We start from the raw sequence: 194757 nt of genomic DNA on the forward strand, positions 1-194757 counted from the left end.
CCGGCGGCCGGTCTACGACGTGCTGATGGCCGAGCAGCTGGCCACCGCCACCGCCACGCAGGGCCCCGGCGACCTCGCCACCCTGCTCGCCGGCAACGACACCTGGACGGTCGGCTGAGCGGGCGGACGCGACGGTGCCCCACCGGATCCGATCCGGTGGGGCACCGTCGGTTCCCCGTCGCCCCGGCGGGCGTCCCGTCCCGGCTCAGGACGTGGCGCCCGCGCGGCCGCCGGCCGAGGCCATGCCGAGCCAGCTGTGCGGGTTCCCCTCCCAGCACCAGCCGAGCTTCGGCGCGCCCTGGCTGATCCAGAGCGCCGGCACCCGGCGGTCGCCGCAGCGCGAGGCGCCCAGCGAGAAGCACTTGTTCCTGGCCAGCGCCCGGGGGTGGAGGGTGACGAAGGCGATGCCCTCCTCCATGGTCAGCGGGCTGCGGCCGCGTCCGGCCACGGTGGCCATGGCGTCCTTCGGGACGACGCCGCAGAACTCCTCGCCGCGGTCGGCGTCGAGCAGCAGGTGGACCGGCCCGCGGGGCAGGCCGAGGCCCTCGACCGGGACGAAGCGCTCGATGTCCCCGGCCGGGTAGTGCCGGTCGACGACGCCGGCCCGGGCGCTGCCGTCCAGCGTGGTCAGCGGGACGGTCCGCTCCACCGGCGCCAGCGTGCGGTCGACCACCAGCAGGAAGGGCGTCCGGCTCTCGCTCGGCGCGGCCATCGTGGGGCCGAGGGCCAGGACGGTCTCCCGCAGCGGCCGGACCAGTGCGGTGAAGGCGGCCTCGGTGCGGCCGGCCAGTCCGGGGTAGCCCAGGGCGAGCAGCCGGTCCAGCTGGCGGTCGAACTCGGCGCCGGGGTCGAACCCGGCGCCGTCCGCCGGCCGGGCGCCGGTCTTCGTGCCGGGACCGGACTCGTGCGTTGTCATCGTGGGGATCCTCCCGGTCGATTAACTCCGTACGCCGTACAGTATACATAGTACGGAGAATTGCCGTGGAAGGATTCCCCCATGGCCACCGACCGCAGCAGCGCAGGAGACCCGGCGCGGACCCTCGCCCTGCTCTGGGGCGAGCCGGCCGTGGCGGACGGGCGGCGCGGGCCGCGGAAGGCGCGCTCGACCGGGGAGATCGCGGCGGCCGCCGTCGCGCTCGCGGACGCCGAGGGGGTGGAGGCCGTCACCATGCGCCGGGTCGCCCAGGCCCTGGACCTCTCGCCGATGGCGCTCTACACCTACGTCCCCGGCAAGGCCGAGCTGCTCGACCTGATGCTGGACACCGTCTACGCCGGGATGCCGCGGGCCAGGCCCGAGGGCGACGGCTGGCGGGCCCGGCTGGCCGCCGTCGCGGCGGACAACCGGGCGCTGTACCGGGCCCACCCCTGGGCGGCCTCGCTGCCCACCGGCCGGCCGCCGCTCGGGCCCGGCCTGATGGCCAAGTACGAGTACGAGCTGCGCGCCCTGGACGGGGTCGGCCTGGGCGACGTGGAGATGGACGCCGCGCTGACGCACCTGCTGGGCTTCGTGCAGAGCTGTGCGCGGATGGCGGCCGACGAGCGGGCCGCCGAACAGGACAGTGCGATGAGTGACGAGCAGTGGTGGGCGGGCAACGCCGACCTGCTCGCCAAGGTCTTCGACCCGCGGCGCCACCCGACCGCGGCCCGGGTCGGCGCGGCGGCCGGGGAGGCCCACGGCGGCGCGTACAGCCCGGCGCACGCCTACGAGTTCGGGCTGGCCGTGGTGCTGGACGGGCTGGCGGCGCTGATCGGGCGGGCCCGTGCCGAACGGCCGGACGAGGCCTGACCGGGCCTGGTCGGGCCTCGTCCGGGCCTCGGGGCTCGGGGCCGGGCGGGGTCCGGGGGCGGCCCCGCCCTGCCGTGGAGGGGACGGGGTCAGCGGGGCCTGGCGTCGTACCGGGCGCGGGCCTGCTCGACGGCCGGCACCTGCCGCTCCGACCAGTGCGCCAGGGTGGAGACCAGCTCGGCGGCCTCCTCGCCCAGCGGGGTGAGGCTGTAGTCGACCCGGGGCGGGATCACCGGGCGGGCCTCGCGGAGCACGAAGCCGTCGCGCTCCAGGGTCTGCAGGGTCTGGGCGAGCATCTTCTCGCTCACCCCCGACACCCGGCGGCGCAGCTCGCTGAAGCGGTAGCCGCGCTCGCTCAGCGCCGCCAGCACCAGGACGCCCCAGCGGCTGGTGACGTGCTCCAGCACGCCCCGGGACGGGCACATCCGGTCGTAGACGTCGGGTGCCCGGTCGAGCGGCGGGACCGCCGTGATCACCTTCATGTCATTACCTCCACATCAGTACCCTACTTCAAAGTGCGTACTTTCGAATAGTTAGTGCAGTGCCTAGGGTGAGTTTCGAAGCCAACGAGACCTTCCCACCCCAGGAGCACCGCATGATCGTCGTCACCGCCGCCACCGGACAGCTCGGCCGCCTCGTGGTCGAGGGCCTGCTGGCCCGGGTCCCCGCCACCGAGATCGCGGTCGCCGTCCGCTCGCCCGAGAAGGCCGCCGACTGGGCCGCCCGCGGCGTCGACGTCCGGGTCGCCGACTACGGCCGGCCCGAGACCCTGGCCGCCGCCTTCCACGCGGGCGACAAGGTGCTGCTGATCTCCGGCAGCGAGGTGGGCCGGCGCGTCCCGCAGCACCTCGCGGTGGTGGCCGCGGCCAAGGCCGCCGGGGTCTCGCTGCTCGCCTACACCGGAGTGCTCGGCGGCGACGAGGCCGGGTTCCGGCTCGCGGACGAGCACAAGACGACCGAGGCCGCGATCCGCGCCTCCGGCCTGCCCTTCGTCCTGCTGCGCAACGGCTGGTACACCGACAACTACACCGCCGACCTGGCGGGCACCGTGGAGCGCGGCGGCCCGGTCGGCAGCAGCGGCGAGGGCCGGATCGCCTCCGCCGCCCGCCAGGACTACGCCGACGCGGCCGTGGCCGTGCTCACCGGCGAGGGCCACGAGGGCCGGGTGTACGAGCTGGCCGGTGACACGGCCTGGAGCTTCGAGGAGTTCGCGGCGGAGCTGGCCGGGCAGACCGGCCGCCCGGTGGCCTTCCGCAACGTGACGGCCGACGAGCACCTCCAGGTGCTGCTCGGCGCCGGCCTGCCCGCGCCCTTCGCCGAGATCCTGGTGGACGTGGACGCCGCGATCGTCCGGGGCGAGCTGGCCCGCTCCAACGGCGACCTGGCCCGGCTGATCGGCCGTCCGACCACGCCGCTCGCCGAGACCCTGAAGGCCGCACTGGCCCGCTGACCGGGGCGCCGCCCCCTGTCATGACCAAAAACGAAATACGGAGATGACATCCCGCCCTCCGCCCGCTACCGTCGGCTCGACACCCGTGCGCGCGGAGGGCAGGCAGTCATGCCGGAGACATCCCCACAGGAGGCCACCAGAGGCCTCTGGTTCGGAATCGCCTCGTACGGGATGTGGGGGCTCTTCCCGCTGTTCTGGCCGCTGCTGGAGCCCAGCGCGGCCGACGACATCCTGGTCAACCGGATGGTCTGGTCGCTGGTCGCGGTCGTCCTGATGCTGCTGGCGCAACGTCACTGGGGCTGGATCCGGCCACTGCTGCGCCAGCCCCGCCGGATCGCCATGTCGGCCGCGGCGGCCGCCCTGGTCTCGGTCAACTGGGGCGTCTACATCTGGGGCGTCAACAGCGGGCACGTCGTCGAGACCAGCCTCGGCTACTTCATCAACCCGCTGGTCACCATCGCCTTCGGCGTCCTGCTGCTGCACGAGCGGCTGCGCCGGGCCCAGTGGGCGGCGGTCGGCATCGGCGCCCTCGCGGTGGCCGTCCTGACCGTCGGCTACGGCCGGCTGCCGTGGATCGCGCTCACCCTGGCCTTCTCCTTCGCCGTCTACGGGCTGCTGAAGAAGAAGGTCGCCCTGAGCGGACTGGAGAGCCTCGCCGTCGAGAGCGCCTTCATGTTCCCCTTCGCCCTCGGCTACCTGGTCTACCTCGCCGCCCGCGGCCAGGGCACCTTCGGCCACACCGTCCCCGGCTCGTACGGCTGGGGCCACTCCGGCCTGCTGGTGCTGAGCGGCCTGATCACCGCCGTCCCGCTGCTCTGCTTCGGCGCCGCGGCGGTCCGGGTGCCGCTGACCGTGCTGGGCCTGCTGCAGTACCTCGCGCCGGTGTTCCAGTTCCTGATCGGCATCGCGGTCTTCCACGAGACCATGGCGCCCGCCCGCTGGGCCGGGTTCGCCCTGGTCTGGGCCGCTCTCGCGCTGCTCACCTGGGACGCGCTGCGCCGGCTGCGCACCGACCGGGTCGCCGCCCTGCCGCCCGTCGCCGTCACCGGCCTGGACCAGGCCGCCGCCCCGGCCGCCACCCGCTGAGGGCGGCGGCCGGCGGGGCGCGGCGCGGCCGGGTGCCCCTCGGGGGCGGGACGGCCCGCCCGCTCAGGCGGTGATGTCCCGGCCGGTGAAGCGCGACCACGCGGCCGAACCGAAGACGGCGACGTAGAAGGCCTGCAGCCCGAGGTTCTTCAGCACGCCGTCCCAGTACATCGGCTCCCGGAGCAGGTCCCCGAAGGTCAGCCAGTGGTGGGTGAAGAGGAACGGTTGCACGGCGTGCAGCTGGGGGAAGCTGTCCAGGATCTGCACGGTGATCACCAGGCCGACCGTGCTCGCCATCGCGGCGATCCCGCTGCCGGTCAAGGTCGAGACGAACAGCCCGATCGCCACCAGGCCGGCCAGCGAGCAGGCCACCACCCCGACCACCAGGACGGCCCGCAGCAGCGCCTCGCCGAAGCTGATGGTGTCGCCCGAGATCAGCGTCACCTCACCGAGCGGGAAGAGCGCGGCGCCGGTCGCCAGCGCGGCCAGCCCCACGGTGGCCGTCGCCGCCAGGCAGAAGGCCAGCCCGGCGGTGAACTTGGCGACCAGCAGCCTGGTCCGCCCGGCCGGCGCGACCAGCAGGTAGCGCAAGGTGCCGGTGCTCGCCTCGCCCGCGATCGAGTCGCCCGCCACCACGCCGACGGTCATCGGCAGGAACACCGGCAGCGCCACGGCCAGCGCCGTGAACACCAGGAACAGGCCGTTCTGCGTCACCTGGGCGATGAAGGCCGGCCCCTCGCCGCCCCGGGCGCCACCCGTCTCGATCCGGACCACCGTGCCGATCAGCACCGGCAGCAGCGCCAGGATGCCCAGCAGGGCGATCGTCCTGGTCCGGCGGAAGGTCAGCGACAGCTCGCTGCGCACCAGCGCCAGACTGCCCGCCGCCGTCCGCGGCCGTCGGCCGCCCACCACCGGCACCGCCCCGGCGGACCGGCCCGGACCGGCCTCCGCCACCGACTCAACCCGCGACATCGAAGCCCTCCCCGGTCATCGCCACGAAGGCGTCCTCCAACGTGCCCCGCTCCACACCGAAGCCGCGCACCCGCACCCCGGCCTCCACCAGCGCCGCGCAGAGCTTGGGCAGCGTGTCCTCGGCCCCGTGGCCGGCCTCGGCGTCCACCCGGCCCTCGGAGGCGACGACGCCGGCCAGCCCGTGGGCGGCCAGCACCCCGGCGGCGGCCGCCGTGTCGTCGGTACGGACCACCAGCCGGCCCTGGGCGCGGGCCGCCAGTTCGGCGACGGTGCCCTGCACCACCAGCCGGCCGCGCGACATCACCGCGGCGTGCGTGCAGACCTGCTCGATCTCGTCCAGCAGGTGCGAGGAGAGGAACACCGTGGTGCCCTCCGCCGCGACCTCCCGGACCAGCGAGCGGATCTCCCGCATGCCCTGCGGGTCCAGCCCGTTGGTCGGCTCGTCCAGCACCAGCAGCTCGCGCGGCTGCAGCAGGGCCGCCGCCAGGCCCAGGCGCTGCTTCATCCCGAGGGAGTACGCCCGGGCCTTCTTGCCGGCCGCCGCCGTCAGCCCGACCCGGTCCAGCGCCTCCCGGACCCGCTGGTCCCGGGTGCGCGGGTCCGCGGTCGGGTCGGCCGCGTCGTAGCGCGCGAGGTTGTCGCGCCCGGACAGGAAGCCGTAGAGCGCGGGCCCCTCGATCAGGGCGCCGACCCGGGGCAGCACGCTGCCCACCGACTGCGGCATGGACTCGCCGAGCACCGTCGCCCGCCCGGAGGTGGGCGCGATCAGGCCCATCAGCATCCGGATCGTGGTGGTCTTGCCGGAGCCGTTCGGGCCGAGGAACCCGAAGACGCTGCCCCGGGGCACCGTCAGGTCGAGCCCGTCCACGGCGAGCTGGCCGCCGCGGAAGCGCTTGGTCAGGCCGGTGGTGCTGATCACGTGGTCGGCCGCCGGGGCGGGTGCGGTGGGAGCGGTCGCCGGGACGGCGGAGGCAGCGGCGGAGGGAGCGACCCCGGGGGCCGGGCGCGCGTCCGCGGCCCGGCCCCCGGTCGGCTCCGTGGAGGGAGCCTGGACCATCACTTCACTCCGGCCGCACTCTGCAGGACCGGCAGCGTCACCGCGCCGGCGAACACCCGGCCGTCCTCGGTGACCAGCGCGTTCAGCACCTTGGTGCTGATCAGCGACCCGCCCTTGACCGGCTTGCCGAGCGCCCGGGCCAGCGACTGGACGCTCTGCCCGGCGGCCTCGGAGCCGTGCCGGCCCGCCGCCCCGGCCGGGATCTCCCCGGCGGGCAGCTTCAGGCTGACCACCGTCGTCCACCCCTCGCCGATCACGTTCAGGGAGTCCTCGGCGGCCCGGGCCTCCTCGGCGCCCGGCTGCCCGCCGGCCTTCGGCCCGCCACCCGGCTGCCCGCCGGCCGGCGCCTCACCGGCCTTCTGCTCGACCACCCTGGCGCCCTTGGGCAGGGCGAACTCGAAGGCCTTCGCGTCCGGCCTGGCGAACGAGACGTCACTGAAGTGCGCGTCGAACACGGTGGCGCCGCCGGTCGCCTTCACCACCACGGCCAGCGGCACGCCGGTGGCGGAGTCGACGGCGATCCGCACCTCGCCCAGCGTCGAGCCGGACTGCGTCGGCCGCACGCTCAGCTGGTACGCCTTCCGGTCGGCCACCGTGGTGGTGCCGTCCACCGTGACCGAGGTGGTGCCCGCGCCCAGGGCCAGGAACTGCCGGGCCGCCTCCTGCGGGGTGACCGGCACCCCGGCCGGCAGGCCGGGCGTCGTCGCCGGGTGCCCGCCGCCCTGCGGCAGCGCCAGGTGGAAGGCCTCGTTGGAGGCACTGTCCCAGGCCCAGACCTGGTCGCCGTTGCGCACCAGCTCGTAGCCGGCCAACTGCTCGATCAGCCCGACCCGCTGGCGGTCCGGCCCGTCCACCGCGACCCGCAGCGTGTGCTCCCCGCCCAGCAGGCCGGCCAGCTTGGACTCCGGCGCCGGCGCGGACGGGTCGAAGCCCTGCGCGCCGCCGCCCTGGCCGCCGGTGCCGAGGCCGCCGACCGCGCCGAGCAGCTGGGCCGGCGCCCCCAGGTCCGCGCTGACCCGCACCGTCCCGGAGAGGCTCTGCGTCCCGGTGCCCAGCGCCTTCGCCACCAGCTGCTCCGCCGTCAGGGCGGGCAGGTCCGGCGAGCGTCCGTCGGCGAGCGCGGGCACCAGCCCGATGCCGGCCGCGACCGTACCGGCCACCACCACCGGCACCAGGATCCGCACCGCGGTGCGCCGCCCGGAGCGGTACGGCGCGCCGCCCTCCCCGTCAGTAGTCGTCGTGTGGTCCGTCATCACGTTCAACCCCTCCGTAGCCCGTGGCGGATCGCCCCTTCCTGCTCCATTAGACGCTCCGGACCGCCCCGGGGCATCGCTCTGCAGGGCCAGATCCGCGTACGTCTCACGGACCATCGGGCGGCGGACGTGACCCTGATCCCACCTCAGGGTTGCGTCCTCCCGAGGTCGAATGCTGGCGTATCGTCGCGGCATGGACGCAACCGAGGCCTCCCCCGGCACACCCGGCCCGACCAGCAACGGAATGCGGCGGGCACTGCGCCGGGCACGGGACGGCGTGGCCCTCGACCGGGCCGAGGCCGCGGTGCTGCTGCAGGCCCGCGGGGACGACCTGCGGGACCTCTGCGCCGGCGCGGCCCGGGTCCGCGACGCGGGCCTGGAGGCGGCGGGCCGGCCGGGGGTGGTCACCTACTCGAAGAAGGTCTTCATCCCGCTGACCCGGCTCTGCCGGGACAAGTGCCACTACTGCACCTTCGTCACGGTGCCGGGCAAGCTCCGCCGGGCCGGGCACGGCATGTACCTCTCGCCGGACGAGGTGCTGGAGATCGCCCGTCAGGGCGCGGCGCTGGGCTGCAAGGAGGCGCTCTTCACGCTGGGCGACCGGCCCGAGGAGCGCTGGCCCGAGGCCCGCGAGTGGCTGGACGCGCACGGCTACGACGACACCCTCGCGTACGTGCGGGCGATGGCGATCCGGGTGCTGGAGGAGACCGGCCTGCTGCCGCACCTCAACCCCGGCGTGCTCACCTGGACGGACTTCCAGCGGCTGAAGCCGGTCGCCCCCTCGATGGGCATGATGCTGGAGACCACCGCCACCCGGCTCTGGTCCGAGCCCGGCGGCCCGCACTTCGGCTCGCCCGACAAGGAGCCGGCGGTACGCCTGCGGGTGCTGGAGGACGCCGGGCGCAGCGCCGTCCCGTTCACCACCGGTGTGCTGATCGGCATCGGCGAGACGTACGAGGAGCGGGCTGACGCGCTGTTCGCGATCCGGCGCACCGCCCGGCAGTACCACGCGGTCCAGGAAGTGATCGTGCAGAACTTCCGGGCCAAGCCGGACACCGCGATGCGCGCGATGCCGGACGCCGAGCTGGAGGAGCTGGCCGCCGCCATCGCCGTCACCCGGCTGGTGCTCGGCCCCTCGGCCCGGATCCAGGCGCCGCCGAACCTGGTCGACTCCGAGTTCGCGCTGATCATCGGCGCGGGGATCGACGACTGGGGCGGCGTCTCCCCGCTGACGCCCGACCACGTCAACCCCGAGCGTCCGTGGCCGCACATCGAGGAGCTCGCCGCCCGCACCGCCGAGTCCGGCTTCGAGCTGCGCGAGCGCCTCACCGTCTACCCCGAGTACCTGCTGCGCGGCGAGCCCTGGCTGGACCCGCGGATCATGCCGCACGTGAACGCGCTCGCCGACCCGGTCACCGGCCTGGCCCGGGAGGGCGCGATGCCGGCCGGCCTGCCCTGGCAGGAGCCGGAGGACCTGCCCGCCTCGTACGGGCGGACCGACCTGCACCGCACCATCGACACCGAGGGCCGCACCGGCGACCGCCGGGCCGACTTCGAGGACGTCTACGGGGACTGGGAGGCGCTGCGCGAGCAGGTCGCCGGGGCGGCCCCGGAGCGGCTGAGCGGTGACGTCCGCGAGGCGCTGGCGGTGGCCGCCGACGACCCGACCAGGCTGACCGACGACCAGGCCCTCGCGCTGCTGCACGCCGACGGCCCGGCGCTGGACGCGCTCTGCCGGATCGCCGACGACGTGCGCAGGGACGCGGTCGGCGACACCGTCACCTACTGCGTCACCCGGAACATCAACTTCACCAACGTCTGCTACACCGGCTGCCGGTTCTGCGCCTTCGCCCAGCGCCGCACCGACGCCGACGCCTACACCCTCTCGCTGGAGCAGGTCGCCGACCGGGCCGCGCAGGCCTGGGACGTCGGCGCCACCGAGGTCTGCATGCAGGGCGGCATCCACCCCGACCTGCCGGGCACCGCGTACTTCGACATCGCCCGGGCGGTGAAGGCCCGGGTGCCGGGGATGCACGTGCACGCCTTCTCCCCGATGGAGGTCGTCAACGGCGCCACCCGCACCGGCCTCTCCGTCCGGGACTGGCTCCAGCAGGCCAAGGAGGCCGGCCTGGACAGCATCCCCGGGACGGCCGCCGAGATCCTCGACGACGACGTCCGCTGGGTGCTGACCAAGGGCAAGCTGCCCGCCGCCACCTGGGTCGAGGTGGTCACCACCGCGCACGAGCTGGGCATCCGCTCCTCGTCCACGATGATGTACGGCCACGTGGACACCCCGGCGCACTGGCTCGGGCACCTGCGGGTGCTGGCCGGGATCCAGCAGCGCACCGGCGGCTTCACCGAGTTCGTGACGCTGCCGTTCATCCACACCAACGCGCCGGTCTACCTGGCCGGCATCGCCCGGCCGGGCCCGACCGCCCGCGACAACCGGGTGGTGGTCGCGATGGCCCGGCTGCTGCTGCACACCCACATCCCCAACATCCAGACCAGCTGGGTGAAGCTGGGCGCGGAGGGCGCCGCCGAGATGCTCCGCTCGGGCGCCAACGACCTGGGCGGCACGCTGATGGAGGAGACCATCTCGCGGATGGCCGGCTCGGCGTACGGCAGTTACAAGTCCGTCCGGGACCTGGAGGCGATCGCGGAGGCCGCCGGGCGCCCGCACCGCCAGCGCACCACCACGTACGGCGAGGTGCCCGCCGAGCGGCGCGCCGCGGCGATCGCCTCGGACGGCCACCTGCCGGCGCTGCTGCCCGTCCTGGAGTAGCGGCCGGGGCGCGGGGCCCCACGGGCCCGGGGCGCTGCGGGGGCGCGTGGGCGCCCCCGGGCGCCGGCCCGGCACGCCCGTACGCCCACGATCCCCGCCGCGGGCCGTGGACCCGCCGTCACGGCCCGCGCTAGGTTGGGGCCATGAGCGTGCTCGTGCGGCGTCGACACGTCGACCTCTGCCGCGTGTCCAGCACCGGTTGTCGCGGCTGACCCCACCGGGTCGCCCCGGGCCGGGCCGCCGGCCCGCCCCCGCACGTCCGTCCCTCCCCGCCCGGTCCCGGCCGCGTCGCCCGACGCCGTCCGGCCGGTGCCCCGGGCCGCCGCCGTTCCCGGCCGCGGCTCCTCCCCCCCGCGGTGACCCGCCGCGTCCTCCCCGTCCCGGAGCGCGCCCGGCGGGCCGCCCGCCCCCGTGTGCTCCAGCCAGCGAATCCGGAGTCGGTCATGACCGAGAACCCCCGTGCCGTCGAGCAGTACCTCGCCAACAACGCGGACTACGCCGCCTCCTTCACCGGCCCGCTCCCGCTGCCGCCGGCCCGCCGCACCGCCGTCCTCGCCTGTATGGACGCCCGGCTCAACGTCTACGGGGTCCTCGGCCTGGCCGAGGGCGACTCGCACGTGATCCGCAACGCGGGCGGGGTCGCGACCGACGACGCGATCCGCTCGCTGGCGATCAGTCAGCGGCTGCTCGGGACGCGCGAGATCATCCTGATCCACCACACCGACTGCGGCATGCTCACCTTCTCCGACGACGCCTTCCGGGAGTCGATCCGGGAGGAGACCGGCATCAAGCCGCCGTGGGCCGCCGAGGCCTTCGCGGACCTCGACACCGACGTGCGGCAGTCCGTCGCGCGGATCAGGAACAGCCCGTTCGTCCCGTACACCGACGCGGTGCGCGGCTTCGTGCTGGACGTCGCCACCGGCAAGCTGCAGGAGGTCGTCGTCTGACCCGCGGGCCCGCCGCCCGGCGGCGGGGGCAGGCGCCGCCCGGACCACCGGGCGCCGTCCGCCCCCGGCGTCCGGCGTCCGGCGTCCGGCGTCCGGCGTCTGCCGACCTCAGCCCACCAGCAACTGGCTGCGCAGGTCACGCAGGTCGCGGCCGTCCAGGCCGAGGCCGGACCTGAGGTAGCCGTCGAAGGACCCGAACTTCTGCTGCACCTCGTCGAAGCCGGCGTTCAGGTACTCCGCCCGGACGTCCAGCAGCGGCTTGTAGACGGCCTGGTAGGCGGGCGGCAGCTGGGCCAGGGCGGCGGCGTTCTCGGCCGCCCGGTAGGTGTTGCTGGCCAGGTAGTCGGCCTCGACCGTGGCGCGCGGCACGCCGAGGGCGGTGAGCAGTGCGGCGGAGGCCCAGCCGGTGCGGTCCTTGCCGGCGGTGCAGTGGAACAGCACGCCCTGGTCGTCGCGCTCCACCAGGGAGTCGAGCACCGTGCGGTAGGCGGCCTTCGCGCTGTCGGCGGAGACCATGGTGCGCTCGGCGTCGATCATCACCTGGACCGCGGCCTGCGGGCTGGTCACGTTGAACGCGCCGGTGTCGGCGGCGCCCAGGACGTTGGCGCCGACCACGGTGGCGCCGGCCGGGACGCGGTCCGGCGCGGCCTTCTGCTCGGCGGGGGTGCGCAGGTCGAAGACCTCCCGGACGCCCAGGCGGCGCAGCTTGGCGAGGTCCGCGTCGGTGAGCCGGCTGAGGTCGCCGGAGCGGTAGACGACGCCCATCCGGACCCAGCTGCCGTCCGCCGTGCGGTAGCCGCCCGCGTCGCGGAAGTTGGGCGCCGAGGCGAGGTGCAGCGAGCGGTCGGCGACGACCAGCGGCTCGCCGCGGTCCGGGACGAGCTCGAAGAACCAGCGGTCGGCCGCGGCCAGGCCGGTGACCGTCACGGTGGCGGAGCCGGCGCCCCGGGCGACCGGCCGGCGGTGCCGGATGTCCTCCTGGTCGGTGCCGGCGTAGACGGTCACGCCGCGGGTGCCGGGCGCGGTCCAGGTGAGGGTGAAGCTCCCGTCGGCCTGCTGCACGGCGCTCGCCGCGGTGAAGGGGACGGCGTGCCGGGCGGCCGTCCGCGAGGCGGCGGCGGGGGCGTCCTGCGGGCCCGGGGCGGCGGCGAGGGCCACGGCGGGGGAGCCGAGGGTCAGCGCGCCGGTGAGGGCCAGTGCGGTGGTCAGGCGGGTGCGGGTGGTGGTCATGACCGGGACGCTAGGCAGCGCCGGGTGGTGGTCCGTGGCCGTCGGATGGCGCGGCGGCAACAGTTTGTTGAAGAGCTGCTGTACGGGGGAACCGGTCAACCCGCCGAACAATTCGAATACAGTGCGGGGGCGCGCGAACCGTCGTCGGGCGCGGTTGCCCCAACCTCCGGCTTGGGGGTGCCTCCCGGGCCGAGGGCCGGGAGCGGGTGCTCCCGCGACCTCTGGACGAAAGGTTCCGACTCGTGATGCCACTGTGGTCACGCGCGCAGCAGCAGGATTTCCGGAGCCGGGTGCGCGGCTGCCTGCTCGGCGGGGCGATCGGCGACGCGCTCGGGGCGGGCATCGAGTTCGAGTCGCTGGAGAAGATCCAGGCCGTGCACGGCCCGCAGGGGGTGACCGGCTACGTCCCCGCGTACGGCCGGCCCGGTGCGATAACCGACGACACCCAGATGTCCCTGTTCACCGTCGACGGCCTGATCCGGGCCCACATCCGCCGGGACAGCGGCGGCTGGCACCCGCCCACCGACGTCCACCTGGCCTACCTGCGGTGGGCCGCCACCCAGCGCGACTGGGGGCCGGACGAGCGGCGCCCGGACCTCGGCTGGCTCGGCCGCGAGGAGTGGCTGTACGCCCAGCGGGCGCCCGGCCAGGCCTGCCTGTCCGGGCTCTCCGGCCCGCAGGCGGACCGCCTGGGCACCCTGGACGCCCCCAAGAACCCGCACTCCAAGGGCTGCGGCACGGTGATGCGGGCCGCGCCGTTCGGGCTGCTCACCTCCTGGGAGCCGGGCCTGGTCTTCCAGCTGGCGGTGGAGTGCTCGGTGCTGACGCACGGCCACCCCACCGGCTACCTCTCGGCGGGCGCGCTGGCGGTGATCGTCCACACGGTCGCCCGCGGCGGCACCCTGGAGGAGGGCGTGCACCTCGCGCTGGCCCTGCTCTCCGAACGCCCGTCGCACGAGGAGACCACGGCGGCGCTGCGGGGCGCGCTGGACGCCGTCCGTGCCGGTGAGCCGTCCGCCGAGCGGGTGGAGGCGCTCGGCGAGGGCTGGGTCGCGGAGGAGGCGCTGGCGATCGGTGTCTACTGCGCGCTGGTGGCGTACGACGTGAAGTCCGGGCTGCTGCTGGCGGTCAACCACTCGGGGGACAGCGACTCCACCGGCGCGATCTGCGGCAACCTGCTGGGCGCGCTGCACGGGGACACCGCGCTGCCGCCGGAGCTGCTGGCCGGGCTGGAGGGCCGGGGGACGGTCCTGGAGCTCGCGGACGACTTCGTGCTGGAGCTGATGCACGGGCCGGAGCTGCACGGGCAGGACGCGGGGGAGGGGACGGCCTGGGCGGTGCGCTACCCGGTGGTGCGCTGACCGGTCCTGCGCTGACCGGTCCTGCGCTGACCGGCGGTGCGCCGGCGGGTGCTGTGCCGGCAGGTCGTGCGCCGGCCCGTGGTGCGCCGCCCCGGAGCGTGGGTGCCCGCCGCCGGACGACGGCGGGCACCGGTGCGGGCGGACCGTGAGGACAAGTGAGGGCGGGTCAGATCTCGCCGAAGGATCCGGAGCCGGCCGCGGTGGCGAACGAGGCCCAGGCCTCCTTGGAGAAGTGCAGCTGCGGACCGTGCGGGTCCTTGGAGTCGCGTACCGCGACGGCGGCCGCGCTCGGTACGGCGATCTCCACGCAGGCACCGTTGCCGCCGCTGTGGCTGCTCTTGCGCCAGGTGAGGCCGTTCTCGGACGTGGTGGTCATGGTTGGTACCCCTCTGCGATCTTGGCTATCAGTGACCGGCTCTCCGCGACACTCAGGGCTGCGGCCCTCAGGTGGTCGTACAGTCCGGTATAGCGGCGCACGTCGGCGTCCTTCTCCAGGTAGAGGTCGCTTGTCACCCCTTCGAAGTAGACAACCGTCGAATCCGCGGACTCGGGGAACTCCATCAGGGAGAATGTCCCGGTCATACCGGGGTGGGCGCCGTGCGAGAACGGGATCACCTGCAGGTTGATGTTGGAGCGGGCGCTCAGGTCGAGCAGCTGGTTCAGCTGGCGGTACATCACCTCCGGGCCGCCGACCTCGCGACGCAGCACGGCCTCGTCTATCACCGCCCAGAGACTGCCCAGCTGGTTCTCCCCGTAGATCCGGCTCTGCCGCTTGAGGCGCACCTCCACCCGCCGCGACACGGCCGTGGCGTCGGTGTCCGGCTGGGTGCCCAGCACCACGGCCTCGGCGTACGCCTGGGTCTGCAGCAGCCCCGGCACGAAGGAGGACTCGTAGGCCCGGATCGAGGAGGCCTCGGCCTCCAGGCCGATGTAGACGTCGCAGAGGTCCCTGACGTCCCGTTGGCTGATGCTGCGGCGGCCGTTCTCCAGGCGGCTGATCTTGGACTGGGAGACCATCAGCCGGCCGGCCACCTCCTCCGCCGTCATCCCCAGGGTCTCGCGCAGGCGCCGCAGTTCGGCGCCGAGCCTTCGGCGGCGCACTGTGGGATTGATGCTCGCGGACACATCGACCTCCGGCCGGGCCTCTGGTGCTCGTTGGACCGGCAATCCTCGGAACAGTGTGGAAATTGGTACCAACCCCCCTGACTTGGAGCAGCATGCCACCTTGGATCGGGTCGGCGCCGGGGAATCGCGCGAGCGCAGTAGAACAGATCATCGGAAAAGCGCTTCGGCGAGACGGCAGCCGTCCCTGGGTGGTAAGAGCGACACTACGGCTGGGTACGGCAGAGGGGCGGCCACCCGGCGACTTCCGTGCCGGGCGACCGCCCCTCGATACCTGCTGGTTGCTCACTCGCGACTATCGGCGCGCGCCGCTCGCCACGCGCCGTCCGGACCGACGGCTCACCGGGCACCGACCCGGGTGGGTACGGCCCGGCCGCCGGGCTGCCGGCTGCCGGGCACCGGCGCGGCCGCCGACTGGGCGTTGTTGTTACGGCCCTGCTGGGACGGAAGGCCGTTCTGCACGTCCATCACGGCGTGCGCGACCATCCCACCGAGCGGGTCGTAACGGATCAGGTCGCGCAGTCGTGACCGCGAGGACCTGCCCTCGTTGCCCGGGTACAGATGCTTGCCGAGGCCCACGGCGTGGGCCAGTGCGGCCAGTGCGGCCGTCCTCGGGTCCGGCGGCACACCGGTCCGGATCGACGTGTCGAGACGCTGCTTGATGGCGGCGTTCGAGCAGTCGTCCGACGCCTGGTAGCGCGTCGTCGGAAGGACCCCGCACACCTGTCCCGGCACCGCAGTCACCATGCCGCACCTTTCGAGGTGCGCCAGGTAGGTCTGCCGGAGCCCCAGCCGGGGCCCGCCGATCCAGTGCGCCGCACGTACCGGACTGCCACGACGGCGCAGCAGTTCCAGGGCGTGGTCCAGAGTGGGGTCGCCGGTCGGTCGTGGCAGCACCACGGCGATCCGGTCCCCATCCGGGACTATCCGTCCGGCCAGGGACAGCTCGACGAGCTGTGCCCCGGCGAGTCCGAGGTCGAGGGTCTGCGGCTGCGCCGTGGTACCCGTGGTCGGGTCCAGGGCGAGCAACAAGAGTTCCTCGGGAATTGTTCTGCGGCTCTTGCCCATCCAAGCCTCCCCGCGTGGATGAATGACAGAGTGACGCCTCTCACACGGCCTTGTCGAGTACGCCTCCGAATCGTGACCTTGCGGCAGCGGGCGGGAACCAGCGGCGCCAAGGCGGGCGTCTGAACACCGGACGGGCCTGGGAACGGCCGTACGACCGCAATAACCGCCGGTCGGACGGGGTGTGGGTGGCCGGATCGGCCGTCGCGTGGCGGAGACTGTACAGGTACATGGGGCGGGGTGGCGGCTTCCCGAATTCGGGACGGCCGGTGCCCCGCCAGGCGTATGAGGAGGCTGGGTTACGTGGGTGAGTCCCCCGACAGAGTGCTGCGCGACGGGGAGCGGGACCAGGACCGGGAGACCCCGCAGGCCCGGCCGGAGGCCGGCACTGCCGGTGCGGACGGTGCCGCCGGCCCCGCGGTGCCGGCCGGTCCGACCGTGCAGCTGCGTCTGCCCGCGGGCGGGACGGGCGCTGCCGCCGGGTCCACCGCCGCCGGAGCGGGCCCCGGAGCGGGAACCGGGGCCACGGCCCGGGACGCCGGCCCGGAGGCCGCGACGGGCGCGCGCGAGCGCCCGGACGGGGAAGCCGCCGGGGAGGGCGGTCACGATGCGGACGACGCCTCGGACGACGCCTCGGACGACGCCTCGGGCGGCGCTTCAGAGGGCGCCGGCGGGCCCGGTCCCGCCGTGCCGGCCGACCTGACGCTCGAACTGACCGTTCCGGCCTCGGACGCCCCGTCGGCGAAGGCCGCCAAGGCCGGTCCCACCGTGGAGCTGCGTGTCCGCGAAGTGGACAACCGGACCACCGCCCTGCGCCTGCCCGCGGACAACGCGACCACCGCACTGCGCCTGCCCGGCGAGGTGCTGCGCCCGGCCGCGGCCTTCGAGGCCGGCAAGAGCGCTGGTGACAGGCCCGGGGCCGCGGCCGCCGAGCGTGCCGCCGAGGAGCCGGCCGCCGAGCCCGCCGTCGTCGGCGCCGTCGTGGCCGAGGCCCCGGCGCGGCCGGCCGCGGTCGATCCGCGTCTCGCGATGCGGGACGGCGCCGGTGCCGGCACCCGCCCGGCCGGCCCGGCGGCGAAGCCCGCGACCGCCGAGCGTCCGGCGGACCGCCCCGCCGGCCGAACCGCCGACCCGGATGCCGGCCGAACCGCCGACCGGGATGCCGACCCGGACGCCGGCCGGGACCCGGGGGCCGCCCCCGGCCGTACGCCCGAGCCGGCCGCCGCGCCCTCCCCCGACCTCGTCCGGACCGAGAAGCTGGAGAAGCCGCAGTCGCTGCGCGCCACCCGGCCCGAGCCCCCGGTCGGCGGCCGGGTTCCGGAGCCGCCCGCGCCCTCCCCCCTCCCCGACCCCGAGCCCCTGCCCGAGCCGAAGCCCGAGCCGAAGCCGGGCCCCCGTCCGGAGCCCGGCCCGGGCCCCGAGCCCCTCCCGGCGCCCGAGCCGCGTCCGCTGCCCACGCCCGAGCCGTTGCCCACGCCCGAGCCGCTCCCGCAGCCGGAGACCACCTCCGAGGCGATGCAGGTGCTGGCCGCGCTCAGCGCCCGTCCGGTCTCCCCGCTGCGCCGGGCGCTCAAGCGGATCACCATCTGGACGGTCTTCCTGTCCCTGGTGCTCGGCGTCGTGGTGGCGGGCCAGCTGCTGCGTCCGCTGCCGCGGCCCACGGTCGGTCTGAGCGTGGCCACCACCTTCTCCTTCACCGGCAGCCCGCTGGACATGCCCTGGCCGGCCAAGGGCCAGTCGGCGGCCTCGGTGGTCGGCGTCGGCGACATGGGCAGCTCCGGCCCGGAGACGCCGGCCCCGATCGCCAGCGTCACCAAGGTGATGAACGCCTACCTGATCCTGCGCGACCACCCGCTGAAGAAGGGCGAGAGCGGCCCCAAGCTCACCGTCGACAAGCAGGCCGCCCAGGAGTCCAGCGACGCCGACCAGTCGAAGGTCACCCTCACCGAGGGCCAGCAGCTCACCCAGTACGAGGCGCTGGAGATGCTGATGCTGCCGTCGGCGAACAACGTGGCCCGGCTGCTCGCCCGTTGGGACTCCGGCACGGAGGAGGCCTTCGTCCGGAAGATGAACGAGGCGGCCGCCGGCTTCGGCATGACCAACACCAGCTACGTCGACCCGGCCGGCTTCAACGCGGACACCAAGAGCACCGCGAAGGACCAGCTGAAGCTCGCCGAGCAGGTCATGAAGAACGAGATCTTCCGTCAGGTGGTCGCTGAACCGGACACCAACTTCAACGGGCAGAAGGTGTTCAACACCAACACCCTGCTCTCCGCGAAGAACGGCATCATCGGCGTCAAGACCGGTTCCAGCACCCCGGCCGGCGGTTGCCTGATGTGGGCGGCCGTGAAGGACATCGGCGGCGTCCGGCGGATGATCCTCGGGGTCACCCTGGGCCAGCCGGGCACCGCCACCGAGGGCATCCTCAAGGCCGTCCAGACGGTGAGCGCCAAGCAGATCGCGGCGGCCCAGGGCGCCCTGACCGGGCAGACCCTGGCCAAGCAGGGCGACGTCGTCGGGTTCGTGGACGACGGCCTCGGCGGCAAGGTCCCGGTGGTGGCCACCAAGGACGTCACCGTGGCCGGCTGGGACGGCATCACCGCCACCCTGGCGCTGGAACCGGCCACGGTCGGGCACACCGCCAAGGCCGGCACCCAGGTCGGCGTGCTCAAGGCCGGCGTGGGCGACGGCAGGGTCGAGGTGCCGGTGGCCCTGAAGTCCGACCTGGCCCCGCCGTCGATCCTCGCGCGGCTGACCCGCCTGCTCTGACCCGCCCGCCCGGAGCTGTCCGCTCCGGCCCGACTGCTCGGAGCTGTCCGCTCCGACCGCAGGCTCCGCCCGCCCGGCCGCACCACGGTCGGGCGGGCGCCTGTGTGTCCGGCCCCTGCCGCCCCGTGGCTCGGACCGCGGCCGGGGTGCCCGGCGCCCGGGCCGGCCCGCCGGGACGGGGCGGCGGCAAGCGGTGGCGGCGGGAAACGGAGGGCGGCGGCACGAGGACGCACGAGGACGCACGAGGACGGGGCTTCGGACGGGCTTCGGGCGGACGTCGGACGGACAAGGGCGGGACGGACGGTCGCGACCGTCCGTCCCGCCCTCTTCCCGCCCCACGGGCGGGACGGCCCGCCGGTCAGCCCTTGAGCTCCAGCAGCGACACCGTGAGGCCCCGGGTCCGCATGACCTCGGTCGGCCGGTACTGCGCCAGCAGCGCGTTCGTCTGGTCCACCCGCAGGCTGTGCAGCGGGTCCGCGGCGTCCTCGAAGGTCACCACCCAGATCCGGTCGCTCCGGCCGAGGCACTGGACGGCCACCGGGCACTCGGTGGGGAAGAGGTCCTCGGCCTGGGCCGCCGTGTTCTGCAGGAACACCGGGTACGGGTGGAGGTTCCGCGGCAGGTAGAAGTTGACGCCGGGGCCGATCATCGCCCAGTTCTTCTCGCCGTGCGGGGCGACCATGCCGTCCCCGGGGCGGAAGCCTGCCGCTATCACCGCGGCGGCGCTCCGGTAGTCGTCCCACTGCTCGTGCGCGAGCACGCTGCGCAGCGCCCGCTGCTGCGGCAGCGCCTGCACCGCCGGCACGGCGATCAGGGCCAGTGCCAGCACCGCGCAGACCCGGGCGGGCGCCCAGCGCCGGGCGGTCGCGTACAGCGCGCCCACGCCGCCGCCGGCCAGCGAGGCCCAGGCGGGCAGGGTGAAGAGCAGGTAGCGGTCGATGAAGTAGGAGGTCCCGCCGCGCGAGACGAGCCAGACCCCGACCACCGGCAGCACGGCGAGCAGCAGCAGTTGCACCGCGGCCAGCCGCCGCCCGGACCACAGCAGGGTGGCCAGCGCCAGCGCCACGAACACGTGGTAGACGTCCAGGGAGGCGAACAGCCACTGGCCGAAGGTCCGCAGCGCCTCCACGGTCGGGGCGGGGATCCAGCCGAGCTGGCGGTTCGTCTGGCTGCTGCCCAGTTGCATCAGCGGCACCAGCGGCGCCAGCGCGGCCAGCACCGCCAGCGGGTACTGCCAGAGCAGCCGCAGCTTCAGTGCCGCCCGGGTCCGCCACAGGTGCAGCAGGACCAGCGCCAGCTGGCCGGCCACCGTGCTGAGCGAGACCAGGTGGGCGCCCCCCGCCAGTGCCAGGCAGGCGCTGAAGGCCGCCCAGCGGCCGAGGCCGGGCCGGTCCAGCGCCCGCAGCAGCAGCCAGGTGGCGGCCGCCACCGCGCAGGTCACCAACGCGTACGAGCGGGCCTCCTGGGCGTACCGGGAGATGCTGGGGACGACCGCCAGGAGCAGCCCGGCGGCGAGACCGGCCACCCGGCTGTCGAACATCCGCCGGGCGGTGAGCGTGGAGAAGGCCGCGGCGCCTGCCATGGCCAGTACGGACGGCAGCCGCAGGGCGATGGTCGAGTCGCCGAAGACGGAGGTCCAGAAGTGCATCAGGACGTAGTACACGCCGTTGCTGGCGTCGACGTGGTCCAGCATCCGCAGCAGGTCCCCGAGGCCGCGGGTGGACGCCGTCCAGGTGGACACCTCGTCCCGCCACAGGTCCGGGGTGGTCATCCGGTAGCCGCCGACGCAGAGCGCCACCAGCGCGGGCCATATCCACACACTGCCCGTCAGCCGGGAGACGGTTCGGGGAGGCACGGATGGTGTCATGGGGGCTGAGCCTCGTGCTGGAAGGGGGCGTCATGAGGGAGCACCGGGCCGTCAGGCGACCGGAACGGCTCCCAGGCTACTGGAGATGAGCACTGACGATTCATCCGGTTTCCTGAGAATGTTCGCCCCGGTACCGTCCGGGCGACCGGTCCGCCCCGATGCCCGCGCGAGCGGTGCCGGACGTCGCCCGTGACCTGTGCCGGGCGGCCCGGCGGACGTACGTACGGTGACCGCCCGCCCCGGGCGTCCGAGGCCGCCCCGCCGGGCCCCGGGCCCCGCCCGAGGGGTCGTCCGGCGGCGGTACGCACCACGGCCACGGTCCGGCCTGGCCGGGAGCGGCGGGCCGGGACACGGAGGCACCGGCGGCCGGTCCTGTCCGGAGGGAAGCCGGGCCGCACCACCGGGCACCCGGGGGAGGGGCGGCCGTCACCGTCGGTGGCCGAGGCCACGGCCCGCGCCGGCCGGGGGTACGGCCCGGCGCGGGCTCCCGGGGGCGTCGGACGGGCCGGCCGGAGGGCCTCGGCGAGGGCCTCCGCGGGCCCTCCCGCAGGGCGCCGGCCCGGCCGGGGACCAGCCCCACCGGCGGGCGCGTCCGCGGGACGCCGGGCAGCGGGAGCGGCCCGTCCCCGGCGCCGGCGGTGGCCAGGCCCGTCGGAGCAGGGCGCAGCCGGGACCGGCCCGGCCGCAGGCGCCCGCCCCGTCGGCCGAGGCGGCCTCCAGGCGTTCCGGTGGCCGGCCGTAGCGCAGGCGCAGGCACTCCGGCAGCCGGCGCTGGGCGGGGCGGTCGAGATCCGTCACCATCACGCGGTCGGAGGCCGTCCCTGCGGCCCGGCCCGGCCGGCGGGGGCGGCCCGGCCCGTCCGGCCCGTCCGGTCGCTCCGGCTCCGGTGGCCGGCCCGGTCGCCACCCGGGCCGGTTGTCCCGGGCCGGTGGTCCCGACTCGGGGAACGACAGGGCCCGCAGCCTTGCGCTGTTGTCGCAGCAGCCGCCCGGAGCACGCGGCGGCGGACGGACGCGGGGCGGGCGGGACGCCGTACGCGCAGGTAGCAGGCCTGTCGGGCGTCCGGCGGCCGATCGCATTCCCGCATCGCGGCCGGCCGAGGTGCCGATGGCAGGAGCGGCACTCCGCCCGCACCCGGCCGGCGGGCCGGCGACGATCTTCGGGGTGCCGGGGAGCCGGCCCGGCAAACAACGGGGGTGTCCCTCCCGCCCCGCCGTCCGGTGAGCCTTGGTCAGCCGACCGGCCTCAGGCCCGGGTTGGCTGCCGACGGTGCGGCCCGGCCGGGTGGGGCCGGCTACCGGGAGGACGGCCGCCCGGCCCGGAGAACCACGAAGGGCCGGGTCCCGGGGATCACCCCGTGAACCGGCCCATGGGTCCTGCGGTGCGCTTGCGCGCGCTGTGCCCCAGGCAGGATTCGAACCTGCGACACCGGCTTTAGGAGAGCCGTGCTCTATCCCCTGAGCTACTGAGGCGGGGTGTCTCGCGGGCCTCGCCGTACCCCGGGGGGCTTGCTCGGCGTGGACCGACAGACGTCCTGGTCGGCCGGCTCGGCGTCGCGCTCGGTGGTGCCGTGGAGGGCGCCGGCCGAGTGCGCAGCGGGATGGCCTGCTGACCCCTGACAGACTAGCGGATGGTGCCTGTGGAGATCGCCCCAGTTCCGTTCATTGCGCGGCGGGCGTTCCGGCGGGCATCCGGACGGCCGCCGAGGGGCGCGCGGCACGGGCCCACGCCCCTGGGGCGGCGGGGCGTGCGGGGTGGGCCCACCGTCGGACCGGTGGCCGACAGGGCGCCCGGACGTGGCGGCGCGCCAAGGCCCGGCGGGGCGGCGGTGTGGAGTTGTGACACAGGATCAGTCCCTGTCGTCTCCAGGTTCGTGCGGGGTGTCCGGGGAGGCGCTCCGGCCCTTCAACGCCGGGTACCGGGCCTGGGCATGGCGCCGGGGGGGCGGGGGTGCGCCGGGGGCCGGGCTCCTACCGGCGTGGCCAGGGGGCGCGGCTGACCAGGGTCGTCCACTCGTTGTCGGGGCGTCCGGGGACGGCGCGGCCGGCGCTGGTCCACCGGTGGACCAGTTCGTCGAAGATCGGCTCGTCCGGCTTGTCCGGCTGGTCCGGGTGCAGAACCGTTTCGTCGTCGGCGAGGGTGGGCGGCCGCCATTGTGCAGGTATCACTCTCATGGTCCATCAACGGATTCCGGCGCCGGGAGGTTACCGGGAAGGCCCGGGGCGGCCCGGTCCCCGGAGGGTGGCGGGGCCTTCAGGGAGCCGCGCCGCCGGGGCCGGGGAGCTCGTCCGCGAGCAGGTCCATCAGCAGGTTGTCGTGCCAGCTGCCGTCCGCTCCGCGCTCGTAGCGGCGCATGACACCGACCGGCCGGAACCCCGCCTTGGTGTAGCTGCGGATGGCCGCCGTGTTGTCGGCGGCCGGGTCGATCACCACCCGGTGGTGTCCGTGTTCGGTGAAGAGGTGCCGGGCCAGGGTGCGGACGGCGTCGGTGCCCAGGCCGCGCCCGTGGACCTCCGGGCCGAGGAAGATGTCGATGCTGGCGTGCCGGTAGTCCGGCTCGTCCTCGGCCGACCACTGGATCGCGCCGACCACCAGGCCCTGGTGCAGCACCACGTAGGTGTGGGTGCCCGGGTCGGCCAGGTCCTCGGCGATCTCCGCGGGCAGATCCGGTCCGCCGCGCCACCACCGGCGGACCTCGGGCGTGGCACGGATGACGGCCAGCACGGGGATGTCGGCGCTGGTGGCCGGGCGCAGGGTGACCAGGGCGCCGTGCAGTGAGCTGCGCATGGGCCGGAGCGTAGCCCGGCCCGGCGGCTCCGGGGCCCCGACGCACGGCCGGCCGGGGCCGCCGGGCACGGCGCCCGGCGGCGGGGCGGGCCGGGACGCGGCGGGTCAGCCCAGGCGGTGCAGGAGCCGCTCGGCGGCCGGGCGAGCGCCGGTGCGGAAGGCGGGGCCGGTGCGGAAGTCGTGGAGCAGGGGCTCGGACTGCCGGGTGGCGGCCAGGACGGCCGGGTCGAGGTCGGCCAGGACGATTTCCCGCGTGTCCGGGCCGGCCTCGGCGAGGAGGCGCCCGTCGGGGCCCCAGACCGCGCTGGCGCCGCAGGTGTTCCAGCCGCCCGTCCGCCCGATGTGGTTCGACAGGACGGTGTACACGGTGTTGTCGAGGGCCCGGGCCGGGAACCACGTCCGGGACTCGTGGTGGCCGTGGCCGACGCTGAAGAGCGCGCCGACCAGGTACGCGTGGCAGCCGTCCAGTGCGGCGGCCCGGGCGTGCTCGGCGAAACCTGAGTCGTAGCAGATGCCCAGACCGAGCCGCCAGCCGTCCAGTTCGAGGGTGCAACCGGTGGTTCCCGGACGGTAGATCGCGGCCTCGGACTTGAAGAGGTACTGCTTGTCGTACCGGGTGACCAGCTCCCCGTCCGGGCCGACGACCAGGGCGGAGACGCGCAGCTCGCCCGCTTCGTCGCGCACGGCCGCGCCGACCACGGCGGTGACGGCGCGCTCGCGGCAGGCGTCCGCGATCGGGGCCAGCCGGGGGTCGGCGGGCTGGACGGCGTGCCGCCGCGGGTCGGCCGTGATGAGGGCGGGCTCGTAGCCGGAGAGGAACTTCTCGGCGAAGAGCACCACCCGGGCGCCGGCCGTGGCGGCCTCACGGATCAGGGCGGCGGCCGTCGCGGCGTTGGCGGGGATGTCGCCCGCCACGACCGGGGCCTGCACGGTGGCGATCCGCAGCACGGCGGCGGGAGGTCCACCGGGAAGAGGGTGCTCGGCCGGGCGCGGGAGATGGCCTGCGGGGGCTGTCGGCGGCATGGCAGAACGCTATCCGAGTGCCGCCCGGGCGGCTCCGGCCGGGGCTCGCGCGAACGGCGGCCCCGGTTCGGTCGGCCGTCCCGGTCGTCCGGTCCGCCCGTTCGGTCAGCTCTCCCGGCCCGGGGCGGACGGCTCGCCCGCCAGGACGCGCTGCACCCGGGGGCGGGTGCGCCAGTTGACCCGCCGGACGTCGCGGGCGAGGTCGCCCGGGCGCCAGAGCTCGACGGCGACGGTCACGCCGCCGAGGATCACCCCGGCGGCCAGCCAGCCGGCCAGGACGTCGCTCGGCCAGTGGACGCCGAGGACGATCCTGGTCCAGCCGACCGCCAGGACCGCCAGCGCCGCCGCGCCGCCGGTGGCCACGCGGCCGGCCCGGTTGGCGTGCGGGCGGATCAGCCAGACCAGGATCACGCAGGTGATCGCGGACGCCATCGCGTGGCCGGACGGGAAGGCCGGGCCGGCGGCGTACGCGACCGGATCGCCGAAGTGCGGGCGGGGACGGCCGACGAAGAGCCTGAGCGCCCACAGGGCGGCCCAGCCGACCAGTGCCTGGGCCGCCGCCCAGGCGGCCAGCACCCGGGCGCCGATCAGCCAGAGCCAGACGGCCGCCAGCCCGAGCAGGGTCCGCATGGTGACCGTGCCGCCGATGTTGCTGAGGGTCTGCACGGCGGCGGTCCAGGCGGTGTGCTCGCGCGCGTAGCCGTGCTCGCCGTCGGTCCAGCTCCGGTCCAGCCGGGCCAGCGGACCCCAGTGCGCCTCGACCAGGGCGAACAGCACCGCGAAGAGCGCGGCGCAGCAGGCCGCCAGAGCTCCGTACCGCAGCAGGTGGCGGTTCGGGGCATCGGGGAGCGAGCCTTTGGTCAGGTGCATGGCTGACACATTCCCAGTGGGTCGTGCCGATCCGGCGGTGGACGGATAGCGATTCGGCATCTTTTGTGCGGAGAAGCTGGGTGGGTTGCCGGGTGGGCGGGATGGCCCTTTCGGCGGTGCGAGTACGGAGCACCGTTCGGGGAGTTCGGGCGAACGGGAACGCGAAGGGGGTGCCGGGGGTTCATGTTGCGGTGGGCGCGAACCGCGGATCGAATGGATGTTCCATCGGCGAGCGGCGAATCGCCGGGCCCGGCCGGGATCTGACACCCGCCGTGCTGTTCCGCTCACCCTCCGTTCAGAACCGGGGTGAAAAGCCGCAGGATACTGCATCGGGCGAAGAATCTGAGCGACTTGGGAATGTTGTCCGGATTCTGTGCGTTGGATCGTTACGTGTGAGCCCCGAAGAGGGCCCGCATTCTTGCCCTTTTCGGGCAGGCAGGCAGACCTCGGCAACACCAGCAAGGGAGCAAGCATGGCCACCCGTGCCGTCGTTCGCGACAGGGCCGACCGGACTCGCGCGGCCCGCCCGACCAACTTCGAAGCCGACCGTGACCTGGTCGGGATGTACCTCGACGAGATCGCCAGGACGCCCCTGCTCGATGCCGCCGAGGAGGTCGAGCTGTCGCTGCGGATCGAGGCCGGCGTCTACGCCCAGCACCTGCTGGAGGAGGGCACCCTCCCCAAGGGCGCCGAGCGCGAGGAGCTGGAGGCGATAGCCGAGGACGCCGAGCGCGCCAAGGACGTCTTCATCCGCTCCAACCTGCGGCTGGTCGTCGCGGTGGCCCGGCGGTACCCCCGCAGCGGCCTGCCCCTGCTCGACCTCATCCAGGAGGGCAACGCCGGCCTGGTGAGGGCGGTCGAGAAGTTCGACTACGCCAAGGGCTTCAAGTTCTCCACCTATGCGACGTGGTGGATCCGGCAGGCGATCACCCGCTCGATCGCCGACCAGTCCCGCACCATCCGGCTGCCCGTGCACCTGGTCGAGGAGCTCGGGCGGATCCGCCGGGTGCAGCGTGAGAAGGCCAAGGAGCTGGGGCGCGAGCCCGAGCCGTCCGAGATCGCCGCGGAGCTCGACACCACCGAGACCCGGATCAAGGACGTGCTCGACTGGGCCCGTGACCCGGTCAGTCTGAACATGTCCGTCGACGACGAGGGCGAGACCCAGTTCGGCGACCTGGTCGAGGACACCGGCGCGACCTCGCCCGAGGACGCGGTGATGGTGATGCTCCGCCGTGAGGAGCTGGACGGCCTGATCGGGCGGCTGGACGACCGCACGGCGTCGATCATCCGGTCCCGGTACGGCATGGAGGACGGCCGCGAGCGCACCCTCACCGAGGTGGGCAAGCAGCACGGTCTCACCCGCGAGCGGATCCGGCAGATCGAGAAGCACGCGCTGGCCGAGCTGAAGAAGATCGCCGACCACGCGGGCTTCGAGGCCGCCTGATCCCCGCAGCCGGACCAGCCGTGTGCGGCCGGACCAGCCGCACGGAGCCCCGGTACGGGCGGACGCCTGGGCCGGGGCTCCGGCGTGCGCGGGCACTGCGTGGCACGTTTCGGGGCGTCTGCTCCGGGACGGGCCGGGGCGGCCGGGAGGGACGGGGCGTCCCGGGTGGCGGGGCTCGTAGGCTGGTGGCGGATCGGTCCGAGCGGTCGGTCCGGGCGGAGCGGCTGGAGGTAGGACGATGGGCGAGCAGGAACCGGGTCGGCCCGGCAGGGGCGAGCAGGACGGGGCGGACCGGTCCTCGGCCGGCCGGGAGGCCGCGGCGAAGGCCGCGCCGGGATCGGTGGGTGGGTCGGCCGCCGCCGAGGCGACGGGCGGGGCGGTAGCGGCGGGCAAGGCCAAGCTGGTCTTCGGCGACCCGCTGGACCAGCAGTCCGGGGACGACACCGATCGCGGCTGGGGCGAGCGGCCCGGGGCCGGCGAGAGCGCCGGACGAGGCCTGGACTGGTACCTCAGCCAGCGCCCCCCGCACCACGGCGGCTGAGCCGGCCGTGGTGCGGCCCTGACCGGCGACGGTCGGGTCGGGAGTGGGGTCGGGTCGGGTCGGGGGACGGTCGGCCGGTGATGGCCGGGGCACTGATGACCGGGGCGCTGGCGGGTGTGCGCCGGGGAGAGGTGTGCCCAGGGCGGGAACGCCGGGCGCGGGTGCGCCGAGGGTGCGGACGCGGGCGGTCGGTGGCGGGGTCAGGAGCGGCTGAGCAGCGCGTCGCGGATCTCGGTCAGCAGGGCGACCTCCTTGGCCTCCGCCTCGGTCTGGATCTCCAGCAGGCTCTTGCGCCTGGCGGCGAGCCGGTTCATGGGGACGATCAGGAAGAAGTAGACGACCGCGGCGGTGATCAGGAACTGCAGGGCGGCGCTGAGCACGGACCCCCAGAGGATCAGGATGCCGGTGGTGACCTCGCCGGTCGCGCTGACCTCGCACGGCCCCTTGATGCAGGAACTGTAGGCGGCCAGGTCCTTGGCGCCGAAGGCGCCGACGATGGGGTTGATCACGCCCTTGACGAAGGCGTTGATGATGTTGGTGAACGCGGCGCCGATCACGACGGCCACGGCGAGTTCGACGACGTTGCCGCGAAGCAGGAATTCCTTGAAGCCCTTCATGTCGCGTGAACGACGGAACGCCGACCGGGTTACGGGTGAATTGTCCTGACTTGTTCGGCCCGGCGATGATCGCCCGGCCACGGCCGCCTCAGGGGGTTTGCGGTGTGCCTCCGCCGGGGGTGCACCGTGGCGCCGCAGCCGGCTCGTGGGCGGCCGGCGCGGCCGCGGGGGCGGCCGGTGGTGGCGGGCCGGGGCGCAGCGGCCCGGCAGCGAGCGCGGTGGCCGCGGCGAGCAGGCCGGTGGCCAGCACCCCCGGCCGGTGCCGCACGGCCTGCTGCAACCGGTGCCGCCCGCTCCCGCCTCGGCGGATCGGCGCGAACACCGGAACGGCCCGGCGGGGCGGCACCGCGGGCCCGGAGAGCGGGACGGCACGTCGGGCCGAGGCCCGGTGCCGCGAACCGCCGGAGGGCTCCGACGGCAGGGTGTGGGACGGCGGCGGCACCGGCCGGGCGTACGCGGGCGGGGCTGGAGGTTGCCCGCACGCGGTCGGGGCCGGCGGACGGACGCAGGCGGACGGGAGCAGGGGCCGGGGGGAACGGGTCATGACGGGCACCGCCTCTGGTCGGGAGCTGGTGAACGGCGCGGCCGGTCCGGCCGCCGCGGTGAGCTCGTACCGTGCTCACCGGCGCCGGGCCGGTCGTGCGTGCTCAGCCTGCGGCCACCGCACCGACGGCGGAATCCCCGCCCGGTTTCCTGTGGACAACTCGGGGTTGTGGATAACTTCGTTCACCCACAAGGGTGACGGCCACGGTCCGCCACCCGGGTCCGGGGTCAGGGCGCAGGACCGGGACTCCCGGCCGCCGTGGGCCCCCGAAGGCCGGACCCGGAAGGCTCGACCCGGAGGGCCGGAAGGCCGGACCGGCGGCCCGCTCCGGAGGACCGGCCCAAGGGGCGGAGACGCGAAAGGGCCCGGCCCCACCGCGGTGAGCGGTGGGGCCGGGCCCTTCGAGGTCGGCTCTGGTCCTGGCCGGCGCGCGATCGGCGCCGCCGGCCGGCCGGGTCAGCTCGTCGAGGCGCTGCCGGTCGACTTGGCGGCGGCCGGGGCCGGGCTCGCGGAGGTGCTGGAGCCGCTGGTGGAGCTGCTGCTGGTGGACGAGCCGCCGGTGGACGAGCCGTTGCCGGCCGCGGTGGCCGCCGAACCCGCGCCCACCGAGCTGCTGGAGGACGAGCGGCTGTCCGTCCGGTAGAAGCCGGAGCCCTTGAAGACCACGCCCACGGCCGAGAAGACCTTGCGGAGCCGTCCCTGGCAGTCGGGGCACGTGGTCAGCGCGTCGTCGGTGAACTTCTGCACCGCCTCCAGGCCGTTGCCGCACTCGGTGCACTGGTACTGGTACGTGGGCACTTGACTTCCTCCTGCACTTCCCCCTGGCACTCTCGCCTGATGAGTGCTAACGACGGTCAATGATGCGGCATTCCGCCTGATCAGTCCAGCGCCGCAGGTGTGAGATACCCCCACCGGCGGGCCGGGACGGCCGGACGGGCGGGTACGGACGACTGCGCGGCACCGGGCGGCCGCTCCCGCGACCGCGCCCCGGGGGCCGTGTCGACGGCCGCCGGGCGACGGGCGGGGCCGGCCCGGCCTCAGCCCTTCGCGGCCCCCACCAGCTGAGCCCCGGCGCCGCTCCGCGCCACGGCCGGGCCCGGCGCGGCCGGGTCGCCCGCGGCGGTGACGGCCGAGGGGGCGACGGCCGCGGGGGCGGGGGCGTCCGCCGCACCCGCGAATACGGAGGTGCCCGCCGCCGGCGCGACGAGCAGTCGCCGCAGCAGGACGAGGGCCAGCAGTCCGAGCCCGGCGCCGGCCACCGGCACCAGGAACCCGGCCGACGGGCCGTGCCCGTCGATCAGCCGGCCCGCTACGGTCGAACCGGCGGCGAGGCCGAGGCCGATCGCGCCGGTCAGCCAGGTGAAGGCCTCGGTCTTGGCGCCGTCCGGGACGAGGGTCTCGACCAGGGTGTAGCCGGTGATCAGGGTCGGGGCGATGGCGAGCCCGCAGACCAGCCCGGCGAGCGCGAGCGTGGTCAGGCCGGGCATCGCCCAGAGGGTGGAGCAGCCGAGGACGAGCAGCGCGTAGCTGCCGAGCATCCGCCCCCGGGCCGAGCGGCGCCAGGCGACCATGCCGTAGAGCACGCCGGCCAGCATCGAGCCGCCGGCGAAGACGCCGTACACGATGCCGCTGGCGCCGGGGCGTCCGGCGGCCTCGGCGAAGGCGGTCACGGAGACCTGCATGGCGCCGAAGACCGTGCCGACGCCGAGGAACGCGCCGGCCAGCAGCCGGACCCCGGGCGAGGCGAGCGCGGAGACCCGCCGGGTGCCGGGCACCTGCGGGTGGCGGGCCGGCGCGGTGCTCCGCTGCGCGGCGAAGGCGAGCCCGCCGATGACGGTCAGGGCGGCCTCGGCGACCAGTCCGGCTGCGGGGGTGACCCCGGTGGCGACGGCGGTGGCGAGCACCGGGCCGACCACGAAGGTGAACTCGTCCGTGACGGACTCGAAGGCGAAGGCGGTGTTCAGGGTGCCGGGCGAGGAGTCGGCCAGCTTGGTGACCCAGCGGGCCCGGACCATCGCGCCGATCTGCGGCACGCTGGCGCCGGCCGGGGCGGCGGCGAGGAAGAGCGCCCAGACCGGGGCGTGGCCGAGGGCCAGCGCGATCAGCGCGCCGACCGAGACGGCGTGCACCAGCACGCTCGGCAGCAGGACGGCGGACTGGCCGAAGCGGTCGGCGAGGCGGCCGGTCTGCGGGCCGACGAAGGCCTGCGCGACGGCGGAGACCGCCGCGACGGCGCCGGCCGTGCCGTACGAGCCGTGGGTGTCGAGGACCAGCAGCACGATGCCCAGGCTGAGCATCGCGTAGGGCAGGCGGGCGGCGAAGGCGGGCACCAGGAAGCCGCGGGCTCCCGGGGTGCGCAGCAGCGTGCCGTACCCGACTCGTGCGGGGGTGTTGTCGACCGTTCGGCGGGCCGTCACGGTCGGTCCTTCCTGCTGCCTGGTAGCGCGGCAGGGGCAAGGGTGGCCCCGACGGCGCCGAGAGTCGTCCTCTCGCGCGTCGACCGGGGTAGATACCGGGCCCGGCATGGGTGCTGCGGGCCGCGGCCGCCGAGCGGTCGCGCCAACTCTGCTTCAGGCAGATGTTGCGGATGTATCAGTCGTCGTTCGCGTTCTTATACGCGCGTAGACACGCGTATTCCTCCACAGTACAGGCTTCGAGGCAACTCGTCCTGTCGAATCAAGGTGAACGCTCGGTGACAGGGTGGGATTCCACTGCCCTGCCGGCCGGGCCGGTGCCCGCCCGGCTCCGGCCCGCCGCCCGCCTGCAGGCCCCGCCGCCCGCCCGCAGTCCCTGCCCTACCGCCCGTTCAGCCAGCCGGCCAGCTTGCCGCCCTTGTCGACGGCCCGCAGGCGCTTCTCGGCGGCCTCGCCGACCTCGTCCGTGGTGACCACCAGCAGTTCGTCCCCGCCGCGCAGCACGGTGGTCTTGTCCGGCACGAAGCTGCTGCCCTCCCGCACCACCAGGGTCACCGCCGCCCCGGCCGGCAGCCGCAGCTCGCCGACCTCCACCCCGGACATCCGCGAGCCGGCCGAGAGGGCCACCGACAGCAGCTGGCCGTGCAGCTTCTCCAGCGGCGCGGACTCGATGCCGAGGTCCTGGCCCATCGAGCCCTCGGAGATCTTCAGCCACTTGGCGACCCAGGGCAGGGTCGGGCCCTGGATCAGCGTGAAGACCACGACCAGGATGAAGACGATGTTGAAGATCTCCTGGGCCCGGGGCGCGCCCGACACCAGCGGGATGGTGGCCAGCACGATCGGCACCGCCCCGCGCAGCCCGGCCCAGCTCAGCAGCGCCTGCTCGCGCAGCGGCAGCCGGAACGGGGTGAGCGTCAGCAGCACCGACAGGGGGCGGGCGAGCAGCACCAGCACGGTGCCGATGACCAGTGCGGGAACGACCGCCGAGCCCATGCTGACCGGGGTGCAGAGCAGCCCCAGCAGGACGAACATGCCGATCTGCCCGATCCAGGCCAGCCCGTCCGCGAAGCCGCGGACGGCGGGCCCGTGCGGCAGCTTGGCGTTGCCGAGGATGACCGCGCTGACGTAGACGGCCAGGAAGCCCGAGCCGTGCAGCAGGGCGCCGCCCGCGTACGCGAGCACGGTCAGCGCGAGCACGGCGATCGGGTAGAGGCCGGAGGACGGCAGGGCGACGTGCTTGACCGCGTAGGCGCCCAGCTTGCCGATGGCGAGGCCGACCGCGGCGCCGATGGCCAGTTCGGCGACGATGGTGCCGGTCAGCACGTACCAGGAGTCCGCCTCGCCGGTGGTGGCGAAGGCGACGACCAGGATGACCACGGGGGCGTCGTTGAAGCCCGACTCGGCCTCCAGCAGGCCGGTCAGCCGGTGCGGGAGCGGGACCATCCGCAGGACCGAGAAGACGGCCGCGGCGTCGGTCGAGGAGACGATGGCGCCGAGCAGCAGGGCGGCCCGCCAGTCCAGGCCGACCAGGTAGTGGGCGCCGGCCGCGGTGACGAAGACGCTGATCGCGACGCCGAAGGTGGCCAGGACGACGGCGGCGGGCATCACCGGTCTGACCTCGCGCCAGCTGGTCTTGAGCCCGCCCTCGGCGAGGATCACGACCAGCGCCGCGTAGCCGAGCACCTGGGTGAGCTCGGCGTTGTTGAAGGTGATGCCCAGGCCGTTCTGGCCGAGTGCCACCCCGATGCCCAGGTAGATCAGCAGGCTGGGGAGGCCGGAGCGGGTGGAGATGCGCACGGCGACCACCGCGACCAGCAGGATCGCGGAGAATTCGAGCAGGAAGTGGTTCAGGTGGTCAACAGTCACGCAGGGGCACCTCGGGCAGCGGGTGGACGGGGTGGCTGACGGATCGTCACACGGATCGTTACTCAGTCTAACATTTTACCCGCTCTTTAGGTTGAAATTTCCCAGCTCAGCGTCCGTCCGGGGCCCGGCCCGCGGCCCGGCCCCCGGCCCCGCCGGGCCCGGATCCGCCCGGGGGAGCCGGGCCGCACCGCCCCCGGGCCCACCCCGGCAACCTGCCGGAGCCGCTCCGGAGCGGCCTTCGAACCCACTGCGGGAGCCCCGGGGAGGGCCTTGGATCCCACGGTGGGCGTCCCCCGTGCACGGCCGCCACTTGAGTCGGCCTAATGTGGTGACCTGTCACGGCCGCAACCCGAGACCTGCCCGCCCGTCGCCCACCGTCACCCTCCAAGGACGCCCTCCGGGCGACAACGTTTGATGCCAAGGACCCAGATGCCCCGCTCGAAGAAGTTCCGGCGCGCCCGTCTGATCGTGCTCGCGCTGGCCGTGCTCCTGGTGGCCGGAGTCGGTTACGGCGGCTACCGGGGGGTGGCCGCGGTCCGCGCGTCCTTCCCCGACGTCAACGGCAGTGTCAAGGTGCCGGGGCTCTCCGCGCCGGTCGACGTCGAACGGGACGCCAACGGCATCCCCCAGCTCTACGCCGACACCCCCGTCGACCTCTTCCGCGCCCAGGGCTACGTGCAGGCCCAGGACCGGTTCTGGGAGATGGACGTCCGACGGCACATCACCTCCGGACGGCTCTCCGAGATGTTCGGCGCCGGCCAGGTCGAGACGGACACCTTCCTGCGGACCATGGGCTGGCGCCAGGTCGCGCAGAAGGAGTACGACACCCTGCTGGAGCCGGAGACCAAGAAGTACCTGGACGCCTACGCGGACGGCGTGAACGCCTGGCTGGCCGAGCACCCGGGCGGCGAGAGCGCCTCCCTGGAGTACGCCCTGCTCGGCGTCGCCAACGGCGACTACAAGCCGGAGAAGTGGACGCCGGTCGACTCGGTGGCCTGGCTCAAGGCGATGGCCTGGAACCTCTCCGGCAACCTGCAGGAGGAGATCGACCGCTCCCTGCTCAGCCAGGACTTCAGCGCCGACAAGATCGCCCAGCTCTACCCGGACTACCCGTACGCCCGCAACGGCACCATCGTGAAGACCGGCACCGTCAGCGGCGACACCTACAAGCCGGCCGACGGCTCCACGGCGCCCGCCGCCGCCCCGGCCGCCCCCGCCGCGCAGGGCGCGGTCGCCACCCAGGCCCTGCTCAAGGACGTCTCCGACCGGATCGACGCCATGCCGCAGCTGCTCGGCCGGCAGGGCCAGGGCATCGGCTCCAACTCCTGGGTGGTCTCCGGCAGCCACACGACCACCGGCAAGCCGCTGCTCGCCAACGACCCGCACCTCGGCCCGGGGATGCCCTCCGTCTGGTACCAGATGGGGCTGCACTGCCGCGCGGTCTCGGCCGCCTGCGCCTACGACACCGCCGGGTTCACCTTCGCCGGCATGCCGGGCGTGGTCATCGGCCACAACAACAACATCTCCTGGGGCTTCACCAACCTCGGCGCCGACGTGACCGACCTCTTCCTGGAGAAGGTCACCGCGCCGGACAGCTACCAGGTGGACGGCAAGGAGGTGAAGTTCGAGCTGCGCAAGGAGACCATCAAGGTCGCCGGCGGCGAGGACCGCACCATCACCGTCCGCACCACCCAGAGCGGCGCGCCGCTGATCTCCGACGCCAGCTCCGAGCAGCGCAAGGTCGGCACGTACGCCCCCAACGGCAACGCCGCCCCCGACCGCGGCACCACCGGCTACGGCGTCGCCCTGCAGTGGACGGCGCTCACCCCCGGCAAGACCATGGACGCCGTCTTCAAGCTGGACCGCGCCACCGGCTGGGACGACTTCCGCGGCGCGGCCAAGGACTTCGCCGTCCCCGCGCAGAACCTCGTCTACGCCGACACCAAGAACAACATCGGCTACCAGGCGCCCGGCAACATCCCGGTCCGCGGCGCCGGCGACGGCACCTACCCCTCGCTCGGCTGGGACTCCTCGTACGGCTGGAAGGGCTCGATCCCGTTCAGCACCCTGCCCTGGAGCTTCAACCCGGCGGCCGGCTACATCGTCACCGCCAACCAGGCCGTGGTCGACCCGTCCTACAAGCCCCTGCTGACCAAGGACTGGGAGTACGGCACCCGGGCCAAGGAGATCGCCGACCAGATCGAGTCCAAGCTGAAGAACGGCGGCAAGATCTCCCCGGACGACATGCAGTCCGTCCAGCTGGACAACACCAGCGTGATGGCCCAGACGCTCGTCCCGATGCTGCTCAAGGTGCAGATCGACGACCCGTACGTGCGCGAGGCCCAGGACCTGCTCAAGGACTGGAACTACCACCAGGACGCCGACTCGGCCGCCGCCGCGTACTACAACAGCGTCTGGCGCCAGCTGCTCACCCTGGCCTTCGGCCAGAAGTTCCCGGCCGGCCTGCGGGCCGAGGACAACTGCCTCCTGGTGCACGCGCCGACCGACCCGACCAAGCCCGACACCACCACCTCGATCGTCACCGAGTGCGGCACCCGGGACCCGGGCAAGGCCCAGCCCGACGGCGGCGACCGCTGGATGGAGGTCGTCCGCCAGCAGCTCACCCAGCCCGACAGCGACTGGTGGACCTACATCGACGCCGACCACCACGAGCAGAAGGGCCTGAACAACCTGCTCGCCGAGGCGATGAAGGACGCCCGCCAGGACCTCACCTCGCGGCTCAGCAAGGACATCTCCACCTGGAGCTGGGGCCGTCTGCACACGCTGACCCTGCGCGAGCAGACGATGGGCACCGACGACTCGTCGATCGCCTCCGGCCTGGTCCACAAGATGCTCAACCGCGGCCCGTACGAGCTCTCCGGCGGCACCGCCGCGGTCGACGCGGCCGGCTGGAACGCGGCCGCCGGCTACGAGGTCGACTGGATCCCCTCGATGCGCATGGTGGTCGACCTGAGCGACTTCGACGCCTCGCACTGGATCAATGTCGGCGGCGCCTCCGGCCACGCCTTCCACCAGAACTACAACGACCAGACCGACCTCTGGGCCAAGGGACAGCTGCTGCCCTGGGCCTACTCCAAGGACGCGGTCGCCAAGGCGGTCAAGAACAAGCTGGTGCTCACCACCGGCTGACCGCCGCCGTCACCCCTCGCGCCAGCCGCCCCGTCACCCCTTCGGGCCACCGCCCGCCCGCTCCCGCGGGCCCAGCCGGTGCACCCCCGAGGGGGTGACGGCCGCGTCCACCGGCAGGTCGTGCGGCTCGGCCGGCACACTGTCCAGCAGCTCGCCCTCGTACAGCAGGGTGGCCAGCAACGGGTGCGCCCCGGCCCGGGCCAGCCGGGCCAGCACCCGGTCGTAGCTCCCGCCGCCGCGGCCCAGCCGCAGGCCGCGCCGGTCCACCGCCAGGCCCGGCAGCAGCACCACCGAGGCCGCGGTCACCGCCTCCGGGCCCAGCCGCGGCCCGGTCGGCTCCAGCAGCCCGCGGGCCGCCGGGGCCAGCGCGTCCGGGCCCTCGTACCGGGCCCAGTCGAGGTCGTTGTCCGCCAGCAGGACGGGCAGCAGCACCCGCACCCCGCGCCCCGCCAGCGCCTCCAGCAGCGGCCCGGTGCCCGGCTCGGCGCCCACCGAGACGTACGCCGCCACCGTCTGCCCGGGCCCGGCCAGCCCCGCCGCGTGGCCCGCCAGGGCGGCGGCCGCCGCCTCGCGCGAGTGCGCCGAACCGGCCCGCCGTTCGGCGAGCAACCGTGTCCTCAGTTCCGCCTTCTCGTTGTGCAAGGGATCCTCCACAGCTCTGTGCCCGGTGACGGTCAGAGCCTGACATGCGGAAGGCGCCCCGAATGTCCACCGCGCTGCTGGTCCAGGCCATGGCCGTCCTGAGCGTTCCGGCGCTCGCCGGCGCCACCCTGCTCGGGGTCCGGCTGCGCCGGGGCGCCACCGGCACGGCCCTGCGCGAGGCGGGCCTGCGCGGGCGGATCACCGAACTGGAGGAGCGCTGCGCCGAGCTGGAGCGCACCGCCTCCTGCGACCCGCTCACCGGGGCGTGGAACTACCGGCACCTGCAGCTCACCCTCGGCCGGGAGATCGAGCGGGCCCGCCGGGCCGACCAGCGGGCCGACCGGCTGGACCAGCCGCACCCGCTGGCCCTGCTGATGCTGGAGATCTCCGGCTTCGACGCGATCATCGCCGAGCAGGGCCGGGGCCGGGGCAACGCCATACTGCGCGACCTCGTCCAGCGCCTGGGCATGGAGATCCGCCGCTCGGACACCCTCGGCCGCTACGGCGGCCAGGAGTTCCTGGTGCTGCTGCCCGACACCGGCGTCGAGGGCGCCGTGCAGGTCGCCGAGCGGCTGGTCTGGTCGGTGCGCCGGCACCGTCTGCTGGACTGGTCCTCGAGCCCCCGTGAGCCGCGCCCGGCCGACGGGAACGGCCTGACCGCCGCCGTCGGCATCGCCGTCCTCCCCCGGGACGGCGCCCACGCGGCCCTGCTGCTGCGGGCCGCCGACCGGGCGCTCACCGAGGCCAAGCAGGCCGGTGGCGACTGCTGGCGCGGAGCCGGCCCCCCGCGCCCCGCCGTGGAGCCCCCGGCGGCCCCCGCCCCCGCCCGGGACCTGACCGGCCCCGCGGCGCCGGAGGAGTCCTCCCCGGACCGTCCGGGGCGCCCCCGCGCGGAGGCGATGCGCGACCGTTCATCCGATCCGGGTAGCCTGTCGCCCAGTAACGGCGAGGGGGCCCTCACCTCCGCCGTGGATCCGGCCCCGCCCGGTGCTGTCGCCGCAGGCCGTGACCGTTGTTCATAGCGGCTTCATCCTGCTCACAGCCCGGTCTAAACACGCCTTAGTAAGGTAAACGAATGACGACGTCCTCCCGCACTCCTGTGACCAAGGCCGTGGTGCCCGCAGCCGGCCTGGGGACCCGCTTCCTGCCGGCCACCAAGGCCACACCGAAGGAGATGCTGCCGGTCGTGGACAAGCCGGCCATCCAGTACGTCGTCGAGGAGGCCTCCGCGGCCGGCCTCTCCGACATACTGATGGTGACCGGCCGCAACAAGCGCGCTCTTGAGGACCACTTCGACCGCGCCTACGAGCTGGAGGAGCTGCTCGTCCGCAAGGGCGACCAGGACCGCCTGCGCCGGGTCCGCGAGTCCGTCGAGCTGGCCAACATGCACTACGTCCGCCAGGGGGACCCGAAGGGTCTCGGGCACGCCGTCCTGGTCGCCGAACAGCACGTCGCCGGCCAGCCGTTCGCCGTCCTGCTGGGCGACGACCTGATCGACCCGCGTGACCCGCTGCTCTCCCGCATGATCGAGGTCCAGCAGGAACTCGGCGGTTCCGTGGTCGCGTTGATGGAGGTCCTGCCCTCCCAGATCCACCTGTACGGCTGCGCGGCGGTCAAGCCCAATGGCTTCGGCGACGACGTCTTCCAGGTGACCGACCTGGTCGAGAAGCCGGACACCTCCGACGCGCCCTCCAACTACGCCGTGATCGGCCGCTACATCCTGGACCCGGCCGTCTTCGACGTCCTGCGCGACACCCCGCCCGGCCGCGGCGGCGAGATCCAGCTGACCGACGCCCTGCGGGTGCTCGCCGGTCACGGCGAGGACGCCGGCGGCCCGGTGCACGGCGTGCTCTTCAAGGGCCGCCGCTACGACACCGGCGACCGTGCGGACTACCTGCGCGCTATCGTCCGACTGGCGTCCGAGCGCGAGGACCTCGGCCCGGAATTCCGTTCCTGGCTGAAGGAGTTCGTCCGCGACGAGATGCAGGACTGAACCGACGACTGAGAGCGAGAGAGCGATGACCGGGCCCACGGAGCGCACCACCGACCCCGCAGCCTGCTGCGACGGCACCGCGGACCAGGCATCGCCCGTCGCCGCCCCCCGGATGTGGACGGTCGACGAACACCTCGCGGACGTCCTGGCCGGCGTCACCGTCCTGCCCGCGATCGAGCTGCAGCTGCTCGACGCCCAGGGCTGCCGGCTCGACGAGGACGTGGTCGCCACCGGTGACCTGCCGCCCTTCGACAACAGCTCGATGGACGGCTACGCGGTCCGTACCGCCGACACGGTCGGTGCCACGGGGGAGTACCCCTCGGTGCTGACCGTGGTCGGCGACATCGCGGCCGGCGCCGGGGAGCTGCCCAAGGTGGGCCCCGGCCAGGCCGCCCGGATCATGACCGGCGCCCCGATGCCCCCCGGCGCCGAGGCCGTCGCACCGGTCGAGTGGACCGACGGCGGCACCGGCACCGGCCGGGCCGCCGAGGCGATGACCGCACCGGTCGCCGACGAGGAGGTCCGGGTGCTGCGCCCGGTCGCGCCCGGCGCCCACATCCGCCGCCGGGGCAGCGACATCGCCACCGGGGACCGGATCCTCGACGCCGGCACCCTGCTCGGCCCCACCCAGCTCGGCCTGCTCGCGGCGGTCGGCCGCGGCAGCGTGCGGGTCCGCCCGCGGCCGCGCGTGGTGGTCCTCTCCACCGGCAGCGAGCTGGTCCAGCCCGGCGAGCCGGTCGGCCCCGGGCAGATCTCCGACTCCAACAGCTTCACCCTCACCGCCGCGGCCCTGGACGCCGGCGCCGTCGCCTACCGGGTCGGCGGCGTGCCCGACGACGCGGCGGTGCTGCGGGCCGTCCTGGAGGACCAGCTCGGCCGGGCCGACCTCATCGTCACCAGCGGCGGCGTCAGCGTCGGCGCCTACGACGTGGTCAAGGAGGCGCTCCAGGGCGATGGCGGGGCCGGCAGCGTGGACTTCCGGAAGCTGCGGATGCAGCCCGGCAAGCCGCAGGGCTTCGGCATGATCGGCGGCCCGGCCGGCATCCCCCTGCTGGCACTGCCGGGCAACCCGGTCAGCGCCTACATCTCCTTCGAGCTGTTCGTCCGCCCGGTCATCCGGACCATGCTCGGCGCCCCCGACGTGCACCGCCCGGTGGTCCGCGCGGTCTGCCCGGTCGAGCTGCGCTCGCCGGCCGGCCGCCGGCAGTTCCTGCGCGGCCGCTACACCCCCGACGGCCGGCTGGAGCCGGTCGGCGGCGAGGGCTCGCACCTGGTCGGCGCGCTGGCCCGGGCGAACTGCCTGATCACCGTCCCCGAGGAGGTCACCGTGCTGCCGGCCGGCACCGAGGTCGACGTCGTCCTGCTCACCGCCTGACGGCCGCCGCCCGACGGCCGCACGCGGCACGGTCACCGGCAGCGCGGGCGGCACCGCCACCGGCCGCGGCTCCCCGGCCGGGCCGGCCGTCCTGGCCGGGACCCCGGCGACCGGGCGACGACACCGCTCACCCGTCGGCCCGTCCCACCCGGCGGGCGGCCCTGGGGGTACGGTAGCGCGGTATTCGACCCGTCCTCCTGGAGCACCCGTGACGACCACACCACCCGGCGACCGCCTCACCCACGTCGACGACAGCGGCGCGGCCCGCATGGTCGACGTCTCCGAGAAGGCGACCACCGTGCGTACGGCGGTCGCCGCCGGACGGGTACGGGTCTCCCCCCGGGTCGTCGAACTGCTGCGCGGCGAGGGCGTGCCCAAGGGCGACGCGCTCGCGGTGGCCCGGATCGCCGGGATCATGGGGGCCAAGAAGACCCCCGAGCTGATCCCGCTCTGCCACCCGATCGCGATCTCCGGCGTCAAGGTCGACCTCACCGTCACCGACGAGGCGGTCGAGATCACCGCCACCGTGCGGACGGCCGACCGCACCGGCGTCGAGATGGAGGCGCTGACCGCTGTGGCGGTCGCCGGCCTCGCCGTCATCGACATGGTCAAGGCCGTCGACAAGGGCGCCTCCGTCGAGCACGTGCGGGTGCTCAGCAAGACCGGCGGCAAGAGCGGCGACTGGCACTCCGGTGAACAGCCCGCCCCGGGGAGCACCTCATGAGGGCGCTCGCCGTCACCGTGTCCAACCGCGCCTCGGCCGGAGTGTACGAGGACAAGGGCGGTCCGCTGCTGGTGGCCGGCCTGCGGGCGATGGGCTTCGCGGCGGACGGCCCCCGGGTCGTGCCCGACGGCGACCCGGTCGAGGCCGTCCTGCGGGAGGCCGTCGCGGCCGGCTACGACGTGGTGCTGACCACCGGCGGCACCGGCATCTCGCCGATGGACCTCACCCCCGAGATGACCGCCCGGGTCGTCGACCGGCAGATCCCCGGCATCCCCGAGGCGATCCGGGCCCACGGCCGCGAGAAGGTCCCCACCTCGGCCCTCTCCCGTGGCCTCGCCGGCCTGGCCGGCCGCACCCTGATCGTCAACCTGCCGGGGTCCACCGGCGGTGTGAAGGACGGGCTGGCCGTCCTGGCGCCGCTGCTCGCCCACGCCGTCGACCAGCTCGCCGGCGGTGACCACCCCCGCCCCGACGCGGCCGGGGCGGCGGGCCCGGGCGCCTCCGGAGGTTCCGGGGCCCGGCACGCCTCCGGTGCGTCCCACGCCGCGGACGGGAGCGCGCACTGAACGCCGGCTGGCCGGTCGAACTCCACGAGGGGGACGTCACGCTGCGCCCGATCAGGGCGCGTGACCAGCGGGACTGGCAGGAGGTCAGCCGCCGCAACCGGGACTGGCTGCGGCGCTGGGAGGCGACCGTGCCGCCGTCCCCGGCCGGCCGGCCCGCCGGACCGCGTCCCACCTACCGGCAGATGGTGCGCTACCTGCGCGGGGAGGCCTCGGCCGGGCGGATGCTGCCCTTCGTGGTGCTCCACCGGGGGCAGCTGGCCGGCCAGCTGACCGTGGGCGGCATCACCTGGGGCTCGATGTGTTCGGCGAACGTCGGCTACTGGATCGACGAGGCGGTGGCCGGACGGGGCATCATGCCCACGGCGGTCGCGCTTTCGGTGGAGCACTGTTTCGAGGTGCTGGGGCTGCACCGGATCGAGGTGTGCATCCGGCCGGAGAACATGCCGAGCCGCCGGGTGGTGGAAAAGCTGGGGTTCCGTTCGGAGGGAATGCGCCCCCGGTATCTCCACATCGACGGTGACTGGCGGGACCACCTCGTCTACGCGCTGACCGCCGAGGAGGTGCCGGAAGGCATGCTGGAGCGCTGGCGGAGGATCAGGTCCGGTCGTGAAGCTGGAAATTGAATATATGTTCGAAAATAATATCGATATGGCATCGCTGCCCCCACGGAGGGGCACAAATACCGGCAAAATAGTCGGAGAATCAGCTTGATCACACGACACGCCGTGCCAAATTGCTGCCAGGCCTTCCCCGACGCCCGTACGGTGTGAAACGTGAGCAGTAGCGGCCTTATCTACGCGGTCATCGTAGGGGCCTGGGCCGCCTATCTGGTGCCGATGTGGCTCCGCAGGCAGGACGAGCTCAACGAGGCGCGCCCGACGGAACGCTTCAGTACCGCCATCCGCCTGCTGGCCGGGCGTTCGGCGATGGAGCGGCGGGCATCCCGGGTCCTGGGCGACGACGTGCGCGACGAGCGGAGCACGGACGACCGGACCGGGGACGACCCGGGCGCCGAGGGGCGGTCCGGCGACGAGCCGTCCGACGACGGGCGGTCCGACGACGGGCGCCTCCAGGGCGACCTTCCCGACGACGACCGTCCCGAGAGCGACCCGGCCGGCGGCGAGCGCCCCGCTCCCGACGACCGGGCGGTCCCCGGCGTGCCCGCGGGACGGAGCACGCCCCCGGCGCAGGAGGGGCACGTCCCCCGGAGCGGCGAGCGGGCCTCCGAGCGCGCGGCGGAGCGGCCGTCCGAGCGTCGGCTCGGGGCCGAGCGCCGCGCCCGGCTGCTGGCCCGGCGCCGCCGGATGGTCACCGTGCTCTTCCTGGCCTTCGCCCTCGGGGCGATCGCCGCGGCGGTCCTCGGGCTGGCCTTCCTCTGGGCCCCGGCGGTGCCGGCCGCCCTGCTGACCCTCTACATCGGCCACCTGCGCAAGCTGGAACGCCAGCGCTTCGAGGTCAAGCTCGACCGGGACCGCGCGGCGCAGGCCGCCGAGCGGCTGCGCCAGCGGGAGAACCGGCGGGCCGAGGCCGGCCGGTCCGACGCGGGGCGCCAGGAGCAGGGGCGCCAGGATCAGGGACGTCAGGAGAGCGGGCGGCGCGAGCCGGGCCGTCCGGACCAGGGGCGCCACGACGCGGCCCGGGCCGACTCTGCCCGGCCCGATGAGGCCCGGGCCGAGGACACCCGGCCGGAGCGCGCGGCGGCCTCCCCCCGGGAGACCCCGTACGACGCGGCCCACGCCGCCGACCGCGGCCGCCCGCACCTGCGGATCGCCGCCGACCCGGCCCCGCACGACGTCCGTCCGGCCACGGCGGCCTCCGCCCTGGTCGAGGCGACCGACCACGAGGAGTGGGTGGACGGCATCCGCGAGCGCGGCGCCGCCGGCCCCGACTCCTGGGAGCCCGTCCCCGTCCCGCTGCCGACCTACGTCACCGCGCCGGTCGCCCCCCGGGTCACCCGCGGCCTCGACCTCGGCGCCCCGGGCACCTGGACGGCCGGCCGCCCGGCCGAGCCCCGCAGCACCCCGCTCTTCGACCAGTACGCCGAACCGCCCGCCGCCGCCCCGGCCGAGGACGGCTACGACACCCGCCCCCGGGCCGCCAACGAATGACCCCGCCGGGAGCGCCCCGCACCTCACCAGGGCGCTCCGGCCGGAGGTGGTCACGAGCCACCTCCGAAAGGTGCTAAAGTTTCTTCTCGTTGGGGCTGTGGCGCAGTCCGGTAGCGCACCTCGTTCGCATCGAGGGGGTCAGGGGTTCGAATCCCCTCAGCTCCACCCAATGTCAAAGGCCCTCCCGGGATCGTCCGGGAGGGCCTTTGAGCGTCTGTACAGCAGTGAATGCAGCAACTGCTCCGGGGGCTCGGGAGCTTCGGCGGTGAGTGGCGGCGTGGTGAGTCCGTCGTAGGGCCCCGTTGTTCCGGGGCGGGCCGGCTCGGAGCTGTTCTGCGGATCCGGTCACCCGGTCATCCGGTCGCTCCGGGCCGACCGGCAGGCAGAACAACGCCTTCGGTTCGGTGCCCGTCGAGTTCGGCCAGGCTGCGGGCGGCATGGGCGCGGCTGACATCGGTGAGGGTGGTGTCGTCGGCGAGGGCGCCCAGCAGCCCGGTGCCCTCGGCCCGGTGCCCGTCCAGTTCCGCGAGACCCCTGGCAGCCTTCAGGCGATAGGGCCCGTCAAGGGTGCTGTCGTGCGCCAGATCGGCCAGCAGGGCGGCGGTGCGTCCGTCGCCGAGTCCGGCCAGGGTCTCGGCGGCCTCCAGACGGTCGTACCCGTCGAGGGTGGGGTCGTTGACGAGGCCGGCGTACAGGTCGGCGGCACGCGCGGCGTCCAGCTCGGCGAGCGCTCGGACCGCCCACATGCGGGTACTGCCGTGGGGACCGATGCCGTTGAGGGCGGTGTCGGCGGCGAGGTGGGCCAGCCGTGTGGCGCCTTCGGCCCGGTGGCCGTCGAGCTGGGCCAGGCTGCGGGCGGCATGGGCGCGGTTGATGCCGGTCAGGGTGGTGTCGTCGGCGAGGGCGCGGAGCAGCCCGGCGCCTTCGGCCCGGTGGCCGTGGAGCTGGGCCAGGCTGCGGGCGGCATGGGCGCGGTTGATGCCGGTCAGGGTGGTGTCGTCGACGAGGGCGCGGAGCAGCCCGGCCCCTTCGGCCCGGTGGCCGTCCAGCTCGGCGAGCTCCCGGGCCGCCGTCGGGCGGGCGCTGCCGTCGAGGGTGGTGTCGTCGGCGAGGCCGGCGTAGACGTCGGCGGCCCGGGAGGGTTGGAGCTTGGCCAGGGCCTCGGCCGCCCTCAGGCGGTAGTACCCGTCCAGGGTGGAGTCACGGACGAGGCGGGAGAGCAGCTCGGCGGCGTGGTCGTCGTGTCGTTCGGCGAGGTCCCCGGCGGCCCTGACCCGGAAGTGATCGTGGAGCGTGGTGTCGTCGGCGAGCCGGGCGAGCAGCTCGGCGGTGCGTCCGTCGCCGAGTCCGGCCAGGGTTTCGACCGTCTCCATGCGGTCGTACCCGTCGAGGGTGGTGTCGTCGGCGAGGCCGGCGTAGACGTCGGCAGCACGTGCGGCTTCGAGCCCGGCCACCGCTCGGGCGGCCGCCATGCGGTAGTACCCGTCGAAGGTGGAGTCGCGGGCGAGGCCGGCGTACACGTCGGCGGCGCGCGGGGCTTCGAGCTTGGCGAGCGCTCGGGCCGCCACCATACGGGTGCTGCCGTCGAGGGTGGTGTCGTCGGCGAGGCCGGCGTACACGTCGGCGGCCCGGGAGGGTTGGAGCTTGGCCAGGGTCTCGGCCGACTTCAGACGGTAGGACCCGTCCAGGGCGGAGTTGCGGGCGAGGTCGGCGAACATGTCGGCGGCTGCGCGGACGACCTCCTCGGGGAGGAGTGTTCCGAGTTGGGCCTGTGCCGCGATGAAGCGGCAGCCGCTCAGTCCTCCGCGAGGGGGAACCAGGCGGGCCAGGTGCGAGGTGGCGGCGCCGGGGTCGCCTTCGTGGGCGGCGTCGAGGAGGAAACCGACGTACGAGGAGTGTTCGAGGGGTGGGTCCCAGTACCTGCGGAACCACTGTCTCCGCGGCCCGCCCGGCGCCGTGCTCAACCATCTGTATCCGCCGGGGCGATGGAAGATCTGATGGAGCGTACGGGTGCGGGTCCCGTGGTCCCGGGTGGCATGGCGGGCGGCCAGGTGTTCCAAGAGGGTCTGGTGGAGGAAGACGACCTCGCCCGCGCGGACGGTCAGCAGGCCGCTGCGGCACAGGCTGGCGATCAGGAAGGCGTGCCATTCGTCCTGCGGTACCCGCGGGGGCCGCTGCGCCTCGGGCCGGGCCTCCAGAACGGTGATCGCGGGGAGCGTGTTTCCCCGGTGGCGTTCGGCCGCGAGCAGGGCGATGAGGTCCTGGAGGTGGTCGAGGGTGCGCTCCGCCTGGGCGCGGGCGGCGGATCCGTAGCGTTCGACGCCGGCGCGGTCCTGGATCCGGAGCCTCGCCAGGGCGGGGGTGTGCTGCTGCCTGTGCAGCAGGCGGATGAAGTCCCGGTAGATCTGTCCGCGGCCGGCGGGCAGCGGCCGGCCGGGGGCGGCGGCGTGGAGCTGGCAGAGCATCGAGGCCATCAGCGGGATGCGGGCCAGGTCGGCCAGCCGGGTGCGGCGCATGGCGTCGACGAACCGCTCGGCGGCAGAGTCGGGGTCTGCCAGGCCGAGGGCGCGGAACCATCCGTTGGCGACCGGCCGCAGGTCGTCGGGGCTGAAGGGCTGCAGGTCGTAGCGCGGTACCCCGAGGCCCAGGACGTCGAGCTCGCCGTCGGGCAGGGGGCGGGTGGCCACGACGAAGCGGTACAGCCCGGCGTGCTCGCCCCCGGCGACAGCGGCAAGGGCGCGCAGTACCTCGTGCCTTGCGGCGGGGTCGGTCATCTCGTCCAAGCCGTCGACCAGCAGGAGCCAGCGCACACCCGGCTGCGGCGGGGTGGCGAAGAACGCCGGGGTGAGTTCGTCCACCAGGCCGTGCGAAGCGAGATCGGCGGTCGCGGCTGCGGCGAGGGCCTGGGTCAGCGGGCGCCCGGCCAGGGCCGCCGCCGGGACCAGCACCGGTACCACGTCCTCGCCACGGCCGTTCAACCAGTGCTCGACGCAGTCGGCGAGGCGGGTACGCAGCAGACTGGTCTTGCCGCCGCCCGGCCCTGCGACGACCACACAGGTCTGCCCGCCGGCCAGGATCTCGTCGGCGGCCCGCGATCCTGCGCGGATGTCCAGCGGCCCGGCCGTGTCGCCGTTGACCTGGGATTCATGCCTGCGCTGCCGGGTCGCCTGCTGACGCAGGTAGACGGTGGCGAGCGGCGGCGAGGCGCCGGGCAGCACTCCCGGGTAGGGGTGCTCGCGGGCGGCCTGCCGGGCGGCGGCCAGGTAGGCGCCGAGGCGGTGCTTGCGCACGTCCGCCTGGTCCCGCAGTCTGTGCAGTTCCTTCAGTCGCGCCTCGGTGAAGCCGAGGGCGCCCGCGAGCAGGCCGAGGCTGTCGACGGTCGGCACGGACCTCTCGTTGAGGATGTTGCTGACCGTCGCCGCGGAGACTCCCGCCGCCTTGGCGAGTTGGGACTGCCTCATCTTCCGGTCGGTCATCGCCTCCCGCAGGCACGCGACCAACTCGCTGTGGGCGCCCCTGGGCCCCCCGGCCCCCGCATCGCTCACCTGGCGCCCCTGACCCAACGGTTCAACCTTGTTCACATCAAGCCTTTGAAGGCCCGTCCAGGCTATCCCTGGTACTCGACAGGCCGGCCGGCTCTTGCCCGAACCGACACCGAACGGACTACGAGGAGTACCGACCCGATGAACCCCCACCTGGCCCTGATCGCCACGCCTCTCGTCCTCGGGTTGCTCGTCCGCCTCCTGCGGCGCCCGCGGCGCGCGACGGCCGACCTGGCCCGCGGCCTGCGCGACCTGATCACCCTGCGCATGGTGCTCCGCGACACCGATCCCGACCAGCGTGCTCATCTCCTCCGGGCGCACCACGCCTGGCGTACCGAGTCCGTCGGCCGGTCCCGCGGCGTCTCCCGTCCTCCGGCCCGGTCGAGGAGCTGACTCGCCGGCACCGGGACGTGGCGCCGGCCCGGGCTCGGGAGGGGCCGGCAGCGCGGCCCCTGGCCCCGGCCGTCGGGCACAGGGACTCCTGGACCGGGGCGGGAGTCCTGCGCGGACTGCGGCCAAGCACCACAGGCCACGCCAGGTCGGACGCGGTGGCGCCGTACCCGTGGCGTCCGGGAACGCCGGTCGGGCCGGTCGCCGAAGGCCCCGGGGGTGTACACCGCGGACGGCTGGAGGCCAGGGTTCGATCCCCTCCACCCGGTCCCGGCGGCCACGCGAGCGGTCGTGAGATCCCGTCCTGTCCCCGTGACCGGACGGGATCTCCGCGCTGTGCGGGGTCGTCCGTGACGCGGGCCGCCCGAAGGGGAGCCGTCGTCGAATTCGCGGGGCCGGGCGTCCCGTCGGGCGGATCAGTCGGACGCGTCGCCGAGGGACTCCAGCAGGTCGCGCAGGGTGTCGGCGAGGTCGGCGCGCCGGGGGGCGGTGAGGCCGGCGAGCAGGCGGTGCTCGGTGGCGACGTGGTCGGGCAGGGCCTGGTCGATCAGGGCGTGCCCGTCGGCGGTGAGGGCGACGTGCACCACCCGGCCGTCCGACTCGCTGGGGGTGCGGGCGACCAGGCCGCGGGCCTCCAGGCGGTCCAGCCGCTGGGTGACGGCGCCGGAGGTGACCATGGACGTCCGCATCAGCTCGGCGGGCGTCAGCCGGTAGGGCGGTCCGCTGCGCCGGAGGGTGGCCAGCACGTCGAAGGACGCGGGGTCGAGCCCGTGCTCGGCGAAGGTGCGGCGCAGGTCGGCCTCGATCAGCCGGGTGAGCCGCTTGAGGCGCCCGATCACCGCCATCGGCGACACGTCGAGGTCGGGGCGCTCGCGGTGCCACTGCTCAAGGAGCTTGTCCACGTGATCCGTCACGGCTCCAGTCTAGTCAATCTCTTAGCGGTGAGTTACTTTGTCTTAGTGCTAAGGAATCGGATCGGAATCATCCTGGTGACCGCGCTGGCGCCCGCCGTCTGGGGCACCACCTACCTCGTCACGACCGAACTGCTGCCACCCGGCCGCCCGTTGCTCGCCGGAGTGGTCCGGGCGCTGCCGGCCGGCCTGCTGCTCGTCCTGCTCACCCGGCGGCTGCCGAAGGGCATCTGGTGGCTCCGCGCCCTGGTGCTCGGAGCGCTCAACATCGGGGCCTTCTTCGCGCTGCTCTTCGTCGCCGCCTACCGGCTGCCCGGCGGGGTCGCCGCCACCGTCGGCGCCGTCCAGCCGCTGCTGGTCGCCGGGCTCGCGGCCGGCCTGCTCGGCGAACGCCTCACCCTGCGGACCGTCCTGTCGGCCGTCGCCGGGGTCGCCGGGGTCAGCCTGCTGGTGCTGCGCGCCGGTGCCCGCCTCGACGGGATCGGGGTCGCCGCCGCGCTCGGCGGTGCCGTCGTGATGGCCGCCGGGGTCGTGCTCAGCAAGCGATGGGTGTCGCCCGCGCCGCTGCTCGCCACCACCGGCTGGCAGCTGGTGGCGGGCGGGCTGCTGCTGCTCCCGGTCGCCCTGCTCGTCGAAGGGCCCCCGCCCGCCGGCCTGACCGCCCGGAACCTGCTCGGCTACGGCTACCTGACGATCGTCGGCGCCGCCGTCGCCTACGCGCTCTGGTTCCGCGGGATCCGTGCGCTGACGCCCACCAGCGTCACCTTCCTGGGGTTGCTGAGCCCGGTGGTGGCCACCCTGGTCGGCTGGCTCGCGCTCGGTCAGGACCTCACTCCCGCCCAGGGGCTGGGCGGCGCGATCGTGCTCGGCGCGCTGGTCACGGCCCAGCTCCGGCGGCCCGAGCGACGGGTCGCGGCCGGGCCGGACCACGCCGGGGCGGGGCCGGACCACGTCGGGGCGGGCCGGGCCGCGACCGGGACGGGCGCCGCGGGGGAGCGCCCGTCCGGTGGCGCCGGGACCGTCGCGCGGTCGGGCGCCGGCGGCCTGGTCGGCTGACCGGGCGGGGCCGTGCCGCCCGTCCGGGCCGGCCGTCGACCGCCCCGCAGCACGCAGCACGCAGCACGCAGAACGTCGAAGCCGAACGTCGAAGCCGAATGTTGAATCCGAACGCCGTACGAAGGAGCTGACAGGTATGCGCATCACCGTGTTCGGGGCGGCCGGGAACGTCGGGAGCCGGGTGGTGGCCGAGGCGCTGTCGCGGGGGCACGAGGTGACCGCCGTCGTCCGGGACGCCGCCCGGTTCGCCGAGCTGGACCCGGCCGCCCTGGCCAGGACCGGTGACGCGGGGGAGCCCGAGGACGTGGTCCGGCTGAGCAAGGATCAGGACCTCGTGATCAGTGCGACCCGCCCGGCGCCCGGCCGGGAGGGGGAGTTCGCCGCCACCACCCGCGCGCTGCTGGCCGGCCTCGCCCGGACCGGCGTCCGGCTGCTGGTGGTCGGCGGGGCGGGCAGCCTGACCGTGCCGGGTACCGGTGGCGCCCTGGTGACCGACGACCCGGCGTTCCCCGCCGGCTGGCGGCCGATCGCCGAGGCCTGCGCCGAGCAGTTGGCGGTCTGCCGGGCCGACACGGCGGTGGACTGGGCGTACCTGAGCCCGGCCGCCCTGCTGGAGCCGGGCGTGCGCACCGGCGGGTACCGGCTGGGTGCGGACGAGTTGCTGGTCGACGCGCGGGGCGAGTCGTCCATCTCGATGGAGGACCTCGCGGTGGCGCTGCTCGACGAGGCCGAGCGGCCGCGCCACCACCGGGCCAGGTTCACCGTCGGGTACTGACGGCCGGTCCCTCCGGCCGGCGCCCGCGGGCCGGCCGCAGGGCCCTCGAACGGCCCGTCCGGCGGCCCCCTCCGCACCCCCGCCGGCCGGGAGGCGTGACGGCGTCAGATCCCTACGTGTACGGCCGACCTGAGGTGACCTGCGGCCGGCCGCGCGGCCGGTGACCCAGCCGCGGGCGGCCGGGTTCGCTCGTGTACTGTCACCCCTTCGCACCACTAAGCTCCCGGCCGTGTTACCCCGCACCGGGACCAGGCGATCACCGCTTGAAGGAGCATCCCCCGTGACCCGATCACTTCGCAGGTCGCTGCCGGCGCTGGCCGCTGTCGGCATAGCCGTGACCTCCCCCGTCCTCCTCGCCGGCACCGCGCAGGCCCATGGTTCGCGCTGCGACTCGGTCAGCGTGCAGTACTCCGTCGACAACGGCGCGCACTGGACGGAGGACGGCCGGCTGTCCGAGCCGTCCACCAAGATCCAGGTCCGCCTCGACCCCAAGTCGAAGCCCGCCGAGGGCTGCGAGTACAAGGTCTCGCTGGCCTCGTACAACACCGAGGGCCCGACCTGGGCCAAGTCCGGCACCCAGACCTTCCTCGGCTGGGACACCACGGTGCTCAGCAGCGACAAGCGTCAGGCCACCCTGGACGTCACCAAGTACGCGCCGACCTGCTTCGGGCAGATCGACCTGTACGGCACCGACAAGAAGCACGACGGTGTCAGCGCGCCGCTGCCGAAGTACCCGAACGCGGTCTTCCCGAAGGACCTGATCACGGCGTGGAACGGCGGCAAGCCGTGCAAGCCCACCCCGACGAACAGCCCCAGCCCCACCGCCACGGTGAAGCCGTCGACCTCGCCGTCGCCGACCGCCACCGTCTCGCCGACCGCCACGGTCACCCCGAGCACCAGCGCCAGCCCGTCGGCCTCGGTCTCGCCGTCGGCGACCCCCACCACCTCGGCCACGCCGACCACCTCGGCGACCCCGAGCTCGTCGTCCTCGGCCCCGGCGCCGGTGCCCACCGACGCGGGCCCGGTCGGTAACCCGACCGTCGCGCCGGTCTCCACCACGCCGTCCGAGAACCTCGCCAGCACCGGTGGCAACAGCACGCAGACCATCGCCATCTCGGCCGGTGGCGCCGCGCTGCTCGCGCTGGGTGGTGGCGCTGTCTTCCTCAGCCGCCGCCGCGCCGGCCGCAGCTGATGCCGTGCCCGCCCGGGTCTCCCGGGCGGGCGGCGTCCGCCGGGCCGGCCCTGAACAGGCCGGCCTGACGGACGGAAGGGCCCGGCCGGAGAGATCCTCTCCGGCCGGGCCCTTCGCCGTGCTCCCGCCGCCGTCCGGCGTGCGGTTGGCGGTCAGCGCTGCCCGGAGCCCGGGTACTGGCCCGGGGCGGGTGCCTGGCTCGACCCCTGCGGCTGGGCCTGCGGCGGGACGGCGCCGTACCGGGCCGGCCGCCGCCCGCGCGGGTGGCGGGTGAGCGTGTAGCCCGCGACGCCCGCCAGGGCGGCCAGCGCGCCGCCGGCGACCGTCCAGAACCAGCGGCTGTTCCAGCCGGAGAACCAGCCGGTGTACCAGTGCGACTCGGGCTCGGCCGGGGCGGCCGCGCGGGCGCCGGCGGCCGGCACCGCGGTGCTGCCCGGAGCGGCGGTGGCACCGGCGTTGACCGGCGGCACCAGCGGCGCCTTCAGCGAGCCGCCCTCGGGCTGGGCGTCGTCCTGGCCGCCCTTGGTGGCGATGTGCAGCTGGACGGAGGCGGCGAGGCCGAGGTCCTGCTGCGGTGCGTCGGCCACCGAGAGCCGGACGTAGTACGTGCCCGGCAGCGGGTCGCCGGACCACGGCTCGGCCCAGGAACGGACCTGGCGCAGCGTGCAGCCGAGTGCCAGGGAGGCCGCGGTGGCCTCGCCGGTCGCGTTCTGGGTGCCGGCGGTGCAGGACTGGCGGCGGCGCAGGCCGTCGAAGACCTCCACGCTCCAGGTCTGCGGGCCGTGCCGGTCGGCGGCCGGGGCCAGCGTGACGTTCAGCGAGAGGGTGGGCGTCTGGCCCTCGGCCGCGGCGAAGGCCCAGTAGAGGTAGTCACCGGTGGACGCGGACACCTTGGCGTCCTGGCCGGGCGCCAGCGTGGTCGCGGTCAGGAAGGTGGTCCCGACCTTGCTGCTGGGCGCCGTGCTGCTCGCCGAGGGCGAGGGGGACGGCGAGGCGGCCGAGGCGGCGGGGGCCGCCAGCGGCACCAGCACCGGGGCCAGGGCGAGGGCGGCGAGCGAGGTCCTGAGAGGGGTACGCATGGTCAGTTCTCCCGCCAGACAGCGATGCGCCAGCGTGCGATCCAGCCGAAGAGCAGGCCGGTGAGCAGGCCGGCGAGGGTCAGCACCAGCAGCAGGATCCAGCCGTGGCCGAGTCCCATCGCCGGGCCGTCCGGGGCCGGGGAGGCCGCCGCCAGGTCGACGGTCAGCTCCAGCGGCAGTCCGGGATCGGCCGCCACCCCCGGCTGCGGGGCCAGCGAGTTGCTGATCACCAGGCAGACGTCCGTCCGGGCGGCGCCGCTCGGCGAGGCCGAGGCCGAGGCCGAGGCGGTCGGCGAGGCGGAGGTCATCGAGGCCGACCAGCGCAGGCCGGTGGAGGCCACGTCGGTGCGGCCGCTGCCCGCGTCGGTGCCCCGGACGAGTTCCTGTCCGGCGGTGCTGGTCGCCTGCAGCAGTACGCCGTAGTCGCGGGCCACCGCCCGGTCGACGGAGACGCTGACCGAGGCGCGCAGCTCCTGGCCGGCCTGCACGGGCACCCGGTAGACCCGGTGCTCGGAGAACTTCTCCCGGTCGCTGTAGACGCCGGGGGTCAGCACCGGCGCGGTCGCGCAGGTGTCGGTGCCGGCGGTCTTGGTCGGGGTCACGGTGTAGGTGTCCACCGAGCGGTCCACCAGCTGCTTCACCTTGTCGGTGAGCTGCTCCTGGGTCCGTACGTCGGTGTAGGTGCCGCCGGTGGCGTTGGCGATGCAGAGCAGCTGCTGGCGGGTCTTGTCGTCGTGCGCCAGGCCGAGCGTGTCGACCACCAGGTGGATGCCCTGGGCGGCGAGTTCACGGGCCACGTCGCACGGGTCCGGCGGGGCGCAGGAGTCCTCGCCGTCGGTGATCAGCACCACCCGGCGGGTGGTCTCGCCCTTGCCGAGGTCCTGGGCGGCGCCGCGCAGGGCGAGGCCGATCGGGGTCCAGCCGGTGGGCCGCAGGGTGGCGACGGCGGTCTTCGCCTCCACCTTGTTGGTCTTGCCCACCGGGAAGAGCTGCTTGGTGTCCAGGCAGCCCTGCGCCTTGTCGTCGCCCGGGTAGTTGGCGCCGAGGGTGCGGATGCCGAAGTCGGTCTCCGGCGGCAGGGCGTCGATCACCTCGTTCAGCGATTGCTGGGCCACCGAGATGCGGCTCTTCCCCTCGATGTCGGCGGCCCGCATGGAGCCGCTGACGTCCAGGACGAGGTCGACCTTGGGGGCCTCCCCGGTGGCCTTGGCGGTGGCGCCGCCTGATGGTTCGTCGGCATGGGCGGGCAGGCCGCTGAGCAGCGCACCGCCCGCTATCGCGAGAGCGGCCAACAGGCTGCCGAGCCTGGCCGTCGGTCGTCGGTCGGTAGTCACCCGGCGAATCCTAGGGATCATCAGTTCGCGATGGCGAACGCGGGGGCCGCCCTGACGCCGTCCGAACACGCGGCGAACTACCCTGCCGAGCAAAGGGATGGGGGCGGCGGATGCGGTTGGACGGTGTCGGCAAGCGCTACGGCCGGGGCGGGCGGTGGGTCCTGCGGGGCGCCGACCTGGCCCTGGAGCCGGGCGCGCTGGTGCGGATCGAGGGGCCCAACGGCAGCGGCAAGTCCACTCTGCTCAAGCTGGCCGCCGGGATCGAACGGCCCAGCGAGGGGCGGGTGCGGCGGCCCCGGCGGCGGGCGTACGTGCCCGAGCGGTTCCCGCCCGCGCTGCCCTTCGACGCCCGTACCTACCTGGCCGCGCTCGGCCGGGTGCACGGACTGCCGGCCGCCGAGGCGCGCCGGCGGGCGGACGGCTGGCTGGAGCGGCTGGGGGTCACCGCCCAGGCCGGCACCCCGATGAGCCGCCTCTCCAAGGGCACCTGCCAGAAGGTCGCGGTCGCGCAGGCCCTGCTCGCCGAGGCCGACCTGCTGCTGCTGGACGAGGCGTGGACGGGACTGGACCGGGCGGCCAGGTCCCTGCTGGACGAGGCCGCCGCCGAGCGGGCCGCGCTCGGCGGCGTCGTCCTGTTCGTCGACCACGACCCCGGCCGCCTGGCCGGACTGGCCACCGACGGCTACCGGGTGGGGGAGGACGGGGCGCTGCACCGCCTGCCGGCCGACGCGAGCGGGGAGGGCGGGGCGCCGGGCCCCCTGGTCGAGATCGACGCGGACTCCCCGGACGGCCCGCTGGCCGGGCTGCTGCCCGCCCGGCTGCCCGGCGACCCGGAGCGCACCCCGCTGGCCGGCACCGCCGTGCGGCTCACCGTCCGGGCCGGGCAGTCGGACGCGCTGCTGCGCCGGCTGCTCGACGGCCCTTCGGCCGTCCGGGTGCTGGCGGTCCGTCGCCTGACGGACCCGGTGGCCGAGGCGCCGGCCGCCGGCCAGGGGGACGCCGAGGGCGGCGGGGGCCGGGATGCGGAGCCGGCCGGGGCCCCGGTCGTGGAGCCGGTCGTGGAGGCGGCCCCGTGAGGGCGCTGGTCCGCTATCAGGCGGCCCTGCTGCTGCGCTCCTACGGCTGGCTGCCGCCCGTCCTGGCGTACACGCTGCTGATGGTGATCGCCGTGTCGATCGGTGATCCGCTGCTCGGCAGCCAGGCGGTCGGCGCGGCGGTGCTGCTGCCGGTCACCGCCTGGCTGGTGCGGGTGGTGGTGACGGCGGAGCCGGCCGCCTCGCGGGCCTGCCTGACGGCGGTGGCCACCGCCCCCCGGGTGCAGGTGGCGGCGCTGCTGACGGCGCTCTCGGCGGGCCTGCTGCTGGCGGTCGGCGGGACGCTCGCACTGTGGGCGGTGAGCGGCCCGGTCAGTAACCGCAAGGTGCCGCCGGCGCCGCTGGGGGCGGCCCTGTCGGCCGGCCTGCTGGCCTCCGCGGTGTGCGTCCTGCTGGGGGTGGCGGTCGGCGCGCTCTGCAACCGGCCGGTGCTGCTGCGCGGGCAGTACGGGATCCCGCTGGCGCTCGCGGCGGCGACCCTCGCGCTGGTGGCGCCGCTGTCGCCGGCGAACGCGGCCGTCCGGGAGCTGGTGGACGCCTCGCGGTCGGGGCGGGTGGGCCAACCGTGGGCGGCGCTCGTGCCGGCCGCGGTGCTGCTGGCGGTGGCCGCGGCGGGCGCCTGCGCGCTGGCGGGGCGCCGTACCGGCTGAGCGCCGCCGGGGCGGGGCAGGTGGCGGGCGGGGCGAGTGGCGGCCGGGGCAGGTGGCGGGCGGGCCCGCGGTCGCCGGGCGGCAAAAACGGGACACACCGGCACCAAAGGAAATAAATATGGCTATTGCTCGCTAGGGTGACGCGCAGGGCCAGGGGGCCGCCGTACCGGCTGCCCCGCGCCCGGCCGGCACGCTCGACGAGTTGGAAGGACCTCCCCCGTGAGCAACCTGTTCGCGATCGCCTACCCGGATGTCGCCACCGCCCAGGCGGTCCGCAGCGAAGCCCTCGGCCTGCAGAAGCAGAAGCTGATCGACCTGGAGGACGTGGTCGTCGTGGAGCGCCGCGACGACGGCAAGATCAAGCTCCACCAGGCGGTGAGCACCACGGGCGCGGGCGCGGCCTCCGGCGCGCTCTGGGGCGGGGTGATCGGCCTGCTCTTCTTCATGCCCTTCCTCGGCGCGGCGATCGGCGGCGCCACCGGCGCGGCCGTCGGCGCCTCCACCGACATCGGGGTGGACGACAACTTCATGCGCACCGTCGGCGAGAAGCTCCAGCCGGGCAGCGCCGCGCTGTTCCTGCTGGTCCGGACGGCGACCGCGGACAAGGTCGTCCCGGCGCTGGCCCAGTACGGCGGCGAGATCATCCAGACCTCGCTGTCCGACGAGGCGGAGGAGCACCTGAAGACCGCCATGAAGTCCGCGCAGGCGCACACCGCGGGCGTCTGAGGCTCCTCCCGCGGCACTCCGGGGGCGGGCGGGCGGCGGCCGCGCCGCCCCCGGGGCCGTCCGTGCGGCCCCCGCGACCGGGGGCCGGGCCCCGCCCGCCCGACCCACCCCGACGAGCCCCGACAGGACGGTCCGTGGCGACCCCATCCGCGGTGGCGAGGTCGACCCCCCGGCCCCGGCCGGTGCGCACCCGCCGCAACACCGAACTCGCCCTGGTGCTGGCCGCCGTCCTGATCGCCGTGCTCGGCTACATCGAGGTCGGCGTCAACATCGACGGCTCGGTGCCCTCCGGCGCCGCCGGGTACGGTGCGGCGCTAGGCGTCCTCGCCCTGCTGGCGCACGGCGTGATCCGCCGCCGGGCGCCGTACGCGGACCCGCTGCTGCTGCCGATCGCGATCCTGCTCAACGGGGTCGGACTGGTCGTCATCTACCGGCTGGACCGGGCCACCCCGCGCAGCGAGGCCGCCCCCACCCAGCTGCTCTGGTCGACCCTCGGGGTCGCGCTGTTCATCGGGGTGGTGCTGCTGCTGCGCGACCACAAGCGGCTGCAGCGCTACGCCTACAGCGGCGCGCTGGTGGCGCTGGTGCTGCTGGTGCTGCCGGTGCTCTTCCCCCCGGTGTACGGCTCGCGGATCTGGATCACCGTCGGGCCGCTCTCGTTCCAGCCGGGCGAGTTCGCCAAGATCCTGCTGGCGGTGTTCTTCGCCGCCTACCTGGCCGTCCACCGGGACGCGCTGGCCCTGACCGGCCGCCGGATCTGGGGGGTGCAGCTGCCGGTCGGCCGGGTGCTCGGGCCGGTGCTGCTGATCTGGGCGGCCTTCGTCGGGGTCCTGGTGCTGGAGACGGACCTCGGCACCTCGCTGCTCTTCTTCGGCCTCTTCGTGGTCATGCTCTACGTGGCCACCGCCCGCAGCGGCTGGATCGCCATCGGGCTGCTGCTGGCGGCGGTCGGCGCGGCCGGCGTCGGCCGGCTCTCCCCGCACGTGCACAGCCGGGTCACCGACTGGCTCGACCCGCTCGGCTCGATCGAGGCCGGCCGGGGCGCCAACCAGATCGCCCAGTCCCTGTTCGCCTTCGCCTGGGGCGGCCTGCTCGGCACCGGTCTCGGCAACGGCCACTCGATCCTGATCGGCTTCGCCGCGAAGTCGGACTTCATCCTCGCCACCATCGGCGAGGAGCTCGGCCTGACCGGCCTGATCGCGCTGTTCCTGCTGTACGCGCTGCTGGTCTCGCGGGGGTTCCGGACGGGCATCGCGCTCACCGACCCGTTCGGCCGGCTGCTGGCGATCGGGCTGGCCGCGATCGTCGGCATCCAGGTCTTCGTGGTGGCCGGCGGCGTCCTCGACCTGATCCCGCTGACCGGCATGACGCTGCCGTTCATCGCCCAGGGCGGCTCCTCGGTGGTGACCAACTGGATCATCGTCGCGCTGCTGGTGCGGATGAGCGACGTGGCCCGGCGCCCCGCGCCGCGGCCGGAGGAGGGCTGATGCCGCGCCGGGGCCGGGCCGGCTCCTCGGCGGGCGGCCCGCAGGGGCTGCCGGGCATCTCCACCACCGGGCGCCGGGCCGGCACCTTCTGCGTGCTGCTGATCGTGGCGCTGGCCGCCCAGGCCACCCGGGTGCAGGTCTTCCAGGCGAAGGAGCTCGACCACAACCCCGCCAACCAGCGCCTGACGGTGGAGCGCTACAGCCAGCCGCGCGGCAACATCCTGGTCGGCCACGACACCGTGACCGGCTCCGTCCCCACCGGCGGCCGCTACGACTACCGGCGTACGTACACCGACGGCCCGCTGTACGCCGCGGTCACCGGCTACTCCTCGCAGACCTACGGCAACACCCAGCTGGAGGGCACCGAGGACGACGTCCTCTCCGGCACCGACCCCCGGCTGGCCGGCTGGGCGCTGTGGGACGCGATCGCCCGGAAGCAGAACCCCGGCGGTGACGTCTACACCACGATCGACAAGGCCGCCCAGCAGGCCGCGACGAAGGGCCTGGGCAGCCAGAAGGGCGCGGTCGCCGCGATCGAGCCCGCCACCGGCCGGATCCTGGCGCTGGCCAGCACCCCGGGCTACGACCCCGGCTCCTTCGCCGGCACCTCCGCCGCCGACCAGCAGGCCTGGGACAAGCTGCAGGCCGACACCAACCAGCCGATGCTCAACCGGGCCCTGCGGCAGATCTACCCGCCGGGCTCCACCTTCAAGGTGGTCACCGCGGGGGCGGCGCTGGCCGCCGGCACGGTGACCGACATCGACGCGCCGACTGGGGCCCCCTACCCGTACGTGCTGCCCGGCACCACGACACCGCTGGTCAACGACACCCCGGTGTGCAACCGGCCGAACCTCTCGCTGGACACCGCGATGATCTACTCCTGCAACAGCGTGCTGGGGTACCTCGGGGTGCGGACCGGGCTGGACGGCATGCTCTCGACGGCGCGGGACTTCGGCTTCAACGACGCGAAGCTGGACATCCCGTTCCGGGCGGCCCGCTCCAACTTCGACGAGAAGATGGACGAGTCGCAGCTCGCGCTCTCGTCGATCGGGCAGTTCGACACCGCCGCCACCCCGCTGGTGATGGCCATGGTCGCGGCGGGCGTCGCCAACAACGGCACGGTGATGTATCCACAGCTTGTGGACAGGCTGACCCGCAGCGACGGCACGGCCGTGCAGGTGATGGAGCCGCGGACGTACAAGCAGGCCCTCAGTCCGGCCGTCGCCGCCCAGGTCCAGCGGCTGATGACCGACGTGGTGGAGAAGGGCACCGGCACCAACGCGAAGATCCGCGGCGCCACCGTCGGGGGCAAGACCGGCACCGCCCAGCAGGGCGTCGACAACACCGGCACCCCGTACGCCTGGTTCATCTCCTGGGCCAGGCCGGCCGGCTCCGGCGAGGTGCCCCCGGTGGCCGTCGCCGTGGTCGTCGCCGACAGCGACGCCACCGACGTCACCGGCGGCGGCCTGGCCGCCCCGATCGCCCGCTCGGTGATGCAGGCGGTGCTGGGCGGCTGAGCCGGCGCACCCCTACCACCCGGTACGGCGGTACGTCGCCCGCGAAGTGTCCGGTTTGTGCGGACATACTCGACGAATCGTCCAATGCGACCGTCCGGACTGTTCGTTTGCGACACTGGTGCATTCGCGGGGTACTGTCCCATCTTTGTTCGGTTGGTCCCCGATGGCACCCCACGGCCCATCGGGTGACCGGCGGCAAGGAACACCCTCTCCCCGCCCAGAAGGATCCACGTTTTGGCCAGCACCACCACCCTCGGCGAACGACTCCTCAGGCGGAAGCCCGTCGCCACCCTGATCGCGGAGAGCGAGGGCCGGGACGAACTCCCGGCCGGCGCACCGGCCGGCGGCGGACGCTCGGGCATCCACCTGAAGCGCACGATCGGGCTCTGGCAGCTCTCCGCGATCGGCATCGGGGCGACCGTCGGCACCGGCATCTTCTTCGTCCTGAGCAGCGCGGTGCCCGACGCCGGGCCCGCCGTCATCCTGTCCTTCGTCCTGGCGGCGGTCACCGCGGGCCTCACCGCCCTCTGCTACGCCGAGATGGCCTCCGCCATCCCCGCCTCCGGCTCCTCCTACTCCTACGCCTACGCCACCCTCGGCGAGGGCGTGGCCTTCGGCGTCGGCGTCTGCCTGCTGCTGGAGTACGGCGTCTCCGCCTCGGCGATCGCCGTCAGCTGGGGCGAGTACCTGAACAAGTTCCTCGACCTGGCCCTCGGTGTGCGGATACCCGAGTTCCTGGCCTCCGCCCCGGGCCACGGCGGCTACTTCAACCTGCCCGCCGTGATCCTGGTGGGGATGGTCTGCTTCCTGCTCGTGCGCGGGGTCAGCGAGTCCGCCAAGGTCAACGCCACCATGGTCGGCATCAAGATCTTCATCCTGCTGCTCTTCGTGGTGATCGGCCTCAGCGGATTCCGCTCCGGCAACCTCAGCGACTTCATGCCGTTCGGTGCGAGCGGCGTCCAGCTGGCCGCCTCCAGCATCTTCTTCTCCTTCATCGGCCTGGACGCCGTCTCCACCGCCGGCGAGGAGGTCAAGAACCCGCGCCGCACCCTGCCGCTGGCGATCATCATCTCGCTGGTCGTGGTCACCCTGCTGTACATCGGCGTCGCGATCGCCGCCCTCGGCGCCCAGCACTGGAGCAGGTTCGACGGCCAGGAGGCCGGACTCGCCCAGATCCTCCAGGACATCACCGGCCAGAGCTGGCCGGCCATGATGTTCGCCTTCGGCGCGATCATCTCGATCTTCAGCGTCACCCTCGTGGTGATCTACGGCCAGACCCGGATCCTCTACTCCATGGGCCGCGACGGCATGCTGCCGAAGAAGTTCGCGGAGCTCTCCCCGCGCACCGGCACCCCGGTCTGGAACACCCTGGTGGTCGGCACCGCCGTCGCCGCCCTGGCCGCCTTCGTGCCGCTGGACATCCTCACCGACCTCACCAGCCTCGGCACCCTGGTCGCCTTCTCGGTGGTCTCGATCGGCGTGATCGTGCTGCGCCGCACCCAGCCCGGCCTGGCCCGCGGGTTCAAGGTGCCCGGCTACCCGGTCACCCCGCTGCTCAGCGTCGGGTTCTGCGGCTACCTGATCTACGGCCTCGACCCGAAGGTCTACCTGTTCGCCGGCGCGGCCCTCGCCGTCGCCGCCGCCGTCTACTTCGGCTACAGCGTCCACCACTCCAGGCTGAACCACATCGTGGAACCCGAACCCGCCGAGGTCGGCTGACCGGCCCGCCGATGCGGACCCCCGGCGGCCGGGCACGGCCCGTCCGCGCAGGTCAGCGCCGGGCCGCCGGTCACCTGACACGGCCGGCGGCCCCGCGTGCCGCACCGAGACACCCCGAAGCCCCTGCGCCAACTTCGCGACACGGCGCGCCCCCCGCGCCTAACCTTCCCTCATGGTGAGCACCCGCACGCCCGGCCAGCCCCGCAGCCGCGGGCGCCTCACCGGCCGCCGCAGCACGCAGGCCCACCCGGCCACGGCCACCGCCGTGCCCGGGGGCCGGGCGCGTGCCGCGAGCCGGCCCGGCGGGCGCCGCGGCTCACGGGACTTCCCGCGCCAACGCGGCGACGACCCCGGACCGGGCGGCCGCCCCGAGCCCCTGGGCCCGGCCCGGCTCGCCGCCATGCGCCGGGTCCAGCTGCTCGGCTGCGCCGTCGCCGCCGTCTGGGCGGCCGCCTTCCCGGTCGTCTCCGACCTCGCCAACCAGCGGCTCTGGGGCACCGTCGCCGCGCCCGCCTACCTGCTGGCCGGCCTGCTCTGCGCGACCCTGCCGCGCCGCCTCGCCGCCCGGGCCGCGGCCGCCGTCGCGCTGCTCGGCGCCGTCCTGCTGCCGCTGGCCCTGCTCGCGCTGCAGGGCCGCCACCAGTCCGAGGTGATGGTGGTCGAGCGCTCGGCCCGGCTGCTGCTCGGCACCGGCAGCCCCTACCTGACCCACCCCGTGGTCGTCAGCGACTACAACCCGTACCTGCCGGCGATGGCCGTGTTCGGCCTGCCGCGCACCCTGCTGGGCAACGCCGGCCCGCTGACCCAGGTGCTCGGCGACGCCCGGATCTGGTTCGCCCTGACCTTCCTGGGCTGCCTGCTGGCCTGCTGGCGGCTGCTGCGCCCGACCCGGGACCGCGGGCCGGTGCTGCCGCTGGCGGTGCTGACCGCCTCGCCGCTGATCGCCCTGGCGCTGGTGGTGGGCGGCGTCGACCTGCCCCTGATCGGGGTCTGCTGCCTGGCGATGGCGCTGGCCGAGCGGGACCGCACCGTCGCCACCGGGCTGGTGCTGGCCCTCGCCTGCAGCCTGAAGTGGACGGCCTGGCCGGCCCTGCCGGTCGCGGTGCTGCTGATCTGGCGGCTGTACGGGCGCCGGCCCGCCGTCCGGGCCGGCCTGACGGCGGTGGGTGCCGCGCTGGCGGTCGTCCTGCCGGTCGCGCTGGCCGAGCCGGCGGTGCTGCGCGAGCAGGTGGTCCGGTTCCCGCTCGGCCTGACCGCGATCCACACCCCGGCCGGCAGTCCGCTGCCGGGCAAGGTGCTGGCGGGGTTCGGCCCGACCGGGCACACCGTCTCGCTGGCCCTGCTGACGATGGGCGGCGCCGCGGTCGCCATCTGGCTGCTGGCCCGTCCGCCGGTGTCCGCCATCGCCGCGGCCGACCTGCTGGCGGCCGGGCTGGCGATAGCGTTCACGCTCGCCCCCGCCGGGCGTTTCGGCTACCTGGCGCTGCCGGCCGTGCTGGTGATCTGGCCCCGGCTGGCCGCCCACCGCTGGACGGCCCGCCGGCCGGTGCCCTGTCTGCTCAGCCTGCCGCTGGGCCCGCCGGAAAGCGTCCGGGCCGGGGCCTAGGGAACGCGAAGGGGGCGGGTACGGGAGCCTGCCCGTACCCGCCCCCTTCGGCGTGGTCGTCAGCCGCCGTTGCCGACCGCCAGCACGGCCGCCGAGGCCGGGCCGGCCGCGTCGACGCCGTGGCCGCCGCCCTCGACCATGGCGGCGACCGCCAGGTTGTCGCGGTAGGCGGTGAACCAGCTGTCGGTGGCCTGGCCGGCGGCGCGCTCGGCGGTGCCGGTCTTGCCGCCGATGTCACCCTTCAGGCCGCCCATCGGGCCGGCGGCGGTGCCGCTGTGGGCGGTGGCCGCCATCAGGGCGCGCAGCTTGGTCAGGGTGTCGGGGGAGAGCTTGCCGGGGGCCTCGATCTGCGGGAGCCCCTCGATCAGGATGGGCTGCTTGAAGACGCCGCCCTTGACGGTGGCCGCGACCGAGGCCATCGCCAGCGGGTTCATCTTGATCTTGCCCTGGCCGTAGTACTCGTCGGCCGTCTCGTCCGGGTTCTGCCCGGCGCCGGGGATGACGGCGTCGAAGTTCGGCACGCCGACCTTCCAGGTGGTGCCGAGGCCGAAGGCCTTGGCGCCGATGTCGGCCAGGTCGCCGGACTTCAGCTTGGCCTTGCCCTCGATCACGAACGCGGTGTTGCAGGAGTTCGTGAAGTCGTCCTTGAGGGTGTACTCGGGGTGCGGTTCCTCGAAGTCGTTCTTGATGGTGTGCCCGGCCGAGGTGGTCGCGGGGCACGGCATCGGGGACTCGGGGCTGAGCCCGGCCTCCAGCAGCGCCGCCGCCGTGATCACCTTCATCGTGGAGCCGGGCGCGGTGGCGCCCAGGAAGGCGGTGTTGAAACCGGTCGCCGGGGCGTTGGCGGCGGCCAGGATCTTGCCGGTGGTCGGCTCGATCGCGACCAGGGCGGCCTTGCGCTTGCCGCCCTGCGACTGGTCCAGCACGGCCTTCTCGGCGGCGGCCTGGAGCGCGCCGTCGATGGTGAGCTTCAGCGGCTTGCCGGGCTTGGGCGCGGTGATGGTGAAGAGGTTCTCCGGGGTGGCCTTGCCGGCCGCGTCCAGGATCACCACGCCGTTGCCCGCGTCCGCCGGGTCGTTGGCCGGCAGGCTGTTCTTCGGGATGCCCGCCAGCATGCTGGTCAGCGAGGCGTACGAGGCCAGCGACTTGCCGTTGCGGTCGGTCATGTTGGACGGCGGCGCGAAGATCGGCTGTGCGGTGATCGTCTCGCCCTCGGCCAGGTGCGGGTGGATCACCGACGGGGCCCAGTGCACGGAGGCGGTGCCGTCGCTCATCTTGACCACGCCGAGGAAGCCGTCGTAGCTCCAGGTGCTGGTGGTGCCGGCGAACTCGGCCTTGGCCTTGAAGGCCATCATCACCTGCCCGGGCGGCGGCGGGGCCGCGGTGGCGCCGGCCGGGGCCGAGGCGGCGGCGCTCGCCGTGCCGGTGGCCTTCGGGGCCGCCGCGGGGGAGGCACTGGTGGCGGCCGCGACGGCGGCCGCGGTGGCCGGCCCGCTGGTGGCCAGCGTCATCGCGCTGGGCTTGACCTTGTCCTTGAACGCGGTCAGCGCGGTGGTCGCGGCCTGCGGGTCGTCGGTGAGCTTGCCGGCCGCCTCCAGGTCGCCCGAGGCCCAGGCGTCCAGGAACGCCTTGCTCCCGCTCGCGGCCAGCTCTGCCGAGGGCGGCTCGGCGACCACCGTGCGCGCCTTGGGGGTCTTCGGGTCGTCGGAGGAGCCCACGAGGCTGTAGGCGCCGTAGCCCGCTCCGCCGATCATCGCGACGGACACGCCGGTGATAATGCCGATCTTCGCGCCTCTGCGCATGGTGCTGGTCCCCCAAGGGTCTGGCGACTGGCGGGCGTCCGGGTGTGGCGGACGCACGTTCGGGGACCAGCCTAGGCCGGTCCGAACCGTGCGCTCACGAAACGTGGGGGTCCCGTGATGCATCCGGTACCTGGCGCGGCCGTCCTGCGCCGCGTCAGATCCAGCTGGTGAACCACATCCGGGCACGCCAGTCGTCCATCGGTATCGTCTGCCCCGTATAGAGGGGATAGAAGTACAAAAAGTTCCACACGACGGCGAGAAGGAGCGCGCCGGCCGCCGTCGAACCGATGATCCGGCGGTCCTGCGAGGCCCCGGCCGGGCCGATCATCACCCCGACCATCATGGTCACCGCGAGCACCAGGAACGGCACGAAGGCGACCGCGTAGAAGAGGAAGATGGTCCGCTGCTGGTAGGCGAACCACGGCAGGTACCCGGCGGCCAGGCCGCAGAGCAGCGCCCCGGCCCGCCAGTCCCGCCGCACCGCCCAGCGGTACAGGCAGTACGCCAGCGCCACCACGCCGGCCCACCACAGCAGCGGCGTGCCGATGCCGAGCACCTCGCGCGCGCACTCGTTCACCTGGCAGCCGCTCTGGCCGAGCTTGGGCGACTCGTAGAAGTAGGACACCGGCCGGCCCAGCACCAGCCAGCTCCACGGGTTCGACTGGTAGGTGTGCGGGCTGGTCAGGTGGGTGTGGAAGTCGTACACCGTCGAGTGGTAGTGCCAGAGGCTGCGCAGTGCGTCGGGCACCCAGGTCATGCCGAACCGGAACGGCATCCGCACCTGGCCGAGGACCGGCAGCGGCAGGAACTCGGGGGAGAGGCCGGCCCGGTGGGCCGCCCAGTCCCGGCCGTAGCCGCCCTGCCCGGGGGCGCTGCTGCTGGCGAACCAGCCGGCGAAGGAGGAGACGTAGACGACCACCGAAGTCAGCACGATCGAGCAGAAGGCGGGCACCGCGTCCCGCAGCAGCGTCCACAGGTACGGCCGGGCGGCGCCCGCCAGCCGCCGGGAGCCGGCGTCCCACAGGACGGTCAGCAGCCCGAAGGCCAGCGCGACGTAGAGGCCGCTCCACTTGGTGGCGCAGGTCAGGCCGACGCAGACGCCGGCCGCGATCCGGTACGGGCGCCAGCCGAGGTTCATCCGGCGGGCGATCACCGCGTCGGGGGCGTCACCGAGGCGGCGGGCGATCAGGCCGCGGATGCGGTCGCGGTCCAGCAGCAGGAAGCCGAAGGCCGCCAGGATCCAGAACATCACCACGAGGTCCAGCAGGGCGACCCGGCTCATCACGAAGTGCAGCCCGTCCACGGCCAGCAGCAGCCCCGCCACGCAGCCCAGCAGCGTGGAGCGGAACAGCCGGCGGGCGATCCGGGCGATCATCAGGATCGACAGGGTGCCCAGCAGCGCCATCGCGGCCCGCCAGCCGAACGGGTTCATCCCGAAGACGTACTCGCCCAGGCCGATCAGCCACTTGCCGACCGGCGGGTGGACCACGTAGGCCGCGTCCAGCCGGTACGGGATGTTCTGCGGCGAGGCCATGATCGCCTCGTTGGCGCCGTCCGCCCAGTTGCTCTCGTAGCCGAGGTGCCAGAGCGTGTACGCGTCCTTGGCGTAGTACGTCTCGTCGAAGACGATCGCGTGCGGCGTGCCGAGCCCGGTGAACCGCAGCACTCCGCCGAACAGCGCCACCGACAGCGGCCCCAGCCAGCCGGCCCAGCGGCACAGCCAGGCCCAGAGCCGCGCCGGCGGGAAGATCCCCAGCCGGTTCAGCACCAGCGGCGGCCCGCCGGCCGAAGGCATCGGCGGCACCAGCCGCTCGGCCAGCGGGGTCCGCCCGGGCGGGCGGTGGCCGAAACGTTCCAGCGTGCGGCGCCAGGACGGCGGCCGGTCGCCGGGCGGGCCGTCCCCGGGGCCGTCCGCGCCCTCGCGCGGGGCCGGGACGGCCGGCAGGGCGGGGGACGGCTGTTCCGTCCGGCCCAGCACGTCGACGCCACCCGGCGGGGTGTGGTCTGTACCAGTAGGCGCGCCAGTCGCCGTGTCGCCGTTCACCCGCACATCGTAGGGGCGGTGTCCGCCAGGGCGGAGGCTCCCTCCGAAGCTGCCCGGTTCGTCCGGAAAGGCCGCCCGCACCGCGGTGCCCCGAACCCTGCGAGGATGGGGCCCGTGACAGGCGTACTGGTATTGGCAGGCACCCCCATCGGCGACGTCTCGGACGCCCCGCCCCGGCTCGTCAACGAGCTCGCCACGGCGGACGTGATCGCGGCCGAGGACACCCGGCGGCTGCGCCGGCTCACCCAGGCCCTCGGGGTCACCCCGGCGGGCCGGGTGCTCTCCTACTTCGAGGGCAACGAGGTCGGCCGCACCCCCGAACTGGTCGAGGCGCTGCTCGGCGGCGCCCGGGTGCTGCTGGTGACCGACGCCGGCATGCCCTCGGTCTCCGACCCCGGCTACCGGCTGGTCGCCGCCGCCGTCGAGGCCGAGGTGAAGGTCACCGCCGTGCCCGGACCGTCCGCCGTGCTCACCGCGCTCGCGCTGTCCGGCCTGCCGGTCGACCGCTTCACCTTCGAGGGCTTCCTGCCCCGCAAGGCCGGCGACCGCTCCCGCCAGCTCGCCGAGGTCGCCGCCGAACCCCGCACCATGGTCTTCTTCGAGGCCCCGCACCGGATCGCCGAGGCGCTCACCGCGATGGCCGAGGCCTTCGGCCCGGAGCGGCCGGCCGCCGTCTGCCGCGAGCTGACCAAGACCTACGAGGAGGTCAAGCGCGGCCCGATCGGCGAACTCGCGAGCTGGGCCGCCGAGGGCGTCCGCGGCGAGATCACCGTGGTGGTGGCCGGCGCCCCGCCGGCCGGGCCGGCCGAGCTGACCCCCGCGGAGCTGGCCCGCCGGGTGGCCGTCCGGGAAGAGGCCGGCGAGCGCCGCAAGGAGGCCATCGCGGCCGTCGCGCTGGAGCTGAAACTGCCCAAGCGGGAGGTCTTCGACGCCGTGGTGGCGGCCAAGAACGAGGCCGCCACGAGCAGCTGAGAACAGGGGGTGCCACCGGGGCCGCAGGCGCGTACCTTGGAAAAAAGGCCCTGGTAAACGCCCGATGATCTGAAGCTTTGGCCCGGACTTCGTACAGGGATTCCCAATACGGGTCCAAGTCTCGACAAGCCGGGCATCGACCTGGGCGCCCCGGGCATCCACCGGTATGAAAGACCCGAACCGGGCGAGGGCCCGGCGGGCGCTGGGAGACGCGATGAGCGACACAATCGGCAGCCCCCTCGGTGGCAACGCACTGAGCGACCTCGGCCTGACCAGCCGACCGCCCACCCCGGTCGAGACCGTCCGGGAGGCCTACTCCTTCGCCTGCCTGAGCTGCGGGTACGGCTGGGAGCAGGCGTACGAGATCGAGCACCACGTGGCCCGGGACGGCCACATCGTGTTCGAGTACCACGCCAACGGGGTCCGGGTGCCGTCGCCGCTGCTGAAGCCCACCTGCCCGGGCTGCGGCGGACACACCGTGCGGATCATGCGGGCGGGCCGGGTGGCCGGCACCGAGCGCTCCTTCCACCACGCCCCCGGCTACGGCGCGCACGCCGAACCGGCCGGCCCCGCCCGTCCCCCGATGAAGGAGACCCCGCGCGGGCGCCTGGCCGGGTTCTGGGCCTGGCTGCGCGGCTGACCGGCACCCGGCCGCCCGGTGCCCCGGCCCGGCCGCGCGGCAGGGCGGCGTCCTGACCGGCGGGCCGGGCCCGCACCGCCGCGCCCGGACGCCGGGAATCGGGTCGAGGGCGGCCCCCGCGCGCGACTAAGCTTTCCGACCATGGCGGCCACTGCAGACCACAGCACCACCGGGGCCCAGACCCCGGCGTACTACGTTTCCACCCCGATCTACTACGTCAACGATCGCCCGCACCTCGGTCACGCGTACACCACCGTGGCGGGCGACGTCCTCACCCGCTGGCACCGCCAGCGCGGCGAGAAGGTGTGGTACCTGACCGGGACCGACGAGCACGGACAGAAGATCATGCGGACGGCCGACGCCAACGGCGTCACCCCGCAGGAGTGGTGCGACAAGCTGGTCGAGGAGGCGTGGAAGCCGCTCTGGCAGCACCTGAACATCGCCAACGACGACTTCATCCGCACCACCCAGCAGCGCCACACCGACCGCGTCCAGGAGTTCGTCCAGGACCTCTTCGACAAGGGCGAGATCTACAAGGGCGGCTACTCGGGCCCGTACTGCGTCGGCTGCGAGGAGTACAAGCTCCAGGCCGAACTCCTCGACGGCGCCACCGAGGACGAGAAGCTCTGCCCGATCCACAAGAAGCCGGTCGAGTGGCTGGAGGAGGAGAACTACTTCTTCCGACTCTCCGCCTACGGCCCGAAGCTGCTGGAGTTCTACGCCGAGAACCCCGGCTTCATCGCCCCGGAGTCGGCCCGCAACGAGGTGCTGCGCTTCGTCGAGCAGGGCCTCCAGGACCTCTCCATCTCCCGCTCCACCTTCAACTGGGGCGTCCCCCTGCCCTGGGACGAGAAGCACGTCCTCTACGTCTGGGTCGACGCGCTGCAGAACTACATCACCGCCGCCGGCTACGGCAGCGACCCCGAGCGCTTCGCCGAGCTGTGGCCCGCCTCCGTCCACCTGGTCGGCAAGGACATCCTGCGCTTCCACGCGGTGATCTGGCCCGCGATGCTGATGGCCGCCGGGCTGCCGCTGCCCAAGCGGGTCGTCGCCAACGGCTGGCTGATGGTCGGCGGCGAGAAGATGAGCAAGTCCAACCTGACCGGCATCGCGCCGCAGGACCTCACCTCGCACTTCGGCGTGGACGCCTACCGCTACTACTTCCTGCGGGCCATCCCGTTCGGCACCGACGGCTCGTTCTCCTGGGAGGACTTCTCCGCCCGGTACACCTCCGAGCTGGCCAACGACTTCGGCAACCTCGCCTCCCGGGTGGCCGCCATGGTCGGCAAGTACTTCGACGGCGCGCTGCCCGCCGCCACCGCCGCCGGCCCCGCCGAACAGGCCGTCGCGCAGGGCCTGGCCGCCGCCGTGGCGACCGCCGACCAGAAGATCGGCGAGGACCTCGACTTCGCCGGCGGCCTCGCCGCGATCTTCGAGTTCGTCAAGCAGGTCAACGGCTACATCAGCGACCAGGAGCCCTGGAAGGTCGCCAAGGACGACTCGGAGGAGGGCCGCGCCCGGCTCGCGACCATCCTCTACACCGCCGCCGAGTCGCTGCGCGCCACCGCCGTCCTGCTCAACCCGGTGATGCCGGTGACCGCCGAGAAGCTCTGGGTCTCGCTCGGCGCCGAGGCCGGCCTCGGCGCGCTCGCCGCGCAGCGCATCGCCTCCGCCGCCGACTGGGGCCGGCTGCCCGCCGGCGTCACCGTCACCAAGGGCGAGATCCTGTTCCCCCGCCTGGAAGAGAAGCCCGCAGCCTGATGGCCCGCAAAGACGACGACCGGTCGACCCCGCCGCCCCCGCCCGCCCCGCTGGCGGTGGCGGTGGCCGACTCGCACACCCACCTGGACATGCAGTCCGGCAGCCCGGCGGAGGGCCTCGCGAAGGCCGCCGCCGTCGGGGTCGCCACCGTCGTCCAGGTGGGCTGCGACGTGGCCGGCTCGCGCTGGGCGGCGGAGCTCGCCGCCGAGTTCGAGCAGGTCCACGCGGCCGTCGCGCTGCACCCCAACGAGGCACCCCGGATCTTCCTCGGGGACCCGGACGGCTGGTCCGGGCAGCAGCGCCCGGCCGGCGGGGCCGCCGCCCTGGACGCCGCCCTCGCCGAGATCGACGCCCTCGCCGCCCTGCCGCAGGTCAAGGCCGTCGGCGAGACCGGCCTCGACTACTTCCGCACCGGCCCGGACGGCGTGGACATCCAGCAGGAGTCCTTCCGCCGCCACATCGAGATCGCCAAGCGGCACGGCAAGGCCCTGGTCATCCACGACCGGGACGCCCACGAGGACGTCATCCGGGTCCTGCTGGAGGAGGGCGCGCCCGAGCGCACCGTCTTCCACTGCTACTCCGGCGACGCCGCGATGGCCAAGACCTGCGCCGAGCACGGCTGGTACCTCTCCTTCGCCGGCCCGGTCACCTTCAAGGCCAACCAGCCGCTGCGGGACGCCCTGCTCGCCACCCCGCTGGAGCGCGTCCTGGTCGAGACCGACGCGCCCTTCCTCACCCCGCACCCCTACCGCGGGCGCCCCAACGCGCCGTACCTGATCCCGGTCACCGTGCGGTCGATGGCCGACACCCTGGGCCTGCACGAGGACGAGCTGTCCACCGCGATCGCCGCCAACACGGCCCGCGCCTTCGGCTACTGAGCCGCCCGGACGAAGGTCCCGGCCGGCCGGGACGGGACCGACCCCGGCAGGCCGTCGGACCGTGCTCACCCGCCCCGCCCGTATCCTTGCCGGGTGAGCACCACCGACCCCACCCCTGACAGCCACCTCCTGGGCGCCTCCGACATCCGGGAGCTGGCCGCCGCCCTCGGCGTCAAGCCGACCAAGCAGCGCGGGCAGAACTTCGTCATCGACGGCAACACCGTACGGCGGATCGTCCGGGCCGCCGACGTGACGGGCGAGGACGCGGTGGTCGAGGTGGGCCCCGGCCTCGGCTCGCTCACCCTGGCGCTGCTGGAGGTCGCCTCCCACGTCACCGCCGTCGAGATCGACCCGCTGCTCGCCGCGCACCTGCCGACCACCATCGCCGCCCGGATGCCCGCCAAGGCCAAGGACTTCGCCCTGGTGCTCAGCGACGCCATGGACGTCACCGAGCTGCCCGGACCGCCGCCCACCGCGCTGGTCGCCAACCTTCCGTACAACGTCGCCGTCCCCGTCCTGCTGCACATGCTGGCGACCTTCCCCAGCATCGAGCGCACGCTGGTCATGGTGCAGTCCGAGGTCGCCGACCGGCTCGCCGCCAAACCCGGCAACAAGGTCTACGGCGTCCCCTCGGTCAAGGCCAACTGGTACGCCGACGTCAAGCGCTCCGGCGCCATCGGCCGCAACGTCTTCTGGCCCGCCCCCAACGTCGACTCCGGCCTCGTCTCGCTGATCCGCCGCGAACCGCCGAGGACCACCGCCACCCGCAAGGAGGTGTTCGCGGTCGTCGACGCCGCGTTCGCCCAGCGCCGCAAGACCCTGCGCGCCGCACTGGCCGGCTGGGCCGGCTCACCCGCCGCCGCCGAACAGGCCCTGGCCGGCGCCAGCATCGACCACAAGCTGCGCGGCGAGATGCTCACCGTCGAACAGTTCGCCGCCATCGCCGAGCACAAGCCCGCCGCCGCGCCCGCGACCGCCGAGCACGAGCCCGCAGGGGAAGCCCAGTGAGCGTCACCGTACGAGTCCCCGCCAAGGTCAACGTCCAGCTCGGCGTCGGCGGCCTGCGCGGCGACGGGTTCCACGACCTCGCCAACGTCTTCTTCGCCGTCGCCCTCGGCGACGAGGTCACCGCCACCCCGGCCGCACCCGGCACCGGCACCACCCTCACCTGCACCGGCCCCGACGCCGGCCAGGTCCCGCTCGACGACAGCAACCTCGCCGCCCGCGCCGCCCGCCTGCTCGCCGCCCACCACGGCATCGAGCCGGACGTCCACCTGCACATCGCCAAGGACATCCCGGTCGCCGGCGGCATGGCCGGCGGCAGCGCCGACGGCGCCGCCGCCCTCGTCGCCTGCGACGCCCTCTGGGCCCTCGGCACCCCGCAGGAGACCCTGCTCGCCCTCGCCGCCGAACTCGGCTCCGACGTGCCCTTCGCCCTGCTCGGCGGCGTCGCCCTCGGCCGCGGCCGCGGCGAGATCCTGGAGGCGCTGCCCGTCACCGGCACCTTCCACTGGGTCTTCGCCGTCGCCGACGGCGGCCTCTCCACCCCCGCCGTCTTCCACGAGTGCGACCGCCTCCGCGAAGAGGCCGGCACCGGCTCCACCGACACCGACGTCCCCACCCCCGACGCCGACCCGGCCCTGCTCGCCGCCCTCGCCGACGGCGACCCCGCCGCCCTCGCCGCCGCCCTCACCAACGACCTGCAGAGCGCCGCCCTCTCGCTGCGCCCCGCACTGGCCGCCACCCTCGCCGCCGGCACCGAGGCCGGCGCCATCGGCGCCCTGGTCTCCGGCTCCGGCCCCACCTGCGCCTTCCTCGCCAAGGACGCCGAAGCCGCCGAGGCCGTCGCCGCCGCCCTCACCGCCTCCGGCACCTGCCGCACCGCCCGCGCCACCCACGGGCCCGTCCCCGGCGCGGCCGTCCGCACCGGCTGAGCCCGCCGGGGCGGACGCCGGACCGGCGCACGCCCCGGCCCCACTACTCTTGGGAGACCGGGGCATCCCCCGGCCCAGCCGATCCCAGGAGCGCAGCACACGTGGCCGTCAACCTCGCCACCATCGAGTCCGTCACGAAGGTCTACGGCACCCGGGCCCTTCTCGACGGGGTCAGCCTCGGCGTCAGCGAGGGTGACCGCATCGGGGTCGTCGGCCGCAACGGTGACGGCAAGACCACCCTCATCCGGATGCTCGCCAAGCTGGAGGAACCCGACGGCGGCCGGATCACCCACGCCGGCGGCGTCGAGATGGCCGTCCTCACCCAGCACGACTCGCTCGACCCCGCGGCCACCATCCGCCACGAGGTGATCGCCGGCCGCGAGGACCACGAATGGCTCGGCGACTCCCGGATCCGCGACATCATCGAAGGCCTCTTCGGCGGCCTCGACCTGCCCGGCTTCGGCCAGGGCCTCGACACCGTCATCGGCCCGCTCTCCGGCGGCGAGCGCCGCCGCATCGCGCTCGCCAAGCTGCTCCTCGGCGAACCCGACCTGATCGTCCTCGACGAGCCCACCAACCACCTCGACGTCGAGGGCATCGCCTGGCTCGCCAAGCACCTCCAGAACCGCCGCTCCGCGCTCGTCTGCGTCACCCACGACCGCTGGTTCCTCGACCAGGTCTGCACCCGGATGTGGGACGTCCAGCACGGCTCCGTGCACGAGTACGAGGGCGGCTACTCCGACTACGTCTTCGCCCGCGCCGAGCGCTCCCGGATCGAGGCCACCGAGGAGCAGAAGCGCCAGAACCTCGCCCGCAAGGAGCTCGCCTGGCTGCGCCGCGGCGCCCCCGCCCGGACCTCCAAGCCGCGCTACCGGATCGAGGCCGCCAACGCCCTGATCGCCGACGTCCCCGAGCCCCGCGACAAGAGCGAACTGATGAAGTTCGCCAACGCCCGCCTCGGCCGGACCGTCTTCGAGCTGGAGAACGTCACCGTCAAGGCCGGCCCCAAGCTGCTGCTGGACGACCTCACCTGGCAGCTCGGCCCCGGCGAGCGGATCGGCCTGCTCGGCGTCAACGGCGCCGGCAAGACCTCGCTGCTGCGCGCCATGCGCGACGCCTACGCCTCCGAGGGCGACGTCCAGCCCGCCTCCGGCGTCATCAAGGTCGGCAAGACCGTCCGCCTCGCCTACCTCTCCCAGGAGGTCGCCGAACTCGACCCGGCGATGCGGGTGCTGCAGGCCGTCGAGCAGATCCGCAGCCGGGTCGACCTCGGCAAGGGCCGCGAGATGAGCGCCGGCCAGCTCTGCGAGCAGTTCGGCTTCGGCAAGGACAAGCAGTGGACGCCGGTCGGCGACCTCTCCGGCGGTGAGCGCCGCCGCCTGCAGCTGCTGCGCCTGCTGATGAACGAGCCCAACGTGCTCTTCCTCGACGAGCCCACCAACGACCTCGACATCGAGACGCTCAACCAGCTGGAGGACCTCCTCGACGGCTGGCCCGGCTCGATGGTCGTGATCAGCCACGACCGGTTCTTCATCGAGCGCACCACCGACACCGTGCACGCCATGCTCGGCGACCAGAAGCTCCGGATGCTCCCCAACGGCGTCGACGAGTACCTGGAGCGCCGGGCGAAGATCGCCGCCACGGTCGCCGCCGCCGTCCCCGGCGCGGCCCCCGCCAAGCCGGTCGGCGACACCCGGGCGGCGAAGAAGGAACTGCAGCGGATCGAGCGGCAGATCGCCAAGCTCGACCAGCAGGAGGCCAAGCTGCACAGCCAGCTCGCCGAGCACGCCGCCGACTTCGCCAAGGTCGCCGACCTGGACACCAAGCTCCGCGCCGTCCGGGAGGAGAAGGAGGAGCTGGAGCTCGCCTGGATGGAGCTGGCCGAGCAGGTCTGACCCCGGCCGGGCGGCGGGGCGGGAAACGCGGGGGCGGGACCTCGCGGTCACGGCCCGCCGCCCGTCACGGCCCCGCGGTCACGGCCCGCCGCCCGTCACGGCCCTGAGGTCATCGCCCTGGGGTCACGGCCCTGGGGTCACGGCCCTGGGGTCAGGGCCGCGCGCTGATGACCGCCCGCTGCCGCGGGGGCCCCGGTGCGAGCGCTCAGGGGCGCAGCAGCGTCTCCAGTTCGTCCGCCGCGCGGCCCAGCGCACTGCGCGCCGGGTCGTGCGGCCCGGTCGGGCGGACGGCCGGCCGGGTCGGCGGACGGTGCGAGCGGGCCGCCGCGGCCAGGTCGTCCAGGGCCCGCCGGACCCGCTCCACCTCGGCCGGCTCGGGCACCTGCCCGCCGTACCGGATCTGCGCCGCGTACGCCGCCAGCCCGCCGCCGATCCGCTCCAGGGCCGCCGTCGCCGGCAACCACTGCTCGGCCAGCCGGCCCGTCGGCGGCGGCTCGGCCAGCCCGTTCCGGACCTCCTGCCGGGCGTCGGCCAACGCCCGGTACGCCCTCCGCCGCAGCCACACCTCGGCCACCGGCTCCGGGCCGGACCCGGCGACCGAGGCCAGGTAGGCGCGCAGCGCGCCGGTCGCGTCCACCAGCAGCGGCTCGATCCGGTGCCGGGGCCGCTCGGGCCACAGCAGATAGCCGAAGACCAGCACGATCGCGCTGGCCAGCACGGTGTCCAGCACCCGCGGCCGGATGTCCGAGGCACTGCTCTGCCCGCCCAGTTGCAGCAGCACCAGCGCCATCGGCGTCATCACCACCGTGTTCAGCCCGTAGTGCACCGCGGTCGCGTACGGCAGCAGCGCCACGCAGACCGCCGCGATCACCGTCAGCCACCACTCGCCGGTCGTCAGCGAGAGGATCGCCGCCGTGACCGCCACCCCCAGCACGGTGCCGACCGAACGGCTGACCGCCCGCAGGAACACCGAACCGAGGTCGGGCTTCAGGACGAAGGCGATGGTCATCGGCACCCAGTAACTCCGGTCCAGCGGCAGCCAGGCGGTGGCGGCCTGCGCCACCGCGATGCACAGGGCCACCCGCAGGCCGTACCGGACCGAGCCGCGCGACAGCAGCCGCACCCGCATCCGCCACGGGTCCGGCGGCGGGGCCGGGGCGGTGACCAGGGCAGCGTCCCGGCCCGCCACCGTGCCGGCCGCCGACCGCAGCGCCGCGTCCAGGGCCCGCCGGGCCGGCGTGTCGGGCTGCCAGTCGGGGACCGTCACCTCGCCGCCGCCCCGCTCGACGGCCCGGGCCAGCGCCCCCGGCACGGCGGCCACCTCCGCCGGCACCCCGCGCCAGGCCCAGAGCAGGCCGGTGGCCGCCTCGGTGGCGGCCAGCCCCGCCTCGTACATCCGGCGCAGCCGCAGCCCGCGGGCGGACTCCCGGCCCCGGGCGGGCGGGAGCAGGTCCTGCAGCTGGTTCAGCCGGGCCGTCAGCAGCTGGCGGGACTTCGCCCCCTGCGGGGTGCCCAGGTCGGCCAGGGTCGCGCCGAGCGCGTCGTACGCGGCCGCCAGCGCGCGGTTGCGCGGGTCGGCGTGCGGGCGGCGGCGCCGGGCCAGGTGCGGCAGGCCGAGCAGGAACACCAGGGCGCCGCCGGCCAGCACCATCAGCGCGCCGGCCCACCAGGGACGGGCCGTCGGCATGCCGCTGCCCAGGGACGCCGACACCAGCAGCAGCAGCCCGGCGGCCGAACCGCGCGGACCGGTCGCGCTGAGCGCCCCGGAGGCGAAGGCGACGGCGGTGAGCACCAGACCGGCGGTCAGGAGGCCGCTGCCGGTCTCCTTCAGGCCGGAGCCGATCAGCATCCCGAGGGCCGAGAAGAGGACGGCGCCGGCGATCCGGGGCGCGCGCAGCCGGGCCGGCTCCACCCGGTCGTTCATGGTCGCGTGCATCGCGCCGAGGGCGGCGAAGATCCCGAGGTCCAGGCGGTCCAGCAGCAGCCCCGCGGACAGCGGCACGGCCATCCCGACGGCGGCCCGGAGCATCAGCACGAGTGGCAGCGGCGGCCAGGTGGTCCGGGCCGCCCTGGCCCACCAGGCGGAGGCCCGGGGAGGCGCCGGGGAGTCCGCGGGGGAGTCCGCGGGTGGCACGGTGACCGGGGAGTCGGTGGCCGGGGGGCCGGCGGGGGGCGCGCCGGTGGGTGGGGCGCCGGCCGGTGGGTCGGTGGGCGCAGTGCCGGTGGGTGGGTCGGCGGGTGGGTGTGGGTGCCCGGTCCGGCTGTCCGGCCGTTCGGCTGACACGCGATCACGTCCGATCCGCTGCGAAGGCCGTTCCTGGTGCGCCGGGAGGGCCAGGGGTCGCTGCTGTGCGACATTGCGCGGCAGAAGAGGTCGTACCGGGCTGAACCGGTCGCCCAAGTCTATCGCGCCGGGCCCGCGTGGGGCCCGGGCCGGGGCCGTTTCGGGCGTGCTTCGACGGTGGGTCGGGGGTGGGTCGGACGGGCGTCCGGCGCGCGCGTCCGGCGGTGGTCGGGCGGGCGGCGGCGGTGGTCCTGCGGGCGTCGGGCCTGCGTCGTACGGGTGACGGGGGTGCGTCGCGCGGACGCTGCCGGGTGGGCCGTGGCCGCCGGCCGGCGCCGGCCGCTCGGCCCCGGAGAGCGCCGGCCGGACCGGGTCCCCTCGGCGGGTGCCCGGCGGGGAAAGCCTGTTGACGGTGCGTCGGTCCGACGGAACTGTACGTGTCAAGTTCGTACCGATCTCGCCCGGCCACGACAAGGCCCCTGCCGCACCGACGGAGGGGGTGGCTACGATTGACCGTGGCGACAGCCGGCCCGACCGGTCGTACGCCGAGAAGCTGTACCGGACTTCGTAGGTGATGGTGTGTTGCGGTGTGGCAGCCGAGGGGCTGCCCGCACGCGGGGGAGAGGTGGATTGCTGTGGTGAGCCTTGCTGCAGACGGTGGCGGCGGCGGCACTCCGTCGGCCGATGCGATCGGATGGGCGGTGGGCGGCGTGGCCGCCGCCGCCATGGGCGCTGCCCAGCTGGTCGCCTCGTACGGCGCGCAGAGCGTCCGGATGGAACTGGAGACCCTGGTCACGTTCAAGAAGCGGGCGGAGGAACTGCTGCAGGCACTCAGCTCCTCGCCGGCGGCGGCGTCCCAGCTGTCCCAGCTTCAGCTGAACCAGGGGAACCTCGGAGAGGGCTTCGCCGAGTCGGCGGACCTCATGACGGCGTACAACCGGACGTTCAACGGCCTCCAGGAACTGGTCAAGGGCCTGGCCGTCCAGATCGAGGGCATGACCTCCGCGCTCGCCCAGACGGCCGCCAACTACGGGGCCACCGAGGAGGAGCAGGCGAACACGATCAACACGGTCGCCCGGCAGGCGGAGTCCTACACCGGCGTGAGCGTGCCGAACGTGTCCGCCGCGGCGCCCAGCCGGCCGAGCGCCCCGGCCGCCCCGAGCACCGCGGCCCCGGCCACGAGCGCGGGCGGCGGCGCGGGCGCCGGGGGTTACTGATGGCCGGGCGGTTCACTGACACGGGGAGCAAGTGATGGCAGGCGGTACCAACTTCGAGAGCATCGACCACGCGAAGCTCAAGGCGATGATCGCCAACTCGGACCCGGCGAAGGTCTCCGAGCGCGGCAACCAGATCTCCAGCGCGGCCAAGGCCCTGGAGGAGATCAGCAAGGTGCTCGCGGCCCACCTCGGCCAGCTCGACTGGGAGGGCGCGGCGGCGGACGCCTTCAAGGCCTTCGCCACCAAGGTCCACCGGACCGCGGGGGAGATCAGCGAGGCCTCGCGCGTCACCGGCCAGGTCGTCGAACAGGTCGGGCAGGCGCTCGCCAGCGCCAAGCACGGCATCCCCGACGTGCCCAAGGCCGACATGGCTGCGGTCAGCAAGCACAAGGACCAGCCGACCGGCCTGGTCAAGGGCGCCGGCGCGGCCGCGGGCGGACTCTTCGGCCCGGTCGGCAGCCTGTTCGGCGCCACGGCGGCGGACAAGGCGGCCAACATGGTCGACTCCGACTGGGTCACCGACGCCGAGGCGCAGGCCGCCCAGAAGCGGGTCGTCGCGGCGCACCAGGAAGCCATCCACGAGATGGAGAAGCTGGCGCAGACGTACCAGATGGCGGCCACACAGCTGAACGCGTTGTCGATGCCGGAGACGCCGAAGCCGCCGGGCAGCGTCGACGATGTCGAAAACGTTCCGGTCAGCCCGAGCGGCCGGGGCGACTCGTCCGGCTCCGGCTCCGGCTCGGGGTCCGGCAAGGGGTCCGGCAGCGGTGGCGGCGGCGGGAGCATCCCCGGCGGCGGTGGAAGCGGCGGTGGCGGTGGCGGTGGCGGTGGCGGTGGCTGGGTTCCCGGCACTCCGCCGCGCCCCACGCCCCCCGGACACATCGACCCGGTCCCGGTGCCGCTGCCCGGCGATCGTCCGCCCGGCACGCTCCCCTGGATCAACGACCCCGGCACCGACCTCAACAGCATCCCGGGGCCGCCCAGGACCGGCCAGCCCGGCGGGACGATCCCGGTTTCCCCGCTGCCCGGCGGTGGCGGCGGCGGAACGATCCCCGGCGGCGGTACCGGCACCATCCCCGGCGGCGGGTCCGGCTGGGTTCCCGGCGGCATTCCCGGCGGTGGTGGCGGCGGCTTCGTCCCGGGCAGGGGCGGTGCCGGCGGTGGTGGCGGCAAGATCGGCGGAGCGGGCAGCATCCCCGGCCGCGGCGGATCGGGAACGGTCGGCGCCGGTGGCGCGGGCGGCACCGTCGGCCGTGGCGGGTCCGGTGCCGGGACGACCGGTGGCAACGTGTTCGGCGCCAAGGAGGCACAGGCCGGACGCGCCGGGACCCCGGGCGGCATGGGTGGCATGGGCGGCGGCATGGGCGGTGCGGGCGGCGGATCCGCCGGTGGCCGTGGCCGTGGCCTGACCTCGACGGCCGGTGGCACGGTCGGCGGCCGCAAGGGCCCCGGCGCCGGCGGCGAGTTCACGCCGGGCGGCAGCGGCCTGCGCAACCGCGCCGGTGCCGCGGGCGGCGCCGGCGGTGCGGCCGGGGGCGCCTCGGGTGCCCGCGGCGGCCAGGGCGGGATGATGGGCGGTCAGGGTGGTGCCGGGCGCAACGAGCGCGAGCGCCGCAACCGTGCCGACTACCTGCACGAGGACGAAGAGACCTGGACCAACGGAACCCCGCAGAGCAATCCCGGCGTGATTGAGTAAGGCCGGACCACCTGCCCGGCCACGGGAATCCAACCCGTGGCCGGGCAGATCCGTCCCGGGGCCCGTCGGCCCCGGGACCACGGGGAGATCGACGAGGGAGCATGTGATGCGGCGGACGGACGCGGGAACGCGGGGGCGGCGGTTCGCCGCGGCCCTGCTGGCTGCGGGCACGGTGGTGGGCCTGGTGGCCACGCCGGCCGCCGCGGTCGACTCGATCCGGGACCAGCAGTGGCACCTGGACGCCATGAAGGCCCCCGAGATGTGGCAGACCACCACGGGCGCGGGCGTCACCGTCGCGGTGATCGACAGCGGCTTCAAGCTGGACCACCCGGACCTGGCGGGGCAGTTCCTGCCGGGCAAGGATTTCAGTGGGCTCCCGGGCGGGGTAGGTGACGACAAGGAAGGCCACGGAACCGGCATCGCCGGAATCATCGCCGGGACCGGCAAGGGTCTGGGCGGAAAGGGTGCCTTCGGACTGGCCCCGGGCGTCAAGATCCTGCCCTTGAAGATCAAGAACAGTGGAAACTCGGGTGCGACCGTCACCAATTCGGAGTTTCTCAAGGAGATCGACCAGGCCATCGTCTACGCGGCGGACCAAGGTGCCAAGGTCATCAACATCTCCCAGGCCGGTGCCGCGTCCGGCTTCTCCGACGCGGACATTTCCGGCCTCAAGGCAGCTGTCGCCCACGCGAGTTCCAAGGGATCCCTGGTCATCGCCGGTGCGGGGAACAGCGCCCAGGACGGAAACCCCGTGATGTATCCGGCTGCACTGCCCACGATCGTCGCCGCAGCCGCGACCGATCGCAACGGGGTGGTGACCGACGAGTCCGAGCGTGGCAGCCAGATCGATCTCGCCGCGCCGGGCAAGGACATCTACCGACCCTGCACCGGCCCCTCCGGGTACTGCAAGTCCCACGGCACCTCCGACGCCACCGCTGTCATCTCCGCCTCCGCCGCGCTGCTCTGGTCGGTCCACCCGGACTGGAGCGCCAACCAGATCCTGCGGGTCCTGATCAACACCGCCGGCAAGCCGCAGGACGGCTCCGCCCGCACCGACCTGATCGGCTACGGCACCGTCCGGCCCCGGATCGCGCTCGCCACCCCGGGCGACCCGGGCCCGGCCAACGTGAGCCCGCTGATCGGCCAGATGGAGGGCGAGGCCACCCCGGCCCCGTCCGCCAGCGCGCCCGCAACGGGACAGGCGACCCCTGCGCCGTCCGCCTCGGGAACCCCCGGCGAGGGCAGCGAGCCCGTCGACCTCCCGGTCACCGGGCAGGCCGCCGACGGCGGCTCCGGCAACCTGCCGCTGGTCATCGGCGGATCGGCGGCCGCCCTGGCGGTGATCGCCGTCGTGGTGGTGCTGCTGATGCGCCGTCGCCGCGCCGGGTCCACCCCCGCCGCTGCCCCGCAGCCCACGCCCGTCGGTGCGCCGTACGGCGGCCAGCTGCCGCCGCAGGGCGGTCCCGGCGGTCCGGGCGCCCCGGCGGCTCCGTACGGCCAGGCCGCGCCGCCGCAGTACAGCCCGCCGGCCGGCCCGCCGCAGTACGGGACCCAGCCCCCGCCCCCGCCGCAGTACGGGCCGCCGGCCGATCCGCCGGCCGACAACCCGTACGCCCGGTAGCGGCCGGGCACCGGGCGAGAGCCAGCCGGAACGACGGATCAGCGGGAACGAACGGCCACCAGGACCGGCAGCGCGAGCCCGCGCTGTCGGTCCTCGCCGTTAGCCTCCGGGGCATGGACCAGACCCGATCCCTGCCCGCCCGCCCCACCGTCGACTGGCGCGAGGGCCGGGCGGAGGAGGCCGCCGCCCTGGCGGCCGGCACGCTCGACCCGGAGCACGCCCACCTGGCCCAGCTGTTCCCCGACAGCATGCTGGAGGCCACCGACGCCGTGCTGGCGGCGTTCGAGGCGGACACGGCCTCCTGGGGGGCCGCTCCGTCGGACGAACGGATCCTCGGCGCCGTCGAGCGGGTGGTGCTGGCGCTCAACGCCGTCAACGAGGAGCACGACGGTGCCGCCTACGAGACCGACGAGCGGGAGCGGCTCTGTGCGTACATCGACGAGGTGCTGATCGCGGCCGGCGTGGAGGTCGGGGCGCTGGCCGCCCGCCAGGGCCTGGGGCGGCACGAGATCACGGACGCCTGGCGCGACTGGTAGGCCTCCGGCCTTCCCCCGGTGGAGTTGGCGAGCGCCGCCCGCCCGCCCGCGGCCCCGCTGTCCGTCCCGGCGGTCCGCTGCCACTACGCTGGTCGGCGGACAGATCAGGTCACGGTCCGTCAGGTGCGTCCAGGGCCGGTCCGGTCCCCGGAGCGGGCCGGGCAGGGCGGGGACCTGGCCACGGGGGTCCAGGGGAAGGCCGGCAGCGCATGGCCCGGGCGCGCCCGGCCCCACGCCGCGATGGCCCCCATCGCGACGAGGGAGAAGCCCGCATGACCGGCCCGACCACCCCCCGCCACCAGCCGCACCCGCACCTCGGCGGCCGGGCGGAGGCCCTCCGCGCACTGGCCGCCTGGCACGCGGGCGGCCCGGGGGAGCCCAAGGTGCTCCTGCTCACCGGGGACCCGGGCAGCGGCCGGTCGCGGCTGGTCGGCGGGTTCCTGATGCTCTGCGACCCGGTCTTCCGCCGCCGGATCGACCTCACCGTCCTCGACCCGTCGACCGTGCCCTCGGCCACCGGGCCCGGACCACTGGTGTTCGGCGCCGCCGGCCTCACCCCGGACCAGCTGCTGCTGCGCCTCGCGGACGTCCTGGCGCCCGGGGCCCGGCTCACCGCCGAGGTATACGAGCAGCTCGCCGCGCTCGACGAGGAGAACCCGTTCACCATCGTGGTGCCGGACGTGGACCGGGTCGGTGTGCTCCGGGTGCGCGACGAGGCCGTCCGGGCCACCCGCGCGGTGCTCAGCCCGCTGGCGCAGTCCCCGGGCGTGCGGCTGCTCGCCGACCTGCCCCGCCCGCAGGCGCAGTGGCTCGCCGACCAGCTGCCCCCCGACCAGGTACGGGTGATCGACCTGGACGAGGCGCCCTGGGCCGACCCGCCGGGGCTGGCCCTGCAGGCGGCGCACACGCTCGGCGGCGGGCTCCCGTTCGCGCCGTCCGCCCCGGAGGCCGGGCAGCTGGCCGCCGACCTCGCCCGGACGGCCGGCAACGCCCTGGTGGTCCGCCTGGCGGCCTCCTCCCTGCGGGTCACCCCCGAGGGCGGCCCGCCGAAGCTCCCCGGGAGCGTCGACGAGGCGCTGGACCTGCACGCCGAGCGCTGCGGAGTCCACGAGTTGACGCTCCGGCGGCTGCTGACGCCGCTCGCGCTGGCCCGGGACGGAGCCGTCCTGCCGCTGCCGCTCTGGGCGCGGCTCGCCTCCGCGGTGGCCGGCCGCGACCTCTCCCGCACCCTGCTGGAGGGGCAGACCCTGCTGGCGCCCTTCTTCGAACTCGTCGAGCCGGGCCAGCCCGGCCGGACCGAGCCGGACGACGGCCAGCCCGCCGTCCGGCTGGTGCACCCCGCCGTCGGCGCCGAACTGCGCGAACGCCTCGGCACCGCCGCGCTGGAGGCCCACCGGCGGATCACCGCGGTCCTGCTGGAGGACGTGCCCGCCGGCGGCCCGGAGCGCTGGGCGGGAGTCGCCCCCTACGTCCGCGAGCAGCTCACCGCGCACGCGCTGGAGGCCGGCCGGCTGCCCGGGCTGCTGGCCGACCCCGGATTCCTGGTGCACACCCCGCAGGTGCTGCTGCGCGCCGCCGTGGAGCACCTGACCCGCACCGGCGCGGACCTGCCCCCGGTGGCGCTGACCTGGCTGCGGCTGGCCCCGCAGTTCACCCGCACCGAACTCCCCCCGGCGCAGCGCGCGGGACTGCTGGAGTACGCCTGCCACCAGGACGGCCTGCCGGGCCTGGACTTCGGCCCCGGCCTGCCCTGGCGCACGCTCTGGTGGCACCCGCTGCCCGAGATCACGGCCGTGACCGCCGCGTACGGCCCGGGCGGCGCGCCCGCCGTGGTGGCCGCCCTGCCGACGGCGGAGGGCAGCACCCTGGTCGGCTTCGACGCGGCGACCGGCACGCCGATCCCGCAGGCCGAGCGGCTGGCCCGGCCGGGGGAGGCACAGCGCGCGGCCGCCCGCTTCGCGCTCAGCTCGGGCGCGGACCAGGTCCGGGTCTGGGGCGGCTCGGCGCAGGAGCCGGTGACCTCCCTCGCCCTGCCGGCCGGTTCGCTGGTGGCGGCGGACATCACCCCGGACGGAATCCTGCTGCTGGCCGACCCGTTCGGCCTCGCCGCGCTCCGGGTGACGGCCCCCGGCGCCTGACCGGGCCCGGATCCCGGCGCCTGACCGGTCACCCCCGAACCCGGGGAGCGTCCGGCCGCCGGGCCACCGCCGTCACCGGCGGCCGCCCGGGCCCCGGCCGGCCACGCCCGCGACGCCTCAGGCCTCGCCCGTGACGCCTGAGGCCTCGCCCGCGCCGCCTCAGGCCGCCAGGGCGGCCCGCCCGGCCAGCACGACGGCGGTGTGCCGCGCGACCCGCTCGCCCAGGTGCTCGGCGGTGGCGATGTCGGCCTTGTGCACCGCCTCCGGACCGCCGTCCGACGGCGTGGACGCGGCCGCGCCGTTGAAGAAACCGAGCCGGTTGAGGTCGTACTCGCTCGCGGTGGACGAGTTCCAGCCCGGCTTGAGGCCGAGGTTCACCCAGTGCATCCCGTGCTGCGCGGCCAGCGTCTGCAGGAAGCCCAGCGTGCCCGCCTTGTCCCCGCTCTTGGACGCCGAGTTCGTGAAGCCGGCCGCCACCTTGTCGTTCCACGCGCTCGCGAACCAGCGCTTGCTGCTCGCCTCGCCGAAGACGTGGAAGGCGCCCGACGCCGTGCCCATGTAGGTCGGCGAGCCGAAGACGATCGCATCGGCGGCGTCCAGCTGCGCCCACTGCTCCTCGGTGATGGTGTCCACGGCGACGGTGACGACCGTGGCGCCGGTGGCGCCGGCGCCACGGGCGACGGCCTCGGCCAGGACGGCGGTGTGGCCGTAGCCGGAGTGGTAGGCGACGGCGACGGTCGGCCGGACGGCGACGGGGCTGGTGCTGGTCATGGCGAAGCGACTCCTGGGTCGGAGGGGAGACAGGACGGGAGCCGGCGGGGTCCCCCCGCTCGACGGTCTCCAATATAGACCAGGTCTCCATTGGTTACCAAGGCTGGATCGGAGACCGGCGGGCTACCCTGGTCCCATGACCATCCAGGAGCGGACGCCGGCCCCCGCCCGACCGGGCCGCACGCAGGAAGCCGCCCCGGCCCGCCCGCCGCTGCCGGCCCAGGGCCGGACCGACGCCGATACCGACGCCGATACCGACGCCGGTGCCGCGGGCCGGGGGCAGGGCGAGGAACAGGAACTCGACGTCTTCGGCCGCTTCTGCCCCAGCCGCGGCATGTTCGCCGAACTCGCCGACAAGTGGTCGCTCCTGATCCTGATGAGCCTCGGCAAACTCGGCGAGCAGCGCTTCTCCGAACTCCAGCGCGCCGTCGGCGGCGTCAGCCGCAAGATGCTCACCCAGTCCCTGCGCACCCTCGAACGGCACGGCCTGATCAGCCGCACCGTCCACCCGCAGACCCCGCCCCGCGTCGTCTACGGCCTCCTCCCGCGCGGACGCGAGCTGGCCGACCTGGTCGCACCGCTCGGCCGCTGGACCGAGCTCAACACCCCCGCGATGCTCGCCGCCCGTGAGGACTTCGACACCACCCACGACGACACCCACGACCCCGTGTCCGACCCCGCGTCCGACGACGCCCACGACCCCGCGGACCACCCCCGCCGCACCGGCTGAGACCGCCGCCGCCACCGATTTCACTTTCCGGCCGACGACCATGTACTGTCTTCCTTGTTCGACCGGTTCGCCCCTATAGCTCAGTCGGTAGAGCGTCTCCATGGTAAGGAGAAGGTCTGCGGTTCGATTCCGCATGGGGGCTCCAACAAGAAGGACCCTCGCCAACGGCGAGGGTCCTTCTTCGTGTTCCAGGCGCTACCGTTGACCACCCGCACCGGGCGCCCTGGCGGATCGCGTACGGAATGCGCTCTGATGGTGCGTCACGCGCGGCCCGCCCCCGCCCGGGCAGACCCCGCCCGGCACGGCAACGGCCGGACAGGCACCGCCGGACAGGACAGGGAGGGCGCCGTGGGCGTTCGGCTCGTAGTGGTCGACGACCACCGGCTGCTGGCCGAAGCACTGGCCACCGCCCTCCAACTGCGCGGACACCGCCTGCTCGCGGTCGGCTCACCCGCCGGCGCCGCCCTCGACCTCCTGACCGGCCGCCGCCCCGAAGTCTGCCTGCTCGGCATCGCCGGCCCCTCCGAACCCGGCGCCTTCGACGTCGTCCGGCGGATCCGCCGCGAACGCCCCGAGATCGCCGTCATCGTCCTCGGCCCCCTCGGCGAACTGCGCGGCATCGCCGCGGCCTTCGCCGCCGGCGCGGCCGGCTACGTCCGCAGCGACGAACGCATCGACGTCGTCGAACGAGCCGTCGCCCGGGTCCGCGGCGGCGAAGCCGCCGTCACCGCCGACCTGCTCCGCGCCGCCTTCGACCAACTGCTGCGCCCGGCGGCCGAGCCGGACGACGAGGCCCTGCGGCTGCTGCGGTCGCTGACCCGCCGTGAGATCCAGGTGCTGGTGCGGATCGCGGAGGGTGAGGACACCCAGGCCATCGCGGCCGGCATGGGGATCGCGGCCAGCACCGCCCGCACCCACGTGCAGCGGGTGCTGACGAAGCTCGGCGCGCGGACCAGGCTGGAGGCGGCCGCGGTGGCCGCCCGCACCGGACTGCTGGAGCGGATGCCCCGCGCCTGAGAAGCCCGGGCGGCGGGGTGGCGGGCCTCCCGGCCGCACCCCGGACGGCCGTCGCCCGGTCCTGCCGCCCGGTCCTGCCGCCCGGCTCCGTCCTGGTGCCCCGTCCTGGTGTCCTGTCCGCCCGTCCGCCCGTCCGCCCGTCCGCCCGGCCTTCCGGCTCCGCGCCACCCGTCGCCCCGTGCCCCTCGGTGGCACCGGGCCCCCGGCCTTCGCCGCCGCTCCCGGGGTGCTCGCCGGCCGTCGGGCGCTCCCTCGACGGCGGCGGCGCCCGGCCACGCCGTCCGGTGGCCTCTTCCCGCCGGCGCGGAATTCCCGGTCTCGGGATGTTGTCTCATGATGATAAATGTTTCATTATGTTTGATGTGGACCGATCCTCGGCCCGGAGCCGGGGGCAACCGGAGCCACCGGGAATCCGTCGTACGGTAGGGCCCAAGTTCCTCGCCCGGGCGCGATCCGGCCTGGCGAAGCGTTCATCACCGGTCCGTCGCCCCGGGCACGGACCGCCTGCGGGAGGTCATAGCAATGAGTAAGTACCTGGTCACCGGTGGCGCCGGCTACGTGGGCAGCGTGGTCGCCGCCCACCTGCTGGAGGCGGGCCACCAGGTCACCGTCCTGGACGACCTCTCCACCGGCTTCCGCGAGGGCGTACCCGCCGGCGCGGACTTCGTCCGGGGCCGGATCCAGGACGCCGCCGACGTGCTGGACTCCTCCTTCGAGGGAGTGCTGCACTTCGCCGCCTCCTCGCAGGTCGGCGAGTCCGTGCAGGACCCGGAGAAGTACTGGCGCAACAACGTGGCGGGCTCGCTGGAGCTGGTCTCCGCGATGCGCAAGGCCGGCGTCCGCAAGCTGGTCTTCTCCTCGACCGCCGCCGTCTACGGCGAGCCCGAGAGCGTCCCGATCGCCGAGACCGCCCGGACCTCCCCGACCAACACCTACGGCGCCACCAAGCTCGCCGTCGACCACCTGATCACCAGTGAGGCCGTCGCCCACGGCCTGGCCGCCGTCTCGCTGCGCTACTTCAACGTGGCCGGCGCCTACGGCAGCTACGGCGAGCGGCACGACCCCGAGTCGCACCTCATCCCGCTGGTCTTCCAGGCTGCCATGGGCCGGCGCCCGCACATCGCCGTCTACGGGGACGACTACCCGACCCCGGACGGCACCTGCATCCGCGACTACATCCACGTCGCCGACCTGGCCGAGGCGCACCTGCTCGCGCTCGGCGCCGCCAAGTCCGGCGAGCACCTAATCTGCAACCTCGGCAACGGCAGCGGCTTCTCCGTCCGTGAGGTCATCGAGTCGGTCCGCCGGGTCACCGGCCGCGAGATCCCGGTCGTCACCTCGGGCCGCCGCCCGGGCGACCCCGCCGTCCTGGTCGCCTCCGCCGGTCGCGCCCACGAGGCGCTGGGCTGGACCCCGCGCCGCCCGGAGCTCGACGAGATCGTCGCCGACGCCTGGCGCTTCACCCTGGAGCTGGCCGTCGGCCGGCAGACGGACTGACCCGCCGCGGGACCGCCCGACCGCCCCGCCGCCGGATCCCTCCCGCGGCCGGGGCCGGCGGCGGCCCTCGGGTGGGGCGGCTGCCGCCGAACACCCAATTCGCCATCGCCTGGCGAAACTTCACCAAATCCCCACCGGGTCGCCCCCTACCCCGTACGCTGATTCAGCTACCGGGTGGGGGCAGCGCCCCGGCAAGGGGGAGTGACAAGTGGGACGGATCCGCGTCCTGGTGGTCGACGACCACCGCATCTTCGCCGAGGCCCTCGCCGCGGCCCTCGCCGCCGAGAGCGACATCGAGGTCGGCGCCGCAGGGAGCGCGGGCGCGGCCGAACGAGCACTGGAACGCGCGGCCCGCGAGGGCCGCGCGTTCGACGTCGTCCTCGTCGACGCCGACCTCGGCACCGGGCCGTCGGCCCCGGCCGTCCGCCGGCCGGCCCAGGTCCCCTTCGAGCGCCCCGGCCCCGCGCCCGCCGGTCCTGCACACGCCGGCCCCGGCTTCCCGCCGGCCGGCCCGGCACAGCCGGCCGCCCCCGTCCTGCCCGGCGTGCCGCCGCCCCGCCGCCCCGCCCGTTCGGGCGCCGCCCCGCCCCCCGTCGCCGGCGGCACGGCGCACCGGCCGGCCGCACCCGGGGCCGCCGAGCCACCGGCACCCGCCGAGGCCCCCCACCGCCCCGCCGAGGGCGGCGCCCCGCCCCCGGACGGCATCACGCTGATCGCCCGCGCCCGCCGCAACCACCCGGGCCTGCGCGCCGTCGTCCTCGCCGACGCCGACGACCCCCGCCGCGCCGCCCGCGCCCTGCACGCCGGTGCCTGCGGCTGGGTCGCCAAGGACAGCTCCCTGGCCCGCCTCACCGCCGTGGTCCGCGGCGTCCTGCGGGACGAGACCCACCTCCCGCCCGCCCTGCTCACCGGGGTCATCCGGGAGCTCACCACGGCCCGGCGCGACCGCACCGAGAGCGAGCGCCTGGTCGACAGCCTCACGCCCCGGGAGAAGCAGATCCTGCGCTGCATGGTCGCCGGACTCGGCCGGCAGGCCGTCGCCGAGCGGCTCTACCTCTCCCCGCACACCGTCCGCACCCACATGCAGAACGTGCTCGGGAAGCTCGGCGTGCACTCCACCCTCGCCGCGGTGGCGGTCGCCCGCCGGGCCGGCGTCAGCCCCCCGGACCAGGCCGCCCTCCCCGCCCCGCCGCCGGCCGCGTCGGCCACCGGGTCGGCCGGCGCCCCGACCACCGCCCCGGCGCCGGCCGAAGCGCCCGGTACCGGCTGAAGCGCCCCGCCGCGACCGTCGGGTACGGGACAGCCCGGTCCTCGGGTGGGGGACAGTCCGGCTGTCGGGTACGGGAGAACCCGGTCCTCGGGTGCGGGAACGCCCTTGGGCACGCCGGCAGTGGCCGTACCGCCGGCAGGGCCGCGGACGGGTCGTAGCCGCGGACGGGTCCTAGCCGGGGACGTTGTCGAAGGGGGCGACCAGCTGGCGCAGCAGCCCGGCCAGTTCGCCCTGCTGGCCGGCCGACAGCTCGGCGAGCAGCGCCCGCTCGTGCGCCAGCAGACCGGCCAGGGCCTGGTCGGCACGGTCGCGGCCGTCGTCGGTCAGGCGGACCAGCACACCGCGGCGGTCGTCCGGGTCGGGCAGGCGCTTGACCAGGCCCTTGCCGGTGAGACGGTCGATCCGGTTGGTCATCGTCCCGGAGGTCACCAGCGTCTGGGTGAGCAACTGGCCGGGGGAGAGCTGATAGGGCGACCCGGCCCGCCGAAGGGCCGTCAGGACGTCGAACTCCCAGGGCTCCAGGCCGTGCTCGGCGAACGCGGTGCGGCGGGCGCGGTCCAGGTGCCGGGCGAGCCGGCTGACCCGGCTGAGCACCTCAAGTGGTTCCACGTCGAGGTCGGGGCGCTCACGGCGCCATGCTGCGACCAGGCGGTCGACCTCGTCCTCCATGACGATCAGTGTATCGGGGGTTGTGTCGATGTGAAGTCTCTTGACGTCGAGAAATGTTAAGCGCATGCTGCCGGTAGATATCTTGATGTCGAGATACTTGGGAGGCCATCGTGACCACCACCCACTGGGACCCGGCGCAGTACCTCAGGTTCGCCGACGAACGAATCAGGCCGCTGCTCGACCTCCTCGCCCGCGTCCCCACCCTCCCCGAACCCCGCACCCCCGCCCTCCTCGACATCGGCTGCGGCCCCGGGAACTCCACCGCCGTCCTCCGCCGACGCTGGCCGCACGCCCGGATCACCGGCATCGACAACTCCCCCGAGATGCTCACCACCGCCCGCACCGAGGGCGAACCCGCCGCCCGCTACCTCCTCGCCGACGCCCGCACCTACGACCCCGCCCCCCACCACCCCGACCTCATCGTCAGCAACGCCACCCTCCAGTGGCTCAACGCCGGCCCCGGCCACGACGGAGAGCCCCAGGGCCACCTCGCCCTGCTCCCCGCCTGGACCGCCGCCCTCCGCCCCGGCGGCACCCTCGCCGTCCAGGTCCCCGGCAACTTCGACGCCCCCAGCCACACCCTGCTCGCCGGACTCCGCCGCAGCCCCCGCTGGCACCGCCTCCTCGGCGACGACGCCACCCGCCCCGGCATCCACACCCCGGCCCAGTACCTCGACACCCTCACCGGCGCCCACTGCACCGCCGACGTCTGGGAAACCACCTACAGCACCCTGCTCGAAGGCCCCGACCCCGTCCTCGAATGGGTCAAGGGCACCGCCCTGCGCCCCGTCCTCAGCCGGCTCACCGACCCCGCCGACCAGGCCGCCTTCCTCGCCGAGTACGGCGCCCTCCTGCGCGAGGCCTACCCCGCCGGCCCGCACGGCACCGTCTTCCCGTTCCGCCGCGTCTTCGCCGTCGCCGTCCGCCGCTGAACCCCGCGGACGGCGGCCACCGCCACCCGGCCGCACCCCCCGGGCCACCCGCGCCCGCCGCCGCTCAAACCCACGGCCCCCGCCCGGGCCACCCGGCCCCGCTCAGGCCTTCCGGTCACCCACCAGCTTCGGATGCCGCTCCATCCCCTCCAAGCCGTGCCAGGCCAGATTCACCAGATGCGCCGCCACCTCAGCCTTCCCCGGCTTACGCACCTCCAGCCACCACTGACCCGTCAGCGCCACCATCCCCACCAACATCTGCGAATACATCGGCGCCAACCGCGCGTCGAACCCCCGGGCCTTGAACTCCAGCCCCAGAATGTCCTCCACCTGCGTCGCGATGTCACTGATCAACGACGCGAACGTCCCCGTCGACTGCGCCACCGGCGAATCCCGCACCAGGATCTTGAAACCGTCCGTCGACGTGTCGATGTAATCCATCAACGCGAACGCCGCCTGCTCCAGCAGCTCCCGCGAATGCCCCCCGGTCAACGCCCCCGTCACCATGTCCAGCAGCAGCTGCATCTCGCGGTCCACCACCACCGCGTACAGCCCCTCCTTGCCCCCGAAGTGCTCGTACACCACCGGCTTGGACACCCCGGCCCGCTCGGCGATCTCCTCCACCGACGTCCCGTCGTACCCCCGCTCGGCGAACACGGAGCGCCCGATGTCGAGCAGCTGCTCACGGCGCTGCTTGCCGGTCATCCGGACCCGGCCGCCGCGCGGCCGGGCCGCCGGGGCAGCGGCGCGCCGGCCGGGCGAGGCACCCGCGGCGGCCCCCGTCCGCGAAGTCCGCCGGCCGTCTGCGCTGTCTCCGTTGCTCCCGTTCACCCCTACATCATGCTGCAGCCGACGGGTCATGCGGCGCGGCGGGCGGCGATCCGCTCCGCGTCCGGCCAACGGACGTCCCGCGCCCAGCCCGCCTGCTCGAACCACCGGATCAGCCGGGCGGACGAGTCGATCTGCCCGCGCAGCACACCGTGCCGGGCCGAGGTCGGGTCCGCGTGGTGCAGGTTGTGCCAGGACTCCCCGCAGGACAGCACCGCCAGCCACCACACGTTCCCCGAACGGTCCCGCGACTTGAACGGCCGCTCCCCGATCGCGTGGCAGATCGAGTTGATCGACCAGGTCACGTGGTGCAGGAGCGCGACCCGCACCAGCGAGCCCCAGAAGAACGCCGTCAGCGCCCCCTGCCAGGACATCGTGACCAGCCCGCCCACCAGCGGCGGCAGCATCATCGAGATCAGCGTCCAGAGCCAGAACAGCCGCGAGATCGCCCTTATGGCCGGGTCGGCGATGAGGTCCGGCGCGTACTTCTGCTGCGGGGTCTGCTCCTCGTCGAAGAGCCAGCCCATGTGCGCCCACCACAGGCCCTTCAGCAGGGCCGGGACGCTCTCGCCGTAGCGCCACGGCGAGTGCGGGTCACCCTCCTTGTCGCTGAAGCGGTGGTGCTTGCGGTGGTCGGCCACCCACCGGACCAGCGGACCCTCGATCGCCAGGCTGCCGGCCACCGCCAGGGTCAGCCGCAGCGCCCGGTTCGCCTTGAAGGCACCGTGGGTGAAGTAGCGGTGGAACCCGATGGTGATCCCGTGGCACGCCACGAAGTACATGACGGTCGCGATCGCGAGGTCGAGCCAGCCGAGACCCCAGCCCCAGGCCACCGGCACGGCGGCGAGCAGCGCGAGGAAGGGCACGCCGATGAACAGCGCGAGCGTGACCCGCTCGGCGGTCCCCTGCTTCTCGCCGCCACGGGTGGCCGAGACCAGTTGCTGGGGAGAGGGCTCGGGCGGCGAAGTGCGTTCCTGGCCTGCCTGGACAGTCATGGGGCATCCCTAGAGGGAGGGGGAGGGGAGCCTACGAAGGCGTAACCTACGGCATCGTAGGTTGAGTGGTACCCCCAAGGGAAGTGCGCCGCGAGTGATCCCAACAGGGCTTTAGCGTTTTCACCCGAACGGATGGTCGACCCCGAAACCCGCCAGTAGCCCCACCCGGGGTCGCCAGACTCGCCGCCATGAGAGCCAAGACCGAACACCGCGAAACCGCCCGCCGCCTGCGCGCCGAGGGCCGTACGTACGACGAGATCCAGGCTGCGCTGGGGGTCTCGAAGAGTTCCATATCCCTGTGGGTGCGGGACCTGCCCAAGCCTCCGCGCAAGGCGAGGGCGTACACGGGCAAGGAGCGTCTGGCCGCCGTCATGGCGCGGCGGGAGGAGCACCGGGTCAGGACGAAGGCCGAGGCGGCGGCCCGGATCGGAGCCGTGAGCGACCGCGAGCTTCTGCTCATCGGCGTCGCGCTCTACTGGGCGGAAGGAGGGAAGGACAAGGAGTACGACCGTCGGGAGCGGGTCAGGTTCATCAACAGTGACCCGCAGATGATCCAGGTCTACCTCGCCTGGCTCCGGCTTCTGGGGGTGGAGCAGGACCGACTGCGCCTTCGGGTGGCGATCCACGAATCGGCGGATGTTCCTGCGGCTGAGCACTACTGGGCGGAGGTTGCGGGGGTGCACCCGGAGTTCCTGCAGTCGACCACCCTCAAGAAGCACAATCCCCGAACCACTCGGAAGAACACCGGAGGGGCGTACTACGGCTGCCTCTCCGTCAACGTTCTTGACAGTGCGGATCTCTACCGGCGGATTGAGGGGTGGTGGTCCGGGATTGTGGTAGATGTGGGGCGCGACACCCCTTAGGCTAGGGCGGACGCAGCCTTGGCGACAGGGCTGGTCGACCGTCCATCCCGGATCGTCTAAGGGCAGGACAGCTGGTTTTGGTCCAGCTTATGGGGGTTCGAATCCTCCTCCGGGAGCACTGTCTGCAGCCTTCGGCCCAAGTGGGTCGGGGGCTGTCCACTTATCATCCGGCGCAGCATTTCGTGAGGTCCGGGCCCTGAAGCGGCTCGTATCGGGAGTCGCCGCTGGGCCCCGGTTATCCTCGTAGCGCCGAGGCACGGACGTGCGGATTCGCTGAGCCTCAGGCTGTTCTGCCCTCTCTGCGAACCGACCGAGGAGCCTCCAGCGTGAGTGCCAATTCCCCTGCCGCTGTCATCGTGCTCGCCGCCGGTGGCGGGACGAGGATGAAGTCGAACAGCCTGCCGAAGGTGCTGCACGAGGTGTGCGGCCGGTCGCTGGTGGGCCACGCGGTCGCGGCCGCCCAGGAGTTGGGCCCGCAGCAGCTGGTCGTGGTGGTGGGGCACATGCGCGAGAAGGTGGAGGCCCACCTGGCGGCCGGCTACCCGGCGGCGCGTTCGGTGCTGCAGGCGGAGCAGAAGGGCACCGGTCACGCGGTGCGGACGGCGCTGGAGGCGCTGGCGGAGTCGGGTGTGCAGCTGGACGGCACCGTGGTGGTGACGACCGGGGACGCTCCGCTGCTGACCGGTTCGACGCTGTCGTCGCTGGTGGGGGCGCACGAGGAGCAGGGCAACGGGGTGACCGTGCTGACCGCGGTGGTGCCGGACGCCTTCGGCTACGGGCGGATCCTGCGGGACGACGCGGACGGCGCGGTGGCGTCGATCGTCGAGGAGAAGGACGCGACCGACGACCAGCGGGCGATCGCGGAGATCAACTCGGGGGTGTACGCGTTCGACGCGAAGCTGCTGGCGGAGGCCCTCGGCCGGGTGACGACGGACAACGTGCAGGGTGAGGAGTACCTCACGGACACGCTGGAGATCCTGCGGACCGGTGGTCACCGGGTGGGTGCCGTGGTGGCGGGTGACTTCCGGGACATCCTGGGGATCAACGACCGGGTGCAGCTGGCGCAGGCGCGCCGGCTGCTGAACGACCGCCTGGTGGAGCGGGCGATGCGGGCGGGCGTGACGGTGGTGGATCCGGCGTCGACCTGGCTGGACGTGCAGGTGTCGTACGAGCCGGACGCGGTGGTGCTGCCGAACACGCAGTTGGAGGGTTCGACGCATCTGGGCGAGGGCTGCGAGGTGGGCCCGAACTCGACCCTGCGGGACACCCGGGTGGGCGCGGGGGCGCATGTGAGCAACACCACGGCGGACCGTGCGGTGGTGGGCGAGCAGGCGTCGGTGGGTCCGTACGCGTATCTGCGTCCGGGTGCGGTGCTGGCGCGCAAGGCGAAGGTCGGCACGTACGTGGAGATCAAGAATTCGGAGCTGGGCGAGGGCGCGAAGGTGCCGCACCTGTCGTACATCGGCGACACCACGATCGGTGAGGGCACCAACATCGGGGCTGCCTCGGTGACGGTGAACTACGACGGGGTGAACAAGCACCGGACGGTGATCGGGGCCCATTGCCGTACGGGTTCGGACAACATGTTCATCGCGCCGGTGACGGTGGGGGACGGTGCGTACACGGCGGCCGGTTCGGTGATCACGAACGATGTGCCGGCGGGTGCGCTGGGAGTGAGCCGGGCGCAGCAGCGGAACATTCCGGGTTGGGTGGCGCGGAAGCGTCCGGGGACGTCGTCGGCGGAGGCGGCCGCGGCTGCGGGTGCTGGGGCCGAGGGGGCGGTGGAGGCCTGAGGGCCTGGTCGGGGGGTCCGAGGGCTGGTACCGGAGCGGACGCTTATCGCTCGGGCGCGTAACCTGGAGGTCATACGTGCGCCATTGGGCTTTCGGGCTGTGCTGGGGCGTACCGCCAATCCCCGACCTTCATCGCTTCAGGCGGCTGCCTGCCCGCGGTGCGGCGGGTTCATGTGCGTAAGCAACACGAGGAGACGGTGCAGTGAGCGGGATCACGACGTCGGGTGAGAAGAAGCTGAAGCTCTTCTCCGGCCGTGCCCACCCTGAGCTGGCGAAGGAGGTGGCCGCGTCGTTGGGCACCGAGCTCGTCCCGACGAAGGCGCTGGACTTCGCCAACGGTGAGATCTACGTGCGGTTCCTGGATTCGGCGCGTGGTGCGGACTGCTTCGTGATGCAGAGCCACACGGCTCCCATCAATCAGTGGATCATGGAGCAGTTGATCATGATCGATGCGCTGAAGCGTGCTTCGGCGCGGAGCATCACCGCGATCCTGCCGTTCTACGGGTACGCCCGGCAGGACAAGAAGCACCTGGGCCGGGAGCCGATCTCGGCGCGTCTGGTGGCGGACCTGCTGGCCGCGGCCGGTGCGGACCGGATCATGGCGGTGGATCTGCACACCGCGCAGATCCAGGGCTTCTTCTCGGGGCCGGTGGACCACCTGTTCGCGCTGCCGCTGCTGGCGGACTACGTGGGCGAGAAGGTGGACCGTTCGAAGCTGACGATCGTGTCGCCGGACGCGGGTCGGGTGAAGGTGGCGGACCAGTGGTCGGACCGTCTGGGTGCGCCGCTGGCGATCATCCACAAGCGTCGTGACATGACGCAGGCGAACACGATCCTGTCGGCCGAGGTCGTCGGTGACGTCAAGGGCCGGGTCTGCGTGCTGGTCGACGACATGATCGACACGGCGGGCACGATCTGTGCCGCGGCGGACGCGCTGTTCGAGAACGGTGCGGCGGACGTGATCGTGGCGGCGACGCACGGTGTGCTGTCGGGTCCGGCGGCGGACCGGCTGAAGAACTCGCGGGTGAGTGAGTTCGTGTTCACGAACACGCTGCCGACGCCGGGCGAGATCCAGCTGGACAAGATCACCACGCTGTCGATCGCGCCGTCGATCGCGGCCGCGATCCGTGAGGTGTTCGAGGACGGTTCGGTGACGAGCCTCTTCGAGGGTGTGCACTGATCCTCGGGTCCTGGTCCCGGTCCTGGTCCCGGTCCTACTCCCGGTCCCGGTCCGGGTCCGGGCGCGTGCCGGCGCCCCGGCGGTGAGCCGTCGGGTGGGCGCGGGTGTGCACTGACGACCTGTCCGGCAGCGGCCCCGGCCCCTCGTGGGCCGGGGCCGCTGCCGATTTCACGGTTGACTGCCGGTGCGGTTAGACTCGTGAGACTGCTCGGCGAGGGATGCCGTGTGCCCGTTCCGCGGGTGTGCGCTCCGTGATCGACGCGCTGCTCAGGCCGGTTCTGCCGGTTCCTGGCAGAGGTCGTAGGCCGCCGAGTGACCCCCGAACGTACTTGTGGGTGTGGTCCCGGCGGTTTTTTCGCGTTTGCCTGCACCCCCGCGCCAGTTCTTATTACGAGGAGTGCAGTCGTGTCCGAGATCCGCCTTGACGCCGAGACCCGTACCGAGTTCGGCAAGGGTGCCGCCCGTCGTGCCCGTCGCGCCGGCTTCGTCCCCGGTGTCGTCTACGGCCACGGCCACGCCCCGGTGCACCTGAACCTGCCGGGCCACGCGCTGATGATGGCGCTGAAGACCCCGAACGCCCTGCTGGTCGTGCCGATCGAGGGCAAGGACGAGTTCGTCCTCCCGAAGGCCGTGCAGCGTGAGGCCATCAAGCGCTCCATCGAGCACGTCGACCTGCTGCTCGTGAAGCGCGGCGAGAAGGTCACCGTCGAGATCCCGGTCATCGCCGAGGGCGAGCTGGCCCCCGGTGGCAACCTGCTGGAGCACGTCCTCAACTCGCTGCCGGTCGAGGCCGAGGCCACCCACCTGCCCGAGTCCGTGACCGTCTCGGTCGAGGGCCTGGAGGCCGGCGCCTCGATCACCGCCGGTGAGATCACCCTGCCGAAGGGCACCACGCTGGCCGTCGAGGCCGACACCGTCGTCCTCCAGGTCATCGGCGCCCAGGCCTCGCAGGCCGACGCCGACGCCGAGGCCGCCGAGGCCGCTGCCGAGGCCTGAGCCTCGCGCACTGCTTGAAGTGGCCCGCTGCCCCGGCCCTCCCCTTCGGAGGGCCGGGGCAGCGGTGTGTCCGGGATGATGTGCGGGACGGCACGTTGAGGAGCGGTTGATGAGCGACGACGAGTACACAGGCCCCTGGCTGGTGGCCGGACTGGGCAATCCGGGTGAGGGCTACGCCCGCAACCGGCACAACATCGGGTTCATGGTGGCGGACCTGCTGGCGCAGCGGATGGGTGCGAAGTTCAAGGCGCACAAGAGCCGGGCGCAGGTCGCCGAGGGGCGGTTGGCGGGGCAGCGGGTGGTGCTGGCGAAGCCGATGACGTTCATGAACCTGTCGGGTGGTCCGGTGACGGGGTTGCGGGACTTCTACAAGGCGCCGACGTCCGCGATCGTGGCGGTGCACGACGAGCTGGACATCGACTACGCGACGTTGCGGCTGAAGCTGGGCGGTGGTGACAACGGGCACAACGGCCTGAAGTCGATCACGAAGGCACTCGGCCCGGGGTACTACCGGGTGCGGTGCGGGGTGGGCAGGCCGCCGGGTCGGATGGAGGTGGCGGACTTCGTGCTGAAGGACTTCTCGTCGGCGGAGCGCAAGGAGCTGGACTGGTTCGTGGACCGGGCGGCGGACGCGGTGGAGGCGTTGCTGTCGGAGGGTCTGGAGCGGGCGCAGGGGACCTACAACACCTGACGTCCGTCGCCCCGTCCGGTGCCGTCCACCTGTCGGCTGACCGGTGGTCAGGTGTGGTGGCGGGCGGTGCCGGACCGGTCCGTGCGGGCCGGGTGGGGCGGGTGCGGCACGGTGCGCCCGGTACGCAACGGTGTTACAACGCTTGCCCGTCCTCGTCTGATCCGGTGTGAGGTGCGCCCGGCCGATCGGATACGGTCGGTCGGGTACGCGATGGGGTCTGGGGAGTGCTCGATGCGGAGTTTGCGGCGGGTGCGGCGGTTGCGTCGCACGCGGGTGGTACGGCTGGCGCGGCTCGGCCGGCGGGTCGGTACGGCGGGTGCGGTGGGGGTGCTGATCTCGATGGGGGGCCCGGCGCACGCGGAGGGTTCGGAGCCCGGTACGGGGGTGGCTTCGTCGCCGGCGCCGGCTTCGGCGGAGTTCGCGCCGGTGCTGAGCGACTCGATGGGCGGGGACGCGGGGCTGGTCGCGGTGGGCGGCGGTCTGGTGGTGGTGGCCGGGGGTGCGGCGCTGTGGTTGAAGCGGCGTCGTTCCGGGGTGCTGGACCAGCACTGAGGCGGTGGGCCCGGGGGTGGTGACCGGTGCCGAAGGCCGGTGACGGGTGACCGGTGTGCGGCCGCGGTGTGCGGCGGCCCGGTGCGGCGGGGTGAGGACGAGGTGCGGCCGTGGGCCGGTTTCCGGGTGACCGGGGCCGGCCCGTTGTGTTGTCCGGGCCGGTGCGGGGGCTCCCGCGGTCCGTCGGGCGGTCCCGGACGCACCGCGCCCGCCGGCGGGGTGCCGGCGGGCGCGGTGGTGGGTCGGTGGCGGTGCGGTGGCGGTCAGCCGGTGTTGCGCAGGCCGGCCGCGATGCCGTTGACGGTGAGCAGCAGCGCGCGGGCGCGCAGCGGGTCCTCGGGGCGGCCCTGGGCGACCAGCTCGCGCTGGCGGCGCAGCAGGGCGACCTGGAGGTAGGAGATCGGGTCGAGGTAGGCGTCGCGGACGGCGAAGGTCTGCTTCAGCACCTCGTTGTGCTCCAGGAGTTCGCTCTCGCCGGTGAGGCGGAGGACCTCCTTGAGGGTGAGCTCGTGCTCGGCGACGATCTGGTCGAAGATGTGGTGCAGTTCGGCGGGGACGAGCTGTTCGACGTAGTGGCGGGCGATCCGCAGGTCGGTCTTGGCCAGCGTCATGGCGACGTTGGAGAGGAAGTTCTGGAAGAAGTGCCACTGGCCGTGCATCTCGTCCAGGACGTCGCCGAGGCCGGCCGCGCGGGCGGCGGCGAGGCCGGAGCCGACGCCGTACCAGCCGGGGACGATCTGGCGGGACTGGGTCCAGCCGAAGACCCACGGGATGGCGCGCAGGCCGTCGAGGCCGGCGCCGGAGTCGGGGCGGCGGGAGGGGCGGGAGCCGAGGTGCAGGGAGGCGAGCTGGTCGACGGGGGTGGCCGCGAAGAAGTACTTCGGGAGGTCCTCCTGGTCGACGAGGGCGCGGTAGGAGTCGTGGGCGGCCTGGGAGACCTGGTCCATGGCGGCGTCCCAGCGGGCCAGTTCCTCGGGGGCCTGGCGCGGTGCGGTGTGCAGCGCGGAGGCGGCGAGGGTGGCGGAGATGGTGAGTTCGAGGTTCTCGCGGGCCAGTGAGGGCAGCAGGTACTTGTCGGAGATCACCTCGCCCTGCTCGGTGACCTTGATCTCGCCTTCGAGGGTGCCCCAGGGCTGGGCGAGGATGGCCTCGTGGGAGGGGCCGCCGCCGCGGCCGACGGTGCCGCCGCGGCCGTGGAAGAGGCGCAGCCGGATGCCGTAGCGGTGGGCGACGTCGCGCAGGCGGCGCTGGGCGCGGTGGATCTCCCACTGGGAGGTGGTGATGCCGCCGAACTTGGAGGAGTCGGAGTAGCCGAGCATGACCTCCTGGATGTCGCCGCGCAGGGAGACGAGCAGCCGGTAGGAGGGGTCGGAGAGCATCTCGTCCAGGATGCGGTCGGCTTCCTGGAGCTCGTCGGTGGTCTCCAGGAGCGGGACGATGCCGATCTTGGCGATGCCGGCGTGCAGGTCGATGAGGCCGGCCTCGCGGGCGAGGACGGTGGCGGCGAAGACGTCGTCGGCGCCCTGGCACATGGAGATGATGTAGCTCTCGACGATCTCGTCGCCGAAGCGCTCGAAGCCCTCGCGGATGGTGTTGAAGACGCCGAGGGTCTTGGTGCCGGCGGCGTCGAGGGGTGCGGGGGTGGGGGCGAGCGGGCGGCGGGAGCGGAGTTCCTTGGCGAGGAGCTTCTGGCGGTATTCGCGGGGCATGTCGGCGTAGCGCCAGGCTTCCTCGCCGAGCCGGTCGAAGAGCTGGCCGAGGGCGTGGTGGTGGGCCTCGGCGTGTTCGCGGACGTCCATGGTGGCGAGCTGGAGGCCGAAGGCCTCGATGGTGCGGATGGCGCGGGCGAGGCGGCCGTCGGCGATGAGTTCGCCGCGGTGGCTGCGCAGGGAGTCCTGGATGAGCCGCAGGTCGGCGACGAGGTCGCGGGTGCCGCGGTAGTCGCGGCCTTCGACGTGCGGGGTGCCGTGGGCGAGGCGCTCACGGGTGTTCTCCAGCTTGAGGCGCACGCAGGTGGCCTTGAGCCGGTAGGGCTCCTCGGCGTTCATCCGCTTGTAGCGGGGGCTGAGTTCGGGGAGCAGGTGGAGGTCGGTGTTGAGGGAGGCGAGGAGTTCGACGGAGGCGCCGGCGAGCCGCTCGGAGGTGGAGAGGGAGTTGCGCAGGTCGTCGACGGCGGCGAGGGCGTCCTTGATGCCGTACTCGTGCTGGAGGTTGAGGACGTCCCAGGTGACCTGCGGGGTGACGTTGGGGTTGCCGTCGCGGTCGCCGCCGATCCAGGTGCCGAAGGTGAGCGGGCGGACGCCTTCGGGGAGGGTGAGGCCGACGCGGGCGAGTTCCTCGTGGAGTTCCTCCAGGACCTCCGGGACGGCTTCGCGGTAGAGCTCGTCGAGGTAGTAGACCGCGTTGCGGGCCTCGTCGGTGGGCTCGGGGCGGGCGATGCGCAGTTCGTCGGTCTGCCAGAGCAGGTCGATGACCTCGGCGAGGCGGCGGTCGGCCTGGCGCTTGGCGGAGGTGTGCCGGTCGGGGTCGGTGGTGGAGAGGCCGGAGGCGACGTGCTCGCGGTGGATGCGCTCCAGCAGCTCGCCGACGCGGCGGAGCTTGTTGAGGACGCTGCGGCGGGCGGCCTCGGTGGGGTGTGCGGTGAAGACCGGGCGTACGGCCAGGTGGGCGAGGGTGTCCTCAAGGTGCTTGGGGTCGGCCTCGGCGAGCTGGTCGGCGGTCTGGGCGAGCAGCGAGCCCTCGCGGGCGCGGCGGGTCGCGAACTCGCGGCCGCGGTGCACCTGCTCGGTGACGTTGGCGAGGTGGAAGTAGGTGGAGAAGGCGCGGACGAGCTTGCCCGCCGTCTCCAGGTCGATGTCGGAGAGGAGCTCGGCGGTCGCTTCGCCGTCGGTGCGGCTGAGCAGGCGGACCTGCTCGACCAGGCCCAGCAGCTGCGGGCCCTCCTGACGGACGAGCGTCTCGCCGAGCAGGTCGCCGAGGCGGCGGATGTCCGCGCGCAGGGCGGCGTTGTCTGCGATCGGACCTGCGGCGGCGTTGGGGCTGTCCGCCGGGGTGGGGACCGGAGCGGTCACGGCTGGCTCCCTGTGGTGGTGGGGTTCGGCAACGGCTCTTGTCACCTGGGTGACGGTGACGCGTGCGGACCGCGCTGTCCGACGCGACCAGCATAGGTGGGTGGGTGGCTCGCGTCCGAGAGGTGGCCGGATCGCGGACACGTCCGGCCGGCCGGGGAGGCCGGCGGCCGGGTGGGCCACAGAGGTCTGGACCATTTGGCGGGGGGTGGAGGGTGCCCGCGGCGGGGAATTCCGGATGGGCGGGATCGCGCCAGCGCCTAGGCTGTCGGGTATGAGTAACCCGCCTGGGGAGACAGCGCCGCCGGTCCGGCCGCTGTGGTGGTGGAAACGGCGCCGTAGTGCGTTCCTGGACGTCGGCCTGGCCGCGCTGGCCGGCCTGGAGTGCGGGTTCGGGGCGTACCGGTTCGTCGGCGACCGGCTGGGGATGGGCCTGCCCATGGCGGTCCTGGCGCTGGTGGTCGGGGTGCTGGCGGGGGCGTCGCTGGTGGTGCGCCGGCGGTGGCCGGCGGTGCCGGTGCTGATGGCGCTGCTGTTCCTGCCGGGGCTGTCCGGCGTGATCCTGTTGATGGTGTCGCTGTACACGCTGGCGGCGACCTGGGAGTGGCCCTCGCGGCGCCGGCGGGTGGTGGCCCTGTCGGGGCTGGCGTTCGTCGAGTCGGTGGGGATGGTGCTGACGGCGCTGCTCGCCCCGGGCCGGCCGGCGCCCTCGCCGGAGGTGGGCGGGCCGCCGGTGTGGGGCCTGGCGGTGCTGGTGGGGGTGGCGTTGACGGTGCCTCCGGTGGTCACCGGCCTGTACGTGGGGGCGAAGCGGCGGCTGGTGGAGTCGTTGAAGGACCGGGCGCACGGCCTGGAGACCGAGCTGGACCTGCTGGCCGAGCAGGCGCAGGAGCGGGCCCGCCGGGCGCGGCTGGAGGAGCGCACCCGGATCGCCCGGGAGATGCACGACGTGGTGGCGCACCGGGTGTCCCTGATGGTGGTGCACGCCGGTGCGCTGGAGCGGATCGTGGCGAAGGACCCGCAGAAGGCGGCGCAGAGCGCCAAGCTGGTGGCGGAGGTCGGCCGGCAGGCGCTGGACGAGCTGCGGGAGATCCTCGGGGTGCTGCGGATGGCCGAGGAGCCGGGCGCCGGGGGTGAGCAGCCGGACGGGCTGTCCGGGCTGCCGGGGTTGGTGGACCAGTCGAAGGCGGCGGGGATGGCCGTCACCTTCACGGTCAGCGGGGCGCGTCGGGCGTTCAGCGCGGAGGCGGAGCGGACGGCCTTCCGGGTGGTCCAGGAGGGGCTGACCAACGCGCACAAGCACGCGGGCGGGGCGTTGGTGGCGGTGCTGCTGGCGTACGTGCCGAACGGTGTCCGGGTGGCGGTGGTGAACGGTTGTCCGGTCGCGGCGGGGGAGCGGGTGGGCCTGCCGAGCGGGGGCAACGGGCTGGTCGGGATGCGCGAGCGGGTGGTGGCGCTGGGCGGGACCTTCCGGGCCGGGCCGGAGTGCGACGGCGGCTTCCGGGTGGAGGCGGTGCTGCCGTCGCGGCTGGCCCTGCAGAGCGAGCGGCTGGGCTGAGCGGAACGACGGGGCGGGCGGCCGAGCGGGCTGCTGGGCCGTGCGGGTGCCCGGGGCGGGCGGGCGGTCGGGCTGCGGGCCGCCCGGGCCCCGGGGGTCAGGCCGGCGGCGGCCCGGTGCGCAGCCGCTCCGGCAGGGTGCCGAGGAGCAGGGTGGTGACCGCCTGGTCGACGCCCTCGCCGAGGAACCACTCGCCGGTGTGGTCCAGGCTGTAGACCCGCCCGGCCTCGTCGATGGCGAGCAGCGCCCGGCCGTACATCTCCTCGCCGAGCGGGGCCAGCTTGGTGTCCAGGGCGCGGCCGAGGTCGGCCAGGGTGCGCGGCTGGTGCAGGCCGCAGAGCGGGTCGAGCAGGAACGGGGTGCGGGCCAGGTCGCGTCCGGCGCCGGACGGTTCGAAGTGCAGGCCGCCGAACTCGGCCCAGGCCTCCACCGCCGCCGGGAACACCGAGTGCCGTACGCCGTGCGCGTCGCCGGGGGTGCCGTACCCGGCGAGGGCGTCGGCCCACTCCTCGGCCTGCTGGATCTGCCAGCGGCCGGGGTGCCAGCCGGCCTGCTTGAGCTCGGCGGCGACGTCGGCGGGGAAGCGCGGCCGCAGCCGGGAGGGGGTGGGACTGAGCGGGTTCAGGACGTGCTCCAGCGATCGGGGACAGGGGTCGTGCGGCGGGGCGGAGGATCAGGCGCCCGGGGGCCCGACGGCGACGCTCTGGACGTTCAGGTGCTCCAGCAGCGGCTCGCAGGAGCGGCACGGCGGCGCGTGGGTGCCGTGGGCGGGGTCGTGCTCCTCCCGGATCCGGACGGTGGTCAGCCGGGCGCCCTTGAGGGACTTGCGGGCCTCGCCCAGGCTCAGCGGTTTGCGGGCGGCGCGCTTGGAGCGGCCGGCGTCCACCGTGGTGAGGTGCTGGGAGAGCAGGACGGCCTCCGGGCAGTGCCCGGTGAACCGCTCCCGGTGCTCGACCGGCAGGGCGTCCAGGAAGTCGCCGATCAGTGGGTGCAGGCCGGGGCGGTGCTCGGCCTTGTCGCCGGCCAGGGTGAGCACCTCGCCGCCGCGCAGCGAGAGGGCGGCCGCGACGGCGGGCAGCAGGCTGTCGCGGAGGTGGCGCAGCAGGGGGGCGCCGGCCGGGGTGGTCTCCTCGACGGTCATACGGCTTCCTCCTTCTGCGCGGTGTCCGGGCGGGTCGCCCCTGGTGGGGCGGCGTGCGGTCGGGGCCGGTCGCCGTCCGGGCCTCCGCCCGGCCGTGGTCCTGGCCGTCCGCCCGGTCTACCGGCGGGTAGTTCCGGTGGCGCGGGCCGGTGGTGCTCCGGGCCGGCTCCGGCCCGGGCCCAAGCCTGTCAAACGCCACTGTCAGTCGGTCACCCGGGGTGTTGGGCCGGGGAGAGAAGGATGGGGCATCGGCGGCCCGGAAGGTGGGAGGCGGGGCCGGTGGACACGCGGCGGGGGCGGGATCTGCACGGGTTCCTCACGGAATGTCCGCCGGATCGCCCCGTGGCCGGCCCGTGGGCGGTCCTGGGCGGCCTCGGCGGGGCGGGTGACGGCGGCCGTTCCGGCTGTGCGGGTGCCGGGCGGTGGTCCCGCGTGCCATCGGCCGGGGCCGGCAACTCCTCGGCACGAAAGCGCTGTTGGGGCGGTGTCCGGCCGGGTGGCGCGGCGCCGGCCCGGGGCCCGGCGGGAGCGGGCCCGGAGCGGCGGGGCGGTGCCGGGGGCCGCTCGCCGCAGGCCGCCGCGGCCTGCCCGGACGAACCTCCAGGCGGGGCGACCGAGCTCCGGGCCGACCCCCTACCCTGGTGTCCAGCAATCGGCTTCAGTAGGTGGGGGCTCCCAGATGACGACAGGTCGGCCCGGCACCGCCGCCGCGCCCAACGGGGCGTACGCGGGCCAGGTGGTGCAGTTCCCGGACCCGGTACGGGCGCAGAGGCATCCCGCCGGGGTCCGGGTGGACGAGTACGGGTACCCGGACTTCAGCGCGTACGCCGCGGCCGCCGCCGAGGTCGCCGACCCGCCGGAGGGCTTCGGGGTCGACGAGCTGAGACTGACCGACTTCGTCTCGGCGAACGCCGCGCTGTTCACCCAGGGCCACGAGCTCTGGGCGGACCAGGACACCGCCGTCGCCACCCCGCCCGGCTGGACCTGGCACCACGCCGTCGGGCGGGCCGCCCCCGGCTGGCGCCGGATGGAGCTCGTCCCGGTCGAGGTGAAGGCGCTGCTGCGGCACCACGGCGGCCTGGCCCGCTCCTCCGCCGACCACGGCCGGCGCGGCACCCGCCCGCTCCAGGAGCACCGCCCGGTGCACTTCTCGCTGGCCAAGGACGGCGGCGACCCGCTGAGCGTCCCGGAGGACCTGGTCCAGCGGGCCGAGGAGCGGCTGGGCTACCGGCTGCCCGGCGCCTACCGCAACTTCCTCAAGGTGGCCGGCGGCCGCACGCCGGCCGGCGTCGCGCTCGACACCGAGTACGGACTGCTGCTCGACCAGCCGTTCCTGACGCTCAGTGAGGAGTACGGGGTCGACGACCTCGTCTACGCCAACAAGTGCCTGCGCGACCACCTGACCAAGGACTACCTCGGGATCGCGTACGTCCAGGGCGGCCTGCTGGCGATCAAGGTCCGCGGCGAGGGCACCGGTTCGGTCTGGGCCTGCCTCTACGACGACGCCCGGGACACCGGCGGCCCGGAGGCGCCCGAGGACCGGGTGGCGCGGCTGCTGCTGCCCTGCGGCGAGGACTTCGACGCGTTCCTGCTCCGGCTGGCCGGCAGTCCGCCGGAGCTGGAGACGGTCGCGGAGCTGATGGTGGACGGCGGGTTCGCCCGGGCCGTCCCGGTGCGCTGAGATGCGCGGCGGGCGGCGGGCGGGGCAGGCAACAGATGGTGAGCGGACAGGGGTGAACCGGGCGTGGTGACGTACGCGCAGGCGCAGGCGGTCGCGGACGACTGGATCAATGGCGGGGTGCCGCGCTCGCAGCAGCGCGAGGTGCGGGTCCGGGAGTTCGACCTCGGCTTCGTGTGCTGGTCGGTGGACCCGGCCGAGGGCCCGGCGGCCGACGGCGGGGAGGTCCGGCTGGTGATCGCCCGCGACACCGGGGCGAGCACCCTGTGGCCGGCCCTGCCGGTGAACGAGGTCGTCCGGCAGTACGAGGAGGTCTACGGCCGGCCGGTGGGGGCCAACCCCGCGGGTGCGGCCCGGCCGGCCCCGGGGCCGGTCGAGGCGACGTCCTTCCTGCTCAGCCCGCCGCAGTGGCTGCAGGAGGCCGGCGCGGCGGCGATCGCGGCGGAGGCGGCCCGGCTCGGCGAGCCCGCGCCCGCGCCCGCGCCCGCCGCCCAGCCACCCGCTGCCCCGGCCGCGCCGGCTCCCGCGCCCGTGCCGGCTCCCGCGCCCGTGCCGGCTCCCGCGCCCGAGCCGGAGTTCTCCGGCGGCTACGGGCAGGGCCCCGGGCCCGCCGTGCTCAGCACGCCGCCCGCCTCCGACCGTCCGGCCGGGGACGCGCCGACCATGCTCGCCCCGCCGTCCGGCCCGGACGCGCCGGTTCCGCCGGCCGGGGACGCCGCCGCCACCGTGCTGCTGCCCGAGGGCCTGCCCGGCGGGCCGCCGGCGCCGCTCGGCGCCACGCCGCCGTTCCCGGCCCAGCAGCCGGCCGCCGACGGGTACGCGCCGACCGTGCTCGCCCCGCCCGGCGCCCTGCCGGGCCTGGCCGGCCTGCCCGGCGCACCCGGCACCCCGCCGCCGGTCGACCACGCGGCCACCGTGCTGGCGCCCCCGGACGGCCTGCCCGGCGCACCCGGCGTGCCCGGTCCGCCCGCGGGCGGACCCGCCGTCGACCACGCGCCGACCATGCTGGCCCCGCCCGACGCCGCCCCCGGCCTGATGGGCCTGCCGGGCGCCCCCGCGGCCCCGGGCCCGGTGGGCCTCGGCCGGTCCGGCTCCAGTGCCCCGCCGCCCCCGCCGCCCGCCGACCTGCGCGGCGGCGCCGGACCGGCCCAGGCCGGCGGCGGCCGCGGTTCGAGCGCCCCGCCGCCGCCCCCGCCGGGCGGGCTGCGCCAGACCCCCGGCGCCGCCCCGGCGGCCGGCGGCCTCGGCCGGTCCGGCTCCAGTGCCCCGCCGCCCCCCCCGCCGCCCCGCCTGCGCGGCGCCGACGGGCAGGCTGCGCCGCCGGCCCCGGCCCCCGCCGCCCCGCCGGCCGCGCCCGGCGCCGCCGGTGTCGCGTACGAGCGGACCCAGCTGGCGCACGCGGTCGAGCTGCCCGGGGGCCCCGGCACCCCGCGCCCCGCCGTGCCGCCGGCCGGCTACGGCTACCCCGGTGCCGGCGCCCCCGGGGCGCCGGGCCCGGCCGTCGCGCCCGCCGTGGTGCCGCCGCCCGCCCCCGGCCCGCAGGGCCCGCCGGTGCCCCCCGGCGTGCCGGTGGTCGGCCCCGGCTACTTCGCCGCGCTCAGCTACCGCGCCCCCGACGGCTCGGAGCAGAAGCTGCTGCAGCGCAGCGAGCCGGGCACGCCCCACCCCGAGTGGAAGATCCTCCAGGAGCTGCGCCGGCTGAATGTCCCGCCGGAGCAGGTGCTGGAGCTCTACACCGAGCTGGAGTCCTGCGACCTGCCGGGCGGCTACTGCGCGCGGATGATCCGGGCGTCCTGGCCGAACGTGCGGCTGACCCACACCGCCGGCTACGGGCGGGACCAGCAGGCCCGGCAGGCGGGGATGTCCCACCTGCTGGACCACCTGGACGAGCTGCACCAGCTGGCCTCCGCCCCGCAGCGCCCGCGCCCCGTCCGGGCGCCGCTGCCCGCCCCGGGCAGTGTGCCGCCGCTGCCGCCGCTCCCGCCGCAGCAGCTGGCGGCGGAGCTGGGCCAGGCCTTCGGGCCGGCCGTGTTCCGCTTCGAGCAGCGCGCCGTCTCCCGGCAGGGCGTGCCGGAGCCGGTGGCGCAGACCCTGATGTGGGCCGGCCTGCCGCGCGACTTCGGACCGTTCTTCTGGGCCCAGGCGCAGGAGGGCCGCCCGATCCCGACGCTGGCCGAGCTGGCCGCCGAGCGCGGCGTCCAGGGCGGGCCGGACTTCGGCGGCTACCTCGTCCTCGGCAACGACTACGGGCGCCAGCTGTGCGTGCAGTACGGCACCGCGGCCGTGGTGGCGGTGGACCTGGAGGGCGGCGGGGAGCCGCCGCGCTTCGTGAACACCGGCGTGCCGGAGTTCGTCCGTTCGCTCGCCCTGCTGGGCCGGATGTGGCGGCTGCGGTACTCGCTCACCCCGGACCAGGCGGGCCGCTGGACCACCGACTTCCAGGCCCAGCTGGCGGCCGTCGACCCGGCGGCGCTGCAGTCGGCGGACACCTGGTGGGCCGTTCTTCTCGAACAGTTCTGGGACGGTCTGCTCTAGCGGATCGTCGCAGGTGACGGGGGCGTACCGGCCTCGGGTACGGCCCCCGTCCGTGTCGGCACGGCGGCGCCTCGTTGGGGTTTCGCCACGATCTGCGCAAAATAGGTCAAGAGGACGGTCGTACCCGCCCGCTCCTCGCCACGCAACGATTCGTCCCGGCCCTGGGCTCCGCAGCCCGTGATCACGAGGGGAAGAGCCCATGAGCGACGCCGTCTCCCAGTACGGCTTCACCGTTGGCCGGCGTGGCTACGCGCCCGAACAGGTCGACCGGTCCCTGGTCGCGTTGACCGCCCAGCGGGACGCCGCCTGGGAGCGGCTGAGCGTGCTCGGCGCCGGGCTGCGGGAGATGGAGAAGCGGCTCGCCGACATCCGGCAGACCGCCGAGCACGCCCCGGAGCCCGACTACGGCGTGCTCAGCGAGCAGGCCGCCGGGCTGGCCCGCACGGCCGAGGCCGAGGCGCTGGCCGTCCGCGAGGCCGCGGAGCGCTTCGCCGAGGACACCCGGGACGAGGTCTACGAGGCCGGCCAGGCGCTGGCCCGGGCCGCCGAGGAGTACGCGACCGCCGTCCGCGCCGAGGCGGACCAGGCCGCCCGCCGCAGCGAGGAGCGGACCCGGGCCGAGGCCGAGAAGCTGCGCGGCGAGGCGGACCGCGAGGCCCGGGGCGTCCGGGACGCCGCCACCGCGCACGCCGCCAAGGTGCGGGTGGCCGCCGCCGAGGCCTCCGAGCAGGCCGAGGCCGCCCTGGCCGACCTGCGCCGCAGCGCGGACGAGATGTTCGCCGCCGCCGTGGTGAAGGCCGACGCCGAGGACGCCAAGATCACCATGACCGCGGAGCGCCGGCTGAAGGAGGCCGAGCAGTTCCGCGAGACGGTGCTCGGCCAGATCAAGCAGTCGGACGCCGAGGCCCAGGCCAAGGCGGACCAGCTGATCGACCGGGCCCGCCGGGAGGCCGAGCGGGTCAACGCGATCAGCGAGCAGGAGCAGACCGAGTTCGCGACCCGCTACGAGGTGGTCCAGCAGCACCTCGACCACATCAAGGGCACGCTGGCCTCGCTGACCGGCGCGGCGGTGGGTGCGATCGAGCCGGAGCCCGGCCCGCAGGGCGCGGCCGTGCCCGCGGCAGGGGCGGCGCCGGCCGGGGGTGCCGCCGACGCCGAGGACGCGGTCGACGCCGAGGACGCGGTCGTGGCCGGGCCCGTCGCGGTGGGCGGCACGGTCCAGCTGCGCGCGGTGGGCCGCCCGGCGGCCCGTCCGGTGGACTCCGAGGCGGACACCGGCGAGATCGTGCTGACCGTCGACGCGCCCCCGGCCGCCGGGGACCCCCGGGCCGCCGCGCCCTTCCCGGTGGCCGCCCAGGCCCCGGACCCGGTTCAGGCCCCGGCCCCGGCACCCGCCCGGGCGGCGGGCTCCGAGCCGGGCGCCGCGCAGGCCCTGCCGGGCGACGCGGCCACCGAGGTGCTCCCGGTGACGCCCGCCGGGCCCGCCTTCGTGCCGGGCCGGGTGGCTCCGGCCGCTGCCGGCGCTGCCGGAACCCCCGCCGCCGCTGCCCCCGCCGCCGGAACCCCCGCGGACGCCCCCGCCGATGCCCCCGGCGTCGCCCCCGCGGACGCGGAGCCCGGTCCGGCGGTGCCGCCGAAGCCGGCCACCGCGCCGTCGGCGGGTGCGCCCGCGCCCGGTGCGCCCGGCGGCGAGGAGGTCTCGACCCGGATCATCCCGAAGATCGTGATCGTCGACGACGGCTCCGAGTACGCGACGCCGCACACGGTCGTTCCCCGCCGCACCTGAGCCCGGCCGGCCGGGTGCCCGGCCCCGGCACCTCGGCGGCAGCACCTCGGCCGCGGCGCCCGGCGTCGGCACCCGGCTACAGCACCTCCACCGCGGCCCCGGCCGGGCGCCGGCGGCAGTCCAGGACGTACCGGGCGTGCCTGGCCACGGCCCGGTCGTCGTGGTCCGCGTGGTCGCTGAGCAGGACGACCGCGTCCGCCCCGGCCAGCTCCCGGGGCGTCGCCCGCACCGCGGTGACGGCCGCCGGGCGCCCGTCCGGGCAGCACCCGGGCCGGGGGCCGGCGACCCGGACCTCGGCGCCCGCCCGGACGAGCAGCTCGGCGATCCGGATGGCCGGCGTCGCCCAGGAGTCCCCGAGGTCCGCGAAGTCCCCGCACCTCCCGCAGTCCCCGGCGCCGCACGCGTCCGCCGGGCCGAGCAGCAGGACGCGCGCGCCGCGGACCGGCCGTCGGCGTTCCTCCAGCGCCGCGGCGAGCCGGCGCACCACGTAGTCGGGCATCCGGCCGTTGACCTCGTTGGCCAGCTCCACCAGACGGAAGGACTGCCCGAGCGCCCGCTCCGCCCGCCAGGGCAGGTACGCGGGGTCGATCGGCAGGCAGGGCCCGTCGGCCCCGGGCCCCGGGGTGAGGCGCGGAGGGCCGAAGGGCTCGGGGCCGAAGGGCTCGGTGGCGGCCGCGTCGATCGCCTCCCGCAGGTCCAGCCCGAGGTCGTGGGCGAACATCGCCAGCTCGTTGACCAGGGCGGTGTTCACCTGCCGGAATCCGCACTCCAGCAGCCGGGTGAGCTCGGCCTGCCGGCAGGAGGAGACCGGGACGGTCCGCTCCACCAGCTGCCGGTAGAAGCCGTCGACCGCCGCCAGCGCCGCCGGGCCGACACCCGACACCACCTTCGGGGTGTTCTCCAGCCGCCGGGCGGGATCGCCCGGGCCGGTCCGTTCCGGGCTGCACCCGAGGTGGAAGTCCCGGCCGGCGGTCAGCCCGGAGCCCTCCTCCAGCAACGGCGCGAGCAGCTCCTCGGTCGTCCCGGGGTAGGCGGTCGTCTCCAGCACCACCGTCGCGCCCGGCCGCAGGTGCCGGGCCAGCAGGACGGCGGCGGCCTCGACGCGGGAGAGGTCGGGGGCCCCGTCGCGCAGCGGGGCCGGCACGGTGATCACCGCGACGTCGAAGCCCTCGACGTCGGCGGGGTCGGCCGACGGCCGGTAGGCGCCGCTCGCCAGCAACGGCCGCAGCCGGGCGGCCGGGACGTCCTCGACGTGGGACCCGCCCGCCGTCAGCCGCTCGACCCGGTGCCCGTCCGGGTCGTACCCGACGACCCGGTGCCCCACCTCCGCCGCGCGGACGGCCAGCGGCAGCCCCACCCGGCCCGGGCCCGTGACGACCACGCGCACGGCGACCACCCCCCCTCCATCGCGGGCCGCCACCGCGACCGTCCCGTCGCGGCCCCTTCGCGTCCCCGACATCAGGGTAGGGAGCGGGCCCGGGCCGCGGGGGCTTTCCGGCGTTCGTGCCGGAGCGGCCGCCACCTGCGGGGCAGCGCTGCGACAGAGGGGTGTGCGACGGGGGGCGTGCGACGGGGCGGGGGCCTGAGGCCCGCGGGTGCACGGGGCGACGGCCCGCTGGGACCCAGGGCCCGGAACGCGACGGGGCCGAGACCCGTGGCGCCCTCCAGGAAAGGGCGCCACGGTTCCCGGCGATTGGGCGGGCGCCCCCACCCAGGGTCGCCCGGCCGCGCATCCCGACCCCCATCGGGCTGCGTCCGTGCCCTCCGCAGCCATCCCCCACGGTTGGGTGCGGCGGGCACATTCACCATGCTGCGCGATCTCCATGGACGGCCAGTGACAGGAGTATGTCCACTTCGTGGCATTCATTCGCGACGTCCGCCCGCCGGCGCACGGGATGTTCATTCGCGGCATTCCGGGCCGACCGGACGCGGCACGACCGGTGCGCCGCGTCAGCGTCGGCGCCGCGGCGTAGGCTGGACACCCCCGGCCGCTCGGCGCGCCGGGCCGTTCGCGTTGCCCCGCCGGATCTCCGGCGCCTGGGCACTCCAGCTACGGGACGAAGAAGAGACTCCTCATGAGCCTGACCGGACTGCTCGATGTCGTCGCGCGGGACGCCGCCCTCGCGGAGGCGATCGAGGCCGCCACCGCCACCGGCGCCTCGGCGGGCGCCCGCCAGCACCTCGACCTGGTCGGCCCGCCCGCCGCCCGGCCGTTCGCCGTCGCCGCCCTGGCCCGCGCCCTGGCCGCCCGCGCCGACGGGGAGCGCGGCCGCCCGGTGCTGGCGGTGACCGCGACCGGCCGGGAGGCCGAGGACCTCGCCGCCTCGCTGCGCTCGCTGCTGCCCGCCGACGCCGTCGCCGAGTTCCCCGCCTGGGAGACCCTGCCGCACGAGCGCCTCTCGCCGCGCTCGGACACCGTCGGCCGCCGCCTCGCGGTGCTGCGCCGGATCGTCCACCCGCGGGCGGACGGGGACCTCGCGGCCGGGCCGGTCCAGGTGATCGTGGCACCCGTCCGTTCGGTGCTGCAGCCGCAGGTGAAGGGCCTGGCCGAGCTGGAGCCGGTGGCGCTGCTGCGGGGCCAGTCGCACGACCTGGACGCGGTCGCCCGGGGGCTCGCGGCCGCCGCCTACTCCCGGGTCGAACTGGTCGAGAAGCGCGGTGAGTTCGCCGTCCGCGGCGGCATCCTGGACGTCTTCCCGCCGACCGAGGAACACCCGCTGCGGGTGGAGTTCTGGGGCGACGAGATCGAGGAGATCCGCTACTTCAAGGTCGCCGACCAGCGCTCGCTGGAGATCGCTGCGCACGGCCTGTGGGCGCCGCCTTGCCGCGAGCTGCTGCTGACCGACGCCGTCCGGGCCCGGGCCGCCGAACTGGCCGAGGCCCACCCGGAGCTGCGCGAGATCCTCGACAAGATCGCCCAGGGCATCGCGGTCGAGGGCATGGAGTCGCTGGCGCCCGTCCTGGTGGACGACATGGAGCTGCTGCTGGACGTCCTGCCGGCCGGCAGCGTCACGGTGGTCTGCGACCCCGAGCGGGTCCGCACCCGGGCCGCCGACCTGGTGGCCACCAGTCAGGAGTTCCTGCACGCCTCCTGGGTGGCCGCCGCCTCCGGCGGGGACCGCCCGATCGACGTCGAGGCGATCGACGTCTCGGCCGCCTCGCTCTGGTCGCTGGCCGACGTCCGCGAGCACGCGGCGGGCATCGGCCTGCCCTGGTGGTCGGTCAGCCCGTTCGCCACCAGCGACTCCTCGGTCAGTTCGGTGCTCGAGTTCGACACGAACACCTTGACCCTCGGCATGCACGCGGTGGAGGCCTACCGGGGCGACACCGCCCGCGCGATCGCCGACGCCAAGGAGCGGCTGGCCGCCGACTGGCGGGTCGTCATGGTGACCGAGGGCCACGGCCCGGCCTCCCGGCTCGCCGAGGTGCTCGGCAACGAGGGCATCCCGGCCCGCCTGGTTGCCGACCTCGCCGAGGCGCCCACCCGGGACGTCGTCCACGTCTCCTGCGGATCGATCGAGCACGGCTTCGTCGACGAGGCGCTCAAGCTCACCGTCATCACCGAGACCGACCTGTCCGGCCAGAAGTCCTCCACCAAGGACATGCGCCGGATGCCCTCGCGCCGCCGCAACGCGATCGACCCGCTGGCGCTGGCCGCGGGCGACTACGTCGTCCACGAGGCGCACGGCGTCGGCAAGTACGTCGAGATGGTGCAGCGCACCGTCCAGGGCGCGACCCGCGAGTACCTGGTGCTGGAGTACGCCCCCGCCAAGCGCGGCCACCCCGGCGACCGGCTGTTCGTGCCCACCGACCAGCTCGACCAGGTCACCAAGTACGTCGGCGGCGAGGCCCCCACCCTGCACCGGCTCGGCGGTGCGGACTGGGCGAAGACCAAGCAGAAGGCCAAGAAGGCCGTCCGCGAGATCGCCGGCGACCTGATCAAGCTCTACTCGGCGCGGATGGCGGCCCCCGGCCACACCTTCGGCCCGGACACCCCTTGGCAGCGCGAGCTGGAGGACGCCTTCCCGTACGCGGAGACGCCCGACCAGTTGACCACCATCGCCGAGGTCAAGTCGGACATGGAGAAGTCCGTCCCGATGGACCGGCTGATCTGCGGCGACGTCGGCTACGGCAAGACCGAGATCGCCGTGCGGGCCGCCTTCAAGGCCGTCCAGGACGGCAAGCAGGTGGCGGTGCTGGTGCCCACCACCCTGCTGGTCCAGCAGCACTTCTCGACCTTCGCCGAGCGGTACGCGAACTTCCCCGTCACGGTGAAGGCGCTGTCGCGGTTCCAGAGCGACTCCGAGGCGAAGGCCGTCCTGGAGGGCCTGTTCGCGGGCTCGGTGGACGTCGTGATCGGCACCCACCGGCTGTTCTCCTCCGAGACCAGGTTCAAGGACCTCGGCCTGGTGATCGTCGACGAGGAGCAGCGTTTCGGCGTCGAGCACAAGGAGCAGCTGAAGAAGCTGCGCGCCAACGTGGACGTGCTGACCATGTCCGCCACCCCGATCCCGCGCACCCTGGAGATGGCCGTCACCGGCATCCGGGAGATGTCCACCATCACCACCCCGCCGGAGGAGCGCCACCCGGTGCTGACCTTCGTCGGCCCGTACGACGAGAAGCAGATCTCGGCCGCGATCCGGCGTGAACTCCTGCGCGAGGGCCAGGTGTTCTACATCCACAACCGGGTCGAGTCGATCGACAAGGCGGCCGCCCGGATCAAGGAGCTGGTCCCCGAGGCGCGGGTCGCCACCGCCCACGGGCAGATGGGCGAGAACCTGCTGGAGAAGGTCGTCGTCGACTTCTGGGAGAAGGAGTTCGACGTCCTGGTGGCCACCACCATCGTCGAGTCCGGCATCGACATCTCCAACGCCAACACCCTGATCGTGGAGCGCGGCGACACCTTCGGCCTGTCCCAGCTGCACCAGCTGCGCGGCCGGGTCGGCCGTGGCCGCGAGCGCGGCTACGCCTACATGCTGTACCCGCCGGAGAAGCCGCTCACCGAGACCGCCCACGAGCGGCTCGCCACCATCGCCCAGCACACCGAGATGGGCGCCGGCATGTACGTCGCCATGAAGGACCTGGAGATCCGCGGCGCCGGCAACCTGCTCGGCGGCGAGCAGTCCGGCCACATCGCCGGGGTCGGCTTCGACCTCTACATGCGGATGGTCGGCGAGGCCGTCGCCGAGTTCCGCGACTCGCTGGCCAACGGCGGTGCGGCGCCGGAGGAGGAGCCGCTCGACGTCAAGATCGAGCTGCCCGTCGACGCCCACGTCCCGCACGACTACGCCCCCGGCGAGCGGCTGCGGCTGCAGGCCTACCGCTCGATCGCGGCGGTCAACTCCGAGGACGACATCGTCCAGGTACGCGAGGAACTCACCGACCGCTACGGCAAGTTGCCCGAGGCCGTGGAGAACCTGCTGCTGGTCGCCGCACTGCGGCTGTACGCGCGGCGCTGCGGGATCAGCGACATCACCCTCCAGGGCGCCAACGTCCGGTTCGGCCCGGTCGACCTGCGCGAGTCCCAGGAGCTGCGCCTTAACCGCCTCTACCCGCGCAGCCAGGTGAAGGCCACCGCCCAGCAGATCCTGGTGCCCCGCCCGTCCACCGGCCGGATCGGCGGCAAGCCGCTGGTCGGCCGCGAACTCCTGACCTGGTGCAGCGAGTTCCTGTCCACGATGTTCGACGACCTGGCGGGCGGCAAGCGCTGACGGATGCCTTCCCGGTCCGCCGGCCCCCGTGTCCAGGGGCCGGCGGACCGGCCGGGCGGTCAGGCGGTCGGGCGGTCAGGCGGACTCGGTGGGGAGGCCGGCCTCGGCCCAGTCCTGGATGCCCTCGCGGTACTTGCGGACGTTGGTCCAGCCCAGCGCGGTGAGCCGGTCGGCCACCTGCCCGCTGTTGGGGCACGCCGGGTTCGAGCAGTAGGTGACGATCGCGGCGTCCCGGTCGGGGAGCAGGGCGGGCGCGCGGGTGTCGACCTCGGCCAGGACCAGCGGGAGGGCGCCCGGCAGGTGCTGCTGCTCGTAGTAGGCGCCGCCGAGGGTGTCGAGCACGGTCACGGTGCCGGCCTCGATCGCCGCCGCCAGTTCGTCACGGGTGATGAGTGCGGTCATGCCACTGCCTCCAAGGGAATCGGACTACAGTCCTCTTATGGCTCACGACAGTAACGGACCGCAGTCCGCTTCGGCAATCCCCCTGGAACTGCTCCGCACGCCACCGCCCAAGGAGCGCGCGGACGCGGCCCGCAACCGGGTCGCGGTGCTGGAGGCGGCGGCCCGGCTGTTCGCCGAGCACGGCGTCGAGGCGGTCTCGATGGATCAGGTGGCCGCCGCCGCCGGCGTCGGCAAGGGGACGCTGTTCCGCCGCTTCGGCGACAAGTCGGGACTGGCGGCCGCCCTGCTCGACGCCCGCGAACGGGTGCTCCAGGAGGAGATCCTGAGCGGCCCGCCCCCGCTGGGCCCCGGCGCCCCGGCCGGCGAACGCTTGGCCGCCTTCCTGGACGCCTACTTCGACTACCTGCTGGAGCATCTGGCCCTGGTCCGGATGTCGGAGACCGCCACCCCCGGGGCCCGGTACCGCATCGGCGCCTACCGCTTCTGGCACCGCCACGTGGCGATCATGCTCCCCGGCGCCCCCGACCCCGAGCACACTGCCCACGCCCTGCTCGCCGCCCTGGCCGCCGACCACGTCGCGGCGCTCCTGCCGGAACTCGGCGAACAGCGGATGCGGGCCGGCCTGCTCCGCCTCGCCCGCGCGGCGATGTGACGGCCGGCGGGGACGGCCCCGCGCCGTCCGGCCTCAGGCGTCGGCGAGGTGGTCGAACTCGCCGGCCTTGACGCCCAGGATGAAGGCGCGGAGCTTGGCGGGGGTGGTGGTGACGACGACGTCGGGGTCGTCGCCCTCGCGGATCAGGACGGCGCCGCCCTGCACGGCCAGTTCTATGCAGTCGGCGCCGTCGCCGCCGCCTGAGTAGGACGACTTCTGCCAACTGCTGGACACGGCGGTTCCTTTCACAGGTCCCTGGCGAGACGGTGGATGAAGTCGCGTGTGTCGGCGACCCCGAGAGACGCGCTCTCCACCTTGGCATACAGGGTCCGGTAGCGGCCGAGTTGGGCCTCCGCATCCATGAAGACCCCTGTGAGCGGGGTGTCCACCTGGACCGTGTCGAGCTGGGGAACCGGTCCGCCGAGGTAGAGCATCGACACGCCTGGCCCCGCGAACTGGCCTGCAGTGAAAGGGATCACTCGAATGCTGATGGTCGGATGGCTGGAGAGTTCAAGGAGGAATCGGAGCTGCTCGCGCGCGGTGGCCGCGCCGCCGACCGTCATGCGGAGGGCCGCTTCGTGGATGACCGCCTCGATGAGCGGTGGCCGTTCGCGGTCCAACACGATCCGGCGCTGCACGCGATGGGACACGCGGGCTTCCAGATCCTCGGGCGGCAGCGGAGGTGGGTAGTAGTCGAACACCGCTCTGGCGTGTCGCTCGGTCTGCATGATGCCCGGGATCTCGACCACCTTGATCGTGCGCATGGTGGTGGCGTGGAACTCCAGCTCCGACAGGTCGAGGAAGTTACGGGGAAGCGTAGTTCGGTACTCCTCCCACCATCCCCGGATGCGTTCTGTCGCCATCGTCACCAGCGCGTCGATGAGGGCTTCGTCCTCGCAGGCGTAGTGGGATGCAAGCCGCCGCACACGCTCGGCACTGGCGCCGACGCGCCCGGCCTCCATGTTGGACATCTGCGCCTGGTCCGTTCCGAGCAGCTCGGCTGCCGCACGGGCCGTCAGGCCGGCACGTTCGCGAAGCTTTCGCAGCTCCGCTCCCAGACGCTCATGGCGGGCGGTGGGGTTGACCCTCGGTGGCACGCGTCTCCTCTTTTCGACCCGTCACGAGTCTGTCGCACGGGCCCCGGGCCGAGCCAGACACGTTCGGGTGAAAGGCCGCCACAACCTTGTTCCGTAAAAACCTTGTGCCCTACGTTGAGTATCGCACCGATTGCGGAGCGCAATGTCCGTCGTGCGGAAGTGCACCGCCCCGCCCGTCCGCGTGGTGCGGCACCGCCACCGCCCGACCCACCCCGTTGGAGGCCACCCATGACCGTCGACAGCGTCCCGGACCACGTCGAACCCTTCTGGTTCCCCCACTCCTGCACGATCCTGCTGCCGGCCGCCGCCATCGCGCCCAAGATCTGCCGGGACTTCGTCACCACCGTGCTGGGCCTCATCGGGTTCGGGTACCTCGCCGAGCGGGCCGCGCTGTGCACCTCGGAGCTGGTCACCAACGCCCACCGGTACGCGGGCGGGCTGGTGCATCTCCAGTTCACGGCCGACCGGACGCGGGTCCGGGTCTCGGTATACGACAGCGGTCCGGAGCGTCCGAGGCTCCGCCTCGCCACGGACGACCAGGTCGGCGGCCGGGGGCTCGGGCTGGTCGACGCGGTGGCCGACGACTGGGGGATCACCGACTCGCGGTCCGGGCTGCCCAGCAAGGGGGTCTGGTTCGAGCTGCACACGCTGCGCGCGGTGGCGTAGCCGGGCCGGCCGCCGGCCAAGTGGCTTGACCTCAAGTCGACTTCACCTCCTAGCGTGATCCCCGTACGAGCCCGCCGAACCACGCAGGGAAGGGCAGCACCATGGAACTCACCGACGAACAGCTCGCCGGCCAGCCCGTCGGGTACTGGACGGGCGAGGCGCACGCCGCCGTGATCGCCTTCATCAACGCCGAGCAGGGCAGGCTCGGTGTCACCCAGCGGCACTGGATGACCCTGAACCGGCTGGCGATCGTCGACGGCGGCCTCACCCGGGAGGGCCTGGCCGAGGCGCTGGGCCGGTACATGACGCCGCAGATCGGCGACGTGTCCACGTACGGAGTGGTCCTGGACGACCTGGTGGACCGTGGCTGGATCACCCCCGGCCCCGACGGCCGGCTGACCCTCACCGAGGCCGGCCACGCCGGCCGGGCCCGGCTGCTGGCGATCGCCCCCGGCGTCCGCGACCGGATCCACGAGGGCATCCCGGACGAGGAGTACGTCCTCGCGCTCAAGGTGCTCCGCCGCATGATCGCCAATGTGAGCGGATAGCGCCGGACGGGCCTTCGTCCGGTGCTCGCGGGCCCGGCCGGCGCCGGGGCCGCCCGTGCGGGGCGTGTCGGACCCCGGTGCGAGACTTCCGCCCATGAACCTCGCCGACCTGAGCCTCGACCGATGGCGGTCCACCGACCTCGTCACCGCCCGTGGCGTCGCCCGGCGGGCGGCGGACCGCGCGGGCGGGAGGGTGAGCGCGGTGGAGACCGTCGAGCACCTCGGTGCCCCGCTGCACCAGGTCCGGATCGAGCGGGCCGGGCAGGAGTTCGCCCTGGTGCCCGGCGGTACGGTCACCCTGGGGTTCGACCTGGACGCCTGGCAGCCGACACCGGGGCAGCTGGCGGACTATCAGGAGAGCCTGGAGCAGGGCTTCGGCTACGGCCAGGACCTGCGGGCCCATCTCGCCCAAGTGCTCTCGCCGCGCCGGACGGTCACCCTGGCCGCTGTGCTGATGGCGGTGGAGGACGAGAACCTGACCGAACCGCCCGCCGACATGCCCGCCGTGCTCGCGGAGCGCGGCCTGCGGATGCCGACCTCCGACGAGTGGGAGCACGCCTGCGGGGCCGGAGCGGGCACGCTGTTCCGGTGGGGCGACGAGTGCCCGCTCGACCGCACCCCCTACGAGGACGGCGACGGGCCCCAGCACCGGCCGAACGCCTTCGGCCTGCACATCGGGTACGACGTCTACCGCACCGAACTGAGCAGCGGCGTCGGCGCCGTCCACGGCGGGGACGGCGGCGAGTCGGTGTGCGGCGGCTACGGCACCCTGCTGGCCTGGCTGCCGCTGGCCACGGCCAACCACAACCCGTTCATGGCCGAGTTCGTCCACGGCCCGGACGGGGACGGCCTCTGCGAAGATTTCTCCACCCGTCCGGTCTTCGCCCTCTGAAGCGCGACGGCACCGGACACGAAGGGGGAGGGCCGTTGAGCGGCGGGCTGCGGTTCCGGTTCGAGCTACGGGCGTCGGAGGATGTCGGCCCGTGGGGCGGTGAGCACCACCGGACCCTGCACTGGTTCGCGCTGACCCAGGGCTGGTACTGGATCGAGGCGGGCGGCCAGGAGCTGCTGCGGTACTCGGAGTCCACCCTCCGGCGGTGGCGCGAGGAGACCGGCGGCGAAGTCCGCCCGTACGCGGACCACTTCGTGGTCCGGATCTGGGAGGACGTCCTGGAGATCCTGGCGGACGTGCTGGAGCCGGTGCCGTCGGACCTGCTCGCGTTCGTGTCGGGCGACCTCTCCGGCCATCCGCTCCGGGACGAGGAGGACCTCACCCCGGAGGCCGAGGCGGCCGCCGACTGGCACGGGCGCCGGTCGATGTACACGGGCCCGCTGGTCAACGCCCCGCAGATGCGCTGGTGGCGGACGGTCGACGAGGCCGGGGACCGGATCACTCTCGACTGGACGCACGAGCCCGGCCACCGGATCGGGTTCGCCGCGTCGCCGGCCGGCCGTCTCGCCCTGCCGGTCGAGGACTTCCTGTCCGCCGTCACCGAGTTGGACGGCGCGTTGCTCGCGGCGATGGAGCGGCGGGTCACGGCGCTGGAGGCGTCCGGTCCGCCGGCCGGTGTCGAGCTGGACCTGGCACAGCTCCGCCGTGAGCACCGGGACCGGGCGGGCCGGCTGGAGCGGGCCCGTACCCGGACCCCGGTCACCGACTGGGCCGCCGTACGGGCCGGGGCCCGGGAGTTCCTCGCGGCGGGCCCGGCCCGTTCTGACCGGACGGACTCTAAGACGTAGCCGGCGGCTCGGGGGGTGGTGCTTCCGTGTTCGTGGCCCTCGGCCGCTTGATCTGCTTGGCGGCGACGACCGCCAGATTGACGAGGCGGGCGGCCTCGATGAGACCGGCGTAGAGGTTTCGCATCGCGGTTTCGGTGTCCGTGACCCAGGTGCTGAACTCGCGTTGTGTCCTGGCGCTCGACCCCAGCTCGGTGGACTTGTTGCCCTGGGCAGTGGTGTCCTTGATGGTGGCGATGAGCCCGTCACTGTACCCGCGGAGCACGCCGAGCCCCGCGTAGTTGCGGTTCTGGCAGGTGGAGATCGCGGTGGCCACGTTTGTGCAGAAGGCCGAGTAGGACTGGGAGTTGGCGTCGCCGTCGGGGCCCTTGGCCGCACCCTGCATCGCGGAGCGGAACCTTGCGTTGTCGCGCAGGTCGGCGGCGGTCCCGATCAGGTCCGTCAGGCCGTTCAACGAGGTCTGAGCCGTCTGCCGGGTCGTTTCGGCGTTCGCCAGGGTCGCCGCGTCGGCGCCGTAGCTGTCGAGATGGGCGAACTCCAATTCGAGGGCCCGCGTGAGACCCCTGTGCATTCTCTGGACAAGGGCGTTGAGGGCGTTGAAGATGTGCTCGCCCTGCTTGGAGGCCCCGCCGGTCGAGCTGCCTTCGCCGTTGTCCTTGGCACGCTGGAGGGTTCCGGCGGCGCCCGACCGCCGGGACGGTGCCCGTTCCGCGCGCTGGACGGGGGCCGCGCCCGACATCGCCCGGGTGGCGTTCGCCTCGGCCTCGCGCTCGAACCGGTCCGACGGGTCGCTGACGCGCAGCCCGGAGCCGTTGTCGCTGCCGGCGACCGGCCCCTGGCGTTGCTGGATCACGTGCGTGAGTTCGTGGGCCAGGGTGTGGGAGTCGCCGCCCCCTTCGCCGATGACGATGTGGTTGCCGGAGGTGTAGGCCCGGGCGCCGACCTCGGCCGCGGAGGCCTTGGCGGCGCTGTCGGTGTGCACCCGGACCTCGGAGAAGTCGGCGCCGAGCCGGGACTCCATCTCCTGCCGCCGGGATGCGGCCAGGGCTTGGCCGGGGGCACGCAGCACGTCGTGCACGGCGGAGCGCTGGAGCGAGGGTTGCTCCGCCTGGTCGTGGCCGCAGCCGGCGGCGTGCTGGTGCTGGGCCCGCTGGACCAGCAGGCCCACCGCGCGGTTGCCGACGCTGCGTTGGAGGGCGAGGGCGGCCGGCCCGCTCGGCGGACCTCCTTCGGCCCCGGAATTGTCCGTGACTGCGCGTCGCGCCGGGACGGGGCTCCGCTTCGGCTCGGGGATCTTCCCATGGTCGGCGGTGTGCATGGCGGCCTGAGGCCTCTCTCTGGCGGGACTGCGGGAACCTTCTACAGGTACCCGCTCCGGCCCCTGGCCCGGAACGGCCTGGCGGGCAGCGACGGACGGCCGAAGGGGCACTCCTGCGGCGGGGGTTACGGCCCCGGGGCCGGGCGTGGCGGGGCCGGCCGGGACGGTCCGCCGGGCCGGAGGCCCGCTTCCGGGGCTCTCCCTCCGACCGCGGCGACTTCCCTCCTCGCCGGTCGACGGTCAGCCGATCTTCCACTGGCCGGTCTGGTCGGCGAAGCCGGCGTCCAGGCCGAACTGGATCTTGTCGAGCTTGGCGTCCTTCGGGACCTCGAAGGTGATGAAGCCCTTGCCCGTCTCGCCGGGGGCGATGTTGGTGGGGGTCTGGAAGCTGGGCCCGGCGGTGGTGTCGGTGAAGCTCGGGCCGTAGGACTGGCCCTGGGTGTCGACCACCTTCGCGGCGCCGAGCGGGGCGTCGCTGTAGGCCTTGGTGCCGGTGGCCTTGATCTGGAACTGGACGGCCACCCAGCGCTTGCCGTCGGCGGGCTTGAGGTACTCGTCGCCGCTCTCGGCGTTGTCGACCACCTTCACCGCCGTGACGTCGGCGGTGTTGCTCTTCTCCATGCCCTTGAGCGCGATGGTGTCGCCGACCTTGGCGGCCGCGGGGGCCTTGGCCGCGCCCTGGTCGGCCGGCTTGCCGCTGTCGGCGGGCTTCGCGCCGTCGGCGGCCGGGGCGGCGGCCGTCTGCTGGGGGGTGGTCGAGACGGAGGCGCCCGAGGTGCAGGCGGTGGCGCTCAGGGTGACCAGTGCGGCGCCGAGCAGGAGGGCGGCGGAGCGGCGGCGGGCGACGGCGGTGAACGACATGGCGGGCTCTCCCGGTCGGTGAGGTGGGCGCCCCCCTGCGGCGGTTGCCGCTGGAGGCGATGGACAGATCACACCATCCGCTGTGAACAATGTCAACGCCAATACAAGAAACCTCTCTGTTCACGTGTGAACAGGTCGGAGTGTTCACGCTGGCTATGCTGTGTCGTCACACGGGTCACGACGGGCCCGGGGCCGTACCCCTGAAGCCGCGAAGGAGCCCCCATGCCGGACCGCCCCGAGGTGACCGCGGTCGAGATCGCCCGGCTGGCCGGCGTGGGCCGGGCTGCCGTCAGCAACTGGCGCCGGCGCCACCCGGACTTCCCGCAGCCGGTCGGCGGCACCGACGCCAGCCCGGCCTTCGCCCTGGCGGAGGTCGAGAGCTGGCTGCGGAGCCAGGGCAAGATCGCCGAACTGCCCGTCCTGGAACGCGCCTGGCGGCAGCTGGAGACCCTGCGCGACCCGGCCGGCCACCCGGCCGCCCCCCTCGTGCCGGCCGGGGCCTTCCTCCTCCTGCTGCACCGCGAGCCCGAGGCCTGGCCCGCCCTCGCCGCGGAGCCCGACACCCGCCTCGCCACCGCCCTGCCGCGGGCCCTGGCCCAGGCCGCCGCCCGGGCCCTCGGCACCGACGGCGCCGCCCGGCTGGGCCTGCCCTCCCTCCTCGGCAGCACCTACCTGGACCTCGTCCGGCTGCTGGCCGAACTCGCCCGGCCCGCAGCCGCACCGGCGGGCCCGGCGGCAGGTCCGACGGCAGGTCCGGCAGCCGACGTCCCCGCCGGCCCGGCCGCCGCGTTCGAGCGCCTGCTCACCCGGCACGCCGAGGCCAACACCCGCCAGCTCAGCCCCACCCCGCCGGAGGCGGCCGGCCTGCTGGCCGCCGTCGCCGGGCCGGCCCTCACCGTCCACGGCGCCACCGCCCTCGACCCGGCCGCCGGACTCGGCGCCGTCCTGCTCGCCCTGCCGTCCGCCGCCTCCCGGTACGGGCAGGACCTCGACCCGGTGGTGGCCGCCCTGGCGCTGCTGCGGCTCGCCCTGCACACCCCGGCCGCCGACCCCGGCCCGCTCCCGCTGGACCTGCGGGCCGGTGACTCGCTGCGCGCCGACGCGCACCCGGGCCTCACCGTGGACGCGGTGCTCTGCCAGCCCCCGTACAACGAACGCGACTGGGGGCACGACGAGCTCCAGTACGACTCCCGCTGGCCCGCCGGGCAGCTGCCCCCGCGCGGCGAGTCCGAACTCGCCTGGGTGCTGCACTGCCTGGCGCACACCCGGCCCGGCGGCCTGGCGGCCCTGCTGCTGCCGCCCACCGTCGCCTCCCGGCGGGCCGGCCGCCGGGTCCGCGCCGAGCTGCTGCGCTCCGGCGCGCTGCGCGCCGTGATCGCCCTGCCGGCCGGCGCCGCCCCGCCGTACGGGGTGCCGCTGCACCTGTGGGTGCTGCGCCGCCCGGCGCCCGGCGACGACTTCCGCCAGGTGCTGCTGCTCGACGCGGCCCCGCCGCAGGCCGCCGGCGAGGGCGGCCGCGACCGGGTCGACTGGCCCGAGCTGCGGGCCACCGTGACGGCTTCCTGGCAGGCCTTCGACGAAGCCGCCGCCACCGGCGGGCCGGTGCCCGCCGACCGGCCCGGCACCCACCGGGTGATGGCCGCGATCGACCTGCTCGACGACGAGACCGACCTCTCGCCCGCCCGGCACGTCCCGCCCGCCGCCCCGGCCGGTGACGCCCCCGCCCTCGCCCACCTGCGCGGGCGGCTGACCGAACTGCTGGCCGGGCTCGCCGGCCCGGATGCCGCCCTGCCCGAGGCCGGCCCCGCCCGGCAGCCCGGCCGGCCGCCGGCCGTCGTCACCGTCGGCGAGCTGGTCCGGAGCGGCGCGCTGGAGGTCGTCTCCTCCGGACCGGGCGCGCCCGCCCGGCCGGCCGGCCACGGCGCCGAAGGCGTCCCGCTGCTGACGGACCAGGACCTGATCACCGGCAACCCGCCCGCCGCCGTCACCGGCCCCGGCGACCCCGGCGCCCCGGACGCCCCCGTCCTCACCCGGGCCGGTGACGTCCTGGTGCCCGCCCTCGGCGGCGGCGTCGCCCGGGTCGTGCTGCCCGGCGGCCCGCTGGACGGCGTCGCGCTCGGCCGTCAGCTGCACCTGCTGCGGCCCGACCCGGCGCTGATCGACCCCGAGTTCCTGGCGGGCCAGCTGCGCTCCACCGCGCTCACCCGCCGCGCCGCCAGCCACGCCTCGACCACCGCCCGGCTGGACATCCGGCGGGTCGAGCTGCCGAGGCTCCCCCCGGAGCGGCAGCGCGTCCTCGGTGCGGCCTTCGCCCGGGTCGCCGCCTTCGACACCGCGCTGCACCGGGCGGCGGCCCTCGGCCGCACCCTCGCGCAGGGCCTGACGGACGGTCTGGCGGACGGCACGCTGGAGCTGCCGCCCGGGGAGTAGCGGGGGAGCGGCGGGGAGCGGCGGCCGTCCCGGGGGACCGGCCGGCGCCGGCGGCGGTGCCGGAACCCCACCGGCGTGCCGGCCCGGGGGGTAGCGTGTGCGGGGGCTCGCACCCACCCCGTGAACCGCCGTCACCACCGTTCAGGAGCGCACATGGCAGGGCACTACCCGGGCCCGTTCGGACCGCCGGCCGGCGCTCCCGCACCCGGTGGTGCGGCCCTGCGGCCCCCGGGCCGTTTCGGGGTGCCGGGCCGGGTGCTCTGCTGCCTGGCGCCGCTGCTGACCGTCGGATTCCTCGGCGTCGTCCCGTCGTTGCTGCTGGCCGTGCGGCGCAGGCGGGTGTTCGACGTGATCGGCGCGGTGCTGTTCTGCCTGGTCTTCGTGGTCTTCCTGGTCAGCATCCCGCTCGCCGGCGGCGCCAAGCACGAGAACACCGCCGACACCACCGGCGCGGTCGCCATGGTGCTGCTCTGGCTGGGCGCGCCCCTGCACTACCTGGCGATGGACCGCCGGCCGCTGTGGCCGCTGCCGGCCGTCGCCGTGCCCGGGCCGTACTACCAGCCGGACCGGCCCGGCCACCCGCTCCACGCGGCCCCCGTCGCCTGGTACCCGCCGCCCGCCGGGGTGCCGCTGCCGGCCGCCGCCGCGCCGGCGCCGGCCGCCGAGGCCGACCCGTACGCCCTGGTGGCCCGCTACCACGCCCCTGCGGCCGCCCCGCCGGCCCCGCCGGCCCCGCCGGCCCCGCCGGCCGCGGCGACCCCGGCCCCTTGGGCGCCGCCGGCCGCCGAACCGCCCGCCGCGCCGCCCGCCCCGGCCCGTACCGGTGACGACCTCCAGCAGCTCGGCGAGCTGCTGCGCCGGCAGTCCCGCGAAGGCCGGCCGTGACCGCACCGCGAGTCGTCGGTGGCCGGTACCGGCTCGCGGAGAAGATCGGCCACGGCGGCATGGGCCAGGTCTGGGCGGCGTACGACGAGCGGCTGGACCGCCGGGTCGCCGTCAAGCTGCTGCACACCGAGCACCTCCTGCCGGCCGGCACCACCGAGCCGCACCGCCGGAGCCGGGGCGAGGAACTGCGCCGCCGCTTCCTGCGGGAGTGCCGGATCACCGCCGCGCTCGACCACCCGGGCCTGGTCACCGTCTTCGACGCCGGCGAGGACGACGGCGAGCTCCACCTGGTGATGCAGCGCGTCCCCGGGCTGAGCCTGGCCGACCTGATCGCCGAGGAGGCGCCCTTCCCGATCGGCCACGCGGCCGCCGTCGCCGCCCAGCTCTGCGCCGCGCTGGCCGTCGTGCACGCCGTCCCGGTGGTGCACCGGGACATCAAGCCCAGCAACGTGATGGTCCGTGAGGACGGCCGCGTCGTGCTGCTCGACCTGGGCATCGCCACCGCGGTGGAGGCCGACGCCACCCGGCTCACCCTCACCGGCGTGCCGATCGGCAGCCCCGCCTACATGGCGCCCGAACAGGCGCTCGCCGCCACCGCCGACGCGCGCAGCGACCTCTACGCCCTCGGCTGCCTGCTGCACGAGATGCTCTGCGGCGAGGAGCCGTTCCGCGCGCCCACCGCCCTCGGGGTGCTGCGCCGCCACGTGGACGAGCCGCCGGTACCGCTGCGCGAGCTGCGTCCCGAGGTGCCCGCCCCGCTGGAGGCGCTGGTCCTGGACCTGCTCGCCAAGCAGCCCGCCGACCGCCCGGCCGACGCCCAGCAGGTGTACGCCCGGCTGCTGCCGATGCTCCCGCAGCCGGCCGGGCCGCAGCCCCAGCCGCCGTACGGTCCGGTGCCGGACCCCACCCGCCCGTTCCGCTACCCGGGCCATCCGCAGCCGGCGCCCGTCCCGGCCGGGCCGGCGGTCGGGGTCCTGCCGCTCCCCGGGCAGCCCGTCCCCCGGCAGTCCGCTCCCCAGCCGTCCGGTGACCGGCAGTCCGTTCCCCGGCAGTCCTTCCCTGCCGGGCAGCCGGATCCGGCCGGCCCGCCCGGCGCCGTGGCCCCGGGGCGGACCGAGCCCCGGCCGCTGATGATGACGGCGCTGCCCGGCGGCCCCGCCCGGGACCAGTACCCCTCGCCCGCCGGTCCGCAGCCGCGGCCGCAGACCGGGCAGGGACCGGTGGCGCAGCCCCCGGCCGCTGGCGACCTCGCCGCGGCCTGCGCGGACCTGTCCGACCTGGTCGCCGCGAAGCGCCACGCCGAGGTCATCGACCTGGCCGCCCGGCTGCTGCCGCGGGCCCGCGCCGAGCAGGGCGACGGCGCGCCGCTGGTCCGCACCATCCGGACCATCTACGCCCGGACCCTGCTGCACGAACGCCGGTTCCGGGACGCCCTGCCCGAGTACCTGCTGCTGGCCGGTACCGCCGAGGGAGGGCCGCACGGGCCGCAGGGCCTGGACCACCGGTACCGGGCGGCCGGCTGCCTGGAACAGCTCGGCGAGCCGGCGCAGGCGCTGGCCGAGTACCAGGCGCTGCTGGCGGCCCACTCGGCCCGGCTCGACGCGGGCCTCGACCCCGGCCCCGAGCGGGTCCACGACCTGCGCGAGCGGATCGGACTGCTGCTCGCCGCCGCCGGCGACCCGGAGAACGCCTGGCAGTGGCTGCTCCAGCTGCTGCTCGACCGCGAACGGCTGCTCGGCCCGCACCACCCGGACGTCCGCCGCCTGCGGCAGAGCCTCGACCAGCTCCAGCAGCACCGCCGGACGGGGAACCCGCCGGCCGCCGGTCCGCTGGCCGCGCCCGGTCCGGTGCCCGGTCCGCTGGCCGCGCCCGGTCCGGTGCCCGGTCCGGTGCCCGCGACCCCGCCGGCCTCCGACCCCCGCTCGGCGGGCTGGCCCGCGCCGGCCCCCGGCAACCCGTACGCCACGGGACGCTGACCGGCCGTCGGGCGGACCGGCGGAATGGACCGGCCGGGTGGACCGGGCCCGGGAGGGGATCCGGACCGGCGGGCGGCCGGGCCCACCGGGGGCCCGCCGCCACGGGCCGGTTCGCCCGTTCGGAGCAGGGTCCCCGACGGCGGGCACCCGCCGCCCTACGCTCGGGGCACGCCCGGCGCTCCGGGCGCATCCGCCCCGCGCGGGCACGCCGACGCGCGCCCAGGCGCCCGAGCAGTCCGCCGGGCGCCGGGCACTCCTCGTCCGCGGGCACCCCGTCCGCCGGCGCCGCGGCCGTGCGAGCCTCGCCGACCGCCGACACGGCCGGCCCGCACCGCCCGGCCGGGCCCGTCCGCACCCCGCCGCACCTTCTGGGGAGGCTCCCGCAATGAACCGCCCGCCCACCGTCCGGCGCGCCGCCGCCCGGGCGCTGCCCGTCGCCGCGGCCGGCCTCGCCGTGCTGCTGCTCTGCTCCTGCGGCGGGCCCGTGCAGGCGGGCGCCGCGGCCGTGCTGGACGGCGAGCGGATAAGCCTCACCGCGGTGCAGGAGCGGGTGGCCGAGCTGCGCACGGTCACGGCGGCCTCGCCGGGGGACGCCGAGGCGGGGGCCGAGGGGCTGGCGCGCCGGGCGGTCACCCAGCTGGTGCTGGACGCCCTGGTCGCCCGAGCGCTGGCCGACCGCGGGCTGAGCGTCGGCGCCGGCGAGGCGGCGGCGGCCCGCGCGGCGGACGAGGCCTGGGCGGGCGGCCCGGCGCGGCTCGGACAGCTGCTGGCCGCCCGGGGCGTCCCGGCGACCGAGGTCGACCGGTACTACCTGCAGCAGGCGGGCATCCGCAGGCTGGCCGCCGCCCGGGGGCAGGACGCCGGGACGGAGGCCGGGGACACGGAGGTCCGCCGGGCACTGGCCGAGGCGGCGGCCGCCCTGCACGTCCGGGTCAATCCCCGCTACGGCAGCTGGGACGCGCAGCGGGTCGCCCTCGCCCCGGACCGGCCCGACCGCTGAGCCCGGGCGTCCGGCCCGACCGGCCCCGGGCCGAGGCCGGGGCGGCCGCCGCTCGGCGGCGGTTCCCGGGGCCCGCCCGCGGACCGGTAGGTTCGGAGGGTGACCACGTCTACGGCAGCCCCGAAGCTGATCCTGCTCACCACCACCCACCGGGTCGCCCCCGGTCTGATGTCCTGGCCGGCCTGGGAGGCCCTGCGCGGCGCGGACCTGGTGCTGGCGGCGGACCCGGAGCACCCGCAGCTGGCTGCCGTCCGGCAGGCGGGGGTCCGGGTGGAGATCGTCGAGCGCGGCACCGCCCCGGCGCTGGCCCGCCGGCTCTCCACCGGGTCCGGGCGGGTCACCGTCTGGCTGGGCAGCCCGGACGGCGACCCGGGCCTGACGGACGCCCTCGCCCGGCTCGCGGTCGAGGAGGCCGGCGCGGTGCCGGAGATCGAGCTGCTGCCCGGTTCGTACGACCTGCCGGGTGCGCGGCTGCTCGACCTGGCCTCGGTGATGGACCGGCTGCGGTCGCCCGGCGGCTGCCCGTGGGACGCCGAGCAGACCCATGCCTCGCTGGTGAAGTACCTGGTGGAGGAGGCCTTCGAGCTGGTCGAGGCGATCGAGGAGGGCGACCGGGAGACGCTGCGCGAGGAGCTGGGGGACGTCCTGCTGCAGGTGTTCTTCCACTCGCGGATCGCCGAGGAGCACCCCGAGGACCCGTTCTCGATCGACGACGTCGCGGGCGACATCGTCGAGAAGCTGATGTACCGCCACCCGCACGTCTTCGGCGACGTCGAGGCGGAGGGGACGGCCGCCGTCGAGGCGAACTGGGAGCAGCTGAAGGCGGCCGAGAAGCAGCGCGAGTCCGTCCTGGACGGCGTGCCGGCCGGACTGCCGGCACTGGCGTACGCGGCGAAGCTGGTCTCCCGGGTGCGGCGCGCGGGCTTCACCGCGGTGCCGGACGCGCCGTACGAGCTGCCGGTGGAGCTGACCCCGGAGTCGGTCGGGCGGCTGCTGCTCGCGGTGGCGCAGCGGGCGCACGACGCCGGCGTGGACGTGGACGCCGCGCTCCGGGCGAGTGCCCGTGGCTACCGCCGGGAGGTCCGGGCGGCGGAGGGCCTGGCGGACTGAAAGGGGCGGCCGGACCGGCGGCCCCGGCACCCGGCGGCACGCGCGGGCACCCGGCCGCACGCGGTGCGGCCGGTCGGGGGGCTTCGGGGGAGCGGCCGGCGCGGTCGGGCGGGGCCGGGCTCAGCCGCGCTCGGTGCCCGCGGCGGTGCCGGTGAGCGCCTGGTCGTCCGGGGCCCGGCGCTGCGGCGGGACGACCTCGCTGATCGCCTCGCCGACCAGGGCGAGCAGCTCGGCGAGCCGGTCGAGGTGGCCGGGCAGCTCGGCGGGCGAGACGATCCGCTCGCCGTCGGGCCCGGCGACGCAGAACAGGTCGATCGGGCCGAGGTGCTTCTCCGCGGTGTCGACCAGGGCGGCCACGTCGCTGGGGCGGTGGATGTCGCCGCACACCCCGACCACCGGGCAGCCCGGGCGGTCGAGTTCGGCGGCGAGGTCCTCGGCCCGGTTGGGGTGCTGGTCGGCGATGAGCACCCCGGCGGCGCCGGCGGCCGTGAACCGGCGGGCCAGGTCGGCGCCCGAACCGCCGTCCAGTACCGCGATGACCACCACTGCCCCGGCTACCCGCATGGGTGCGCTCCTCCCTGTGGGCGACACCGCACCGGCGCCCACCAAAGACATGTCGGAGGATCCTAGGCACGTCACGACCCTCCGCAACAGGGATTACCCATCAGGTGACCAGGCTCACGCCTGCCGGCCACCGGATACGGTCAGGTCATGCCGGATCAGCCCACCCCCGCCCAGCCTCCCCTCTTCACGTGGGAGTTCGCCGCCGACCCCTACCCCGCGTACGCGTGGCTGCGCGAGCACTCCCCCGTGCACCGCACCACGCTGCCGAGCGGCGTGGACGCCTGGCTGGTCACCCGGTACGCGGACGCCCGGCAGGCGCTGGCGGACGGCCGGCTCTCGAAGAACCCGGCGCACCACAGCGAGCAGGCGCACCGCACCGGACGGGTGGGGATCCCGGGCGAGCGCAGCGCCGACCTGATGACGCACCTGCTGAACATCGACCCGCCGGACCACACCAGGCTGCGGCGGCTGGTCTCGAAGGCGTTCACGCCGCGCCGGGTGGCGGAGTTCGAACCGCGGGTGCAGCAGCTGACCGACCGGCTGATCGACTCCTTCGCCGGGCGCGGCTCGGCCGACCTGATCCACGAGTTCGCCTTCCCGCTCCCCATCCACGCGATCTGCGACCTGCTCGGCGTCCCGCCGGAGGACCAGGACGACTTCCGGGACTGGGCGGGCATGATGATCCGGCACGGCGGCGGCCCGCGCGGCGGCGTGGCGCGCGCGGTGAAGAAGATGCGGTCCTACCTGCTGGAGCTGATCCACCGCAAGCGCGCCGACCTGGGCGACGACCTGATCTCCGGGCTGATCCGGGCCAGTGACCACGGTGAGCACCTCACCGAGAACGAGGCCGCCGCGATGGCCTTCATCCTGTTGTTCGCGGGCTTCGAGACCACGGTCAACCTGATCGGCAACGGGCTGTACGCGCTGCTGCGCCACCCGGAGCAGCGGGCCCTGCTGCAGGACTCGGTGGCGGCGGGGGAGACCGGGCTGCTGGCCACGGCGGTGGAGGAACTGCTGCGGTACGACGGTCCGGTGGAGCTGGCCACCTGGCGGTTCGCGACCCGCCCGCTGACGATCGGCGGGGTGGACATCCCGGTGGGGGACCCGGTGCTGGTGGTGCTGGCGGCGGCGGACCGCGATCCGGCGCGTTTCGCGGACGAGAACACCCTCGACATCGCCCGCAAGGACAATCCGCATCTCGGTTTCGGCCACGGGATCCACTACTGCATCGGCGCGCCGCTGGCCCGGCTGGAGGGCCAGGCCGCGCTTGCCACGCTGCTCACCAGGCTGCCTGATCTGCGGCTTGCGGCGGAACCGGAGGAACTTCGCTGGCGTGGTGGGCTGATCATGCGTGGGCTTCGTGAACTCCCGGTCGAATTCACCCCGGCGAAGGCGCTCTGACCGGCCGGGAAACGCTGACGGCGTGTCGGACAGGATCGCTCACGGACGCTCAGAACACGCATCAATGCGGACAAATGGGCGTGGTTTGTGAACGATCCGCCGACTGTCGTAATTTCCGTGTGATGTATGCGATATGAGCTTGTGATTGATGTGAGGATCTGTCTACTCTCCCTGGAGTTCGCAGCTGCGAACACCCGTGCGCGGTACGCCGAGTCCTGCCCGCCGCGCGTCCGGGAAACCGACCAGACCCTTGGGCAGGGGCGGGGGACCCAGGATTTTCTGCCGTTCCCCACGGCTTGGGGTGAAGCCGCATCAGGTGGAAGAAGGATTCCGCCCGAGGCGGCCGGGCCACCTCCCGGTCCGAACCCGACAGCTCACCTCGCAGGCGTGCGGAGAGGGACATGTCCATGCTGTTCGTTGGTAACGGTCGTCACCGTCGTCGTACCCAGGCCGAGAAGGCGATCGCCGTAGCGGGCGTCGCCGGGGTCGGACTCGCGATGCCGCTCCTCGCCGCCACCGGCGCCCACGCGGCCCCCGTGTCCGTCTGGGACAAGGTCGCCCAGTGCGAGAGCGGCGGGAACTGGAGCATCAACACCGGCAACGGGTACTACGGCGGACTCCAGTTCAGCCAGAGCACCTGGAAGGCCTTCGGCGGCGCCCAGTACGCCCCGCAGGCGCACAAGGCGAGCAAGGGCCAGCAGATCGCCGTCGCGGAGAAGGTCCTCTCCTCGCAGGGCCCGGGCGCCTGGCCGGTCTGCTCGGTCAAGGCCGGCCTGGCCAAGGGCGGCCCGTCCGCCCAGGTCGACACCGCCGACGCCACCACGCAGAACGCCGCGCAGGACGCCGGCACCAGGAGCGCGCAGCCCGCCCCCGCCGCGGCCAAGCCGGCGAAGCCGGCCCGGGCCACCCAGGCCAAGGTGTCGACGGACGGCCAGGGCCCCTCGTCCGGCCGCGGCGAGGCCCAGGACCCGGACTTCTCCGGCCGCACCGGCTGGGACGCGGCCAACAAGGTCTTCTGGTACCAGGTCGACGGCGGCTGGCACTGGACGAGCCACCAGGACGTCTACGACCGCCACGCGGGCGAGGACGCGCCGGAGGCCCGCACCGCCCCGGCCGCCGAGGCCCCCGCCGCCGCGCCGGCGGTCACCCCCGCCGCCGCGACGACCGGCCGGTCCTACACCGTGCAGCCCGGCGACACCCTCGGCGGGATCGCCGGCAGCCAGGGCGTGGCCGGCGGCTGGGGCGAGCTGTACGACGGCAACCGCTCCGTGGTGGGCGGCGACCCGAACCTCATCCTGCCCGGCCAGGTGCTGAACCTCGGCTGAGCGCGGCGCGCGGGGCCGTGCCGTCCGGTACGGCCCCCTTCGCCCCCGTTCACCCCGCTCTGGGTGCATCCCGTGGGGCATCCAGGTGAACTACCGGTGGGTAGCCCGGCCACACGCTGAGACGGGACCCGGGCCGACGTGGCCGGGAGAGCCCGTGCGGTTAGGCTCTGGTCGTAACGACTCCGCAATCGTCCGCAGGACTCCACAACGGTCCGCGGATACCTGCTTCCGCTAGGAGATGCCTCGTGCCGTCCATTGATGTCGTCGTAGCCCGTGAGATTCTCGACTCGCGTGGCAACCCCACGGTCGAGGTCGAGGTCGGCCTCGACGACGGCAGCACCGGCCGTGCCGCTGTCCCGTCCGGCGCCTCCACCGGTGCCTTCGAGGCGCTCGAGCTGCGCGACGGCGACAAGAACCGCTACTTCGGCAAGGGCGTGGAGAAGGCCGTCCTGGCCGTCATCGAGCAGATCGGCCCGGAGCTGGTCGGCTACGACGCCACCGAGCAGCGCCTGATCGACCAGGCCATGCTCGACCTGGACGCCACCCCGGACAAGTCCTCGCTCGGCGCCAACGCCATCCTCGGCGTCTCGCTCGCCGTGGCGCACGCCGCCTCCGAGGCCTCGGACCTGCCGCTGTTCCGCTACCTCGGCGGTCCCAACGCGCACGTCCTGCCCGTCCCGATGATGAACATCCTCAACGGTGGCTCGCACGCGGACTCCAACGTCGACATCCAGGAGTTCATGATCGCTCCGATCGGCGCGGAGTCCTTCTCCGAGGCCGTCCGCTGGGGCGTCGAGGTCTACCACACGCTCAAGGGCGTGCTGAAGGAGCGCGGCCTCTCCACCGGCCTGGGCGACGAGGGCGGCTTCGCCCCGAACCTGGACAGCAACCGCGAGGCGCTCGACCTCATCGTCGAGGCCATCAAGAAGGCCGGCTACGTGCCCGGCAAGGACGTCGCGCTGGCGCTGGACGTCGCCGCCTCCGAGTTCTTCAAGGACGGCGCCTACCAGTTCGAGGGCAAGGGCCTCACCTCGGCCGAGCTCATCGACTACTACGCCGACCTGGTCGCCTCGTACCCGCTGGTCTCCATCGAGGACCCGCTGGACGAGCAGGACTGGGACGGCTGGAAGGCCATGACCGTCAAGCTCGGCGACAAGGTCCAGCTGGTCGGCGACGACCTGTTCGTCACCAACCCGGTCCGCCTCGCCAAGGGCATCGAGACCGGCACCGCCAACGCGCTGCTGGTGAAGGTCAACCAGATCGGCTCGCTCACCGAGACCCTGGACGCCGTCGAGCTGGCCCAGCGCAACGGCTACCGCTGCATGATGTCGCACCGCTCCGGCGAGACCGAGGACGTCACCATCGCCGACCTCGCCGTCGCCACCAACTGCGGCCAGATCAAGACCGGCGCCCCGGCCCGCTCCGAGCGCGTCGCCAAGTACAACCAGCTGCTGCGCATCGAGGAGATCCTCGACGACGCCGCCGAGTACGCCGGCCGGGGCGCCTTCCCGCGCTACAAGTACGAGGCCTGAGCCCGCCCCGAGGGCTGACGCCCTCGGCGGGAGCCGCCCCCGGAGCACGGGGGCGGACACACAGCCGCTGCACCGGTGCCCCGGCTCTCACCCCGTAGGGTGGGGGCCGGGGCACCGGCGCGACCAGGAGGGGTAACGGGAGATGGCAGGCTGGAAGATTCCGGGCTTCGCGGCGCGCCCGCGATTCACGAGCCGGGCGACCGTGCTCGTCCTGGTGCTCTGCTCCCTGGTGGCGATCCTCGCCTACCCGACCCGCCAGTTCATCTCCCAGCGCTCGGAGATCTCCGCCCAGCGCGCCCGGGCCGAACACGCCCGGCAGCAGGTCGAGCAGCTCCGCCGGGAGAAGGCCCGCTGGCAGGACCCGGAGTTCGTCAAGGCGCAGGCCCGGGCCCGGCTGCACTACGCGATGCCGGGGGAGACCCCGTTCATCTCGGTGGACCCGGCCGCCGGCGCCACCAAGTCCTCCTCGGCCGGCGCCGGCGCCGCCGGCCCGGCGAAGGCCGCCAAGCCCTGGTACGCGAGCGTCTGGGACTCCGTCGACGCCGCCGACACGGCCGCCCTGGCCCCGCCCGCCGCCCCAGCCGCCGCCCCCGCCCCTGCCCCCGCTAGAGACAGCTCTCCCCATGACCACTGAGAACAGCCCTTCCGCCTCCGACGCCACCCCCGGTGCGGCCGTCGCGGACACCGACGTCGCCGCGATCGCCGCCCAGCTCGGCCGGGTCCCGCGGGGCCTGCGCGGCGTCGCCCACCGCTGCCCCTGCGGCAACCCGGACGTCGTGGAGACGGCCCCCCGCCTCGCGGACGGCACGCCGTTCCCCACCCTCTACTACCTGACCTGCCCCAAGGCCGCCTCGCTGATCGGCACCCTGGAGGCGGACGGCGTGATGAAGGAGCAGACGGCCCGGCTCGCCGAGGACCCCGAGCTGGCCGCCGCCTACCGGTCCGCCCACGAGGACTACATCGCCCGCCGCGACGCGATCGAGGTGCTGGAGAACTTCCCCAGCGCCGGCGGCATGCCGGACCGGGTGAAGTGCCTGCACGTGCTGGTCGGCCACTCGCTGGCGGCCGGGCCCGGCGTCAACCCGCTCGGCGACGAGGCGATCGGGATGCTGGAGGACTGGTGGGCCAAGGGCCCGTGCGTCTCCGCCGCCGAGGTGGCCGAGAGCGCGGCCCGGGTCGCCGAGCAGCGGGCCACCGCCGAGGACCACGCGGCCGTGATCGCCGCCAAGGAGCAGCTGGCCGCGGAACGGGCCGCGAAGAAGCGCGCGGCCGAGGAGGAGGGCGCATGAGCACCACCAGGGTGGCCGCGATCGACTGCGGCACCAACTCGATCCGGCTGCTGGTCGCCGACCTCGACCCGGAGACCGGCGGGATCACCGACCTCGACCGCCGGATGGTGATCAACCGGCTCGGCCAGGGCGTCGACCGGACCGGGCGGCTCGCCCCCGAGGCGCTGGAGCGGACCTTCGCGGCCTGCCGCGAGTACGCCGAGGTGATCACCTCCCACGGGGTCACGCCGGAGCGGATCCGCTTCGTGGCGACCAGCGCCTCGCGCGACGCCGAGAACAGCGACGAGTACGTCGACGGTGTCCGGGACATCCTGGGCGTGGCCCCCGAGGTGGTGAGCGGGGACGAGGAGGCGCGGCTCTCCTTCGTCGGCGCGACCAAGGAGCTCACCGGCGGTCAGTTCCCCTCGCCCTACCTGGTCTTCGACCTGGGCGGCGGCTCCACCGAGTTCGTGCTGGGCACGGACGACGTGCAGGCGGCCCGCTCGGTGGACATCGGCTGCGTCCGGCTCACCGAGCGCCACTTCGCCGGCGCCGAGCTGCCCACGCTGGGCCAGATCTCCGCCGCCAAGGCGCACATCAGGGGCGAGCTGGACAAGGCCGCCGAGGCGGTCCCGCTGACCGGCGCGGCCACCCTGGTCGGCCTGGCCGGCACCGTCACCACGGTGTCCGCGATCGCGCTGGAGCTGCCCGAGTACGACTCGGAGCGGATCCACCACTCGCGGATCTCGCGCGACCAGGTCGCGGAGATCGCCGGCCGGCTGCTGGCCTCCACGCACGCCGAGCGCGCGGCGATCCCCGCCGTGCACCCGGGGCGGGTCGACGTGATCGCGGCCGGCGCGCTGGAGCTGCTGGAGATCATGGGGCGGACCGGCGCCGCCGAGGTGGTCGTCAGCGAGCACGACATCCTGGACGGCATCGCCTGGAGCCTCGTCCAGGCCTGACGGACCGGCGTCGTCCGGCCCCGTCCGGGTCCGGCGCCGGGCCCCCTGTCGGCCCCGCCCGCCCCTTGCGGGGCTTACGTTTCCGGCCCCGGAGCGCCTGATCGGCGCCCGGGGCCGCGCCGCGCGCGGGGCCGGGCGAGAAAGTTCGTGAATTTCTTCACATGGCGATCCCCGCTTTCGGTGCACTGAGGGGTCCGCTACGTCCGATATGTGGGACCGAAGGTCGTCCGCAGGTGCAGGCCGCTGGTTCGCAGGTCGTCCTACGTTCCGGCGGTGGAATCGCAATCCGGAGCGGGGAACCCAAGCGCCGCACGGATCGTTGCTGCTCACGCGGGTCGATCGAACGATTGTGCTCACAGGTGACAGCTGTTACGAGTGAGTGGACGTCCCGCCCCGCCGGACGTGGCCGCGTAGTGTAGCACAGGGTGTCCAGACCCCTGTGACGGGCCTCACGAAGGGCGCCCCGGACGGTGCTGGATACTTTCGGATATGAGCACCACGGAGCGTCCTCGCATCCTCATTGTCGGCGGTGGTTACGTCGGCCTGTATGCCGCGATGCGCATCCTCAAGAAGATGCGCTACGGGGAGGCGACCGTCACGGTCGTCGACCCGCGGTCGTACATGACGTACCTGCCCTTCCTCCCCGAGGCGGCCGGCGGCAACGTCGCGCCTCGCAACCTCGTCGCGCCGCTGCGCAGCGCCCTCAAGAACGCGGAGGTGCTCACCGGTCACGTGACCGGCGTGGACCACGCGCGCAAGGTCGCCACCATCGCGCCGCCGGCCGGCGGGACCTACGAGCTGCCCTTCGACTACCTCGTCGTGGCCACCGGCTCGGTCTCCCGCACCTTCCCGATCCCCGGCCTGGCCGAGCACGGCATCGGCATGAAGACGGTCGAAGAGGCGATCAGCCTCCGCAACCACGTCATGGCGCAGCTGGACAAGGCCGAGTCCACCACGGACCCGGACGTCCGTCGCAAGGCCCTCACCTTCGTGGTCATCGGCGGCGGCTTCGCCGGCGTCGAGACCATCGCCGAGGTCGAGGACATGGCGCGGGACGCGGCGAAGATCTACAAGACCGTCAGCCGCGACGACATGCGCTTCATCCTGGTGGAGGCGGCCAACCGCATCCTCCCGGAAATGGGCCCGGACCTCGGTCTGTGGACCAAGGAGAAGCTCGAAGAGCGCAACATCGAGATCTACATCGAGACCTCGATGGACTCCTGCGTCGACCAGCACGTCGTGCTGAAGAACGGCGTCGAGGCCGACGCCTCCACCATCGTGTGGACGGCGGGCGTCAAGCCCAACCCGGTCCTGAACCACTTCGGACTGCCGCTCGGCCCCCGTGGCCACGTCGACACCGCGCCGACCCTCCAGGTCCAGGGCTTCGACTACGTCTGGGCCGCCGGCGACAACGCCCAGGTACCCGACCTCGCCGTCGGCGAGGGCGCCTGGTGCCCGCCGAACGCGCAGCACGCCGTCCGTCAGGCGATCGTCCTCGGCGACAACGTGATCGCGGGCATGCGGGGCTTCCCGCAGGCCACGTACAAGCACAAGAACCTCGGTGCGGTGGCCGGTCTCGGCCTGCACAAGGGCGTGGCGATCCTCTTCGGCAAGTACAAGCTGAAGGGCCGTCCGGCCTGGTGGTTCCACCGCCTGTACCACGGCAGCCGGGTGCCGACCATGAACCGCAAGGTCCGGGTCTTCACCGACTGGACCCTCGCGATGTTCCTCAAGCGCGAGACCGTCGGCCTCGCCGAGATGGAGAAGCCGTTCGAGGCCTTCCAGGAGGCGACCGCGCCGGCCCCCAAGCCGGTCGAGGCCAAGCCCGCCGAGAAGGAACTCGCCACCAGCAAGTAACGACCCGGCCCGGGCGTGGGAGCGCCCGGGTATGTGTCGGAGGCCCTCCGCCCGGCAGTGTCGCCGGACCACGACCTCCGTGGTGCTCAGCCGGCCGTGCGACCGGGCGGAGTACAGCAGTAGCGAGACGGACCAGAACGAGAAGGACCCCGCCGCCCCCTCCCTCAGGGGCCGAGGCGGGGTCCTTCTCGTGCGCCCGCCGCCGGGCCGGCGGCGGGGCGGCAGGGGACCGCGGGAGCGGCAGGACCGGGGGCGGGCCGGGGGCGGCCGGGACGGACGGCGGGAACGGCGGGAGGACCCCGCCCAGCCCCCGCAGGGGCCGGACGAGGTCCTCCGGTCGTGCCGTCCGGTGCCGCGGCGGCTCGCCGCCCGCCCGGGCTCAGTCGGTCTTGATGCTGTCCAGGATGTCGAGCCTGGACGCCCGGCGGGCCGGCCAGAACGCCGCCACCAGGCCGACCAGCCCGGCCAGCGCCAGGAAGAGCGCCATCTTGTCGTACGGGACGACCGTGGTCAGCCCGGCGATGCTGGACTTCATGGTGCCGTTGACCGCCCAGGCCACGAAGCAGCCGAGCAGGACGCCCACCAGGGCGCCGAACACCGAGATCACCACGGACTCCAGACGGACCATCCGCTTGATGCCGGTGCGGTCCAGGCCGATCGCCCGCAGCATCCCGATCTCGCGCTTGCGCTCGAAGACCGACATCGCCAGCGTGTTGACGACACCCAGGATCGCGATGATCACGGACATCGCCAGCAGGCCGTACATCATGTTCAGCGCGAAGGTGATGATCTGGCTGAACTGGTCCCGCACGTCCTGCTTGGTCTTCACCTCGATGGCCGGGTTGGCGCCGGTGGCGTCCTTCAGGGACTGCTTCAGCGAAGCGCTCTCGCCGCCCGCGCCCTTCACCAGCACGTCGGTGATGTACGGGTCCTGGTCGTGCTTGGCGATCTCGGCGTTGTCCAGGACGACCGGGCTGAGCATCTCGTTCTTCTCGAAGACGCCGGAGACCTTGTAGCTGCCCCTGGTGTCGTCCGGGTAGGTCACCGCGAGGGTGCTGCCGGGCACCAGCGCCTTGCTCCTGGCGAGGTCGGAGTCCACCAGGATCTCGCCCTTGCCGAGGCCCGCGCCGGAGCCGCTGGTGTAGGTCAGCGAGAGCAGCTGGTCGGCGCTCTTCGCGTCGATGCCGGTGATCGACCGGGTGCGGTCGCCGAGCTCCCAATAGACCGCGGTCAGCGCGGAGGAGGCGGCCACCCCGGAGGTCTTCGCGATCTCCGCCGGGACCTGCGGGGACAGGGCCATGCCGTTGGCCATGGCGACGTTGAAGTCCGCCTTCATCGCGCTGGTGACGGCCCGGTCGACGGCTCCGCCGACCGAGGCGCCGAGCACCGTCATGGCGCTCACCAGGGTCAGGCCGATGGTGAGGGCCGCCGCGGTGGCGGCGGTGCGGCGCGGGTTGCGCACCGCGTTCTGCCGGGCCAGCTTGCCGGGCGTGCCGAACAGCTTGCCGAGCACCGGGCCGACCAGCGCGATCACCGGGCGGGACAGCAGCGGCAGCAGGACGAAGACGCCGATCAGCGCGAGCGCGGCGCCCAGGCCGACCGGGGTCCGGCCGGAGTCGTTGCCGGTGGAGGCGCCGTAGGCGACCAGGGCCAGGCCGCCGCCGGCCAGCACCGAGCCGATCGCGTTGCGGATCACCAGGCTCTTCTGGGTGCTGGGCTGGTCGCCGCTGCTCATCGCGGCCACCGGGGCGATCCGCGCGGCCCGGACGGCCGGCAGCAGGGCGGAGAGCACCGTCACCAGGACGCCGACCAGCAGCGCGACCACGATCGTCAGCGGCGCGACCACCAGCGGGCCCGAGGGCATCCCGGTGCCGATGGCACCGATCAGCGCCTGCATGCCGGCGCCGATCCCGATGCCGGCGACCAGGCCGGCCACCGAGGAGACCGCGCCGATCACCAGCGCCTCGACCAGCACCGAGCGGGTGACCTGCTTGCGGCTGGCGCCGACGGCGCGCAGCAGGGCCAGCTCCTTGGTCCGCTGGGCGATCAGCATGGTGAAGGTGTTGGCGATGATGAAGATGCCGACGAAGAGCGAGATGAAGGCGAACACCAGGAGCATCGTCTTCATGCTGCTGGTGCCGTTGGCGACCATCTTCGCCTGCTCGTCCTTCAGCTCCTGGCCGGTCTCGATCCTGAACCGGTCGCCGTCGGCCGGGACCGCCGGGCGGACCGCGTCCGCCAGGGCCGTCTCGCCGGTGCCGGGCTTGGCCGTGACGACGATGCTGCTGTACTGACCGGGGGTCAGCAGCAGCTGCTGGGCGGTGGCGCGGTCGAAGAGCGTGAGGGTGCCGCCGGAGACCACCTGGGGGTCGTCGGTGCCGAAGATGCCGGTCAGGGTGGCGTCCACGGCCGGGCCGTTGGAGGCCACCCGGACGGTGTCGCCGACCTTGTAGCCGGCCTTGTCGGCCGTCCCGCGGTCGAGGGCGATCTCCTTGGCGGCCCGCGGTCCGCGACCCTCGGCCATCGGGTAGCGGCTGTCCTTGCCGTCGGGGCCGGGGGCGAAGTTGGCGCCGCGCGCGTTCCACGCCTCGCCGATCAGGTTGCCCTTCTTGTCGGCCACGCCGGTGAAGCCGCCGACCACGCCGCGGGCGGCGGCGGTGCCGGGCAGCGCGGCGATCTGCTGGACGGTGGCGTCGGTGAGGGCGGCCGGCCCGCGCTCGCTCTTCTCCCGGGCGCGGGCCTCCGAGCCGGCGGCGGGGTCGGTGACCTGGACGGAGACGTCCGAGAAGCTCTTGGAGTAGCTGTTGGACATGGCCTTGCCGAACGTGTCGGAGAAGACCATGGTGCCGGCCACGAAGGCCGTGCCCAGCATGACGGCCAGGGCCGTCATCAGCAGGCGGCCCTTGTGGGCCAGCACGTTGCGCAGTGCGGTGCGATACATGGATGCGTCCAGGGTGAAGGAGTCGGTACGGGCGGGGCGGGGGCGGTGGTCCGCCGGCCCGTCAGCTCGTACGGCCCTTGGCGTCGAACCGGCGCATCCGGTCCAGCACGCTGTCGGCGGTCGGGGAGAGCAGCTCGTCGACGATCCGGCCGTCGGCGAGGAAGACCACGCGGTCGGCGTAGGCGGCGGCCACCGGGTCGTGAGTGACCATCACCACGGTCTGTCCCAGCTCGCGCACCGAGTTGCGCAGGAAGGAGAGGATCTCCGCGCCGGAGCGGGAGTCGAGGTTACCGGTGGGCTCGTCGGCGAAGATGATGTCGGGCTTGCTCGCCAGCGCGCGGGCGCAGGCGACGCGCTGCTGCTGGCCGCCGGAGAGCTGGGAGGGGCGGTGCGAGAGGCGGCCGGAGAGGCCGACCGTCTCCACCACGCGGTCCAGCCACTGCTTGTCGGCCTTGCGGCCGGCGATGTCCATCGGGAGGGTGATGTTCTCCAGCGCGGTCAGCGTGGGCAGCAGGTTGAAGGCCTGGAAGATGAAGCCGATGTGGTCGCGGCGCAGCTGGGTCAGCTGCTTGTCCTTCAGGCCGACCAGCTCGGTGTCGCCGATCATCGAGGATCCGGAGGAGACGGTGTCCAGCCCGGCCATGCAGTGCATCAGGGTGGACTTGCCGGAGCCGGACGGGCCCATGATCGCGGTGTACTCGCCCTGCGGGAAGACGACGCTGACGTTGTCGAGCGCGACCACCCTGGTCTCGCCCTCCCCGTAGACCTTGTTGAGGCCGGTGGCGCGGGCGGCCGCCTGGCCGGTGCGGACGGCGGTTGCGGTCGTCGTGGTCACGGGGAACTCCTTGGGAACGAGGGGGTGAGGGGACGGGCGGGGCGAGGGCCCGGGCCGTACCTCCATGCTCCGCCACGTGATCATGGTTTTCGTCGCTCCGGGGAACGGTTGGCCCTACCGCCGCTGGGCGTACGTCCAGGTGGGCCGCCTCATCCTGCGGTATGACACGGACCCTGAGGGCGGCGGCTGGCCGGATCACTCGCCTGCCGTGGCCGAATTGCGAACAGTTCGTCAGATGGCAAGGAAACATGACAAATTCCCTGGCTGCGAACATGCGAAAGAGGGATCCGGGCGACTAGGCTCAGGGCGTGGCCCGCACGGTGCGGAGCGGCTCACGCCCGGATGGTGGAACGCAGACACGGGCAGCTTAAAACTGCTTGGCCGCGAGGCCGTGCCGGTTCGAGTCCGGCTCCGGGCACCACACTCGGATCGCGGGGGCGTTCGGCGCCGGCCCCCGCGACGCCCCGGCGGAATTCCTCCTGGAGGCGTACCCCCCGAACTTTGCCAAGCCATTACCCTTGACCCGTGGGCAGCGCCGTGCCGCCCCGGAGGGAATGAGCATGAGAAGCAGCAACCCGGTCTTCTCGCGGGAGGGGTCCTTCACCCGCGACTCCGGATACGCGGGGTTCGGCACCACCCAGCAGGCGCCGCAGGCCGGCGGCCGGCCCGCCGACAACCCTTACGGCAACAACCCGTACGCCAACAACCCGTACGCCAACAACCCGTACGCGCAGCAGCAGCAGCCCCACGGCCAGCAGCCGCTGACCGACGACCAGCTCGTCGAGATGTACCGGGCGCCCTCGGCCGGCCCGCTGGCCACCGGGCGGATGACGCTGGACGACGTGGTCGCCCGCACGGCCATGACCCTGCTCACCCTCGTCGCCGCCGGCGGCGTGGCGTGGTTCGCGCTGCCGGACGCCAACTACGGCATCGCGATCGCCGCCGCCTTCGCCGCCTTCGTGGTCGGCATGGTCGTCACCTTCAGGCGCAGCGTCAGCCCGGCGCTGATCCTGACCTACGCGGGCCTGGAGGGCTTCTTCCTCGGCGCCGTCACCCGGGTGTTCAACACCATCTGGCCGGGCATCGCCATCCAGGCCGTGCTGGGCACGGCGGTGGTCTTCGCCGCGATGCTGGTCGCCTACAAGAGCGGCCGGATCCGGGTCACCCCGCGCTACACCCGGATCGGCCTGACCATCGCGATGGCCTTCGTCGGCCTGCTGCTGATCAACATGATCGCCTCGTTCTTCGGCGCGGACATGGGCCTGCGCTCCGGGCCGCTCGGCATCGCGGTCGGCCTGATCGGCATCGCCCTCGGCGCCTTCTTCCTGTCGCTGGACTTCGCCGAGATCGAGGAGGCCATCCGGCAGGGCGCGCCCCAGCAGGAGGCCTGGCGGGCCGCCTTCGGGCTCACCCTCTCGCTGGTGTGGATCTACATCGAGATGCTGCGTCTGATCGCGATCCTGCGCGGCGACGACTAGGCACGGCCCGGTCCGGGCAAGGCCCGGCACCGCCCGGCGGGGCGCGACCCCCGCCGGGCCCCGGGCCGCCGCCCGGCCGGCCGGTACGACGACGGACCCCGGAGCCCACGCTCCGGGGTCCGTCGTCGTACCGGGGCCCGGTGGGGTCCGTCGCCGTACGGGGGTCGTTGAGGTCGCGGCTAGGCTCGCGGTATGCCCGAACCGACACCCCTGACCGAAGCCGTCGACCGCCTGGCGGATCGTTTCCGCGCGATGCCGCAGAGCCGGCTGCTGGCCGCCGTCCCGGGCCACGCCTCCCGGGCGACGGCCGTGCTCGCGCTGGCCCGGACGCTGGCGGCCGTCGCGCTGGCCCTGGAGGGCCGGCAGGCGCGGCCGTTCCCGGACGCCGGGGCGTTCGCGGCGGGCGACCAGCTGGCCGTCGCCGGGCACGATCTCGCGGCCGCGCTGGCCGCCCTCGGGCCTGCCGCCGGGGCCGCTGCCGGCTCCGCGGGCGGCGGCGGTGACAGTACTGGTGGCAGTGACAGGGGCAGCGGGCGTGGCGATCGCGAGGGCGGGCCGGTGGTCCTGCCGGTGCCGCTCGGGTCCCTGCCGGCCGGCGACCCGGCCGACGGCGCCGCCGTGCTGGCCGAGGCCCTGGCGGCGGTCGCCGCCACCGCGGAGCTCTGCGCCTGAGCCGGGCGGCCCGTACGCCCGCCTCCACGCCCCACGATGCCGTGCACGCCCGACGGCCCCGCTGCCCGGGCGGGCGGCGGGGCCGGGACGGCAGAAGGCCGGGCCGGGGCGTAACCCCGAGGCCCGGCCGGCCTTCTGGTGCCGCGTCAGATGCTGGCGACCACCCGGTCGGCCAGGACGTAGACCGTCTCCTCGTCGGTGGAGAAGGTCAGCGAGTACGAGCCGGAGAAGCGGGAGCCGCCCAGCAGCCGGACGTCCTCGCCGGCCCGCACCGCGTCGATCAGCCGGTAGGCCGCCTCGCGGTCGCCGGGGGCCACGCAGAGGGTGGTGCCGTCGGCGAAGGCGTACACGTCCAGGGTGCCGAGCGGGCCGGGCCGGACGTCGGTGAGGGCGACGCACTCGTCGGCGAGGGCGGTCAGCCGGGTGTCGGTCCACTCGCGGGACGGGGCCTGGCTGGGCACGAAGTCCGGGTGCGAGGGGTGGCGGCGCGGGTCCGGGGCGGTGGCCGGCTCGGCCTCGACGGCGGGCTCGGTGTCGAGCAGTCCGGCCTCCAGGCCGGTGGCCAGCAGATCGGCCTCACGGCGGGCCTTGGCGTCGCCGCCGGCCTCGCCGGCCGCGATCCCGGCCGGGTGGCCGGGGTGGCTCGGGTGGCCGGGGCGCAGCGGGGCGCCGGCGCCGCCCGCCGCCGTACCGCCGGCGTCACCGTCGTTGATGAGGTCCTCCAGCGCGGAGCGCAGGGCCTCGCCGAACTCCGGGTCCATGGTGCCCGCGTTGTCGGCGGCCTCCAGCGGGCCGGTGGGCCGCGGGAAGAACAGCGGCCACTCGCCGCCGGCGCCGCCGGGGGCGTCGAACAGCGGCGCGTCCTCGGCCGCGCGGGCCTCCTGCTCGGCCCAGAACGCCCGGGCCTCGGTGATCTCCCGCTCGCGGTCGGCGGCCAGCGCCTCGGTGACGGCCCGGCGTATCGCGGCCTCGTCGAGCGGGGCTTCGGCGGTGGCGGTGGAACGTGCGGCCAGGTGGCGGGAGATGCCGCGGAGATGGATCAGCACGGAGGTCGACACGGCGATGAGGATCAGCAGCAGAAGGGTGTAGACGGCGCTCACGGAACGTACTCCTAGGGAGGAGTGGAACGGGGTTACGTCTCCACACTGCCGCATGGGGGCGAGTTACTGCAGAGGCAGATGTCCGATATGTCCGTGACTTTCGTACTTGTCCTCAAATTGTTAGGTAACGCCGTTCTACGCAGCGGAGTTGATCCACTTCGGAGTGTCGATTTTCGAACCGGATCGGAGCAGATCGAGGGCCGGATCACGGTCAGAATGTGATCCGGCCCTCAATTACTCTGCGTCATGGCGAATGGGTGACACGCCCGGCCCCGCGGGGGGTGTTCCTCAGCTGAGGCGCTCGATGACCATGGCCATGCCCTGGCCGCCGCCGACGCACATGGTCTCCAGGCCGAACTGCTTGTCGTGCCACTGGAGGGAGTTGATCAGCGTGGTGGTGAGGCGGGCGCCGGTCATGCCGAAGGGGTGGCCGACGGCGATGGCCCCGCCGTTCACGTTGAGGCGGTCGATGTCGACGCCCAGGTCGCGGTAGGAGGGGATGACCTGGGCCGCGAAGGCCTCGTTGATCTCGACCAGGTCGATGTCGCCGATGGTCAGCCCGGCCCGGCGCAGCGCCTGGCGGGAGGCCTCGACCGGGCCGTAGCCCATGATCTCGGGCGACAGCGCGCTGACGCCGGTGGAGACGACCCGGGCGAGCGGGGTGATGCCCAGCTCGCGGGCCTTGGTGTCGGACATGATCACCAGGGCGGCGGCACCGTCGTTGAGCGGGCAGCAGTTGCCGGCGGTCACGGTGCCGTCGGGGCGGAAGACCGGCTTCAGGCCGGAGACGGCGTCCAGGGTGACGCCGGCCCGCGGGCCGTCGTCGGTGGAGACGACGGTGCCGTCGGGGGTGGTGACCGGGGTGATCTCGCGGGCCCAGAAGCCGGAGGCGATGGCGGCCTCGGCCAGGTTCTGCGAGCGGACGCCGAACTCGTCCTGGTCGGCGCGGGTGATGCCCTTGAGGGCGGCCAGGTTCTCGGCGGTCTGGCCCATCGCGATGTAGGCGTCCGGGACCAGGCCGTCGGCGCGCGGGTCGTGCCACTCGCCGCCGCCCTCCTCCGCGCGCTTGGCGGTGCGGGCCAGCGCGTCGTCGAAGAAGGGGTTGAGGGTGCCGGGGATGCCGTCGGAGGTGCCGTTGACGCTGCGCGAGACGGTCTCGACGCCCGCCGAGATGAAGACGTCGCCCTCGCCGGCCTTGATGGCGTGCAGCGCCATCCGGGTGGTCTGCAGGGAGGAGGAGCAGTACCGGGTGATGGTGGCGCCGGGCAGGTAGTCCATGCCCATCTGGACGGCGACGATGCGGGCCAGGTTGTGGCCCTGCTCCCCGCCGGGCAGGCCGCAGCCGAGCATCAGGTCGTCGATGTCGCGGGGGTCCAGCTGGGGGACCTTGGCCAGCGCGGTGGCGATGATGTGGGCGGTCAGGTCGTCCGGGCGGACGTCCTTGAGGGAGCCCTTGAACGCCCGGCCGATCGGCGAACGGGCTGCGCTGACGATGACGGCTTCGGGCATGACGGGCTCCTCGTTGAGTGACCTTCGGCTACCTGGTGTCCGGGTGGCCGGCCGGGCCGGGGTGGACACCCGGGAGGAAAGTTACCGCTTGGTAGCTCAGGCGTCACCTGCCCCCGCGTGTGAGTTGGCCGACGCCGGGCCGGCCTCCCCCGGCAGCCCCGCGCCCGGACGGTCCGCCCGCCCGTCCGGACCGTCCTGCTCCGGCCCGTCCGGGGCCCCGGCGGGTGCGCCCGGGTCCGGCAGGCCGAGCCGCAGCCGGTGCCGGATCAGGGCCCAGCGCCGGGCGCCGCCGTCCGGCCCGACCGCCTCGACCTCGGCGCCGGACTGCCCGGCCGCCGCCGCGGCGGCGACCGCCACCGGCAGCACCGCCTCGCCCTCCACGGGGCCGTCCTCGCCCGGCCCGTCCTCCACCGGCCAGAGGTCCACCGCGGCGCAGAGCGAGGGCAGCATGGCCATCGCCGCGGTCGCGTACCCCTGCGCCGAGGGGTGGTAACGGTCGGAGGCGAACATCTCCGGGCGGGCGGCGAACTCGGGGCCGAGCAGCGAGCCCAGCGAGACGGTCCGCCCGCCGGCCTGCACCACCGCGATGGTCTGCGCCGCCGCCAGCTGCCGGCTGAGCCGCCGGGCCACCCAGCGCAGCGGGGGCCGGACGGGCTTGATGGTCCCCAGGTCCGGGCAGGTGCCGACGACCACCTGGCAGCCGGACGCCTGCAGCATCTCGACCGCCTCGCCGAGCTGGCGCACGCACTGCGCGGCGGGGCTGTGCCGGGTCACGTCGTTGGCGCCGACCATGATCACCGCGAGGTCGGGGCGGTGCGGCAGCGCCAGCTCGGCCTGCCGAGCCAGGTCGGCGGAGCGGGCGCCGGACTTCGCCACGTTCAGCAGCCGCACCCGTCGCTCGGCCACCGAGGCGAGCCCGGCCGCCAGCAGCGCGCCGGGCGTCTCCCGCCCGCGGAGCACGCCCAGGCCGGCCGCCGTCGAGTCGCCGAGGAAGGCCAGGGTCAGCGGGGGGACGTCCCCGCCGGGCTCCGCGAAGGCCTCCCCGTACACCCCGTCGGCCTTGGGCGGGTCGCCGTCCAGGATCCCGACGGCCCGGACGGCCAGCTTGCTCTCGGTCAGGAGGAGTCCGACCAGTCCCACACCGAGCAGTCCGAGACCGCCCCCGCCGTACGCCGCCGCCGTGGCGATCCGCCGGGCCACCCGGGCCCGTGACTGTGTCGCGCCTGGCATCCGGTCCCCCCTTCGCGTCCTTGCGTCGCCCCGACGGGGCCGTTCCAGTGTCTGTGTACCCCTGGTACCCGCGCGCTACCGGTGAGCGTGGGCCATCCGTGGCCATAGTCTTTGAAGTACCGAAAACCTGCAGGGCCACAGACCGGGAGGACCCCCGTGCGGTACCACAACTCGATCATCGACCTGGTCGGCAACACGCCGCTGGTCAAGCTGAACAAGGTCACCGACGGGATCAGCGCGACGGTGCTGGCGAAGGTCGAGTACTTCAACCCCGGCGGTTCGGTCAAGGACCGGATCGCGATGCGCATGATCGAGGCCGCCGAGGCCTCCGGCGCGCTCAAGCCCGGCGGGACGATCGTCGAGCCGACCTCCGGCAACACCGGTGTGGGTCTGGCGATCGTGGCGCAGCAGAAGGGCTACCACTGCATCTTCGTCTGTCCGGACAAGGTCTCCACCGACAAGATCAACACCCTCCGCGCGTACGGCGCCGAGGTCGTGGTCTGCCCGACCGCTGTCGCGCCGGAGCACCCGGACTCGTACTACAACGTCTCCGACCGCCTGGTCCGGGAGACCCCGAACGCCTGGAAGCCGGACCAGTACTCCAACCCGGACAACCCGGCCTCGCACTACTACTCCACCGGCCCCGAGCTGTGGGAGCAGACCGACGGGAAGATCACCCACTTCGTGGCGGGCGTCGGCACCGGCGGCACCATCTCCGGCACCGGCAACTACCTGAAGGAGGCGTCCGGCGGCAAGGTCAAGGTGATCGGCGCCGACCCGGAGGGTTCGGTCTACTCCGGCGGCACCGGCCGGCCGTACCTGGTCGAGGGCGTCGGCGAGGACTTCTGGCCGACCGCCTACGACCGCAGCGTCGCCGACGGGATCGTGGCCGTCTCCGACAAGGACTCGTTCCAGATGACCCGCCGCCTCGCCAAGGAGGAGGGCCTGCTGGTCGGCGGCTCCTGCGGGATGGCCGTGGTGGCCGCGCTGGAGGTCGCCCGCGGGCTCGGCCCGGACGACGTGGTCGTGGTGCTGCTGCCGGACGGCGGCCGCGGCTACCTCTCCAAGATCTTCAACGACGACTGGATGGCCGACTACGGCTTCCTGCCGTCCGCCACCGACGAGGCCTCCATCGGCGAGGTGCTGGGCCGCAAGGACGCCATCGAGCACGAGGGCATCCCGCAGTTCGTCCACATGCACCCCAGCGAGACGGTCGCCGAGGCCGTCCGGGTGCTGCAGGAGTACGGCGTCTCGCAGATGCCGGTGGTCTCCCCGGGCGCCGGGCACCCGGACATCATGGCGGGCGAGGTGATCGGCTCGGTGGCGGAGAAGCTCCTGCTGGAGGGCCTCTTCGCGAAGGAGATCGACCTCGGCGACAAGCTGGAGAAGGTCATGTCCAAGCCGCTGCCGGTGGTCGGCTCGGGCGAGACGGTGACCAGCCTGATGACGGTGCTGGAGAAGGCCGACGCGGCCGTGGTGCTGGTGGAGGGCAAGCCGCAGGGCATCGTCACCCGCCAGGACCTGCTGGGCTTCCTCACCAGCCGCACCGCGCACTGAGCCCGGCCGCCGCGCACTGAGCCGGGGCGCCCGACGCCGGCCCCGCCGCCGCGCGCCGAGCCGACCCGCTACGCGCCGGGCCCCGCCCCCGTGCGCGGGGCCCGGCCGCCGGCGGCCCGGCCCCGCCCCGCCCCTGCTCCCGGTCGGCCGGCCCCCGCGGCCGCTGATCCGGGATCAGGGGCGGCGGTCTGTCCGGACCGTGAAACTTCGTCCACCCCGTGAAGTGGTACACCGGCGTCACCTGCACGCAGCATCCGGTTAACAACGGTCGTGCATCGTATTGGTCAACGGCAAGATGCCGAAGCGAGATGACAGCAACCGCCGGGAGCGGCTCCCCGGCAACCGCGGTCATCTGGGACACGTCGGTCGGCCCTGACCCGGCCCGCCGTGTCTGCCCGTGGGGGACGCCGTCGTCCCGCCCCTGTCCGGTACTGCCGGATCAACAGGGTGCGGCGGCTCCCACGGCACCCAACCGCGCCGAAAGGCGCGTCTCCGCGGCTCCCGGGTGGGGGAGCCCCGGCGGAGGCGAGACGGCCGGTCCCTCTTCGGAGGGGCCGGCCTTCCCGTGTTCCCGGACGGGTGCCGCGCCCGCGCCCGCGCGGTCGTGTGTTCCCGTAACCTCGCACGCATGACCAGCACTGAACTGACCGGCCAGGACGCCCCGCGCTACGTCCGGCTCAGCATCGAGCTCATCGCGGAGATCACCGATGAGCAGGCCCTGAAGACCGCCGCCCTGGCCCAGGTGGAGAACGACGAGTACCTCGACGACGAGGAGCGCACGCAGTCCGTCGAGGCCATCGAGGTGGACCCGTCGGGTTCGCTCGCCCACTTCATCGACCCGGTCGCGCTGCTCGGCGACGTCCCCGGGGTCGAGCTCGCCTCGGCCACCTGGGAGTCCGCGCAGACCGAGTTCGACCCGGAGGGGGAGGGCTGGGACGAGTACACGGTGGACGAGTCCGCGTCCGCGGAGTGACTCCGGACACCTTCCGCTGAGCGGAAAACCCGCTGAGCTGCTGTGACGACCGCCCGGCCTGTGACTGCACAGGTCGGGCGGTTTGTCCATGTTTGGCATGAAGATAAGTGTTCTCATACGATCTCTTCCCGTTGGCGGTGCAACCGCGGAGGGACAGAACGCCTCTTTCTATCCGTAATGCCCCGAAGGTGAGCAGCAGGGAGACGACGACGTGACGGCACGCGAGCGACGAAACCGGCCCACCGAAGGCAACACCGAAGGCACCTGGACCCGCCGCGGAGTGCTCGCCGGGCTGCTCGGGGCACCGGTCCTGCTGATCGCCGCCTGCAACGACACCAAGGGCACCGGCACGGCCGGTACGGGCACCGGCGCGGCCGGGACCGGCGGGGCCACCGGCGGCGGCGCGAGCGCCACCGGCAGCGCGAGCAACTCGCCGAAGACCTCCGTCGCGAAGATCACCGTGCTGCCCGCCGACGAGGCCGCCAACGCCAGCTTCACCCAGCCGGTCAAGGTCACCGTCGCGGCCGGCACCCTCAGCTCCGTCCGGCTCGCCGACTCCACCGGCCAGGCCGTCGAGGGCAGGCTCGCCGCCGACTCGGCCAGCTGGACCTCCACCGGCACGCTGACCAGCGGCACCAGGTACACCGTCGCGGCCGCCGCCACCGACGCCGACGGGCTGGAGTCGGACGTCAACACCACCTTCACCACGACCACCCCCGCCAACACCTTCGTGGGCTACTTCACCCCCGAGAACGGCTCCGTGGTCGGCGTCGGGATGCCGGTCTCGATCAACTTCAACAAGCCGATCACCGACCGCGAGGCCGTCCAGCGCGCGATAACCGTGACGGCCCAGCCGGGCGTCGAGATAGTCGGGCACTGGTTCTCCAGCACCCGCCTCGACTTCCGGCCCGAGGACTACTGGGCGGCCGGCACCAAGGTCACCCTCAAGCTCCGCCTCAAGGACGTCGAGGGCGCCAAGGGCTACTACGGCACCCAGTCCAAGGACGTCCGCTTCACCGTCGGCCGCAGCCAGACCAGCGTCGTCGACCTCGCCGCCAAGACCCTCACCGTCACCACCGACGGGCAGGTCAGCGCCACCTACCCGATCTCGGGCGGCTCCCCGGAGCACAAGACCTGGGGCGGCAAGATGGTCATATCCGAGCAGTTCCAGCAGACCAAGATGGACTCCACCACGGTCGGCCTCGGCGACGAGTACAACATCCCCGACGTGCCGCACGCCCAGCGCCTCACCACCTCGGGCACCTTCATCCACGGCAACTACTGGTCCCCCGCCGCGATCTTCGGCAGCCAGAACACCAGCCACGGCTGCGTCGGCCTCCAGGACGCCAAGGGCGGCGAGGACCCGTCCACCAACGGCTACAAGTTCTACAAGAGCTCGATCGTCGGCGACGTGGTCGAGGTCGTGAACTCCGGCGACAAGACGGTCGAGCCGTCCAACGGCCTGAACGGCTGGAACATGACCTGGGCGGCCTGGAAGGCCGGCAGCGCGGTCTGACCGGTTCCCCCCTCCTGGGGCCGTTCCCGCCCCAGACTTGAGTCTCCAGCGACTGGAAGGCCCAAGGTGGCGGACATGGACGGCGACACCCTGCACACCATCGGCGAACTGGCCGCCCTGACCGGGCTGCCGGTCAGGACCATCCGGTTCTGGTCCGACGAGGGCGTGGTGCCGCCGACCGACCGCACACCCGCCGGCTACCGGCTCTACGACCACGACGCGCGGGCCCGGCTGGACCTCGTCCGGACCTTGCGCGACCTCGGTGTCGACCTCGCCACCGTCCAGCGCCTGCTGGCCAGCGAGACCACCGTCGCCGAGGTCGCCGCCGTGCACGTGGAGGCCCTGGACGCGCAGATCCGCACCCTGCGGCTGCGCCGGGCCGTCCTGCGAGCGGTGGCCGGACGCGGGTCCAGTCCAGAGGAGTTGGAACTCATGAACAAGATCGCCAAGCTCTCCGACCGGGAACGCCGCCGACTGGTCCAGGACTTCGTCGACCAGGCCTTCGACGGGCTCGACGCGGGACCGGAATTCGTCGCCAAGATGCGCGCCACCCTGCCGGAGCTCCCCGAGGACCCCACCGCCGAGCAGGCCGACGCCTGGCTCGAACTCGGGGAACTCGTCCAGGACGAGGATTTCCGCGCCAGTGTCCGGCGGATGGCCGCCTACCAGGCCCGGGAGCGCGCGGAGGGGGCCCGCACCGGCACCGACGAGGACGGGAGGCTGGTGACGACCGTCCTGGCGCGGACCGCCGAGGCCCGGGAGGCGGGCATCGCGCCCGACTCCGCCGCCGCCCGGCCGGTCGTCGACGAGCTGGCGGAGGCCTTCGCCGATCTGTTCGCCCGTACCGACGGGCCGCAGTTCCGGGCCTGGCTGCTGGAGCGGCTGGAGACCGGCAACGACCCGCGCACCGAGCGGTACTGGCACCTGATCGCGATCGTCAACGGCAACCCCGTCCCGCCCGGCCTCGGCCCCGCCTTCGACTGGCTGATCGCCGGCCTGCGAACGCGATGACCGAATCCCGCCGGTGACCCGGGCCCGGATCCCGCAGGCTGGCAGGCATGACAACGACAACTGCCCTGCGGGTCGGGCCGATCGATCCGGCGGTGCTCGCGCAGCTGCGCGCCCGCGACGACGCGGGGCGCCCGCCCGTCCTCTCGGTGGACGAGGACGGCGGCGCCCCGCTGCGCTGCTGCCTCACCCGGGCCAGGCCCGGTGAGCGGATCGCCCTGCTCAGCTACGCGCCGCTCCGGCGCTGGGCCGGGGAGACCGGGGCCGAACCGGGCCCCTACGACGAGGTCGGCCCGGTCTTCGTGCACGCCGAGGCCTGCCCGGGCGCGGGCCCCGCCTGGCCGGCGGGCTTCCACGGCTCCGAGCGGGTACTGCGCGCCTACGACCGCCGGGGCCACATCCTGGGCGGCACGGTCGTCACCCCCGACACCGCCGAGGCCGCGGCCCGGGAGCTGCTGGCCGACCCGGAGGTCGCGCTGGTGCACGTGCGGGCCGTGGAGTTCGGCTGCTTCCTGCACGAGGTCCGGCGGGGCTGAGCCGGGCCCGGCCCGACGCCCGGCCCCGCACCGAGCCCGGCGGCGAGGCGTACGGGGCGGACTCAGCGCTTGGCGTAGTCGGCGAACCCCTGCCAGTCCAGCACGACGCAGGCTTCGTCCCCGAGCACCCAGGCGTCATGGCCGGGCGGGCAGACCATCACGTCGCCGGGGCCGAACTCGGCCTCCTCGCCGTCGTCCATGACGATCTTCATCCGGCCGGAGACGACGTAGCCCATGTGCGAGGCCTGACAGGTGTCCGTCCCGGCGAGCGGCTTGATGTGCTTGGTCCACCGCCACCCGGGCTCGAAGACCCCGCGCCCCACCGCGCCGGCTTCGAGGTTGACCAGGGCCACGTGTCCCATGCCCCCTTCGAAGGGACGGACCTCCTCGGGGGAGTCGAGGCTCATACGGATCAGTCCGGACATGGCTGCTCCTCTGCCGAGGGCGGGTGACCGCGTCCGTCCGGCGGTCTCCGGGACCGCCCTGCTGGTCATTTCAGTCTGCGCCCGCTGGCGGGGGCTGTCACCGCGGCCCGGCCGGCAGCCGGTGGATCCCGGGCACGGCGAAGCCGGACACCGCGTGGGCCGCGTGGGCGACCTCGCCGGCGGTCCGGCCGGTGGGCTCCGGCGGCGGACCGGTGGAGCCGTACCGGGCGACGCCGTCGCACGGCGTCGCCCGGTACGGACTCCTGGGCCGGCGGGCCGGACGGCTCAGCCGTCCGTGCGGGCCACCCCGATCGGGCAGCTCGCGCCGGTGCCGCCCAGGCCGCAGTAGCCGTTCGGGTTCTTGGCGTCGGAGAGGTACTGCTGGTGGTACGGCTCCGCCGGGTAGAACGGGCCGGCCGGGGCGATCTCGGTGGTGATCGGGCCCAGGCCGATGGCGGACAGGGCGGGCTGGAAGGCCTCCCGGGTGGCCTCGGCGGCGGCCGCCTGGGCGGGGGAGTGGGTGTAGACGGCCGAGCGGTACTGGGTGCCCACGTCGTTGCCCTGACGGTTGCCCTGGGTCGGGTCGTGGGCCTCCCAGAAGGTCTTCAGCAGCGTCTCGTAGGGGAGGACGGCGGGGTCGTGGACCACCCGGACGGCCTCGGTGTGGCCCGTCCGCCCGCTGCACACCTCCTCGTACGTCGGGTTCTCGGTGTGGCCGCCCTGGTAGCCGACCAGGGTCGTCCAGACGCCGGGAAGCTTCCAGAAGGTGCGCTCGGCGCCCCAGAAACAGCCCAGGCCGAAGTCGGCGACCTCCAGGCCGGCCGGGTAGGGGCCGGTGAGCGGGTTGCCGAGGACGGTGTGCGGCTGGGTGAGGGTGAACGGCGCGGCCGCCCGGCCGGGCAGCGCCTGCTCGGCGGAGACGAGCTCGGTCTTGTGGCGGTTGAACAGCACGGCCTGCTCCAGCTGTCGAGGGACGGGTTGCAGTGCTTGCAACGCCCGGCCGGCCCGGCGGATTCCGGCCGTCCCCGCGAGCGGTCCGCCGCGCGTCCGCCGCCCGGCGGGCGCGCGGCCGGCGCGGAGCGCGCCGGTCCGCGACCGAGGCCGGCGCCGGGCCCCCGTTCCGACCGGACTTCGCACCATTCGCCCACTACCCTCGGTGCTATGACCGAGCACCAGCTTCCCCACGGCTTCGAGACCCTCGCCATCCACGCGGGTCAGGAAGCAGACCCCCAGACCGGGGCCGTCGTCACGCCGATCTACCAGGTGTCCACCTACAAGCAGGACGGGGTGGGCGGCCTCCGGGGCGGGTACGAGTACAGCCGATCCGCCAACCCGACCCGCACCGCGCTGGAGGAGTGCCTCGCCGCGCTGGAGGGGGGCAGCCGAGGGCTGGCCTTCGCCTCCGGCCTCGCCGCCGAGGACACCCTGCTGCGCACCGTCCTCAAGCCGGGCGACCACATCGTCATCCCGAACGACGCCTACGGCGGCACCTTCCGGCTGTTCGCCAAGGTGCTGACCCGCTGGGGCGTCGAGTTCTCGGTGGCCAACACCCAGGACCTGTCGACCGTCCGGGACGCGCTGCGCCCCAACACCCGCGCGGTCTGGGTGGAGACCCCGTCCAACCCGCTGCTGGGCATCACCGACCTCGCGGCGCTCGCCGAGATCGCGCACGCCGCGGGCGCGCTGCTGGTGGTGGACAACACCTTCGCCAGCCCGTACCTGCAGCAGCCGATCGCGCTCGGCGCGGACGTCGTCGTGCACTCCACCACCAAGTACATGGGCGGCCACTCGGACGTGGTCGGCGGCGCGCTGGTGGCGGCCGAGGCCGGGTTGGGCGAGGAGATCGCCTACCACCAGAACGCGATGGGCGCGGTGGCCGGCCCGTTCGACTCCTGGCTGGTGCTGCGGGGCATCAAGACCCTCGGGGTCCGGATGGACCGGCACAGCTCCAACGCCGAGAAGATCGCCGAGCTGCTGACCCGGCACCCGAAGGTCAGCCACGTGCTGTACCCGGGCCTGGCCGAGCACCCGGGCCACGACATCGCCGCCAAGCAGATGAAGGCCTTCGGCGGCATGGTGTCGTTCCGGCTCAAGGACGGCGAGCAGGCCGCCGTCGACGTCTGCAACCGCGCGCAGCTGTTCACCCTCGGCGAGTCGCTGGGCGGCGTCGAGTCGCTGATCGAGCACCCGGGCCGGATGACCCACGCCTCGGTGGCCGGTTCGGCCCTGGAGGTGCCCTCGGACCTGGTCCGGGTCTCGGTCGGCATCGAGTCGGTCGACGACCTGCTGGCCGACCTCCAGCAGGCGCTCGGCCAGTAGGGCACACGCCGGCGGACACCCGGCCGGCAGGCGCCCGGCCGCCGGGCCGCTCCCGGGCGGGGCCGGACACCGGCCCCCGTCACCGGGGCCGGACACGTCCCGGACGGCCCGTGAAGCCGCCCCCGCCCGCCCGGGCGGGGGCCTCTCACGGCCCGTCCGGGACGGTCTCCGCTCCGGCCGCGTACGACTCCAGGCTGCCGTTGAAGCGGGCCAGCAGGGCGCAGAACGCCCGCTGCTCCTCGGCCGGCCAGCCGTCCAGCAGACGGCGGATCAACTCCTCGCGTCCCGAGCGGACTTCGGCCAGCCGTTCGGCGCCGAGCGGCGTCAGGGCGAGCCGTACGGCCCGCCGGTCGGCCGGGTCCCGTACCCGGCCGACCAGGGCGGCCCCGACCAGCGGGGCGACCTGTCTGGTGACCGTCGACGAGTCGATGCCCAGGCAGTCGGCCAGGGTCTTGATGTTGGCCGGCCCGTGCCGCTCCAGGCGGTCGAGCAGCAGATAGGCGGCGCGGTCCAGCGCCCCGACCCCGTCGGAGGTCCGGACCTGTTCCAGTCGGCGGGCGAAGACCGCCACCTGGTACTGCAGTTGGGTGTGCACGGGGTCGGTACGGGTGGTGGCCCTGGGCGAGGTCGTCGTCATCGCGGCTCACGATCGGTGTGCGGTGAGGGAGGCCCGGGCCGGCCGGTGCGCGGTGGGCCGGCTGGGACGCGCTGCGGGTGCGGCGCGCACGCCGCTCCTCCGTCCGCCCACCAGGCGCCGGTCGGTCTCGGGACCAGCAGCGTACGCGGGCGGGCCCGTGCCGGGAACCGTGCGTGCGTCCCCGACGGCGGCCGCGCGCGGCCGTACGCTGGCGGCATGCAGAGCTGGCCGATCACCATCGACGATGTCCGCGGCGCCCAGAAGATGCTCGCCGGGGTCGCCCGGGTCACCACGATGGAGGGCAGCCGGTACCTCTCGGGGCTGGTCGGCGCCCCCGTCCGGCTGAAGTGCGAGAACCTGCAGCGCACCGGGTCGTTCAAGCTGCGCGGCGCGTACGTCCGGATCGCCGGGCTGTCGCCGGTGCAGCGCGCGGGCGGGGTGGTGGCGGCGAGTGCGGGCAACCACGCGCAGGGGGTGGCGCTGGCGGCCTCGCTGCTCGGGGTCCGCTCGACGGTGTTCATGCCGGTGGCGGCCCCGCTGCCGAAGGTCGCGGCGACCCGTGACTACGGCGCCGAGGTCCGCCTGCACGGCGCGAACGTGGACGAGGCGCTGCAGGCCGCGCAGCGGTACGCCGAGACCACCGGCGCCGTCTTCATCCACCCCTTCGACCACTGGGACGTCATCACCGGCCAGGCCACCGTGGGGCTGGAGATCCTGGAGCAGTGCCCCGAGGTGCGGACCATCCTGGTCGGGGTGGGCGGCGGCGGCCTGCTGGCCGGGATCGCGGCGGCGGTCAAGCCGCTGCGGCCGGACGTGAAGGTGATCGGCGTCCAGGCGGCGGGCGCGGCCGCCTACCCGCCCTCGCTGGCGGCGGGGCGCCCGATGTCGCTGGAGCACGTGGCCACGATGGCCGACGGGATCATGGTCGGCCGGCCGGGGGACATCCCCTTCGAGGTGATCAACACCCTGGCGGACGGCATCCGCACCGTCTCCGAGGACTCGCTCTCCCGGGCCCTGCTGCTGAGCCTGGAGCGGCTGAAGCTGGTGGTGGAACCGGCCGGGGCCAGCCCGGTCGCCGCGCTGCTGGAGCAGCCGGACTCCTTCGAGGGCCCGGTGGTGGCGGTGCTGTCCGGCGGGAACATCGACCCGCAGCTGATGCAGCGGGTGCTGCGGCACGGGCTGGCGGTGGCCGGCCGCTATCTGTCGCTGCGGGTGCGGCTGACCGACCGGCCCGGCTCGCTGGCGGACCTGCTCGGGGTGCTCACCCAGGTGGACGCCAACGTCCTGGACGTGGCGCACGTGCGGATCGACCCGCGCCTGGGGCTGACCGAGGTGGAGGTGGACCTGCACCTGGAGACCAAGGGGCCCGAGCACTGCGCCCTGGTGGTGAGCGAGCTGCGGGACGCGGGGTACGTGGTCTCGCACTGAGGCCGGCGGGCCGCGCCGCCCGGCCCGTCCGCGCGGCCGGGCCGGGCCCCGGCCGCCTTCCATGTGCCCGACACCCGGTTGTCAGTGGTGCCTGTCAGGATGGCGGGGCCCTGAACCTTGACGCGATATATCGCAAGCTGCCATTCTCGCGATGTATCGCGTTTATGCCCGATCGCATGTGCGAGCGCATGCATGAAGGCGGGGTGGCTCGGGTAGCCCTATGTGGGCACAAAATGGGGCAAAAGCCCCCAGTACGGCAAGTCCCGCGACCCCAGCGACCAGCACCGCCTGAACAGCACGCCTGAACAGCACCGCTCAGCGCATCCAGTCAGAGGAGATGAAGCAGGCCCATGGCGCCAGCCATCCAAGCCGAGAACCTGGTGAAGACCTTCGGTGACGTACGAGCCCTGGACGGCGTCAGCCTCGACGTCCCCGAGGGCACGGTGCTCGGACTGCTCGGTCCGAACGGCGCCGGCAAGACCACCACCGTCCGCGTCCTCACCACCCTGCTCCGCCCCGACTCCGGCAGTGCCGTGGTCGCCGGGGTCGACGTGCTCAAGCACCCCAACAAGGTCCGCAGCCTGATCGGGCTCTCCGGCCAGTACGCGGCCGTCGACGAGTACCTGACGGGCCGCGAGAACCTCCAGATGGTCGGCGAGCTCTACCAGATGAGCGTCCGGGACGCGAAGGCCCGCGCGCTGGAGCTGCTGGAGTGGTTCAACCTCACCGAGGCCGCCGACCGCACCGCCAAGACCTACTCCGGCGGCATGCGCCGCCGGCTCGACCTCGCGGCCGCGCTGGTCGTCCGCCCGCCGGTGATGTTCCTGGACGAGCCCACCACCGGGCTGGACCCGCGCAACCGCCTCGCCCTCTGGGAGGTCATCGAGACCCTGGTCGAGCAGGGCACCACGCTGCTGCTCACCACCCAGTACCTGGAGGAGGCCGACCGCCTCGCCCACGACATCGCGGTGGTCGACCACGGCAAGGTGATCGCCCGGGGCACCGCCGACCAGCTGAAGGCGCAGATCGGCGGCGAGCGGGTCGAGGTGGTCGTGCACCGGCGCGACCAGGTGAGCGAGGCCCTCGCGGCCCTCGCCCCGTACGCCAAGGGCGACCCGGCGGTCGAGAAGAACACCCGCAGGATCACCGTGCCGGTCAGCGGCGGCGCCAAGGTGCTGGCCGACGTGATCCGCGAGCTGGACACCCGCTCGATCGAGATCGACGACATCGGCCTGCGCAGACCGACCCTGGACGACGTCTTCCTCTCCCTCACCGGCCACGCCACCACGGCGGAGGACGCCGAGAACGGCGGCGGCGCGGGCGGCGGGACGGACGCCGGCCGGCCCGGCCGGGACAAGCAGGCCGTCGCGGCCGGGAAGGACGCCTGAGATGACGACGGTCACCGAACACGCCATCGGCGGCGCCGTTCCCAAGCAGCGGCACGGCGTGGCCGCCACCATGCACGACTCCTGGGTGGTCGCCAAGCGCAACCTGCGCCGGATGACCCGCATCCCGGAGATCGTGGTCTTCGGCCTGATGCAGCCGGTGATGTTCGTCCTGCTGTTCTCGTTCGTGATGGGCGGGGCGATCCAGATCCCCGGCGCCGAGGCCAGCTCGGACACGTACACCCAGTTCCTGATGGCCGGCATCTTCGCCCAGACCGTGACCTTCGCGGTGGCCGGCGCCTCGGCGGGCATCGCGGAGGACATGACCAAGGGCCTGGTGGACCGGTTCCGGTCGCTGCCGATGGCCCGCTCGGCGGTCCTGGTCGGCCGGACCCTCGCGGACCTCGTCCAGACGGCGTTCACGCTGCTGGTGCTGGCCCTGGTGGCGTTCGGGGTCGGCTGGCGGATCCACGAGGGCTTCCTGAAGGCGCTCGGCGCGTTCGGGCTGCTGCTCCTGCTCGGCTACGCCTTCTCCTGGATCGGCGCGCTGATCGGCCTCTCGGTGCGCAGCCCGGAGGCGGCCACCTCGGCCGGCCTGATCTGGCTGTTCCCGCTGACCTTCATCTCGAACGCGTTCGTGCCGATCAGCAGCATGCCGGGCTGGCTCCAGCCGATCGCCTACTGGAACCCGTTCAGCGCAACCGTGCAGGCCTGCCGCGACCTGTTCGGCAACCAGGTCGGGCCAGTGGACGACGTCTGGCCGATGCAGCACGCGACGCTGGTCTCGGTCGTCTGGTCGCTGATCATCATGGCCGTCTTCTCCTGGCTGTCCGTGCGGAAGTACCGCTCCGCGGTCGGCTGACCGCACCGCCGCCGACGCGCCGAGGGCGGCCGTGGAGTCTCCTCCACGGCCGCCCTCGTCAGGTACCGCGTGCGATCCGCTGCCGGCCGGGCGCCGCTCGTCCTGAGCCGCCGCCCGGCCGGGCCGGGGGTGTCAGCCGGTGTACGGCTTGACCTCCACGATCCGGACCGAGGCCTTCTTGCCGTTGGGCAGCTCGTAGGTGGCGTCGTCGCCGACCTTCCGGCCGTCGATGGCGCGGCCGAGCGGGGACTGCGGCGAGTAGATGTCCAGGTCGCCGGCGGCCTCGCGGGAGCCGAGCAGGAAGACCATGGTGTCGTCCGGGTCGCCGTCGAAGGCCACCGTGACGACCATGCCGGGGGCCACCACGCCGGTGTCGGTGGGGGCCTCGCCGACCTTGGCGCGCTCCAGGAGCTGGGTGAGCTGGCGCACGCGCAGTTCGCCCTTGCCCTGCTCCTCCTTGGCGGCGTGGTAGCCGGCGTTCTCCTTGAGGTCACCCTCTTCGCGCGCCGCCTCGATCTTCTGGGCGATCTCGACACGCCAGGGGCCGGTCAGGTGCTCCAGCTCGGCCTTGAGCTGGTCATAGCCGGACTGAGTGAGCCAGGTCACGTTTTCGCTGGTCTGGGTCACGGGTGCTCCTCGTAGGTACTGGGCGGTGCCGGGGTGCAGGGCCGTCGGCACGGGTGGTGGTGGTGATATCGGTCTTAACTACAAAGCAACGCCCACTCCCGTACCATCCGGCGCGGAAGGGGCGAAACCACGAGCCTAACAATTTCCGTCACTGGACGGGAGGGGCATTGACGCGCTGTTGACCACAAGGTTGCGCGAAGGTGACCGGGGCTGCTGGACGGATTCCCGTTCACCCGATCGAATATGCGCCCGATCGGGTGAGTTTCAAAGAAGTCCGGGCCACGGGGCCGGAAGAGCGGCCGACGAGCGCCGGCCGGTTCGCCGAAGGCCTTCCAGGCTGCGTGGCGGCCCCCGGGAGCCTACTTGGCCGGCGTACAGCCGAGCAGCTGGGCGGTGGTGCCCCGGGCGGTGGTCCGCAGGGTCAGGACGGCGTCGTAGTCGCTGCCGGCCGCCGGCACCGGGAAGTCGCTCTGGCCGACCACCGTGCCGTCCGCGCCCTGCGAGCGGACCGTGCACGCCCCGGCGGTGCCCTTGCTCTTGCTCACCTGCAGATGGATCTGCATCTCGGAGTCCGAGACGGCCTGGAAGGCCGGCACCAGGCCGTTCATCGCCGTCTCGCGCAGCAGGTACGAGGAGCCGAACCAGCCGACCAGCCCCAGCAGCACCACGCCGCAGACGGCGCCGACCGCCTTCAGCCTGCGGTCCGCCTCGCGGTCGCCGGTACGGCCGTAGCGGCCCGCGGGCGGCTGCCCGGTGGTGGTGCCGACGCTCATGCTGGCTCAGTCCTCTCGTCGGAGGAGCCCGCCGGGTGGTGCGGGAATGTAAGGCTCCTCCAGTCCGTCACTATAGGAGGGGCACGCCCGCGGCCGGTCCGGCGGGGGCGGGGGGCCCGTCGCGCCGGCACCTGTCGGCGGTGGGTCCCGCGACGGTGCGGCCCCGGAGACTGCGCGGCCCGGACGGTGGGCGGCCCAGATTATTGGTGGAAGGAAACCAGGCGTTGACTGAGCAGTTGCGACTGATGGCGGTGCACGCCCACCCGGACGACGAGTCCAGCAAGGGTGCCGCCTCCATGGCCATGTACGTCGAGCAAGGGGTCGACGTGCTCGTTGCCACCTGCACCGGCGGTGAGCGCGGGTCGGTCCTCAACCCCAAGCTCCAGGGGGACCCGTTCGTCGAGGAGAACATCCACGAGGTGCGCCGCAAGGAGATGGACGCGGCGCGCGAGATCCTCGGGGTCAAGCAGGCCTGGCTGGGCTTCGTCGACTCGGGCCTGCCCGAGGGCGACCCGCTGCCGCCGCTGCCCGAGGGCTGCTTCGCGTTGCAGGACGTGGCCGAGGCGGCCGAGCCGCTGGTGCGGCTGATCCGTGAGTTCAAGCCGCAGGTGATCACCACCTACGACGAGAACGGCGGCTACCCGCATCCCGACCACATCATGACCCACAAGATCACCATGCTCGCCTTCGACGCGGCCGGTGACCCGGACGCCTACCCGGAGTCCGGCGAGCCCTGGCAGCCGCTGAAGCTCTACTACAACCACGGCTTCCCGATGGGCCGGATCCGGGCGCTGCACGCGTACCTCACCGAGCACGGCCACGAGTCGCCGTACGGCGAGTGGATCGCGGGCTGGGAGAAGAGCGGCCGCAAGGAGCGCGAGATCACCACCCGGGTGGAGTGCGGGGACTGGTTCGAGACCCGGGACCGCGCGCTGATCGCCCACGCCACCCAGATCGACCCGGACGGGCCGTGGTTCCGCGTCCCGCTGGACGTCCAGCGCGAGGTCTGGTCGACCGAGGACTACGAGCTGTCCCGCTCCCTGATCGACACCGACCTGCCCGAGAACGACCTCTTCGCCGGTCTGCGCACCCCCAGCCTGGCCGCCGAGCCGGGCAACTGACCGGCCGGCTCCGACACGCACCACCCCGGTGACCCGGCCCCGAGCGGGCCGGGTCACCATGGAGAGATGAGCACCCCCGTGAACCTCACCGACCTGGCCACCGGGCTCGCCCTGGACGAGACCAAGGTGACCCCCGGCCTGCTGGGCTTCGTGGTCTTCGCCGCGCTCGCGGTCGCCACCTGGTTCCTGGTGAAGTCGATGAACCGCCAATTCAAGCGCGTGAACTTCGTCGAGGAGCCGGACACCACCGAGGAGTGAGCCGCGCGCCGGGCCCGCGCCCCGGGCCGCACCGGCCCCGGTCGCGGGTCTGCGTACGCCCGCGCGGGCCCGCCCGGCACGGGCGCACACGGGTGCGGGGCGGGACCAGGCCGGTCCCGCCCCGCACGTCCGTGACCGGCCGCCACGCCCCGGGGTGGGCGGGGCGGCGTGGTCAGGCTCAGTCGCAGTCGTCGTCGTACTGGTAGAACCGACGGTGGTCGGTCAGGTCACCCGGGGTCAGGGTGTTCCACGGCGGGAGCTTGGTGTGCACGTCCGGCACGTCCAGGGTGGGCTCCAGCGGCAGGTAGTGCGGGACGTCCGGGTGCTGCCGCTGCCAGACCGACCAGAGCTTGTCGATGAAGCAGTGGTGCAGGAAGAACACCGGGTCGTTGGGCGAGCCGATGTACATCATGTGGCCGCCGACCCAGACGTGACCGGCGCCGTGCAGCTTGCCGAAGGCCGGCTCCCAGGGGAACTTGGCGTACCCCTCCAGGTGGTTGCGGAAGCTGGCGAACGGCGTCTCGCGGCCCGAGGTGTGGTTCCACGGGAACGAGTCGTAGACCGGGAGGTCCAGGGTGTCCTGGAGCTCCTTGGGGGTCGGCAGGTTCGGGGTGAGCGTGCCGAAGTCCCGGACCAGGTAGTCGCGGTCGTCCGTGGTGTAGTGGCCGTTCACCGGCGCCGGCTCCGAACCGTCGGAGACCACGCTGATGTTGATCTTCCACCCGTTGTCACGGGCGAACGGGCCGGTCATCACCCGGTTGTCGCCGGGCCGGCCGTTGCCGCCCATGAACTCCTCGTCCCACAGCGGGGAGTCGGCGCCCTGGTCGGTGGTCCAGTCCCAGTACGGCAGGGTGACCCGGGGGTCGACCTTCTGCAGCTCCCGCTCGAAGTTCATCAGGTACTGGCGGTGCCAGGGGAACAGGCCCGGGTTCACGTGCCCGATCCGCTTGCCGCCCAGCTTCGCCAGGTAGTCGTCGGAGTTGATCTGGATGTGCAGCTGCACGAACTGGTCGAAGATGCCGCGGCGCTTGATCTCCAGCACCGCGTTGACGAACCGGCGCTTCTCGGCGCGGCTCATGTGAAGGTGGTTCTTGCGTACGCCCACGCGTCGCTTCTCCCGCTCGTCCCCGCTCATGCGGCGTGGTGGTGGTCGGTGGAACCGGAGTCCTTGGCGGCGAGCAGCTGCGCACCGCGCAGCTCGTCGACCGCGCGGCGGGCCGCGACCAGCGGCGAGGCCTCCAGGCCGTAGTGGCAGAGCGAGCTCATGTACGCGTTCTCGCCCAGCTTCATCACATGCAGCGGCCGGTCGTCGATGAACACCGGGGTGTGCTCGCCGCTCGTGGCGGCCACCCGTATCGTCCGGCCCTTGTACGTCTCGACATGGTCCGCCGGGCCGGCCGCGGCGACGGGGCCGGAGCCCTCGGCCGCGGCCCGCGCTCCGACGCCGGTGCCGTTGAACGCCACCACGCCGCTGGCCGCGGCCGCGGCCACGCCCACCGTGGCTTTCACCATGTCACGTCGATTCATCCCCACAACGCCTTCCTCGGTCCGTTGCTCGGTTGCCTGACGCCAGGAATCATGTCGACGCGAGGTGTCGCCCGGCTTTCGTATCGATATCGCCGCTCACGACGCCCTTCGGCTCCAGCAGGAACTGGGTGTAGTTGTCGTCGTGCGGGATGCCGGGCACGGCCGTCCAGGGCAGCACGGTCCCCCGGGTGACCTTGCGGACGGTCGGCTCCAGCAGCGCCCGCTCGGCGAGGTCCTCCCGCTCGGTCAGCAGGTTGAGCACCAGCGACTCGCGCAGCGGCGCCGTCCCGTCGGCCTCCGTCCAGGGCGCCACCACGATGAAGGGGAAGGGCAGTTCGGTGCCGACGGCCGGGTGGCCGGCCCGGTCGGCGGAGAGCACCAGCGGCCGGGGGAGCAGCGATCCGTCCTCCAGCCGGACGAACGGCTCGTGCGCGTCGTGGCGGGCCGAGTGGTCGGTCAGCTCGGTGCGCAGCTCGGCGGTCTGGCGGCGGATCTGCTCCGCGCGGTGGGCGTCCAGCACCAGCAGCGAGGCGTCCGGGTGGTCGGCCGGCAGGACCGGCAGGGTGCTCAGCCGGCGGGCCAGCCGGTCGGCGACCTCGGCCACCGGCCTGGTGGTGAGCACCGCGGAGAGGTTGGTGCAGCGGGTCCCGCCGTCGAAGGAGGCGGAGGTGACCAGGTGGTCCAGCAGCGTGTCGTCGAGGTCGGCGTCCAGGAAGGCCTTGGTGCTGCCGGGCCCGCGGACCGCGATGCTGTCGTCGCCCTGCCAGGTCTCGACGGCCTGCCGGCCGCCGTAGATGATGCCCCGGTCGGCCTTGCGCAGCAGGAACTCCCCGACCTCGCGGGAGCTGGGCAGGAACGCCAGGCGGTCGGCCGGCAGGCCGGCCCGCAGCAGCGCCGCGACCAGCCGGCGCGGGGTGAACGGGTCGCGGCTGCCGGGCCGGACCAGCACGCTGTAGCCGTGGTAGACCGCCTGCACCCAGGTGGCGTTGGGCACCGGGTGGTTGCTGGCCATCACGCCGGCGAAGACCCGGCCGCGGGGCACCCAGCGGGTGCGGAAGCCGGAGCCGAAGTCGGTCACCGGGAGCTCCGCCGCGGTGGTCTCGGGCAGCGCGACGATCTCCTTGACGAGGTCCTCGACCGCCAGCCGCACGGTGGCCGCGGTCAGCCCGGTGCTCAGCGTCACGCGGCCGACGTAGTCGTCGACGCTCTCGCCGTCGAGGTCGGCGCCCGCGAACAGCCGGGCCGCCTCGGCGATCAGTGCGGCGCCCGGCGGGACGCCGTCGGCGTTCCTGCGCAGCTCGTTCAGCGCGGCCTGGGCGAGCAGCCGGGGGGCCTGGCCGATGTCGGCGAGCGGCTCGCCGGTCACGCCCAGCAGCGTGGCGCGGTCGCTGCTCGGCACGGGCCGGCCGCCGGTCACCGGGTCGATGCGGACGACGCTCATCAGTACACCCCTTCGATGACGGCCACATCGTCGATGGTGGCGAAGGTCTGGACGTCGGCCAGGCCGTCCGGCCCGCCGGGGGTGGTGGGCGCGATCCGGACGGCGCTGTCCCGCTCCAGGATGTTCGGCAGGAACATCTCCTCGGCGACGAGGTGCAGCCGGACCCGGCCGCGCTCGCCGTAGCCGACCTGCTCGCCGCTCTCGTCGACCAGCTCCAGCAGGGTGGTCTCCGGGAACGCCTCGAAGACGCAGGGGTACTCGTCGCCGTCCAGCCGTTCGCGCTGCGGTGCCACGCCCATCAGGCTGTTGCCGTAGATGCCGGCCACGGCGGTGCCGGGGAAGAACACCTCCTCGACCAGCCGCAGGCTCTCGGCGCTGATCGAGGTGCCGGCCCAGATGATCGCCCGGACCTTGGCCAGCACCAGCTCGTACAGCTCCTCGCGGGCGCAGATCGCCTCCAGCAGCGGGGGCGTGGTGCTCAGGACGGCCACGTCCTGGCTGCGGAGAATCGTTTCGGCCTGGTCGAGCAGGTGCTGGACGTACTCCTCGGCCTGCTCCGGCCGGCCGCTGCCGATCAGCCGCTTGACCCACCGGGGGTCCAGGTCGACGGTGTAGAAGATGCCGTTCCCGAGGGCGGCGTAGCGCGACACGTCGAAGCCGATGACGTGCGGGCCGCTGGGCCCCAGGTGCAGCCAGTTGCCGGTGGCCGGCACGCCCCGGGCGACCAGCCGGCCGTGCGCCCACTCCAGCAGCCGCGACCGGTAGCCGCTGTCCACGATCCGCTTGGGAGCGCCGGTGGTGCCGCCCGAGTCGTACACCCGGAAGGGGCGGTCGGCCAGGCCCTGCGGGATCAGCTGCCCGGCCGGGACGCTGCGCAGTTCGGAGCTGATGTCGGGGAACCGCAGCAGATCGGCCGCGCCCTGCACGTCGCTGACCGGGTCGAAGCCGAGGGTGGCCCGTTTTCCGAGCCAGAACGGCGATCCGGTGGCATCGCCGAAGTGCCACGCCATCAGTTTCCGCAGGTGGCTGTCAAAGTCGTCTGAGCTCATCGGTGAACCACTCTCTCGACGCGCCGGACAGGTGTTCTCCCATGCTTTGTGCTCCGCCTATCGGGCGGTTATCACCTGGGTATCGGGAGCGCGCGGACCGGATACGGACATGCCGGTGCCGGAGACCGCACGGGCGGTCTCCGGCACCGGGGATCGGTATATGCCGGTTGTGGTTCGACTGCGAACGGGATGCCGCCCGGTCAGGCCTGCTTGGCCTGCGCGGCGCTGCCGTTGAGCGTCAGCGCGATCAGCGCGGCCACCAGCGGCAGTGCGGCGACCAGGCCCAGGGCGCTGGTCAGCGTCATCGACTTGGACAGCGCACCGGCCGCGGCCGACCCGACCGCGCCGCCGACGAAGAAGGTCAGGTTCAGCAGGCCCATCGCCCCGCCGCGCTGCGCGGGAGGAATCCGGGCCGACATCAGGCCCGTCGTGACCACCTGCGTCACGGCGAAGGCGGCGAAGCCCAGCGAGGCACCGGCCACCAGCAGGATCGCCCCGCCGCCGTAGACCCCGGCGGCGGCCAGCAGCACGGCCGAGGCCGCCGCGGCGCCGGCCAGCAGCCGGCTGCCGCCGTTGCCGGAGATCCGGCCGGCCGCCCGGGACAGCACCGCGCCGATCACCGCGCCGGGGAGCAGCGCGAAGCCGACGGTGAGCACGCTCCAGCCGTAGGACTTCACCAGCACCTGCGGCACGGCGTACATGGCGGCGAACAGGCCGCCGTACACGCCGACGCCGACGGCGGCGGAGAGCAGGAACAGCCGGTCGCCGGCCAGCGACTTCGGGACGAAGCCGGTCGGCAGGCGGCGCACCCGCACGGCTAGCGCGCCCGCGCCCAGGACCACCAGCAGGGCGGTGACCAGCACCACCGGGGTGGAGAGCGACAGGGCGGGCGACTGGATCAGCACCAGCAGCGCCGCCGAGGTGAGGGTGAGCAGCACCGCGCCGGTGATGTCGACCGGCTTGCGCGAGCCGGGCCGGGTGGCGAGGCGCAGGCAGAACGGGACGGCGAGCAGCGACAGCACCGGCAGCACGACGGTCAGCCGCCAGCTCAGCCACTGGGTGATGATGCCGCCCATCAGGGTCGCGCTGGCGGAGAAGGCGGCCATCGTGCCGCCGAAGCCGGCCAGCACCTTGGGCCGGCTCGCCGGGTCGCCGGAGGCGGCCAGGGTCAGCGCGCCGGAGGTCATCGCCCCGGAGCCGGCGGCCAGGACGAAGCGCCCGGCCACCAGGGTGCCGAGGTTGGTCGAGGAGACGCAGATCCCGGTGCCCAGCAGCAGGACGACGGAGCCGGCGAGCAGCGTGGTGCGGACCCCGAGGGCGTCGCCGAGGCGGCCGAACAGGGCGGTGCCGATGCCGAGGGCGAGGGCGTGGATGGTCAGGACCCAGGCGGTGGCGGCCGGGGTGGTGTGGAGTGCGGCGGTGACCTTGGGCAGGGCCACGCCGGCCGCGGTGACGCCGAAGACAGCGGGTCCGAACAGGGCGCCGAGGCGTAGTCCGGTGGAGCGGGCGCTGATGGCGGGGGCGGCGGGAGCGGGGAGCGGGATCGGAGTGGCAGCTTCGGACTGCTGCTGCACGGCTGGGTCAGTGGTCACTGGGAGAGCCCTTCGCTGGGCACGATGTTGTGGTTGAAGCGGAACAGGTTCTGCGGGTCGTACACGGCCTTGATGTCCGCCAGCCGGCGGTACGTCTCGGCGTCGTAGCAGGCACGGACCTGGTCGGGGCCGGTGGTGGCCGGGCCGCCCAGGAAGTTGAGGTAGCGGCGGCCGGTGCCCCACGGGGCCAGGCCCTCCAGCACCTCGCTGCCGGCGACCTCGGCGGCCGCCGGGTCCCCGGGTATGGCGGGGGTCAGGGTGGACAGGGTGAAGGCGCCGTCCCGGTTGCCGACCGCGTTGGGCACCGCCGGGGGGCGGCCGAGCGCGCCGCCGAGGTGGCGCAGTTCCACCATCAGCTCGCCGCAGCCGGAGCCCGGGCCGGCCAGGGCCAGCAGCCGGGTCACCGCCTGGTGGTCCAGCTCCCGCAGGACGATCGAGCGCTCGTGGTACGGCAGCGGGTGGGTCGGGTCCTGGTGGATCTCCTGGACGGCCGTGTAGGGCATGTCGCCGACGGTGTCGAGGACCGGCAGCGCGACCGTGCGCAGCGGCCGGATCAGCTGCTCGCCCTCGGCGGCGGAGCCCTGGAAGGCGATCCGGACGTGCACCACCAGCCGGCCCCGCAGCAGCGCCGGCACCACCGGCAGGTCCGGGAGCCGCAGCAGGGCCACCGAGGAGGTCATCGCCTCCGGCAGGTCCCTGGTCCAGGCCCGCCAGGTGTGCAGGACGTCGCTGGTGTCCTCGCCGTCGTAGAACAGGCCGCCGCCGTACAGCCGGGTGACCGGGACGAGTTCGAACTCCATCGCGGTGACGACCCCGAAGTTTCCCTTGCCGCCGCGCAACGCCCAGAACAGGGCGGCGTTCTGATCCTGCGTCACCATCCGCAGTTCGCCGTCGGCGCTGACGATCTCCAGCCGGGTCACGTGGTCCGCGGCGTAGCCGTACTTGCGGGCCAGCAGGCCGAGGCCGCCGCCGAGGGTGTAGCCGACCGCGCCGACCAGGTGCGAGGAACCGTTGAGCGGGGCCAGGCCGTGCGCGGCCGCGGAGCGGATGACCTTGTGCCACGGGGTCCCGGCCTCCACCCGGGCGAGCCGCGCGATCGGGTCCACCGCCACGCCGTTCATCCGCCGGACGGAGATCAGCAGGCCGCCGTCGGCCGGGGCGCTGATCCCGTGCCCGGTCGACTGGACGGTCACCGGCAGGCCGTGCAGGCCGGCGATGCGGACCGCCGCCTGCACGTCCGCCGCTCCCTCGGCGACGACGACCAGGGCCGGGCGGTGGGCGGCGACGAGGTTGAACCCCGCGCACTCGGTGGCGAAATCCTCGTCACCCGGCGACAGCACCGCGCCGCGTACGGCATGGGCCAGTTCCTGTGCCACTCCGGCCGGCGCGGAGCGGAATTCGACCTGGCCTTCCTGTGCAATCCCCACAGTTCTTCCCCTTCGAGCGATGTGCTGTACCTTCCACCTGGATTCTTCGCTCCGGGGGTGGCACAACCCATCCCTTGAATGGGGGGAGTCGGCGGGGGTCGGATCCCTCAACTGAGGGGGTCGGGCGGGCCGGTCCGTGGATTCGGAGGCGGACGCGGGCGGTGGGGGCCGGGCCGGCGCCCGGGGCCGCCGGCGTCCCGCCCGTGGCGGCCTGCGGCACGGCGGCGCCCGGGCCTGCGGCCGGCGCCGGGACGGGTCCGGGGGCCGGCCGGGGCCCGTGGCGGGTCAGGTGCGGGTCAGGCCTGGGTTTCCCAGAACTTCGCCCAGAGCGAGATCGCCCGTTTGAACACCGCGTGCTCGGCCCGGAGTTGCGCGTGCTCGCGCTCCAGGCGCTCCAGCCGGTCCTCGGTCCTGCGGTGCTCGGAAATGGACAGCGGATTGTGCACGGAGGAGGACGAGATCTTGTCCCGGGCCGGCGGCAGCCGCAGGTTGAGGAGTTGTGCGGGTTCCGGCCCGGCCGGTCCGGGGGTGTCGCTGTTCAGAATGGAGTACTGCAACTCCCGCAGGCTTTCGCCGGGTTCGATGCCCATCTCCTCGGAGAGCTTGCGCCGGGTGCTGCGGAACAGTTCGAGTGCCTCGACCTTCCGGCCGGAGCGGAACAGGGCCAGCATGAGCTGACCGCACATCTTCTCCCGGAAGGGATGCTCGGCGACGTGGCCGGAGAGCTCCCCGACGATCTGCCGGTGTCTGTTGAGCTTGAGCTCCAGGTCGTAGCAGTCCTCCAGCGCGGACAGCCGCTCCTCGTGGAACTTGGTCGCCAGTGACTCCACCAGCCGGCTGTCGAGCCCGGACCCGATCGGGCCGCGCCACAGGCCGATGGCCTTGCGCAGGAGTTCGACCGCCTCGGTGGTGTTCCCGGCGGCCCGTCCGCGGAAGGTGAGTTCGCCGAACTCGCCCAGGTCCAGGGCGCCGTTGGGGACCTTGATGATGTAGCCGGACGCCCTGGTCTCGATGACGGTGCCCGGGTGCCGGTCGGCGAAGAGCCGCCGCAGCCCCGAGACGCAGATCCGGACCTGGTTCTTGGCGGAGGCCGGCGGTGCGTCGTTCCAGATCGCGTCGACCAGCCGTTCGATCGGGACCACGTGGTTCGCCTCCAGCAGCAGGATGGTGAGCAGCGCCTGTTGCCGCGCGCCCCCCAGCCGGATCGGCTGCCCGGAGAACTCCACCGCGAGTGGTCCGAGTATTCGGAACCGGAAGCCGTCCGACATGCGCTCTCCCCCATCGATGCGATGCACAGTCATGATCGAAATGACGCCACCTGCTTGCCGCGCCTTGCCGTCAGCCACTCTCGGGAACCATGGTGCTTTTTCGGACGAGTTGCCGTTCCTGCCCCGTGTCGCCCCCCGCCGCGGCCGGTGCGGTCGCCGCGAGGCCCTTCGGCGGCGTGCCGCGCTGGTCCGCCGCGCTGATTGTTGATTGTTGTAGGTTTTGCCGGCCGGGGACCGGCGGAGTCACGGTGGGCGAACGGTGAGCACTTGTGCCGTCGTCCTTCACGAAATCTCTCGGTCACGCTCACAGTTTGCCATGACGTGTCCATGTCCAGGGATGGATGTCCGGGCATGCTGGAGCCGCCGTTCCCCCGGCGGCGGCCGTTACTCTCCCTAAGCCTTGAACAGACGGCCGAGGGAATCAATCCCGCATTTTGGGGGTTGGCCGAAAGGTGCCGCCGACGGGGCGCACGGCCGCACGTACGCCCACGACCCCTGCGCCGGACGGGCCGTGGACCCCCTCAGTTGGGGGATGGCGGACCCGCCCCCGACACAGGAGGATCGCAGCGTGAGCAAAGCAACCACCTCCCGGCTGATGGCCGGCCGTGACGAGCTGCTCGACAGCGCCTTACGGGCGCCCGACGCGCTCGCCATGTTCGGCGAGGCCTCGCGCCACCTGCGCAAGCTGGTGCCCTACGACGCCGCCGTGTGGCGGGCCACCGACCCGGTCACCGGGCTGATGACCGCGCCGATCCGCGCCGAGAACCTCGACGACGAGGGCTGCGCGGTCTACTGGGGCTGCGAGTTGTTCACCGAGAGCGTCAACCTCTTCAGGGACCTGGCCCGCGCCGAGGTGCCGGTCGCCGGCCTGCGCGAGAGCACCGGTGACCTGCCCGGCCGCAGCGTGCTCTACCACGACTTCATGCGCCCCCGCGGCCTCGACGACGAGCTGCGGGCGGTGCTGCGCATCGGCGGCCGGCCCCGCGGCCACATCAGCCTGTTCCGCTCCAAGGGCCGGGCGTCGTTCGGCCGGGCCGAGGCCCGGATCGTCGAGAGCCTGGTCAGCCCGCTGGCCCGGCGGCTGCGCTCCTACGACCAGCCGGTCGTGGAGGCCCTGCCGGAGCGCCTCCCGGGCGCCGAGCACGGCCCCGGCCTGCTGCTCTTCGACGCCCGTGGCACCTTGATCTCCATCAACGACGACGCCCGCCAGCACCTGGAGGACCTCCCGGCCGGGCCGTCCACGGACACCGGACTGGGCATCAAGGTCCCGGCCTGGATCAGCAGTACGGCCGCCCAGGCCCGCGCGATCGCGCAGGACCGCGGCCGGGGCACCGCCCGGGTCCGGGCCCGGACCCGGGCCGGGCGCTGGCTGGTCTGCCACGCCTCCTGCCTGCGGGAGGCGGGCGGGGTGCTCGGCGCCTCGGCGGTCGTCATCGAACCGGCCAAGGCCTCCGAGATCGTGCCGCTGATCGTGGACGCCTACGAACTCTCCGAGCGGGAGCTGGAGATCACCCAGTTCATAGCCCGCGGCCTGGCCACCGGGGAGATCGCCAAGCAGCTGTTCCTGTCCCCGCACACCGTGCGCGACCACGTGAAGGCGGTGTTCGAGAAGGTCGGCGTCTCCAGCCGGGGCGAACTCGTCGGCCGGCTCTTCACCGAGCACTACGCGCCGGTGGCGGAGCAGAAGATCGTCCGGGTCACCGACGCCTGACGCGTCGCCGCCCGGCGGCCGGCCCCGCCGCCGGGGCCAGGTCGGCCGGGACCCGCAGCACCGAGCCCCGCCGGAGGAACCCTCCGGCGGGGCTCGCTGCCGTCCCGGGCCGTGACCCGCCGGACTCCACCGGCAGCCCGCACCCGTTCCCGCACCCGCACCCGCACCCGTCTCCGTCCCCGGGGCCGGAAACGGCGCTGCCGTGCCGCCGGTGGGTCCGGCGGCACGGCAGCGGGTCGGTCCGGGGCCTACTTCTCCAGGCAGAACTCGTTGATCGGGTAGCCGACGTGACGGTCCTCGGTGGGCAGGTAGCCCAGCACGATGTCGCCCGGCTTCAGCTCGGTGCTGTTGAGGACGACACCGCCGGGGCCGAGCACCCGCACGTGCCAGTCGTCCTGCAGGATCAGGTTGACGGTCTGCCCGTTGGCCGCCACCGCGTCGATGGAGATCAGCGGACGGGACTCGATCTTGACCCGGCCCACGGTGATGATCCGGGTCTGGCCCTTCACGTCCACCGCGGTGATCTTGCTGCCGGTCCGGAGCTCGCTCAGGTAGTTGGTGCGCTCGCCCTTGGACAGGGTGTACGAGTGGATCGCGCCGGCGTTCACCCGGAACGGGCGGGTCGGCATGTACGGCAGCGGGTGGGTCTCGCTGACGCAGAGGATCATGCCCTTGGAGTGCGAGCCGACCAGGATGCCCTCGTCCTCGCGGAAGTGCGAGCAGGTGTCGACGCAGGCCCGCTCGCCCATGCCGATGTGGCTGGTCGCGGTGATCGTCAGCTCGGTCAGGTCCAGGTTGGGGGACTCGAACTCGGCCGAGTTCCGCAGTGCCGCCGCGTCGCCGACCTTGGCCGGGGCCATCATCACGCCGTCCGAGCCGAGCTCCAGGACACCGAAGATGATCTCGGCCTCCTCGACGTCCTGGGCGATGGTGATCAGGCTGCCGGTGGACTTGGCGGCGGCCGCGATCACGATCTCCAGCGGGATCTTGGTGGGGTCGCGGAAGAGGAGCAGGCTCCACTTCTCGGTGCGGGCCGACTGGCAGGCGTCCTCCAGGGTGTCGGCGTCGATGATCTCGACGAAGCGGCCGAACTCCACCTCGGGGTGACGCAGCGCCAGCTCGGCCGGCTCGCCGTGCAGGGCGGGGTCGACGATCACGATGTCGGCGCTGCCGAAGCTCTCGGGCAGCGGCTTGCCCTGCGGGAAGAGCACCTTCTGCACCGTCGGCGGCAGCTGCTCGAACTCGGCGGGGTCGTCGGCGACGATGCCGTCCAGCCGGTAGTGCAGCGCCTCCTGGAGGATCGCGGCCTTGGCTTCGTCGGTCTTGCGGATGTCGAGCCAGCTGAGCTTCACAGGATTCTCCTCATTGGGTGCTGAGCGACGTGGAACGGGAAGGTGGTCAGTTGCCGCCGGGCCGGGGGCCCGCGGTGGTGGGCGGGAAGTCGCCGTGGATCAGCTCGGCGAGCTTGTAGGCGACCGCGCCGGGGTCGGCGGCCTGGAAGACGTTGCGGCCCATCGCCACGCCGGCCGCGCCGCCGCGCAGCGCGTCCTCGACGTAGCCGAGGACCGCGCCCTCGTCGTCGTTGCGGGGGCCGCCGACGACGATCACCGGGACGGAGGCGGTGCCGGTGATCTCGGCCATCGCCTCGACCGAGCCGACGTAGGGGGCCTTCACCAGGTCGGCGCCGAGGTCGGCGGCGAGCGTCACGGCGTGGGCGACCAGCGCCGGGTCGGCCGGGTTGACGATCTTGGGGCCGCGCGGGTACATCATGGCCAGCAGCGGGACGTTCCAGCGGTCGCAGGCGTCCGCCACCTTGGCCATGTCCGAGACCTGCTGGCGCTCCTCGTGGGAGCCGAGGTTGACGTGCACGCTGACCGCGTCGGCGCCCAGGCGCAGGGCCTCCTCGACGCTCGCGACCAGGTACTTGTCGTTGGGGTCGGGGGCGTGCACGGTGCTCGCGCTGAGGTGGACGATCAGCGAGGTGCTGGTGAACCACTCGGCGTCGACGTGGCGCAGGCTGCCCTTGTGCAGGACCACCGCGTCCACGCCGTTGCGGGCGAGCCGGCCGACCAGCTGGTTGACCCGGTTGCCGCCGGTGACCGGCCCGTCGGTGACCGAATGGTCCAGCGGGACCACGAACAGCCGGTCCGGGTGGTGGCGGTGAAGGCGCTTCAACCGCACCTGGCGGGCGAACGACGTGTTGAGGGCCATCGGCACTCTCCTTGGTGAGGGGAAGGCGCGTCCCCCCGTTGTACGGGGGCGGGCGCGTCAGAACTGGTTGGCCGGTCGCAGGTCCCTGGCCTCCGCGTCGAGCCCGAACTCGCTGTGCAGCACCCCGACCCCGCGGACCACGTCGCCGTCCGGGACGGTGGCGGAGATCCGGAGCTGGGAGGTGACCACCGCGCTCGCGGGGATGTCGGCACTGGTCAGCGCGGACAGCATCCGGGCCGCGTACTGGGGGCGGCTGAGCAGCCCGGTGCCGACCACGGAGAGCATCCCGACCTCTTCGTTGACCTCGACCCAGCCGCCCCAGCGGGCCGCCATCTCGCGCAGTGACTTCCGCAGGTCCGGCACGTCGGAGCGGCGGACGGTCATCCCGACCGAGAACCCGCCCTCGTCGCCCTCGGAGAGTGCGGCCATGCCGACCGGAATGGACTTGTGCGCCAGGAATCGGAAAACCTCGGCGACGGAATGGGCGTCGATCCTTTCGACGCGCATCGCCACACGGGCAACATCCGTATCATGTACGACTGCCTGGACGGCAGTGCTCGTCTCCAGCATTTCTTCTCCAATTCCCCCGCGGATAACCGTTCCGGGTCCTTCCAGCGATGAGTGCATGACGTGGATGTCCACGCCGTACAGCGCGGCCAGTTCCACCGCGCGGGAGTGCATGACCTTGGCGCCGGCGAGTGACATCTCGGTCATCACGCCCATGTCGACGACCGGCATGATCCGCGCGGCGGCGGCGATCCGGGGGTCGGCGGTGTAGACGCCTTCGACGTCCGTGTAGATCTCGCAGCGGCCGGTGCCCAGCTCGGCGGCGATCGCGACGGCGGTGGTGTCGGAGCCGCCCCGGCCCAGCGTGACGATGTCGCCGTCGGCGTCGGCGCCCTGGAAACCGGCCACCACCACGACTTTCCCGGCGCGCAGGTGCCGCAGGGCCAGTTCGGTGTCGATGGCCACGATCACCCCGGCGCCGTGTTCGCCGCCGGCCAGGATCCCGCTCTGGGCGCCGGCCAGGGCGACCGCCGGCACGCCCTGCTGCTGGAGGGTCATGGCGAGGAGCGAGGCCGACGCGGCCTCGCCGGTGGCGAGCAGCAGGTCCAGCTCGCGCCAGGACGGGTCCGGGTTGAGCTCGTACGCCGCCCGCAGGAGCGCGTCGGTGGTCTTGCCCCGTGCGGAGGCGACCACCACCACCGCCCGTCCGGAGCGGTGCGCGGCCGCGACGCGGGTGGCGACCGCCCGCACCTGACCGTCCGTGGCCAGGGAACTGCCGCCGTATTTCTGTACCAGTACTCCGGTCGAAAAATCACTAATCGGCAGGTCCATTGCCACCCCTCCGAACGTCTCGGATCGTCGCACCGATCCCGGGCGGATCCATTAATTCGATGCTCGGGTGCCGGAGTATTGATTAGCTTTCGTAAAGATATCGGTCCGTTATGGAAAGGTCATCACGGCGAAACCGGATCATCCGCGTCCACCGCGTACGGACCGCCCGTCCCGCCGGAACGCCGCATTCCGTACACGGCCGAGGGGCCGGCGGCGGCCTTCCGTGCACGGTGCACGGGCGCGGCCGCCGGCCCGCCGTGCACGGCCCGGTGCCGCCGGTCCGGGCGACCCGCGCCGGCAGCCGGGTGCCCCGCGCCGCCGGGTCCGGCGGCCTCCGGGCGCCGGGATGCGCGAGGATGGAGCCATGCCGAACCGTCTCGCTGACGCGACCTCGCCGTACCTGCTCCAGCACGCCGACAACCCGGTGGACTGGTGGCCCTGGGGGCCGGAGGCCTTCGAGGAGGCGCGCCGGCGCGGGGTGCCGGTCCTGCTCAGCGTCGGCTACGCGGCCTGCCACTGGTGCCATGTGATGGCCCACGAGTCCTTCGAGGACGAGAAGACCGCCGAGTACGCCAACGAGCACTTCGTCGCGGTGAAGGTGGACCGCGAGGAGCGGCCGGACGTCGACGCCGTCTACATGGAGGCCGTCCAGGCGGCGACCGGCCAGGGCGGCTGGCCGATGACGGTCTTCCTGACGCCGGACAAGGACCCGTTCTACTTCGGCACGTACTTCCCGCCCGAGCCCCGGCACGGGATGCCCGGCTTCCGGCAGGTGCTGGAGGGCGTGGACGCCGCCTGGCGCGAACGCCGGGACGAGGTCGGCGAGGTGGCCGCCCGGATCAGGGCCGACCTGGCCGAGCGGGCCGCCGTGTACACCGTGGGCTCCGGCGTCCACCAGCCGCCCGGCGAGGCCGACCTGCACCAGGCGCTGGCGGGGCTCAGCCGCAGCTTCGACGCCGCGCGCGGCGGCTTCGGGGGCGCCCCCAAGTTCCCGCCGTCGATGGCCGTCGAGTTCCTGCTCCGCCACCACGCCCGCACCGGGTCGGAGGTGGCGCTGGAGATGGCCGCCCGCACCTGCGAGGCGATGGCCCGCGGCGGCATCCACGACCAGCTCGGCGGCGGCTTCGCCCGCTACTCGGTGGACGCCGGATGGGTGGTGCCGCACTTCGAGAAGATGCTCTACGACAACGCGCTGCTGCTGCGGACCTACCTGCACCTGTGGCGCTCCACCGGCGACGCCCTGGCCCGCCGGGTGGCGCTCGGCACCGCCGACTTCCTGCTGCGCGAACTGCGCACCCCCGAGGGCGGGTTCGCCTCCGCGCTGGACGCCGACAGCCTGGACCCGGCCACCGGGAAGTCGGTCGAGGGCGCCTACTACGCCTGGACGCCCGGGCAACTGGCCGAGGTGCTCGGCGCCGAGGACGGCGCCGCCGCCGCCGAGCTCTTCGCGGTCACCCCGGAGGGGACGTTCGAGCACGGCACCTCGGTCCTCCAGCTGCCCGCCGACCCGGCCGACCCGGCCGCGTACGAGCGGATCCGGGCCGGTCTGCTCGCCGCCCGGTCACGGCGGCCCGCCCCGGCCCGGGACGACAAGGTGGTGGCCGCCTGGAACGGCCTGGCGATCGCAGCCCTGGCCGAGGCCGGCGCCCTGCTGGAGCGCCCGGACCTGGTGACGGCCGCCGAGGCCGCCGCGGACCTGCTCATCGAGGTCCACCTGCTGCCCGACGGCCGGCTGCTGCGCACCTCCCGCGACGGCCGCGGCAACGGCCGGAACGCCGGCGTCCTGGAGGACTACGCGGACACCGCCGAGGGCTTCCTCGCCCTGTTCGCCGTCACCGGCGACAGTGCCTGGCTCGACCTGGCGGGCGTGCTGCTGGACACCGTGCTGAGGCACTTCGCCGACCCGGCCTCGGGCGCCCTGTACGACACGGCGGACGACGCGGAGGAGCTGATCCGCCGCCCGCAGGACCCGACCGACAACGCCACCCCGTCCGGCTGGACGGCCGCGGCCAACGCGCTGCTGACCTACGCCGCCTACACCGGCTCCGAGACCCACCGCACCGCCGCCGGGCGGGCGCTCGCCATCGTCGGCGCGCTCGCCTCGCGGGCCCCGCGCTTCATCGGCTGGGGCCTGGCCGCCTCCGAGGCCTGGACGGACGGGCCGCGCGAGGTCGCCGTCGTCGGCCCGGCGGGCGACCCGGCCACCGCGCTGCTGCACCGTACGGCGCTGCTGGCGACCGCCCCCGGCGCCGTGGTCGCCCTGGGCGCGCCCGGGCCGGCCGACGTGCCGCTGCTGGCCAACCGCCCGCTGGTCGGCGGCGCGCCCGCCGCGTACGTCTGCCGGCACTTCACCTGCGACGCGCCCACCACGGACGCGGCCGTGCTGGCCGAGCGGCTCGGGGTCAGGGCCGGGTGAGGTAGGGCCCGTGCCCGGCCGTGGCGGTGCGGGAGGATGGACCGTGGCCTGGACGCTGAGCACCTCCCTAAACGAATTCCGCACGCAGGCGGGCGGGTTCCTCGCCGCACACCCGGCGGAGAACACCGTGCTGCTGTCGGTCGCCGACCGGCTGGCCACCGACGGGCCGGCGGCCTACGGCGAGGAGCCGCCGCGCTTCGGCTGGTGGCGGCCCGGTGCGGACGGCCCGGTGGCGGGTGCGTACCTGCAGACGCCGCCGTACCACCCCCGGCTCGGCCTGATGCCCGCGGTGGCGGCGGCCGCACTGGCCGGGGCTTTCGTCGGGGCCGGTGATCTCGGGGCCGGGCCCGGCCGGGCACTCGACGGTGTCAGTGGCGGCAAGGACGCGGTACGGGAGTTCGCCGCCGCCTGGTGCGCGGCCACCGGCCGGAGGTCCGCCGTCCAGGTCGACGAGCGGCTGCACCGGCTGGCGGAGCTGGTGCCGCCCAGCCCCGCTCCACCGGGCTTGTCCCGCACAGCCCGGGTGGCCGAACGGGAGCTGCTGATCGGCTGGTTCGAGGACTTCGGCGCGGAGGTCGCGGTGGACTTCCACACCAGTCCGGACGCCGTCGACCGGCGGATCGCCGACGGCACCCTGCATGTCTGGGAGGACGGCGGCCGCCCGGTCGCCGTCGCCGGCCGCAGCCCGGTGGTCGCGGGCATGTCGCGGATCGGTCCGGTCTTCACCCCGCCGGGGCTGCGCGGCCGGGGCTACGCCGGGGCGGTCACCGCGGCCGCCTCCGCGTACGCGCTCGCCCAGGGGGCTGCCGAGGTGCTGCTCTACACGGACCTGGCCAACCCCACCAGCAACTCGATCTACCGCAGGCTCGGGTACCGGCCGGTCGAGGACTGCCTGGCCGTCACCTTCCACGGCTGAACCGGCCCACCGGGGAGCCGGGTTCGCCCTGCGGTCCGGTGCAGGACCGGCCGGCCACGGGCCCGCCGCGGGTCAGTCCCAGTCCCAGCGCACGCCCAGCAGGCAGGGGCGCAGGCCGGACGCGAACAGGTGCACGCAGCGATGCCCGTCGAGGGTCAACTCCTCCTCCTCGTAGGGCGGTTCGCCGGGGGAGTGGCAGGCGAAGCGATGGCTGCGGACGGGCAGGGCGGCCGGGTCGAAGCTGACCTGAAGGACGTACTGCCCCGTCCCGGAGTTGAAGCCCCGGACGTACTCCCGGCCGGGCTCCGCGGCCGGGGCGTCGTCGAAGCCGTAGCCGAGCAGGTGGGTGTCGCCCGCCCGTAGCCGGCGGTCCAGCAGCAGCTCCACCACCAGCAGGTTGGCCGCCTGGTCCCGCCGGATCCGGCCCGGCCGGCAGTTCTCCTCGGCGCGGACCCGCACCCGGGAGATGTCGCAGCCAGGGTCGCCCTGGTAAAGGGCGAGGTAGCGGTCGATGCCGTCCCGGTGCGCCCGGACGGCGTGCAGCGAGTCACGGCGCCGCAGTTGGCGGTCCGGGCCGAGCCGCACCCGCTCGATGTGGGTGATGGTGTGCAGGCCGCTGTCGGGCGGGCCGGGGAGGGCGGCGAGCAGGTCGTCGACCGCGGCGGCCGGGGAGATCAGGTCGCGGTACGGGAGCAGCGCGGGCGCCGCCGGGGAGTCGCCGGCCCCGGGCAGGGTGGCCCGGCGGGGGCCGAGCAGCCGGGTCAGCGAGTGCGCCGGGAGCTCCAGCAGCTCCTCCAACGCCCTTACCGCGCGCAGCGATTCGGGTCTCTCCGGGCGTCTTCTGCCCTGCTGCCAGTAGCTGAGGGTGGTCAGCCCGACCTGGATGCCGCGCTGGGCGAGGTGCTCGCGCACCCGGTGCAGGGCGAGGCCCCGGGCGGTGATGGCGGTGCGCAGGGCGAGGTGGAACGGCCCGGTGCGCAGCGCGGTGGCGAGATCGGGGGGTGTGCCGGTCCGCTGCATGTCCACTCCTGGGGGCGGCTGGTCTGCTGGTCGGCTCGCGGGGCGCGGGCAGCGGTGGTGTCCGGCCGGGCGTGAATATTCACACGTGGCGGCCCGGGTTGTCACCGGCCGGGGCCTGCCGGGCCGGGGAGGGCGCCGGGCCGTTCACACCCCGGCGGGCCCGTTCACACCCGGCCGGCGGGCCGCCCGGCGGCCGTTGACCGCCGGGCGGCGACGGGTCGATGCTTCCCGGCAAGCGTCCGGACGCGCCCCCACACCCTCTCCTCTGCGGATGCAAGGAGGCCTTCCCCCATGGCAGTTCAACGGATACGGCTACGCCGTACGGTCGCCGCGCTCGCGCTCGGCGTGCTGGCTCCGGCGCTCACGGCCGCCGCCACCACCCCGGCCCTGGCCGCGGCACCCGCCGCCGGCCAGGCCCTCACCCAGGTGCGGCCCGCCGCCGCGGCGGGTGCCACGGCCGATCTGGCCGGCACCTTCAAGAAGCTCAACATCACCATGCAGCAGCAGCAGAACACCAACTGGTGCTGGGCGGCGAGCGGCAACACCATCGCCACCTGGTTCGGCTACTCCTACAGCCAGAACCAGTTCTGCAACGCCGCCTTCGGCCGCTCGGTCAACTCCACCTGCCCCAACAGCCAGGCCACCCTGGGCGACGTGCAGAACGGCCTCAGCTGGATCGGCATCAACCCCGGCTCCTACGTGACCGGTTACCTGCGCTACACCACCGTGCAGACCGAGGTGAACGCCAACCGCCCGATCGAGACCCGCATCCAGTGGAGCTCCGGCGGCGGGCACATGCACGTGCTCTACGGCTTCGACACGGCGAGCAACTGGGTCTACTGGGGCGATCCGTGGCCGTCCAACAACCGCTACAACTGGGCGGACTACTCGTACTACGTGAGCAACGGCTCGTTCTCCTGGACCCACTCCCTGTACCGGATCGGCGCGTGAGGGGCGACATGACCGACATCAGCAAGGCCGCCGTCCGCACGATCGCCGCCAGGACCGCCTGGGTGACCGTCCTGCTCGCGCTCGGGACCGCCTTCGCGCCGGGCGCGCAGGCCGCCGGGGCGCCCGCGTCCGGGGCGGGTGCGCCCGCCCCGGTCGCCGCCGCCGAGCTGGCACAGGCCAGAGCGGCCGCGCAGAGCCCGGCCGTGCTCGACAAGCTCGGGCACTTCTTCGCCCGCAAGGGCGTGCCGCCCACCGGCGGGCTCACCCTGGGCGCCGCCGAGGAGGCGAGGGCGGCGGGCGCGGCCGCGCCGCGGCTGTCCGGCGAGACCGTCGCGGTCTACACCCTCGACCGGGACTTCGTGGCCGGAACCCCCGGGGCCCCGGTCGCGAAGGCCGAGTTCGCGGCCAGCAGGGCCGTCTCGGCGGACGGGCAGGTCGCCTCGGTCTGGACGGTCCGCGAGGCCGGCGGGTGGCGGGTGGTCAACGTTGCCTCCGGCGGCGACGAGAGCGACTACCCCGCGCTGGCCGCGAGCGGCGGTGGCGGGACGGCGTTCCGCGAGCCGCAGATCAACGCCTGGTACGTGCTGCGCGGGGGCCGGGTGCTGCCGCTGGACGACGAGGCCCGGCGCTCGGTCGGCGCCGGGGGGATCGACCTGGCGGCGTACCAGCGCCTGGTGCACCAGCGCTACGGCGACAAGCTGCCCGGCTCGGCGTACGACCGGGCGGGCGAGGGCGGCGGCTACCGGCCGGACGCCGCCGCCCCGGCGACGAGCGGCGGCGGCAGCACCCTGCCGGCCGCGGCGGCGGCCGCGGCCCTGGGCGTCACCGCGCTCACGGGCGGCGGCCTGGCACTGCGGCGCAGGATGCGCGGGTAGCGCCTGCGGTGCGGTGAGGGGCGGCGGATCCGGTGCGTCACGGGTCCGCCGCTCCGCCGTGCCCGGGCGGCGCCGGGGCCGTGCCGGAGCGGTGCCGGAGCGGTGCCGGCGCCGTGCGGGGAGCCGGGGCTGCGGCGCGGTCGCTGTGCGTGATCCGTCGCGGTCCGTGACCGGTATGCTAAATGACGCGCGAGCACAGGAAATTGACGCAGCGTTGACCCCCCGTTAGCCGTCCCGACCGGCCCTCGGATCACTGTCGGTAGATAGAATGTGGCAATCGGTCAATGGCGACCGGGAGCTACCGGGAGCGGAGAAGGGGTGGGGCGGCAGGAGCCGGCCACGAGCCCGCACGGGAAGGGAAGGCCGATGCCGAAGAAGGGTTCGACGGGGGCGCAGGTGTGGGGGGCGGTCGCCGTGGTGGCGGCCGCGCTGGCCGTCGTGGCGGCGTACCTGATCAACGGGGCGGCGCTGGTACTGGGCGTGGCCGGGGTCGAGGTGCTGCTGGTGATGGTGCACGTGGCGCGGCGCTTCCGGCTCGCGCACCTGCCGCGCGCCGCGGCCCGCCGGGCGGCGGCGCGCCCGCAGGCGGCGCACTGCGAGCGCTGCCGGCGGGCCCAGGAGGCGCTGGACGCCAGGGCGGCGCGCCGCGCCGGGTCAGCCGGCCACCGTGTAGGCCACCAGCGAGACGCCTACGTACTGGCAGATGAAGGCGCCGAGTGTGAAGGCGTGGAAGACCTCGTGGAACCCGAACCAACGCGGTGACGGGTTCGGCCGCTTCAGTCCGTAGACCACGCCGCCGAGGCTGTAGAGGACGCCTCCGACGATCATGAGGGTGATCACCGCGGCGCCGCCGGTGCGGATCATGTCCGGCAGGAAGAAGACCGCGGCCCAGCCCAGCGCCAGGTAGCAGGGCGTGTAGAGCCAGCGCGGGGCGCCGACCCAGAAGACCCGGAACGCTATTCCCGCGAGCGCTCCGCCCCAGACCACCCAGAGCAGCGTCTGCCGCCGGCCGCCGTCCAGCAGCAGGATGGTGAACGGGGTGTACGAGCCCGCGATGATCAGGAAGATGTTCGCGTGGTCGAGGCGGCGCAGCACGGCGTCGCCGCGCGGGCCCCAGGTGAAGCGGTGGTAGACCGCGCTGACGCCGAACAGCAGCCAGGCGCTCACCGAGTAGATCGCGCACGCGATCCTCGCCGAGGTCGATCCGGCCAGGCAGATCAGCACGATGCCGGCGGCCACCGACGCCGGGAACATCCCGGCGTGCAGCCAGCCGCGCCATTTGGGCTTGACCTCAGCGATGAATGCCCCGAGGGCGGTGCTCTGATCCGCAGTCATGCGCGCCATGCTACCTACGGGTCCGTAGGTTACTGAATCGTAGGTAGTGGCGACGGTCACTCTTGGACGTTTTGGAGTAATCGGGGATGGCACCCGAGGGTCCGGGGAGGGACGCGACTGCCGGATTACCAACCAGTAATCTGCCAGTTAGGAGTAAAAATCGCGTCAAACTCGCCGACGTGCCGTGTTCAGCCCCGAATGGCGGAGCTACGCTGCAATCACCCTCAAACCCCCCGCTACGCCGTCTCGGTGCCGAGACGGCGTGAAACGGAGCGATCGTGTCGTACGAGAACTCTGCTCTCAGCGCATCCGCGCCCACCCGCCACAAGCGTCTGCTGGCCTGGGTGAGCGAGATCGCGGAGCTCACCCAGCCCGACCGCATCGAGTGGTGCGACGGCTCGGAGGAGGAGTACCAGCGCCTCGCCGACCTGCTGGTCGCCCAGGGCACCTTCAAGAAGCTCAACCACGAGAAGCGGCCGAACTCCTACTACGCGGCCTCCGACCCCACGGACGTCGCCCGCGTCGAGGACCGCACCTACATCTGCTCCGAGCAGGAGAAGGACGCCGGCCCGACCAACAACTGGAAGGCGCCCGCCGAGATGCGGGAGCTGTTCCAGGGCACGAACGGCCTGTTCAAGGGCGCGATGAAGGGCCGCACCATGTACGTGGTGCCCTTCTCGATGGGCCCCGTCGGCTCCCCGCTGGCCGCGTACGGCGTCGAGATCACCGACTCCGCCTACGTCGCCGTGTCGATGCGCGTGATGACCCGCATGGGCCAGGCCGTGATCGACCAGCTCGGCGAGGACGGCGACTTCGTCAAGGCCGTGCACACCCTGGGCGCGCCGCTGGCCGAGGGCCAGGCGGACGTCCCGTGGCCGTGCAACACCACCAAGTACATCTCGCACTTCCCGGAGACCCGCGAGATCTGGTCCTTCGGCTCCGGCTACGGCGGCAACGCCCTGCTCGGCAAGAAGTGCTACGCCCTGCGCATCGCCTCCACCATGGCCCGCGACGAGGGCTGGCTGGCCGAGCACATGCTCGTCCTCAAGCTCACCCCGCCGGCCGGCCCCTCGGGCGAGGCGGAGCCCAAGTACGTCGCCGCGGCCTTCCCGTCCGCCTGCGGCAAGACCAACCTCGCGATGCTCCAGCCGACCGTCCCGGGCTGGAAGGTCGAGACGATCGGCGACGACATCGCCTGGATGCGCTTCGGCGCGGACGGCCGGCTCTACGCGATCAACCCCGAGGCCGGCTTCTTCGGCGTCGCGCCCGGCACCGGCGTCGACACCAACGCCAACGCCATCGAGACGCTCTGGGGCAACACCGTCTACACCAACGTCGCGCTCACCGACGACGGGGACGTGTGGTGGGAGGGCCTCACCGAGGAGCCCCCGGCGCACCTGACCGACTGGCGCGGCAACGACTGGACCCCGGAGTCCGGCACCCCGGCCGCCCACCCGAACGCCCGCTTCGCCGTCCCGGCCGCGCAGTGCCCGACGATCGCGCCCGAGTGGGAGGACCCGGCGGGCGTGCCGATCTCGGCCATCCTGTTCGGCGGCCGCCGCGCCACCGCCGTCCCGCTGGTCACCGAGTCCTTCGACTGGCAGCACGGCGTCTTCCTGGGCGCGAACATCGCCTCGGAGAAGACCGCCGCCGCCGAGGGCACCGTCGGCGAGCTGCGCCGCGACCCGTTCGCGATGCTGCCGTTCTGCGGCTACAACATGGGCGACTACTTCGGCCACTGGCTGAAGCTGGGCGCGCAGGCCGACGCCGCGAAGCTGCCGAAGATCTACTACGTCAACTGGTTCCGCAAGAACAGCGCGGGCAAGTTCGTGTGGCCGGGCTACGGCGAGAACAGCCGGGTCCTGAAGTGGATCGTCGAGCGGCTGGACGGCACCGGCGAGGGCGTCGAGACCCCGATCGGCGTGCTGCCGACCCAGGAGGCCTTCGACCTGTCCGGCCTGGACCTCTCGCCGGAGGACCGCGAGCTGCTCTTCACCGTGGACGCCGACATCTGGCGCCAGGAGGCCGCGCTCGTCCCGGCCCACCTGGAGCTGTTCGGCGAGCACACCCCCACCGAGCTGTGGGACGAGTACCGGGCCCTGGTCAAGCGCCTGGGCTGACCGCCCCCGGCCGGCCGGCGGAGCACGCCGGCCGGCCCCCACGGCCGGAGCCCCGGCCGGACGAACCCGCTCCTCGGTGAGCGGCGGGTTCGTCCGGATCGGGTCTCCGGCCGTAGGCATGTCCGGGGCCGGGGCCGGGGCCGGGGCCGGGGGCGATGCCGGAGTCCGGCCGGGGGCCGGGGGCCGTGCCGGGTCAGATCAACTTGATGTTGGTGATCCAGGCCTTGTTCCCGTCGACCACCCGGTTGCTCTCCCCGCGCCACTGGCGGGCGGGGGCGCCGTTGTCGGTGCGCCAGTCGGCGATCTCCAGCAGGGCGGCCGAGTTGAGGTTGGACAGGCCCAGCTCCTTGCGGGGGCCGATCGAGCCCGAGTAGAGCCAGCCCTGGTTCCAGCCCGCGTGGCAGTCCCACTGGCGGGCCGGCGCGCCGTCGTCCGTGCGCCAGTCGGCGATCTCCAGGCACTTGCCTGAGTTCCGGTTGACCAGCATGGTGACGCCGTTGGCCGACCGGAAGTCCCAGATCTGGTTCGCGCCGCCGGTGCAGTCCCACTGGCGGGCGGGGGCGCCGTTGTCGGTGCGCCAGTCGGCGATCTCCAGGCACTTGCCGCTGTTGGCGTTCACGACGGTGGTGGACTTGGGCGTCACGAACCCGCCGCCGAGCGCGGCGGCCGGGGTGGCCGGAAGCGCGGCGAGGACGGCGGCCGCGGTGCCGACGAGTGCCGCGGCGGCCCGGGGATGGTTGAGAGGTGTGCGGATGGCCATGACGTCCGTTCCCTTGCGCGAGTGCGGCAGGGGGACGGCACCCGGGTACGACGGATCGCCCGGCCCGTGCCGGTCCGGGCGCCGGCGCCTGCGCGCCCGGCCGCCCGCCCCCCGGCCCGGTCTCCTGCCGGGCCACCGGCATCCCGCATGATACGGGCCGCCCGGACACCGGTCAGGGCTGGGTGTACCCGCTCAGGAAGTCGCCGATCCGGGTCACCGCGTCGGTGATCTCCTCCGCGCGCGGCAGGGTGACCAGGCGGAAGTGGTCCGGCTCGGGCCAGTTGAAACCGGTGCCCTGGACCAGCAGGATCCGCTGCGAGCGCAGCAGGTCCAGCACCATCTGCGCGTCGTCCTTGATCTTGTACACGTTGGGGTCGAGCCGCGGGAACGCGTACAGCGCGCCCTTCGGTTTGACGCAGCTGACGCCCGGGATCTCGTTCAGCAGCTTGTACGCCGCGTCGCGCGACTCCAGCAGCCGGCCGCCCGGCAGGATCAGGTCCTTGATCGACTGTCGTCCGCCGAGCGCCGCGGCCACCGCGTGCTGGGCCGGCATGTTGGCGCAGAGCCGCATCGAGGCCAGCACGGTGAGGCCCTCGACGTAGCTCGCCGCCCGTTGCCGGTCGCCGGAGAGCACCATCCAGCCGGAGCGGAAGCCCGCCACCCGGTAGGCCTTGGAGAGGCCGTTGAAGGTGACGCAGAAGAGGTCCGGTGCCAGGGTGGCCAGCGGGATGTGCTCGGCGTCGTCGTAGAGGATCTTGTCGTAGATCTCGTCCGCGTAGACCACCAGCTGGTGGCGGCGGGCGATCTCGACGATGCCTTCGAGGATCTCGCGCGGGTAGACCGCACCGGTCGGGTTGTTCGGGTTGATCACCACGATCGCCCGGGTGCGGTCGGTGACCTTGGACTCGATGTCCACCAGGTCGGGGTACCACTCCGCCTGCTCGTCGCAGCGGTAGTGCACGGCGGTTCCGCCGGCCAGGCTGACCGAGGCCGTCCACAGCGGGTAGTCCGGAGCGGGGACGAGCACCTCGTCGCCGTCGTCCAGCAGGGCGGTCATCGCGAGCTGGATCAGCTCCGAGACGCCGTTGCCGAGGAAGACGTCCTCCACGGTCAGCCCGTGCAGGCCGCGCTCCTCGTAGTGCATGACCACGGCGCGGCGGGCGGAGAGCAGGCCCTTGGAGTCCCCGTAGCCGTGCGCGGTGGAGAGGTTGCGCAGGATGTCCTGGAGGATCTCCGGGGGCGCGTCGAAGCCGAACAGCGCGGGGTTGCCCGTGTTCAGCTTGAGGATGCGATGGCCCTGGTCCTCCAGTCGCATCGCCTCGTCGAGCACCGGGCCGCGGATGTCGTAACAGACATTGGCGAGCTTGCTGGACTGGATGACCTGCATGCCTGCTTACTTTACGGGTCCGGGGGCCGCGCACGGGCGTGTCGTCTGCCACGTGGACGCGCCGGCCCGCCGGCAGGCCTCCCGGCGGGGCCCCGGGGCTGCCCGCGGTCGGCGTCCCGGCCGGGGCGTCACCGCCCGCCGTGGCGGTGGGCGCCGCGCCGCCCGCCCCCGGGGCGACCGGGTCGTCGCTGTTCCCCGGGCCGCGGCCGGTCAGCGACAGGGCCGGCGCCGCGGCCGGGACGGCCGCGCGCAGGACGGTGTGCACGGCTGCACGTCATCCCCCGATGGTGGTGCGGCGGGCAAAGCACCAGACTCTGACGGAGCCGGCACGGCGCCCGGACGGACAGGTCCGGGCGGACCGGCCGTGGGGCCTGACGGTCCGCAGGGAGGAACGGGGGTGACCGTGATCGGTCTGACGCTGGGTGCGGTGGCCGGACTGGCGGCGGCGCCGCTGCTGCGCGGGGTGGTGGTGCGGTACGCCGTGCCCACGGCCGAGGAGCCGCTGCGGTCGGCCTGCCCGGCCTGCCGGCGACCGGTGGGGGCGCTGCCGCCGACCGGCCGGTGCCGCGGGTGCGGCGGGCGGCTCGGCCCGGGCGCGGGCCAGGTCGAGCTGGCCGCGGCGGGCGCGGCGGCCCTCGCGTTGTCGGCGGCCGCCCCGGCGGAGGGCCTGCTGCTGCTCTGGGCGGTGCTCTGCGGGGTGCCGCTGGGCTTCGTGGACGGCATGGTGCGGCGGTTGCCGGACCGGGTGACCGGGTGCCTCGGGGCGGGCGTCGCGCTGCTGCTGGTGCCGGCGGTGCTGGCGGCCGGGCACCCCGGGGTGCTGCTGCGCTGCCTGCTGGTGGCGCTGGCGGCCGGCGCGCTGTTCGAGCTGCCGGCCTGGTTCGGCCTGATCGGTCTCGGCGACGCCAAGCTGGCGCTCGGGCTGGGGGCGCTGCTCGGCCTCCACGGGTGGGGCTCGGCGTTCGTGGCGCTCTTCCTGGCCTCCGCGCTGGGCGCGCTCTGGGGCACCGGCCGGGCGGGGGTGGAGCTGGTCCGGCGCCGACCGGTGCGCGGGCTGGAGATCCCGTACGGCCCGTTCATGCTGCTGGGCACGCTCGGCGCCGTGCTGCTGGCCCGGCGCTGACCCCGGGCCGGTGCCGGTGCCGGGCCGCCGGCGTGGCCGCCGGGTGCGGCGGGCCCCGGACGCGGTCGGGGCCCGCCGCACCTGGTCGGTGCGACGGGCCCCGCCGTGGGCGCGCGGACTCCACCCTCAAGGAGCGGCGCGCCGGGGAGAGTTACGGCATGTTGTGGACGTAGCTGCCCACGTTGTTGGAGAAGTCGTTGTTGTTCGCCGCGTCCCAGTTGGTGGACCAGGTCATCACGCCGCGGATGGTCGGCCACTTGGCCGGCGGGACGAAGCTGCCGCAGTGGTTGCCGGTGGCCAGGCAGTCCAGCGCGTTGTTGACCACGGTGGAGGAGACGTAGCCGCTGCCCGCGCCCTTGGTGGAGGCCGGGACGCCGATGCCGACCTGGTCGGGCCGCAGGCCGCCCTGGATGTGGGTGCAGATCTGGGCGGTGATGAAGTCGATGCTGCCCTGGTTGTAGACCTTGCCGTCGCAGCCGTTCATGCCGCCCGAGTTGTAGAACTGGGTGTTGACGACGGTCAGGATGTCCTTGACGTTCAGCGCCAGCTGGAAGTAGTTGCCGGCGGTGCTGTACATCCCGATGGTCTCGGGGGCCATGGTCAGGATGAAGCCGGACCCGACCTTGCCCGCCAGGGTGTGCAGCGACTGCGCCATGTAGGTGGCGTCGACGCCGTTCTCCAGGTCGATGTCGACCCCGTCGAAGCCGTACTGCTGGATCAGCGCGTACGCGTTGTTGGCGAAGGTGGTCGCGGCGGCGGCGTTGGCGACGCTGATCGCGCCGTTCTGCCCGCCGACCGAGAGGACGACCTTCTTGCCGGCCGCGCGCTTGGCCGCGATGTCGGCCTTGAAGTCGGCGTCGGTGTAGCCGCCGAGCGCGGTGGAGAGCTTCGGGTCCAGGGTGAAGCTGATCCCGCCGGGCGTGGCGGTGGCGTCCGCGAAGGACACCGCGATGATGTCGTACGCGCTCTGGACGTCGCGCAGGCGCTGGACGGTGGCGCCGTTGTCGAAGTTCTGCCAGTAGCCGGTCACCGCGTGCTTGGGCAGCCCGGTGGCGGGCTGGGTGGGCGTGGCCGTCGCGGTGGGCGTGGCGGTCGCGGTCGGGGAGGCGGTGGCCGTGGGGGAGGCCGTGGCGGTCGGCGACTTGGTGGCCGTCGGGGAGCTGGTGGCCGTCGGCGAGCTGGTCGCGGTCGGCGAGGCGGTCGGGGTGACCGTCGGGCTCGGCGAGGCGGTGCCGGCCGGGCCGGTCAGGGTGATGTCGTCGGCGCCGTAGGCGGCCTGGCCGTACCAGCCGTGCACGTAGAGCGTGACGGTGTTGGTGCCGGCGCCGGTGGTGAAGGTGGTGCTGAGCTGGTTCCAGGTGCTCTGGTTCGACCAGGTGCTCGGGTCGGTGCCGCCGGTGCCGCTGGCACCGAGGTAGACGTACGGGCCCTGGACCCAACCGCTCAGGGTGTAGCTGGTGTTGGGGAGCACGGAGACGGTCTGGCGGCACTCGGCGGTGTCGCCGGCGCCCGGGGTCGCCTTGAGCGCGCCGGTGCCGGAGTGGACCGGGGTGCTGACCGCGCTCGTGGCGCCGACACAGCTCCAGCCGGTCAAGCCGCTCTCGAAGCCGCCGTTGGTCGCCACGTTGCCCACGGCGGCGCTGGCGCCGCCCGCGAACAGGGCCAGACCGGTGCCGGCCAGCGCGAGGGCCGTGGTGCCGGCCGCGAGGGCGGGCAGGGTGCTTCGCCGGCGCTTGTGCGCGGGCTGGTTCAGCGTACGGGCCATGCTGTCGACGCTCCTGGGGGAGGAGGGAGCGGCCGCCGCGGTGGGGGGCGCGGCGGCCGCGTTGTGGGGGAGGGAAGGTCCGCAGGAAAGCTGTGGGGGTGGGGCGGCGTGGGGAGTGCGCTCGCCCTTGGACACACAAGCTGGACTAGACCAATGGGGGCCGTCAAGCATCCGGAACCGACTTACGGGTCCCTTAAGGAAGCGGAGACCATTCCGTATCCGACCGGGTTCACCGGCCGGGCCGCCGCCGTGCACCTGGCGCTACCGGACCGTAACCGGACCGGGACCTGCGGCTTTACCGAGTGGCACCGCGCGGGAGTAGGCTGCGCGCGGGGGTTGTACGCACCCCAAGGGAATGAGTACGGAGGGGCCGGAAGCCATGGGTCTGCGCGATGTCGTCGAACGCACGCCGGGTCTGCGCACCCTGCTGGACGGTATGTACGGCCTGTACGGCCGCCGGGTCGAGGTCCACCTCGCCCGCACGCCCCACCACATCGGCGTGATCCTCGACGGGAACCGGCGCTGGGCCAAGGCCACCGGCGGCACCACCGCGTACGGCCACCAGCGCGGCGCCGACAAGATCAGCGAGTTCCTGGGCTGGTGCGACGAGACCCACGTCAAGGTCGTCACCCTGTGGATGCTCTCCACCGACAACCTCTCCCGGCCGGCCGAGGAGCTCGTCCCGCTGCTCGGGATCATCGAGGACGCCGTCACCGGCCTCGCCGACGCCCGACGCTGGAAGGTCAACCCGGTTGGCGCCCTCGACCTGCTGCCCCAGCACACCGCCGACGTGCTGAAGCGCGCCGCCCAGGACACCGCCCACATCGACGGGATCACCGTGAACGTGGCGGTCGGCTACGGCGGCCGGCACGAGATCGCCGACGCCGTCCGCTCGCTGCTCCAGGAGCACGCCGGCCGCGGCACCTCGATCGAGGAGCTGGCCGAGATCCTGGACGTCGAGCACATCGCCGAGCACCTCTACACCAAGGGCCAGCCCGACCCCGACCTGGTGATCCGCACCTCCGGCGAGCAGCGCCTGTCCGGCTTCCTGCTCTGGCAGAGCGCCCACAGCGAGTTCTACTTCTGCGAGGCGTACTGGCCGGCCTTCCGCAAGGTCGACTTCCTGCGGGCCCTGCGCGACTTCCAGCAGCGCAACCGGCGCCTCGGGCTCTGACCGCCCGGCCGCCCGCGGCCCGTCCCGCCTCCGCCCGGGCCGTCCCGGCCGCCCGCCACCCGGCTCCCTCCCGGCACCCGCGCTCCCGGCTCCCCGGGAGCTGACGGCCGGTGGGGCTTCCGAAGGGCTGACGTACCCGCCGGGGGTGTGGGCAAACGTTCACCAGGAATGATCCGTCAGTTCTTCCCGGCGCGAATGCACACCCCCTCGCCTGGGAATACTCGGATCAGACCGGTACCTGGGCCACCGGGGCCACGGGGGCCGGTATGCCGCGGGTGACGCAGGGTCATCCGCCCTGGAGGCCTAGTGGTCAGTTCCAAGAGCCGCCGGACACCAGACCGGCGCACGTACGTTCTCGACACCAGCGTGCTCCTGGCAGACCCTCTCGCCATGACGCGCTT

Annotated in this window: 161 protein-coding genes, 5 tRNA genes, 1 pseudogene and 1 riboswitch; of the genes and pseudogenes, 101 read left to right on the forward strand and 66 right to left on the reverse strand. The window is 74.1% G+C overall.

All coding sequences use genetic code 11. From position 1 onward, the window contains the following. Positions 1 to 118: pseudogene (locus IE329_RS10075) on the forward strand (2-oxoacid:ferredoxin oxidoreductase subunit beta); the annotation flags it as partial. An 87-nt stretch (positions 119 to 205) separates the two neighbouring features. On the opposite strand, the gene IE329_RS10080 reads toward IE329_RS10075, so the two are convergent. Then, a complete protein-coding gene (locus IE329_RS10080; protein WP_190210511.1) occupies positions 206 to 916 on the reverse strand; it encodes a DUF5701 family protein in 711 nt (236 codons plus the stop codon). An 81-nt stretch (positions 917 to 997) separates the two neighbouring features. Between IE329_RS10080 and IE329_RS10085 the strand changes: the two genes are divergently transcribed. Further along, entirely contained in the window at positions 998 to 1786 is a 789-nt protein-coding gene (locus tag IE329_RS10085; protein ID WP_190210512.1) for a TetR/AcrR family transcriptional regulator C-terminal domain-containing protein, read from the forward strand. 89 nt (positions 1787 to 1875) lie between these two features. On the opposite strand, the gene IE329_RS10090 is transcribed toward IE329_RS10085, so the two are convergent. Then, positions 1876 to 2268, reverse strand: a complete 393-nt coding sequence (locus IE329_RS10090) for a winged helix-turn-helix transcriptional regulator (RefSeq protein WP_190210513.1) — start codon at positions 2266 to 2268, stop codon at positions 1876 to 1878. A gap of 113 nt (positions 2269 to 2381) precedes the next feature. On the opposite strand from IE329_RS10090, the gene IE329_RS10095 reads away from it, so the two are divergent. After that, on the forward strand, positions 2382 to 3236 hold the full coding sequence (locus IE329_RS10095) for an SDR family oxidoreductase (RefSeq protein WP_190210646.1): 855 nt from the start codon (positions 2382 to 2384) through the stop codon (positions 3234 to 3236). Positions 3237 to 3344: 108 nt separating this feature from the next. Beyond that, complete coding sequence (gene rarD, locus IE329_RS10100) at positions 3345 to 4322, forward strand: EamA family transporter RarD (RefSeq protein WP_190210514.1); 978 nt, start codon at positions 3345 to 3347, stop codon at positions 4320 to 4322. A 63-nt stretch (positions 4323 to 4385) separates the two neighbouring features. Here rarD and IE329_RS10105 read toward each other — a convergent pair whose 3' ends face one another. From IE329_RS10105 to IE329_RS10115, 3 genes are read right to left on the reverse strand one after another with little or no spacing between them, the layout of a single operon-like run. After that, complete coding sequence (locus IE329_RS10105; protein WP_190210515.1) at positions 4386 to 5294, reverse strand: ABC transporter permease; 909 nt, start codon at positions 5292 to 5294, stop codon at positions 4386 to 4388. Next, positions 5281 to 6351: an ABC transporter ATP-binding protein gene (locus tag IE329_RS10110; RefSeq protein ID WP_190210516.1), complete on the reverse strand. Its 1071-nt coding sequence runs from the start codon at positions 6349 to 6351 to the stop codon at positions 5281 to 5283. Before IE329_RS10110 ends, IE329_RS10105 begins: the two co-directional genes overlap by 14 nt. Next, positions 6351 to 7604 (reverse strand): LolA family protein, encoded by a 1254-nt coding sequence (locus IE329_RS10115; RefSeq protein ID WP_190210517.1) that lies wholly within the window; start codon positions 7602 to 7604, stop codon positions 6351 to 6353. Before IE329_RS10115 ends, IE329_RS10110 begins: the two co-directional genes overlap by 1 nt. A 193-nt stretch (positions 7605 to 7797) precedes the next feature. Between IE329_RS10115 and IE329_RS10120 the strand changes: the two genes are divergently transcribed. From IE329_RS10120 to IE329_RS10125, 3 genes are all read left to right on the forward strand, one after another. Further along, positions 7798 to 10386: a bifunctional FO biosynthesis protein CofGH gene (locus tag IE329_RS10120; RefSeq protein WP_190210518.1), complete on the forward strand. Its 2589-nt coding sequence runs from the start codon at positions 7798 to 7800 to the stop codon at positions 10384 to 10386. A 143-nt stretch (positions 10387 to 10529) separates the two neighbouring features. Beyond that, positions 10530 to 10598, forward strand: a complete 69-nt coding sequence (locus IE329_RS42005; protein ID WP_370882327.1) for a putative leader peptide — start codon at positions 10530 to 10532, stop codon at positions 10596 to 10598. A gap of 231 nt (positions 10599 to 10829) precedes the next feature. Further along, a complete protein-coding gene (locus tag IE329_RS10125) occupies positions 10830 to 11333 on the forward strand; it encodes a beta-class carbonic anhydrase (RefSeq protein ID WP_190210519.1) in 504 nt (167 codons plus the stop codon). 108 nt (positions 11334 to 11441) lie between these two features. Here the strand turns inward: IE329_RS10125 and IE329_RS10130 are convergent, their stop codons facing one another. Next, entirely contained in the window at positions 11442 to 12563 is a 1122-nt protein-coding gene (locus IE329_RS10130) for a tyrosine-protein phosphatase (RefSeq protein WP_190210520.1), read from the reverse strand. Between the two features lie 245 nt (positions 12564 to 12808). Here IE329_RS10130 and IE329_RS10135 point away from each other — a divergent pair, with 245 nt between their 5' ends. After that, on the forward strand, positions 12809 to 13924 hold the full coding sequence (locus IE329_RS10135; protein ID WP_190210521.1) for an ADP-ribosylglycohydrolase family protein: 1116 nt from the start codon (positions 12809 to 12811) through the stop codon (positions 13922 to 13924). 166 nt (positions 13925 to 14090) lie between these two features. On the opposite strand, the gene IE329_RS10140 is transcribed toward IE329_RS10135, so the two are convergent. The 3 genes from IE329_RS10140 to IE329_RS10150 all read right to left on the reverse strand — a co-directional run bounded on the left by IE329_RS10140 (position 14091) and on the right by IE329_RS10150 (position 16114). Next, positions 14091 to 14300 (reverse strand): DUF397 domain-containing protein, encoded by a 210-nt coding sequence (locus IE329_RS10140; RefSeq protein WP_073924995.1) that lies wholly within the window; start codon positions 14298 to 14300, stop codon positions 14091 to 14093. Further along, a complete protein-coding gene (locus IE329_RS10145) occupies positions 14297 to 15049 on the reverse strand; it encodes a helix-turn-helix domain-containing protein (protein WP_190210522.1) in 753 nt (250 codons plus the stop codon). The genes IE329_RS10140 and IE329_RS10145 overlap by 4 nt, the downstream gene beginning before the upstream one ends. A gap of 336 nt (positions 15050 to 15385) precedes the next feature. After that, positions 15386 to 16114, reverse strand: coding sequence for a GOLPH3/VPS74 family protein (locus tag IE329_RS10150; protein ID WP_073924993.1), 729 nt, complete (start codon positions 16112 to 16114; stop codon positions 15386 to 15388). 300 nt (positions 16115 to 16414) lie between these two features. Here IE329_RS10150 and IE329_RS10155 point away from each other — a divergent pair, with 300 nt between their 5' ends. Beyond that, positions 16415 to 18880 carry a hypothetical protein gene (locus IE329_RS10155; RefSeq protein ID WP_190210523.1) on the forward strand — a complete coding sequence of 822 codons (2466 nt, stop codon included), beginning with the start codon at positions 16415 to 16417 and terminating at the stop codon, positions 18878 to 18880. Between the two features lie 358 nt (positions 18881 to 19238). Here the strand turns inward: IE329_RS10155 and IE329_RS10160 are convergent, their stop codons facing one another. The 6 genes from IE329_RS10160 to IE329_RS10185 form a co-directional block, all read right to left on the reverse strand. Next, positions 19239 to 20735: a glycosyltransferase family 39 protein gene (locus IE329_RS10160; protein WP_190210524.1), complete on the reverse strand. Its 1497-nt coding sequence runs from the start codon at positions 20733 to 20735 to the stop codon at positions 19239 to 19241. 1412 nt (positions 20736 to 22147) lie between these two features. Then, positions 22148 to 22220 (reverse strand) — tRNA-Arg (locus IE329_RS10165). A 498-nt stretch (positions 22221 to 22718) separates the two neighbouring features. Then, on the reverse strand, positions 22719 to 22922 hold the full coding sequence (locus IE329_RS10170; RefSeq protein WP_190210525.1) for a hypothetical protein: 204 nt from the start codon (positions 22920 to 22922) through the stop codon (positions 22719 to 22721). A gap of 79 nt (positions 22923 to 23001) precedes the next feature. After that, the gene (locus IE329_RS10175) at positions 23002 to 23535 is read right to left on the reverse strand and encodes a GNAT family N-acetyltransferase (protein ID WP_190210526.1); all 534 of its coding nucleotides are present in this window, start codon (positions 23533 to 23535) and stop codon (positions 23002 to 23004) included. A 105-nt stretch (positions 23536 to 23640) separates the two neighbouring features. Continuing rightward, positions 23641 to 24558 (reverse strand): carbon-nitrogen hydrolase family protein, encoded by a 918-nt coding sequence (locus IE329_RS10180; protein ID WP_190210527.1) that lies wholly within the window; start codon positions 24556 to 24558, stop codon positions 23641 to 23643. 105 nt (positions 24559 to 24663) lie between these two features. Then, positions 24664 to 25428: a phosphatase PAP2 family protein gene (locus IE329_RS10185; protein WP_190210528.1), complete on the reverse strand. Its 765-nt coding sequence runs from the start codon at positions 25426 to 25428 to the stop codon at positions 24664 to 24666. 472 nt (positions 25429 to 25900) lie between these two features. On the opposite strand from IE329_RS10185, the gene IE329_RS10190 reads away from it, so the two are divergent. Both IE329_RS10190 and IE329_RS10195 read left to right on the forward strand, forming a co-directional pair. Continuing rightward, a complete protein-coding gene (locus tag IE329_RS10190; RefSeq protein WP_190210529.1) occupies positions 25901 to 26872 on the forward strand; it encodes a sigma-70 family RNA polymerase sigma factor in 972 nt (323 codons plus the stop codon). A gap of 238 nt (positions 26873 to 27110) precedes the next feature. Beyond that, positions 27111 to 27413 (forward strand): hypothetical protein, encoded by a 303-nt coding sequence (locus IE329_RS10195; RefSeq protein ID WP_229927326.1) that lies wholly within the window; start codon positions 27111 to 27113, stop codon positions 27411 to 27413. A gap of 200 nt (positions 27414 to 27613) precedes the next feature. On the opposite strand, the gene mscL is transcribed toward IE329_RS10195, so the two are convergent. From mscL to IE329_RS10215, 4 genes are all read right to left on the reverse strand, one after another. After that, positions 27614 to 28030: a large conductance mechanosensitive channel protein MscL gene (mscL, locus tag IE329_RS10200; protein ID WP_190210530.1), complete on the reverse strand. Its 417-nt coding sequence runs from the start codon at positions 28028 to 28030 to the stop codon at positions 27614 to 27616. 1000 nt (positions 28031 to 29030) lie between these two features. After that, positions 29031 to 29372 (reverse strand): FmdB family zinc ribbon protein, encoded by a 342-nt coding sequence (locus IE329_RS10205; protein WP_190210531.1) that lies wholly within the window; start codon positions 29370 to 29372, stop codon positions 29031 to 29033. Between the two features lie 239 nt (positions 29373 to 29611). After that, complete coding sequence (locus tag IE329_RS10210; protein ID WP_229927327.1) at positions 29612 to 30991, reverse strand: MFS transporter; 1380 nt, start codon at positions 30989 to 30991, stop codon at positions 29612 to 29614. 378 nt (positions 30992 to 31369) lie between these two features. Further along, positions 31370 to 32854 carry a potassium/proton antiporter gene (locus IE329_RS10215; RefSeq protein ID WP_190210533.1) on the reverse strand — a complete coding sequence of 495 codons (1485 nt, stop codon included), beginning with the start codon at positions 32852 to 32854 and terminating at the stop codon, positions 31370 to 31372. Between the two features lie 429 nt (positions 32855 to 33283). Between IE329_RS10215 and IE329_RS10220 the strand changes: the two genes are divergently transcribed. Next, a complete protein-coding gene (locus tag IE329_RS10220; RefSeq protein ID WP_190210534.1) occupies positions 33284 to 36004 on the forward strand; it encodes a penicillin acylase family protein in 2721 nt (906 codons plus the stop codon). A gap of 33 nt (positions 36005 to 36037) precedes the next feature. On the opposite strand, the gene IE329_RS10225 is transcribed toward IE329_RS10220, so the two are convergent. Then, positions 36038 to 36646 carry a 5-formyltetrahydrofolate cyclo-ligase gene (locus tag IE329_RS10225; protein WP_190210535.1) on the reverse strand — a complete coding sequence of 203 codons (609 nt, stop codon included), beginning with the start codon at positions 36644 to 36646 and terminating at the stop codon, positions 36038 to 36040. A gap of 62 nt (positions 36647 to 36708) precedes the next feature. On the opposite strand from IE329_RS10225, the gene IE329_RS10230 reads away from it, so the two are divergent. From IE329_RS10230 to IE329_RS10265, 8 genes are all read left to right on the forward strand, one after another. After that, positions 36709 to 37668 (forward strand): GGDEF domain-containing protein, encoded by a 960-nt coding sequence (locus tag IE329_RS10230; RefSeq protein ID WP_190210536.1) that lies wholly within the window; start codon positions 36709 to 36711, stop codon positions 37666 to 37668. A gap of 53 nt (positions 37669 to 37721) precedes the next feature. Next, positions 37722 to 38639, forward strand: a complete 918-nt coding sequence (galU, locus tag IE329_RS10235; protein ID WP_190210537.1) for a UTP--glucose-1-phosphate uridylyltransferase GalU — start codon at positions 37722 to 37724, stop codon at positions 38637 to 38639. A 112-nt stretch (positions 38640 to 38751) separates the two neighbouring features. After that, entirely contained in the window at positions 38752 to 40014 is a 1263-nt protein-coding gene (gene glp / locus IE329_RS10240) for a molybdotransferase-like divisome protein Glp (RefSeq protein ID WP_229927346.1), read from the forward strand. Positions 40015 to 40282: 268 nt separating this feature from the next. Beyond that, positions 40283 to 40738: a cyclic pyranopterin monophosphate synthase MoaC gene (gene moaC / locus IE329_RS10245; protein ID WP_229927347.1), complete on the forward strand. Its 456-nt coding sequence runs from the start codon at positions 40283 to 40285 to the stop codon at positions 40736 to 40738. After that, positions 40735 to 41304 carry a MogA/MoaB family molybdenum cofactor biosynthesis protein gene (locus IE329_RS10250; protein ID WP_190210540.1) on the forward strand — a complete coding sequence of 190 codons (570 nt, stop codon included), beginning with the start codon at positions 40735 to 40737 and terminating at the stop codon, positions 41302 to 41304. Before moaC ends, IE329_RS10250 begins: the two co-directional genes overlap by 4 nt. Continuing rightward, the gene (locus IE329_RS10255; RefSeq protein WP_190210648.1) at positions 41301 to 41927 is read left to right on the forward strand and encodes a GNAT family N-acetyltransferase; all 627 of its coding nucleotides are present in this window, start codon (positions 41301 to 41303) and stop codon (positions 41925 to 41927) included. Before IE329_RS10250 ends, IE329_RS10255 begins: the two co-directional genes overlap by 4 nt. Positions 41928 to 42077: 150 nt before the next feature. After that, on the forward strand, positions 42078 to 43412 hold the full coding sequence (gene sepX / locus IE329_RS10260) for a divisome protein SepX/GlpR (protein ID WP_190210541.1): 1335 nt from the start codon (positions 42078 to 42080) through the stop codon (positions 43410 to 43412). 91 nt (positions 43413 to 43503) lie between these two features. Further along, positions 43504 to 43577, forward strand: a tRNA-Ala gene (locus tag IE329_RS10265). Between the two features lie 188 nt (positions 43578 to 43765). On the opposite strand, the gene IE329_RS10270 is transcribed toward IE329_RS10265, so the two are convergent. Continuing rightward, positions 43766 to 47107, reverse strand: a complete 3342-nt coding sequence (locus tag IE329_RS10270) for a helix-turn-helix domain-containing protein (RefSeq protein ID WP_268257270.1) — start codon at positions 47105 to 47107, stop codon at positions 43766 to 43768. Between IE329_RS10270 and IE329_RS10275 the strand changes: the two genes are divergently transcribed. Beyond that, the gene (locus tag IE329_RS10275) at positions 47096 to 47347 is read left to right on the forward strand and encodes a hypothetical protein (protein WP_190210543.1); all 252 of its coding nucleotides are present in this window, start codon (positions 47096 to 47098) and stop codon (positions 47345 to 47347) included. The two genes, IE329_RS10270 and IE329_RS10275, sit on opposite strands and share 12 nt — an antisense overlap. Positions 47348 to 47760: 413 nt before the next feature. Here the strand turns inward: IE329_RS10275 and IE329_RS10280 are convergent, their stop codons facing one another. Then, positions 47761 to 48258 (reverse strand): MarR family winged helix-turn-helix transcriptional regulator, encoded by a 498-nt coding sequence (locus IE329_RS10280; protein ID WP_190210544.1) that lies wholly within the window; start codon positions 48256 to 48258, stop codon positions 47761 to 47763. A 45-nt stretch (positions 48259 to 48303) separates the two neighbouring features. Between IE329_RS10280 and IE329_RS10285 the strand changes: the two genes are divergently transcribed. The 3 genes from IE329_RS10285 to IE329_RS41825 all read left to right on the forward strand — a co-directional run bounded on the left by IE329_RS10285 (position 48304) and on the right by IE329_RS41825 (position 51278). Then, complete coding sequence (locus tag IE329_RS10285) at positions 48304 to 49311, forward strand: EamA family transporter (RefSeq protein ID WP_190210545.1); 1008 nt, start codon at positions 48304 to 48306, stop codon at positions 49309 to 49311. 136 nt (positions 49312 to 49447) lie between these two features. After that, positions 49448 to 50086: an NAD(P)-dependent oxidoreductase gene (locus IE329_RS10290; RefSeq protein ID WP_190210546.1), complete on the forward strand. Its 639-nt coding sequence runs from the start codon at positions 49448 to 49450 to the stop codon at positions 50084 to 50086. A gap of 280 nt (positions 50087 to 50366) precedes the next feature. Further along, the gene (locus IE329_RS41825) at positions 50367 to 51278 is read left to right on the forward strand and encodes an LAETG motif-containing sortase-dependent surface protein (RefSeq protein ID WP_190210547.1); all 912 of its coding nucleotides are present in this window, start codon (positions 50367 to 50369) and stop codon (positions 51276 to 51278) included. A gap of 152 nt (positions 51279 to 51430) precedes the next feature. Here the strand turns inward: IE329_RS41825 and IE329_RS10300 are convergent, their stop codons facing one another. Then, positions 51431 to 52357, reverse strand: coding sequence for a peptidase (locus IE329_RS10300; protein WP_229927328.1), 927 nt, complete (start codon positions 52355 to 52357; stop codon positions 51431 to 51433). Positions 52358 to 52359: 2 nt separating this feature from the next. Next, a complete protein-coding gene (locus IE329_RS10305) occupies positions 52360 to 53691 on the reverse strand; it encodes a VWA domain-containing protein (protein WP_229927329.1) in 1332 nt (443 codons plus the stop codon). A gap of 110 nt (positions 53692 to 53801) precedes the next feature. Here IE329_RS10305 and IE329_RS10310 point away from each other — a divergent pair, with 110 nt between their 5' ends. The 7 genes from IE329_RS10310 to IE329_RS10340 all read left to right on the forward strand — a co-directional run bounded on the left by IE329_RS10310 (position 53802) and on the right by IE329_RS10340 (position 62490). Further along, positions 53802 to 54767, forward strand: coding sequence for an ABC transporter ATP-binding protein (locus IE329_RS10310; protein WP_190210549.1), 966 nt, complete (start codon positions 53802 to 53804; stop codon positions 54765 to 54767). Beyond that, positions 54764 to 55435 carry an ABC transporter gene (locus tag IE329_RS10315; protein ID WP_190210550.1) on the forward strand — a complete coding sequence of 224 codons (672 nt, stop codon included), beginning with the start codon at positions 54764 to 54766 and terminating at the stop codon, positions 55433 to 55435. The genes IE329_RS10310 and IE329_RS10315 overlap by 4 nt, the downstream gene beginning before the upstream one ends. 219 nt (positions 55436 to 55654) lie before the next feature. Next, the gene (locus IE329_RS10320) at positions 55655 to 56161 is read left to right on the forward strand and encodes a DUF1269 domain-containing protein (RefSeq protein ID WP_190210551.1); all 507 of its coding nucleotides are present in this window, start codon (positions 55655 to 55657) and stop codon (positions 56159 to 56161) included. Between the two features lie 134 nt (positions 56162 to 56295). Next, complete coding sequence (locus tag IE329_RS10325; protein ID WP_190210552.1) at positions 56296 to 57648, forward strand: FtsW/RodA/SpoVE family cell cycle protein; 1353 nt, start codon at positions 56296 to 56298, stop codon at positions 57646 to 57648. After that, a complete protein-coding gene (locus IE329_RS10330) occupies positions 57648 to 59165 on the forward strand; it encodes a penicillin-binding transpeptidase domain-containing protein (RefSeq protein WP_190210553.1) in 1518 nt (505 codons plus the stop codon). The genes IE329_RS10325 and IE329_RS10330 overlap by 1 nt, the downstream gene beginning before the upstream one ends. Before the next feature lie 234 nt (positions 59166 to 59399). Continuing rightward, entirely contained in the window at positions 59400 to 60884 is a 1485-nt protein-coding gene (locus IE329_RS10335) for an amino acid permease (RefSeq protein WP_229927330.1), read from the forward strand. A gap of 172 nt (positions 60885 to 61056) precedes the next feature. Further along, positions 61057 to 62490: a glycosyltransferase 87 family protein gene (locus tag IE329_RS10340; protein WP_190210554.1), complete on the forward strand. Its 1434-nt coding sequence runs from the start codon at positions 61057 to 61059 to the stop codon at positions 62488 to 62490. Positions 62491 to 62549: 59 nt separating this feature from the next. Here IE329_RS10340 and IE329_RS10345 read toward each other — a convergent pair whose 3' ends face one another. Both IE329_RS10345 and IE329_RS10350 read right to left on the reverse strand, forming a co-directional pair. Beyond that, positions 62550 to 64256, reverse strand: coding sequence for a penicillin-binding transpeptidase domain-containing protein (locus IE329_RS10345; protein WP_190210555.1), 1707 nt, complete (start codon positions 64254 to 64256; stop codon positions 62550 to 62552). A 190-nt stretch (positions 64257 to 64446) separates the two neighbouring features. Next, positions 64447 to 66237, reverse strand: a complete 1791-nt coding sequence (locus tag IE329_RS10350; RefSeq protein ID WP_373311151.1) for a dolichyl-phosphate-mannose--protein mannosyltransferase — start codon at positions 66235 to 66237, stop codon at positions 64447 to 64449. A gap of 213 nt (positions 66238 to 66450) precedes the next feature. On the opposite strand from IE329_RS10350, the gene rsmI reads away from it, so the two are divergent. The 7 genes from rsmI (at position 66451) to IE329_RS10385 (ending at position 74416) form a co-directional block, all read left to right on the forward strand. Beyond that, positions 66451 to 67308, forward strand: a complete 858-nt coding sequence (gene rsmI / locus IE329_RS10355; RefSeq protein ID WP_190210556.1) for a 16S rRNA (cytidine(1402)-2'-O)-methyltransferase — start codon at positions 66451 to 66453, stop codon at positions 67306 to 67308. Between the two features lie 214 nt (positions 67309 to 67522). Then, complete coding sequence (locus IE329_RS10360; RefSeq protein ID WP_190210557.1) at positions 67523 to 67948, forward strand: hypothetical protein; 426 nt, start codon at positions 67523 to 67525, stop codon at positions 67946 to 67948. 141 nt (positions 67949 to 68089) lie between these two features. Continuing rightward, positions 68090 to 69709 carry a methionine--tRNA ligase gene (gene metG, locus IE329_RS10365; protein ID WP_190210558.1) on the forward strand — a complete coding sequence of 540 codons (1620 nt, stop codon included), beginning with the start codon at positions 68090 to 68092 and terminating at the stop codon, positions 69707 to 69709. After that, positions 69709 to 70587 carry a TatD family hydrolase gene (locus tag IE329_RS10370; RefSeq protein ID WP_190210559.1) on the forward strand — a complete coding sequence of 293 codons (879 nt, stop codon included), beginning with the start codon at positions 69709 to 69711 and terminating at the stop codon, positions 70585 to 70587. Before metG ends, IE329_RS10370 begins: the two co-directional genes overlap by 1 nt. A gap of 93 nt (positions 70588 to 70680) precedes the next feature. After that, entirely contained in the window at positions 70681 to 71595 is a 915-nt protein-coding gene (gene rsmA, locus IE329_RS10375; protein WP_190210560.1) for a 16S rRNA (adenine(1518)-N(6)/adenine(1519)-N(6))-dimethyltransferase RsmA, read from the forward strand. After that, complete coding sequence (locus IE329_RS10380; protein ID WP_190210561.1) at positions 71592 to 72521, forward strand: 4-(cytidine 5'-diphospho)-2-C-methyl-D-erythritol kinase; 930 nt, start codon at positions 71592 to 71594, stop codon at positions 72519 to 72521. Before rsmA ends, IE329_RS10380 begins: the two co-directional genes overlap by 4 nt. Before the next feature lie 101 nt (positions 72522 to 72622). After that, positions 72623 to 74416: an ABC-F family ATP-binding cassette domain-containing protein gene (locus IE329_RS10385; protein WP_190210562.1), complete on the forward strand. Its 1794-nt coding sequence runs from the start codon at positions 72623 to 72625 to the stop codon at positions 74414 to 74416. Positions 74417 to 74621: 205 nt separating this feature from the next. Here the strand turns inward: IE329_RS10385 and IE329_RS41450 are convergent, their stop codons facing one another. Beyond that, complete coding sequence (locus tag IE329_RS41450; RefSeq protein ID WP_268257272.1) at positions 74622 to 76445, reverse strand: FUSC family protein; 1824 nt, start codon at positions 76443 to 76445, stop codon at positions 74622 to 74624. Positions 76446 to 77338: 893 nt separating this feature from the next. On the opposite strand from IE329_RS41450, the gene IE329_RS10395 reads away from it, so the two are divergent. The 5 genes from IE329_RS10395 to IE329_RS10415 all read left to right on the forward strand — a co-directional run bounded on the left by IE329_RS10395 (position 77339) and on the right by IE329_RS10415 (position 83908). Next, complete coding sequence (locus tag IE329_RS10395) at positions 77339 to 77917, forward strand: hypothetical protein (RefSeq protein WP_190210564.1); 579 nt, start codon at positions 77339 to 77341, stop codon at positions 77915 to 77917. A gap of 34 nt (positions 77918 to 77951) precedes the next feature. Further along, the gene (locus tag IE329_RS10400) at positions 77952 to 79613 is read left to right on the forward strand and encodes a WXG100 family type VII secretion target (RefSeq protein ID WP_190210565.1); all 1662 of its coding nucleotides are present in this window, start codon (positions 77952 to 77954) and stop codon (positions 79611 to 79613) included. A gap of 106 nt (positions 79614 to 79719) precedes the next feature. Further along, positions 79720 to 81234, forward strand: coding sequence for a type VII secretion-associated serine protease mycosin (gene mycP / locus IE329_RS10405; protein WP_190210566.1), 1515 nt, complete (start codon positions 79720 to 79722; stop codon positions 81232 to 81234). Positions 81235 to 81347: 113 nt separating this feature from the next. Beyond that, a complete protein-coding gene (locus tag IE329_RS10410) occupies positions 81348 to 81770 on the forward strand; it encodes a hypothetical protein (RefSeq protein ID WP_229927332.1) in 423 nt (140 codons plus the stop codon). Between the two features lie 272 nt (positions 81771 to 82042). Then, positions 82043 to 83908, forward strand: a complete 1866-nt coding sequence (locus tag IE329_RS10415; protein WP_190210567.1) for an ATP-binding protein — start codon at positions 82043 to 82045, stop codon at positions 83906 to 83908. Between the two features lie 159 nt (positions 83909 to 84067). On the opposite strand, the gene IE329_RS10420 is transcribed toward IE329_RS10415, so the two are convergent. After that, positions 84068 to 84679 (reverse strand): flavodoxin family protein, encoded by a 612-nt coding sequence (locus tag IE329_RS10420; protein WP_190210568.1) that lies wholly within the window; start codon positions 84677 to 84679, stop codon positions 84068 to 84070. A 136-nt stretch (positions 84680 to 84815) separates the two neighbouring features. On the opposite strand from IE329_RS10420, the gene IE329_RS10425 reads away from it, so the two are divergent. The 5 genes from IE329_RS10425 to IE329_RS10445 all read left to right on the forward strand — a co-directional run bounded on the left by IE329_RS10425 (position 84816) and on the right by IE329_RS10445 (position 89193). After that, positions 84816 to 85409: a winged helix-turn-helix transcriptional regulator gene (locus IE329_RS10425; protein ID WP_229927333.1), complete on the forward strand. Its 594-nt coding sequence runs from the start codon at positions 84816 to 84818 to the stop codon at positions 85407 to 85409. A gap of 69 nt (positions 85410 to 85478) precedes the next feature. Next, a tRNA-Thr gene (locus tag IE329_RS10430) sits at positions 85479 to 85554 on the forward strand. A 203-nt stretch (positions 85555 to 85757) separates the two neighbouring features. After that, a complete protein-coding gene (locus IE329_RS10435) occupies positions 85758 to 86426 on the forward strand; it encodes a LuxR C-terminal-related transcriptional regulator (protein ID WP_190210569.1) in 669 nt (222 codons plus the stop codon). Between the two features lie 522 nt (positions 86427 to 86948). Then, on the forward strand, positions 86949 to 87923 hold the full coding sequence (gene galE / locus IE329_RS10440) for a UDP-glucose 4-epimerase GalE (protein WP_190210570.1): 975 nt from the start codon (positions 86949 to 86951) through the stop codon (positions 87921 to 87923). 208 nt (positions 87924 to 88131) lie between these two features. Further along, the gene (locus tag IE329_RS10445; RefSeq protein ID WP_190210571.1) at positions 88132 to 89193 is read left to right on the forward strand and encodes a LuxR C-terminal-related transcriptional regulator; all 1062 of its coding nucleotides are present in this window, start codon (positions 88132 to 88134) and stop codon (positions 89191 to 89193) included. A 171-nt stretch (positions 89194 to 89364) separates the two neighbouring features. Here IE329_RS10445 and IE329_RS10450 read toward each other — a convergent pair whose 3' ends face one another. Continuing rightward, positions 89365 to 89862 carry a MarR family winged helix-turn-helix transcriptional regulator gene (locus IE329_RS10450; protein WP_073924928.1) on the reverse strand — a complete coding sequence of 166 codons (498 nt, stop codon included), beginning with the start codon at positions 89860 to 89862 and terminating at the stop codon, positions 89365 to 89367. Between the two features lie 110 nt (positions 89863 to 89972). Between IE329_RS10450 and IE329_RS10455 the strand changes: the two genes are divergently transcribed. Beyond that, entirely contained in the window at positions 89973 to 90794 is an 822-nt protein-coding gene (locus IE329_RS10455; RefSeq protein ID WP_190210572.1) for a methyltransferase domain-containing protein, read from the forward strand. A gap of 102 nt (positions 90795 to 90896) precedes the next feature. Here IE329_RS10455 and IE329_RS10460 read toward each other — a convergent pair whose 3' ends face one another. Beyond that, positions 90897 to 91655, reverse strand: a complete 759-nt coding sequence (locus tag IE329_RS10460) for a TetR family transcriptional regulator (RefSeq protein WP_373311143.1) — start codon at positions 91653 to 91655, stop codon at positions 90897 to 90899. After that, entirely contained in the window at positions 91652 to 92617 is a 966-nt protein-coding gene (locus IE329_RS10465) for an acyl-CoA desaturase (protein ID WP_190210574.1), read from the reverse strand. Before IE329_RS10465 ends, IE329_RS10460 begins: the two co-directional genes overlap by 4 nt. A 188-nt stretch (positions 92618 to 92805) precedes the next feature. Here IE329_RS10465 and IE329_RS10470 point away from each other — a divergent pair, with 188 nt between their 5' ends. The 7 genes from IE329_RS10470 (at position 92806) to IE329_RS10500 (ending at position 98692) form a co-directional block, all read left to right on the forward strand. Continuing rightward, positions 92806 to 93480 carry a hypothetical protein gene (locus tag IE329_RS10470; RefSeq protein WP_190210575.1) on the forward strand — a complete coding sequence of 225 codons (675 nt, stop codon included), beginning with the start codon at positions 92806 to 92808 and terminating at the stop codon, positions 93478 to 93480. Positions 93481 to 93525: 45 nt separating this feature from the next. Beyond that, a tRNA-Gln gene (locus tag IE329_RS10475) sits at positions 93526 to 93596 on the forward strand. Between the two features lie 210 nt (positions 93597 to 93806). Continuing rightward, positions 93807 to 95273: a bifunctional UDP-N-acetylglucosamine diphosphorylase/glucosamine-1-phosphate N-acetyltransferase GlmU gene (gene glmU / locus IE329_RS10480; protein ID WP_190210576.1), complete on the forward strand. Its 1467-nt coding sequence runs from the start codon at positions 93807 to 93809 to the stop codon at positions 95271 to 95273. A gap of 202 nt (positions 95274 to 95475) precedes the next feature. Then, positions 95476 to 96453 carry a ribose-phosphate diphosphokinase gene (locus tag IE329_RS10485; RefSeq protein ID WP_073924922.1) on the forward strand — a complete coding sequence of 326 codons (978 nt, stop codon included), beginning with the start codon at positions 95476 to 95478 and terminating at the stop codon, positions 96451 to 96453. A 405-nt stretch (positions 96454 to 96858) separates the two neighbouring features. After that, positions 96859 to 97449, forward strand: a complete 591-nt coding sequence (locus IE329_RS10490) for a 50S ribosomal protein L25/general stress protein Ctc (RefSeq protein WP_190210577.1) — start codon at positions 96859 to 96861, stop codon at positions 97447 to 97449. A 109-nt stretch (positions 97450 to 97558) separates the two neighbouring features. Beyond that, positions 97559 to 98140: an aminoacyl-tRNA hydrolase gene (pth, locus tag IE329_RS10495; protein ID WP_190210578.1), complete on the forward strand. Its 582-nt coding sequence runs from the start codon at positions 97559 to 97561 to the stop codon at positions 98138 to 98140. Between the two features lie 258 nt (positions 98141 to 98398). Then, positions 98399 to 98692, forward strand: coding sequence for a hypothetical protein (locus IE329_RS10500; protein WP_190210579.1), 294 nt, complete (start codon positions 98399 to 98401; stop codon positions 98690 to 98692). A gap of 263 nt (positions 98693 to 98955) precedes the next feature. On the opposite strand, the gene ppc is transcribed toward IE329_RS10500, so the two are convergent. Beyond that, the gene (gene ppc / locus IE329_RS10505) at positions 98956 to 101763 is read right to left on the reverse strand and encodes a phosphoenolpyruvate carboxylase (RefSeq protein ID WP_373311145.1); all 2808 of its coding nucleotides are present in this window, start codon (positions 101761 to 101763) and stop codon (positions 98956 to 98958) included. Positions 101764 to 102034: 271 nt separating this feature from the next. Between ppc and IE329_RS10510 the strand changes: the two genes are divergently transcribed. Then, positions 102035 to 103318 carry a sensor histidine kinase gene (locus IE329_RS10510; RefSeq protein WP_190210580.1) on the forward strand — a complete coding sequence of 428 codons (1284 nt, stop codon included), beginning with the start codon at positions 102035 to 102037 and terminating at the stop codon, positions 103316 to 103318. A 97-nt stretch (positions 103319 to 103415) separates the two neighbouring features. Here the strand turns inward: IE329_RS10510 and IE329_RS10515 are convergent, their stop codons facing one another. Both IE329_RS10515 and IE329_RS10520 read right to left on the reverse strand, forming a co-directional pair. Continuing rightward, the gene (locus IE329_RS10515) at positions 103416 to 103955 is read right to left on the reverse strand and encodes an SUKH-3 domain-containing protein (protein ID WP_190210654.1); all 540 of its coding nucleotides are present in this window, start codon (positions 103953 to 103955) and stop codon (positions 103416 to 103418) included. Positions 103956 to 103991: 36 nt separating this feature from the next. Beyond that, positions 103992 to 104459, reverse strand: coding sequence for a YwqJ-related putative deaminase (locus tag IE329_RS10520; RefSeq protein ID WP_190210581.1), 468 nt, complete (start codon positions 104457 to 104459; stop codon positions 103992 to 103994). A gap of 679 nt (positions 104460 to 105138) precedes the next feature. On the opposite strand from IE329_RS10520, the gene IE329_RS10525 reads away from it, so the two are divergent. The 3 genes from IE329_RS10525 to IE329_RS10535 all read left to right on the forward strand — a co-directional run bounded on the left by IE329_RS10525 (position 105139) and on the right by IE329_RS10535 (position 110458). Next, entirely contained in the window at positions 105139 to 106140 is a 1002-nt protein-coding gene (locus IE329_RS10525; RefSeq protein WP_190210582.1) for an SMI1/KNR4 family protein, read from the forward strand. A 63-nt stretch (positions 106141 to 106203) separates the two neighbouring features. Beyond that, a complete protein-coding gene (locus IE329_RS10530; RefSeq protein WP_190210583.1) occupies positions 106204 to 108672 on the forward strand; it encodes an SUKH-4 family immunity protein in 2469 nt (822 codons plus the stop codon). Positions 108673 to 108871: 199 nt separating this feature from the next. Then, positions 108872 to 110458 (forward strand): hypothetical protein, encoded by a 1587-nt coding sequence (locus IE329_RS10535; RefSeq protein ID WP_190210584.1) that lies wholly within the window; start codon positions 108872 to 108874, stop codon positions 110456 to 110458. Positions 110459 to 110534: 76 nt separating this feature from the next. On the opposite strand, the gene IE329_RS10540 is transcribed toward IE329_RS10535, so the two are convergent. Beyond that, positions 110535 to 111845, reverse strand: a complete 1311-nt coding sequence (locus IE329_RS10540; RefSeq protein ID WP_229927350.1) for a nucleotide sugar dehydrogenase — start codon at positions 111843 to 111845, stop codon at positions 110535 to 110537. Positions 111846 to 112533: 688 nt separating this feature from the next. Here IE329_RS10540 and mfd point away from each other — a divergent pair. After that, positions 112534 to 116169, forward strand: coding sequence for a transcription-repair coupling factor (mfd, locus tag IE329_RS10545; protein ID WP_190210586.1), 3636 nt, complete (start codon positions 112534 to 112536; stop codon positions 116167 to 116169). A gap of 75 nt (positions 116170 to 116244) precedes the next feature. Here the strand turns inward: mfd and IE329_RS10550 are convergent, their stop codons facing one another. Further along, on the reverse strand, positions 116245 to 116571 hold the full coding sequence (locus IE329_RS10550; RefSeq protein ID WP_190210587.1) for a rhodanese-like domain-containing protein: 327 nt from the start codon (positions 116569 to 116571) through the stop codon (positions 116245 to 116247). A 37-nt stretch (positions 116572 to 116608) separates the two neighbouring features. Between IE329_RS10550 and IE329_RS10555 the strand changes: the two genes are divergently transcribed. Beyond that, positions 116609 to 117223, forward strand: coding sequence for a TetR/AcrR family transcriptional regulator (locus tag IE329_RS10555; protein ID WP_190210588.1), 615 nt, complete (start codon positions 116609 to 116611; stop codon positions 117221 to 117223). A 33-nt stretch (positions 117224 to 117256) separates the two neighbouring features. On the opposite strand, the gene IE329_RS10560 is transcribed toward IE329_RS10555, so the two are convergent. Together IE329_RS10560 and IE329_RS10565 are read right to left on the reverse strand one after the other, a co-directional pair. Beyond that, the gene (locus IE329_RS10560) at positions 117257 to 117457 is read right to left on the reverse strand and encodes a DUF397 domain-containing protein (protein WP_190210589.1); all 201 of its coding nucleotides are present in this window, start codon (positions 117455 to 117457) and stop codon (positions 117257 to 117259) included. Between the two features lie 11 nt (positions 117458 to 117468). Next, positions 117469 to 118320: a helix-turn-helix domain-containing protein gene (locus IE329_RS10565; protein ID WP_190210590.1), complete on the reverse strand. Its 852-nt coding sequence runs from the start codon at positions 118318 to 118320 to the stop codon at positions 117469 to 117471. A gap of 228 nt (positions 118321 to 118548) precedes the next feature. Here IE329_RS10565 and IE329_RS10570 point away from each other — a divergent pair, with 228 nt between their 5' ends. The 4 genes from IE329_RS10570 to IE329_RS10585 all read left to right on the forward strand — a co-directional run bounded on the left by IE329_RS10570 (position 118549) and on the right by IE329_RS10585 (position 121274). Beyond that, a complete protein-coding gene (locus tag IE329_RS10570) occupies positions 118549 to 118986 on the forward strand; it encodes an ATP-binding protein (RefSeq protein WP_190210591.1) in 438 nt (145 codons plus the stop codon). A 101-nt stretch (positions 118987 to 119087) separates the two neighbouring features. Further along, positions 119088 to 119534, forward strand: a complete 447-nt coding sequence (locus IE329_RS10575) for a MarR family winged helix-turn-helix transcriptional regulator (RefSeq protein ID WP_190210592.1) — start codon at positions 119088 to 119090, stop codon at positions 119532 to 119534. A gap of 94 nt (positions 119535 to 119628) precedes the next feature. Continuing rightward, positions 119629 to 120426 carry a formylglycine-generating enzyme family protein gene (locus tag IE329_RS10580; RefSeq protein WP_190210593.1) on the forward strand — a complete coding sequence of 266 codons (798 nt, stop codon included), beginning with the start codon at positions 119629 to 119631 and terminating at the stop codon, positions 120424 to 120426. 35 nt (positions 120427 to 120461) lie between these two features. Further along, a complete protein-coding gene (locus IE329_RS10585; RefSeq protein ID WP_229927334.1) occupies positions 120462 to 121274 on the forward strand; it encodes a DUF5984 family protein in 813 nt (270 codons plus the stop codon). Here the strand turns inward: IE329_RS10585 and IE329_RS42010 are convergent. Together IE329_RS42010 and IE329_RS10595 are read right to left on the reverse strand one after the other, a co-directional pair. Continuing rightward, positions 121264 to 122439 carry an eCIS core domain-containing protein gene (locus IE329_RS42010; protein ID WP_373311146.1) on the reverse strand — a complete coding sequence of 392 codons (1176 nt, stop codon included), beginning with the start codon at positions 122437 to 122439 and terminating at the stop codon, positions 121264 to 121266. The two genes, IE329_RS10585 and IE329_RS42010, sit on opposite strands and share 11 nt — an antisense overlap. 390 nt (positions 122440 to 122829) lie before the next feature. After that, positions 122830 to 123450 carry a DUF4352 domain-containing protein gene (locus tag IE329_RS10595; protein ID WP_190210595.1) on the reverse strand — a complete coding sequence of 207 codons (621 nt, stop codon included), beginning with the start codon at positions 123448 to 123450 and terminating at the stop codon, positions 122830 to 122832. 222 nt (positions 123451 to 123672) lie between these two features. On the opposite strand from IE329_RS10595, the gene IE329_RS10600 reads away from it, so the two are divergent. The 5 genes from IE329_RS10600 (at position 123673) to IE329_RS10620 (ending at position 130851) form a co-directional block, all read left to right on the forward strand. Next, entirely contained in the window at positions 123673 to 125880 is a 2208-nt protein-coding gene (locus IE329_RS10600) for an N-6 DNA methylase (protein WP_190210596.1), read from the forward strand. A 153-nt stretch (positions 125881 to 126033) separates the two neighbouring features. Beyond that, positions 126034 to 126765 (forward strand): hypothetical protein, encoded by a 732-nt coding sequence (locus IE329_RS10605; protein ID WP_190210597.1) that lies wholly within the window; start codon positions 126034 to 126036, stop codon positions 126763 to 126765. Then, complete coding sequence (locus IE329_RS10610; RefSeq protein ID WP_229927335.1) at positions 126762 to 128741, forward strand: serine/threonine-protein kinase; 1980 nt, start codon at positions 126762 to 126764, stop codon at positions 128739 to 128741. The genes IE329_RS10605 and IE329_RS10610 overlap by 4 nt, the downstream gene beginning before the upstream one ends. 385 nt (positions 128742 to 129126) lie before the next feature. After that, positions 129127 to 129741 carry a SurA N-terminal domain-containing protein gene (locus IE329_RS41455; RefSeq protein ID WP_190210598.1) on the forward strand — a complete coding sequence of 205 codons (615 nt, stop codon included), beginning with the start codon at positions 129127 to 129129 and terminating at the stop codon, positions 129739 to 129741. Positions 129742 to 129840: 99 nt separating this feature from the next. Next, on the forward strand, positions 129841 to 130851 hold the full coding sequence (locus tag IE329_RS10620) for a nucleoside triphosphate pyrophosphohydrolase (RefSeq protein WP_373311149.1): 1011 nt from the start codon (positions 129841 to 129843) through the stop codon (positions 130849 to 130851). 120 nt (positions 130852 to 130971) lie between these two features. On the opposite strand, the gene IE329_RS10625 is transcribed toward IE329_RS10620, so the two are convergent. Further along, complete coding sequence (locus IE329_RS10625; RefSeq protein ID WP_190210599.1) at positions 130972 to 131415, reverse strand: SDR family NAD(P)-dependent oxidoreductase; 444 nt, start codon at positions 131413 to 131415, stop codon at positions 130972 to 130974. Between the two features lie 147 nt (positions 131416 to 131562). On the opposite strand from IE329_RS10625, the gene IE329_RS10630 reads away from it, so the two are divergent. The 7 genes from IE329_RS10630 to IE329_RS10660 all read left to right on the forward strand — a co-directional run bounded on the left by IE329_RS10630 (position 131563) and on the right by IE329_RS10660 (position 139760). Next, on the forward strand, positions 131563 to 132816 hold the full coding sequence (locus tag IE329_RS10630) for a cytochrome P450 family protein (protein ID WP_190210600.1): 1254 nt from the start codon (positions 131563 to 131565) through the stop codon (positions 132814 to 132816). A gap of 229 nt (positions 132817 to 133045) precedes the next feature. After that, positions 133046 to 133218: riboswitch (cyclic di-AMP (ydaO/yuaA leader) on the forward strand. Between the two features lie 5 nt (positions 133219 to 133223). Beyond that, positions 133224 to 134141: a LysM peptidoglycan-binding domain-containing protein gene (locus IE329_RS41830; RefSeq protein ID WP_190210601.1), complete on the forward strand. Its 918-nt coding sequence runs from the start codon at positions 133224 to 133226 to the stop codon at positions 134139 to 134141. Positions 134142 to 134386: 245 nt separating this feature from the next. Then, the gene (eno, locus tag IE329_RS10640; protein WP_073925150.1) at positions 134387 to 135673 is read left to right on the forward strand and encodes a phosphopyruvate hydratase; all 1287 of its coding nucleotides are present in this window, start codon (positions 134387 to 134389) and stop codon (positions 135671 to 135673) included. A gap of 142 nt (positions 135674 to 135815) precedes the next feature. Then, the gene (locus IE329_RS10645; protein ID WP_190210602.1) at positions 135816 to 136307 is read left to right on the forward strand and encodes an FtsB family cell division protein; all 492 of its coding nucleotides are present in this window, start codon (positions 135816 to 135818) and stop codon (positions 136305 to 136307) included. Further along, positions 136297 to 136962, forward strand: coding sequence for a DUF501 domain-containing protein (locus tag IE329_RS10650; RefSeq protein WP_190210603.1), 666 nt, complete (start codon positions 136297 to 136299; stop codon positions 136960 to 136962). The genes IE329_RS10645 and IE329_RS10650 overlap by 11 nt, the downstream gene beginning before the upstream one ends. Then, positions 136959 to 137903 (forward strand): Ppx/GppA phosphatase family protein, encoded by a 945-nt coding sequence (locus tag IE329_RS10655; RefSeq protein ID WP_190210604.1) that lies wholly within the window; start codon positions 136959 to 136961, stop codon positions 137901 to 137903. The genes IE329_RS10650 and IE329_RS10655 overlap by 4 nt, the downstream gene beginning before the upstream one ends. Before the next feature lie 489 nt (positions 137904 to 138392). Then, entirely contained in the window at positions 138393 to 139760 is a 1368-nt protein-coding gene (locus IE329_RS10660; protein ID WP_190210605.1) for an NAD(P)/FAD-dependent oxidoreductase, read from the forward strand. Between the two features lie 379 nt (positions 139761 to 140139). Here IE329_RS10660 and IE329_RS10665 read toward each other — a convergent pair whose 3' ends face one another. Further along, entirely contained in the window at positions 140140 to 142701 is a 2562-nt protein-coding gene (locus tag IE329_RS10665) for an ABC transporter permease (protein WP_190210606.1), read from the reverse strand. Between the two features lie 61 nt (positions 142702 to 142762). Further along, positions 142763 to 143602 (reverse strand): ABC transporter ATP-binding protein, encoded by an 840-nt coding sequence (locus IE329_RS10670; RefSeq protein WP_190210607.1) that lies wholly within the window; start codon positions 143600 to 143602, stop codon positions 142763 to 142765. 270 nt (positions 143603 to 143872) lie between these two features. Here IE329_RS10670 and IE329_RS10675 point away from each other — a divergent pair. The 3 genes from IE329_RS10675 to IE329_RS41835 all read left to right on the forward strand — a co-directional run bounded on the left by IE329_RS10675 (position 143873) and on the right by IE329_RS41835 (position 145686). Further along, positions 143873 to 143957 (forward strand) — tRNA-Leu (locus IE329_RS10675). A gap of 139 nt (positions 143958 to 144096) precedes the next feature. After that, positions 144097 to 145014, forward strand: coding sequence for a Bax inhibitor-1/YccA family protein (locus IE329_RS10680; protein ID WP_190210608.1), 918 nt, complete (start codon positions 144097 to 144099; stop codon positions 145012 to 145014). Between the two features lie 192 nt (positions 145015 to 145206). Beyond that, positions 145207 to 145686: a hypothetical protein gene (locus tag IE329_RS41835; RefSeq protein ID WP_308438361.1), complete on the forward strand. Its 480-nt coding sequence runs from the start codon at positions 145207 to 145209 to the stop codon at positions 145684 to 145686. A 146-nt stretch (positions 145687 to 145832) separates the two neighbouring features. On the opposite strand, the gene IE329_RS10690 is transcribed toward IE329_RS41835, so the two are convergent. The 3 genes from IE329_RS10690 to IE329_RS10700 form a co-directional block, all read right to left on the reverse strand. Next, a complete protein-coding gene (locus IE329_RS10690; protein WP_190210609.1) occupies positions 145833 to 146786 on the reverse strand; it encodes a hypothetical protein in 954 nt (317 codons plus the stop codon). 288 nt (positions 146787 to 147074) lie between these two features. Continuing rightward, positions 147075 to 148295, reverse strand: coding sequence for an acetyl-CoA C-acetyltransferase (locus IE329_RS10695; protein ID WP_190210610.1), 1221 nt, complete (start codon positions 148293 to 148295; stop codon positions 147075 to 147077). A 96-nt stretch (positions 148296 to 148391) separates the two neighbouring features. Then, positions 148392 to 149525 carry an SGNH/GDSL hydrolase family protein gene (locus tag IE329_RS10700; RefSeq protein WP_190210611.1) on the reverse strand — a complete coding sequence of 378 codons (1134 nt, stop codon included), beginning with the start codon at positions 149523 to 149525 and terminating at the stop codon, positions 148392 to 148394. Positions 149526 to 149681: 156 nt separating this feature from the next. On the opposite strand from IE329_RS10700, the gene IE329_RS10705 reads away from it, so the two are divergent. The 5 genes from IE329_RS10705 to IE329_RS10725 all read left to right on the forward strand — a co-directional run bounded on the left by IE329_RS10705 (position 149682) and on the right by IE329_RS10725 (position 155115). After that, positions 149682 to 151082, forward strand: coding sequence for a cystathionine beta-synthase (locus IE329_RS10705; protein ID WP_073925162.1), 1401 nt, complete (start codon positions 149682 to 149684; stop codon positions 151080 to 151082). Positions 151083 to 151710: 628 nt separating this feature from the next. Next, positions 151711 to 152055 carry a hypothetical protein gene (locus IE329_RS10710; RefSeq protein WP_190210612.1) on the forward strand — a complete coding sequence of 115 codons (345 nt, stop codon included), beginning with the start codon at positions 151711 to 151713 and terminating at the stop codon, positions 152053 to 152055. A gap of 211 nt (positions 152056 to 152266) precedes the next feature. Further along, positions 152267 to 153571, forward strand: a complete 1305-nt coding sequence (locus IE329_RS10715) for a L,D-transpeptidase (protein WP_229927336.1) — start codon at positions 152267 to 152269, stop codon at positions 153569 to 153571. Between the two features lie 75 nt (positions 153572 to 153646). Further along, a complete protein-coding gene (locus IE329_RS10720; RefSeq protein ID WP_190210613.1) occupies positions 153647 to 154582 on the forward strand; it encodes a helix-turn-helix domain-containing protein in 936 nt (311 codons plus the stop codon). 47 nt (positions 154583 to 154629) lie between these two features. Next, positions 154630 to 155115 (forward strand): DUF1203 domain-containing protein, encoded by a 486-nt coding sequence (locus tag IE329_RS10725; RefSeq protein WP_190210614.1) that lies wholly within the window; start codon positions 154630 to 154632, stop codon positions 155113 to 155115. Between the two features lie 62 nt (positions 155116 to 155177). On the opposite strand, the gene IE329_RS10730 is transcribed toward IE329_RS10725, so the two are convergent. After that, positions 155178 to 155540: a cupin domain-containing protein gene (locus IE329_RS10730; RefSeq protein ID WP_190210615.1), complete on the reverse strand. Its 363-nt coding sequence runs from the start codon at positions 155538 to 155540 to the stop codon at positions 155178 to 155180. Between the two features lie 285 nt (positions 155541 to 155825). After that, positions 155826 to 156491 (reverse strand): peptide-methionine (S)-S-oxide reductase MsrA, encoded by a 666-nt coding sequence (gene msrA, locus IE329_RS10735; RefSeq protein ID WP_190210616.1) that lies wholly within the window; start codon positions 156489 to 156491, stop codon positions 155826 to 155828. Positions 156492 to 156701: 210 nt separating this feature from the next. Here msrA and IE329_RS10740 point away from each other — a divergent pair, with 210 nt between their 5' ends. Further along, complete coding sequence (locus IE329_RS10740) at positions 156702 to 157859, forward strand: cystathionine gamma-synthase (RefSeq protein ID WP_190210617.1); 1158 nt, start codon at positions 156702 to 156704, stop codon at positions 157857 to 157859. Positions 157860 to 158004: 145 nt separating this feature from the next. Here IE329_RS10740 and IE329_RS10745 read toward each other — a convergent pair whose 3' ends face one another. Continuing rightward, on the reverse strand, positions 158005 to 158496 hold the full coding sequence (locus tag IE329_RS10745) for a MarR family winged helix-turn-helix transcriptional regulator (protein ID WP_190210618.1): 492 nt from the start codon (positions 158494 to 158496) through the stop codon (positions 158005 to 158007). A 216-nt stretch (positions 158497 to 158712) separates the two neighbouring features. Between IE329_RS10745 and ilvA the strand changes: the two genes are divergently transcribed. From ilvA to IE329_RS10760, 3 genes are all read left to right on the forward strand, one after another. After that, positions 158713 to 159924 carry a threonine ammonia-lyase gene (ilvA, locus tag IE329_RS10750; RefSeq protein WP_190210619.1) on the forward strand — a complete coding sequence of 404 codons (1212 nt, stop codon included), beginning with the start codon at positions 158713 to 158715 and terminating at the stop codon, positions 159922 to 159924. A gap of 350 nt (positions 159925 to 160274) precedes the next feature. Beyond that, entirely contained in the window at positions 160275 to 161312 is a 1038-nt protein-coding gene (locus IE329_RS10755) for an ATP-binding cassette domain-containing protein (protein WP_190210620.1), read from the forward strand. Position 161313: 1 nt separating this feature from the next. Then, positions 161314 to 162171, forward strand: a complete 858-nt coding sequence (locus IE329_RS10760; RefSeq protein ID WP_190210621.1) for an ABC transporter permease — start codon at positions 161314 to 161316, stop codon at positions 162169 to 162171. Between the two features lie 132 nt (positions 162172 to 162303). Here the strand turns inward: IE329_RS10760 and greA are convergent, their stop codons facing one another. Together greA and IE329_RS10770 are read right to left on the reverse strand one after the other, a co-directional pair. Beyond that, on the reverse strand, positions 162304 to 162798 hold the full coding sequence (greA, locus tag IE329_RS10765; protein ID WP_190210622.1) for a transcription elongation factor GreA: 495 nt from the start codon (positions 162796 to 162798) through the stop codon (positions 162304 to 162306). 359 nt (positions 162799 to 163157) lie between these two features. After that, on the reverse strand, positions 163158 to 163571 hold the full coding sequence (locus IE329_RS10770; RefSeq protein WP_190210623.1) for a DUF4307 domain-containing protein: 414 nt from the start codon (positions 163569 to 163571) through the stop codon (positions 163158 to 163160). 224 nt (positions 163572 to 163795) lie between these two features. Here IE329_RS10770 and mca point away from each other — a divergent pair, with 224 nt between their 5' ends. Beyond that, the gene (gene mca, locus IE329_RS10775; RefSeq protein ID WP_190210624.1) at positions 163796 to 164692 is read left to right on the forward strand and encodes a mycothiol conjugate amidase Mca; all 897 of its coding nucleotides are present in this window, start codon (positions 163796 to 163798) and stop codon (positions 164690 to 164692) included. A 66-nt stretch (positions 164693 to 164758) separates the two neighbouring features. Beyond that, positions 164759 to 164950, forward strand: coding sequence for a hypothetical protein (locus tag IE329_RS10780; RefSeq protein WP_190210625.1), 192 nt, complete (start codon positions 164759 to 164761; stop codon positions 164948 to 164950). A gap of 178 nt (positions 164951 to 165128) precedes the next feature. Here IE329_RS10780 and IE329_RS10785 read toward each other — a convergent pair whose 3' ends face one another. From IE329_RS10785 to IE329_RS10815, 7 genes are all read right to left on the reverse strand, one after another. Continuing rightward, positions 165129 to 166055, reverse strand: a complete 927-nt coding sequence (locus tag IE329_RS10785; RefSeq protein ID WP_229927337.1) for a tyrosinase family protein — start codon at positions 166053 to 166055, stop codon at positions 165129 to 165131. A 26-nt stretch (positions 166056 to 166081) separates the two neighbouring features. Beyond that, entirely contained in the window at positions 166082 to 166477 is a 396-nt protein-coding gene (locus IE329_RS10790) for a tyrosinase cofactor (RefSeq protein WP_229927338.1), read from the reverse strand. A gap of 49 nt (positions 166478 to 166526) precedes the next feature. Continuing rightward, positions 166527 to 167918, reverse strand: a complete 1392-nt coding sequence (locus IE329_RS10795) for an aldehyde dehydrogenase family protein (protein ID WP_190210628.1) — start codon at positions 167916 to 167918, stop codon at positions 166527 to 166529. Beyond that, entirely contained in the window at positions 167918 to 168967 is a 1050-nt protein-coding gene (locus IE329_RS10800) for a phenylacetate--CoA ligase family protein (RefSeq protein ID WP_229927339.1), read from the reverse strand. The genes IE329_RS10795 and IE329_RS10800 overlap by 1 nt, the downstream gene beginning before the upstream one ends. Positions 168968 to 169167: 200 nt before the next feature. Further along, complete coding sequence (locus IE329_RS10805) at positions 169168 to 170559, reverse strand: MFS transporter (RefSeq protein ID WP_229927340.1); 1392 nt, start codon at positions 170557 to 170559, stop codon at positions 169168 to 169170. Beyond that, entirely contained in the window at positions 170556 to 171986 is a 1431-nt protein-coding gene (locus tag IE329_RS10810; RefSeq protein WP_229927341.1) for an FAD-binding oxidoreductase, read from the reverse strand. Before IE329_RS10810 ends, IE329_RS10805 begins: the two co-directional genes overlap by 4 nt. Positions 171987 to 172282: 296 nt before the next feature. Continuing rightward, positions 172283 to 173254: an AfsR/SARP family transcriptional regulator gene (locus tag IE329_RS10815; protein WP_190210629.1), complete on the reverse strand. Its 972-nt coding sequence runs from the start codon at positions 173252 to 173254 to the stop codon at positions 172283 to 172285. A 568-nt stretch (positions 173255 to 173822) separates the two neighbouring features. Here IE329_RS10815 and IE329_RS10820 point away from each other — a divergent pair. Beyond that, the gene (locus tag IE329_RS10820) at positions 173823 to 174965 is read left to right on the forward strand and encodes a helix-turn-helix domain-containing protein (RefSeq protein ID WP_229927342.1); all 1143 of its coding nucleotides are present in this window, start codon (positions 173823 to 173825) and stop codon (positions 174963 to 174965) included. A gap of 248 nt (positions 174966 to 175213) precedes the next feature. Here IE329_RS10820 and IE329_RS10825 read toward each other — a convergent pair whose 3' ends face one another. The 3 genes from IE329_RS10825 to IE329_RS10835 are packed head-to-tail and all read right to left on the reverse strand — an operon-like array spanning position 175214 to position 178514. Then, complete coding sequence (locus tag IE329_RS10825) at positions 175214 to 176317, reverse strand: 3-dehydroquinate synthase II family protein (RefSeq protein WP_190210631.1); 1104 nt, start codon at positions 176315 to 176317, stop codon at positions 175214 to 175216. 46 nt (positions 176318 to 176363) lie between these two features. Further along, the gene (locus tag IE329_RS10830) at positions 176364 to 177176 is read right to left on the reverse strand and encodes a 2-amino-3,7-dideoxy-D-threo-hept-6-ulosonate synthase (RefSeq protein WP_190210632.1); all 813 of its coding nucleotides are present in this window, start codon (positions 177174 to 177176) and stop codon (positions 176364 to 176366) included. Between the two features lie 57 nt (positions 177177 to 177233). Beyond that, complete coding sequence (locus tag IE329_RS10835) at positions 177234 to 178514, reverse strand: aspartate kinase (protein WP_190210633.1); 1281 nt, start codon at positions 178512 to 178514, stop codon at positions 177234 to 177236. A 364-nt stretch (positions 178515 to 178878) separates the two neighbouring features. Between IE329_RS10835 and IE329_RS10840 the strand changes: the two genes are divergently transcribed. Both IE329_RS10840 and IE329_RS10845 read left to right on the forward strand, forming a co-directional pair. Further along, positions 178879 to 180930 carry a thioredoxin domain-containing protein gene (locus IE329_RS10840; protein ID WP_190210634.1) on the forward strand — a complete coding sequence of 684 codons (2052 nt, stop codon included), beginning with the start codon at positions 178879 to 178881 and terminating at the stop codon, positions 180928 to 180930. 43 nt (positions 180931 to 180973) lie between these two features. Then, positions 180974 to 181846 carry a GNAT family N-acetyltransferase gene (locus tag IE329_RS10845; RefSeq protein WP_190210635.1) on the forward strand — a complete coding sequence of 291 codons (873 nt, stop codon included), beginning with the start codon at positions 180974 to 180976 and terminating at the stop codon, positions 181844 to 181846. A 72-nt stretch (positions 181847 to 181918) separates the two neighbouring features. Here the strand turns inward: IE329_RS10845 and IE329_RS10850 are convergent, their stop codons facing one another. Then, positions 181919 to 182866, reverse strand: coding sequence for a hypothetical protein (locus IE329_RS10850; protein ID WP_190210636.1), 948 nt, complete (start codon positions 182864 to 182866; stop codon positions 181919 to 181921). A gap of 291 nt (positions 182867 to 183157) precedes the next feature. Here IE329_RS10850 and IE329_RS10855 point away from each other — a divergent pair, with 291 nt between their 5' ends. The 3 genes from IE329_RS10855 (at position 183158) to IE329_RS10865 (ending at position 185454) form a co-directional block, all read left to right on the forward strand. Next, entirely contained in the window at positions 183158 to 183817 is a 660-nt protein-coding gene (locus IE329_RS10855; protein ID WP_190210637.1) for a papain-like cysteine protease family protein, read from the forward strand. Positions 183818 to 183825: 8 nt separating this feature from the next. After that, on the forward strand, positions 183826 to 184692 hold the full coding sequence (locus IE329_RS10860) for a hypothetical protein (protein WP_190210638.1): 867 nt from the start codon (positions 183826 to 183828) through the stop codon (positions 184690 to 184692). A 366-nt stretch (positions 184693 to 185058) separates the two neighbouring features. Continuing rightward, positions 185059 to 185454: a hypothetical protein gene (locus tag IE329_RS10865; protein WP_190210639.1), complete on the forward strand. Its 396-nt coding sequence runs from the start codon at positions 185059 to 185061 to the stop codon at positions 185452 to 185454. On the opposite strand, the gene trhA is transcribed toward IE329_RS10865, so the two are convergent. Next, entirely contained in the window at positions 185347 to 186027 is a 681-nt protein-coding gene (gene trhA / locus IE329_RS10870) for a PAQR family membrane homeostasis protein TrhA (RefSeq protein ID WP_229927343.1), read from the reverse strand. The genes IE329_RS10865 and trhA overlap by 108 nt on opposite strands. 278 nt (positions 186028 to 186305) lie before the next feature. On the opposite strand from trhA, the gene IE329_RS10875 reads away from it, so the two are divergent. After that, on the forward strand, positions 186306 to 188147 hold the full coding sequence (locus tag IE329_RS10875; protein ID WP_190210641.1) for a phosphoenolpyruvate carboxykinase (GTP): 1842 nt from the start codon (positions 186306 to 186308) through the stop codon (positions 188145 to 188147). A gap of 193 nt (positions 188148 to 188340) precedes the next feature. On the opposite strand, the gene IE329_RS10880 is transcribed toward IE329_RS10875, so the two are convergent. After that, positions 188341 to 188907: an RICIN domain-containing protein gene (locus IE329_RS10880; RefSeq protein WP_190210642.1), complete on the reverse strand. Its 567-nt coding sequence runs from the start codon at positions 188905 to 188907 to the stop codon at positions 188341 to 188343. Between the two features lie 172 nt (positions 188908 to 189079). Continuing rightward, complete coding sequence (locus tag IE329_RS10885; RefSeq protein ID WP_190210643.1) at positions 189080 to 190294, reverse strand: pyridoxal phosphate-dependent aminotransferase; 1215 nt, start codon at positions 190292 to 190294, stop codon at positions 189080 to 189082. Positions 190295 to 190691: 397 nt separating this feature from the next. On the opposite strand from IE329_RS10885, the gene IE329_RS10890 reads away from it, so the two are divergent. Next, positions 190692 to 191417: an A24 family peptidase gene (locus tag IE329_RS10890; RefSeq protein ID WP_229927344.1), complete on the forward strand. Its 726-nt coding sequence runs from the start codon at positions 190692 to 190694 to the stop codon at positions 191415 to 191417. A gap of 151 nt (positions 191418 to 191568) precedes the next feature. Here IE329_RS10890 and IE329_RS10895 read toward each other — a convergent pair whose 3' ends face one another. Further along, positions 191569 to 193182, reverse strand: a complete 1614-nt coding sequence (locus tag IE329_RS10895) for a chitinase (RefSeq protein ID WP_190210644.1) — start codon at positions 193180 to 193182, stop codon at positions 191569 to 191571. Positions 193183 to 193561: 379 nt separating this feature from the next. Between IE329_RS10895 and IE329_RS10900 the strand changes: the two genes are divergently transcribed. Further along, entirely contained in the window at positions 193562 to 194356 is a 795-nt protein-coding gene (locus IE329_RS10900) for an isoprenyl transferase (protein ID WP_190210645.1), read from the forward strand. The last annotated feature ends 401 nt before the right edge of the window (positions 194357 to 194757 follow it).

Origin of the sequence: Kitasatospora indigofera (assembly GCF_014655955.1) — a bacterium.
In the GTDB taxonomy this organism is placed as follows: domain Bacteria; phylum Actinomycetota; class Actinomycetes; order Streptomycetales; family Streptomycetaceae; genus Kitasatospora; species Kitasatospora indigofera.

Bases quoted from the DNA above. Each gene is read 5' to 3' on its own strand.
- IE329_RS10175 (WP_190210526.1), bottom strand. From the start codon at position 23,535: ATGCGCAGCTCACTGCACGGCGCCCTGGTCACCCTGCGCCCGGCCACC.
- IE329_RS10575 (WP_190210592.1), top strand. From the start codon at position 119,088: ATGGAACTCACCGACGAACAGCTCGCCGGCCAGCCCGTCGGGTACTGG.
- IE329_RS10450 (WP_073924928.1), bottom strand. From the start codon at position 89,862: ATGGAGGACGAGGTCGACCGCCTGGTCGCAGCATGGCGCCGTGAGCGC.
- IE329_RS10555 (WP_190210588.1), top strand. From the start codon at position 116,609: ATGGCTCACGACAGTAACGGACCGCAGTCCGCTTCGGCAATCCCCCTG.
- IE329_RS10250 (WP_190210540.1), top strand. From the start codon at position 40,735: ATGAGGGCGCTCGCCGTCACCGTGTCCAACCGCGCCTCGGCCGGAGTG.
- galU (WP_190210537.1), top strand. From the start codon at position 37,722: ATGACGACGTCCTCCCGCACTCCTGTGACCAAGGCCGTGGTGCCCGCA.
- IE329_RS10275 (WP_190210543.1), top strand. From the start codon at position 47,096: ATGAACCCCCACCTGGCCCTGATCGCCACGCCTCTCGTCCTCGGGTTG.
- IE329_RS10630 (WP_190210600.1), top strand. From the start codon at position 131,563: ATGCCGGATCAGCCCACCCCCGCCCAGCCTCCCCTCTTCACGTGGGAG.
- IE329_RS10230 (WP_190210536.1), top strand. From the start codon at position 36,709: ATGTCCACCGCGCTGCTGGTCCAGGCCATGGCCGTCCTGAGCGTTCCG.
- IE329_RS10655 (WP_190210604.1), top strand. From the start codon at position 136,959: ATGAGCACCACCAGGGTGGCCGCGATCGACTGCGGCACCAACTCGATC.
- IE329_RS10625 (WP_190210599.1), bottom strand. From the start codon at position 131,415: ATGCGGGTAGCCGGGGCAGTGGTGGTCATCGCGGTACTGGACGGCGGT.
- IE329_RS10080 (WP_190210511.1), bottom strand. From the start codon at position 916: ATGACAACGCACGAGTCCGGTCCCGGCACGAAGACCGGCGCCCGGCCG.
- IE329_RS10085 (WP_190210512.1), top strand. From the start codon at position 998: ATGGCCACCGACCGCAGCAGCGCAGGAGACCCGGCGCGGACCCTCGCC.
- metG (WP_190210558.1), top strand. From the start codon at position 68,090: ATGGCGGCCACTGCAGACCACAGCACCACCGGGGCCCAGACCCCGGCG.
- IE329_RS10550 (WP_190210587.1), bottom strand. From the start codon at position 116,571: ATGACCGCACTCATCACCCGTGACGAACTGGCGGCGGCGATCGAGGCC.
- IE329_RS10900 (WP_190210645.1), top strand. From the start codon at position 193,562: ATGGGTCTGCGCGATGTCGTCGAACGCACGCCGGGTCTGCGCACCCTG.
- IE329_RS41455 (WP_190210598.1), top strand. From the start codon at position 129,127: ATGAACCGCCCGCCCACCGTCCGGCGCGCCGCCGCCCGGGCGCTGCCC.
- IE329_RS10710 (WP_190210612.1), top strand. From the start codon at position 151,711: ATGACCAGCACTGAACTGACCGGCCAGGACGCCCCGCGCTACGTCCGG.
- mfd (WP_190210586.1), top strand. From the start codon at position 112,534: ATGAGCCTGACCGGACTGCTCGATGTCGTCGCGCGGGACGCCGCCCTC.
- IE329_RS10760 (WP_190210621.1), top strand. From the start codon at position 161,314: ATGACGACGGTCACCGAACACGCCATCGGCGGCGCCGTTCCCAAGCAG.
- IE329_RS10095 (WP_190210646.1), top strand. From the start codon at position 2,382: ATGATCGTCGTCACCGCCGCCACCGGACAGCTCGGCCGCCTCGTGGTC.
- IE329_RS10470 (WP_190210575.1), top strand. From the start codon at position 92,806: ATGAGAGCCAAGACCGAACACCGCGAAACCGCCCGCCGCCTGCGCGCC.
- IE329_RS10605 (WP_190210597.1), top strand. From the start codon at position 126,034: ATGGCAGGGCACTACCCGGGCCCGTTCGGACCGCCGGCCGGCGCTCCC.
- IE329_RS10420 (WP_190210568.1), bottom strand. From the start codon at position 84,679: ATGACCAGCACCAGCCCCGTCGCCGTCCGGCCGACCGTCGCCGTCGCC.
- IE329_RS10130 (WP_190210520.1), bottom strand. From the start codon at position 12,563: ATGACCACCACCCGCACCCGCCTGACCACCGCACTGGCCCTCACCGGC.
- IE329_RS10695 (WP_190210610.1), bottom strand. From the start codon at position 148,295: ATGCCCGAAGCCGTCATCGTCAGCGCAGCCCGTTCGCCGATCGGCCGG.
- IE329_RS10665 (WP_190210606.1), bottom strand. From the start codon at position 142,701: ATGTATCGCACCGCACTGCGCAACGTGCTGGCCCACAAGGGCCGCCTG.
- IE329_RS10400 (WP_190210565.1), top strand. From the start codon at position 77,952: ATGGCAGGCGGTACCAACTTCGAGAGCATCGACCACGCGAAGCTCAAG.
- IE329_RS10755 (WP_190210620.1), top strand. From the start codon at position 160,275: ATGGCGCCAGCCATCCAAGCCGAGAACCTGGTGAAGACCTTCGGTGAC.
- IE329_RS10190 (WP_190210529.1), top strand. From the start codon at position 25,901: ATGGCCACCCGTGCCGTCGTTCGCGACAGGGCCGACCGGACTCGCGCG.
- pth (WP_190210578.1), top strand. From the start codon at position 97,559: ATGAGCGACGACGAGTACACAGGCCCCTGGCTGGTGGCCGGACTGGGC.
- IE329_RS10220 (WP_190210534.1), top strand. From the start codon at position 33,284: ATGCCCCGCTCGAAGAAGTTCCGGCGCGCCCGTCTGATCGTGCTCGCG.
- IE329_RS10680 (WP_190210608.1), top strand. From the start codon at position 144,097: ATGAGAAGCAGCAACCCGGTCTTCTCGCGGGAGGGGTCCTTCACCCGC.
- IE329_RS10865 (WP_190210639.1), top strand. From the start codon at position 185,059: ATGCCGAAGAAGGGTTCGACGGGGGCGCAGGTGTGGGGGGCGGTCGCC.
- IE329_RS41835 (WP_308438361.1), top strand. From the start codon at position 145,207: ATGCCCGAACCGACACCCCTGACCGAAGCCGTCGACCGCCTGGCGGAT.
- IE329_RS10790 (WP_229927338.1), bottom strand. From the start codon at position 166,477: ATGAATCGACGTGACATGGTGAAAGCCACGGTGGGCGTGGCCGCGGCC.
- IE329_RS10535 (WP_190210584.1), top strand. From the start codon at position 108,872: ATGAGCGACGCCGTCTCCCAGTACGGCTTCACCGTTGGCCGGCGTGGC.
- IE329_RS10110 (WP_190210516.1), bottom strand. From the start codon at position 6,351: ATGGTCCAGGCTCCCTCCACGGAGCCGACCGGGGGCCGGGCCGCGGAC.
- IE329_RS10370 (WP_190210559.1), top strand. From the start codon at position 69,709: ATGGCCCGCAAAGACGACGACCGGTCGACCCCGCCGCCCCCGCCCGCC.
- IE329_RS10170 (WP_190210525.1), bottom strand. From the start codon at position 22,922: ATGAGAGTGATACCTGCACAATGGCGGCCGCCCACCCTCGCCGACGAC.
- IE329_RS10830 (WP_190210632.1), bottom strand. From the start codon at position 177,176: ATGGCCCTCAACACGTCGTTCGCCCGCCAGGTGCGGTTGAAGCGCCTT.
- IE329_RS10115 (WP_190210517.1), bottom strand. From the start codon at position 7,604: ATGACGGACCACACGACGACTACTGACGGGGAGGGCGGCGCGCCGTAC.
- IE329_RS10460 (WP_373311143.1), bottom strand. From the start codon at position 91,655: ATGACCCGTCGGCTGCAGCATGATGTAGGGGTGAACGGGAGCAACGGA.
- rarD (WP_190210514.1), top strand. From the start codon at position 3,345: ATGCCGGAGACATCCCCACAGGAGGCCACCAGAGGCCTCTGGTTCGGA.
- IE329_RS10880 (WP_190210642.1), bottom strand. From the start codon at position 188,907: ATGGCCATCCGCACACCTCTCAACCATCCCCGGGCCGCCGCGGCACTC.
- IE329_RS10835 (WP_190210633.1), bottom strand. From the start codon at position 178,514: ATGGACCTGCCGATTAGTGATTTTTCGACCGGAGTACTGGTACAGAAA.
- IE329_RS41450 (WP_268257272.1), bottom strand. From the start codon at position 76,445: ATGCTCCGGGCCGCCGTCGGGATGGCCGTGCCGCTGTCCGCGGGGCTG.
- IE329_RS10360 (WP_190210557.1), top strand. From the start codon at position 67,523: ATGAGCGACACAATCGGCAGCCCCCTCGGTGGCAACGCACTGAGCGAC.
- IE329_RS10720 (WP_190210613.1), top strand. From the start codon at position 153,647: ATGGACGGCGACACCCTGCACACCATCGGCGAACTGGCCGCCCTGACC.
- IE329_RS10125 (WP_190210519.1), top strand. From the start codon at position 10,830: ATGACCGAGAACCCCCGTGCCGTCGAGCAGTACCTCGCCAACAACGCG.
- IE329_RS10140 (WP_073924995.1), bottom strand. From the start codon at position 14,300: ATGACCACCACGTCCGAGAACGGCCTCACCTGGCGCAAGAGCAGCCAC.
- IE329_RS10800 (WP_229927339.1), bottom strand. From the start codon at position 168,967: ATGAGCTCAGACGACTTTGACAGCCACCTGCGGAAACTGATGGCGTGG.
- IE329_RS10120 (WP_190210518.1), top strand. From the start codon at position 7,798: ATGGACGCAACCGAGGCCTCCCCCGGCACACCCGGCCCGACCAGCAAC.
- IE329_RS10580 (WP_190210593.1), top strand. From the start codon at position 119,629: ATGAACCTCGCCGACCTGAGCCTCGACCGATGGCGGTCCACCGACCTC.
- IE329_RS10410 (WP_229927332.1), top strand. From the start codon at position 81,348: ATGGACCAGACCCGATCCCTGCCCGCCCGCCCCACCGTCGACTGGCGC.
- IE329_RS10195 (WP_229927326.1), top strand. From the start codon at position 27,111: ATGGGCGAGCAGGAACCGGGTCGGCCCGGCAGGGGCGAGCAGGACGGG.
- galE (WP_190210570.1), top strand. From the start codon at position 86,949: ATGAGTAAGTACCTGGTCACCGGTGGCGCCGGCTACGTGGGCAGCGTG.
- IE329_RS10700 (WP_190210611.1), bottom strand. From the start codon at position 149,525: ATGCCAGGCGCGACACAGTCACGGGCCCGGGTGGCCCGGCGGATCGCC.
- ilvA (WP_190210619.1), top strand. From the start codon at position 158,713: ATGCAGAGCTGGCCGATCACCATCGACGATGTCCGCGGCGCCCAGAAG.
- IE329_RS10745 (WP_190210618.1), bottom strand. From the start codon at position 158,496: ATGACGACGACCTCGCCCAGGGCCACCACCCGTACCGACCCCGTGCAC.
- IE329_RS10850 (WP_190210636.1), bottom strand. From the start codon at position 182,866: ATGCAGCGGACCGGCACACCCCCCGATCTCGCCACCGCGCTGCGCACC.
- IE329_RS10855 (WP_190210637.1), top strand. From the start codon at position 183,158: ATGGCAGTTCAACGGATACGGCTACGCCGTACGGTCGCCGCGCTCGCG.
- IE329_RS41830 (WP_190210601.1), top strand. From the start codon at position 133,224: ATGCTGTTCGTTGGTAACGGTCGTCACCGTCGTCGTACCCAGGCCGAG.
- IE329_RS10570 (WP_190210591.1), top strand. From the start codon at position 118,549: ATGACCGTCGACAGCGTCCCGGACCACGTCGAACCCTTCTGGTTCCCC.
- IE329_RS10815 (WP_190210629.1), bottom strand. From the start codon at position 173,254: ATGTCGGACGGCTTCCGGTTCCGAATACTCGGACCACTCGCGGTGGAG.
- IE329_RS10330 (WP_190210553.1), top strand. From the start codon at position 57,648: ATGCCGCGCCGGGGCCGGGCCGGCTCCTCGGCGGGCGGCCCGCAGGGG.
- mscL (WP_190210530.1), bottom strand. From the start codon at position 28,030: ATGAAGGGCTTCAAGGAATTCCTGCTTCGCGGCAACGTCGTCGAACTC.
- IE329_RS10660 (WP_190210605.1), top strand. From the start codon at position 138,393: ATGAGCACCACGGAGCGTCCTCGCATCCTCATTGTCGGCGGTGGTTAC.
- IE329_RS10740 (WP_190210617.1), top strand. From the start codon at position 156,702: ATGACCGAGCACCAGCTTCCCCACGGCTTCGAGACCCTCGCCATCCAC.
- IE329_RS10795 (WP_190210628.1), bottom strand. From the start codon at position 167,918: ATGAGCGTCGTCCGCATCGACCCGGTGACCGGCGGCCGGCCCGTGCCG.
- IE329_RS10425 (WP_229927333.1), top strand. From the start codon at position 84,816: ATGACCATCCAGGAGCGGACGCCGGCCCCCGCCCGACCGGGCCGCACG.
- IE329_RS10650 (WP_190210603.1), top strand. From the start codon at position 136,297: ATGACCACTGAGAACAGCCCTTCCGCCTCCGACGCCACCCCCGGTGCG.
- IE329_RS10860 (WP_190210638.1), top strand. From the start codon at position 183,826: ATGACCGACATCAGCAAGGCCGCCGTCCGCACGATCGCCGCCAGGACC.
- IE329_RS10510 (WP_190210580.1), top strand. From the start codon at position 102,035: ATGAGTAACCCGCCTGGGGAGACAGCGCCGCCGGTCCGGCCGCTGTGG.
- glp (WP_229927346.1), top strand. From the start codon at position 38,752: ATGTGGACGGTCGACGAACACCTCGCGGACGTCCTGGCCGGCGTCACC.
- IE329_RS10730 (WP_190210615.1), bottom strand. From the start codon at position 155,540: ATGTCCGGACTGATCCGTATGAGCCTCGACTCCCCCGAGGAGGTCCGT.
- IE329_RS10645 (WP_190210602.1), top strand. From the start codon at position 135,816: ATGGCAGGCTGGAAGATTCCGGGCTTCGCGGCGCGCCCGCGATTCACG.
- IE329_RS10090 (WP_190210513.1), bottom strand. From the start codon at position 2,268: ATGAAGGTGATCACGGCGGTCCCGCCGCTCGACCGGGCACCCGACGTC.
- IE329_RS10780 (WP_190210625.1), top strand. From the start codon at position 164,759: ATGAGCACCCCCGTGAACCTCACCGACCTGGCCACCGGGCTCGCCCTG.
- moaC (WP_229927347.1), top strand. From the start codon at position 40,283: ATGGTCGACGTCTCCGAGAAGGCGACCACCGTGCGTACGGCGGTCGCC.
- IE329_RS10770 (WP_190210623.1), bottom strand. From the start codon at position 163,571: ATGAGCGTCGGCACCACCACCGGGCAGCCGCCCGCGGGCCGCTACGGC.
- mycP (WP_190210566.1), top strand. From the start codon at position 79,720: ATGCGGCGGACGGACGCGGGAACGCGGGGGCGGCGGTTCGCCGCGGCC.
- IE329_RS10465 (WP_190210574.1), bottom strand. From the start codon at position 92,617: ATGACTGTCCAGGCAGGCCAGGAACGCACTTCGCCGCCCGAGCCCTCT.
- IE329_RS10310 (WP_190210549.1), top strand. From the start codon at position 53,802: ATGCGGTTGGACGGTGTCGGCAAGCGCTACGGCCGGGGCGGGCGGTGG.
- IE329_RS10840 (WP_190210634.1), top strand. From the start codon at position 178,879: ATGCCGAACCGTCTCGCTGACGCGACCTCGCCGTACCTGCTCCAGCAC.
- IE329_RS10670 (WP_190210607.1), bottom strand. From the start codon at position 143,602: ATGGAGGTACGGCCCGGGCCCTCGCCCCGCCCGTCCCCTCACCCCCTC.
- IE329_RS10520 (WP_190210581.1), bottom strand. From the start codon at position 104,459: ATGACCGTCGAGGAGACCACCCCGGCCGGCGCCCCCCTGCTGCGCCAC.
- IE329_RS10340 (WP_190210554.1), top strand. From the start codon at position 61,057: ATGGTGAGCACCCGCACGCCCGGCCAGCCCCGCAGCCGCGGGCGCCTC.
- IE329_RS10150 (WP_073924993.1), bottom strand. From the start codon at position 16,114: ATGGGCAAGAGCCGCAGAACAATTCCCGAGGAACTCTTGTTGCTCGCC.
- IE329_RS10725 (WP_190210614.1), top strand. From the start codon at position 154,630: ATGACAACGACAACTGCCCTGCGGGTCGGGCCGATCGATCCGGCGGTG.
- IE329_RS10885 (WP_190210643.1), bottom strand. From the start codon at position 190,294: ATGCAGGTCATCCAGTCCAGCAAGCTCGCCAATGTCTGTTACGACATC.
- IE329_RS10290 (WP_190210546.1), top strand. From the start codon at position 49,448: ATGCGCATCACCGTGTTCGGGGCGGCCGGGAACGTCGGGAGCCGGGTG.
- IE329_RS10895 (WP_190210644.1), bottom strand. From the start codon at position 193,182: ATGGCCCGTACGCTGAACCAGCCCGCGCACAAGCGCCGGCGAAGCACC.
- IE329_RS10185 (WP_190210528.1), bottom strand. From the start codon at position 25,428: ATGCACCTGACCAAAGGCTCGCTCCCCGATGCCCCGAACCGCCACCTG.
- IE329_RS10525 (WP_190210582.1), top strand. From the start codon at position 105,139: ATGACGACAGGTCGGCCCGGCACCGCCGCCGCGCCCAACGGGGCGTAC.
- IE329_RS10595 (WP_190210595.1), bottom strand. From the start codon at position 123,450: ATGTCGTTCACCGCCGTCGCCCGCCGCCGCTCCGCCGCCCTCCTGCTC.
- IE329_RS10135 (WP_190210521.1), top strand. From the start codon at position 12,809: ATGCCACTGTGGTCACGCGCGCAGCAGCAGGATTTCCGGAGCCGGGTG.
- IE329_RS10105 (WP_190210515.1), bottom strand. From the start codon at position 5,294: ATGTCGCGGGTTGAGTCGGTGGCGGAGGCCGGTCCGGGCCGGTCCGCC.
- IE329_RS10600 (WP_190210596.1), top strand. From the start codon at position 123,673: ATGCCGGACCGCCCCGAGGTGACCGCGGTCGAGATCGCCCGGCTGGCC.
- IE329_RS10300 (WP_229927328.1), bottom strand. From the start codon at position 52,357: ATGCGTACCCCTCTCAGGACCTCGCTCGCCGCCCTCGCCCTGGCCCCG.
- IE329_RS10415 (WP_190210567.1), top strand. From the start codon at position 82,043: ATGACCGGCCCGACCACCCCCCGCCACCAGCCGCACCCGCACCTCGGC.
- trhA (WP_229927343.1), bottom strand. From the start codon at position 186,027: ATGACTGCGGATCAGAGCACCGCCCTCGGGGCATTCATCGCTGAGGTC.
- IE329_RS10180 (WP_190210527.1), bottom strand. From the start codon at position 24,558: ATGCCGCCGACAGCCCCCGCAGGCCATCTCCCGCGCCCGGCCGAGCAC.